This window comes from Microbacterium terricola (genome assembly GCF_027943945.1).
Taxonomy (GTDB): domain Bacteria; phylum Actinomycetota; class Actinomycetes; order Actinomycetales; family Microbacteriaceae; genus Microbacterium; species Microbacterium terricola.
The window spans coordinates 1,424,713-1,651,381 of sequence record NZ_AP027141.1 but is presented as its reverse complement, the minus strand read 5'-3'; the positions used below and the strand labels follow the sequence as shown (position 1 = coordinate 1,651,381).

Sequence of the window (226,669 nt, the reverse complement as noted above, 5' to 3'; positions counted from 1 at the left end):
TCCCTGTCCAGTGAGACGGCAGTCCCTCCCACAAGGAGAGGCAGCCGGCGATGACGACCACGAACTCGACGATCCAAGTGAGGCCCACCGTATGAAGACGCTCCTGAACGAGTCCTCAGTGTCACCGTCAGGGGGGTCAGGCGAGATCCTCGCGATCCGCGGCGGCCGGCCCCTGCGCGGCCGTGTCGAAGTGAAGGGCGCGAAGAACCTCGTCACCAAGGCGATGGTGGCCGCGCTCCTCGGCGAGACCCCCAGCATCCTGCGCGACGTCCCCTCCATCAGCGATGTGAAGGTCGTCCGCTCGCTGCTCGAGGTGCACGGAGTGTCGGTGCAGGAGGGCGAGGTCGAGGGCGAGCTCATCCTCGACCCGAGCGGTGCCGTCGCGGCGCACTTCGAGGAGATCGACGCGCACGCCGGTGCCTCCCGCATCCCGATCCTGTTCTGCGGCCCGCTGCTGCACCTGCTCGGCGAGGCGCTCATCCCCGACCTGGGCGGCTGCCGCATCGGCGACCGGCCCATCAACTTCCACATGGACGCGCTGCGCGCGTTCGGCGCGATCGTCGACAAGAGCTACGAGGGCATCCGCATCACCGCCCCGAACGGCCTCACCGGCGCGCACATCGAACTGCCGTACCCGAGTGTGGGCGCGACGGAACAGGTCCTGCTGACCGCGGTGAAGGCCAAGGGCACCACCGAGCTCAAGAACGCGGCCATCGAGCCCGAGATCATGGACCTCATCGCGGTCCTGCAGAAGATGGGCGCGATCATCACGGTCGAGCCGAACCGCGTCATCTACATCGAAGGCGTCGATGAGCTGCGCGGGTACGACCACCGGGCGATCTTCGACCGCAACGAGGCCGCCTCCTGGGCGTGCGCCGCTCTGGCGACCGACGGCGAGATCTTCGTCGGCGGAGCGAAGCAGCAGGACATGCTGACCTTCCTCAACGTGTTCCGCAAGGCCGGCGGCTGGTTCGACGTGCGCGAGGACGGCATCCTGTTCCGCCGCGGTGCGAAGCTCACCCCGGTGGTCGTCGAGACCGATGTCCACCCCGGATTCATGACCGACTGGCAGCAGCCGCTCATCGTCGCCCTCACGCAGGCCGAGGGCGAGTCGGTCGTGCACGAGACGGTCTACGAGAACCGGTTCGGATTCACCGAGGCGCTGGTGAAGATGGGCGCCGACATCGTCGTGCACCCCCGCGGGCTGGAGGGCGACTACCGTCGCGTCGCGCGCCGTGAGCTCGAGCAGGCTGCCGTCATCCACGGTCCCACTCCGCTGCACGGCGCCCGCATCGAGGTGCCCGATCTGCGCGGCGGCTACTCGCACGTCATCGCTGCGCTGACCGCAGAGGGCGAATCCGTGGTGTCCGGCGTCGGCATCATCAGCCGCGGGTACGAGAAGTTCTTCGCCAAGCTCGAGGCGCTCGGCGCCGACTTCGATGTCATCGGCTGACGCGTCCGCCGCGCCGGCGCCGCGACCGCGCGCGTCACGCGAGAAGACGCGTCCGAGCGTCTTCTGGCCGCTCGCGGCGATCGTCGTGCCGCTGATGGGGCTCATCGCGAAGGTCGAGATCACCGGCGGCGAGAAGCTGCCGCGCTCCGGCGCGTACGTGGTGGCGCCGAATCACTCCACCGAGTTCGATCCGCTGATCATCGCGGTCGTCGTGTGGCGGCTGGGTCGCGCCCCCCGCTTCCTCGCCAAGGAGAGCCTGTTCCGCGTTCCGGTGCTCGGCTGGGCCCTGCGCGCGACCGGCATGGTCCCCGTCGCGCGGTCGTCGTCGGCGGCGGCCTCGCGGGAGACCATCGAGAGCTCGCAGCAGCTCGTGGAGCACGGCCGCGGCGTCATCGTCTACCCCGAGGGCACGCTCACCCGCGACCCCGACCTGTGGCCGATGCGCGGCAAGACCGGTGCGGTGCGCCTGGCGCTGGCCGGCGGCATCCCCGTGATCCCCGTCGCCCACTGGGGCGGCGAGGCCATCCTGCCCCGCTACGGAAAGCTCAGCCTCTGGCCGCTGCGCCGGCGCGTGCGCGTGCTGGTGGGCGATCCCGTCGACCTGAGCGAGTTCGCCGGGCGCGGCGCGGAGGCATCCGTGCTGACCGCCGCCACCGACAAGGTCATGGTCGCGATCAGCGCGCTCGTGGGCGAGCTGCGCGGGCAGACCCCGCCCGCCGAGCGCTGGAACCCTGCCGCACACGGGCAGAGGGAGACGGGTCGCCTTGAGCCGTAGACAGGATGCCGGCCGGCCCCGTGTCGCAGTGATCGGCGCCGGCAGCTGGGGCACCACCTTCGGGAAGGTGCTCGCCGACGGCGGCGCGAACGTGACGATGTGGGCGCGTCGCCCCGAGACGGCTCTCGAGATCCACGAGGCCAAGCGCAACAGCGAGTATCTGCCCGGCATCAATCTGCCGAGGGCGATGAGCGCCACCCACCACCTGTCCGAGGCGCTCGACGGCGCCGACCAGGTCTACATCGCCATCTCGAGCCAGGCCGTCAGGCAGAATCTCAAGGCGGTGCGCCCGCTCGTGCAGCGCACCGATGTGCCGATCGTCTCGCTGATGAAGGGCGTCGAGCGGCGCACCGGTCTGAGGATGAGCCAGGTCATCGAGCAGGAGCTGCACTGCGACCCCGCCCGGATCGCCGTGGCCTCCGGTCCGAACCTGGCGCTCGAGATCGCCCGGGAGCAGCCGACGGCCGCGGTCATCTCCTCCATCAGCCAGGAGACGGCGGATGCGGTGGCCCGCAGGGCCCGCAACAGCTACTTCCGGACGTTCGTGAACACGGACGTCATCGGCACCGAGTTCGGCGGCGTGCTGAAGAATCTCATCGCGGTCGCGATCGGCATCGTGGACGGCGTCGGCTACGGCGAGAACACGAAGGCGTCGATCATCACGCGCGGGCTCGTCGAGATGACGGACTTCGCGGTCGCCCAGGGGGCGCAGCCGGAGACGCTGCAGGGTCTCGCCGGTCTCGGCGACCTGATCGCGACGTGCCAGTCGCCGCTCAGCCGCAACAACACGGCGGGGCGCCTGCTCGGCCAGGGGTACAGCTTCCAGGATGTCGTGAAGCAGATGGATCAGACCGCAGAGGGCCTGGCATCCGTCGCTCCCGTCCTGCAGCTGGCCCGCGAGGTCGGCGTGCAGATGCCGATCGTGGAGCAGGTCAAGCGCGTGCTGGACGGCACCATGGACCCGCGGGAGATCGCCCCGCACCTCACGACCGACGACGACGAACCCCAAGGGGAGAGGACGCAGAATGGACAGGCCGGTGGTGGCGGTGCTCTTTGGAGGTCGATCCAGCGAACACTCGATCAGTTCCGCCACGGCGGGAGGCGTGCTCCGGGCGATCAACCGTGAGCGCTATCGGGTGATCCCCGTCGGGCTCACCCGCGAGGGCGTCTTCGTGCTCGAGGATGACGACCCCGACAAGTTCGCGCTCGACGCGGAGCACCTGCCTGACGTCGTCGACAACGGGACCCGGGTGATCTGGCCCGAGCCGGGCGCCGAGCGCACCCTGCGCGTGCGCCGTGCCGACGGCTCGATCGACGACCTCGGCACCGTCGACGTCGTGCTGCCGATCCTGCACGGACCCCACGGCGAAGACGGCACCATCCAGGGCTTCTTCGACACGCTCGAGCTGCCGTACGCCGGCGGCGGGGTGCTCGATTCCGCGCTGTGCATGGACAAGCACTTCATGAAGATCGTCCTGCAGGCGTCCGGGATCGCGGTGGCGCCGTGGGTGACCGTCACGGCGGCGCAGTGGGCCGCCGACCCCGACCGCGTGCGCGCCCAGGTCGCCGAGCTCGGCTACCCGGCGTTCGTGAAGCCCGCGCGCGCCGGCTCCAGCGTGGGCGTGTCGAAGGCCCACGTCGAGGCGGAGCTGGCCGGTGCGCTCGAGGTGGCCTTCGCCGAGGACGCGAAGGTGCTCGTCGAGACGACCATCGTCGGACGCGAGATCGAGGTGGCGATCCTCGAGGGGCGCGGGGGCGCGCGGGCGCGTGCCTCGCTGCCGGGCGAGATCGTGCTCACCACGCGCGAGTTCTACGACTTCGAGGGCAAGTACCTCGGCGGAGACGGCGCGGATGTCGTGTGCCCCGCCGACCTCAGCCCCGAGCTCATCGCGGCCATCCAGGACCTGGGCGTGCGATCGTTCGAAGCGGTGGAGGGCAAGGGGCTCGCCCGCGTCGACTTCTTCCTCACCGAGGACGGGCTCTGCGTCAACGAGCTGAACACGATGCCCGGTTTCACCCCGATCTCGATGTTCCCGAAGTGCTGGATCGCGTCCGGGATGACGTACGCCGACCTGATCAGCGAGCTCGTCGACACCGCGCTCGAGCGCGCGGCCTGATCGCCTCGGGCGGGCCGGCCGTCAGCCGGTCGCGCGGTCCGTGCAGACGGATCCGTCCACCGGAAGCGTGCCGACCGCCGTTGCGAGCGCCGTGAGCGTCTCCTGGCCCGACACCGCGTCGTAGTCGAGGTACACCTCGACGGCGGGCTCGCGCCCGAACGTCGTGAACCGGTAGTTCGGGGCCTCGGTGTCGTCGATGATCCAGTCGACGCCGTCCACGGTGAGGCAGGGGAGGGTCGATGGCCCCGGTGCGTCGACGCCGCACGTCAGGATCACCGTCGTCGGGTCACCCCACGAGCCGGTGGCCTGGGCGTCCGTCCACCGTCGCTGCTGGCCGTCGACGACATCGGGCAGCCGGACGGTCACCGCGGCGCACGCCGGATCGTTCGCCGCGTCCGCGGGCGTGAGGCTCACCGTCGTCGCGCACCCGGCGAGCGTCAGGGCCGTCAGGGCCACCCCAGCGGCGGCGAGCACTCGACGGATCACCCCTCCAGGCTAACGTGGCATCATGACCTCGGACGCCGCCGACCCCACCGTCGCGGAGCTGTCGGAGGGCGAGATCCTGCGGCGCATCCTGGAACGGCTCGGGCAGGGCACCGCCCCGGTCGGCCCTGGTGACGACGCCGCCGTGATCGACGCACCGGACGCGCGGGTCGTGGCGACCGTGGACACCCTGGTCGAGGGACCGGACTTCCGGCAGGCATGGACGAGCGGCTTCGACCTGGGCTGGAAGGCGGCGGCCGTCAACCTCGCCGACGTCGCGGCGATGGGCGCCCGCCCGACGGCGCTGCTGGTGGCGCTCGCGCTGCCCGAGCACACCAGGATCTCGTTCGTCGTCGCCGTCGCGGACGGGCTCCGTGCGGCGTGCGCGGAACTCGCACCCGGCTGCGCCGTCGAGGGCGGCGACCTCACCGTCTCGCGCACGCTCACCGTGGCCGTGACCGCCCTCGGCTCGCTCGACGGGCGCGCGCCGGTGCTGCGCTCGGGCGCGCGGGTGGGGGATGTCGTCGCCCTGGCGGGTGACGCGGGCGTCGCGGCGCGGGGGCTCGACGTGCTGTTCGAGCGGTTCGCCGACCCCGACGGCACGGCGCTTCCGTACAGCTCGGAGGGCTTGGCCGAGCTCGACCGCGTGGCAGTGGAGCGTCAGCTACGCCCGGTGCCGCCGATCGGCGCGGGCGTCGGAGCGTCCCTCGGGGGTGCCACCGCGATGATGGACGTGTCCGACGGACTGGCGCTGGACGCATCCCGCATCGCCGATGCCTCGGGCGTCACCGTCGCGCTCGAGACGGCACTGCTCGGCACCGACCCGCGTGCGCTGTCGGGCGGGGAGGATCACGCGCTCCTGGCGACCTTTCCCTCCGCGACGGCGCTGCCGGCCGGCTTCCGCCCGATCGGATCGGTGGTCGCGCGAGGAGCTGCCGCGCTGACCGTCGACGGTGCGCCGTACCGCGGGCGCACGGGCTGGGATCCCTACCGCGACACGTCGGGCGGCGACGCCCGCTCCGCCCACCAGAGCGTCGTATCGCCGTAGCGCTTGTCCCTGAGTGCCGACAGCCCGTCCGGCAGCAGTGGCGCGCCGGTGCGGGTGGCGCGCTCGACGATCACGACCGCGCGCTCCGAGAGCGACGGGACCAGCGCGCGGAGGGTGTCCTCCAGCTCGCCGGCGGGCAGGTCGTAGGGCGGGTCGACGAAGACCAGATCGTACGGACCGCGGGCGATCTGCAGGAACTGCTCGGCCGATGCACGATGGACACGCGCGGTGCGTCCGCCCACCGCCGTGCTGACCCGACCCGCGTTGCGGCGGGCGACCTCGGCGGCCTTCGCTGCGCGTTCCACCAGGTCGGCGGACGCGGCTCCTCGGCTGATCGCCTCCAGCCCGAGCGCGCCGGACCCTGCGTACAGGTCGAGCACGGCGGCTCCGCGCACGAGGTCCGCCGATTCGAGGGACCCGAACAGCGACTCGCGCACGCGATCGCTCGTCGGACGGGTGCCGGCATCCGGGACGTCGAGGCTCAGCGAGCCCGCGCGGCCGGCGATGATGCGTGTCACAGCCCCACGATAGCCGGGGCTCAGATCGGCGTGGCGGCGTGCTCCTCACGCAGACGCGGCTCGGTGCGGTATTCGGGGCGCAGTCCCGACTTGTCCGCGTAGAACGCGCGGATCGTCTCCATGTCGGCGTGCACATCGCCGGTCAGGTCGATCGTCGGCCCGAGGCCCGTGGTCATCGTGGTGCGGTCGACGTATCCGAGGGTCACGCCGAGCCCCGCCTCGCGGGCGATCCGGTAGAAGCCCGACTTCCAGTACTGGCCGGCGCCGCGTGTGCCCTCGGGGGTGACGACGAGGCCGAACACCTCGCCGCTGCCGATCCGGGCGACCACGTCACCGACGACGCTCGCCGGATTGGCGCGGTCGACGGGGATGCCGCCGAGGGCGCGCATCAGCGGGCCGCGCCATCCGCGGAACAGGCTCGACTTGCCGAGCCAGCGGAAGTGCATCCCCAGACGCCAGGCGATGCCGAGCATCAGCACGAAGTCCCAGTTGGAGGTGTGCGGGACACCGAGCAGGACGGTCGGGCGGGTGGGTGCGGGCTCGGTCTTGAGGGTCCAGCGGCTGCAGGCCCAGTAGACGCGAGCGAGAAGCCGGCGGATCATGACAGCAACCGTACGGCACCGCCCTGTGGAATCGCCGTCGGCGGTGCGACCTAGACTCGTGGGCATGGCCGACTTCACCCTCGATTCGCGCCTGGACGGTGCGGTCGGCGGCAAGACGGCCTCGGCGCTCGAGCGCGCGTTCGGCATGCACACGGTCGGCGACCTGCTGCAGCACTACCCGCGCCGCTACGCACGCCGCGGGGAGCTCACCGAGATCTCCTCGCTGCCCGTCGGCGAGGCGGTGACGATCGTGGCCGAGGTGAAGCGTGCGGGCGAGCGCCGCATGCAGAACCGCAAGGGCTCGCTGCTCGAGGTGGTCATCAGCGACGGCAACGGCGACCTCTCGCTCACCTTCTTCAACCAGTCGTGGCGGCTCAAGGATCTGCACGTCGGCCGCCGGGGCATCTTCTCCGGGAAGGTGGGGGAGTACCGCGGGGTGAAGCAGCTCGCGCACCCCGACTACGAGCTGTTCGACGACGTCGAGACGGCGCGGCTCACCGCGCAGGCGAACGCGAACGTCCCGATCGCGATCTACCCGGCCACCTCGACACTGCCGAGCTGGCAGATCGACCGGATCATCCGGCTCGTGCTCGACGGCCTCGGCCCGGTCGACGATCCGCTCCCGCCCGCCTTCCGCCAGCGGCACGGTCTCATCGATGCGCGCACCGCGATCCTGCACATCCACCGGCCCGACAGCGAGGCGCAGATCGGCCCGGCGCGCGAGACGCTCCGCATGCACGAGGCGTTCGTGCTGCAGACGGCTCTCCTCCAGCAGCGGCAGTTCATCCGTGCGATGTCCGCCACGGCCCGGCCCGCCGGCAGCCTGCTCGAGCGGTTCGATGAGGCGCTCCCGTTCGCGCGCACCCCGGATCAGATCGCCGTCGGCGACCAGATCGCCCGCGACCTCGAAGGCGACTGGCCCATGAACCGGCTGGTGCAGGGCGAGGTGGGCTCGGGGAAGACCCTCGTCGCGCTGCGCGCGATGCTGCAGGTCGCCCAGAACGGCGGGCAGTCCGCGCTCATCGCACCGACCGAGGTCCTGGCCGCGCAGCATGTGCGCTCGATCGCCGGGATGCTCGGACCCCGGCTCGCCCCCGAGCTCATGCCGACCCTGCTCACCGGGCAGCTCCCCGCCGCCGAGCGACGCAAGGCAGCGCTGCGCGCCGCGTCCGGCCAGTCCCTCATCGTCGTGGGGACGCACGCCCTGCTGAGCGGCTCGACGACCTTCGCCGACCTCGGGCTCGTCGTCGTCGACGAGCAGCACAGGTTCGGCGTCGAGCAGCGCGAGGCGCTGCGCGCCAAGGGCTCGGCCCCGCACGCCCTCGTGCTCACGGCGACGCCCATCCCGCGCACGGTCGCGATGACGGTGTTCGGCGACCTGGACGTCTCGACGATCCGCACGATGCCGGCGGGGAGGGCGGGCATCCAAACCTTCGTCGCCCCGCTCGCCGAGAAGCCCGGCTGGTTCGCACGCGTGTGGGAGCGGGTGGCCGAGGAGGTCGCCGCCGGTCACCAGGCGTTCGTCGTGTGCCCCGCGATCGATGCGGTGAGCGCCACAGAGGACGACACCGCCGACGAGCCGGTGGAGCTCGTCGAGGGGGAGGCGGCGAAGACCCGCTGGGGAGTCGTGCAGGCCGCGGAGCTGCTCGCCCAGCATCCGTCGTTCGCCGACATCCGCGTCCAGATCCTGCACGGCAAGATGCCGTCCGACGAGAAGGACGCCGTCATGCGCGCCTTCGCCCGCGGGGAGATCGACGTGCTGGTCGCGACGACGGTCGTCGAGGTGGGTGTCGACGTCGCCAACGCGTCGACCATGGCGATCCTCGAGGCCGACCGGTTCGGGGTGTCGCAGCTGCACCAGCTGCGCGGCCGGGTCGGTCGGGGCGGTGTGCCAGGGCTCTGCCTGCTGCTCACGGAAGCGCCGGCCGGCACCCCTGCGCGAGCGCGGGTCGAGGCCGTCGCGGCGACGCTCGACGGCTTCGCGCTTGCCGAGGTGGACCTCGAGCTGCGCGGCGAGGGCGATGTGCTGGGCGACGCGCAATCGGGAGCCCGGTCGTCGCTGCGGCTCCTGCGGGTCGTCGCAGACGCCGACATCATCGCCGAGGCGCGCGCCGAGGCCGAGCGGGTGCTCGCGGACGACCCCGCGCTGCGGGAGAACACCGGGCTGGCCGCGGCGATCGAGCGCAGGGTGGGCAGTCAGGAGCGGGCTGCGCTCGGCAAATCGTGATGCCGCGCCGCCGATAGGCTGAGCGCATGAACAGCCGGATCGCCGTGGTTCCCGGGTCCTTCGATCCGCCGACGCTCGGCCACATCGATGTCATCCGCCGGGCGGCGGCGCTCTACGACGAGCTGCACGTGCTGGTGGTGCACAACCCCGGCAAGGAGGCGATGCTGCCGCTCGCGCAGCGACTGACGCTCCTCGAGCAGTCGATCGCCGAGAGCGAGATCGTCGGCGAGGTGATCGTCGCGTCGTGGAGCATGGGCCTGCTGGTCGACTACGTCACCGACGTCGGCGCGGGGGTCCTCGTGAAGGGGATCCGCTCGCAGGTGGATGTCGCCTACGAGACACCGATGGCGATCGTCAACCGGCACCTCGCCGACGTCGAGACCGTCTTCCTGCTTCCCGACCCCTCGCACGCGCTGGTGTCGAGCTCGCTGGTCCGTCAGGTGGCCGCCCTCGGCGGCGATGTCTCCCCGTTCGTGCCCGCGGCCGTCGCGCGATTCCTCGACACGGGCGCCCGCGGCATCTGAGTCGTTCAGCCTCCGCACACCCGCGCGCCGGTAACATTGACGACCGTGAGACGACACCGCCCCGGCCCCTTCGTGCTTCCCGCGCACGACATCGTGCGACGCGCGGGGGAGATGCGTGAATTCACCCTCGACGTGCCCGCTCCCGAGAAGTGGGGCGAGGGTCTCGTCGCGATCCCGGAGGGCGAGACCATCGCCGTCGAGGCGCGTCTGGAGTCGGTCCACGAGGGCATTCTGGTCTCCGGCACCGCGGACGCGACCGCCGTCGGCGTGTGCGGCCGATGCCTGACCGACATCACCGAGCCTGTCGAAGTCGAGTTTCAGGAGCTTTTCGCGTATCCTGGGGAGGAAGCAACTGACTTCGAGGTTCAAGACGACCACGTGGATCTTGAAACTCTCGTCAGGGATGCGATGGTCCTGTCGCTTCCGTTTCAGCCGGTGTGTCAGCCGGACTGCCCCGGCCTTGATCCGGTCACGGGCGAGCGGCTGACCGAAAGCGCCGGAACAGAGCAGCCCGAGCCCGCCGACGAGCGGTGGGCCGCGCTCCAGGACTTCACCACAGACCACGACGACGATGCCCCGCGCCTCGTCGCCCGGAACACAGAAGAGAGCTAGCCATGGCAGGTAACCCCCCGAAGCGGAAGGTCTCCCGCTCCAACACCCGTTCGCGTCGCGCGCAGTGGAAGGCCGAGGCCCCCGCGCTCGTCAAGACCATCGAGAACGGCAAGGTCGTCTACAGCCGTCCTCACCAGGCGAAGGTCGTCACCGACTCGCAGGGCACCGAGCTGTTCCTCGAGTACAAGGGCCGCAAGGTCGCCGACGTCTGAGTTGGACAGTCTCACCGAGAAGCTCGGGGTCGATATCGACCCCGAGCTTCTGTCGCTTGCACTGACGCACCGCTCGTACGCGTACGAGAACGGCCAGACCCCGCACAACGAGCGCCTCGAGTTCCTCGGCGACTCGGTTCTCGGCCAGGCCGTCACGGTGCGGCTGTTCACCGTGCACCCCGACCTCGACGAGGGCGAGCTCGCCAAGCGGCGCGCGGCCGTGGTGTCCACGATCGCACTCGCTGAGGTGGCGCGCGGCATCGGGCTCGGCGAGCACGTCCGGCTCGGCCGCGGTGAAGAGCTCACCGGAGGCCGCGACAAGGACTCGATCCTCGCCGACACCATGGAGGCCGTCTTCGGCGCGACCTTCCTCTCGGCCGGCCCGGCCGCCGCGACCGCGCTCGTGCTGCGGCTGATCCAGCCGCTGCTGGACGACCCAGAGCGCTATGGTGCGGCCATGGACCCGAAGACCGCGCTTCAGGAGACCGCAGCGCGCCTAGGCGCGACGCCCCCTGTCTACGAGGTGACCGCCACGGGCCCGGATCACGAGCGGCTCTTCGAGGCGGAGGTGACCGTCGCCGGTTCGACCGGGCGTGGCACGGGCACCAGCAAGAAGCATGCGGAGATGGCCGCCGCCCTGGCCGCCTGGCGCGCGCTCAGCGGTCGTGCCTGAGCTCCCCGAGGTCGAGGTCGTCCGGGCCGGTCTCGCCCCCGCCGTCACCGGCGCGCGCATCGCCGGCGTCACTGTCCACGACGACCGCGCGCTCACCCGGCACACCGGCACCGCCGCCGAGTTCGAGGGTGCACTGACCGGCCGCCTCATGACGGCCGCCGCGCGCCGGGGCAAATTCCTCTGGCTTCCCCTCGACGGCGGCGAGGACGCACTCATCGGGCATCTCGGCATGAGCGGGCAGCTGCTGCTGCGCGCGGCCGGATCCCCGCCCGAGCGCCACGAGCGCATCCGGCTCGACCTCCAGCATCCCGTCCATGGGGAGGTCGCGGTCGTCTTCGCCGACCAGCGCACGTTCGGCTCGCTCGCGATCGACCAGCTGATCCTCACGCCGGATACTGCGGCCGGCGGCCATGGCGACGCGCGCGCACTGGTGCCGCGCCAGGTGGCGCACATCGCCCGCGACCCGCTCGACCCCGCCTTCGACGAGCGTCGCTTCCGCGCGGCGCTGGCCCGCAGCCGCTCGGCGATCAAGCGGGTGCTGCTGGACCAGGGGATCGTCAGCGGGATCGGCAACATCTACGCCGACGAGGCGCTCTGGGCCGCACGGATCCACCCGGAGACCACGGCGGAGCGCGTGGCGGCTCGGACGGTCACCCGGCTGCTTGCCGAGGTGCGCGCCGTTCTCGAGAAGGCCCTGGCCGAGGGCGGCACGAGCTTCGACGAGCAGTACGTCAACGTCAACGGCGAAGCGGGCTACTTCGCGCATTCGCTCAACGCCTACGGACGCACCGGCCAGCCGTGCCCTCGCTGCGGGCACGCGATCGTGCGGGTGTCGTTCATGAACCGCTCGAGCCACTACTGCCCGCACTGCCAGCGGCTGCGCTGATCAGCCGAGCGTCTTCTTCCATCCGCCGGCCACCGAGGCCGGCACGAACCCCATCGCCTCGTTGACGTCGAGCATCGGGCGGTTCTCCTCCGCGTTGAACGTGCTGACCCGCGGCGACTCCGGTGCGAGGGAACGCCACCGCAGCAGGTTGGCGCACTTGACGAGGGTGCCCAGGCGCCGGCCGCGGAACTCCCGGAGGACGAGCGTGCCCCACTGATGCGTGACCGCCGCCGGCTCGGCGCCGATGACCAGCTCCGTGTAGGCGGCGATCCGGCCGCTCGGCACGTGCTGCACGCACGCGACCGACACCGTCAGACCGCTCGCGGTGAGACGGGCCTCCCGGCGGCGCACCCGCTCGATGTCCCAGTGCTCCTCCGTCCACTCCATCCCCGCGGTCGGCACGTCCGTGGACATGCGCGAGATCGCGTACGCGAAGCCCTCCGCGAACTCGTCCGGCGTCGGCATCGTCCACGCGACGACGCGGAAGTCATCGCCCGCGAACGCCTGTGCCTCGGCCTGCATCCGCTCCAGCCGCTCGAGTCCGCCGGTGAGGTCGAGCACGCTGTTGCGCTCGATCTGCTCGAGTGTGTAGCCGTGCGCGAGCAGGAGCGCGGTCTGCCGGTCGTGCGGGACCGAGCCGAAGCCGGTCGGCGCGGTCAGCCGGGTGCCGTCGCTGCCCGCCCTGTGCAGGGTGTACGTCTGCAGCACGGACCGGCCGAGTGAACGGGCCTCGGCCTCCAGGCGGTCGAGCAGCTGGTCCTCGACGCCCTCGCCCCAGCGATCGGGATCCATGATGAGATCGAGCTCCACATCGGTCGCGCCCTCCTCGCGTGGCACCTGGAGGGTGCCGATCCCGACGATGTCGCCGTCCATGCGGGCCGCGAACCCGAGATGCAGCCGATCGGTCGTGTCCTGCCAGGCGGGGAGCATCTCGGCGGGCGTCGTGTCGAAGTTCGCGTTGCCGGTGTCATGCCGGCACATCGCGTTGCTGATCCGGGCGATGGCGGCGAACGGCTCGGCGTCCGCCGCCATCGGGTGCTCGGGGACCGCGATGCGCTCGATCGTGAGTGCGGTCGTCTGCCTGATCACGACAGCTCCTTCTTCCATGCGCCCTCGTAGGCGACGGGGACGAACCCGATCGCCTCGTTGATGTCGAGCATCGGGCGGTTCTCCTCGGCGTTGTACGTGATCATCCGCGGCGACTCCGGCGCGAGGTCGCGCCACGCGAGCAGCCCTGCGCACTTCACGAGCATGCCGAGGCGGTGCCCGCGGTGCTCCTTCAGGACGAGCGTGTCCTCCTGGCTCGACGCGGCCGTGCGGTCCTTGCCGATCGCCAGCTCGTTGAACGCGCACAGCTCGCCGGTGGCGATGTGCTGAGCGGCGGTGACGAGTAGCAGCCGGCCGGCCTCCGTGTACTTGGAGTCATGGCGTGCGACGCGCGCCGCATCCCATTCCTCCTCGTCGAACTCCATGCCGGCGGCGGGAGCATCGGTGTTCATGCGTGATTTCATCCAGCCGTAGCCCTCCGCGAACTCCGGGGGAGTCGGGGGCGACCACTGGACGACCCGGTATCCGGCCGACGCCTCGCGTGCGGTCGCGTACAGCCGCTCGATGGTCTCGAACGACCCGGTCAGGTCCAGTGCGCTGTTGCGCTCGACCTGCTCCAGCGAGTAGCCGTGACGCCGGTAGAAGCGTGCCGCGCGGTCGAGCGGCAGCTCGCCGAAGCCGGTGGGCGGAGCGATCCGCTCACCGGCGGCGGCAGGATGCTCCGCCCACGACTGCAGCACGGTGCGGCCGTTCTCCCTCGACGCCTGCTCGACGAGCTCGTAGGCGAGCGCGCCGATCCCGCGGCCCTGCACGGACTGCAGCAGCTCGATCAGCCAGTACGCCGAGCGCGACCCCTCGTGCGTGGGGAGGTCCACGCCGACCCGGCCGACGATGCTGCCCCCGTCGACCACGACCCAGACGAGGCGGACCTCGTCGGGGTCGGGCCGATAGTGGGGGAGCAGCTCGTCGGCGGGCATGGAGTGGTCGTCGTGGCCGGAGATCTCGCGATAGACCTGGTTGCGGACCTCGACCATGGCGAGGAAGTCGCCGGCGTCCGCGGCGTCTACCGTGTCGGGGACGACGAGAGGCCGGAACTCGACTCCGGTGGTGATGGTTGACATCGGTGTCTCCTAGGTGTGAAGCGTTCGTGGAACGCGGGGATCAGGCGCGGATGCTGCGCAGGAACTGCTCCTGCGCGGCTGACCGTTCGCGAAGGTCGCGTGCGGCCGCGTGGGCGATGGCCCTCGTGTGGGCGTCGTAGTCGCGACGACCGTCGATGCGGCGGGCGCTGCGCAGCAGCAGGGCGAAGCCGATGCGCAGCGAGAGCCGGTCGATGAGGGAGAGGCGCGCGGCGGAGTCGTGCTCAGCGAGCGCGAGATTCCGCCTGTCGAGGTCGAGAGACCTGGACTGCGTCAAGGTGGTGTTCATGAGTGGTCTCTTTCGAGGAGAGGTGGAAGAGGGTGGTGAAGTCCCCGGCGACCGGGGGCGCGCGGAAGAGCGGCGCCGGAGGTGCGACGGGAGAGCGCGCGGCCGCGGAACGCGGCACATGAGCGCGGGAACCGCCCCGAAGGGCAGAGTCCTCCTACGCGCCGATCAGACGGCGGTGGGGACGAGGGCGCCGCGGCGGTGGGTCACCGGAGCGACTCCGCCAGTGGGCATGAGCATCGGCGTAAAGCCGGTTGCAGTCGTTAGCATCATCGGTGACCTCCTTTCGCACTACGAACGCGAGCACTGACGCTAGTGCGGATCTGCCACCCCGTCAAGTGCCTTTCCTGGATTCGTCCGGCTGGCCTGCGCGGCGAGAGCCGTGCGCTCCGGTAGCGTATGGCGGAGCCGGTCGACGCGGAGGACGAATACATGCACCTGAAGAGCGTGACGCTCAAAGGGTTCAAGTCGTTCGCTCAGCCGACCACCTTCGCCCTCGAGCCCGGCGTGACCTGCATCGTCGGTCCCAACGGCTCGGGCAAGTCGAACGTCGTCGACGCCCTCGCCTGGGTGATGGGCGAGCAGGGCGCCAAGACGCTCCGCGGCGGAAAGATGGAGGACGTCATCTTCGCCGGCACGGCGACGCGAGGACCCCTCGGTCGCGCGGAGGTGCAGCTGACGATCGACAACAGCGACGGTGCCCTGCCGATCGAGTACGCCGAGGTGACGATCAGCCGAACCCTCTTCCGCAACGGCGCCAGCGAGTACGCGATCAACGGCGACACCTGCCGCCTGCTGGACGTGCAGGAGCTGCTGAGCGATTCCGGACTCGGCCGCGAGATGCACGTCATCGTCGGACAGGGGCGCCTGGACAGCGTGCTGCAGGCGACCCCGGAGGACCGCCGCGGGTTCATCGAGGAAGCGGCGGGCATCCTCAAGCACCGTCGCCGCAAGGAGAAGACCCTCCGCAAGCTCGACGCGATGGAGGCGAACCTCACCCGCCTGAGCGATCTGGCGGGCGAGCTGCGCCGTCAGCTCAAGCCGCTGGGCCGGCAGGCCGAGATCGCGCGCGAGGCGGCCTCGATCGCCGCAGTCGTGCGCGATGCGAAGGCACGCCTCCTCGCCGATGAGCTCGTCGCGCTGCGGACCGAGCTCGCCGACCACGCCCGCAGCGAGCAGGAGCGCCACTCCGAGCGGCTGGTGCTCCAGGATCAGGCCGCGAACGTGCGCGCCCGCCTCGAAGAGCTCGAGGCCGCTCAGCAGTCCCAGGGCGTCGACGACGCCCGCCGGGTCGCCTTCGATCTCGAGCGGGTCCAGGAGCGTCTCCGCGGGCTGTACACGCTCGCCGGCCAGCGACTGGCGCTGCTCGCCGAGAGCGATGACGACACCGCGATCGAGCGGACGACCGTGTCGCAGGGCATGATCGACGACGCCCGCGCCGAGATCGACGAGATCGCCGGCGGGCTCGGCGACGCACAGGACGCCGCAGCGGACGCCGCGAGGGCGGTCATGCGCGCGAGGGCCGACCTCGATGCGCTCGACGCCGACATCTCCGCGCAGAGCGCGCTCGTCTCCGAGCACGACATGCGCCTGACCAGCCTCCGCGGCTCGGCCGAGGCCGCCGCCTCCGCCCTCGCGGCGGTGCGCACGGCCGTCGAGCGCCAGGAGAAGGCCCTCGAGGCCGCCGTCGCGCGACGCGCGGATGCCGAGGAGACCCTCGCCGGCGTCGACCCGTCGCTGGTGCCTGAGGGCACATCCGCGGAGTACGCCGCCGCCTACGAGCACGCGCAGCGCGACGCCGCGGAAGCAGAATCCTCCGTCGCCGACCTCCGCGACCGGCTGCACGCGGCCGAGCGCGAGGTCGAGGCCCTCACCGCCCAAGCAGCGGCGCTCAGCCGCGCGCTCGACGTGAAGAACGCCGCCTCCGGCCTCATCGCGGAGGGCGGGCACAGCATCCGCGGTCTCGTCGGCGACGCGGTGCAGGTGCGGTCAGGCTACGAGGCAGCCATCGCCGCCGTGCTCGGACCGATCGCCGAGGGCGTGCTCGTCGACACCGCGGCCGACGCGTTCTCGCTCGCCGCGGCGGTCGCCGACGCCGACCGCGGCCTCGTCGACATCGTCATCGCCGCAGGGACCGTCCGCGCCGCCGACGTGCCGTCCGTCCCGGGGATCATCCCTGCTCTCGACGTGGTGACCGCGCCGGACGGGGTGCGCAGCATCCTCGCCCACGTCCTGCTCGCCGACGACCTCCGCGCCGTGCAGGCGGCTGCACCCGCGCTGACGGCGGGGACCGCCGCGACGTTCACCGTCGTGACGCGCGCCGGCGAGGTGTTCACCGGGCACTCGCTGCGCGCCGGCAGCGGCGGCTCGCGGTCGCGGCTCGAGCTGGCCGCCGAGCGGGACGCCGCCGCGGAGCGACTGGACGAGATCCGCGTCGTCGCGGATTCTCTCCGCGAGGCGCTCGGCGACCGGCAGCGCGGACTGGACGAGACCAGGCACCGGACCAGGACGGCACTGCAGACGCTGCGCGCGCACGACGCCGCGCTGGCCGCCCACACGGAGCAGGTCAACCGGGCCACCGTCCGGCACGAGGCCGCTGTCGCGGAGTGTGACCGCCTCGCGGCGAGCCTCGCCCAGGCGCAGACCGCGGTCGCCGACGCCGAGGACGCGGCCCGCGTGGCCGAGAACCGGCTCGCCGAGGCCCTCGAGGCGCCGCGCCCCATGCTCGACGCGTCCGCGCGCGACGGGATGCTCGCCGCCCTGGACGCGGCACGCGAAGGCGAGATGGGCGCGCGACTGGAGGTCGAGACGCTTCGAGAGCGCGTCCGCGCCGGCGAGGCGCGCGTGGTCCAGCTCGAACGGCAGCGCGAGCGTGAGCGCGACGCCGCGGCGGAGGCGGCACGCCGCGCGGTCGTGCGTCGTGCGCAGCGCGACATCGCGGCCGGGGTCGCGGGGCAGCTGCCGGCGGTGCTCGACTCGGTCGACCGCTCCGTCAGCCAGGCGCGCGTCGAGCTGGCCGCGGCGGAAGCGAGCCGCTCAGCGGTATCGGTCGAGCTCGCCGAGCTGCGCGCGCAGGACACGGCGCTGCGCGAGCGGCTGAGCGGTGTCACCGAGAGCGTGCACGGACTCGAGCTGCAGATCCACGAGAAGCGCCTGCACGTGACGGGCCTGCTGGAGCGCGTCGCGTCGGAACTCGGCCTCGAAGAAGACATTCTGATTTCGGAATATGGTCCGGATCAGCCGGTTCCGGGCGACGAAGCCACGGACTACGACCGCGCAGGCCAGAAGCGCCGGCTCCAGGAGGCGGAGCGCAAGCTCGCACAGCTCGGCAGGGTGAACCCTCTCGCGCTCGAGGAATACGCCGCGCTCGAGCAGCGGCACAAGTTCCTCACCGAGCAGCTCGCCGACCTGAGCCAGACGCGCAAGGACCTGCTGACGATCATCGAGGAGCTCGACGAGCGCATGCAGTCGATCTTCCTCGCCGCGTTCGAGGACACGAAGACCGCTTTCGGCGAAGTGTTCCCGATCCTGTTCCCCGGCGGCTCCGGGAGCATCTCGCTGACCAACCCCGACGACCCCCTCACAACGGGGATCGAGGTCTCGGTGCGTCCGGTCGGGAAGAAGATCGAGCGACTGTCGCTGCTGTCGGGTGGCGAGCGGTCGCTCGCGGCGGTGGCCCTGCTGACCGCGATCTTCAAGGCGCGGCCCAGCCCCTTCTACATCCTCGACGAGGTGGAGGCGGCCCTCGACGACGCGAACCTCGGTCGGCTGCTCGGCGTCTTCGAACAGCTGCGCGAGAGCAGCCAGCTCATCGTGATCACGCACCAGAAGCGCACGATGGAGATCGCGGACGCGCTCTACGGGGTCTCGATGCGCCAGGACGGCGTCTCGGCGGTCGTCGGTCAGCGCGTGGGGGAGCGGGCTGCGTCATAGCGCGGTGCGCCGTTTTCAGGGTCTGACCAGCCCTCTCCATTAGAGTCTTCTCATGAAGATCTCCCGTGTCCTGACCGGGGCCGCCCTCGCGGGCGTCCTCGTCCTCGCGCCCCTCACCGGCGCGGTCGCCGCGACGACGCCGTCGCACCCCGTATCGACGCAGAGCGTGCACATCGCCCAGCCGAAGGTGTTCAAGAACTGCACCGAGCTGAACAAGGTCTACAAGGGCGGCGTGGCCAAGAAGGGTGTGAAGAGCAACATGGTCTCGGGAAAGCCGAAGCCCTTCAAGGTCAAGCCCAAGATCGACACCGCGCTCTACAACGCGAACAAGAACAAGGATCGCGACAAGGACGGCATCGCCTGCGAGAAGGGCTGACCCCCGTAGGCTGAAGCAATGGCAGAACGCTCCTGGTCACTGGGCCGCGCCCTTCGCGGCGTGTTCGTCAAAGCGACGATCGACGACACCACCTGGGAAGACCTGGAGACCGCGCTCCTGACCGCCGACTTCGGCCCCGACGTCACCGAGCGCATCGTCGACGAGCTGCGCGAGAAGGTCGAGCGCTACCGCACGACCGACCCGCGTGACCTGCAGCGGATGCTGAAGGAGACGCTCGAAGAGCACTTCGCGAAGTTCGACAGCACCCTCCGGCTCACCGAGCGACCGGCCGTGGTCCTCGTCGTGGGCGTGAACGGCGTCGGGAAGACCACCACGATCGGCAAGTTCGCGAAGTTCCTGCAGGGCTACGGGCGCTCCGTCGTAGTCGGCGCGGCCGACACGTTCCGCGCCGCGGCGGTGGACCAGCTCGCTACCTGGGCGGCCCGCGGCGGCGCGGCCATCGTGCGGCCGCAGCAGGAAGGGCAGGATCCCGCATCCGTCGCCTTCCAGACGATCGAGCACGCCATCCGCACCGGCACCGAGATCGTGCTCGTCGACACCGCGGGGCGCCTGCACACCAAGGGCGGGCTCATGGACGAGCTCACCAAGATCCGCCGGGTCATCGAGAAGCAGGCGCCGATCAGCGAGGTGCTTCTTGTGCTGGACGCGACGACCGGGCAGAACGGGGTCATGCAGGCGGAGGCATTCCTGCAGCACGCGGGCGTCACCGGGCTGGTGCTGACCAAGCTGGACGGCTCCGCCAAGGGCGGTTTCGTGCTCGCCGTGCAGGAGCGCACCGGCATCCCGGTGAAGCTCCTCGGCCAGGGCGAGGGCATCGGGGACCTCACCGGCTTCACCCCCCACGTGTTCGCCGCGTCCCTCGTGGACTGAACAGGCGGACACACGGCCTGTCGGTACTATCGCGGCGGCCACCAGGCTGGTTTCATGGGCGTATGGCGATCGAGCACGACTTCTTCGGACTTCTGGAGTCCGGACCGGACGGATCGATCTTCTGGTCGGAGAACGTCGAGCTCGGCGACCAGACGGTCACCGTCGATCTGACCGCGCCCGACCAGGACGACGTGTCGGAGGCGGCGCTCGATGTCGCCGCCGCGCTGGTGTCAGCGCTCGAGACGATCGACCGCAGCGCCCGCAACGCCATGGTCGATGAGCTGAGCGACCGGACCAGTGAGGTGACCGAGTACATCCTGCAGCAGCAGGAGCAGCTGGGGGAGGAGATCGAGGACTTCCTGGTCGACATCTCGGGGGACACCCACATCGACGTGATCCGCTCGCTGCAGCTCATGAGCATGACGATCCTCGCCGACGAGCACGGCGGCTCTGACCCGTTCGCCGTGCTGGAGTACGCGCTCGACCCGGATTCGACCGATGACGTGCTGCTGGTCAACCTCGACTCCGACGGCGACGTCCAGTCGGTGACCAGCGCCGACTGAGCCGGATCAGATCGAGGCCGATCCGGGTCAGATCCGGTTCGACGCCTCTGTGAGCACGTCGCGCAGGATCTGCTCGATCTCGGTGAACTCGGCCGGTCCGACCGTGAGGGGCGGCGCCAGCTGGATCACGGGATCGCCTCGATCGTCCGCACGGCAGTAGAGGCCGGCGTCGAAGAGCGCCTTCGAGAGGAAGCCGCGCAGGAGCCGCTCGGATTCGTCGTCGTCGAACGTCTCCTTGGTGGACTTGTCCTTGACCAGCTCGATGCCGAAGAAGTAGCCGTCGCCGCGCACGTCGCCGACGATCGGCAGGTCGGTGAGCTTCTCGAGGGTCGAGCGGAACAGCGGCGAATTGTCGCGGACGTTCTGCAGCAGACCCTCCTCCTCGAAGATGTCGAGGTTCTCCAGTGCGACGGCGGCGGACACCGGGTGTCCGCCGAAGGTGTAGCCGTGATAGAACGCGCGGTCGCCGTGGGCGAAGGGCTCGTAGATCCGGTCGCTGACGATGGTGCCGCCCAGGGGTGCGTAGCCGCTGGTGACCGCCTTGGCGAAGGTGATCATGTCGGGCTGGAACCCGTACGCGTCGCACGCGAACATGTGGCCGATCCGGCCGAAGGCGCAGATCACCTCGTCCGACACGAGCAGCACGTCGTACCTGTCGCAGATCTCGCGGACCCGCTGGAAGTAGCCGGGCGGCGGCGGGAAGCACCCGCCGGAGTTCTGCACCGGCTCGAGGAAGACGGCGGCCACGGTCTCCGGGCCCTCGAACTGGATCATCTCTTCGATGCGGTCGGCAGCCCACACGCCGAACTCCTCGACGCTGCCGGTGGGAGCGCGCATGTCGCCGGCGCGGTAGAAGTTCGTGTTCGGCACCCGGAGGCCGCCGGGCGTCAGCGGCTCGAACATCGCCTTCATCGCGGGAATGCCGGTGATGGCCAGGGCGCCCTGCGGGGTGCCGTGGTAGGCCACGGCGCGCGAGATGACCTTGTGCTTGCCCGGCTGCCCCTGCAGCTTCCAGTAGTACTTGGCCAGCTTGAACGCGGTCTCGACGGCCTCGCCGCCACCCGTGGAGAAGAACACGTGGTTCAGGTCGCCCGGCGCGTGGTCGGCGATCCGGTCGGCCAGCTCGATCGCCGCAGGGTGGGCGTACGACCAGATCGGGAAGAACGCGAGCTGCTCGGCCTGCTTCGCGGCGGCCTGAGCGAGCCGCCGGCGGCCGTGGCCGGCGGCGACCACGAAGAGCCCGGCCAATCCGTCGATGTACTTCCTGCCCTGCGAATCCCAGATGTGGTGGCCCTCGCCCTTGACGATGATCGGGACACCCGGTCCGTCCGTCATCACGGATTGCCGGGCGAAGTGCATCCAGAGGTGGTCCTTCGCCTTCTCCTGCAGCTGCGCCTCGGTGAAGCCGCGCAGGAGGTCGGAGGACGAGGACGGCGAGCTGTCGGTCATCCCCTCAATCTAGGGAACGGCCATCGCGGTGTCAGCAGCCGCGCTCAGACAGCCTGTGCGAATCCGTCGCCGGCCTGGACGATGTCGCGGGCGAGGTGCCCGAGCTGCGGCGGGATGTCGCGTCCCTTCGAGATCATCGACTGGGCCCACAGACGCCCCGCGCGGTAGGACGACCGCACCAGCGGGCCGGCGAGCACCCCGAGGAACCCGATCCGCTCCGCCTCCTCCTTGACCGAGACGAACTCGGCCGGGGTGACCCATCGGGCGACCGGAAGATGCCGGGGTGACGGACGCAGATACTGCGTGATCGTGATGATGTCGGTGCCGGCATCGTGCAGGTCGCGCAGCGCCTGGACGACCTCCTCGGGCTCCTCGCCCATGCCGAGGATGAGATTCGACTTCGTGATGAGGCCGGCGCCGCGCGCCTGCGTGAGCACGTCGAGCGAGCGCTCGTAGCGGAACGCGGGGCGGATCCGCTTGAAGATGCGGGGCACGGTCTCGACGTTGTGCGCGAAGACCTCGGGCCGGGCGTCGAACACGTCGGCGAGCAGGGCGGGATCGCCGTTGAAGTCGGTCGCGAGGAGCTCCACGCCGGTGCCCGGATTGTCCGCGTGGATGCGCCGCACGGTCTCGGCGTGCAGCCAGGCTCCGCCGTCCGGCAGGTCGTCGCGGGCGACACCCGTCACCGTCGCGTACCGCAGCTGCATCCGCGCGACGCTCTCGGCGACCCGTCGCGGCTCGTCCGTGTCGTAGTCGGCAGGCTTGCCCGTGTCGATCTGGCAGAAGTCGCAGCGGCGCGTGCACTGCGAGCCGCCGATGAGGAAGGTGGCCTCGCGATCCTCCCAGCACTCGTAGATGTTGGGGCAGCCGGCCTCCTGGCAGACCGTGTGCAGCTGTTCGGTCTTCACCAGCGCCTGCAGAGCCTGGTACTCGGGCCCCATCCTCGCCTTCGTCCTGATCCACTCGGGCTTGCGCTCGATCGGGGTCTCGGCGTTGCGCACCTCCAGGCGCAGGAGCCGGCGGCCTCCGGTCGGCGGAGTGGCGGCTGGGCCGGTCGCACAGCCGCTCATGCGGCGACCCCTGCGTAGGCCGCACGGAAGACCCTCGCGACGGTGGGCAGGACGTCGGCGGGGGAGAGCCGGCGGGCTGTGACCTCGCTGACGGTCGTGACTCCGGCATCCGAGATCCCGCACGGGACGATCCCGGCGAACGCCGCCAGCGAGTTGTCGCAGTTGAGCGCGAAGCCGTGCATCGTGACGCCGCGCTGCACCCGCACCCCGATGGCGGCGACCTTGTCCTCCGACAGCGGGCGGCGCACCCAGACGCCGCTGCGCCCCTCGACGCGATACCCGTCGACCCCGTGCTCGCGGAGGACCTCGATCAGCAGATGCTCCAGCGTGCGCACGTGCGCGACTACGTCGATGGGCTCGGGCAGGCGCACGATCGGATAGCCGACCAGCTGGCCGGGGCCGTGCCAGGTGATCTTGCCGCCCCTGTCGACATCGACGACCGGCGTGCCGTCGGTCGGCCGCTCGTGCCGTGCCGTACGCGCGCCGGCGGTGTAGACCGGCTCGTGCTCCATGAGCAGGAGCGTGTCGTCGCGGGTTCCTGCGACGACGTCCGCGTGCACGCGCCGCTGGAGCTCCCATCCCTGCTGGTAGGGCACGAGGTCGGGCGACAGCCCGACGGTGTCGATCTCGAGCACGATGCGATTCCCTTCGACCGGGTTACTGGACGCGATCCAACAATACGCCCGACGGCCGTACCCCGGCGCCGCCCTACGCTGGACCCATGACAGTGGGACGACCGAAGGCCTCGTCGCGCGAGACCCTGGCCGAGGCCGCGTGCGAGCTGTTCCTGGAGCAGGGCTATGAGGCCACCTCCGTCGGCGACATCACGCGCAGAGCGGGTGTGAGCCGGTCCAGCTTCTTCAACTACTTCTCATCCAAGGCGGACGTGCTCTGGGGCTCGTTCGATGAGCGCCTGGATGCGGTCGCCGCCGACCTCACCGGGTCGGACGCGCCCGTCGCCGAAGTCCTCCGTGCGCTCACGATCGGGTTCGCGCCCGACAGCCTGGCCCTCGCGATCGCGAACGCCGACATCATGGGCCTGGACGCCGAGCTCGAGCGGGAGCGCGCCGTGCGGCAGCGGCGACTGGAGCGGGCCGTCTCGGCGAGGCTGGCCCGCGACAGCACAGACAGCACAGACAGCACAGACGGCGCCGTCGGCGCCGCCGGGCTCGCGTCCGACGTGGCGGCCGCGGCATACGCGGGCGCCCTGCTCGCGGCCGTGTGGCGCTGGGCGGAGAGCGGGGCGGGTCGCACGGACCTCGCCGACCTCGTCCGCACCGCGCTCGCGCTGGTGCCGCACCCGGGCGGGGCGGTGCGGCAGCTGCGGCTCGTCGTGCAGGCGGACGACTTCGACGGCGCGCTCGCGTTCTACCGCGACGTCGTCGGGATGCCGCAGTCCGAGGCGTACGAGGCGGACGGCGGCGCGCGGGTCGCGATCCTCGATGCAGGCAGGGCGACCCTCGAGATCGCCAATCCGGCCCAGGTCGCGTTCATCGACGGCGTGGAGACCGACGGGGACGCCCCGAGCGAGCGTCTGCGCCTCGGACTGGAGGTCCCGGACACTGCCGCCGCCGTCGAGCGCCTCGCCGCGGCCGGCGCGACGGTCGAGGCATCAGTCCGCGAGACGCCGTGGCGCTCGCTCAACGCGCGTCTTCGCGGACCCGCCGACCTGCAGCTCACGATCTTCCAGGAGCTCGACCAGGAGTGACGCGGGGACGAAACGCCCGATGCCGGACACGTACGGGGTGAGACACCCCTGACGATGGAGGCACCATGACCCCCGACCTGCTCGACGATCTGCTCGATCGCTCCGCCCCCGCGACGCGTGCACCGCGTGACGCGGAGCTGGCGACCATGATCGCGGAGGCGCGCGCGGAGCGTCCCCGGCCGAGGCGGCGACGGATCGCCCTCGTCTCGGGCGTGCTCGCGGTCGTGCTCGTCAGCGGTGCCGGCGTCGCCGCGGCGACCGACGGGTTCAGCTGGGGGCCCTGGGCGCAGCATCCGGTTGGGGCGGTGCCGTTCACGATGCCGAACGGATTCGCCTGCGAGCTGCGGTTCTCGCCGTACTCGGGCGGCTCGGACGCCGCGTTCGTCGCCGAGGTCAACCGCACGCTCGAGGACTGGTATCGCTCGACGGATGTCGTCGCCGCGGCGACGCCGCTCCTGCCCGCGATGCGCGAGCACCTCGCCGATCTGGCGGCGGAGTCGGCCGCCGATCCCGGCGCGGACATGTCCGTCCTCACCCCCGCAGAGCGTGCAGATGAGATCGAGCATCGCGCCTGGGCGGCGGAGTGGATGGCGTGGGAGTGGGTCGTCGGCGACCTCGAGACGCAGGCGCTCCGGCATGCCGGCTACCGCATCCCCGACGACCGCCTGGCCGGCACCGAACGCGTCGGGGGGATCCAGTGCCTCGACCTCGACGGGCAGCCCTATGTGCCGGGCGCCGGGTCGTGAGCCGCGACGACCGGCGGCTCACGGCGGCGCTGGCAGCGGCATCCCCCGATCTCCTCGCCTACCTCCAGCGACGCGTCGGCCTCGATGACGCCCCCGACCTGCTCGGCGAGACGATGGTGGTCGCGTGGCGCCGAATGGACGACCTTCCCGTCGAGCCGGAGCGCGCCAGGATGTGGCTCTTCGGCATCGCCCGCGGCACGCTGCTGAACCACGCGCGGGGCACCCGCCGGCGGTGGGCGCTGGCCGACCGCATCCGCGGTGACCTGGCGACGGATGCGGTCGCGCCCGGCGCCGACGACGGCGCCGAGGTCCGTGACGCGATCGCACGGATGGATCCGGATCTCGCCGAACTCGTGCGGCTCGTGCACTGGGAGCGGTTGAGTCTCGCCGAGGCGGCCGAGGTGCTGGCGATCCCCGCGTCCACCGCGCGGGGCCGCTATGCGCGAGCGAAGGAGGAGCTTCGCGCGGTGCTCGGGGCGCCCGCATCCCTCGCGTAAACTTGCCCCATCATGGCGACTTTCGGCACCCTCTCCAACCGGCTCACCGAGACCTTCCGCAACCTCCGCAAGAAGGGGCAGCTCACCCCCGCGGACATCGACGGCACGGTCCGGGAGATCCGGCGCGCGCTGCTCGACGCGGACGTCGCGCTGGTCGTCGTCAAGGAGTTCACCGGGAAGGTGCGCGAACGCGCCCTCGGCGACGAGGTGAACCGGGCGCTCAACCCGGCGCAGCAGGTCGTCCAGATCGTCAACGAGGAGCTCATCGCGATCCTCGGCGGCGAGCAGCGCCGCCTGCAGTTCGCCAAGACCGCGCCGACCGTGATCATGCTCGCGGGACTCCAGGGCTCCGGCAAGACCACGTTCGCCGGCAAGCTCGCCAAGATGCTCGAGAAGGACGGTCACACCCCGCTCCTCGTCGCCGCCGACCTGCAGCGGCCGAACGCCGTCAACCAACTCCAGGTCGTGGCGCAGCAGGCCGGTGCGGCCATCTACGCACCCGAGCCGGGCAACGGGGTCGGCGACGCCGTGCAGGTCGCCCGTGCCGGCGTGGAGACCGCGCGTCGCCAGCAGCACGACATCGTCATCATCGACACGGCCGGTCGCCTCGGCGTCGACGCGGCGCTGATGAAGGAGGCCGCCGACATCCGCGCGGCCATCCAGCCCGACGAGGTGCTGTTCGTCATCGACGCGATGATCGGACAGGACGCGGTGAACACCGCGAAGGCCTTCCAGGAGGGCGTCGACTTCACCGGCGTCGTGCTGTCGAAGCTCGACGGCGACGCCCGCGGCGGCGCGGCGCTCTCGGTCGCCTCGGTCACCGGCCGCCCGATCATCTTCGCGTCGACCGGCGAGGGGCTGGACGACCTCGAGGCGTTCCACCCCGACCGCATGGCCTCACGCATCCTGGACCTCGGCGACATCCTCACCCTCATCGAGCAGGCCCAGTCCGCCTTCGACGAGGAGGAGGCGCGCAAGGTCGCCGAGAAGCTGGCGACCGACCAGTTCACGCTCGAGGACTTCCTCGAGCAGATGCAGCAGTTCAAGAAGATGGGCTCGATGAAGAAGATGCTGGGGATGCTCCCCGGCATGGGCTCGATGAAGCAGCAGCTCGACGACTTCGATGAGCGCGAGATCGACCGCACCGAGGCCATCATCCGCTCCATGACGCCGGGTGAGCGCCGCAACCCCAAGGTGCTGAACGGCTCGCGGCGCCTGCGCATCGCGCGCGGCTCCGGCATGACCGTGACCGACGTCAACCAGCTGGTGCAGCGCTTCGAGCAGGCGGCGAAGATGATGAAGACCGTCGCCCGCGGCGGTGTCCCCAACATTCCGGGCATGGGCCCCATGGGCGGCAAGCCGGGCGCATCGAGCAAGCGCGGCAAGCAGCAGAAGGCCAAGGGCTCGCGATCGGGCAACCCGGCCAAGCGGGCGGCCGAGAACGCCGGCATCGCCGCTCAGACGCCGCAGGGGCCTGCGGGATCTGGCTTCGGCCTGGGCGCCGCCAAGGGCGCTCCGACCGAGGCCGACTTCGCCGAGCTGCAGAAGCTGCTCGGGAAGGGCTGATCGAGGCCCGAGCGGCTGAGCCCGCTCAGTTCTCGGCGCGGCCCATACGCCAGTAGCCCATGAACGCGACCGCCCTGCGGTCGACGCCGAGGTCGGCGACGAGGTGGCGGCGCAGCGACTTGATCGCGCCCGCCTCGCCCGCCAGCCAGGAGTACAGCGGGGCGCTCTTCAGCGCGGCGCCGCCCTTGGCCGTCCGAGGGACCTCCCAGAGGATGCCTTCGTCGATGTCGACCTCCTCGACCTCTGCGCCGCGACCGGCCGGAGCGAGCCGGGCGGCCGCATCCTGCACCGCGGCGACGAGGTGCGCGTGCCGGTCGCCGGCGCCGCGCGCGGCGACGAGCATCTCGAAGCCGGGGTGGGCGGGAAGGTAATCGGCGTCGGCCGGATCGGGGACCTCGACGACGACGACGCCGGTGGCCTCGGGCGGCAGCTGCTCGAGGATCACCGCGATCGCGGGGGCAGCGGTCTCGTCGCCGGCGAGGAGGTAGTTCTCCGTGCGCGCGGGAGGCACGAAGTCGATGCCGAAGCTCACGCCCTCCAGCGCCGTCGTCGGCGCGAGCAGCAGCACCTCGTCGCCGACGACCGCGTCCTGGATCCACGCGGAGGCGGGACCGGAGACCTCGTGGGAGACCATGTCGACGTCCACCTCGAGCGGGTCCCGGCGAACCGCACGGGTCGTGTACGTGCGGAACGGGGGCCGACGCTCCTCCGGCAGCTCGCGCCACAGGGTGTACCAGTCGTCGCCCCCGGGCATGTCGTCGAGGCTCGCGGACCCGGTGGGGAAGACGATCTTGATCCGCTGGTCGTACCCGGGGTCGCCGTAGACGGCGAGGTCGTCGCCGGCGAACGTGAACCGCCGGAAGCTCGGGGTCACATCGGCGATGCGCGCGACGCGCACGCGGAAGAAGGAGTAGTCGCCAGCCAAGGTTCAGCCTGCCTGTTCTGTGGGATCGGTCAGGGGGAGCGCGGCGCCGAACGCCGCATCGCGGACGTGATGCCTGCCGCGTGGCAGGACCATCGGAGCACCTGAGACGGGGTCGGCGATCACGAGCGAGTCGAGCTCGTAGACCTCGCGGATGAGCTCGCGGGTGAGCACCTCGCCCGGTGCGCCGCTCGCGATAAGCCGGCCTCCGCGCAGCGCGAAGATGTGGTCCGCGTACCGTGCGGCCAGGTTGACGTCGTGGAGCACCATCACGATCGTGGTGCCGGACGCGCGGTTGAGGTCGGTGAGAAGGTCGAGGACCTCGACCTGGTGCGTGACGTCCAGGAATGTCGTCGGCTCGTCGAGCAGGAGCACGCCCGTCTCCTGCGCGAGTGCCATCGCGATCCAGACCCGCTGGCGCTGCCCGCCGGACAGCTCGTCGACGGGGACGTCGGCCAGTTCCGCGACGCCGGTGGCTTCGAGAGCCGCGACCACCGCGTCCTCGTCCGCGGCGGACCAGGACCGGAACAGCTTCTGGTGCGGGTGCCGGCCACGGGCGACCAGGTCGGCCACGGCGATGCCCTCCGGTGCGATCGGAGACTGGGGGAGCAGTCCGAGCGTGCGAGCGAGATCCTTCGTCGGGATGCTGTCGATCCGCCGACCGTCCAGCACCACCGCACCCTCCTCGGGCGTGAGGAGCCGGGCCATCGTCTTCAGCAGCGTCGACTTGCCGCAGGCGTTCGCACCGATGATGACGCTGATCGCGCCGCTCGGCACGGTCAGGTCGATGCCGTGCACGATCGTGCGATTCCCGTAGCCGGCGACGAGGGCGTTCGCCTCGAGGGTGTGCTGGACGGTCACGAGAAGCCTCCGTTGCGGTTCGTGCGGATGAGCAGCGCGATGAGGAAGGGCGCGCCGAGGATGCCGGTGATGACACCGACGGGGAACGACGTGTCGAACGCGAACTGCCCGATCAGGTCGGCAGCCAGCACGAGCGCTGCGCCGGTGAGCGCGGCGGGCACCGCCGTCGCGCTGCCGGGGCCTACCAGTCGCGCCGCGATGGGGCCGGCCAGGAAAGCCACGAAGGCGATCGGGCCCGTGGTGGCCGTGGCGAACGCGGCGAGGGCCACCGCGCACAAGATCAGGGCGACACGGGTGGCGTCGACGCGCACGCCGAGCGAGGAGGCCGCGGCGTCGCCGAGCTCCAGCATCCGCAGATTCCGGCCGAGCACCACCAGCACAGGCAGGAGCACCACGACGGCGCACAGGAGCGGCAAGAGGTCCTGCCACCGCGAGCCGTTGAGGCTGCCGGTCAGCCACCGCATCGCGACGGGGATGTCCCAGGCGCTGGCCTTCAGGAGCAGGTACGACACGACGCCGTCGAGCAGGGCGCCCATGCCGATGCCGATGAGGATGAAGCGCCCGCCGACCGAGTCGGGCGATCGGGCGAGGAGGTAGATGGTCAGGGCGGTGGCGAGTCCGACGACCAGCGCCAGCACGGTGACGCCGAGGCCGCTCCAGCCGAGCACGAGGATCGCGAACACCGCCGCGGCGCTCGCCCCGGCCGTGATGCCGATGATGTCGGGGCTCGCGAGCGGGTTGCGCAGCATGGTCTGGAACGTCGAGCCGGCGAGGCCGAACGCCATACCCGCGAGCACCCCGGTGACGGCGCGCGGGAGGCGCAGCGTGCCGACCGTGAAGGAGGCGCCCGGCACCTTCTCGCCGAGGATGACGCGCCAGATCTCGTCGAGCGAGTACAGCGTCTTGCCGACGGAGACCATGGTGATGAAGAGGGCGACGACGGCCACGAAGAGCACCACCGTCACGAGGAGACGCCGACGGGTGCGCCGCGCGCGGCCATCGGCGATGCGCGCCCGGGTCCCGTCGAGGCGGGCGGGGGCCGGCGTCGTCGGGCGGGCGGTGTCGGTGGCGGTCACAGTTCACGCACCTTCGAGCTGCGCGCGATCGCGATGAGCACGGGGGCGCCGATGATCACGGTGACGATGCCGGCCTCGAGCTCGCCTCCGCCGACGGCGCGTCCGGCCAGACGGCCGATGACGTCGGCGAGGGTGAGCAGCACCGCGCCGCCCACGGCTGACAGGGGGAGCACCCAGCGCTGGTCCGGTCCGATCAGCAGGCGCACGGCGTGCGGGACCATGAGTCCGACGAAGGCGATCGGCCCGGCGACCGCCGTCACGGCGCCGCACAGGACGACACCGGCGATGGCGGCGAGCAGACGCGTGAGGCCGACGCGGACGCCGAGGCCGGCGGCGACCTCGTCACCGAGGGCGAGCGCGTTCAGCGGGCCGGCGACGGCGAAGCCGAGGGCTGCGGACAGGAGCAGGAACGGTGCGACCTGCTCCATCGCGCTCCACTCCGCGCCGCTGACGCCGCCGACCTGCCAGAAGCGGAACACCGTCATCACCTCGAGGCGCGGCAGCAGGATCGCGCTCACCAGCGAGGAGAGGGCGGCGCTGATGGCCGCGCCGGCCAGCGCGAGCTTGATGGGGGTCGGGCCACCTCGGCCCACGGCGCCGACCGCGTACACGAAGGCCGCCGCCAGTGCGGCGCCGAGAAGTGCGAGCCACAGGTACTGGGTGAGGGTGGAGATGCCGAGATACGCGATCCCGGCGACGACGAAGAGCGCGGCGCCCATGTTGACGCCGAGGATGCCAGGGTCGGCGAGCGGGTTGCGGGTGAGCGCCTGCATGAGGGCGCCGGACAGTCCGAGTGCCGCACCGGCGAGCAGCGCCAGCACGGTGCGGGGGATGCGTTCGCGAACCGCGATCGCGGAGATGGCGGTGTTCGAGGGGTCCGTCAGGCCGTCCCAGACGTCGGAGAGGCTCACGTCGCGGGCCCCGAGGGCGAGCGACAGCGCGATGCACACGACGAGGGCGGCGACGCTGAGACCGATGCTCATGGCCCGGCGGCGGCCCGCCCTCGGTGCGAGGGCGGGCCGTCGTGGAGCCGTGGCCGTGCGGGTCACTCGACCTTGTCGGCGGCGGCCGCGATCAGTCCGAGGTACTCGTCCAGGCCCCACTCGAGGGAGAGGGCCGACGGGGGCGAGACGGCGGAGGCCAGGGGGGTGCCGTCCTCGATGAAGACGACCGAGCCGCGCTCGACCGCCGGGATCGTGCCCAGCAGGGGGTCGGCCTGCAGCTGCTCGAGCAGGTCGGCCGTTCCGTAGCTGAACAGCACGTCGACATCGTCGAGCTGGTCGACGTTCTCGGCGCTGATGTCGACGTAGAAGGTCTCGACGCCCTTCGAGAGCGCGACGACGCTGGGCGCGTGCACGAGCCCAAGATCCTCGAGGTAGGCGGCGCGGGAGTCGATCGTGGTGTAGACACCCACCGTGCCGAAGTCGGTCGGGTTGATGTACGTCCACGCGGCCGTCAGGCCCTCGATCTGGGGGTGGGCCGCGACGCCCTCGGCGATGGTCGCCTCGAGGTCGGCGACGAGCTGCTCGCCCTCCGCCGGCAGGCCGATGCCCTGCGCGTTGGTGAGGATCGTGTCGCGCCAGCTCGTGGCCCAGGACAGCCCGGGGAAGGGCACGGTCGGCGCGATCTCGCTGAGGGTCTCGTACTCCTCCTGCGTCACGCCGGACAGCGCGGCCACGATCACGTCAGGTGCGGCATCGCTGATGCCCTCGAAGTCGATGCCGTCGGTCGTGTCGAAGAGCACGGGAGCGTCTCCGCCGAGTGCGTCGAGCGCATCGGACGTCCACGGCAGCACCCCGTCGCCGTCATCGTCCCCGTAGGTCTGCGTGTCCATGCCGACCGGAACGACACCGAGCGCGATCACGGCCTCCGCGTTCGACCATCCGATCGCGGCGACGCGCTCGGGCTGCTCCGTGATGACGGTCTCGCCGTAGGCGTGCTCGATGGTGATCGGGAACTCGGTGGACGCCTCGGGTGCGTCACCCGCGGGGTCGTCTGCGGTGCTGCCGCTGCTGCTGCTGCAGGCGGTGAGGGCGGCTGCGGTGACCAGGGCTGCAGTGAGGGCGAGTGCTCTCTTCGTGCGCACGAGGATGCCTTTCATCGAGAGGCGGATGCCTCAGGTGGGGAAGGGGAGACTTTGAGGTTAGCCTACCCTCACCCAGTTCGACGAGTCAGCCGGTGTCAGCGGGTGTCAGCGCAGCGTCGCGAGGTGCTCACGGAGTGTCGGACCCGCACGGAATTCCCTGATCAGGTGCTGGACGACCTCGCGCAGGTCTCCGTCCGCCGCATCGGCGACACGCAGCTGCCGGGCGTAGCTTGCGCCCTGCGAGACGATCGTCTCCAGACCGGCGAACTCGCGCGCGCACTTCAGATCGGCGGCGACGTCTTCGATCCGCGCCATCGTCTCGCGCAGGTGGTCGGCGACGAGGCGCTGGGTTCCGTCACGGTCGACGATGATCCTCGCGTCCATGCCGTAGCGCGCAGCACGCCACTTGTTCTCGCGCACGAACCACGGTGGCAGGGTCGGCAGCGTCTCCCCTTCATCGAGGCGCCGGGAGAAGTCCTCGACGAGGGTCTGCACGAGCGCAGCGACGGCGGCGAGCTCTGGCAGCGTCGACATGCCGTCGCACGCCCGCACCTCGATCGTCCCCCAGCGGGGTGCGGGGCGGATGTCCCACCGCACCTCCGTGGCGTCGGCCATGACGCCGGTGCGCGTCATGTCGTCGAGATACCCCTCGAACTGCGCCCAGTCCTGCAGCGGCCACGGCAGCCCGGCGGTGGGCAGCTGCTGGAAGACGAGCGCGCGATTCGATGCGTACCCGGTGCGCTCGCCCGCCCAGAACGGGCTGGAGGCCGACAGCGCCTGAAGATGCGGGAGATAGACGGCCAGGGCGTTGATGATCGGGAACACCTTGTTCACGTCGTCGACGCCGATGTGGACGTGGATGCCCCAGATCATCATGTTGCGTCCCCACCACTGGGTGCGCTCGATGAGCGTGTGATACCGGGTCTTGTCGGTGACCTGCTGGTCGTACCACTGTGCGAACGGGTGACTCCCCGCGCACAGCAGCTCGATCTCGCGCGGATCCGTGACGGTGCGGACCGCGGCGATCGCGTCGGCGATGTCGTCGGTGGCCGCCGCGACGGTGTCGCCGATGCCGCTCGTCACCTCGACCGTATTGGTCAGCAGCTCGCCGGTGATGGTGAACCGCTCGAGGTCCGTGGCATCCTCGAGGGCCTCGGTGACCTCCGGGCCGCGGGGGACGAGGTCACCCGTACGGGCGTCGGCGAGCATGAGCTCCCACTCCAGCCCCACGGACGAGCGGGAAGATGTCGCGAAGGGCACCGTCATCCGCTCAGTCTGGCATGGGGGCCGCCCGCGACACGCGGTTCGCGGCACGCGTCGTCATCTGGCAGAATAGAGGGTCGGACGCCGTGCTCGACCCTCTATCCAGCACAGCAGTCCTCCTCTGAGCTTCCGCCGGGTGTGCACCCCACGCTCCAGGCGATCGGTTCGATCCCTTTCACACATTCAGGAGAATCGTGGCTGTCAAGATCCGTCTCAAGCGCCTGGGCAAGATCCGTGCGCCGTACTACCGCATCGTCGTCGCCGACTCGCGCACCAAGCGCGATGGTCGTGTCATCGAGGAGATCGGCAAGTACCACCCGACCGAGGAGCCCTCGTTCATCGAGGTCGACTCCGAGCGCGCGCAGTACTGGCTGTCCGTCGGCGCCCAGCCGACCGAGCAGGTGCGCGCCCTCCTCAAGCTGACCGGCGACTGGGGTCGCTTCAAGGGCGACAAGAACGCCGTCTCGACGGTCAAGGTCGCCGAGCCCAAGCCCGCGTTCGAGATCGACGCGGCCAAGAAGTCGGTCATCAAGCCCAAGGCCGAGAAGAAGGCCGAGGCGCCCGCCGCCGCCGACGACGCGACCGAGTCGGCTGCCGCCGACGAGTCCGCCGAGGCGTAGTCCGTTGCTGGCCGCCGCGCTCGAGCACGTCGTCAAGGGGATCGTCGATCACCCCGACGACGTCCGCATCCACTCGTCCACGTCGCCGCGAGGCGACGTCCTCGAGGTGCACGTGCACCCCGACGACCGTGGTCGCGTGATCGGGCGCGGCGGACGCACGGCCAAGGCCCTGCGCACGCTGATCAGCGCGCTGGCCGACGGCCGGCGCGTCCGCGTCGACGTCGCGGACGACTGACGTGGCCGACTCACCGGCCCGACCCCCCAAGACCCCCCGCACCCAGCTGCGCGTCGGCAGACTCGTCAAGGCGCACGGCCTCAAGGGCGCGCTGAAGCTCGAGCTCTACACCGACGACCCGGACGGCCGTTTCGTGCCGGGCGCAGCCTTCACGCTGCAGGTGCCCGAGTCGTCGCCCTGGCACGGCAAGACCCTCACAGTGCGCGAGTTCCGCTGGATGAACACGCACCCGGTCGCCTTCTTCGAAGGCGTCGACGACCGCGACGCGGCGGAAGAGCTCGTGCGCGCCATCCTCTGGATCGACCAGGATGCTGCGGCCGCACCGGCCGAGGACGACGCCTGGTACGACCACCAGCTGGTCGGACTCGATGTGGTGCGCGACGGCACGGTCGTGGGCCGCGTCACCCGCGTCGACCACTTCCCGGCCCAGGACCTCCTCATCGTCCGCCCGACTTCAGGCGACGACGACGCCGAGATCCTCGTGCCGTTCGTCAAGGCCATCGTGCCGGAGGTCGATGTCGCCGCCGGCCGCGTGATCGTCACCCCGCCCGCAGGACTCTTCGAGGACCTCGCCGACGACGAGCCTGCGGACGCACCGGCCGACTCTCCCGGTGCGGCGGCACCGACCGCCGACGAAGCCTGAGTTCTTCTCACACCCGCTCCCCGGGTGTAATGCGCTGAATGTGACCTGCGTGAAACACGCAGGGAAACGTCCCGGAACGTCGGGCGCGGATCATGGCTGAGGCATGGACCTTCCCATCATCGGCGCGTCGCAACAGGGCATCACGGCGGGTACGACCCGCACCGTCTGCTCATACTGCGGCGTGGGATGCGGGATGACTGTCACGACCGCGTCCACGGGCGTCGGCGGAAGCCCTGCCATCGTCTCGGTCGCCGGTGACGGGCACCACCCGAGCAACGCAGGCCGACTCTGCACGAAGGGCGCCACCCATGCGGAGCTGATGGCGGCGCCGGGCCGGATGACGACCGCCTTCGTGCGCCCGGAACGCGGTGACGATCCGGTGCCTGTGCCGGTGGAGACTGCGATCGAGGAGACCGCCGCGCGCCTGCGCGCGATCATCGACGAGCACGGCCCCGATTCCGTCGCGGTCTACGTGTCCGGACAGATGTCGACGGAGGCGCAGTATCTCTCGAACAAGCTCGTCAAGGGGTATCTGCGCAGCATCCACATCGAATCGAACTCCCGGCTGTGCATGGCGTCCGCCGGGACGGGGTACAAGCAGTCGCTCGGCGCCGACGGCCCGCCGGGGTCCTACGACGACATCGACCGCGCCGATCTGTTCCTGATCATCGGCTCGAACACCGCGGACTGCCACCCGATCCTCTTCCTGCGGATGGCCGATCGGCTCAAGCAGGGCGCGAAGCTGATCGTCGTCGATCCGCGCCGGACAGCCACCGCAGAGCGGGCTGACCTGTTCCTGCAGATCCGGCCGGGCACCGACCTTGCGCTCCTCAATGGGCTGCTGCACCTGCTCGTCGTCGACGGGCGGATCGATCCCGCGTTCATCGACGCCCACACCGAGGGTTGGGAGGCGATGCCGGACTTCCTCGCCGACTATCCGCCTGACGCGGTCGCCGCGGTCACCGGGCTCTCCGCCGACGACATCCGAACGGCAGCCCGCTGGATCGGCGAGGCGGGCGAGTGGATGTCGCTGTGGACGATGGGACTGAACCAGTCGACGCAGGGCACGTGGCACACGAACGCGCTGTGCAACCTGCACCTCGCGACCGGAGCCATCTGCCGCCCCGGCAGCGGCCCGTTCTCGCTCACCGGTCAGCCGAACGCCATGGGCGGGCGGGAGATGGGCTACATGGGTCCAGGTCTCCCCGGTCAGCGGTCGGCGTTCAACGCCGACGACCGCGCGTACACGGAGGGGCGGTGGGGGCTGCCTCCAGGCACCCTCCGCGCCGAGACCGGCGCGGGCACCGTAGATCTGTACCGGCGGATGGCGGCGGGCGAGATCAAGGCGGCCTGGATCATCTGCACCAACCCGGTGGCGTCCGTCGCGAATCGCGCGAGTGTGATCGCCGGGCTCGAGAATGCCGAGCTGGTGGTCGTGCAGGACGTCTACGCCGACACCGCGACAGCCGCATACGCCGACGTGCTGCTGCCCGCAGCGCTGTGGGTGGAGGCAGACGGGGTGTTCGTCAACTCCGAGCGCACGCTGACTCTCGTGCAGCGCTCGATCGACCCACCGGGCGACGCCCAGCCGGACTGGCTGCTGATCTGTCGCGTGGCGCAGGCGCTGGGCTTCGCGGACGGCTTCGACTTCGTGAGCAGCGCAGAGGTGTTCGACGAGCTGCGCGGGTTCTGGAACCCGCAGACCGGCTGGGATCTCCGTGGGGCCGACTACGGGCGGCTGCGTGAGACGCCCTTGCAATGGCCGGTGCCGCCCGACGACGAGGCGGTGCGCCACCCCATCCGCTACCTCAACGACGGCATCAGCCAGCACCTCCGCCGCGAGGCGGACGGGAGCGTGCCCGCGCTCGCGTTCGCCACGCCGACGCGCCGGGCGCGCTTCTTCGCCCGCCCGCACCTCGCCCCGGCCGACCTGCCGGACGACCAGCATCCGATGATCCTGAACACCGGTCGCCTCCAGCACCAGTGGCACACGATGACCAAGACCGGCCGCGTGAGCACGCTCGACCGGCTCAACCCGGAACCCTTCGTCGAGCTGCACCCCGATGACGCGCTCGTGCACGGCATCGCGGACGGCGACGGGGTGGAGCTGATCTCGCGCCGCGGCCGCGTCGTGCTTCCGGCCGTCGTGACCGACCGGGTGCGGCCGGGCACCTGCTTCGCGCCGTTCCACTGGAATGACGCGCACGGGGCCGACCTCACCGTCAACGCGGTGACCAGCGATGCGGTCGACGCCGAGTCGTTCCAGCCCGCGTTCAAGTTCGCCGCCGTCGCTATGCGGCGGGTCGAACCCGTGCTCACCGAGGCCGAGGACGCCTATGTCACCGGCTTCCTCGCTGCGGTCGAGGCACTGCGGGACGGCGGGGGACGGACGCCGTCGGTGCCCGCTGCCGCGCCGCTCGGCGCGCTCCCGCGCGCCTGGTTCCGTCGCGTCCTCTCCGAACAGGCACCTTCCGCCGCGCAGATCGGAGCCGGCGACGCGGTCACGGTGCTCTGGGGCTCGCAGACCGGCAACGCCGAGCAGGTCGCGGCCGCGTGCGCAGCCAGCCTGACCGCCCGCGGCATCCCGGCCCGTGCCGTCAGCATGCTCGACACGACGGCGAGCGATCTGAGCGGGATGCGGCGGCTTCTCGTGGTGACGTCGACCTTCGGTGATGGGGGACCGCCGGACAACGCCGCCGACCTCTGGTCGCAGCTCGCCGGCGACGCCGCGCCGTCGCTCGACGGCATCGACTATGCCGTGTTCGCGATCGGCGACCCGAGCTACGACGATTTCTGCGCGCACGGGCGCGGCATCGATGAGCGTCTCGGCGCCCTCGGTGCGACAGCGCTGCTGCCGCGTGTGGACTGTGAGCCCGACTCGGGGGCGCCGGCGGCGGCGTGGATCGACCGGATCGCCGGGGTCATCGGCGGCGCCGGGACCCCGACCCTCGACGCGCCCGCGCCCACTCGGCGGCTGTTCACGCGCGGCAATCCCGTCCATTCCGCTCTGACCGAAGACGAGCTGCTCAGCGGTGCGGGCTCCGCCAAGGAAGTACGGCGATTCGGCCTCGACATCGCCCACGTCGGCGCGGACTACGAGGCTGGGGACTCGCTCGGCGTGCTGTGCGCCAACACCGACGCGATGGTGGCGGAGTGGCTTGAGGCGACCGGGCTCCCCGGTCGTGCCGTGGTGACGCTGGACGGGGCGGAGTGGCTGCTGCGCGATGCGCTGCGCTCGCGCCTGGACATCACCCGGATCAGCGCCGACCTGCTCGGTTTCGTCGCGGCCAACAATGTCGATCCCGCGTTGGCGACGCTGCTGCGCCGGGAGAACAAGGGCCGCCTCGAGCAGTACCTGTGGGGGATGCAGGCGGTCGATCTGCTGCACGAATTCCCCGTGCGGGCTGACCCCGCGGACTGGCTCGCGGTGCTGAAGACCCTGCAGCCGCGCCAGTACTCGATCTCATCGAGCCCGAAGGCCCATCCTGACGAGGTGCACGTGACAGTCTCGGTCGTGCGCTTCACGACCGAGCACGGCAGGCGGCGCGGGGGCGTGTGCTCCACGTTCCTCGCAGATATCGCCGGCGCGACCGGCACTCCGATCTACCTGCAGAAGTCCCCGCACTTCCGGCCGCCGGACGATGCGGACGCGCCCATGATCATGATCGGCCCGGGGACCGGCGTGGCCCCCTTCCGAGGTTTCCTGCACGACCGGCGCGCCGACGGCCACACCGGCCGCAACTGGCTGTTCTTCGGCGAGCAGCACGAGGCGACCGACTTCTACTACCGCGATGAGTTCCTCGGGATGCGCGAGGACGGTCTGCTCACTCGTCTCGAGACCGCGTTCTCCCGCGACCAGCGGCAGAAGGTGTACGTGCAGGACCGGATGCTCGAGCACGGTGCCGAGCTCTGGCGCTGGCTCCAGGACGGCGCGCATCTCTACGTGTGCGGCGATGCGGCGCGCATGGCGAAGGACGTCGACGACACCATCGCCGTCATCGCCCAGCAGCACGGCGGGATGTCGGCAGACGATGCCGTGGACTACCGCAAGGGGCTCACCGCGGCTAAGCGCTACGTGCGCGACGTGTACTGACGCACAGGGAAGTGCCGCCCCGCAGCATCCACCCTCCTGCGCCGCATCCGCCATCCTGCGCCGCGTCCGCCCTTCGCCGCCGCGTTCACCATCCGGCGCCGCGTCCGCCATCCGGCGCCGCGTCCGCCATCCGGCGCCGCGTCCGCCATCCGGCGCAGCGTCCGCCCTTCGCCGGCCGTCCAAAACAGGCGTTCTGGCCAGCGGAGGACGATGGATGCCGCAATCGCCCTCCCTTCGCCAGAACAGGAGTTTCGGGTGAGTGGTGCATCGCAGGGGAGTGGTGGATCGCTGGCGTGAGGGGTCCGGTCTGCGGGGACCGCAGGCGAGCGGGCCGCACCCCGGGAGGAGGACGGCCCGCTGCGGGGTACCGGATCAGATGCGCTGGTGCGACAGGGATGCGCGGGGGACGACGTACACCAGCACCGTCATCGTCAGCAGGGCGAGGTAGCCGGCGACGAACCCGTAGAACGCAGCGGTGTACCCGCCGGTGGTCGCCTGCGAGGCGTTCAGCACCTGCGGGATCAGGAACCCGCCGTAGGCGCCGATCGCGGAGATCAGGCCGAGCGCCGCGGCCGCCTTCCGGCGCATCGCCGCGCCGCCGTCGGTCGTCGGGCGGGCGAGGCCCCTGGCTGCGAACACGTTGGGGATCATGCGGTAGGTCGACCCGTTGCCGATGCCCGTCGCCGCGAACAGCACGAGGAAGCATCCGAGGAACACGGCGAAGTTCTGCGCGGGGAGTGTCAGCACGAGGGCGAGCGCGCCGAGCGCCATCACCGCGAACGCGGCGACGGTGACTCTGGCCCCACCGAACCGATCGGCGAGGCGACCCCCGAACGGGCGGGCGAGCGAGCCGACGAGCGCGCCGAGGAACGCGAGCGTGATCGCCGCTTGTCCGATCTGGATCGTGCCGAACGCGGGGAACTGGTCGGCGATGAGCTTCGGGAAGACGCTGGCGAAGCCGATGAACGAGCCGAACGTGCCGATGTACAGCAGCGACAGCAGCCAGAGGTGCGGTTCGCGCAGCGCGGCCGCGGATCCCGCGAAGTCGGCCTTGGCCGAGGACAGATTGTCCATGTAGCGCCACGCGCCCCACATCGCCACCAGGATGAGCGGGATCCACATCCATCCCGCCCACGACAGGTGCAAGGTCGCGCCGGCGCCGATAGTGACGACGATGGGCACGCAGAACTGCGCGACGGATGTGCCGAGGTTGCCACCCGCCGCGTTCAGTCCCAGCGCCCAGCCCTTCTCCTTCTGGGGGAAGAAGTAGGTGATGTTCGCCATGGAGCTCGCGAAGTTGCCTCCGCCGACGCCGCCGAGGGCCGCGACGAGCAGCAGCACGCCGAACGGCGTGTCGGGGTTGCCTACGACGATGCCCAGCAGCGTCGCCGGGATCAGCAGCAGGCCTGCCGAGATGATCGTCCAGTTGCGGCCGCCGAAGGTCGCCACGGCGAACGTGTAGGGGAAGCGCAGCGTGGCGCCCACGAGGCTCGGCAGCGAGATGAGCCAGAACGACTCCGATGTGGTCAGCGTGAAGCCCGCGGCGGGCAGCATCACGACGACGATGCTCCACAGCTGCCAGATGATGAAGCCGAGGAACTCGGCGAACACCGACCAGCTGAGGTTGCGGCGCGCGATCGCGCGGCCCTCCCCGTTCCAGAATGCGGCGTCTTCGGGGTTCCAGCCGTCGATCCAGCGCCCCGGGCGCCTGGTCAGCGTGACGGGCGTGGGCGCGTCCAGGGTGGGGGTGGAAGCTGTGGGCGTGACTGTCGCGGTCATGGTGCCTCCTCGTCGGTGTGCGCTTCACGCTACGGAGCAGGTGTTTCCGCAGGACCTTCGGTGCGGTTACTTCTGCGTCACGTTGCCGTCACCGAGCGTCGTCGACGCGGTGAGTGCGCCGTCACACTGCCGAAACACAGGGGTTGCCTACACTCGGATGCATGCGCATCGACATCGTCACGATCTTCCCGGCGTTCTTCGATGTGCTCGATGTGTCGCTCATCGGCAAGGCCCGTGAACGCGGCACCCTCGACCTGCGGGTGCACGACCTGCGCGACGCGGCGCACGACCGGCACCACACCGTCGACGACACCCCCTATGGCGGTGGCGCCGGAATGGTGATGAAGCCGGAGCCCTGGGGGGAGACGCTCGACGGCATCCTCGGTGAGGATGCGGTGCTCATCGTGCCGTCGCCGGCGGGGGAGCGCTTCACGCAGGCCGTGGCCCGAGAGCTCGCGGACGAGCAGCAGCTCGTGTTCGCGTGCGGCCGATACGAGGGCATCGATCAGCGGGTGGTCGACCACTACGAGGCCAGGGGCCGGGTGCGGCTGATGAGCCTCGGCGACTACGTCCTCAACGGTGGCGAGGTCGCGGCGATGGCGATGATCGAAGCGGTCACGCGGCTCATCCCCGGGGTGGTCGGCAATCCGGCCAGCCTCGTGGAGGAGTCGCACGAGGACGGGCTGCTCGAGTACCCGATCTACACGAAGCCGAAGGAATGGCGTGGCCTGGAGGTTCCGCCCGTGCTGCTCAGCGGCCACCACGGTGAGATCGCGCGCTGGCGCCGTGAGCAGAGTCTGGAGCGTACTCGCGTGCGCCGTCCTGACCTGCTCGCCTGAGCGAGCTCAGCCCGACGCTGCCGACAGCAGCCCGGCTGCCGCAGTGAAGCGCTCGACCACGACGCCCGCGATCCGGAGGTCCGGCGCGAGCGGTGCGGTCACCGCGTCGGCGCCGCATGCGGCGATCTCATCGGCGAAGTATCCCGGTGCGAGGACGTAGCTCGCGACGATCACGCGAGCCGCGCCGGCTGCGCGCGCGGCGGACACTGCGGCGGAGATCCGCGGATCGGCCCCCGCCGCGTACGCCGCGGATACCGGCATCCGCAGACATTCGGAGAGCCGCGCCGCCATTGCGGCGACGTCCGCCGCCGCGGCGGGGTCGGTCGATCCGGCGGCGGCGAGGATGAGCGCGTCGTCCGCGCCGGGATCCAGCGCAGCCAGCCGCGATTCCAGGACGAGAGCGAGGAGGTCGTTCGGCCCGAGCGCAGGAGCCGCGACCGCGCGACCGGGGTGGCGTGAGACGGCCCGGGCGATGTCGACGCGGGTGTGGAAGCCGGTGGACAGCAGCAGCGGCACGACGACGACGGGTCCGTCGCTGCCGGCCACCGTCCGGTCGACCACCTCTTCGACGCGCGGGTCCTGCACGTCGACGAAGGCCTCGGCCACCTCGACAGCCGGCAGCAGCGCCCGCACCTGGTCGACGAGGGCGCCGATCGCCGCACGGCCCGCGAGGGAGCGGGTGCCGTGGGAGCACGCGATCAGGGTCACCACGACGACTCCACCGGCTCCAGTACATCGAGACGATAGCCGCGCTTGACCACCGTCTTGATGAGCTCCGCAGCGCCCAGCGCTTCCCTGACCCGCGCGATCGCCATGTCGACGGCGTGGGTGTTCTCTCCTGGCCGCGGGAGAGCGTGCTGGAGGTGGGCGCGGGAGACGACGCCGCCCGCGGCGGCGAAGAGCGCGGAGAGGATGTCGACGCCCGTACGGGAGAGCGGGATGAAGCGGCCGTCCAGCACCGCCCCGGAACTGCGCAACTCGAGCCGCCCCGCGGTCGTGTCGACAGCCGGCGCATGCCCGCCGCCGTAGTGGGTGACCACGCTGCGCACCAGCGCACCGAGTCGCCCACGCTCGGCCACGAGCGGTTCTATGCCGACGGCCCGGATGGGTTCAGCAGTGATGGGTCCGACCGCGGCCATCAGCAGGCGTCCGCTGCGTGAGAGCCGCAGCAGGGGCTCGAGGACGCCCTGGCGGTGCGCCGCGGCCAGCCACTCGGCAGCACCTGGCGCGGAGGTGAACAGCACCGCATCGACCTCCCCGGACGACGCGGCGACCACGGACCGCGACACGGCGACCGCGTCCGGCGGAGGGCCCCAGCGGTAGACGGTCAGGCTCACCACGTCGGCACCGTGCTCGTCGAAGAGCTCGTCAAGTCCGTCCGCACCGGATCCGTGATGCTGCACGGCGACCCTGCGCCCGCCCAGACCCTCGGCGACGAGGAACTCACCGAGCTCGCGGGAGGTCTCGGATTCGGCGACCCAGTCGGCGGTGAGCCCGGCCTGCTGGATCGCGCCGCGGGCCTTCGGCCCCCTCGCGACGATGCGAGCCTCGGACAGCGCTGCGTGCAGCTCGTCGGCGAGTCCCGCCTCATCGGCCGCGCCCATCCACCCCCGGAACCCGACGCCGGTGGTCGCGACCACGATCTCGGGCGGATCCAGGATGAGTTCGCGGGTCCGGTCGATCAGGGCCTCGTCGTCGATGTGGGGCACGATCGTGAGGGCGGGCGCTTGGCGGACGGTCGCTCCGTGCCGCTCGAGCGCGGCGCTCAGCTCGCCCGCCCGCCGGTCGACGGCGATCACGACGGTGCAGCCCTCGAGGGCTGCCGAGATCGGGGGGTGGATGCGCGCTGTCACGGCTGGGCGACTCCGGTGGCGTTGGAGGACGCATCCAGCAGCAGGCCGGCGCGGGCGACATCGCCGATGATGATCACGGCGGGGTTCTGGACGCCGGTGCGCGCTGCATCGGCGACAGCCTTGCCGAGTGTTGTGCGAGTCGTCCGCTGACGCGGGGTGTGCCCGCTCTCGATGATCGCCACGGGTCGATCGGCGGGGGCGCCGCCCGCGAGCGCCGCTGCGACGAGGCGCGGCAGGGCCGCGACACCCATGAGCACGACCGTCGTGACCGTGTCGTCGACCAGCGCGGCGATCGTGCTCGGCGTCGTCTCCGCCTGCCCGTTGAGGATGTGGACGGATGCGGCGGTGCCGCGATGCGTGACGGGGATCCCCGCGGCCTGCGGCACCGAGACGACACTGGTCAGGCCGGGGACGACCTCGACGGGGATGCCGGCGGCAAGGCAGGCGGCGACCTCCTCGCCGCCTCGGCCGTAGACGAACGGGTCACCGCCCTTGAGGCGGACCACCCGGCGACCGGCCCGTGCGTGCCGCACAAGGAGGTCGTTGATCTCCGACTGCGGTACCGGGTGCTGACCGGGCGCCTTGCCGACATCGATGACCTCGACGTCGGGGTCGAGATCGGCCAGCACGCCGGTCGGCCCGAGGCGATCGGCCACGACGACGTCCGCCTCGGCGAGGAGGCGTCGTCCACGCACGGTCATGAGGTCGGCGGGTCCGGGCCCGCCGCCGACCAGGTCGACCCGCCCGGCGGCGGTCGTCCGGCGCCGCCGCATCGGCAGTGCGCCCTCCCGCAGCATCGCAGCGATGGCGTCGCGCATGCGGACGGTGCGCCGCGGGTCGACGCCCGCGTCGGAGACGACGCCGATCACCACGTCGCCCGAGCGGGTCTCCGAGGCGAGCCGCGCAGTGCCGTGGGCCCCGTCCGACGCGTTCACGCACAGGATCCGCTGCCGTTCGCATGCAGCTGCGACGGCGGCGTCGACGGCGGGGTCACCTGTCGCGGTGTGCACAAGCCACACACCGGTGACATCGGCGTCGGTCACAGTGCGAGGCACCCACTCGGCGCCGTGCTGCTGGACGAGGGCGCGCGTGCGCGGTGCGAGCGCGGGTGCTATGACGCGGACGCGCGCATCCTCTCCGGCGAAGCGCTCGAGCCGGCGGGCGGTGACATCGCCGCCGCCCACCATCAGCACCTCTCGGCCCTGCAGAGATATCCCCATCAGCGTGCTCATGCCGTCTCCTCGATCTTCACGAACACCGCGCCGTCCTCCAGCGCAACCGGCCAGGTCACCAGATCGCGTGGGTCCTTGCCCTGCGTGTCCAGGCAGGAGCCGGTACGCAGGTCGAACACCTGCTTGTACATCGGGGACGCCACCGTCGGCACATCCTGCCGCGTCCCCACGATGCCTCGCGAGATCACATGCGCACCGCTGTAGGGGTCCAGGTTGGACACCGCGAACACCCGGCCGGAGTGCGTGAGGAAGAGCGCCAGCTGTGTGCTTCCCACCAGCGCCGCCCGGCCGCGCTCGACCTCGAGGTCGGCCACGTCGCAGAGGCGCTGCCAGGCGCTCATCGCCGCACCTCCAGGGTCGTACCGGCGATGAACACACCCACGTCGGTCCGTTCGGCCGCGGTGGCCGGCCGCGGCTGCCCGCGCTCGACGGTGTAGGCGAGCGAGGGGTCCGGCGTTGCGGGTGCGTTCACGAACGATGCGAACCGGCGGAGCTTCTGCGGGTCCTGCAGCGTGGCCTTCCATTCGTCCTCGTACCCCTCGATGTGGCGAGCCATCGCGGCGTCCAGATCGGCGCAGATGCCGAGGCTGTCGTCGAAGATCACCGCGCGAAGCCCGTCGATGCCGCCGTCGAGCTCCTCGAACCACGGGGCAGTGCGCTGCAGTCGATCGGCCGTGAAGATGTAGTACATCAGGAAGCGGTCGATGGCGGTGAGCAGCGCCTCGTCGTCGAGCCCCTCCGCGAGCAGCACCGCGTGCCGGGGGGTGAAGCCGCCGTTGCCGCCGACGTACATGTTCCAGCCGGCCTCGGTCGCGATGACGCCGACGTCCTTGCCCCGCGCTTCCGCGCACTCGCGTGCGCAGCCCGAGACACCGAGCTTGAGCTTGTGGGGCGAGCGCAGGCCCCGATACCGCAGCTCGAGCTGCACCGCCATGCCGACCGAGTCCTGCACGCCGTAGCGGCACCAGGTGGAGCCGACGCACGACTTCACGGTGCGCAGGGACTTCCCGTAGGCGTGGCCCGATTCGAACCCGGCATCGACGAGCCGCTTCCACACGGCGGGGAGCTGCTCGAGGCGTGCGCCGAAGAGGTCGATCCGCTGGCCGCCGGTGATCTTCGTGTAGAGGCCGAAGTCCTCCGCCACCTGGCCTATGACGACCAGTCCGGCGGGGGTGATCTCGCCGCCGGGGATGCGTGGCACGACCGAGTAGCTGCCATCCTTCTGCAGGTTCGCCATGACGTGGTCGTTGGTGTCCTGCAGAGCCGCGTTCTCGCCCGAGAGGACGTGACCGCCGACCAGGGTGGACAGGATGCTGGCGAGCGCCGGCTTGCAGATGTCGCACCCGCGCCCGGTCCCGAACCGCTCGATGACGCCGCTGAAGGTGGCGAGCCCCGACACGCGGACAGCGTCGAAGAGCTGCCGGCGAGACATCTCGAAGTGCTCGCAGAGAGCGCTGCTGAGGGTGGCGCCGGTCTTCGCGAGCTCCACGCCGACGATCTTCTTGATCATCGTGACGCACGAGCCGCACGCGGCGCCGGCCTTCGTGCATGCCTTCACCGATGTGACGTCGGCGCAGCCCTCCTCGTGCACCGCGGTCCGGATCGTGCCGGCGGTCACACTGTTGCACGAGCACACTAGGGCGGTGTCCGGCAGATCGCCCGTGGGGGCCGCGACGCCGTCCTCGGGCATGAGGTACGCGGCCGGATCACCGCCGAGAGCTCCGCCGACAAGCGGACGTAGCGATCCGTACGCCGACGCGTCGCCGACCAGGATGCCGCCGAGCAGGGTCTTCGCATCGTCGGAGAGGACGAGCTTCTTGTAGACGCCGGCGACCGGATCGGCGTAGACGACATCGAGTGCGCCCGGGGTCGTGGCGAAGGCGTCCCCGAAGCTGGCGACGTCCACGCCGGAGAGCTTCAGCTTGGTGGACAGATCGAAACCAGGGAAGGTGGCATCGCCATCGAGCAGGCGGGTCGCGGCGACCTCCGCCATCGCGTAGCCAGGGGCGACGAGGCCCACGCATTGGCCGGCGAAGTTGGCGACCTCGCCCACGGCGAGGATGTCCGGATCGCTGGTCTGGCATCTGTCGTCGATCAGCACGCCGCCGCGCGGGTGCACGTCGAGGCCCGCCTGGCGGGCGATCTCGTCTCTCGGGCGCACCCCCACGGTGAAGACCACGACGTCAGTGGCAGCGTAATCGCCGTCGCGGAACTCCAAACCGGCGACGGCGCCGGAGCGGTCGGGGTCCAGGCGCGTCGTCACGGTCCCTGTGCGCACGCGGATGCCCCGCTGCTCGACGATCCGCCGCAACGCGTCGCCCGCGGGGAGGTCGAGCTGCGCCGACATGAGGCGGTCGGCGGACTGGATCACGGCGCAGTCGACGTCGAGTCCCTGCAGTGCGCCCGCTGCCTCCAGGCCGAGCAAGCCGCCACCGATCACCGTGCCGGTCAGCGGGCGCCCCAGCGCCTGAGTCCGTCGTTGCACGAAAGTGCGCAGTGCCTCGACGTCATCCAGCGTGCGGTAGACGAAGCATCCCTCCAGGCCGAAGCCGTCCACCGCAAGCCGAGCGGCGTAGGACCCGGTCGCGAGCACGAGCCGGTCGTACGGGACTCGGCGTCCCGTCCTGGTGCGCACCCTGCGCTCGGCGCGATCGATCTCGACGACCGTCTCACCGCGCAGGAACTCGACCCGTTCGTCCGCCAGGACCGAGCGGTCCAGCGTCAGATCGTCAGCCGTCGCGCCCGCGAAGAACCCGGTGAGACCGACGCGGTCGTACGGATCGCGCGGCTCCTCGCCGATGACCGTGATCCGCCACCGTTCGCCGGAACGGCTGAGCAGACTCTCGACGAACCGGTGCGCCACCATCCCGCCGCCGACCACCACGGCGTGGCGGGGTGCCGGACCGGAGTTGTGCATGCCGCCACGGTAGCCATCGCTTGTTGCATTCCTGTCAGCGCGATGTTTCGGGCTGACGACGGGCTCGGCAGCGCGGTGCGGGTCTGGCGTCGAAGCGGTCATATCGGCTCCTGGGTGGGCGGGGTGCGATCCGTGTCCACGACGGTAGGCGCAGGCTGTTTCCGCTCCCGGCGGGCTTCGGTTTCTCCGAGCGAACGTTTCCCTCACACCGCCGCACCCTCCGATGTGAGGGGGTCAGGCGGTCGGGCTCACGCGGGCTAGGGTGGGGACACTCCCCGGGGAAGGACGTTATGCACGCCTGGCCAGGATCCAGCTACCCGCTCGGTGCCACGTTCGACGGCAACGGCACCAATTTCGCCCTCTTCAGCGAGGGTGCCGAACGCGTGGAGCTCTGTCTCTTCGGCGACCGCGGCAAGGAGACGCGCGTCCCGCTCGTCGACGTCGATGCCTTCGTGTGGCACGCCTATCTCCCGACGGTGGCACCGGGCCAGCGCTACGGCTACCGCGTGCACGGCGACTACGACCCGTCGACGGGCAAGCGCTTCAACCCGAACAAGCTCCTGCTCGACCCGTATGCGAAGGCCGTCGAGGGGCAGGTCGAGTGGAACCAGTCGGTGTTCCCGTATCAGTTCGGCGACCCCGACTCGCGCAACGACGACGACTCCGCGGCCTCGATGATGAAGGCCGTGGTGATCAACCCGTTCTTCGACTGGGCGGGCGACCGGCTGCCGAAGACCCCGTACTCCGAGACGGTCATCTACGAGGCGCACGTGAAGGGCCTGACCAAGCTGCACCCGGAGATCCCCGAGGAGATCCGCGGCACGTACAGCGCACTGGCTCATCCGGCGACCATCGCGCACCTGAAGCGGCTCGGCGTGACGGCGATCGAGCTGATGCCCGTGCACCAGTTCGTCGACGACTCGACCCTGCAGGAGAAGGGGCTGTCGAACTACTGGGGCTACAACACGATCGCCTTCCTCGCGCCCCAGAACACGTACTCCTCGAGCGGGCAGCGCGGACAGCAGGTGCAGGAGTTCAAGGGGATGGTGCGCGCGCTGCACGCCGCCGGCATCGAGGTGATCCTCGACGTCGTCTACAACCACACCGCAGAGGGGAACCATCTCGGACCCATGCTCTCCATGCGCGGGATCGACAACGCCGCGTACTACCGGCTCGAGGACAAGGATCCGCGGTACTACACCGACTACACGGGCACGGGCAACAGCCTCAACGTCGGCAACCCGCACGCGCTCCAGCTGATCATGGACTCGCTGCGGTACTGGGTGCTCGAGATGCACGTCGACGGGTTCCGCTTCGACCTGGCCGCGGCCCTGGCGCGCGAGTTCTACGACGTCGACCGCCTGGCCGCCTTCTTCGAGCTCGTGCAGCAGGATCCGGTGGTCTCGCAGGTGAAGCTCATCGCCGAGCCGTGGGACGTCGGGCCGGGCGGCTACCAGGTGGGCAACTTCCCGCCGCAGTGGACCGAGTGGAACGGCAAGTACCGCGACACCGTGCGCGACTTCTGGCACGGGGAGGCCTCGACGCTGGGCGAGTTCGCCTCGCGCCTGACCGGTTCCGCCGACCTGTACGAGCACTCCGGCCGTCGTCCGGTGGCCTCGATCAACTTCGTCACCGCGCACGACGGGTTCACCCTGCGCGATCTGGTGTCCTACAACGACAAGCACAATGACGCGAACGGCGAGGATGGCCGCGACGGCGAATCGCACAACCGCTCCTCCAACCACGGTGTCGAGGGGCCGACCGACGATCCGGCGATCCGCACCATCCGAGGGCGCCAGCAGCGCAACTTCCTCGCGACGCTGCTCCTCAGCCAGGGCGTGCCCATGCTGCTGCACGGCGACGAGCTCGGACGCACCCAGCGGGGCAACAACAACGTCTACGCGCAGGACAACGAGCTGTCCTGGCTCGACTGGGAGAGCGCCGACCAGCCGCTCATCGAGTTCACCGCCGCCCTCACGCGACTGCGGCGCGAGCACCCGACGTTCCGCCGCCGCCGCTTCTTCAACGGCCGTCCGGTCCGCCGCGAGGAAGGGGAGCCGATCCCCGACATCGGCTGGCTGCGACCCGACGGCACGCAGATGCAGCCCGAGGACTGGGATTCCGGCTTCGGGCGGGCGATCGGCGTCTTCCTCAACGGCGACGGCATCCGCGAGCGTGACCGCCGCGGCAACCCGATCGAGGACGACCACTTCATCATCCTGTTCAACGCGGGCGATGACCCAGTCGACTTCCACATCCCCGAGGTGGAGGCGAGTCCCGTCTGGGACGTCCTCGTCGACACGGCGGGCGAGCACACGAACGCGGTCATCGAGCCCGGCACATCCCTGACGCTGCCGTCGAAGGCCCTCGTCGTGCTGTGCGAGCATCATGACGTCGTCGGCGACAGCGATCACTCGGTCGCCGCGTCGCTGGCGCAGGCGCAGACCGGCGCCATCGACGAGATCACGGGGGCCGCGCCGCGACCGGAGGTCCAGAGGTAGATCGTGGAGCATTCGTCGACCTACCGGCTGCAGATCCGCGCCGATTTCGACCTGGATGCTGCTGCCTGCGTCGCGGGCTACCTGCATGATCTCGGGGTCGAGGCGGCATACCTCTCGCCCCTGCTGCAGGCGACGGAGGGCTCGGATCACGGCTACGACGTCACCGATCCGACGCGCGTGGACGCATCCCGTGGGGGAGCAGACGCCCTCGAGCGCTTCGCGCGGGAAGCCAGGGCGGCGGGCCTCGGCATCGTCGTGGACATCGTGCCCAATCACATGGGGATCGCGCAGCCCGAGCAGAACGCGTGGTGGTGGGACGTGCTCACGCACGGCGCCGCATCGACGTACGCGGAGGCCTTCGACATCGACTGGGCCGCCGGAGGCGGCCGCGTGCGGCTGCCGATCCTGGGGGCGGAGCTCCCGGACGCGCTGGCGGATCTCGTGGTCGACGCGGACGCCGGCGTCGTCAGGTACTTCGACCACGTGCTGCCCCTCGCGCCGGAGTCGCTGGGCGGCCTCGATCCGGCGGACGTGGCCGGGGTGCTGGGCCGTCAGCACTGGGAGCCGGTGTTCTGGCGGCACGAGGCGACGACGCTCAACTACCGCCGCTTCTTCACCGTGACCGGCCTCGCCGGCGTCCGTGTCGAGGTGCCGTGGGTGTTCGACCGGACGCATGCCGAGGTGCTGCGCTGGGTGCGGGAGGGGCTCGTCGACGGGCTGCGCATCGACCATCCCGACGGCCTGCGCGACCCCGGCGCGTACCTCGCCCGACTGGACGCTGCGCTGCGCGGGGCCGGATCGGCCGAGCCGTACGTCGTGGTGGAGAAGATCCTCGAACCCGGCGAGGAGCTGCCAGGCTGGTGGGCGACCGACGGCACCACGGGCTACGACGCACTCGGCGAGATCGCCCGGGTGCTGATCGACCCGCGCGGCGAGGAGCCGCTCGACGCGCTCGACGCGATGCTGCGCGCCGAGACGGGCCTGCCGCCGTCCGAGGGGTGGACGGCACTCACCCTCGGCACGAAGCGCGCGGTGGCGGACACGGTCCTCGCTCCCGAGATCGCGCGGCTCGTGCGCGACTTCCCGGCGGGCCTCCTCGACGAGGCGCAGGCCGCGGACGCCCTCGCCGAGATCCTCGCCGGATTCCCGGTGTACCGCACCTACCTCCCTGCCGGGAGGCGGGTGCTGGACGAGGCAGCGGATACCGCATCCGCTCGTCGTCCTGACCTCGCCGATGCGATCCGCGTGCTGCTGCCTGTGCTCGCCGACCCGGCGCAGCCGGTGTCGCGTCGGTTCGAGCAGACCGCGGGTCCGGTCATGGCCAAGGGCGTCGAGGACGCCGCGTTCTACCGGGCGACCCGGCTCGGCACGCTCACCGAGGTCGGCGGCGACCCCGCGCAGTTCTCGCTCGACGTCCACGGCTTCCACGCGGCGCGCAGCCTCCGGCACGCCCACTGGCCGCGGGCGATGACGACGCTGTCGACGCACGACACCAAGCGCGGGGCCGATGTGCGGGCACGGCTCGCGGTGCTGGCCGAGATTCCGGAGCGGTGGGCCGAGGTGCTCGGGCAGCTGCGCGCGGTCGCCACGACCGGGCACGGTCCGTTCGACGCGCTGCTCTGGCAGGCGATCGTCGGGTCGTGGCCGTCCACCCCTGAGCGCCTGCGCGAGTACGCGGTCAAGGCGGCCCGTGAGGCGGGCGAGGCCACGACCTGGACGGATCCGGATCAGGCGTTCGAGGCGCGCACGCACGCGCTGATCGATGCGGCCTTCGGTGCGGCCCGGCCGGTCGTGGACGCCTTCGTCGCCGAGATCGCCTGGCCGGGGTGGTCGAACGCGCTGTCCGCGGCGCTCCTGCACCTGACCGGTCCCGGCGTGCCCGACGTGTACCAGGGCACGGAGCTGTGGGACCTCTCGCTGGTCGACCCCGACAACCGGCGGCCCGTCGACTACGCCGCCCGCCGCGCACTGCTGGCGCGCATCGACGAAGGACCTCCGCCGACGATCGACGCGGACGGGGTGGCGAAGCTGCTCGTGACCGCCAGAGCGCTGCGCCTGCGGCGCGATCGGCCGGGCCTGTTCACCCGCTACACGCCGATGACGGTGGTGGGGGACGCGGCCGCGCACGCGATCGCCTACGACCGCGGCGGCGCACTCACCGTCGCCACCCGGCTTCCCGTCGGACTGCACCGCCGCGGCGGGTGGGGCGACACCGCCCTGCTCCGGCACGCCGGTCCGACGCGCGATGTGCTGACCGGGCGGACATTCCGCGGCGGCGAGCTGCCGATGGGGGAGCTGCTCGAGATCTACCCGGTGGCGCTGCTGGTGCCCGAGGAGGAACCGTGATCGAGGTGTGGGCGCCGCGCGCCGACCGGGTGCGACTGCATCGCGAGGACGGTTCCCCGAGTGAGCTCGTCGCCGCTGCGGACGGCTGGTGGCGGACGGATGCCGTCCTCCGCCCCGGAGAGGAGTACGGCTTCCTCCTGGGCGACGCGGACGCGGTGCGCCCGGACCCGCGCGGCCGTCGGCTGCCGCACGGCGTGCACGGGCCGTCCGCCTGGTTCGACCCGCACGCGCACGTGTGGACCGACGACGCCTGGACCGGGCGCCCGCTCGCCGGGGGTGTCGTGTACGAGCTGCACATCGGCACTTTCACCCCGGACGGAACGCTCGACGCCGCCATCGGCCGGCTCGGGCACCTCAGCGACCTCGGGATCACGCACGTCGAGCTCCTCCCGGTGAACGGGTTCAACGGCACCTGGAACTGGGGCTACGACGGCGTCGCCTGGTACGCGGTGCACGAGGCCTACGGCGGCCCGGCGGCGTACCAGCGCTTCGTCGACGCCGCCCACGCCGCGGGCCTCGCCGTCATCCAGGACGTCGTCTACAACCACCTCGGCCCGAGCGGCAATCGCCTGCCCGAGTTCGGTCCCTACCTGCGCGACGAGAGCTCGAACACGTGGGGCCTGAGCGTGGACCTCGATCAGGATGCGGTGCGCGCCTACATCGTCGACAACGCCATGATGTGGCTCCGCGATTATCACGTCGACGGCCTGCGCCTGGACGCCGTGCACGCGCTCCACGACGAGCGGCCCGTGCACATCCTGCGCGAGCTGGCCGAGGCTGCGGATGCCCTGTCGGCCCATCTGGGGCGCCCGCTCACCCTCATCGCCGAGTCCGACCTGAACGATCCCACCCTGATCCTGCCCCGCGAGGCAGGCGGGTACGGCCTCACCGCGCAGTGGAGCGACGACTGGCACCACGCGGCGCACGTCGCCCTCACCGGCGAGACCGCCGGATACTACGCGGACTTCGCCGCGCTCGACGCCCTCCCGAAGGTCTGGACGGGCGGGTTCTTCCACGACGGCACCGTGTCGTCGTTCCGGGGGAGGCCGCACGGCGCGCCGGTGCCGGCGGAGGTGCCGATGTGGCGGCTGGTCACCTTCGCGCAGGACCACGATCAGATCGGCAACCGCGCTGCCGGCGACCGGCTCAGCCAGACCCTGTCCTACGACCGGCTCGCCGTCGCCGCGATGCTCACGCTCACGTCTCCGGGCACGCCGATGCTCTTCCAGGGTGAGGAGTGGGGAGCGCGCACGCCGTGGCAGTTCTTCACCTCGCATCCGGAGCCGGAACTCGGGCGCGCCACCGCCGAGGGCAGGAAGGCCGAGTTCGGGCGCATGGGGTGGGACGAGTCGGTCGTGCCCGACCCGCAGGACCCGGAGACGTTCCGCCGCTCCCACTTGGACTGGGACGAACCGACCACCGGCGATCATGCCCGGCTGCTGGCCCTCTACCGCGCCCTGATCAGGCTGCGTCGCGAGCGTCCCGACCTCACGGATCCGCGGTCGACCTCGCTCTCGGCCGACGCGGAGGGCGGTGAGGACGCCGCGCACCGGCTCTTCCGGCTGCGCCGCGGCGCACTCGAGGTGCTCGTGAACCTCAGCGCTGAACCGGTCGAGCTCGCCGTCCCGGCTGACGCGGACATCCTGCTGGCCACGCGGGATGACGTGCGTCGTGCCGGCGCCGCCGTGCTGCTGCCGGCGGACACTGCGGCGATCGTCGGCCCGTCGAGGTGACGCCGGCGCCCGCGGGCGTCAGGCGACGCCGAGCCAGGAGCGGTCGGTCAGGACGATCGGCCCGTCGGGGGTGATCGCCACGGTGTGCTCCGAGTGGGCGCCGCGGGAGCCGTCGACGCTGCGCAGCGTCCATCCGTCCGGGTCGGTGATCAGCTCGTCGGTGGTACCCAGGAACCACGGCTCCAGCGCGACCACGAGCCCGGCGCGCAGCGGGTAGCCCCGGTTCGGCTTGCCGTCGTTGGGCACGTGCGGGTCTCCGTGCATGACACGGCCCACGCCGTGACCGCCGAAGTCGGTGTTGATCTCGTAGCCCTCGCCGTGCGCGACCTGGGCGATCGCGTGGGAGATGTCGCCGATCCTGTTGTCCACCGTGGCGGCGGCGATGGCAGCATCCAGCGCTCGCTCCGTCGTGTCGATCAGGCGCAGGTCCTCGTCGCGCGGGGTGCCGACGACGAACGAGACGGCGGAGTCGGCGACCCAGCCGTCGATCGAGACCGCGAAGTCCAGCGAGACGAGATCGCCGTCCTTGATCGCGTAGTCGTGGGGGAGTCCGTGCAGGACCGCATCGTTGATCGACGTGCAGATCACCTTGCCGAACGGGCTCGCGCCGAACGACGGGTGGTAGTCGATGTAGCAGGACTGCGCGCCCGCCTTTCGGATCAGCTCGTGCGCGCGCCGGTCGATCGTCAGCAGGTTCGTGCCGACCTTCGTGTCCTCCCGCAGGGCGGCCAGCGTCTCCGCCACGAATCGTCCTGCCGGGCGCATCGCCTCGATCTCGGCCGGTGTGCGCAGTTCGATCATGGGGGTCCTCTCGTCCGAGTCCATTCTGTCCGATGCGACCTGGGCGTAGCATCGATGGCATGTGGCTACGTCGCGCGATCTTCGGCTGGCTGATCCCTGCCGCCTTCCTGCTGCCGCTCTGGCTGCTCATCGGCTGGATCAGCTTCGGATCGAGCGGGTGGGCGCTGTTCTGGGTGTTCCTGTCGATGCCGATCGTGTTCGTCGGCCAGCTCGTGCTCACCCTGCTGGTGCGGGCCCGGGGCACCGTCCGGGCGGCGCGCGCGGTCTCGTGGACGGACGTCGCCGGCTTCGGGGTCTGGCACTGCCTGATCATCGCGCTCGGCTTCTTCAACCCGGCCTGGTGGGCAGGGGTGTTCATCCTCACGGTGGCCGTCGGAATCGCGCTGTTCTGGATCACGCTGTCCCAGCTGTGGCGCGAGGCGCGCGGGGCGGTGGTCCTGCACACGGCGGACGGCATGGGCTACATCCCGGCGGCCGAGTCGACGCAGCGCACACCCGCAGCGGATCCCGAGGTCATCGTGCTGACCGAGAAGCGCGGTCCCGAGCGCCCCTGAGCGGGCTCGCGCCGTTTTGGCCGGGGAGGTCATCCATGGCAGAATGGACCTTCGTGCCCTGATCAGCTCTGCCTCAGGGGAGCGGCTGCGTGAGCAATCGTCAGCAGCCTCGGGCACACACACCAACCTTTCCCATCCTTCGCGGTCGACCTGTGGCAGCCGCAGAGAGTGAAGATCATGCAGATCCTCGACGCCGTCGACGCGGCATCCCTCCGTACCGACATCCCCGCCTTCGGCCCCGGCGACACCGTGAAGGTGCACGTCAACATCACGGAAGGTACGCGCTCGCGTATCCAGGTGTTCCAGGGTCACGTCATCGGCCGCTCCGGCGACGGCGTGCGCGAGACCTTCACGGTCCGCAAGATCAGCTTCCAGGTGGGCGTCGAGCGCACCTTCCCCGTGCACAGCCCCGTGATCGACCACATCGAGGTCGTCACCCGTGGTGACGTGCGCCGCGCCAAGCTGTACTACCTGCGCGAGCTGCGCGGCAAGAAGGCCAAGATCAAGGAGAAGCGCGACAACTGACGTTCCGCGCCGGTTCCATCGCACGACGCCCCGAGGATGCTTCCTCGGGGCGTCGTCGCGTCCCGGATGTGCGACCCTTGATGTGCGGCGCGTCGTTCCTCGACGCTTCAGGAGAAGGACCCCATGACGAGCGAGAAGACGGCGGCCGAGGCCGGAGCGACCAGCCCGATGCCGGAGCGCCGACGCGGCTGGCTCGCGTTCCTGCGGGACGTGCTGATCATCGTGCTGATCGCGGTGCTCGTCTCGTTCCTGGTGAAGACCTTCCTGGTGCGCTCGTTCTACATCCCGTCCTCGTCGATGGAGGACACGCTCCACGTCAATGACCGCATCCTCGTCGACGAGATCACCCCGCGATTCGGTGGCTACGACCGCGGCGACATCATCGTGTTCCAGGATCCGGGCGGATGGCTGCCCGTCTCCACGGCGGAGCCGCGACCGCCGGTCGTCGAGGCGTTCGACTGGCTGCTCTCGCTCGTGGGACTGTCCGCGCCGGACAGCGACGACCACCTGGTCAAGCGCCTGATCGGTCTTCCCGGCGACCATGTGGTGTGCTGCAATGCGCTCGGCCAGATCTCCGTGAACGACGTGCCGATCGACGAGACCGACTACCTCAAGCTCCCGGACGGCGAGACGCGGGCATCCGCCGACGAGTTCGACGTCACCGTGCCGGACGACAGCGTGTGGGTGCTCGGCGACAACCGCTACCGGTCCAAGGACTCCCGGTACAACACCGACCAGCCGGGCAAGGGCTTCGTGCCGCTCGACAACGTGGTCGGCCGCGCATTCCTGGTGACCTGGCCGTTCGACCGATTCGGGCTGCTGGACGAGCACCACGAGGTGTTCACCGGCGTCCCCGACCCGGCGGGAGCCCTGGCCCGATGACGGTGGCGGTCCCGCGTCTGACGCTCGAGCGGAAGCTCCTGCGGGAGCGGTCGATCGTCATCGCGTGCGACGAGGTGGGCCGCGGCGCCCTCGCGGGGCCTGTCGCCGTCGGGGCGGTCGTACTCGACGCCCGGCGCGCGCGGGGCCGCGTGCCCGAGGGACTCCGGGACTCCAAGCTCGTGCCGGAGCCCCGGAGGGCGGCACTGGCCGTTCGCGCCGCCGGCTGGGTGTCGGTCAGCGCCGTCGGGTGGGCGAGCTCGGCGGAGATCGACGAGATCGGCATCATGCGCGCGCTCGGGATGGCGACGATCCGCGCCCTCGCCGACCTCCGCGCCCACGGTGTCGTGGCCGAGGAGGCCATCGTGCTGCTCGACGGCAACTACGACTACATCTCGCCCGCAGGTGCGCGGGGCCTCGATGTGCGCCCGGTGATCAAGGCGGATCGCGATTGCGCCAGTGCGGCTGCAGCATCCGTCATCGCCAAGGTGGCCCGCGACGACCTCATGGTGCGCCTCCACGACGAGCACCCGGACTACCAGTGGAGCCGCAACAAGGGCTACGCGAGTCCGGAGCACCGGGAAGCCATCCGCGCCAGGGGACTCAGCCCGCATCACCGGGCATCATGGTCGATCGCGGACGCACCGACGCTGTTCTGACGCGGCCGTAGGATGGATGCACCATGGATGACGACGTCTTCGAAGACTACGACCGCGAACTGGAACTTGCGCTGTATCGCGAGTACCGCGACGTCGTCTCGCAGTTCCAGTACGTGATCGAGACCGAGCGGCGCTTCTACCTCGCGAACGAGGTCGATGTCGTGCGGCGCGACACCGAGCACGACTTCTATTTCGAGCTCACGATGACCGATGTGTGGGTGTGGGACATCTACCGCGCCGACCGGTTCGTGAAGTCGGTCAGGGTCCTCACCTTCAAGGACGTGAACGTCGAGGAGCTCACGCGCCGCGACTTCCAGCTACCCGAGGAGCTCTCGCTCGACAGCTGAGCGGGGTGCGGCCTGCGGCCCTCAGCGGGGCACCCGGGCTGCCAACGCCCGCGCGAGAACACGTCCGCACGAGAACAGGTGTTCTGGCGGTTGCAGGACGATCGGGCCCCAGAACCGCCTCCCGTCGCCAGATCACCTGTTCTGGCGAGCCCAGCGGGAAACGCGTGCCATGGTCGGCGGGCCATGCGGTCTACGGCCCTCAGCGGGACACGCGGGCGGCGCGCCACCCCTGATCGGTGCGCTCGGCGCCGCCCTCGAGCCAGAGGAGCCCGAGAATCGGCTCCACCGCGGCGGCTGACATCCCCGTGCGCCGCGCGAGAGCCTCGGTGCTTTGCCAGGCCCGCGGGCTGAGCGCGTCGATGACCCGCGTGGTGTCGTCGGTGCGCGTCCCCGGTCCGACGGGAGCCACGGAGCCGTTGATGCCGAGCAGCTCGCGCACGTCGTCGGCGTGCGTGACACAGGTCGCGCCGAACTCGCGCAGCAGCCGGTGGCATCCCGCCGACGCCGCGCTGGTCACAGGTCCGGGCACCGCGCCGAGCGGGCGACCCAGTGCCGCAGCGTGTCCGGCAGTGTTCAGCGAGCCGCTGCGCCACCCGGCCTCCACCACCACGGTCGCGTCGGCCAGCGCGGCGATGAGGCGATTGCGCTGCAGGAATCGCCACTTCGTCGGCGCCGAGGCGCACGGCACCTCGCTGACGACCGCGCCGGTCGCGGCGATGCGCCCGAGCAGATCGGAATGGCCGGCCGGGTAGGGGCGGTCGACGCCTCCGGCCAGGAGCGCCACCGTGCGTCCGCCGGCGGCCAGGGTCGCGCGGTGGGCCGCGCCGTCGATGCCGTACGCGGCCCCGGACACCACCGACACACCGCCGCCGCCGAGCTCCGCGGCCAGCTCGGCGGAGACGTTCTCGCCGTAGCCGGTCGCCGCGCGGGCGCCGACGAGGGCGACCGCCGGCGACGCGCTGCGGAGGGCCGCCGTGGCGCCGCGCACCCAGAGGCAGTGCGGCGCGTGGGGGCCCAGGTCGGCGACGGCGGTCGGCCAGTCCGGGTCGCCGGGCAGCAGCATCCGCGCGCCGCAGGCGGTCGCGCTGCGCAGCGCATCGGCCAGCGCATCAGGGACCAGCCGCGGACGCCAGCGACGCAGCCCTTCATCCAGCGCCCGCGGCGAGACGCCCTCGATGCCGGGGAGCAGCGACTCCTCGTCCTGCGTCAGGGCGAGCGCGCCGGCGGCGCCCGCCGCCTCGATGAGGCGGCCCGCGATGCTGTCGCCCGGCTCGGTGAGGAGGTTCCAGACAGCCCGGGCGTATCGGTCGACGACCGTCTCGTCCGGCAGCTCGTCGACCCGGTCGACGCCGCGCAGCGCGGACCGCGCTGCATCGGGGGTGAGGGCGAACGCGGTCATGAGGTGATCCCCTTCTTCAGGAAGAGCGCGCGCCCGATGTCGTCGACGCCGAGCTGCGACCTGCCGCCGAGGTCGGCGAGCGACCACGCCACGCGCAGCACCCGGTCGTAGCCGCGCAGGGTGAGCACCCCGCGGTGCAGCGCGGCGTCGAGGGGCCTGCGCACCGCAGGGGCGGGCGCGAGCGGGCCCTGGCGCAGCCACGTGCCGTCGACATGCGCGTTGCGCTGCCACGGGGTGTCGCGCAGGCGGTGGGCGGTGCGCGCTCGAGCCTCGAGCACCCTGCCGTGCGCCGCCGCGGTCGTCGGTCCGGCGGAGGCGGGCGCGGTGTGGGCGACCCTGGCGAGGGTGAGCTGGATGTCGATGCGGTCGAGCAGCGGCCCGGAGAGGCGTCCGAGGTAGCGGCGGATCGCGCTCGGCGGGCACATGCACGACCCGCCGCGGATGCCGTAGTCGCCGCATGGGCACGGGTTCGTCGCCAACACGAGCTGGAACCGGGCGGGGAAGCGCGCAGCGCCGCCTGCGCGATGGATGACGATCGAGCCAGACTCCAGCGGCTGACGCAGGGCATCGAGCGCGTTCGCGGGGAACTCGCCCGCCTCGTCGAGGAACAGAACGCCCTCGCTCGCCCGGGCGATCGCGCCCGGGCGGACACCGCGGCTGCCGCCGCCGACCAGTGCGGCGACGCTCGCGCTGTGGTGCGGCGCTTCGAACGGCGGCAGGCGCGAGAGCGACGTCACCTGCAGACCGGCCAGCGATCGGATGGATGCTGCGGCCAGCGCCTGCTCGTCGTCGAGCTCGGGGAGGATGCCCGGCAGGCGCCGCGCCAGCATCGTCTTGCCCGCACCGGGCGGACCGCACATGAGGAGGTGGTGCCCGCCCGCGGCGGCGACGATCAGCGCGTCCACCGCCTCCCGCTGGCCGATGACCTCGGCCAGATCGGGGACCTGCTCGGGCTCGTCGGCGGGAGCGGTCGACGCGACCGGATCGACGGGCCGGTCGTCCGGGTCGAGCTCGGCACCGTGGAGCCTGGCCACGTCGGCGAGGCTCACCGCGCCGTGCACCTCGATCCCGTCGACCAGCCGGGCCTCGTCCATGTTGGCCCAGGGCACGACGACCCGATGGAAGCCGTGGGCGGCGGCCGCGCGCACGGCCGGCAGCACCCCGGCGATCGGCCTCAGACGGCCGTCGAGCCCCAGCTCGCCGATGTGCACGGTGCGTGCGATGGAACCCGTGTCGACGGTCAGCTCGGTCGCGAGTGCGGTGATCGCGACCGCCAGGTCGAAGCCGGAGCCCTGCTTGGGCAGGCTGGCGGGGGAGAGGTTGATAGTCAGCGCGCGGCGGGGCAGCGGGAGGCCGCTGTTGGCGCACGCGTTGTGCACGCGCTGGACCGCTTCACCGAGCGCCTTGTCTGCCAGTCCGATGATCTTGAAACCAGGCAGCTGATTCGTGAGGTCGGCTTCGACCTCCACGAGTGCGCCGTCCACACCGGTCAGCGCAACGGCCCACGTGCGGGCGACACTCATGCCGGCTCCACATCGCGCAGATGCTCGAGGCGGGCCGAGTCGGGGGCGGCACCGGTGAGCCCGATCGCGTCGACCCGCAGCCGGCGCCCGCGCGCATGCTCGGGATGAGCCGCGATCCACGCGAGGCCGAGTCGCCAGAGACGGCGCCGCTTGCGCGCGTCGATCGCCTCGAACGGATGCCCGAACGCCTCGGAGCGCCGCGCCTTGACCTCGACCACGACGATCTGGTCGCCCTCGCGCGCCACGATGTCGATCTCTCCTTCGCGACACCGCCAGTTCCTGCCGAGCAGCTCGTATCCGCTCGCGGTGAGGTAGCGCGCGGCGCGATCCTCGCCCGCCCTGCCCAGCACATCCTTGACCGCCATGACAGCATCGTCGGCTCCGCGGTCGCCCGCGCAGGATCGGCCGGTGGGATCCGTGGACGAACCGCCGGGCGCCGGTCGGTGGGGAGGAGCCGTGGGCACGGCATGCTGGACACATGCGGATCGGGGAGGCGGCCGAGCTCTACGAGACGCACCTCACCCGGGTGCGCCGGCTCTCGCCTGCCACCGTGCGGGCCTACCGTGGCGACCTCGCCGACCTCATCGCTGCGACCGGCGACCTCGAGCTGACGGAGCTCGACATCGAGCATCTCCGGGAGTGGCTGTGGGCTGCGACGCAGCGCGGGGACGCGCGCTCCACGATCGCCCGACGCACGGCGGCGGTCAGGGGCTTCTGCGCGTGGGCGCGCGAAGAGGGGCACATCGCGATCGATCCGGCGCTTCGGCTGGTCGCCCCCAAACGCGGCCGCACCCTGCCGGCGGTCGCGACGGCGCCGGCGCTGGCCGAGCTGCTTGGGATCCTCCGCGATGCGGCAGGCGACGGCGACGCCCTCGCCCTGCGCGATCACGCGATCATGGAGATGCTCTACGGCACCGGGATGCGCGTGTCGGAGCTGTGCGGCCTCGGGATGGACGACCTCGATCGCGCCAGGCGCACCGCGCGGGTCTGGGGCAAGGGCGCGAAAGAGCGGGTCGTGCCGTTCGGTGCTCCGGCCGCCGCGGCCCTCGACGCCTATCTCGTGCGGGCGCGCCCCGTGCTCGCCGCCAGGGCGGCGTCACGCGCCGACCGGCCGCGTGTCGTCTTCCTGGGTGCGCGCGGGGGGACGATCGGGCCCCGCGCGGTCTACGACCTCGTCGCCCGCGCCCTCGGGCCGGTGATCGGCGGCACCGCCGGTCCGCACGCACTCCGGCACTCCGCGGCGACCCACCTGCTCGACGGCGGTGCCGACCTGCGGACGGTGCAGGAGATCCTCGGACACGCGAGCCTCGGCACCACCCAGATCTACACGCACGTGTCCAGCGAGCGGCTGTCTGCGGCCTATCGGCTGGCGCACCCGCGCGCCTGACGGTCACGGCACGCTCACCAGCACATTCAGCAGCACGGCAGCAGCACTGCGCGCGGCACGCCGCCCAGCAGCATCCGCGGATTGACGTACTCGCCGTCCCGCCGCACCCCGAAGTGCACGTCCCCCGGCGCGGCGTGACCCCCGAGGCCGGGCTCGGCGACCACGTCACCGCGGGCGACCGGTGAGCCGACGCCGAGGACCGTCACGGCCGGCTCGAGCGTGGTCACCAGCCCGTCGCCGTGATCGATCGTGACCACCCCGCGCCCGGCGACCTGTCCCGCGAACGCGATGACCCCGTCGGCCGGTGCGCGCAGCATCCGCTCGTCGTCCAGGCGGAGGTCGATGCCGCGGTGACCGGGCCCGTAGGCGTGAGCCGGCGCCTGGTATTCGTGGGTGACGACGACATGCTCGACCGGCCAGCGCCATCCGTCCGGAGCGGCTCCGACGACGAGCGCCGCGGCGAGGACCGCCGCACGGATCCGCACCCCACGCCCCTGCACGGAGACAGCCTCCCGTACGGCTTCCGCCATGCAGACGCCGGCGGTGCAACCTGTGCACCACGACGCCCGCACGCGCTGTGGGGAGGAGGCGGCGGCTGATACACTGGCAGGGCACCTCGATCTCGGGGTGACTACGCATGCCCTTCAGCGGACCGCCCCGGCGGACCCGCGACACCCCCTCCCATCGGTCTCAACCGCACTCCGCGGTCGAGCGGGAGCGTGTCGGGCATCAGGCTCGCCGGAGCATCCTCCGGCGGAACAAACCGCAAACGGCGCACGCGTGCGCCGAGAACAGGAGAACGGCCATGGCCGTCGTCACCATTCGCCAGCTGCTCGACAGCGGCGTCCACTTCGGACACCAGACCCGCCGGTGGAACCCGAAGGTCAAGCGCTTCATCCTCACGGAGCGCTCCGGCATCCACATCATCGACCTCCAGCAGTCGCTGTCGTACATCGACAAGGCGTACGAGTTCGTCAAGGAGACGGTCGCGCACGGCGGCACCATCCTCTTCGTGGGCACCAAGAAGCAGGCCCAGGAGATCCTGGCCGAGCAGGCGACCCGCGTCGGCCAGCCCTACGTCAACCAGCGCTGGCTCGGTGGCCTCCTCACCAACTTCCAGACCGTCTCGAAGCGCCTCGCCCGCATGAAGGAGCTCGAGGAGCTCGACTACGAGAACCCGGCGGAGAGCGGCTTCACCAAGAAGGAGCTCCTGCTCAAGAAGCGCGAGCTCGACAAGCTGCACAAGTCGCTCGGCGGCATCCGCAACATGTCGAAGACCCCTTCGGCGATCTGGGTGGTCGACGCGAAGCGCGAGCACCTCGCCGTCAACGAGGCGACCAAGCTCGGCATCCCGGTGATCGGCATCCTCGACACGAACGCCGACCCGGACGAGTTCCAGTACCCGATCCCCGGCAACGACGACGCGATCCGCTCCGTCGGCCTGCTCACCCGCATCATCGCGGATGCTGCCGCCGAGGGTCTCATCCAGCGCCACAACCCGACGGACGAGACGGCTGAGGCCGCCGAGCCGCTCGCCGACTGGGAGCGCGAGCTGCTCGAGCAGCCCGTCGCCGACGCTGAGGCGCCCGCCGCCGAGGTCGAGGTCGAGGCACCCGCCGCCGAGGTCGAGGTCGAGGCACCCGCCGCCGAGGTCGAGGCTCCCGCCGCCGAGGCCGAGGTCGAGGCTCCCGCCGCCGAGGCTGACGCCGCCAAGTAAGTCATCGCTGCGGCGGAACCGGGTCGATCCGGTTCCGCCGCAGCATCCCCTCATTCACGAATCAAGGAGCCGCCACCCATGGCAAACTTCACCATCGCCGACATCAAGGCGCTGCGCGAGCAGCTCGGCACGGGCATGGTCGACACCAAGAAGGCCCTCGAAGAGGCCGACGGCGACGTCGAGAAGGCCGTCGAGATCCTCCGCCTGAAGGGCGCGAAGGGCAACGCCAAGCGCGCCGACCGTTCCACCAGCGAGGGCCTCGTCGCCGCTCGCGAGTCGGACGGCAAGGTCACGCTCATCGAGCTCGCGTGCGAGACCGACTTCGTGGCGAAGAACGACCGCTTCATCGCGCTGGCCGACAAGGTCGCCGACGCGGTCGCCGCGGTCGCCGCCGACTCTGTCGAGGTCGCTCTCGCCGCTCCCGCCGGTGCGGGCACGGTCGAGCAGCTCATCTCGGACGAGGCCGCCATCATCGGCGAGAAGGTCGAACTGCGTCGCGTGCGCACCCTCTCGGGTGACCACTTCGAGGTCTACCTGCACCGCACCAGCAAGGACCTGCCCCCGCAGGTCGGCGTGGTGCTCGCCTACACCGGCGACGACGCGGAGACCGCGCGCAGCCTCGCGCAGCACATCTCGTTCGCGAACCCGTCGTACCTCTCGCGCGACGAGGTCCCCGAGGCCGATGTCGACAAGGAGCGGGAGATCGTCACCGAGATCTCGCGCGGCGAGGGCAAGCCCGAGGCCGCCCTGCCCAAGATCGTCGAGGGCCGCGTGAACGCGTTCTTCAAGCAGGTCTCGCTGCTCGACCAGGACTACGCGAAGGACAACAAGCTGTCCGTCGCGAAGGTCGCTCAGGACGCGGGTCTGACCCTCACGGGCTTCGCCCGCTTCAAGGTCGGCGCCTGATCCGATGAGAAGGCCCGCGCCGATCCGTTCGGCGCGGGCCTTTTCTCATGCCCTTCGATAGGTTGTACGCGATGAGAGGAACACACACGTGATCGATGAAGCGACCGGACGCCGGCGCGTCCTGCTCAAGCTCTCGGGCGAGGCCTTCGGCGGGGGACAGCTGGGTGTGAACCCCGACATCGTGAGCCAGATCGCGCAGGAGATCGCGGCGGCCGTAGACAGGGTCGAGATCTCCATCGTCGTCGGCGGCGGCAACTTCTTCCGCGGCGCGGAGCTCAGCCAGCGCGGCATGGACCGCGGGCGCGCCGACTACATGGGCATGCTCGGCACGGTGATGAACGCCCTCGCCCTGCAGGACTTCCTCGAGCAGGCCGGCGCCGCCACCCGCGTGCAGTCCGCCATCTCAATGACGCAGGTCGCCGAGCCGTACATCCCGCGGCGTGCAGAGCGCCACATGGAGAAGGGGCGCGTCGTGATCTTCGGCGCCGGCGCGGGTCTGCCCTACTTCTCCACCGACACGGTCGCCGCGCAGCGCGCGCTGGAGATCAGCGCGGTGGAGGTCCTCGTCGCCAAGAACGGCGTCGACGGGGTCTACACCGCCGACCCCAAGAAGGACCCTTCGGCCACCCTGATCGACCGGATCACGTACCGCGATGCCCTGCAGCGTGGACTGAAGGTCGTCGACTCCACGGCGTTCAGCCTGTGCATGGACAACGGCATGGACATGCGCGTGTTCGGGATGGAGCCGGCGGGCAACGTCACCCGCGCACTGCTCGGCGAGCCGATCGGCACCGTCGTCACCGTCTGAACCGTCCCGACTAGACTGAGGGTTCTGGTCTTACCCGATGGGAGTCACTGTGATCGCCGATGTCCTGGCAGATGCCGGTTCGCGAATGGATCGGGCCGTCGAGGCCGCGAAGGATGACTTCGCCACAGTGCGGACGGGCCGCGCCAACCCGCAGCTGTTCCAGAAGATCCTCGTGGACTACTACGGCACGCCCACGCCGCTCTCGCAGCTCGCGTCGCTGAACAACACCGAGGCCCGCACGCTCGTGGTCACGCCGTACGACAAGTCGGCGCTGAAGGCCATCGAGGAGGCCATTCGGAGCACCCCGAATCTCGGCGCCAACCCGACGAACGACGGCAGCATCGTGCGGGTCACGCTGCCCGAGCTCACGGAGGAGCGCCGCAAGGAGTTCGTGAAGATCGTGCGGACCAAGGGCGAGGACGCGAAGGTCCACGTCCGTGGCATCCGCCGCAAGTCGAAGGACGACCTGGACGCCCTCAAGGGCGAGGTCAGCGACGACGATCTCGCGCGCGCCGAGAAGGAGCTCGACGCTCTGACGCGCGCCCACGTCGACGCCATCGACGACGCGCTCAAGCGCAAAGAGGCCGAGCTGCTCGAGGTCTGAGGACGCCGATGACCGATTCAGGGGCGTCACCGGACGACGCCGCACCGGCAGAGCCGGTCTCGCGCCGCGAGCACGTACGTGCGGCGCGCAGCGAGTTCGAGCACCAGGTCGCGCACGCCCGCGCCGAGTTCGAAGAGGCGAACGAGCGCATCAAGGCCCGCACCGGGCGTGACCTCATCGTCGCGACCCTGATCGGACTCGCCATCGGCGCGCTCCTGGTCGCCTCGCTGATCTTCTTCAAGCAGGTCTTCGTGGTGTTCGCGCTCGGCGCGGCGCTGCTGGGCATCTTCGAGCTCAGCCGTGCGCTGGTCGCCTCCGGACGCCGGGTCGACCTCGTCCCGCAGCTGGTCGCCGGTACGGTGCTCGCCGTCTCCGGCTACTTCCTGGGCCTGTGGACCCACTGGGTCGTGACCTTCGTCGCGGTCGCCGTCGTGGTCGTGTGGCGCCTGGTCGCCCAGATGGTGGCGAAGGACGGCCGCACCTACGGCGACGTGCTCGACGATGTGCTCGCCGGCGTGCTGGTGCAGCTCTACGTGCCCTTCCTCGCCAGCCTCTGCCTGATCCTGCTGCGCCAGGACGGCGGCGAATGGTGGGTGCTCGGGTTCGTCATCATCGCGGTCGTCTCCGACACCGGCGCATACGCCTCGGGGCTCGCGTTCGGCAAGCACCCCATGGCGCCGCGGATCAGTCCCAAGAAGACCTGGGAGGGCTTCGCGGGCGCCGCGGTCGGCGCGCTGCTGGCCGGAGCGCTCCTCGCGCTGTTCCTGCTCGGCCTGCCGTTCTGGGCCGGTCTGATCCTGGGTGCCGCCGTGCTGCTGACGGCGACGATCGGCGACCTGGGCGAGTCGATGATCAAGCGCGACCTGGGCATCAAGGACATGAGCTCGTGGCTGCCGGGGCACGGCGGTGTGCTCGACCGCCTCGATTCGATCCTCCCCTCGACGATCAGCGCACTGACGCTGTACTACCTGCTCTCTCCTCTGGCGGCATGATGACGATGACTCCCGACGCACCACCCGCGGCATTCCCCGAGGTCCACGGCCGAGAGAAGGGGTACGACCGCGCCGCCGTCGACGCCTTCCTGGCCAAGGCACGCGACGCCTTCGAGACCGGCGACGCCAGCCTCACGGCCGCGGATGTCCGCCAGGTGGCCTTCCCGCTCGCACGCAACGGCTACGCCGTCGCGCAGGTGGATGCGGCGCTCGGCCGCATCGAGGACGCCTTCGCCGTCCGGGAGCGCGACAGCGCGATGGCGCGGGTCGGCGCGCATGAGTGGGTCGGTATGGCCCGCGAGAACGCGCAGGTGATCCTCGATCGCATCACCCGCCCGAACGGACGCCGGTTCGATCGTGTCGGCGGGCTGCACTACGGGTATCGGCGTGACGAGGTCGACCTCGTCACCGACAAGATCACGGCGTTCCTGGAGGACGGCGAACCGGTCACGGTCGAGCAGGTGCGCTCCGTCGCCTTCCGCATGCAGCGGGGCGGATACCGGGAAGCGCAGGTCGACGCGCTGCTGGACGCGGTCGTCGAGGTGATCCTGGCGGTCGCATGAGGAACCCCTCACCCGGATGGCAGCCCTCAGGCACGCCCGCTAGACTCGGGGCCACTGTGACTTCCGGGACTGAGATGACGACACGACGCGGCCGACGCGATGCGCTCGTGCCCGCGCGTGCGCACGCCGCCGTCTCCCCACAGCCCTCCCGCCATCCGGCACCCGCGCCCTCACCGCGCTGGTCGCGCCGTCGCGGAGTCGTGGCGGTCTTCGCCGCCTTCGCCGCGCTCGGATTCGTCGCGGCCTCGGTCGGCCCGACCGGCATGGCCCTCGCGGACGCCACTGCGGGCGACGACGCGACGACCTCGCTGTACGCCAGCACCATCGACGACGCCCAGTCGCTCGAGGGCGACGCATCCGCCGAGACCAAGGCGAGCGATCTCGGCCGGGACAGCTACAGCGTCTACGTCAAGCCGAAGCCCACGCCGACGCCTGTCGCCGCCGCGGCGACGACGTCGACCACGTCCGGCGCGACAGGCTGGGCCCCGCCCGCCGTCGCGCCGAACCCCGGCAGCGCCCAGGCCATCGCCCATGAGATGGTGCTGGCCCGCGGCTGGGGCGAGAACGAGTACAACTGCCTGGTCTCGCTGTGGAGCAAGGAATCCGGCTGGCGAGTGAACGCGTACAACGCCGGCAGCGGCGCCTACGGCATCCCGCAGGCGCTCCCCGGCAGCAAGATGGCCTCCGCCGGCGCGGACTGGGCCACCAACCCCGCCACGCAGATCACCTGGGGTCTCGGCTACATCACCGGCCGCTACGGCACCCCGTGCGGCGCGTGGGCGAAGTCGCAGTCCTCCGGCTGGTACTGACCTCATGCCGAGGGCGAACCGGCGCCGTCCGGCGTCGGCCGACGGGGACTCCTTCGAGCGTCTGCTCGCCGGATGGAAGCGCACCGAGACGCGTCGCGGGGCGGAGTGGACCGTGCAGCCGGTCTCCGCTGCGCAGGCCGTGAAGGCGTACGTCTGTCCCGGCTGCGGGCGCTCGGTCGACCCCGGGGTCGCCCACCTCGTCGTCTGGCGCGCCGACGGCGTGCTCGGCGATGCCGCTGACCTCGCGGCCCGCCGCCACTGGCACGCGCACTGCTGGAGCATCGCCTGACATGGAGATCCGCGGACCACTGGAGCTTCCCGCCCACCGGCAGGAGATCGAGCTGCACACGCTCGACGGGCTGACCCTCGTCGGAGAGCTCGCGACCCCGCTCGACCGGCCTGCCGTCGCGACCCTCGTGACCCTGCACCCTCTGCCGACGGCAGGCGGATTCATGGACTCGCACGTCCTCCGCAAGGCGGCGGCGCGCCTGCCCGCCCTCGCGGACCTCGCCGTTCTGCGCTTCAACACCCGGGGCACCTCATCGCCGCGGGGGACGAGCGACGGCGCCTTCGACGGCGGCGGCGCCGAGGAGTTCGACGTCGCCGCAGCACTGGACTTCGTGCACCAGCGCGGGCTTCCCCGGCCCTGGCTGGTCGGCTGGTCGTTCGGGACCGAGCTCGCACTGAAGTACGGCAGGGACCACGAGGTGGAGGGCGTCATCCTGCTCTCGCCGCCGCTGCACCGCGCGACCGCAGAGGACGTCGCGGCCTGGGCGGAGGACGAGCGTCAGGTGATCGCCCTGATCCCCGAGCTCGACGACTACCTGCGTCCGGCGGAGGCGGCTGAGCGCTTCGCCGCGATCCCGCACGCCGTCGTCATCCCCGTCGAGGGCGGCAAGCACCTCTGGGTGGGGGAGAACCAGACCAGGCGGGTGCTCACCGAGATCGTCGCGGCGATCGCCCCCGACGCGCTCCCGCTGCCGAACGAATGGCCTCCGGCGCCCGTCGCCGGGGTCTGACTACCGCTCGTTCTGCCGCGGGATGATCACCTGACGGTAGATGATCAGGATGCTGGCGGCCACGGGGATCGCGACGAGCGCGCCGAGGAGGCCGAGCAGCGCTCCACCGGCCAGGGCGGCGATCACGACGACGGCTCCCGGCACCGAGACGGCACGGTTCATGATGCGCGGGGAGATCACGTACGCCTCGATCTGCATGTACACGAGGTAGTAGATCGCGGCGATCCACCAGGCGTTCGGGTTCGTGGCGAGCCCGGGGATCAGGCAGGTGAGGACGATGATCGTCGAGCCGGTCAGGGTGCCGACCAGCGGGATGATCGAGAAGAAGAACGCGATCACGGCCAGGACTGCGGGGAACGGCGCGCCGATCGCCGTGAGCAGGATGGCGCTCAGCACGCCGTTGATCACGCCGAGCGTGAGCTGACCGATGACGTAGAAGCCGACCGAATCGGTGATCTGCTCGGCCAGGTCGATGAACCGCGCCCGCTTCGAGGCCGGCACCAGCTGGTACACGGCCTTCTTGAGCGAGGGCGTGGATGCCGTGAAGTAGATCGTCAGGATCAGCACGATGAACGCGCCGGTGAATCCCGCGATGAGCGCGGCGCCGATGACGATGATGCTGCTGCCGACCGTCTCGCCGATCTGCCCGAAGTCGAGCGAGTTGTACCACTCCTCGAGATACTCGAAGACCTGCTCGACATTGAGGGCGGGGAACGTCTCGTGCAGCCATGACTTGGTCGCCCCGATGGGATCCCATGAGCCGGAGTCGACGAGGTCCTGGATCTGCGTGACGAGCTGCGAGATCTGACCCACGATGATGGGCACGACCATGAGGATCACGCCCGCGAACACCAGGAGCAGCGCGAGGATCGTCACCAGCACGGCCGCCCAGCGCGGCAGTCGGCGGCGCTCCAGCCAGGACACGACCGGCTCCAGGCCGAGCGAGAGGAACAGCGCGGTGCCGACGTACAGCAGGATCGTCGACAGCGTCTGGATGCCGCCGATGAACAGCAGCCCGAGACCGACGCCGAGCGTCGCGACGAATGCCACCCGGAACGGATTGTGGATCTTCACGGCTCTCCTCGACTGTGCGGCACTGCTCTTCCGTCAGGATACGCACCGAGGGCGCCCGCGGACGGCAGCGCCACCTCTCTGGGGACTTTCAGCCGAGGTTCGATAGTCTGAAACGTCGAGTCGACGGCTCTGCGCACCCGGGCGCAGGCCGAAGAGAGGTTTTATTCGTGCGTTTCGTATGGGCCGTCGCAGCATTCGTGCTCGCTGCCATGCTGATCGGGGCGGGCATCGCCCAGCGGACCCTCTTCCAAGGTGATACGTCCGAGACCGCGTCGGTCACCGTCTCCGACGGCTCGCCGTACATCCTGATCGACGGCGCAGCGCTCAACTCGCTGCCCGGTTCGCAGACGCTGCGGGCGCAGGGCGAGGGCGAGATCTTCGCGGCCTACGGCCGCACCGCCGACGTGCAGGCCTGGCTGTCCGACGCCGACTACGCAGCGGTGAGCATGGGGGAGGACGGCCAGCTGGCCTCCACCTCGGTGGCCCCCACGCCGGCGGCGACAGCCGAAGGCGAGGAGGCCGACGAGCCCGCTGAGACCACGACCGGCCGCAGCCCGGTGGGGTCAGACCTCTGGCTCGACGAGTTCCAGCAGGAGGACGTGCTGATCACGCCCCTGCAGCTTCCCTCCGACATGAGCCTGCTCGTCGCCACCGACGGCACCGCACCGGCGCCCTCGAAGGTGTCGATCACCTGGCCCGTGGCCAACCCGACCCCGTGGGCCGGACCGCTCATGGTCCTCGGCGGGATCCTGCTGGCCGTCGGCGTGTTCCTGTACATCCTCGGCATCAACCACGCCCGCCGGTCGCGCGGTCCGCGACGCAAGGGCCTGCCCCTCCCGGTGACCGAGCCGATCGACCTCTCCGTCGAAGAAGCCGACAAGGGCGTCATCGCCGCCACGCCGCGCACCAGACGTTCGATCTCGGGCGGTCGCCGGCCGCTGCTCGTGATCCCCGCCGTCGCCGTGTCGGCGCTGCTGTTCTCCGGCTGCACGGCCGACGCGTGGCCGCAGCTCGGCGCGAGCCCCACGCCGACACCCACGGACTCCGTTCTCGTCCCCGAGGGGCAGCAGGCGCCTGCGGTCACCGAGGCGCAGGCCGAGCGGATCCTCGAGCGCATCTCCGAGACCGTGGCGACCGCCGACAAGGATCGCGACACGAAGGTTCTCGCCGAGCGCACGGGCGGAGCTGTGCTCTCGGTGCGCAAGACGAACTACAAGCTGCGCACCAAGATCGACGACTACGCGTCTCCGGCAGCGATCGCGGCGGAGCCGCTGGAGATCCTGCTGCCGCAGGCGTACGACGGCTGGCCGCGCACGATCATGACCGTCGTCAACAACGCCGACGCCAAGACCGCGAACATCATGATGATCACGCAGGACGACCCGTGGTCGAACTACAAACTCGTCTACATCTCGAATCTCGAGGCCTCCACGAGCCTGCCCGATCTCGCGCCCTACTACGTCGGGGCCTCCGCCGTGCCGCCGGACTCGTCGTTCCTCGTCCTGGCGCCGCAGGATCTCGCCGCCGCCTACGCGGACGTCCTGACCAAGGGTGCGAAGAGCGAGTACTACGGGCTCTTCGACGCGGACAGCGACGTCTTCCGCGAGAACGTGGCCAAGGACCGGAAATCGCGGCTCGCGACGTTCAACGAGACCGGCGACGGCACGGGACGACTGACCTTCGCCGCGACAGCCGGTCCTGACGAGCCGCTGTCGCTGGCGACGCTCGAGAGCGGCGCGATCGTCGCCGTGACGACCCACGAGACCGATACGGTCAAGCCGACCGACGCGGATGCGCTCATCCTGTTGAAGAAGAATCCCACGGTGGCCGCGATCACCGGGAAGAAGGAGTCGGCCACCGGCTTCACCACCACCTTCAGCGACCAGCTCTTCTTCTACGTGCCTGGTCAGGGCACGAACGAGAAGATCCGCCTGCTCGGCTACTCCAGTGACATCCTCGGAGCGAAAGTGATCGAGAAATGACCGATGCGATGACGGGTGCCGCTCTGCGCGGCGCCGTGGACCTTTCCGCACTCCGCGGCCGCAGCGCCGCCCCGGCAGCGCCGGCGGCGGTCCCCGGTGCGCCGGGTTCCGCACCCGCCCTGATCATGGACGTCACCGACGCGATGTTCCCGCAGGTGCTCGAGCTCTCGCGCACCGTGCCGGTCGTGGTGGACCTGTGGGCGGAGTGGTGCGGCCCCTGCAAGCAGCTGAGCCCCATCCTGGAGAAGGTCGTCACCGAGCTCGCCGGACGCGTGGTGCTCGCGAAGGTCGACGTCGACGCGAACCCCCAGCTGGCACAGGGCTTCCGCGCACAGTCGATCCCCTTGGTGGTCGCGCTGATCGCAGGGCAGCCGGTGCCGATGTTCACCGGCGCGGTCCCCGAGCAGCAGGTGCGCGAGGTGTTCGACCAGCTGCTGCAGGTCGCCGCGCAGAACGGCGTCTCCGGCACGATCGACGTCGACGGCGCCGCACCCGCCGAGGAGCCGGCCGAGCCCGAGCTTCCGCCGCTGCACGCCGAGGCCTTCGACGCGATCGAGGCGGGCGACTACGCCCGCGCCGCCACCGCGTACGAGCAGGCACTGGCCGAGAACCCCCGTGACGCCGACGCGCGCGCCGGCCTCGGACAGGTGCGGCTCCTCGCGCGCGTGCAGGGCGCCGATCTGCAGGCGGCGCGGGATGCTGCCGCCGCCGCGCCCTTGGACGCGGAGGCGCAGTTCGCCGTCGCCGACCTCGACCTCGCCGGCGGTCATGTCGATGACGCGTACGCGCGCCTGCTCGATCTGTTCGCGGCCCTTCCGCAGGAGGAGCGCGGTCCGGTCAGGGAGCGGCTGCTCGAGCTGTTCGGGCTCATCGGCGACAGCGACCCCCGGGTCATCCGCGCCCGCGGCCGCCTCGCGTCGCTCCTCTTCTGAGCGACGGAGCGACCGAGTCCCGCTCCTCAGCCTTTCGTCGGCGAGGGGATGTGCGCCTCCGGGTCGTGGCGCAGCCACAGCACGCCCAGCGGCGGCAGCACCATACGGGCCCGACGGTTCTCATCGGCGTGGACCACGCCGAGGTTCCCCACCCCGGATCCGCCGTAGAGCTGCGCATCGCTGTTCAGCGCCTCGTGCCAGACCCCTGATTCCGGCATGTCGAGCTCGTACCCGGTGACCGGGACGCCGGAGAAGTTGCAGACGACCACGACCGTGTTGCCGTGGTGGTCGCGGCGCGAGAACGCCGACACGTTCGGGTTCCAGCTCGGCGCGCCGAGGCGTGAGAAGGCGGCGCCGTCGCTGTCGCGTGCCCACAGCGCGGAGAGGCCGCGGTAGGTGCGGTTGAGCGAGCCCACGAAGTCGTGCAGCTGCGCGTGCGCCGGCTGATCGAGCGTCCACCAGTCGAGCGAGCGCCCCTCCGACCACTCCGACATCTGGCCGAACTCCTGGCCCATGAACAGCAGCTGCTTTCCTGGATGCCCCCACATGTACGCCAGGAACGCGCGCATATTGGCCAGCTTCTGCCAATGGTCGCCGGGCATCCGTCCGAACAGGCTGCCCTTGCCGTGCACGACCTCGTCGTGGCTGATGGGGAGCAGATAGTTCTCGCTGAACGCGTACACGAACGAGAATGACAGCTCGCCCTCGTGATGCGAGCGGTACATCGGGTCGCGCTTGATGTACTGCAGCGAGTCGTTCATCCAGCCCATGTTCCACTTGAACCCGAAGCCGAGCCCTGCGCGGTTGGTGGGCGCCGTCACGCCGGGGAAGCTCGTGGACTCCTCGGCGATCATCGCGATCCCGGGGAAGAGCTTGTACGCGGTCGCGTTGACCTCCTGCAGGAACGAGATCGCCTCGAGGTTCTCGCGGCCGCCGTGGATGTTGGGTACCCACTCGCCTGGCTCACGCGAGTAGTCGAGGTACAGCATCGAGGCGACGGCGTCGACGCGCAGACCGTCGACGTGGAACTCCTCGAACCAGAACAGAGCGTTCGCGACGAGGAAGTTGCGCACCTCCCTGCGGCCGTAGTCGAAGATGTACGTGCCCCAGTCCTTGTGCTCGCCGCGGCGGGGGTCGCCGTGCTCGTAGAGCGCCTGGCCGTCGAAGCGGGCGAGGGCGAACGCATCCTTCGGGAAGTGGCCGGGCACCCAGTCCATGATCACGCCGATGCCGGCCTGGTGCAGCCGGTCGATCAGGTAGCGCAGGTCGTCGGGGTGGCCGAACCGGCTCGTCGGGGCGAAGTAGCCGGTGACCTGGTAGCCCCACGATCCGCCGAACGGGTGCTCGGCGAGCGGCATGAACTCGATGTGGGTGAACCCCTGCGCCTCGACGTACTCGATGAGCTGGTCGGCGGCATCCCGGTACGACAGGCCCTGCCGCCACGATCCGAAGTGCACCTCGTAGACCGACATCGGCTGCGAGACCGGCTGCTGCGAGGCGCGCCGCGTGATCCACTCGGCATCGCCCCACGTGTAGGAGCTCTCCACGACGACGGATGCTGTCGCCGGCGGCACTTCGGCGTACCGTGCCATCGGGTCGGCCTTAAGCACCCAGTCGCCGCGGGCGGTGAGGAGCTGGAACTTGTAGGCGCTGCCGGCGCCGATCCCCGGGACGAAGAGCTCCCAGACGCCGCTGGAGCCCATCGAGCGCATCGCGTGGCCCTGGCCGTCCCACGCGTTGAAGTCGCCGACGACGCGTACGGCCTGCGCATTGGGCGCCCAGACGGCGAACGACGTGCCCGACGAGCCGCCGTGCGTGCGCACGTGCGCGCCGAGCACGTGCCAGAGCTTCTCGTGCCGCCCCTCGCCGATCAGGTGCAGGTCGAGCTCCCCGATGACCGGCGCGTGGCGGTACGGGTCGTCCGCGGTGAATTCAGAGCCGTCGTCGTACCCGGTGGCCAGCTGATAGGCGCCGGCCGCCCCGGAGCGAGTGCCCTCCCAGATGCCGTTGCGGACGTGCTCGAGCGGGACCCTGGTGCCGTCGTCGAACACGGCGGTGACGCTGCGGGCGAGGGGGCGCCGTGCGCGCACGATCCACTCAGGGGCGCCGGCGGGGTCGACCCCCGGGTGCAGCCCGAGCACGCCGTGCGGATCGTGGTGCGAGCCCGTCGCGACGGTGTCGAGCAGGCGGTCGTCGAGCTGGGTCATCGTCTCTCCTTGACGTGCAGGATGTGGACGGGTTCGGTGAACGCGTCCAGCCGCACGAAGTTGTGGTCCGACCAGGTCCAGTGCTGGCCGGTGATCAGCTCGTCGACCTCGAAGGCGGTGCCAGGCTCGACTCCCCAGATGCGCGTGTCGAGGTGGATCATGGTCTGGCGCACGGAGTGCGGGTCGACGTTCACGACGACGATGATCGTGTCGGCGGCGCCCGTCGGGGACAGAGCGGCCGGCAGGTGCTTGGAGAAGACGAGGATCGCCTCGTCATCGCTCCAGTGCGCCGAGAAGTTGCGCAGCTGTCCGAGCGCGGGGTGCGCCGCGCGGATCTCGTTCAGCCGGCGCAGGAACGGCGCGAGCGAGTCTCCGCGTGCTTCGGCGCCTGCCCAGTCGCGGAGCTTGTACTCGTACTTCTCGTTGTCGATGTTCTCTTCGGCTCCGGGCCGTGCGACGTTCTCGAACAGCTCGTACCCCGCGTACACACCGTAGGTCGGGGCCGCGGTCGCGGCGATGGCTGCCCGGATCGCGTACGCGGCGCGACCGCCGTACTGGAGATACTCGGTGAGGATGTCGGGGGTGTTGACGAACAGGTTGGGTCGCAGGAAGTCGGCGGTGTCCGACGCGAGCGCGCCGAGGAACTCCTCGAGCTCCTGCTTGGTGTTGCGCCAGGTGAAGTACGTGTAGCTCTGCTGGAACCCCGCCATCGCGAGTCCCTGCAGGGGCGCGGGCCGGGTGAACGCCTCGGCGAGGAAGACGAGGTCCGGGTGCTCGGCGGTCACCGTCGCGATCAGCCACTCCCAGAACTGCAGCGGCTTGGTGTGCGGATTGTCGACGCGGAAGATCTTGACGCCCTGCGCGACCCAGTGCCGCACGACGCGGAGCACCTCCGCGCGGATGCCCTCCGGATCGTTGTCGAAGTTGATCGGGTAGATGTCCTGGTACTTCTTCGGCGGGTTCTCCGCGTAGGCGATCGAGCCGTCGGGCAGGGTCGTGAACCACTCCGGATGGCTCGTCACCCACGGGTGATCGGGTGCGGCCTGCAGGGCCAGGTCGATCGCCACCTCGATGCCCTCCGCCCGCGCAGCCCGGACGAAGGCGCGGAAGTCGGCGAGGCTGCCGAGGTCGGGGTGGACCGCATCGTGGCCGCCCTCCGCGGAGCCGATGGCCCACGGCGAACCGGGATCGGCGGGGCCGGCGTCGAGGGTGTTGTTCGGGCCTTTCCGGTTGACCCGCCCGATCGGGTGGATCGGCGGCAGGTACAGCACGTCGAAGCCCATGGCTGCGACACCGGGCAGGCGCTTGGTCGCCGTGCGGAACGTGCCGCTCTTGATCGTGCCGTCTTTGAGTCGGCGGGCGCCCTCCGAGCGGGGGAAGAACTCGTACCAGGCTCCGACTCCCGCCCTGGTGCGCTCGACCACCAGCTCCCGCTCGGGGAGCGCGCTGGCCGGAGACATCAGCGGGCGCGCGTGGAAGAAGGCCGCGATGGCGGGGTCGCGCACGATGCCGAGGGCGGCCTCGTCGCTGACCGCCGCGTCGCGCAGCGCGACGGATGCTCCCTCGAGCACGCGGCGCTCGGCGATCGGGCGCGACTTCTCGGCGACGGCGCGATCGAAGAGGAGGGCGCCGAGCTCGCGCATCACGGGACTGTCGACGCCCGCCGCGATCTTGAGGTCGGCCGCGTGCTCCCACGTCGCGAAGTCGTCGGCGAAGGCCTCGAACCGGTAGCGCCAGGTGCCCTGCTCGAGCGGGCTGATCTGCGTCTCCCAGCGGTCGAAGCCGTCTCCCAGGGCGCGCAGCCGGTGCAGCGACTCGTCGCCCGAGGGCGACGTCAGCCGCACCTGCACGCCGATGATGTCGTGCCCCTCGCGGAAGGCCGTCACGCGGAACGGCACCACCTCACCGGCGAACGCCTTGGGCGCGAAGGCGTCGCCGGGCACAGCCGGAAACGGCAGCGCCAGCGGGATGCGGCCGTTCACCACGGCGTCCGAGCCGGGCGTGAGGGCGATGGGGCGCACGGGGATCGCCGAGATGCTGCGCCAGGGGCGGGCGGATGCTGTTCGCGTCGTCGATGCCACGATGCGAACCTATCGCGCGTGACTCGCGTGCGGCACCCGCCCTGCCGTCACTCCGCGCGGAACAGGTGCATCGACGTGCCGACGAGGGAGACGATCGCACCGGGCTCGTACACCCGCTCCTGCTCGTCGGGGACCTCGTCCGCGCTCGACCAGAGCGAGACGTAGCGCGCGATCCCGTCGACGACCGGCAGGGTCACGTCGATGGGTCGCTCCGTGCCGTGGACGACGAGGAGGATCCGGTTGGCCGCCTCGGTCTCAGGCGTCGACTCGGCGTCGTACTGCAGCGTGCGGTGAGCCGGGTTGCTCCACCGCTCTCCGGACATCGTCTGGCCGTGCTCGTCGTACCAGTCGATCACCGACGCGCTCGGCACCGTCTGGTGCTCATGGGCGAACCTGCTGGGGCGCAGCGCCGGATTCTCCCTGCGCAGCCGCAGCAGGCGGCGCACGTGCGCGTGCAGCTCCTCCTGCCATGGCGCGTGGTCCCACGACAGCCAGGTCAGCGGCGAATCGTGGCAGTAGGCGTTGTTGTTGCCCCGCTGCGTGCGTCCGAACTCGTCGCCCGCGGTGAGCATCGGGACCCCGGCCGACAGCAGCAGCGTGCCGAGCAGGTTGCGCATCGCCTTGCGGCGGGTGGCGAGGATCCGCGGGTCGTCGGTGGCGCCCTCGGCACCGTGGTTGAACGAGCGGTTCGTGTCGGCGCCGTCGCGGTTCTGCTCGCCGTTGCCCATGTTGTGCTTGACGTCGTACGACACGAGATCCCGCAGGGTGAAGCCGTCGTGCGCGGTGAGGAAGTTGATGCTCGCGAGCGGTCCGCGCTCGGCACTGAAGGTGTTCGATGAGCCGGCGAGGCGCGTCGCGAACCCGCCGACGCCCACGGGCGCCGTGGATGCCCGGCGGGCGTAGTCGATGTCGCTGAGCCAGAAGTTGCGGACGCGGTCGCGGTAGCGGTCGTTCCACTCCTGCCAGCCGTCGCCGAAGTTGCCGGTCTGCCAGCCGCCCATCCCGACATCCCACGGCTCTGCGATCTTCTTGACGCCCGCCAGCGCCGGATCGTCCGTGATCGCACGGAGGAGCGGATGCTGCGACGTGAAGGCGTGGTCCGCGTCGCGGCCGAGTGTCACCGCGAGGTCGAAGCGGAATCCGTCGATCTGCAGATCGTTCGCCCAGTACCTGAGCGAATCCAGGACGAGGCGGGCCGCCGCATCCGTCGACGTGTCCACCGCGTTCCCGCAGCCGGTGACGTCGATGTAGGCGCCGTCGTCGTGCTGGCGGTAGTACGCGCGGTTGTCGATGCCGCGCAGGCTCGAGCGGGGCATGCCGATCTCGGCCTCGCTGGTGTGGTTGTAGACGACGTCCAGGATGACCTCGAGGCCGGCCTCGTGGAGGAGCTTCACCATCCCCTTGAACTCGCGCTGCACCCCGTCGGGGCCTTCGCGCCGGCTCGCCTCGGTGGCGTACGCGGCGTGCGGGGTGAAGAAGTTGAGGGTGTTGTAGCCCCAGTAGTTCGCCAGCTCGTACTGCAGGAGCCGCGGCTCGCTGACGAACGCGTGCACGGGCAGCAGCTCGACGCTCGTGATGCCGAGATCCAGGAAGTGCTCGATCATCGCCGGGTGGGCGAGCCCCGCGTACGTGCCGTGCAGGGCGGGCGGCACGCGGGGATGGCGCTTGGACAGGCCCTTGACGTGCCCCTCGTACAGCACGGTGCGGTCCAGCGGCACGCCCGGCTTCCGGGAGTCGCCCCAGTCGAACGAGCCGTCCACGACCACGGAGCGCCAGTCCCCGTGACCGCCGCTCACGAGACCCTTCGAGTAGGGCTCGAGAAGCAGGGTCTCCGGGTTGAACGTGGCGCCCGCCCGGTGGGGGCCGTCGACGCGGATCGCGTACCGCGCACCCGGGCGCAGCAGCGGCGTCGTCACCGACCACACGCCTCCGCCGACCGGCTCCAGGGCGAGGGTGTGGGTGGCCCAGTCGAGGTCGCGGTGGTCGAACAGCACGAGCTCGACCGATGTCGCCTCGCCGGACCACACGCGCAGGGTGCCGTCATCGCCGTCCCGTGTCACACCGAGGCCGTCGAGATCGGCGGAGAGGAAGGTCGCGGAGGCTGGCCGCTCGGGCTCCTGGCTGAGCATGCGCTCTACAGTAGTGACAGCAGCATGAGTCGGGCGGATGACGGCGGGGGAGTGTCGATGGCGGTGTACCTCGACCACGCGGCGACGACCCCGCTGCGCGCGGAGGCACGTGATGCCTGGCTCGCCGCGAACGAGGTCGTCGGCAACGCCTCCTCGATCCACGGCTCCGGGCAGGCGGCCAGGCGTCTGCTCGAGGAGTCCAGGGAGCGACTGGCGGTCGTGCTCGGCTGCCAGAGCATCGAGGTCGTGTTCACCTCGGGCGGCACCGAGTCCATCAATCTCGGCCTGCAGGGGCTCTGGCGTGCGCGAGCTGCCGGCACCGAGGCGGTGGTGCTGCCGGACGGCGAGCATCACGCCACCCTCGACACCGTCCGCTGGCTCGAGAGCGAGGAGGGCGCCGAGGTGCGCCCGTCGGCACTCGACGCGCGCGGCCGCATCGACCTCGGCGGCTTCACGGCCGTCCTTCCCGGCGCTGCGTTCGCGACCGCGCTCGTGGCCAACAACGAGGTCGGCACGATCAACGACGCGGGCGCGCTGGCCGGTGCGGCCGCGGTGGCAGGTGTTCCGCTGCACCTCGATGCGGTGGCCGCGTTCGGCCATGTGCCACTGTCCTTCTCGCGCTGGCGCGGCGAGGCGTCCGGCCGCGGCGGGCTGGTGGCGCTGAGCGTCTCCGCCCACAAGATCGGCGGACCCGTCGGCGTCGGCGCGCTGGTGGCCTCGCGCCACGGCGTCCTTCGTCCTCTGCTTCACGGCGGAGGGCAGCAGCGCGGACTGCGACCGGGCACCCAGGACGTGGCTGGTGCCGCCGCATTCGCCGTCGCGGCCGAGGCCGCCGAGGCGGAGCGGGAGAACGAGGGACGACGGCTGGGGATGCTGCGCGACCGGATGGTGCGCAGCATCCTGACACTGGTGCCGGGCGTCGAGCTGCTCGGAGACCCGGTCGACCGGCTGCCGGGGAACGCGCACCTGCTGTTCCCCGACGCGGCCGGTGAGACGCTGCTGTTCCTGCTCGACCAGGCGGGCGTGTCGGTGTCGACCGGATCGGCGTGCCAGGCAGGCGTGCCCGAGCCTTCGCACGTGGTGATGGCGCTCGGGCGCAGCGAGCAGCAGGCGCGACAGGTGCTGCGGGTCACCCTCGGGGTCGGCACCGACGACGCGGCGGTCGATCGGCTGCTGGCGGTGCTGCCGGACGCGGTCGCCCGCGCCAGAGCGTCGCACGCCCGCGCCTGAGAGTGCTCCCGGCCGGCCCGGCGGCGCGCCTCGTAGACTGGGACCATGCGGATCCTTGCGGCGATGAGCGGCGGTGTCGACTCCGCCGTCGCGGCCGCACGGGCCGTCGAGGCGGGGCACGACGTCGTCGGCGTGCACCTGGCGCTCTCGCGCGCGGGCGGTACCCTGCGGACGGGCAGTCGGGGATGCTGCACGATCGAGGACGCGATGGACGCGCGCCGCGCCGCCGACCGGCTCGGCATCCCGTTCTACGTCTGGGACTTCTCCGAGCGGTTCCGCGACGACGTCATCGAGGACTTCGTCTCCGAGTACCGTGCGGGACGCACCCCCAATCCCTGCATGCGGTGCAACGAGAAGATCAAGTTCGCGGCCCTGCTGGAGCGGGCGATCGAGCTCGGGTTCGACGCCGTCTGCACCGGCCATTACGCCACGCTGGTCGACGGTGCTGACGGTCTCGAGCTGCACCGCGCGTCCGACAGCGCCAAGGACCAGTCGTACGTGCTCGGCGTGCTCACCGCCGACCAGCTCGCCCACACCTATTTCCCGCTCGGCCGCACGCCGTCCAAGGCGCTCGTGCGCGCCGAGGCCGCGGAGCGCGGGCTGACCGTCGCGCAGAAGCCGGACAGCCACGACATCTGCTTCATCCCGGACGGTGACACCCGCGGCTGGCTCGCCGAGCGCGTCGGCGCGGAGCGGGGCGAGATCCTCGATCGCTCGGGCGCCGTGGTGGGCTCGCACGAGGGCGCCCACGCGTTCACGGTGGGCCAGCGTCGTGGCCTGCAGCTCGGCGTCCCCGCACCGGACGGAAAGCCGCGCTTCGTGCTCGAGGTGCGCCCGGTGACGAACACGGTCGTCGTGGGGCCGAAGGAGGCCCTCGCCACCGCCGAGATCGCCGGCTCACGCGTCAGCTGGACGGGCGCCGCGCCCGCCACCGACCGATTCGACTGCGATGTGCAGATCCGCGCGCACGCCGACCCGGTGCCTGCCGTGGCGACCCTCGCCGACGACCTGATCACCGTCGTTCCCGCCGCCCCCTTCGACGGCGTGGCGCCCGGCCAGACGGCGGTCCTCTACGTCGGCACGCGGGTTCTCGGCCAGTTCACGATCGACCGCACCGTGTCGGCGGTGCCCGTCTCCGTGTGAGCCGCTTCCGCCCTGCTCGCTGTCGGAGCCGGCTCCTAGACTGACGGAGTGACGGATGCTGAAGGGGCCGCAGCGCCCACCCTCGACGACGCCCGTGCCGAAGCAGGTGCGCTGACCGAGCGCATCCTCGGCGCCCGCGACGCGTACTACGGCCGCGACGCCGAGATCGTCGACGACGCGACATATGACACGTGGATGCGGCGTCTCGAAGAGCTGGAGCGCCTCCACCCCGAGCTGCAGAGCCAGGACTCGCCCACCCTCGCCGTCGGCGCGGCGCAGTCGTCGATGTTCGCCCCCGTCGAGCACGCCGAGCGGATGCTCAGCCTCGACAACGTGTTCTCGCTCGACGAGCTGCGCGACTGGTGTGCGAAGGCGCAGCAGGGAGCGGGGCGTCCCGTGCGGTGGCTCACCGAGCTGAAGATCGACGGGCTCGCCATCAACCTGCGCTACGAAGACGGCGTCCTCGTCTCGGCGGCGACGCGGGGCGACGGGCGGGTGGGCGAGGACGTCACGGTCAACGCGGTGCGCGTCGCCGGCATCCCCGAGCGGCTGACCGGCAGCGCTCATCCCGCGCTGGTCGAGATCCGCGGCGAGGTGTTCATCCCGGTCGCCGCGTTCGAGCAGCTGAATGCGCTGCAGGCCGAGATGCGCGAGCGCGCGGTCGACGAGGCACGCGCCCGGTCGCGCGGCTTCGACGAGGAGAAGGCGCGCCGCAGCGCCGAGCGACGCTTCCCCGCATTCGCCAATCCGCGCAACGCCGCCAGCGGCGGCCTCCGGCAGCAGCTCGAGAAGAAGGACGGGCTCGAGGCGGAGGCGGGGCGCGCGCGCCTCTCGTCGCTGCGCGTGTTCGTCCACGGCATCGGCGCGTGGGAACAGCCGCCGGTCGCCTCGCAGAGCGAGGTGTACGCGCTGCTCGCCGAATGGGGGCTGCCCACGAGCCCGTACTTCCAGACCTTCGACGACATCGACGGCGTGCTCGGTTTCGTCGCGCACTACGGCGAGCACCGCCACGACGTCGAGCACGAGATCGACGGCATCGTCGTGAAGGTCGACGAGCTCGCCCTGCACGGCGAGCTGGGCGCCACGAGCCGCGCGCCACGGTGGGCCATCGCGTACAAGTACCCGCCCGAGCAGGTGAACACCAAGCTCCTCGACATCGTCGTCTCCGTCGGCCGCACCGGGCGCGCCACGCCGTTCGCGGTGATGGCCCCCGCGCGCGTCGCCGGATCGGTGGTGCGTCAGGCCACGCTCCACAACCAGGACGTGGTCAAGGTGAAGGGCGTGCTGATCGGCGACACGGTCGTCCTGCGCAAAGCCGGCGATGTGATCCCCGAGGTGCTCGGTCCCGTGGTCGAGCTGCGCGACGGCACCGAACGCGAGTTCGTCATGCCCGCGGCGTGCCCCGAGTGCGGCGCCACCCTGGCCCCCTCGAAAGAGGGCGACATCGACCTGCGGTGCCCGAACGCGAAGACCTGCCCCGCACAGGTGCGCGGACGCGTCGAGCACATCGGCTCACGCGGCGCACTCGACATCGAGGCGCTCGGCGAGGTCACGGCTGCCGCACTCACCCAGCCCGACGTCCCGGATGAGCCCCCGCTGCGCACCGAGGCCCGCCTGTTCGACCTGACCCTCGACGAGCTGGTGCCGATCGAGGTGAAGGTGCGCGACGCCGAGACCGGGCTCGTCAAGGAGGACGACGCAGGTGTCGCCAAGACGCGCGCCCCCTTCCGTCGCAATCCGTCCGCGGCGGAGAAGAAGGCGGGGGTCCACGTCGGCCAGCCGTCCGCGCAGGCGCTCACCCTGCTCGACGAGCTCGAGAAGGCGAAGACCAAGGAGCTCTGGCGGTTCCTCGTCGCGTTCAACATCCGCCACGTCGGTCCGGTCGCTGCGCGCGCCCTCGCCCAATGGTTCGGCTCGGTCGACGCCATCCGGGCGGCCGGCCGCGACGAGCTGGCGTCGGTCGAGGGCGTCGGCGGGATCATCGCCGACTCGCTGACCGAGTGGTTCGAGGTCGACTGGCATCGCGACATCGTCGACCGCTGGCAGGCCGCCGGCGCCCAGCTCGCGACACCTGGTCACCCCGGTCCGGGTGCCGCGCAGGCGGCGGGCGGCGTCCTGGACGGCCTCACTGTCGTGGCCACCGGGTCGCTCGACGGCTATACCCGGGAGGGTGCGCAGGAGGCGATCATCCAGGCCGGAGGCAAGGCGGCATCCAGCGTCTCGAAGAAGACCGACTTCGTCGCGGCAGGCCCCGGCGCCGGGTCGAAGCTCGCGAAGGCCGAAGAGCTCGGCGTGCGGATCCTCGACGCGGCGCAGTTCCGCATCCTCGTCGAGCAGGGGCCGGCTGCGCTCGACGCCGTCGTGCCGGACGCCGGCTGAGGCACCATGCCCGGCTCGCTCGACCTGCGCCGTGTCACGGTCGGGTCGGGCGGTGCAGGCGGCATCGGCGCCGCAATCGGCTCTCGGGCGGGATCCCGAGGAGCGTTCACGCGACGGGGGAGTCAGCCCCCGGTCGTGAGGGTGAGCAGCGCGTCGCGCACCTGTCGGCGCAGCACCTTCCCGATGAGCGAGGTGGGCAGCTCGTCGACCACGAAGATCCGGCGCGGCACCTTGTAGGGCGTCAGGATGCCGCGCGCGAACTCGCGGATCGCCTCCACGTCGACATCCACCGCATCGGGCCCGACCACGATCGCGGCGACGACCTCCTCGCCAGAGTGCTCGCTCGGCAGGCCGACGACGGCGGCGTCGACGACGAGAGGATGCTGCCGCAGCACGTTCTCGACTTCGGTCGGGGCGACGTTGAATCCGCCGGTGATGATGAGCTCCTTGATCCGGTCGACGATGCGCACGAATCCGCCGTCGTCCACCGTGACGATGTCGCCTGTGCGGAACCAGCCGTCCACGAAGACCGCGCCGGTCTCCTCCGGCTTGCCGTAATAGCCGCCGAAGATCTGCGGCCCGCGCACGAGCAGCTCTCCGCGCTCGCCCTGCGCGACATCGACGGTCGGATCCTCCGGGTCGACCACGCGGCACTCGGTACCAGGCAGCGGAAGCCCCACGGTGCCGGGGACGCGGTTGTCCGCCACCGGGTTCGCCATCAGCACCGGGGAGCACTCGCTGAGGCCGTAGCCCTCGACCAGATACCCGCCCGTCTCGGCCTCGAACGGCACGACGAGCTCGTGGGGGAGCGCCATCGCGCCGGAGATCGCGACCTCGGTGCCGGCGAGCGACACGCCCTTCTCCTTCGCGGCACGCAGCAGCCGGTCCGCGATCGGCGGCACCAGCGGAAGGAAGGTGGCCGGGTGCTTCTTGGTCACCGCGAGCACCATGTCGGGGTCGAACTTCGGGAACAGCACCAGTCGCGCCCCCATCGACATCGCGAAGGTGAGGCAGAGCGTGAGTCCGTACGCGTGGAACATCGGCAGCACCGCGTAGACCACGCATCCGTTTCCGCGGGTGATCGACGGCACCCAGGCGCGGGACTGGGCGGCGTTCGAGAGCAGGTTGCGGTGCGTGAGCGATGCGCCCTTTGGCGTGCCCGTGGTGCCGCTCGTGTACTGGATCAGCGCGAGGTCGTCCGTCGCGGGTGTCGGGTGCGAGGCGGGCAGCGGGTCGGACCCGACGATGCTCTCCCAGCTGATCGCGCCGGTGACCCGCTCGTGCAGCGCCGCCCGGGACTCGCGGGCCTTCGCGATGGGCAGGCGCAGCGCGAGGCGGGTGCGCAGCGGCATGGCCTTCGTGACGTCAACGGAGATGAGGGATGTCACCGCGAGATCGGCGGGGAACTCCTGCACCGTCGCGACGACCTTGCTCCACACGATCGCGTGCTTCGCACCGTGGTCCTCGAACTGCTTCCGCAGCTCCCGCGGCGTGTACAGCGGGTTGTGCTCGATGACCACCCCGCCCAGGCGGAGGATCGCGTAGAACGCCACGATGTGCTGGGGGCAGTTCGGCAGCACGATCGCGACGGGGTCGCCCGCCTTGACGCCCTGCGCGCGCAGACCGGCGGCTGCGCGGTCGATCTGCGCCTGGAGGTCCCGGTACGACGTGGTGCGTCCGAAGAACTGCAGCGCAGCCGCATCGGGATAGTCGCGTGCGGAAGCCTGCACGATGTCGACGAGCGAGCCGGTGACCGGTTCGAGGTCTTCCGGCACGCCATCGGCGTAGCTCTGGATCCACGGGCGAGGAGGGTCGTACGTCGTCACCGAGCCAGACTATCCCCGCGCGTCGTTCCGCGCCCTGCCTGCGGTGGTCAGCCTCGCGCCTGGGCGATGCGCACGGTGTTGCCCGACGGATCGCGGAACGCGCAGTCCCGCTGGCCCCAGCCCATGTCGGTCGGCTCCTGCAGCACCTCCGCTCCGGACGCGCGGAGCGTCTCGAAGGTGGTGTCGAGGTCGTCGGAGGCGAAGACCAGCATCGGCAGGCTGCCCTTCGTGAGCAGCTCCTGCAGCTGATCGCCCTCCGTCTCGGAGCGACCCGCGTGCGGAACGGAGACGACGATGCCGAGGCCGGGCTGCGCGGCGCTCCCGAGCGTCACCCAGCGATAGTCGCCCGACGGCACGTCCATCTGCACCTCGAGCCCGAGGGTCGTGTAGAACTCGATCGCCTCGTCGACGTCGTTGACCGTGATGTTCGTGAACTGGAGTGCGATTGCCATGGATCCGACGCTACGCGGCACCCGCAGCGCGCGCTTCTCGGATCCTGCTCGATGGCTCGCGGGTCGGCCGGCTGCGCTCCTTCGCCACGCAGGCGGGCATCGCCGCGATCGCCTCGTGGGCGCGGCGGCGGTACGCGGACGGACTCTCGCCGACGATCTCGGTGAAGCGCGAGCTGAACGACCCGAGCGAGGTACAGCCGACCGCCACGCAGACATCCGTCACGCTCAGGTCCGTGCGCAGCAGCGCCATCGCCCGCTCGATGCGGCGGGTCATGAGATAGGCGTACGGGGTCTCGCCGTACGCGGCCCGGAAGCGGCGGGAGAAGTGCGCAGGCGACATGAGCGCCTTCGCCGCCATCGTCGGGACGTCGAGCGGCTTCGCGTAGTCGCGGTCGATGAGGTCCTTCGCGCGGCGCAGATGCGCGAGGTTCGCGAGCTCGTCGCGTGTCAGCATCCTCCGACGCTAGCACCGGGGCATTTCGCGCGGCAGGCGATCTCTAAGATGGAGGGGTGTCAGAAATCACCCCCGAACTCGTCAGGCACCTCGGTGTGCTCGCCCGGATTCAGCTGAGCGACGAGGAGGTCGACCGCCTCACCGGCCAGCTCGACGCCATCGTCGACAACATCGCCAAGGTCTCGGAGGTCGCCACGCCCGACGTGCCGGCCACGAGCCACCCGATTCCGCTGCAGAACGTGTTCCGACCCGACGTGGTGGGGGAGATGCTCACGCTCGACGAGGTCCTCCAGAACGCACCGGATGCTGCCGACGGCCGTTTCCGGGTGACCGCGATCCTGGGGGAGGAGCAGTGATGTCCGATCTCACCCGCCTCAGCGCCGCCGATCTGGCCGGCCGTCTCGCCTCCGGCGAGGTCTCCAGCGTCGAGGCCACCCAGGCGCACCTCGACCGCATCGCCGCCGTCGACGGCGACGTCCACGCGTTCCTGCACGTCAGCGACCACGCTCTGTCGATCGCGGCCGACATCGACCGACGCCGCGCGGCCGGCGAGCAGCTCGGCCCCGTCGCGGGCGTCCCGCTCGCGATCAAGGACGTGCTCGTCACCACCGACATGCCCTCAACCAGCGGCTCCCGCATCCTCGAGGGGTACATGTCGCCGGTCGACGCGACCGTCGTCTCCCGCTCCCGTGCGGCGGGACTGGTCCCGCTCGGCAAGACGAACATGGATGAGTTCGCGATGGGCTCGTCCACCGAGCACTCCGCATACGGGCCCACCCGCAACCCCTGGGACCTCGATCGGATCCCCGGCGGGTCCGGCGGCGGCTCGGCCGCAGCGGTCGCCGCCTTCCAGGCGCCGCTCGCGCTCGGATCCGACACGGGCGGCTCCATCAGGCAGCCCGCCCACGTCACCGGCACGGTCGGCATGAAGCCCACCTACGGCGGCGTGAGCCGCTTCGGGGCGATCGCCCTCGCGTCAAGCCTCGACCAGGTCGGCCCCGTCACGCGCACCGTGCTCGACTCGGGGCTGCTGCACGACGTCATCGGCGGCCACGACCCGCACGACTCCACCTCTCTCGCCCACGACTGGCCGTCGTTCGCCGACGCAGCCCGTGAGGGCGCCCGCGGAGATGTGCTCAAGGGCCTGAAGGTCGGCGTCATCCGGGAGCTGCCCGACAGCGGCTTCCAGCCTGGCGTGTCCGCATCGTTCCGCTCCGCACTGGCGGCCATGGAGGCGCAGGGCGCCGAGATCGTCGAGATCAGCGCCCCGCACTTCGAGTACGGCGTCGCGGCGTACTACCTGATCCTGCCCGCCGAGGCATCGAGCAACCTGGCGAAGTTCGACTCCGTCCGCTTCGGCATGCGGCTCGACGTCCCCGGGGGCACGCTCGAGGACGTGATGGCCGCGACCCGCGACGCCGGCTTCGGCGACGAGGTGAAGCGCCGCATCATCCTCGGCACCTACGCGCTGTCGGCCGGCTACTACGACGCGTACTACGGCTCCGCGCAGAAGGTGCGCACGCTCATCCAGCAGGACTTCGACGCCGCGTTCGCTCAGGTCGACGTCATCGCGACGCCGTCCGCGCCGACCACGGCGTTCCGACTCGGCGAGAAGATCGACGATCCGCTGCAGATGTACCTGAACGACGTCACCACCATCCCCGCGAACCTCGCGGGCGTGCCGGGCATCTCGATCCCGTCCGGGCTCGCTGAGGAGGACGGGCTGCCTGTCGGCATCCAGTTCCTCGCTCCCGCTCGCGAGGATGCCCGCCTGTATCGCGTCGGCGCCGCGCTGGAGGCGCTGCTCGTCGATTCGTGGGGCGGCCCCCTGCTCGACAGGGCACCGCAGCTGGTGAGCGCGTCGGATCGCGGCGCGAACGGAGAGGTCCGCTGATGGCCAAGGACAAGCTGATGGACTTCGACAAGGCTCTCGAGCTGTTCGAGCCCGTGCTCGGCTTCGAGGTGCACGTCGAGCTGAACACGCGGACGAAGATGTTCTCGGCGGCGGCGAACCCCGCCCACCCCGACAACCACGACGCCGCGCCGAACACCCTGGTCGCTCCCGTCGACATGGGCCTTCCCGGCTCGCTCCCGGTCGTCAACGGCGAGGCTGTGCGCGCGTCGATCAGCCTGGGCCTGGCGCTCGGCTGCTCGATCGCGCCGTCCAGTCGCTTCGCGCGGAAGAACTACTTCTACCCCGACCTCGGCAAGAACTACCAGATCTCGCAGTACGACGAGCCGATCGCCTTCGAGGGGTCGGTCGAGGTCGAGCTGGGCGACGGCACGATCGTGACCGTGCCGATCGAGCGCGCCCACATGGAGGAGGACGCAGGCAAGCTGACCCACATGGGCGGGGCGACCGGGCGCATCCAAGGCGCGGAGTACTCCCTCGTGGACTACAACCGGGCGGGCGTGCCGCTCGTCGAGATCGTCACGAAGCCGATCTTCGGCGCCGAGCACCGCGCCCCCGAGATCGCGAAGGCGTATGTGGCGGCGATCCGCGACATCGTCCTCTCGCTCGGCATCTCCGAGGCGCGTCTGGAGCGCGGCAACCTCCGCTGCGACGCGAACGTGTCGCTGCGCCCCCGCCGGCCCGCCGGCGAGCCGGCCGCTCCGCTGGGAACGCGCACCGAGACGAAGAACGTCAACTCGATGCGCTCGGTCGAGCGCGCGGTGCGCTACGAGATCCAGCGGCAGGCGGTGATCCTCGCCGCCGGGGGCACGATCACGCAGGAGACCAGGCACTGGCACGAGGACACCGGCACGACGTCGCCCGGCCGTCCGAAGTCCGACGCCGACGACTACCGCTACTTCCCCGAGCCCGACCTGCTCCCCGTGGTGCCCTCCGAGGCGCTGATCGAAGAGCTGCGCCTCGCACTGCCCGAGCCCCCGGCTGCCCGCCGCCGCCGGCTCAAGGCCGAGTGGGGGTTCACCGACCTCGAGTTCCAGGACGTCGTCAACGGCGGACTGCTCGCGGAGGTCGGCGCGACGGTCGCCGCCGGCGCGGCTCCGGCGGCCGCGCGCAAGTGGTGGACCGGCGAGCTCACCCGCATCGCGAACGCGCAGGACCGCGAGGTCTCGGAGCTCGCGACACCGGCTCACGTGGCCGCGCTGCAGAAGCTGATCGACGCGGGGACGCTCACCGACAAGCTGGCCCGCCAGGTGCTCGAGGGTGTCGTCGCGGGCGAGGGTTCGCCGCAGGAGGTCGTCGACGCGCGCGGTCTCGCCGTCGTCTCCGACGACGGCGCGCTCATTGCGGCGATCGATGACGCACTCGCGGCGCAGCCGGATGTCATGGAGAAGATCCGCGACGGCAAGGTGCAGGCCGCCGGTGCCGTGATCGGCGCCGTGATGAAGGCGATGAAGGGTCAAGCCGACGCCGCGCGCGTCCGCGAGCTGATCCTGGAGCGCGCCGCGCAGTAGGCGGTCCGCGCTGGCGGCGGACCGCGGGAGAATGGATCCATGGGACGCGGCGACGGCACGGGACGCATCGTCTCGGCCGACGACGCGGACGACAGCGGTGCCGGCATCCTGCATGTCGACATGGACGCGTTCTACGCCTCGGTCGAGGTGCTCGACGACCCGTCGCTGCGCGGCCAGCCGATCATCATCGGGGCCCCGGACTCCCGCTCCGTCGTCTCCAGCGCGTCGTACGAGGCCCGCCGATTCGGGGTGCGCGCCGCGATGCCCGTGGGGCAGGCGCTGCGCCTGTGTCCCACGGCGATCGTGGTGGAGCCGCACTTCGACCGCTATCTCGCCCTCTCCGCCCAGGTGATGGAGATCTTCCGCACGGTCACTCCGCTGGTCGAGCCGCTGTCGATCGACGAGGCCTTCCTCGATGTGCGCGGCGCCCGGCGACTCTGGGGGTCGCCCGGTCAGATCGCGCGGATGCTGCGCGCCCGGGTGCACGACGAGACGGGCCTCACCTGCAGTGTCGGAGCCGCGGCGACGAAGCACGTGGCCAAGATGGCATCGACGATCAGCAAGCCGGACGGGCTGCTGATCGTCGCCGAACGCGACACCGCGGCGTTCCTCGCACCGCGCCCCGTGCGCGCGCTGTGGGGTGTGGGCCCGAAAGCCGCCGAGGCGCTGGAAGGCAGGGGAGTGCGGACGATCGCCGACGTCCTCGACACGCCTCGCGAGGTGCTCGATCGGGCGCTCGGTCCGGCGATGGGCGATCGAGTGTGGCACCTGGCCCGCGGGATCGACGCGCGCACTGTGGAGACGACACGGGTCGAGAAGAGCGTCGGTCACGAGGAGACCTTCCACAGCGACATCGACGACCCCGTCGTGCTCCGCACCGAGCTGCGGCGTCTCGCCGACCGGGTCGGCGCGCGGCTGCGCGAGCACGGCTGGGAAGCGACGACGATCGCGCTCAAGCTGCGCTTCGCCGACTTCACGACCGTCAACCGCTCTCAGACGCTGACGGAGCCGACGGCGGTGGGGCAGCGCATCGGCGAGTCGGCCATCGAGCTGTTCGACCGCATCGATCGTCACCTCCCCGTCCGCCTGGTCGGCGTCCGGGCGGAGCGGCTGCGGGCGACGGGGGTGGCCGCGGCCACACTCTGGGACGACGACGAGGACTGGCGCCGCGTGGAGGGCGCGCTCGACGACGCCGCCGCTCGGTTCGGTCGCGGCGCCGTCACCCGTGCCACGCTGCTGGGCGGCTCCCGTGGCGGGGGCACGCTGCCCTCGCACCCTCGTCCGCCTGCGGGCGACGCGTGATCGCGGCCTGTGCAGGAGGCCGTAGGGCCGGTAGCGTGGGGCCATGCCCAACATCGCACTCGACCTCGGCAAACAGGCCGCATCCTTCGGTGTGAGCGCCGCGTACGGCGAGCAGCAGGACGTCGACGGCGTCCGCATCGTGCCGGTCGCCCTCACCTGGTCCGGATACGGGGGCGGCTCGGACGAATCCGGCAACGGCGGGGGAGGCGGAGGGGGCTGGGCCATCCCGGTCGGCGCCTACGTCCGCCGCGGCGACGACCTTCGGTACGAGCCGAACATCGTCTCACTCCTCGCCGTCGCGGTCCCGTTCGTGTGGGTCGCGGGGCGCGCCTTCAGCCGTGTCATCCGCGCCCTCAAGAAGTAGCAGCGACCCGGTCTCCACGGCGCTCGTCCGCGCCGCCCGCGCGGTGGCCGCCGCCGTGGCGGACGTGGGCGCGACGAATCCGGTCGTGCTGATCGACGGGCGCAGCGGCGCGGGCAAGTCCTCGCTGGCCCGATCCCTGGTGGCGGAGTGGCCCTTGCAAGGGCGCGTGCAGCTCGTCGCGCTCGACGCGCTCTACCCCGGCTGGGGCGGCCTCGAGGCAGGCGTGTCCGAGGCGTTCGAGTCGATCCTCGTTCCGCATGCGCGCGGGATGCTGGGGGTGTGGCAGCGCTGGGACTGGGCGGAGCAGGCGCCGGCAGAGGCGAATGCCGTCGACCCGGCGCTCCCGCTCATCGTCGAGGGGTCAGGCGTGCTCACGGCGCGCACCGCGCGCTTGGGGGATGTGCGGGTCTGGCTCGAGTCGCCCCTGCGGTCGCGCCGGACGCGCGCGCTCGCCCGTGACGGCGAGAGCTACCGGCCGCACTGGGACCAGTGGGCCGCTCAGGAGGACGAGCATGTGCGCCGCGACGAGCCGCGTAGGCTCGCCACCCACGTCTTCGAGATCCCCTGACCGCTACGGGCGGTCGATCGCGCGAACCAGGCCGTCGAGCCGATACCCCACCCAGTCGTAGATCCCGAACCGGGGGTCGCCGTCCGCGTGGTGGTCGTCTTCGTCGATGCCCAGTCGCGTGGCGAGGACGAGTCTGATGGCGGCGAGGGTGCGCAGCCACGCCCGCACTCCATCGGGGTCCAGCACGATGGAGCGCTCCTCGAGCAGTCGGGGGTCGTCCTGCTCGACATCGTTCAGATCCGCGGCGTCGGCCAGCGACTGCTGCACCAGCGCCGCGTCAGCGATCCGCCCATCGCGCAGATCGCCCTCGGTGAGTGCGCGGAACTCGCGCCCTGCCTCCGGGTCGTCGGGATAGGCATCGGGCGAGAGCCGCTCGAAGGCGGGGTCGCGGCGATCGGAGGCAGCCGCACCGGCGAGCAGCTCGGCGAACTGACCCACCAGTCCGCTGAGGTGCGTCGCCTCCAACCTCGACAGCTCGAGCACCACGGGGGGAGGGGTGCTCATGACGGCGCCTTCCGGACGGTGGCCCAGAGGCCGTACTCGTGCATTGCGCGGGTGTGCAGTTCCATCTGCTCCCGGGGGCCCTCCGCCACGACGGCGTGGCCCTCGTGATGGACCGCGAGCATCAGCCGCTCGGCGTGCGGGCGGTCGTAGCCGAAGTACTCCCGGAACACGTGCGACACGTAGCTCATCAGATTGACCGGATCGTTCCACACCACCGTCTGCCAGGGCGTGGATGGGTCGGGTGTCTCCCTCAGACCGAGGTCCTCGTCGATGCGGGGAGAGGCGACCGGCATCATGCCCACCCGAGCTCGTGCAGCCGGTCATCATCGATGCCGTAGAAGTGCGCGATCTCGTGGACGAGCGTGGTGTGGATCTCGTCACGGAGCTCGTCGAGAGTCTCGCACGCGGCGAGGTGGGGCTCTCGATAGACCAGGATGCGGTCGGGCAGCTCGCCGACGCCGTAGCGATCGCGCTCCGTGAGCGCCCAGCCGTCGTAGAGGCCGAGGAGATCGAGGCTGCCGTCGTCCGGGCGATCCTCGACGACGAACACGATATTGTCGAGACCTTCGACCATGTCGTCCGGGAGCCGATCGAGCTCGGAGACGACCAGAGACTCGAACGTCTCAGCATCCATCTGAATCATGTGTGCCATGACCTCGTCATTTGGGGTGAGTAACGGGGCTCGAACCCGCGACATCGGCCACCACAAGGCCGCGCTCTACCAACTGAGCTATACCCACCATGTGCCCACCGGAGCGGACAACCCGACTATTCTCTCACACTCGCGGAGAGAACGACGCCACCGTGGAGGCGGCCGCGGCCTTCGCGTCGTCGCTCGTCGGACCCGGTTCGGCGACGAAGACGGCGGCGCGATAGTAGGCGAGCTCCTGGATGGATTCGAGGATGTCGGCGAGGGCCCGATGTCCTCCGTCCTTCTTGGGAGCGTGGATGTAGGCGCGCGGGTACCAGCGGCGCGAGAGCTCTTTCACGCTGGAGACATCGACGTTGCGGTAGTGCAGCCAGCGGTCGATGCGCGGCATGTACTTCGCGAGGAACATGCGGTCGGTGCCGATCGTGTTGCCCGCCAGCGGCGCTTTGCCCTGCAGGGGGACGAAGCGCTGGATGTACTGCAGCGCCTCGAACTCCGCCTCGGCCACGCTCACGCCGCCTGGGATCTCAGCCAGAAGACCCGACTTCTCGTGCATCGCCGTGACGAAGTCGTTCATATGCTCCAGCGCGGATGCGTCGGGCTTGATCACGATCTGGAACCCGGGGTCGAGGGGGCGCAGCTCGAAGTCGGTCACCACGACCGCGATCTCGACGAGTTCGTCGGCATCGAGATCGAGCCCCGTCATCTCGCAGTCGATCCACACGAGTCGGTCGTTTTCTGTTGCCCCCACCATGGCTCCATCCTACTGACGCGCCCGGACACGGCCGTGCGCGGTGTCGGAGGCACCGTGGAGACTGGGCGAACAGCACCTCGAGGGGGAACGTTGAACGCGACCAAGGGCTGCTACCGGTGCAAGCAGGACCTCCCCGTCTCCCAGTTCAATCGGTGTGGGGCCAACAGCGACGGATTTCATTCATACTGTCGCCGATGCCAGGCGGCCCACTATCAAGAGAATCGCGAACGCCACCTTCTCAACGTCCGCCGCACGGCGCTGCGCCGGAGAGCGCAGATGCGCGAGATGATCGCGGCTCGGTTTCGCACCGGTTGCGTCGATTGCGGCGTCGACAAGACCAGGGCCGCTGCACGCAAACATGACGACGGCACGCCCCTCCGGGAGGATTCGAACCCCCGACCCAGCGGGTAGAAACCGCTCGCTCTGTCCCCTGAGCTACGGAGGGAAGGACGGTTCCAGCCTAGCGTCGACATCCGCCTGACTCATCCCGCGAATACTGGCATCACAGCGCGTCGCGGCGTAGCGTCGTCCTCGTCGGAAGGAGTTCCACGATGAGCACAACCGAGACCCACCACCCGCTCTGGGTCGCGTACGCGACCTCGGGTGTCGTCGGCACGATCCGCAAGGGCGACGAGGGCTACACCGTCACGATGGCGGGCGCCGACGAATCAGCCGGCACGTTCCCGACCATGGAGATCGCGAAGAACGCACTCCACTCACGGCTGGCACCCGGCAGCGACTGGCCGCAGTTCCGGGAGCACTGAGGCGTCAGACCGCGGACTCTGCGGGCTCTGCCCGCGGGCGCGTGCGGGCGCGCGCGGTGTCCAGCGGCGGCAGAGCGAGGTGGACGAGCGGTCCGATCAGCGCCGCGAACAGGACGGTGCCGATGCCGACGGTGCCGCCCAGCACCCAGCCGATCGCGAGAACCGTGAGTTCGACGAGGGCACGGCACAGCCAGATCGGCCAGCCCAGACGACCGTGCAGACCGGTCATCAGTCCGTCCCGGGGCCCCGGCCCGAACCGCGCCCCGATGTACAGCCCCGACGCGAGCGCGACAAGGCCGATTCCCGCGAGCAATGTGGCCAGCTGCGGAAGGAGTCCTCGCGCGGGGGAGAGCACGTCGAGCGCGACCTGCATGCTCGTTCCGACGAGGAGGATGTTCGCGATCGTGCCGATCCCGGGCTTCTGACGCAGCGGGATCCACAGCAGCAGGACGAAGAAGCCCAGGATGTTCGCGATCCAGCCGATCCCGATTCCGGTGTGGATCGAGAGCCCCTGGGCGAGGACGGTCCACGGGTCGACGCCGAGTCCGGCCTCGACGGTCAGAGCGCAGCCGACGCCGTAGAGGACGAGCCCGACGATGAGCTGGATCACGCGTCGTGTCATGGGTCCATTTCAGCGCACAATTGGCTTTGTCCATGCAGTCCAATCTGCGTAGGGTGGCGTGCATGGACTCCCGGATCTCGGCCCGCGCACTCTCTGCGGCCCTCGGTGGCTGGCGCACGCGCGAGCCGGCGTACGAGGCGCTCGCGGACGGGGTGCGTCTCCTCTGCCTCGACAACCGGCTGGCGCCCCGCACCGCCCTCCCGGCCGAACGTGAGCTCGCCGCGGCGCTGGGGCTGAGCCGCAGCACGGTCGCGGCCGCGTATCGCAGCCTCCGCGACACCGGGCACATCGCGAGCCTGCGCGGCTCGGGCAGCGTGACACTGCCGCTGCGCTCGCGCGACCAGGGCCGCACGGTCTCCGACCCCGACGCGATCGACCTGCAGCAGGCGAGCCCGTCCGCGTGGCCGGGCCTCGCGGGCGTGATCACGGATGCTGCCGCCTCCGCGACCTCCCTCGTCTCGCGGGTGGGGTACGACGTCTACGGCAATGCCGCCCTGCGCGAAGCGATCGCCGCCCAGTACTGCGCGCGCGGGATCCCGACGACGCCCGGCGAGGTGATGGTGACCACGGGAGCGCAGAGCGCGATCCACCTGATCGCGTCAGTGCTCCTCGGCCGCGGCGACCGGGCGCTCATCGAGTCCCCGACGTACCCGCACGCCGCGGAGGCCCTGCGCCGCGCCGGCGCGCGCCTCGTCGGCGTTCCGGTGACGACGGGATCCGGCTGGGACCTCGACCGCGCAGAGCAGGCGTTCGCCCGCACCCTGCCGGTGCTGGCCTACCTGATGCCCGATTTCCACAACCCGACGGGAAGGTCGATGTCGGCGCAGGAGCGCGAGACGTTCCTCCGGGCCGGTGAGCGCGCGGGGTCGCTGCTGGTGATCGATGAGACGACGGCCGACCTCGACATCGACCGCGGTCCACGGGAACCGGGGTTCCTGTCGGGTGATCCCACTCTCGTCGTCCGCATCGGCTCCCTCGGCAAGACCGTGTGGGGCGGCCTCCGCGTGGGGTGGATCCGCGCGGACGCCGACCTCATCCGCCGCCTCCTGGCTGCCCGGTCGGCTCACGAACTCGGCACACCGGAGTTCGAGCAGTCCGTCGCCGCGCTGCTCCTCGCCCAGCACCAGGGCATCGTCGCCCAGCGCTCGGAGCTGCTGCGGCTGGGCCGCGACGCACTCGGCGACGCGGTGGCCGAGGCGATGCCGGAGTGGCAGGTGCCGCCGACACACGGCGGGGTCTCGTTCTGGATCGAGCTCGACGCACCGCTCAGCTCCGCACTGGTGATGTCGGCGCGAACGCGGGGTCTCCTGTTGTCGGCCGGACCGCGGTTCTCGGTCGACGGCGGGTACGAGCGGCACCTCCGCCTGCCGTTCACCGCGCCCGTCGACGACCTTCGGCGCGCCGTGGACATCCTCGCGGACAGCTGGCGGGACGCGCGGGCAGGCACCCCCGGGCACGCGCGCGAGCTCTACGATGCCGTGGTCTGATCACCGGGCGTAGCGCAGGCAGTCGACGGCGTCATCGGCCGACCAGAACTCGCCGAGCTCGATGAAGGCGCGCACACCGGAGTGGAAGCGCCGCGCCCGGTAGCGCGCCCCCGATGGTCCGGGTGCGCGCTGGATGTGCCCGAGCACGCGCTGCGCGGAGTCGATCACCCGCCACAGCTGCGGGCCTGCGGCCGCGAGTGTGACGGGCCGGCCACCCGTGACGACGGGGGCCTCGTTGCTGTCGAACCGCACGGTGAGCTGTGCCATGGTTCCTCCTCTGTTTCGAAGATAGGTACGACCACCGACATCACGAAGCCTCCTCCCCAGGCGTCCATCCCGCGGCCCCCTCCCCGGATCCGCCCGCCGTGCGGCCGCGCCCGGTCGTGCGCGACAACGCTTTCTCATGGCGCCGGTGTCCGGTGGGCACCCGGGCACCGGCGCGGGGCGGAGAAGGTCTCCGCCCCGGAGAGGGGATGGACATGTTCGACACGATCACGGTCGTCGGCAACGTCGCGACCGAGCCGCAGTACCGGAGGATGCCGACCGGGGTGGTCGTCACCTCGTTCCGCGTCGCCTGCACGCAGCGCCGCCAGGACAAGGCGACCGGCGCCTGGGCCGACGCCAGCACCAACTGGTTCTCGGCGTCGGCCTATCGAGGGCTGGGGGAGCACGTCCACGGGTCGCTCCACAAGGGTGACCGCGTGATCCTGACCGGCAAGCTCAGGGTGCGCAACTGGGAGGCCGGCGAGAAGCGCGGCACGAGCGTCGAGATCGACGTGGATGCGATCGGCCACGACCTGCTGTGGGGCACATCGCGCTTCACGAAGGATGCGGCGTCGCGTGAGGACGCCCAGCCCGCGCCCGAGGCCGAGTGGCCGTCGGCCGCCCCCGGCGATTGGGGCGCGCCCGCGGGCGAGCAGGCGGGAGGCGCGCCGGCCGGGGAATCCGCGGAGGAGCAGTCCGACGCCCCGGCGCCGGCCGAGCCGGCCTACATCTGAGCTGGGCGGGCCGGCCGGCGGCGCGGGCTGTCGGTGGATCGGCGGGGCCTAGACTCGAGGCGTGCCCCGCCGATCCGAAGCCCGACGTTCCGCGCGGGCCGGCTTGGGTCTTCCCGGAGCGCTGCTGCTCGTCTCGATGCTGGCTCTGACCGCCTGCGCGCCGACGGCCGAGCCCGTCCCGACGGCATCGTCGACGCCCACTCCGACGCGGAGCGCCACGGCATCGGCCACCCCGACACCGACGCCCACGGGTGTCGGCCTCGTCCCCGAGGGAAGCGCCGACGACAACCTGCCGCTCTTCAGCGAGGTGGTCGAAGACGTCTGGGCGTCCGACGACAAGGTCTCCGGCCGTGCGTACATCGATGCGCTCATCGCCGCGGGCTTCGACAAGTCCGCGATGCAGGTGACCGAAGACGAGAGCACTGTCGGCAACCCGGCGGAGAGCATCCAGTTCTCGGTCCGGTGGGGCGACGAGTGCCTGGTCGGGCAGGTCGGCCCGGCGACGGGCGATCCCGTGGTCGTCGTCCTGCCAGGACTCGACGCCGGGGGCTGTCTCGTCGGCAACACGCGGCCCATCGACTGGTGACGCCGGGCGCGGGCCGCGCCGGGGGAGTGCGGTGCTGCTCGACGGTAGGCTAGGAGGCTGACGTCGTCGCGCAAGAGGAGAACGCAGAGCTCATGGCCGAATATATCTACCAGATGGTCCGCGCCCGCAAGGCGGTCGGCGACAAGGTCATCCTCGACGATGTCACGATGGCGTTCCTCCCCGGCGCGAAGATCGGCGTGGTCGGCCCCAACGGGGCGGGCAAGTCGACGATCCTGAAGATCATGGCCGGACTCGACCAGCCCTCCAACGGTGAGGCCAAGCTCAGCCCCGGCTACAGCGTCGGCATCCTGATGCAGGAGCCCGAGCTCGACGAGGACAAGACCGTCCTCGAGAACGTGCAGCAGGGCGTCGGGCCGATCAAGGGGAAGCTCGACCGCTTCAACGAGATCTCCGGTCTGATGGCCGACCCCGATGCGGACTTCGATGCCCTCCTCGCCGAGATGGGGACGCTCCAGGAGGAGATCGACGCCGCTGACGCCTGGGACCTCGACTCCCAGCTCGAGCAGGCGATGGACGCCCTGCGCACCCCTCCGTCCGAGGCGATCGTCGGCAACCTCTCCGGTGGTGAGAAGCGCCGCGTCGCGCTGTGCAAGCTCCTGCTGCAGAAGCCCGACCTGCTGCTGCTCGACGAGCCCACGAACCACCTCGACGCCGAGAGCGTCCTGTGGCTCGAGCAGCACCTCGCCAAGTACCCCGGCGCCGTCCTGGCCGTCACGCACGACCGGTACTTCCTCGACCACGTCGCGGAATGGATCTGCGAGGTCGACCGCGGTCGCCTCTACCCGTACGAGGGCAACTACTCGACCTACCTGGAGAAGAAGCAGGAGCGACTGCAGGTCCAGGGCAAGAAAGACGCGAAGCTCGCCAAGCGGCTGGCCTCCGAGCTCGAGTGGGTGCGCAGCAACGCCAAGGGCCGCCAGACCAAGTCGAAGTCGCGCCTCGCCCGGTACGAGGAGATGGCAGCGGAGGCCGAGCGCACCAGGAAGCTCGATTTCGAGGAGATCCAGATCCCGCCGGGGCCGCGCCTCGGTCAGCTCGTGCTCGAGACGAAGAACCTGAAGAAGGGCTTCGGCGACCGCGTCCTGATCGACGGGCTCTCGTTCAGCCTGCCCCGCAACGGCATCGTCGGCATCATCGGACCGAACGGCGTGGGCAAGACCACGCTCTTCAAGACGATCGTCGGCCTCGAGCCGGCAGACGCTGGCGAGGTCAAGATCGGCGAGACCGTCGAGATCTCGTACGTCGACCAGACCCGCGGCGGCATCGACCCCAACAAGAACCTGTGGGAGGTCGTGTCCGACGGCCTGGACTGGATCCAGGTCGGAAAGGTCGAGATCCCCTCGCGCGCGTACGTGTCGCAGTTCGGCTTCAAGGGGCCCGATCAGCAGAAGAAGGCGGGCGTGCTCTCCGGTGGAGAGCGCAACCGCTTGAACCTCGCCCTCACGCTCAAGCAGGGCGGCAACCTCCTGCTCCTCGACGAACCGACCAACGACCTGGATGTCGAGACCCTCGGCAGCCTCGAGAACGCACTGCTCGAGTTCCCCGGCTGTGCGGTGGTCATCACCCACGACCGGTGGTTCCTCGACCGGATCGCGACGCACATCCTCGCCTATGAGGGCACCGAAGAGGAGCCGGACAAGTGGTACTGGTTCGAGGGCAACTTCGAGGCATACGAGGAGAACAAGATCTCGCGCCTCGGCGCCGATGCGGCCAAGCCGCACCGCTCCACCTACCGCAAGCTCACGCGTGACTGAGCGTCTCCACATCCCGATCCCGCTGCGGTGGGGCGACCTCGACGCGTTCAACCATGTGAACAACACGTCGATGCTGAAGCTGCTCGAAGAGGCGCGCGTGCGCGCCTTCTGGAAGCCGCTGCCCGGCGAGACGGCTCCGCCGACGGCGGTGCTCGACTCCGGGATCGCCAGCGGGGTGCTCACGCTGATCGCCCGCCAGGAGATCGAGTACCTCGCCCCGGTGCCGTATCAGCGCGATCCCCTCGACGTGCAGATCTGGTTCAGCCGCCTCGGCGGCTCGAGCATCGAGGTCTGCTACGAGGTGTGCAGCCCGCTCGAGACGGCGCAGGGGCGGACACAGGACGTGTACGCCAGGGCGACCACTGTCGTCGTCAAGGTGGACGCCGCCTCCGGGCGGCCGCTGCGGCTCACCCCGGAGGAGCGCGCCGTGTGGGAGCCGTTCCTCGGCGAGCCCCTCGCCTACGCCCACCGGCGCTGACGGCCGGGAGGCCTCAGTCCGCGTCGGGGATGCGGACCATGATCTCCTGCGCGACGCTGGCCAGCAGCTGGCCGTCGCGCGTGTAGATGCGCCCGGTCGCCAGACCTCGGCCGCCCCGCGCACTGGGGGACTCCTGCACGTACAGGATCCAGTCCTCGACACGAGCGGGCCGATGCCACCACATGGCGTGATCGAGGCTCGCGACCTTCAGACCGGGAGTCGTCCAGGCGATCCCGTGCGCGCGCAGGATCGACTCCTGGATGGTGAGGTCGCTCAGGTACGCGAGCGTCGCGCGGTGGACCTCAGGGTCATCGGGCAGCGGTCGTCGCATCCGCATCCAGACCGCCTGGCGCGGCTGCCGATCGCCGTCGACGGTGAGATAGATCGGCGACGGCACATGCCGCAGGTCGGCTGGCCGATCGGTGAACAGGCGCTTGGAGACGGGATGCAGACCCGTGAGGTTCTGCTCGAAGTCGGGCAGGTCCTCGGGCGCGGGGATCCCATCGGGAAGGGGCTCATGGTGCTCGAGCCCCGGATCCTCGTCCTGGAACGACGCGATCATCGAGAAGATCGGCACGCCGTCCTGGAACGCCTGCGTGCGCCGGGTCGAGAACGAGCGTCCGTCATGGATGCGATCCACGGCGAAGGTGATGCCCATCGCCGAGTCGCCCGGGCGCAGGAAGTAGCCGTGCATCGAGTGCGCGGCGCGTCCTTCCGGGGTCGTCCGGCCCGCGGCCACGATCGCCTGCGCGAGCACTTGCCCGCCGAAGACGCGCCCCAGCGGCATCGCCTGCGAGCGGCCGGTGAAGATGTCCTCGGTCGTCCGCGCGTCCGAGCCGGCGAGATCGAGGACCTGCAGTAGTGCGGCGACGGGGTCGGCCTCTGGCTCGGGTGACGGGTGCACCTTGGTAGTTTAGGGCGGATGTCTCAGCGCCTGATCTTCGTCGATGCCGCAGCCGCCGCCGATGCCCTCACCTTCGCCGGCCGTGCCCGCACCGTCGGGGACGGAGCGGTGCGGCTCCGCGCAGAGCACGGCACGCTCGCGATGACCGCGGCGCCGCTCGCCCCGCGCGGACTGTTCGACAGCACGCCCACCGTCCTCGCGCTGCGGGCGGTGCACGTCGACCCGGAGCTCGTCTGCGACCTCGTGGTCGACGCATCCGCACTGGCCCCCGCCGACGACGACGCCGCTGCGCTCGTGCTGCCGGAGACCGCTCAGTCGCCCGCGTGGGCGGGCGTCTCGCCGCCGCGGGGCGGGTGGGCGCAGGGCGCCGCCCTGCCCGCGTCGCTGCTCGCCGCGCGCGCCCAGTTCGGCATCGCCATGGTCGCCGAGGCCATGCCGGCCGATCCGGGCGAGGACGTGGTTCGCGTGATCCGTGCGGATGTCTGGGGTGCGGTCGACGAGCAGCTCCACGGGCTTCCGCTCGGCGCGGCGTTCGCCGCCTTCACGATGGGCTTCATCGCGGGCGAGGAGGACGCGCGCGTGCTGACCTCGGGCGCCTGGACGCGGCTCACGCTGGCGCGTGGCCACGTCCTCGTCCGCGGACCGCAGCGGGTGGGTCTGACGGCCGTGCGGGCGACCGGCGCGTCCGGCTAGATCGCGCGCGCGGCCGAGCGCCCGGCGGTCCGCCCGGAGAACAGGCACCCTCCGAGGAACGTGCCCTCGAGCGCTCGGTATCCGTGCACGCCGCCGCCGCCGAAGCCGCTCGCCTCGCCTGCCGCGTAGAGGCCGGGGATCGGCTCGACCCCGTCGACGACCACCCGGCCGTCGAGATCGGTCTCGATGCCGCCGAGCGACTTGCGCGTGACAACATGCAGCTTGACGGCGATGAGCGGTCCCGACTTCGGGTCGAGAATGCGATGCGGCGTCGCCGTGCGGATGAGCTTGTCTCCCCGGAATGCCCGCGCGGAGCGCAGCATGGCGATCTGAGCGTCCTTCGTGAAATCGTTGTCCACCTCGCGGTCGCGGGCCTCGACCTCGAGCCGCACCAGTTCGCCGTCGAGGGCGTCGCCGCCCGGGAGTGCACGCATGCCGGCGATGAGGTCGTCGAGATTGTCGCGGACGACGAAGTCGACGCCGTTGTCCATGAACGCCTGCACCGGGCCGGACGCGCCCTTGCCCAGGCGCGACTTGATCAGCAGCTGCATGTCCTTGCCGGTCAGGTCGGGGTTCTGCTCGCTGCCCGAGAGCGTGAACTCCTTCTCGATGATCTTCTGGGAGAGCACGAACCAGGAGTGGTCGTAGCCGGTCTCCCGCAGGTGGGCGAGCGTGCCGAGCGTGTCGTACCCGGGGAAGAGCGGCACGGGCAGACGCTTGCCGGTCGCGTCGAGCCACACCGACGAGGGACCCGGAAGGATGCGGATGCCGTGCTGAGGCCAGACCGGGTCCCAGTTCTGGATGCCCTCGACGTAGTGCCACATGCGGTCGCCATTGATGAAGCGGGCGCCGGCGGCCTCCGCGACCGGATACATGGAGCCGTCGACGTAGGCCGGGACGCCGGTGATCATCGACTCCGGTGCAGCTCCGAGGCGAGCCGGCCACTGCCGGCGGACCATCGTGTGGTTGCCGCCGATGCCGCCGGAGGAGACGACGGTCGCGGCGGCGGTGACCTCGAAGTCGCCGACCACCTCGCGGGAGGTGGCGACGCCGCGCACCGCGCCGGAGGGCGCCAGCACGTCACCGGCCGCGCCGGTGACCGTCCCGTCGACCATCGTGAGCGCGGTCACGCGGTGGCGGGGCAGGATCGTGACCCTGCCCTCGGCCTCGGCGATCTCGAGTGCCGCCTGGAACGGCGCGACGACGCCCGGACCGGTGCCCCACGTCACGTGGAAGCGCGGCACGGAGTTGCCCGGCCCGATGGCGGTGTATCCGCCCCGCTCGGCCCAGCCCACGATCGGGAAGAATCCGACGCCGCGCTCGCGCAGCCACGACCGCTTCTCGGTGTGCGCGAACTGCAGGTAGGCCTCCGCCCAGCGGCGCGGCCACGCATCCTCTTCACGGTCGAACCCGGCGCTGCCGAACCAGTCCTGCCGCGCCAGATCGAGGGAGTCCTTGATCCCCAGCCGGCGCTGCTCGGGAGAGTCGATGAAGAAGAGCCCTCCGAACGACCACCAGGCCTGACCGCCCAGATTGGTGCGGGGCTCCTGGTCGACGATCACCACCTTCTTGCCGAGTGCTGCCGCTTCTCCTGCGGCGACGAGACCGGCCAGGCCCCATCCGATCACGAGCAGATCGGCGGAGTGGGTGGTGGTTGTGGTCATGGCGACTCCTTCGTCGTCGGGGTGAGGGGGATGTCGGTGGCGGCGCGCCCCTGCGCGGCCGGACCGATGCCGGTGGGTTCGAAGGTGTTCACCATCGCGAAAGCGGCACGCTGGAGATAATCCCACAGCGTGGCCTCATGCAGCGGCGGCAGCTCGAGCGTGTCGACCGCGGCGCGCATGTGCTGCAGCCAGCGGTCGCGCGCGTCCGGGTTGACGTGGAACGGCTGGTGGCGCATCCGCAGCCGCGGATGCCCGCGCTGCTCGCTGTAGGTGGCTGGTCCGCCCCAGTACTGCTCGAGGAACATCGTGAGGCGCTCACGTGCCGGCCCGAGGTCCTCCTCGGGGTACATCGGCTTCAGCACCTCGTCGCCCGCGACGCCGCGATAGAACTCGTCAACCAGGCGCACGAAGGTGTCGTGGCCGCCGACCTCGTCGTAGAAGCTGAGCGGCTCGTCGCTCATGGTGTGCCCTCGTCGTCTGACCCGCCCGGGCCCGGCGTGCCACTCCCCGCATCGGTGGCGGCGGCATCCGTCGGCTTCTTGCGCGGGGTCCGCTTCGGCTTCCACACGGGGCGTTCGGCCACCTGGGTGGGGGTGGGCTTCGTCTTCGGCGGGTTCGCGCCGCGCACGCGCTGCGCCCCCTCGATGCCGGTGAGCACGATCGAGTTCAGGGCCGGCAGAGTCAGCCCGAGCTCGTCGACGGCGTGCTTGAGGCGCATCCGCAGCTCTCGCGCCACGTCGTCCTTCGCGCTCGCCCTGGTCTTCACGACGATGCGGATCACCAACGCGTCGCCGGAGATGGACTCGAGGCCCCACACCTCGGGCTTCTCGATGACGCGGGTGCGCCACTTCGGATCGGCCGCGAGGCCCTCCGCTGCGGCCAGCAGCGCCTTCTCCACCTCGTCCACCTGGGCGTCCGCCGGCACTGCGAGGTCGACGATGGCGCGGGCCCAGCCCTGCGACATGTTGCCGATCCGCGTGATCTCGCCGTTGCGGACGTACCAGAGGGTGCCGTTCACGTCGCGCACGTGCGTGATGCGCACGCTGACGTACTCGACGACACCCGTCGCCAATCCGAGGTCGACGACGTCGCCGATCCCCACCTGGTCCTCGGCGACGATGAAGATCCCGTTGAGCACGTCCTTGACGATGTTCTGCGCGCCGAAGCCGAGACCCGCGCCGATGGCGGCGCTGAGCAGCGCGAACGAGCCGAGCACGCTCGGATCGATCACGTTGACGATCAGGATGAGCGCGATGATGACGATCGTCACGTTCACGATGTTCTGCAGGATCGAGCCGAGCGTGCGTGTGCGCTGGACCAGCCGCACTGCAGCCAAGGGCGACCGATCCAGCGCCTGCGTGTCATCCACGTTGGCCTTGGACTTCGCACCACTGACGATGCGCCGCACCACGCGGGCGATGATCAGCCGGAGGAGCCACGCGACGACGAACGCGCCGACGATGATGCCGGCGACGCCGAGGGACTTGTATCCCAGGGGCACCAGCACCGACCCGACGCTCTCCCAGAACGTCGGGTCGGCTCCGTCCGCGGTCTCTGCGAAGAACATGTCCATCGTCCGGATCCTCTGGTCGTGCGGCTGTGCGTGAGGGGAGGGCTACTGCGCGTCGCGCTCCTGCACCGCGAGCGCACGCTCGACACCGGCGAGGTTCTCGTTCACCAGGCGTCGCAGGGCTGCGGGCGCGTCCGCGTTCGCGGCGAGCCACGCGCGGGTCGCGTCACGCAGCTCGCGGTTCGCGAGCGCGGCCGGGTACAGCCCGGCGATGAGGTACTCGGCGATCTTGTAGCTGCGCGACTCCCACACCGGCAGCAGCATGTCGAAGTATCGCGGCACGAACTCGCCGAGCAGGTCGACACCGGCGGGGTGGGTGAATCCGAGCGCGGCGGAGCGGACGATCGTGTTCGGCAGGTCGTCGCGGTCGACCAGCGACGCCCACGCGGCCTGCTTCGCCGCCGCCGACGGCAGCGCCGCCTTTGCCTGAGCCGCGAACTCGCCGCCCTTGGCCGTGTTGTCAGCGGCCAGCGCGGCGTCGATGTCCTCGGCGCTCACGCGTCCACCCGCGGCGAGCGAGACCAGCAGCTGCCAGGACAGGTCGGTGTCGATCGCGAGCCCGTCGAAGGCGATCTCGCCGTCGCGCACCTGGCGGACGGTGTCCCAGTGCGCCGACGTCGATGCGGCGGACGCGAACGCCGTCACGAACTGCAGCTGGCTGTCGCTGCCGGGGGCTGCGGCATTCGCCAGGGCCCACAGGCCGTCGGCCACCTTCGCGCGGGCCCGGTCGCGCGTGGCCGGGTCGACGTAGGCGTTCGCGGCGAGCTGCAGCTGGGCGAGGGTCGTGCGGACCGTCGTCGACTCGGTCTCCGTGCCGATGTTGCGCAGCACGAGGTCGAGGTACGCGGTCGCAGAGGCCTCAGCATCCCGCGTCTGATCCCAGGCGGCGCCCCAGACGAGCGAGCGCGCCAGCGGGTCGCTGATGCCGGCGAGGTGGTCGACAGCCGTGTGCAGGGAGCGCTCGTCGAGGCGGATCTTCGCGTAGGCGAGGTCCTCGTCGTTGAGCAGGATCAGATCGGGCTGAGCGAGCCCCTTCAGCTCGGGCACCTCGGTGAGGTCGCCGTCAACGTCGAGCTCGACGTAGTGGCTGCGCTCGAGCGTCTGGCCGGACAGGGTGTAGAAGCCGACGCCGAGACGGTGCGGACGGATCGTCGGGTAGTCCGCCGGCGCCGTCTGGACGATCGCGAACCGGGTGAGTGTGCCGTCGCCCGACACGGAGATCGCCGGGGCGAGCGTGTTGACCCCCGCGGTCTCGAGCCACTTCTTCGACCAGCCGCTGAGGTCGCGGCCGCTCGTGGTCTCGAGTTCGCCGAGCAGGTCGCCGAGCTCGGTGTTCGAGTACGCGTGCTTCTTGAAATACTGCGAGACGCCGGCGAAGAACTGCTCGATGCCGACCCACGCGGCGAGCTGCTTGAGGACCGAGCCGCCCTTCGCGTAGGTGATGCCGTCGAAGTTGACCTGCACGTCCTCGAGGTCGTTGATCTCGGCGACGACCGGGTGCGTCGACGGCAGCTGGTCCTGGCGGTACGCCCAGGTCTTCTCCATCGCGTTGAACGTCGTCCACGCCTCGGTCCACTCGGTGGCCTCTGCCGTGGCGATCGTGGACGCCCACTCGGCGAACGACTCGTTCAGCCAGAGGTCGTTCCACCACTTCATCGTGACGAGGTCGCCGAACCACATGTGGGCCAGCTCGTGCAGGATCGTGACGACGCGACGCTCCTTGACCGCGTCGGTGACCTTGCTGCGGAACACATAGGTCTCGGTGAAGGTCACCGCACCCGCGTTCTCCATGGCGCCGGCGTTGAACTCGGGCACGAACAGCTGGTCGTACTTGGCGAACGGGTACGGGTAGTCGAACTTCTCCTCGTAGTACGCGAAGCCCTCACGCGTCTTGTCGAAGATGTAGTCGGCGTCGAGGAACTGCCACAGGCTCTTGCGGCCGTAGACGCCGAGCGGGATGGTGCGCCCCGACGCGCTGGTCAGCTCGGAGAAGGTCGCCTCGTAGGGGCCGGCGATGAGCGCCGTGATGTACGACGAGATGACCGGAGTGGGCTCGAACGCCCACGTGGCGGTGTCGCCGTCGACCGCGGGGGTCGGAGTCGGCGAGTTCGAGATGACCTTCCATGCGGCCGGTGCGGTGACCGTGAAGCGGAACGTGGCCTTGAGGTCGGGCTGCTCGAACACGGCGTACATGCGCCGCGAGTCGGGCACCTCGAACTGGGAGTACAGGTAGACCTCGTCGTCGACGGGATCGACGAAGCGGTGCAGGCCCTCACCCGTGTTCGTGTAGAGGCAGTCGGCGTCGACGACGAGCTCGTTCTGCTCGGCGAGGCCGTCGAGGGCGATGCGTGAGTCGGCGAAGGCCGACGCAGGATCGATCGACACGCCGTTCAGGGTGATCTCGCGCACGTCGCGGGCGATCAGGTCGATGAACGTCGACGCGCCAGGCGTCGCGGAGAAGTGGATCGTCGTGCGCGAGGCGAAGACCTCGGCGCCCTTCGTCAGATCCAGCACGACGTCGTACGACTCCGTCGAGACGATCGCGCGGCGCTCCTGCGCCTCGATGCGGGTGAGGTTCTCTCCAGGCACTGCGTTGCTCCCATGGGTGAGGACGAAGCGGTCGCGGATCGGCGCGGATGGCGTCGGCGACAACCCGTCCAGCCTACGCGGTGCGCGTCCGCGGCGACGGATCGCGCACCCGCCGCGATCCCTAGGATGGGAGCATGCGCATCCACATCGCGACCGATCACGCGGGCCTCGAGTTCTCGACGCAGCTGCAGCACCACCTGGCCGCCCAGGGCCACGAGGTCATCGATCACGGTCCCGTCGAGTACGACGCGCAGGACGACTACCCGGCATTCTGCATCCGCGCGGCGCAGGCCGTCGCCCGCGACCAGGCCGCCGGTCTCGACGCGCTCGGCGTCGTGTTCGGCGGCTCCGGCAACGGTGAGCAGATCGCCGCGAACAAGGTGGCCGGCATCCGCGCGGCGCTGGTGTGGAGCATCGCCACGGCTGAGCTCGCCCGCGAGCACAACGACGCGAACGTGATCTCGATCGGCGCGCGCCAGCACACGTTCGACGAGGCCTCCGCGTTCATCGACCGGTTCGTCGCCACGCCGTTCACCGGCGACGAGCGGCACGTGCGGCGCATCGCGCAGCTCGCGGCGTACGAGACCGATGGCTCCCTCGAGCCCGACCCCCGTGCCGTCGTCGGACAGCCCGATGTGCTGGCCGCGACGGACAGCTCGTTCGATCCAGAAGCCGGCTGATGCCCGAGGGGCACTCCGTCCACCGCATCGCCCGTCAGTTCGACCGAAACTTCGTCGGGCGCAGCGTCCGCGCCTCCTCACCGCAGGGACGCTTCGCCGAAGGCGCAGCCGTCATCGACGGCCGAGAGGCGGTCGAGGTGCGCGCCGTCGGCAAGCAGATGTTCCTCGCGTTCGACGGCGACCTGTGGCTGCGGATCCACCTCGGCATGTACGGCGCGTGGGACTTCGCGGGCGAGATCCTGGTGGACCCGACCATCGCATCCGCGAACGGGCGCATGGGCCAGACCAACCAGCGCGGCACCGACATCGACAGGGTGATGGATGCGGCGGGGGAGAACTCCCTGACCTCGATCGGGGCACCGCGCCGGACCCGCGTGCATGTGCGCATGTCGGAGCAGACGACCGGGTTGGCGGACGACGCGGACGAGTGGCCGCCGCCGGTGGTCGGCCAGGTGCGTCTGCGCCTGCTCGCCGAGCAGACGTGCGCTGACCTCCGCGGCCCGACCGCGTGTCAGCTCCAGAGCCCTCATGAGGTCGCCGCGACCATCGCCAAGCTCGGACCCGACCCCCTCGTCGACGACCTGGCCGAGGGCGAGGAGCGCTTCACCGCGGTCGTGCGCCGCAAGCCCACGCCGATCGGGCTGCTGCTGATGGACCAGGCGGTGGTCAGCGGGATCGGGAACGTGTACCGCGCCGAGCTGCTCTTCCGTGCCCGCCTCGACCCGCACACGCCCGGCCGTGACGTCCCGGAGGAGGTCGTGCGCGAGCTCTGGCGCGACTGGACGCGTCTGCTGGCGATCGGCGTCGAGACGGGCCAGATGATGACGATGGACGGCCTGTCGGCGGGCGACTATCGCAAGGCGATGGCGCACCGCGATGACCGACACTGGGTCTACCACCGCGCGGGGCTGCCGTGCCGGGTGTGCGGCACGCAGATCGTGCTGGAGGAGATGGGCGCCCGCAAGCTGTACTGGTGCCCGTCCTGCCAGCGCTGAAGGAGACGAATCATGCGCCAGAATCCGAGTTTCGCGATGACCGACGTCGCCGAGCTGCGCCGCCTCATCGCGCAGAATCCGTGGGTGACGCTGGTGAGCAGCACGCCCGAAGGGCTCGTCGCGTCGCACTACGCCGTCCTGCTCGACGATGACCGCGACGACCTCACCATCGTCGGGCACGTCGGCAAGCCCGACGATCTGATCCACGGGCTGGGGGAGCGTGAGCTGCTCGTGGTCGTGCAGGGCCCGCACGGCTACATCTCGCCCGGCTGGTACGGCGAGGTAGCGAACGTGCCGACGTGGAACTTCGTGTCAGCCCATCTGACGGGCGTGCCCGAGATCCTCTCACCGGAGGAGAACCTGCGCGTGCTCGACCGTCTCGTCGCGCACTTCGAGAGCGGACGTGAGGACCCGCGGCTGCTGTGGGAGCGGCCGAACGACGCGGACTTCGTGCGCCGGCTGGAGAAGGGCACCGTCGGATTCCGCCTGACTCCCACCAGGGTGGTGGCCAAGCGGAAGCTCAGTCAGAACAAGTCGCCCGAGGTCGTCGACACGATCATCATGGAGCTCTCCGAGGGCGGCTCCGCACCGAATCCCGCCCTGGCCGCCGAGATGGCACGGGCCCGCGACGCGAGGGTGACCCCACGATGACGACGATCGGCGACCAGGTCGGCACGATCCGCGGTGCCCGAGTGGCCGGTGCGGGCCGCGAGATGCTGCCGCATGACGGACTCTTCGACATCTTCATCACGGGCGGCCGGATCACCGACATCGCGCCCACCGCCGCCCTGAAACCCGTCGGTCCCGTGCTCGACGCCGACGGCACCTGGCTCGTGCCCGGGCTGTGGGACCACCATGTGCACACCGTGCAGTGGGCCCTCGTCGCGCAGCGGACCGATCTCGGCGGCGCGCGCTCGGCGGCGGAGGCCGCGTCGATCATGGCGACCGCCCCCCTGCTCGCCGACGGGCGCCGCATCGGCACGGGATTCCGCGACGCGTTCTGGCCGGACGCGCCGAGCCTCGATCTGCTCGACGGCGCGACCGGCGAGGTGCCGACCTATCTGATCAACGCGGATGTCCACAGCGTCTGGCTGAACAGCGCAGCGCTGCGCCGAGAGGGCCACCCCGCCGTCGGGGACGGGATGCTGCGCGAGGCGCCGGCATTCGAGATCTCGCGGCGGCTGAACGAGGTGGAACCCGCGGTCGGCGACCGCCTCGTCGCCGAGATGGCGCAGGATGCGGCGGCCCGCGGGATCGTCGGGCTCGTCGACCTCGACATGGCCTGGAACGCCTCGGCGTGGCGCCGTCGGCTCGATGGCGGATTCGACACGCTGCGCGCCGAGTTCGGGATCTACCCCGACCTGCTCGATCGGGCGATCGCCGAAGGCCTTCGTTCGGGGGATGCGGTGGCCACGGCATCCGATCTGGTGCGCGTCGGCTCGCTCAAGGTGATCACCGACGGATCGCTGGGCACCCGCACCGCGGCGTGCTCGCACCCGTACCCCGGTGACCCCCACAACCACGGCATGCTGACCGTGCCGCCCGCCGAGCTGCTCGAGCTGATGACGCGGGCGACCGCGAACGGGCTGTCGTGCGCCATCCACGCGATCGGCGATGTGGCGAACTCGCACGCGCTCGACGCCTTCGGCGTCACCGGCGCGACCGGCACGATCGAGCACGCGCAGCTGGTCGCGCACGCCGACATCCCGCGCTTCGCTCGGCTCGGCGTCGGCGCGAGCGTGCAGCCGGAGCACGCCGTCGACGACCGCGACCTCACCGACACGATCTGGGCGGAGCAGACCGCCGTGCCGTACCCGCTGCGGATGCTCGCCGACGCGGGGGCGAACCTGCTGTTCGGCTCGGACGCGCCGGTCTCGCCCCTCGACCCGTGGGCGGCGATGGCCGCCGCCGTGTTCCGCACGCGCGACGGACGGCCCGCCTGGCACCCGGAGCAGGGGCTCTCCATCGACACGGCACTGGCGGCATCCACCCGCGGAGGGTCGCGATCCGGGGCGCGCATCGAGCCCGGGGCGATCGCGGACCTGGCGCTGTGCGCTGCAGATCCGCTCACGGCCGACGAGATCTCGCTGCGCGGCATGGAGGTCACCGCGACCCTGCTCGGCGGCCGGGTCACGCACGCCGCGTAGCCGACCGGCACGACGAAGCCCCCCGGGTGCACCGGGGGGCTTTGTCGTCAGCGCGGACTACTCGGCGAGGTGCGCCGAGAGGAACCAGCGGTCCTTCTCGAGGCCGGCCTTGATGCCGATCACGATGTCCTGGCTGGTGAGGTCGATCTCGTCGAGTCCGTCGATCGCCGCCTGCACGTCGACGAGGATGACGTCGATGTCGGCGACGATGTCGCGGACCGTCTCGTCCCACTGCGTGAACCCGGCGCCGATGGCCGAAGGCGTCGCCTTCTGGGCGATCGTCGCGAGGCGCGCGTCGATCGGCAGACCGAGGGCGACGATGCGCTCCGCGGCCTCGTCGGAGGCAGCCTGCGCGTGGTCCACGACCGTGTCGAGCAGCTCGTGGATCGAGAGGAAGTTGGTGCCGCGGACGTTCCAGTGGGCCTGCTTGCCGTTGACGACGAGGGCCTGGAGTCCGAGGACGACGGGGGTGAGGAACTGCGCGGTTCCGGCAGCCACGGTCGGGTCGGCGGCGGTGGCGGAAATGGTGTGGTTCTTCGTCATGGTTCTGTCTCCATCCAGCAGCGACGTGCCTAGGAATCCAACGGTACTCAGGCCCCGATATTCCGCAAGCAAGCGAAGGCTGGGCTAAGCGCCCGCGGTAATCTCTCGTCATGACCGTGAGTCCCGGCGCCTCCGTCCTCGCCCTCGCGGGCAGGACCCCCGTGCTCGACCCGACCAGCTTCGTGGCGGCGGGTGCGCGCGTCGTCGGCGCCGTCACCCTCAGCGAGGGCGCCAGCGTCTGGTACAACGCGGTGCTCCGCGCCGACAGCGACACCATCACCCTGGGACCAGGCAGCAACGTGCAGGACAACGTGTCGGTGCACGTCGACCGTGGCCATCCGGTCACGATCGGAGCGGACGTCTCGATCGGGCACAACGCGGTCGTGCACGGCTGCACGATCGAGGACGGATGCCTCATCGGCATGGGCAGTGTCGTGCTCTCCGGTGCGGTCATCGGTGCGGGCAGTCTGGTCGCCGGGGGAGCGGTGGTGCTCGAGGGCGCCGTCATCCCTCCTGGTTCCCTCGTCGCGGGCGTGCCGGCCAAGGTGCGGCGCGCGCTCAGCGACGAGGAGAAGGCGGGCATCCGCCGCAACGCGGAGATCTATCGAGCGCACCTTGCCGTGCACGCCGAGGCACAGGAGGTCTGACATGCGCATCGAGTCCCTCGCACCGGGGGAGGTGTTCGTCTTCGGCTCGAACGCGTCGGGCGCTCACGGCGGGGGAGCGGCACGCTTCGCCTACGACCGCTTCGGCGCGGTCTGGGGGCAGTCCGAGGGGCTGCAGGGGCAGTCGTACGGCATCGACACGATGTCGGGTCTGACGGTGTTCGAGGAGCAGGCGCACCGGTTCGTGGCGTTCGCGGCGCAGCATCCGGAGCTCCGCTTCCTCGTCACCGAGGTCGGATGCGGGATCGCCGGCTATTCGGCGGAGCAGGTCGCGGGCTTCTTCGCCGGTGCGGGCGAGAACGTGGTGCTCCCGGACAGCTTCGTCGGGGTGCTCGGCGAGGTCTGAGGCGCCACGAGCTCTGGGATCTATGATCCGGCTATGAACTCGATGCCTGAGCCCGCAGCGGCGGCCCACCCTCGCACTCCCTCCCCGCTGAGCGCGCCGCTGCGGCACCTGTACGTGCTGGCGTTCTCTGCGATGGGTCTGATCGCTCTCGCGGCTGTCCTCGCCATCGCGGTGGGTGGCGTCTGCGACGCGGGATCCGAGGGCTGGATCGCGTTCGCCGAAGGTGACGACGAGGTATCCGCGGTCGGGAGCTGCTACGGCGATGTCTCGACGAAGATCGATCTCATGGTCTGGGCCGCGGTCACCTTCACCGCCGGCGTCACCTGTGCCGTCGGCGCGGTGGCGCTCGCCGGTGTCGACGAGGTCGCCCGGCGACTCGAGCAGTCGCGACGGGGCTAGAAGATACGGCGCGGGCAGGACGTGGTCTTGCCCGAGAGCTTCGTCGAGATGCTCGGCGAGGTCTGAGGCGCGCCGAGTTCAGAAGCGCAGCAGGATCTTCCCTGCGCGTCCGGGCACCGCGCTGGCGGCCGCAGCGGCGCGGGCGTCCTCGAACGGGAACACCGCCTCGACGGGCAGCTTCACCTCGCCCGAGCCGATCCGCTGGAACAGCTCGCCGATGAGGGCTCCCCGCGTGGCGGCATCCATCGTCCTGCTCACCGTGCTTCCCCAGAAGCCCTTCACGGTCGCCTGCTTGAAGATGAGGTCGCTCGACGCGATCTGGAGCGTTCCCGAGCCCATGGCCCCGAACGAGACGAGCGTGCCGCCCTCGCCGAGCAGCGACAGCAGCTCGCCGGCGGCCGTCCCGCCGACCGAGTCGACCGCCGCGCGCGGCTCAGCCCCGTCGAGGATCTCAGCGGCACGATCGCGCCAGCCGGCGCTCTCGGTAGACACGACGTCGCCGATGCCGAGGGCGGCGAGCTCGTCGACGCCGGCGTCCCGACGCACCAGCCCGAGCACGCGGACGCCGCGGGCAGGGGCGAACTGCGCGACCAGCTTGCCGACGGCCCCGTTGGCGGTGTTCTGCACGATCCAGTCGCCCGACTGCACGCCCAGCGAGTCGAGCAGGGCGAGCGCGCTGAACGGCATGGAGACCAGCTGCGCGGCCGTCTCGTCGTCGATCGCGTCAGGGACGGGCAGGAGCCCGGCCGCCTTCGCCACGAAGTACTCGGCCCACACGCCGAAAGCTCCTCCGGTGACCCGCTGACCCACCTGGAGTCCGTCCACACCCTCGCCGAGGGCATCGACCACGCCGACGGCCTCGGTGCCCGACGCCGCGGGCAGCTCGGGCTTGAACCCGTACGTCCCGCGGATCGTCCACAGGTCGTGGTTGTGGATGGGCGAGAGCACCGTCCGCACCCGCACCTGTCCGGGACCGGGCTCGGGGAGCGGACGCTCCGCGACCTCGAGGACCTCCGTCGGGTCGCCGAAAGCGGTGTGGATGAGTGCGCGCATGGATGGTGCTCCTTCGATCGGCCCCGGAACGCATGAAACCCCTGCAGGGCAGGGGTTTCATGGGGCAGAGGGGATGACGGGAATCGAACCCGCACCATCAGTTTGGAAGACTGAGGCTCTACCATTGAGCTACATCCCCGCAGTCGCCCGTTCAGGCGGCAGCATCCAGCAGTCTACTGGACGCCATCGGCGCTTCCGTCCACCGTGCGGGTGTCTCACGGCTGCGTCGGCTAGACTTCTCAGGGCCGATCGGCGCACGCGTGCGTGCGCACCCCCGCCCGGGGCGTAGCTCAGCTTGGTAGAGCGCCCGCTTTGGGAGCGGGAGGTCGCAGGTTCAAATCCTGTCGCCCCGACTGTCGGCCCCACGAACCCAGACCGCGCGGCGCTCCCGCGCGCGTGGTCGCGCAAAAGGAGAACGAAAAGGCATGGTCAACAGCACCGTCGAGAAGCTCAGCCCGACCCGGGTCAAGCTGCACATCACGGTCCCGCCCGAGGAGCTCAAGCCCGCCCTCGCGCACGCGTACGAGCACATCGCGCAGGACGTCCAGATCCCCGGCTTCCGCAAGGGCAAGGTCCCCGCGCCGATCATCGACCAGCGTGTCGGCCGCGGCGTCGTGCTCGAGCACGCCGTCAGCGAGGGCCTCGACAGCTACTACCGTGACGCCGTCGCCGCCAACGAGCTGCGCGTCCTCGGTCGCCCGAGCGCCGATGTCGTCGAGTGGCCGAACGAGAAGGACTTCTCCGGCGACCTGAAGGTCGAGGTCGAGGTCGACGTGCGTCCCGAGTTCGACCTGCCCGCCTACGAGGGCACCACCATCGAGGTCGAGGCCGCCGAGGTCGACGAGTCCGCCATCGACGCCGAGCTCGACCGCCTGCGCGCGCGCTTCGGCACCCTCGTGACCGTCGACCGTCCTGCCACCACCGGCGACTTCGTCGAGCTCAACCTGGTCGCGACCATCGACGGTTCGGAGATCGACCGCGCCGAGGGCGTGTCGTACGAGATCGGCTCGGGCGAGCTGCTCGAGGGCATCGACGAGGCCATCGACTCGCTCACCGCGGGTGAGGACACCACGTTCCGCTCGAAGCTCATCGGCGGCGACCACGCCGGCGAGGAGGCCGAGGTGGCCGTCACCGTCACCGCCGTCAAGGAGCGCGAGCTGCCCGAGGCCGACGACGACTTCGCTCAGATCGCGAGCGAGTTCGACACGATCGCCGAGCTGCGCGAGAGCCTGCAGGAGCGCGTGGGCGAGCAGTCCACGTTCACCCAGGCGTCGGCTGCGCGCGACAAGCTGATCGAGACGCTGCTCGAGAAGGCCGACATCCCCGTGCCGCCGCAGCTGGTCGAGGACGAGGTCCACGCGCACCTCGAGGGTGAGGGTCGTCTCGAGGACGACACGCACCGCGCCGAGGTGACCGAGGCGAGCGAGAAGCAGTTCCGCACGCAGATGCTGCTCGACGCCATCGCCGAGAAGGCCAACGTCCAGGTGTCGCAGGATGAGCTGACCCAGTACCTCGTGCAGTCGGCCGCGCAGTACGGCATGGCGCCGCAGGAGTTCGTCGAGGCGCTGCAGCAGCAGAACCAGCTGCCCGCCATGATCGGCGAGGTCGCCCGCAACAAGGCCCTCGCCGTCGCGCTCGGCAAGGTGACCGTCGTGGACACGAACGGCGCGCCCGTCGACCTGACCGGCTTCGCCGCCGTCGAGGACGAGGACGAGGCCGCTGAGGCCGACGCCGCGGACGAGGTCGTCGAGGAGAAGCCCGCGAAGAAGGCACCGGCCAAGAAGGCACCTGCCAAGAAGCCTGCGGCGAAGAAGGCACCGGCCAAGAAGGCCGACGCGGACGAGGCAGCCGAGTAATCTCCCGCTGACACGCACGCGTGGAAGGGACGGATGCAGCAGCATCCGTCCCTTTCGCTTTGCCCAGGGCGAACACGGGCGGGTCGCCGACGGCGCGCCGGTAGATTCGATAACACGACCACCGAATCAGGAGTGAACATGGCCGATCCCCTTGTCGCGACGAGCGTCTTCGACAGGCTGCTGAAGGACCGCATCATCTGGCTGGGCTCGGAGGTGCGCGACGAGAACGCGAACGAGATCTGCGCCAAGATCCTGCTCCTCGCAGCCGAGGACACGCAGAAGGACATCTACCTCTACATCAACTCGCCCGGTGGCTCGATCACCGCGGGCATGGCGATCTACGACACCATGCAGTTCGTCCCCAACGACATCGTCACGGTGGGCATCGGCATGGCGGCCTCGATGGGTCAGTTGCTGCTGACCGCCGGCACGAAGGGCAAGCGCTACATCACCCCGAACGCGCGCGTCCTGCTGCACCAGCCGCACGGCGGCTTCGGCGGCACGGCCAGCGACATCCAGACGCAGGCGCAGCTCATCCTCGACATGAAGAAGCGCCTCGCCGAGATCACCGCAGCGCAGACCGGCAAGTCGGTCGAGCAGATCAACGCAGACGGCGACCGCGACCGCTGGTTCTCGGCGGACGAGGCGCTCGAGTACGGCTTCGTCGACCACATCCGCGAGTCGGCGACGGACGTCGTCGGCGGCGGCGGCACCGCGAACTAGGCATCCCGAAGGCAAAGAGAAGGACGACACACGCAATGAACATCCCCACCTTCGGAGGAACAGCCCACAACGGGCTGCAGGCACCCGGCAGCCGCTACATCCTGCCCCAGTTCGAAGAGCGCACCGCCTACGGGTACAAGCGCCAGGATCCGTACAACAAGCTCTTCGAGGACCGCGTGATCTTCCTCGGCGTGCAGGTCGACGACGCGTCGGCCGACGACGTGATGGCGCAGCTCCTCGTGCTCGAGAGCCAGGACCCCGACCGCGACATCATCATGTACATCAACTCGCCCGGCGGCTCGTTCACGGCCATGACGGCGATCTACGACACGATGCAGTACATCTCGCCCCAGATCCAGACGGTCGTGCTCGGCCAGGCCGCCTCGGCCGCCGCCGTGCTGCTGGCCGCCGGAGCCCCTGGCAAGCGCCTCGCCCTGCCGAACGCCCGCATCCTCATCCACCAGCCCGCCGTCGGCGAGTCGGGGCACGGACAGGCGTCCGACATCGAGATCCAGGCCGCCGAGATCATGCGGATGCGCACCTGGCTGGAGGAGACGCTCGCGAAGCACTCCGGCCGCCCCCAGGAGCAGGTCAACAAGGACATCGACCGCGACAAGATCCTGGGCGCCGTCGAGGCCGTCGAGTACGGCCTCGTCGACCAGGTGCTGACGACCCGCAAGCGCACCCCCGCCGCGCTCACCAAGTAGCACGACGCAGCACGACGACAGGAGGACCCCGGCCACCGTGCCGGGGTCCTCCTGCGTTGTCCGCTGAGGGCGGACTGCGCGGCGCCGCGTCGCAATACGCACCGTTGTCTCCGCCAGCGGTTAGGCTCGAATCACGCCAGGCCGACAGGCCGGACATCGGGAGGATGCACGCATGGCACGCATCGGTGAGAGCGCCGACCTGTTCAAGTGCTCGTTCTGCGGCAAGAGCCAGAAGCAGGTCCAGCAGCTGATCGCCGGCCCCGGCGTCTACATCTGCGACGAGTGCGTCGAGCTGTGCAACGAGATCATCGAAGAGCGCATGGCCGAGTCGTCGTCGGGCGAGGTCGCCGAGTTCGAACTGCCGAAGCCCCGCGAGATCTTCTCCTTCCTCGACGAGTACGTGGTCGGCCAGGACGACGCCAAGCGCGCTCTGTCCGTCGCGGTCTACAACCACTACAAGCGCGTCCGCGCGCACGGCACGCTCCAGACGGCCGAGCAGCGCGCAGACGAGATCGAGATCGCCAAGAGCAACATCCTGCTCCTCGGTCCGACCGGCTGCGGCAAGACCTATCTCGCGCAGACTCTCGCCAAGCGCCTGAACGTGCCGTTCGCGGTCGCCGACGCCACGGCGCTCACCGAGGCGGGCTACGTCGGCGAAGACGTCGAGAACATCCTCCTCAAGCTGCTGCAGGCGGCCGACTTCGACACCAAGCGCGCCGAGACCGGCATCATCTACATCGATGAGGTCGACAAGATCGCCCGCAAGGCCGAGAACCCGTCGATCACGCGCGACGTGTCAGGCGAGGGCGTGCAGCAGGCGCTGCTGAAGATCCTCGAGGGCACGGTCGCGTCGGTGCCGCCCCAGGGCGGTCGCAAGCATCCGCACCAGGAGTTCATCCAGATCGACACGACGAACGTGCTGTTCATCGTCGCCGGCGCCTTCGCCGGGCTGGAAGACATCATCTCGTCGCGCGTGGGCAAGCACGGCGTCGGCTTCGGCGCCCCGCTGCACAACAAGGGCGATGACCTGACCCTGTTCAGCGAGGTCCAGCCGGAAGACCTGCACAAGTTCGGGCTCATCCCCGAATTCATCGGCCGCCTGCCCGTCGTGGCCTCGGTGTCGCCGCTCGACCGCGTCGCCCTGATGGAGATCCTGACCGAGCCGAAGAACGCGCTGGTCAAGCAGTACCAGCGGATGTTCGAGCTCGACGGCGTCGAGCTCGAGTTCGACACCGAGGCGCTCGAGTCGATCGCCGACCTCGCTGTCGACCGCAAGACCGGCGCCCGCGGTCTCCGCGCCATCCTGGAGGACGTGCTCGGGCCGATCATGTTCGAGATCCCGTCGGCCGAAGACGTCGACAAGGTCGTCATCACCCGCGCCTCGGTCGACGAGGGCGCACCGCCCACCGTGGTGCTCCGGCAGAAGCGCAAGAGCGCCTGACCCGATGTCGGATGCGGTCGCTACGGTGACCGCATGGGAATCGAGCCGTTCTCGCTCCATGTCGCCGACGAGGTCCTGACCGATCTGGACGAGCGCCTCGCGCGCACCCGGCTGCTGACCGACTCGCCGCGGCGCCCTTATTCGGGCATGTCGAGCGGGTATCTCGCAACGCTGGTCGACTCGTGGCGCACGTTCGACTGGCGGGCACGCGAGCGCTGGCTGAACGCGCACCCGCAGTTCCTCGCCGACGTCGGCGACGCCCGCATCCATTTCGCCCATCTGAGATCCGCCGATCCGGACGCCCCCGCGCTCCTGGTCATGCACGGCTGGCCGCACACGTTCGCGCTCCAGCTCGCGTTCGCCGACCTCCTGCCCGACTTCCATGTGGTGGTGGCGAGCTTCCCCGGCTTCGCGTTCTCGCCCACCTACGACGACGGTCCGCTCACCGAGACGCGTCTCGCCACGATCATGCACGTGCTGATGACCGACGTGCTCGGCTATCGGCGGTACGTCACGTACGGCGAGGACGTGTCGGCGAACGTCAACGACCTCATCGCCGCGACCCACCCCGACCACGTCGCCGGCATCCTGGTGACGCACGCGCACTTCCCCTCCCGCGAAGAGCGCGCCCTGCTGACGCGCCCCGACGAGGTCGCCTTCTTCGAGCGGATCGCCACGTGGGGCGATGCCCACGGCGCGTACGGTCACGTCCAGGCCACGCGCCCCGACACCCTCGCCACCGCCCTGCACGACTCGCCGGCCGGTCTGCTCGCCTGGCTGGCCGAGAAGCTCGTCGAGTGGAGCGACACCCCGAAGGGCGATCCGGAGGCCGTCGAGCGCCTCATCTCCCGCGAACGCATCCTCACCGAGGCGATGATCTACTGGGTCACGGGCTCCATCGGCACGTCCTTCCGCACGTACTACGAGGGTGCCGACACGCCGGGTCCGCTTCCCCCGGTCGATGTACCCGCCTCGATCCACATCCAGCGGCACGAGGCCGACTATCCCGAGTCACTCGCCCGGCACCACTATCGCGACATCCGCACCTTCGAGCGACTCGAGCGCGGCGGGCACTTCGCGGTCGCCGAAGTGCCCGCCGACATGGCCGATCGCGCGCGCGCGTTCGCGCATGAGCTCCGGCTGTTCGACTGAGCGCAGTCGCGCCCGGTCAGCTCGCGAGGCCGCGACGCTCCAGCAGCGGCCCGATGTCGGCATCCCGCCCGCGGAAGTCGCGGTAGGCCGCCAGCGGATCCTTCGATCCGCCGACGCCGAGGAGTCGCTCCCGGAAGCGGTCGCCGTTCGCGCGGGTGAGCCCGCCGTTCTCGCGGAACCACTCGACCGTGTCGGCGTCGAGGACCTCGCTCCAGATGTAGGAGTAATAGCCGGCGCTGTAGCCGCCCGAGAACACGTGCGCGAAGTAGGTGGACGAGTAGCGCGTCGGCACAGCGGGGTTGTCCAGTCCGATGTCGGTCAGGGCAGCGGCTTCGAACCCGGCGACGTCGGGGGCGGCAGCGGCGGCCTCGGCGTCGAGGGAGTGCCACGCCTGGTCGAGCCACGCTGCAGCGAGGTACTCGCTCGTCGCGAAGCCCTGGTTGAATGCCTCCGACGCGTGCAGCTTCTCGACGATCTCGCGGGGGAGGGGCTCGTCCGTCTCGAAGTGGCGGGCATACCCGGCGAGGATCTCGGGCCAGTAGATCCACATCTCGTTGACCTGGCTCGGGAACTCGACGAAGTCGCGGAACACGTTCGTGCCGGCGAAGTGCGGGTAGGTGACGGTCGCGAACAGGCCGTGCAGCGCGTGACCGAACTCGTGGAAGAGGGTCGTGACCTCGTCGAGGGTGAGCAGCGTCGGCTGCCCGACGGCAGGCTTGGGGACGTTGAGGTTGTTCACCACGACCGGTGCCGTGTCACGCAGCCGCGACTGCGACACGATCGAGTTCATCCACGCGCCGCCCCGCTTCGTGTCGCGCGTGTACAGGTCGAGGATGAACAGCCCCAGCGCCGAGCCGTCGGCGTTGTGCACCTCGAACACCCGCGCGTCGGGGTGGTACGAAGGCAGGTCATCGCGCTCGGTGAACGTGATGCCGTACAGCGCGGTCGCCGCGCGGAACACGCCGTCCTGCAGGACTCGCTCTGCTTCGAACCACGGGCGCAGTGCCGTGCGGTCGAGGTCGTACTCGGCCGCGCGCACCTTCTCGGTGTAGAACGCCCAGTCGTGGGCCGCCAGCGGGAACGAGGCATCGTCGCCTTCCCCGTCGATGATCGCCTGGAGCGCCGCCTGCTCACGGCGGGCGTTCTCCGCGGCCGGGACGGCCAGGCGGCGCAGCAGATCGTGCACCGCGGCCGGAGAGCCGGCCGTCTCATCGGAGGTGACGTACTCCGCGTGCGTGGCGTAGCCCAGCAGGGCAGCGCGCTCGGCGCGCAGGCGCACGATCTGCTGGAGGACCTCGCGGTTGTCGTGCTCGTTGCCGCGGCTGCCTCGCGAGCGCGATGCCTCGAAGATGCGCCTGCGGCTCTCACGATCGGTCAGGGTCGACAGGTAGGGGTGCCCCGTGAACAGGGTCAGGGTCACCACCCAGGCGTCGTCCAACCCGCGGTCAGCGGCGTTCTGGGCCGCGGCGGAGAGTTCGCCGGCGGTGAGACCGTCGAGCTCCGAGGCGTCGCGGAACACGACGGCGAGGTCGTTGGAGTCGGCGAGCAGGTTCTTCTCGAAGGTCGTGGTCAGGGTGGACAGTCGCTGGTTCAGCGCGGTCAGCGTCTGCTTGGCGGTCTCGTCGAGCCCGGCACCGGCGTGGGTCATCTCTCGGAAGTGCCGCTCGACCAGATAGCGCTGCTCCGGCTCCAGCTCGAGCGCGTCGAGGCTCTCGTGCAGCGTCTTGATGCGCCAGTACAGCTCCGCGTCGAGCTGGATCGCGTCCTCGTGCGCCGACATGAGGGGAGCGAGCGCCTCGTCGATGTCCTGGATCTCCTGCGTCGCGTCGGCGGACGAGACGGTGTAGAACCTGCGGGCGACATCGCCGAGGAGGCGGCCGCTCGCTTCGAGCGGCTCCATGGTGTTCTCGAAAGTGGGCATCGAACGCACACGGGTGATCGCGGCGACCTCGGCGCGATGCTCCGCGAACGCGGCCTCGAAGGCCGGCAGGTAGTGCTCGGTGCGGATCAGCCGGTAGTCCGGAAGACCGTACGGGAGCGCGCTGGGGGTGAGGAGGGGGTTCGTCTCAGCATCCGTCATGCCCCCAGCGTATTGCGTCGGCGCACAGTGCAAAGAACCTGTTGCAAAGAAACGCTTGCATAGAGAGCGTTGCAAAGGTATCTTTGCACCATGAGCGATGACACCCGGATGCTGGATGGCCGCGCACTGCGTGCGCTGGCCCACCCGCTGCGCGTCCAGATCTACGACATCCTGTCGCAGTACGGGCCGCAGACGGCGAGCAGCCTCGCCGCGATGACGGGGGAATCGTCCGGATCGACGAGCTACCACCTGCGCGCCCTCGCCAAGCACGACCTCATCCGGGAGGTCGAGGACCGCGGCACGGCGCGCGAGCGCTGGTGGGAGCGCCCTCGTGGCGGAATCTCGTTGACGAACCCCGAGGCCATGAAGACGCCGTCGGGGAAGGCCGCGACGCAGGTGGTCATGACCGAGTTCCTCAACCGCCGGCATCAGCAGCTCATGCGGTACGTCGCCGAGGGCATCCAGGCCCCCGACGACCTCGAGGAGGATTCCGCGATGATCAGCACCGCGACCGCCCACCTCACCCTGGAACAGACCCGCGAGCTCATCGCCCGCGTGCAATCCGTGATCGACGAGACCGTGGAACGGTATCGCGATCAGGAAGGCGAGGGCGTGCGCCCCGTCTCCCTCCGTGCCGACATCTTCCCGCTCCCTGAGGAAGGACACTGACATGTCCACCGCCGTTCTCCACCCCGCCCGCCTCTCGTCCGGCACCACGGGCCAGCTCACCTCCGCCGACCGCCTCCTTCTCGCCGTCTCCGGGCGCCTCGAGCAGATCGCGCTCGACCGCATCGACCGACGCGCTGCACACGGCCGCGCTGCGGTGGCCGTGGTACCCGCGACCGAGCGCCGTCGTGACGCGCTCGCGGCCGGCCACAGCGGCATCATGCCGCGATGACCGCGACAGCCACACCGCGGGGCGACCGCGTCCGCCCCGTCAAAGACCCGCTCGGCCGCGACTTCGGCAAGCTCTGGACGGCGGCGGCTTTCAGCAACCTGGCGGACGGCATCGGCCGCACCGCCGTACCGCTCATCGCCACGACGCTCACTCGCGATCCCCTCGCGATCTCGGTGATCGGAGCGCTTGCGTTCGTGCCCTGGCTGCTGTTCGGCCTCCCTGCCGGCATGGTCGTCGACCGCTTCGACCGCCGCGTCGTGATGGCGCTCGCCAACGGCATCCGCGGAGCGGTCGCCGTCTGGCTCGCCGTGCTCAGCGTGACCGGCAGTCTCTCCCTGTGGACGCTGTTCGCCGGGACGCTCGCCTTCGGGCTCGGGGAGACGCTGTTCGACAACGCGACGAACGCGGTCATCCCCGGTGTCGTGCGCCGAGATCAGCTCGACAGGGCGAACGGATGGATGCAGGCGGCACAGGTCACGATCGACAACTTCATCGCGACGCCGATCGGCGGCATCCTCTTCGCCGTCGCGCTGGGGCTGCCGCTGTGGATCGGTGCGGCAGGGTACGTCGTGCCGATCGTGCTCGCGCTGTTCCTGCCCCTCACCGCCGCGCGTGCACTCCGCGATCCGGCTGTCCCGAGCGCGCCGGCCGGCCGGATCACCGCTCGCGAGGCGGTCGTCTACCTGTGGGGCCACAGCTACCTCCGCTCGATGGTGCTCTTCACCTCGTTCATCGGCTCGGCGCTGGCGCTCGCGCAGTCGGTGCTCATCCTGTACTTCCTCGACACGCAGAACGTCGCTCCCGCGGCCGTCGGCTTCGTCACCGCCGGCATCGGGGTGGGCGCGCTCGTGGGCTCGCTCGTCGCACCCCGGCTGGTCGGTCGCTTCGGCAGGGGGCGGGTGATGGTCGGCGCCGTGCTGACCGGCGGCGTGTTCACGGTGCTCACGGGCGTGGCACCCGAGGTCTGGACGGCTGTGATCGCGTTCGCCCTCATGGCCGGCGCGGTCTCGGTGTGGAACGTGCCGTGGGGGAGCCTGCGGCAGCAGATCGTGCCGGCGGCCCTGTTCGGCCGGGTGCTCGGGATCATCCGCACGTTCACGTGGGGGCTGTTCCCGATCGCGACGCTCATCGGGGGATGGATCGGCCGCATCGATCTGCGACTGCCGCTCTACATCGGCGGCGCGGCGACCATCGTGGCGACGCTGATCGCGGTCCCGCTGCTCATCGGCGGGACCCGCCGCGCCGGCGCGGACGTGCCGGGGTAGCGGTCCGGCATCCGTCCGGGGCTTGGCTTACCCGAACTCGTCGTCGATGTCGTGCCGCACCACGGGACGGCCGGTCGCGTCGATGCTGACGATCACCCCGGTGTCGAGCTCGGCGATCGGCTTGCCCTCCAGCCAGGTGAGCGTCCAGCGCGGGCGCGGCTGGCCGAGCTGGTCGCCGGGGATGGCAGCATCCACGTCGCCGATCGCTTGATGAAGCTCCGCGGGCACCGCGGCGGGCGGCACGTCGCCCGAGGTCCAACGCGTTCCGAGCTGCATGTCAGACCTCCTGCGGAGCGAGCTCGACGCCGGACACCGTCAGCGTGTCGGCTGCGGCGTACTCGATCTCAGCGATCCGGCCGACGGCCTTCAGGTCGCCCTCCGCGAGCTGCACGGCCGCGATCGTGGCCGGGTCAGCGGCCAGGGTCAGACGCGTCACCGGCGTCTTCTGCGAGGCCTTCGCCTCAGTCTTGGCGCGGCGGACGCCGATGAGGGCGCCGCTCACGGTCGACAGCACGGCGGGGTCGCCCTCGATGCCGAGCGGCTCGGGCCACGATGCCGTGTGCACCGAGCCCTCCTCGAACCAGGACCACGACTCCTCGGCCGCGAAGGCGAGCACCGGTGCGAGCAGGCGCAGCAGCGTCGACAGCGCGGTGCGCAGGGCGAGCGCCGCGGACGCCTGTCCGACGTCGGTCTGGTTGTAGGCGCGCTCCTTGACCAGTTCGAGGTAGTCGTCGCAGAAGGTCCAGAAGAACGACTCGGTCACCTCGAGCGCGCGGGCGTGGTCGTAGGCCTCGTACGCGCGCGTGGCGTCGCGGACGACCTGGTCGAGCGTGGCGAGCATCGACGCGTCGATGGCGTGCGTGATCTCCGCACCCTCGGGGACGGGGAACGACAGCACGAACTTCGCGGCGTTGAGCACCTTGATCGCGAGGCGACGACCGATCTTGACCTGGGTCGGGTTCTGCGGGTCGAACGCGGCATCCGCGCCGAGGCGGCTCGACGCGGCCCAGTACCGCACCGCGTCGGTGCCGTGCTGCGCGAGGATGTCGGCCGGGGTGACGACGTTGCCCTTCGACTTGGACATCTTCTTGCGGTCCGGGTCGACGATGAAGCCGGAGATGGCCGCGTCGGTCCACGGTGCCCTGCCGTCCTCGAGGGCGCTGCGCAGCATCGTGGAGAACAGCCACGTGCGGATGATGTCCTGGCCCTGCGGGCGCAGGTCGAACGGGGCGACCAGGTTCCAGAGCTCCGGGTCGCGCTCCCAGCCGCCGGCGAGCTGCGGCGTGAGCGACGACGTAGCCCAGGTGTCGAAGATGTCCTTCTCACCGTCGAAGCCGCCGGGCACGCCGCGCTGCTCGGCGGTGTAGCCGGCCGGCACGTCGGTCGTGGGGTCGACGGGAAGCAGGGCGAGGTCCGGCGTGAGCACGCGCTCGTAGTCACGCTCGCCGTTCTCGTCGAGGGCATACCAGACCGGGATCGGCACGCCGAAGAACCGCTGCCGCGACACGAGCCAGTCGCCGGTGAGGCCGCCGACCCAGTTCTCGTAGCGCACGCGCATGAAGTCGGGGTGCCAGCCCATGCCCTTGCCGAGCTCGACGAGCCGGTCACGGAGGTCGGTGTCGCGCGCGCCGTTGCGGATGTACCACTGACGGGTCGACACGATCTCGAGCGGGCGGTCGCCCTTCTCGTAGAACTTCACCGGGTGGGTGAAGGGCTTCGGGTCGCCGATCAGCTCGCCCGACTCCTGCAGCAGCTCGACGATGCGCTTCTTGGCGCTGAACACCGTCTTGCCGGCGAGTTCGGCGTACGCGGCCTTGGCAGCATCCGTCGTGATCACGTCGGGCGCGTCGGCGATCACGCGGCCGTCCTGGCCGAGGATCGTGCGGTTCGGCAGATCGAGCTCGCGCCACCAGATGATGTCGGTGACGTCGCCGAAGGTGCAGATCATGGCGATGCCCGATCCCTTGTCCTGCTGGGCGAGCGGATGCGCGAGCACCGGCACCTCGACGTCGAAGAGCGGGGTGCGCACCGTGGTGCCGAACGAGGCCTGGTAGCGCTCGTCGTCAGGGTGGGCCACGAGGGCGACGCAGGCAGCGAGGAGCTCGGGACGGGTCGTCTCGATGTGGATGTCGCCGGAGCCGTCGGTCCGGTGGAAAGCGACGCGGTGGTAGGCCGCCGGCTGGTCGCGGTCCTCGAGCTCGGCCTGGGCGATCGCCGAGCGGAAGTCGATGTCCCACAGCGTCGGCGCCATCGCCTGGTACGCCTCGCCGCGGTCGAAGTTGCGCAGGAACGCCAGCTGGCTGGTGCGGATCGTGTCGTCGGAGATCGTGCGGTATGTCTGGGTCCAGTCGACGCTGAGGCCGAGCTGGCGGAACAGCGCCTCGAAGTGCTTCTCGTCCTCGACGGTCAGACGCTCGCACAGCTCGATGAAGTTGCGACGGCTGATCGGCACCTGGTCGGCGGCCTTGCTGGACTTGTTGTCGCCGCCCTCGAACGGGGGCGTGAAGTCGGCGTCGTACGGCAGCGACGGGTCGCAGCGGACCCCGTAGTAGTTCTGCACGCGGCGCTCGGTCGGCAGCCCGTTGTCGTCCCACCCCATCGGGTAGAACACGGTCTTGCCCCGCATCCGCTCGAACCGCACCTTCAGATCGGTGTGGGTGAACGAGAACACGTGCCCGATGTGGAGGGAGCCCGACGCCGTCGGCGGGGGAGTGTCCACGGAGAACACTCCGCCGCGGCCGCGCTCGGCGGCGGCTGCCCGGTCGAACAGGTACGTGCCCTGCGCGCCCCAGGCGGCATCCCACTTGGTTTCGAGACCCTCGAGGGCGGGCTTGTCGGGAATCTGCGCGTCGGCCATGAGGGGTCTCCTGAATATGTGCGGCACTGTGTGAGCGTGCCTGAGTGTGGGTGTGCGGCAATTCTATCGTGGCCGCGGCACCGGCTTCAGGTCGCACCACCACCGCCCCTCGTCGCGAGACAAGGAAATGGGGCCACGGGAGGTCTCGCGCCCGGGTGAACGCACCTCCGGTCGTGGCATCTCCTTGTCTCGCGGACGATGCGGGCGGCGCGATTCCTCCCCAGCGCGAGGTTGCCGCCGACGGTCCCCGTGTTGGGCGCGGGGACCTCCACGCCCCGTCGGTCGCCGCGAGCATCGCACGATGGATGTCATCACCCGGGACTGGATGACGGCGCGGCAGCCCGATGGCGCCGATGCACGTCTCGCGAGAATCCTGAGTTTCGTCGACGACCAAGGCGGCGTGGTCCGTTCGAGTGCGCTGCGCGCCAGAGGTTTCAGCGATCGCGCAGTTCGCGCGGCTGTGGATGGCGGGATGCTGGAGCGCCTGCGTCGTGTCTGGATCGCTCTGCCCGGTGCAGATCCGGAGCTGAAGGCCGCAGCATCCGATGGCGTCATTCTGACGTGTGTGACGCAGGCGCGCCGTCGTGGCGTGTGGACGCTGCCCGCCACGGAGCGCCACGTCGCCGTCCCTGCCCACTCGGCCCACATCGAGGCTGCGGGACATCTGCACTGGGGCGCACCCGTCGTGCCGCGGCACCCTCACGCACTGGTCGATCCGATTGAGAACGTGCTGTGTCTGGCGGCGACGTGCCAGCCGTTCGAGACGGCGCTGGCGATGTGGGAATCGGCGATCCGTCACGAGCTCGTCTCAACCTCCGCACTCGCCACGCTGCCGTTGCCGGCGCGGGCTCGCGCTCTGCTCGATGCAGCCACGCCGTTCGCCGATTCCGGTCTCGAGACGATCTTCCGCATCCGTCTGGCATGGCTGCGCGTGCCGATCCGGATCCAGATCTGGATCAGCGGACACAGGGTCGACACGCTCGTCGGCGACCGGCTGATCGTCCAGATCGACGGCGGTCATCATGTCGGCGCCCAGCGGACCTCGGACATCAGACATGACGCGGAGCTCATGCTGATGGGCTACCACGTGATCCGGGTGGGCTACGAGCAGATCATCCACCGCTGGCACGAGGTGCAGGATCTCGTCATGGGCGCGATCGCCCGTGGTCTGCACCAGGCCGGGGAGTAGCGGTCTTGGTTGCGAGACAAGGAGAAGGCATGTGAGGAGGAGGGGTTTGCCAATACCGTTCCTGGCCCGGCGACATTTCCTTATCTCGCGACAAGGGGAGGGAGAAGGGAGGGAGCCAAACCCTTCTGGTGGCATTGATCGACGGGGTACAGAAATCGGGTAGCGTGAGAGCATCCCCTGTCACAGCATCCCGAGGACACCCATGCCTGCTCCGCACACCCCGCGCGCCGTCGCCGCGGTCGCCCTGGCCGTCTCCACCGCCCTCGCCCTGAGCGCGTGCGCGGGCTCGGGCACCGGCGAGCCGACGGCCGACCTCGACGGCGAAGTCGTGTGGGCGATCGAGGGGGCGAACCTCTCCGCAGGGCACATGGACCCGCAGACCAGCCAGCTCGACGTCTCCGCGATGGTCCAGCGCGCGGTGCTCGACTCCCTCGTCTTCCAGGAGGCCGACGGCACGTTCTCGCCGTGGCTCGCGGAATCGTGGGATGTCGAGGGCGGGGGCACCAGCTACACGTTCCACCTGCGCGACGATGTGACCTTCCATGACGGCGAGGCGTTCGACGCCGCCGCGGTGAAGGCGAACTTCGACCGCATCGCCGACCCGGAGACCGCTTCGGCGCAGGCGGCGAGCATGCTCGGCGGGGAGTTCTACGCGGGCACCGAGGTCGTCGACGAGCACACCGTCACGGTCGAGTTCACCCAGCCGTACGCACCGTTCCTGCAGGCGGCGTCGACCGCGCTGCTCGGGTTCTACTCGCCGGCCGTCCTCGCCGAGTCCGCCGATGAGCTGAAGGCCGGCGGACCGGGCATCACGGTCGGCACGGGCCCGTTCGAGCTCACCGACTACACGCCCGATCAGGAGATCGTCTACACGCGCAACGACGACTACGCGTGGGGTCCCGATGGGCAGGGTGCGCCGAAGTTCGAGACGCTGCGCGTCGAGATCCTGCCGGAGGCCGCGGTGCGCACGGGCGTGGTCGAGAGCGGCGAGGCCGATCTCGCGAGCAACATCCCGCCGAACCTCGCCGCCGAGCTGCCCGACTCGCTGACGGTCGATTCGATGGAGTACCCGGGTCTGCCCTACTCGCTGTACCTCAACGAGAAGTACGGCGTGTTCGCCGACCAGAAGGTGCGGCAGGCGTTCTCCCGGGCGATCGACATCGACACGGCGGTCGACGAGATCTTCTACGGCCAGTTCCCGCGCGCATGGAGCATCCTCGGATCCACCACTCCCGGGTACGACGCCTCGCTCGAGGGCACGTGGGAGTTCGACCAGGACGCCGCGAACGCGCTCCTCGACGAGGCCGGCTGGACCGAGCGGGATGCTGACGGCTACCGCGTGAAGGACGGTGAGCGCCTCAGCGCCCGCTGGATCGCCTGGACGCCGGTCCCCGACGACCGCACCGCTCTCGCCAACGCCATCCAGTCGGACCTCAAGGCGGTCGGCTTCGAGATCGTGCGCGAGGTGCTCGAACCGGGCGCCTACAACGAGCAGTACGGGCCGAAGACGTTCGACCTGACCGACTGGGGCTTCTCGGGCGTCGACCCCGACCTGCTGCGCAGCCACCTGCACACCGACGGCTTCCAGAACGCGTCGCAGGTGAGCGATCCCGAGCTCGACACGCTGCTCGAGAGCGGCGTCGCGACCACCGACACGGACGAGCGCAACGCGATCTACGCCGACGTGCAGCAGTGGAACGCCGACCACGTCGCGATCGTGCCCCTGTACAGCCCGTCGCTCATCACCGCGGTCGGCGAAACGGTGTCGGGTCTCACCTACGATCTGTACGGGCGCCCCCTGTTCTACGACGTGACCGTCGGCTGACGCGCGGCGCCCCACGGCGCACGGAGGACGGCATGACGGAGGGCACCCGGGTCGATGCGCGCGCGGTGATCACGCGCGTCGCAGGACTCGCCGCATCCGTTCTGCTGGTGCTCTGGGGCGCGGCGACGCTGGCCTTCCTCGCGCTCAGGGTGATCCCGGGCGACCCGGTCGACGTCATGCTCGGCCCGCAGGCGCAGGTGAGCGAGGAGGTGAAGGCCGGGATCCGCGCAGAGCTCGGCCTCGATCGCCCACCGCTCGAGCAGTACCTGGCCTACCTCGGGCGGCTCCTGCACGGCGACCTGGGGGAGTCCTACCAGCTCCGGATGCCGGTGACCGAGGTCATCGGCCGCCAGCTCGGCGCGACGCTGCAGCTCACCGCGCTCGCCCTGGTGCTGGCGGCGCTGACGGCGTTCGCGGTGGCGCTGTTCGCCCGCGGCACGGCGACGCGCACCGCCGTCGCGGCGGTCGAGCTGGTGGTGCTCTCGTCGCCGGTGTTCTGGATCGGGCTCGTGCTGCTGAGCGTCTTCGCGTTCGGTCTCGGCTGGTTCCCGGTCTCCGGTTCGCGGAATCCCGCCACGCTGGTGCTGCCCGCGGTGACCCTCGCGCTGCCGGTCGCCGCGCTGCTCGGCCAGGTGCTGCGCGACGGCATCGTGCAGGCCGAGCGGCAGCCGTTCGCCACGACGGTCCGCGCACGGGGCGCCGGCCACACGTGGCTGACCCTCCACCACACGCTGCGCCACGGCGCGACCGGGGCGCTGACCCTCGCCGCCTACTTCGTCGGGTCGCTGCTCGGCGGAGCCGTCCTGGTGGAGACCGTGTTCGCCCGGCCGGGCATCGGCCGGGTCACCCTCACCGCGATCACCGACCGCGACCTGCCCGTCATCACGGGGATCATCCTGCTCAGCGCGCTCGTCTTCGTGATCGTGAATCTGCTCGTCGAGGTGCTCTATCCGGTGCTCGACCCGCGGCTGCGCTCCGCGCGGCCCGCGCGGCCACGGAGCCTCTCGTGACCCGCGGGCGGCGGGCGCTCCTGATCCTCGCGATCGCCGTGCTCGGGCTGATCGGCCTGGTCGCGGTCGCGCCGAGCCTGTTCACGTCGGCCGACCCGCTGCAGACCGACCTCGCCGCGACGCTGCGCGCCCCGAGCGCCGCCCATCCGTTCGGCACCGACCAGAGCGGCCGGGACGTGTACGCGCGGGTGATCCACGGGGCGGCCCGGTCGGTCGGCATCGGCCTGCTCGCCACCTCGCTCGCGCTCGTGGTGGGCCTGATCGTCGGGTCGCTCTCCGGGGTCGCACCGCGGCTCGTCGACACCGCCGCGATGCGGGCCACCGACATCCTGCTCGCCTTCCCCGAGTTCCTCGTCGCCCTCGTCGTGGTCGCGGTGCTCGGTCCGGGCCCCGCGAACGTCGCCGTCGCCGTCACGATCGCGGCGGTGCCCGTCTACGTCCGGCTCGCTCGCGCGCAGACCCGGACGCTCCGGACGGCCGAGCACGTGGAGGCTGCCCGCATCCTCGGGGTTCCCGCGGCCAGGGCGTTAACCCGGCATGTCCTGCCCGGGGTGCTCGGCGCTCTCAGCGTGCTCGCGACGATCGGCATCGGCTCCAGCATCCTCGCCGCCGCGGGGCTCAGCTTCCTCGGACTCGGCCCCACCGAGCCGACGCCGGAGTGGGGGCTGATGCTCGCCGGCGGACGCAACGTGCTCGGCCAGGCGTGGTGGGTGTCGGTCTTCCCGGGGGCGGCGATCACCCTCACCGTGATCGCGGCGACCGTCGTCGGACGGATGCTGCGCGCCCGCGCCGATGGAGCGGCGTCGTGACGGCGCTCCGGGTCCGCAATCTGCACATCGCCTTCGGCGACTCCGTCGTCGTCGACGGCGTCGACCTGTCCGTCGCACCAGGCGAGTGCCTGGCGATCGTCGGCGAATCCGGCGCCGGCAAGTCGCTCACCGCGCGGGCTCTGCTGGGACTGACCCCTGCGGGAGCCGCGGTGACGGCGGACGCGCTCGAGGTCGACGGGACCGACGCCGGCGCACTGGGCGAGGCAGGCTGGCGGCGCGTGCGCGGTGCCCGCATCGCGCTGGTGTCGCAGGACGCCCTCGTCTCGCTCGACCCCCTGCGCCGGATCGGCGCCGAGGTGGCCGAGCCGCTGCGGCTCCACGAGCGCGAGCTCACACCCGCCGCACGGGAGCAGCGCGTCGAGGAGCTGCTCGCCAGCGTGTCCATGCCCGATCCGGCATACCGTGCCAGGCAGCGCCCGCACGAGCTGTCCGGAGGGCTGCGTCAACGTGCGCTGATCGCCTCGGCCCTCGCCGGTCGCCCTGCCGTCCTCGTCGCAGACGAGCCGACCACCGCGCTGGACGCGACGGTGCAGGCGCGCGTCCTCGACCTGCTGCGCGGGATCGCCGACTCCGGCGTCGCCGTCGTGTTCGTGAGCCACGACTTCGCTGCGGTGCGCCGCGTCGCCGACCGGATCGTCGTCATGCGCGACGGGCGCTTCGTCGAGCAGGGGGCCGCCGCCGCCGTCCTCGACGATCCACAGCATCCGTACACGCGCATGCTGGTCGACGCGACCCGCCACGCGCCGCGTGCAGCGGCGCCCGCCGCGGACGACGCGCTGCTCAGCGTGCAGGGCGTCTCGAAGAGCTTCGACCGCCCCGCCGTCGTCGACGTCTCGCTGGAGGTGGCACGCGGCCGCACCCTCGCGATCGTCGGCGAGTCCGGCTCAGGCAAGACGACTCTCGCCCGCATGATCGTCGGCGTCGAGCAGCCCGACTCGGGAACCGTGCGCATCGGCGGACTCGCGTGGCGTGCCGGCGACGACGCGGCCCTGCGTCGTCGCGTGCAGTTCGTGCACCAGAACCCCCTCGGCGCCTTCGACCCCCGCTGGAGCGTGGCACGCTCGCTGCGCGAGGCGCTGGCGGCCGGGGGCGTGCCCGCCGCCGAGCGGCAGGCGCGGGTCGCGGACCTGCTGCGGGAGGTCGATCTCGACCCGGCCCTCGCCGGACGCCGGCCCGCCCAGCTGTCCGGCGGTCAGCGGCAGCGGGCCGCGATCGCGCGCGCTCTCGCCGTCGGTCCGCAGCTGCTCGTGCTGGACGAGCCGGTCTCCGCGCTCGATCCGTCCGTGCGCGAACGGGTGCTCGCGCTCCTGCGGCGACTGCAGGAGGAGCGCGACCTCACGATGCTCTTCGTCTCGCACGACCTCGAGGTGGTCGCGTCGGTCGCGGACGAGGTCGCGGTGATGCAGGACGGTGCGGTGGTCGAACTCGGCCCGGTGGCGGCCGTGTTCGCGGCCCCCCGGCATCCGTTCACGAAGGAGCTGCTCGCCGCCGGACGCTGACCGGCGTCAGTCGCGGACGTCGATGCCCAGCGCGGCGGCGAACGCGTCTGCGAGCTCCGCGACCTGACGGGCCGACAGCGTCGCCCCGCGCAGCGCCGTCGGATCGGTGTACGCGAGCGCGTCGAGTCCGCGCAGGTCGAGGTCCTTCGCCCGGAGCTCGCGCGTGTCGACCTCGTCGGCGCGACTGTCCTCCACACTTACCCGCTCGAGCCGGGCGAAGGGGACATCCAGCGTGCCGATCGTGCAGTCCACGATGAGCAGGTCGCGGACGGTCGCCTGGGTGAGGGCGAGGTAGTCGATCCGGACGCCGCGCAGCTCGACCGCCTCCAGCTCGGCCCGGGCGAGATCGAGGGTGCCGATGCGCCCGCCGGTCACCCGCACGGATCTCCAGCGCCCTGAGCCCGCCGCGATCGCCGTCGCCCGGGGCTCCTCGACCTCGACATCCACGAGCGTCGCCCCCGAGAGATCCAGTCGATCGACGGATGCCGTCGCCACCACGCACTCGGTCAGCCGGGCATGGGCGAGGTCGACGTCACCCGTCAGGCCGGCGAGCCGCACCTGCTGGAGGTCGGCGTGCGGCCGCCATCCATCCGCATCCTCGAGGACGCGCGGAAGGTCGGGGGCCGCCGAGCGCGGAGGCAGAGGACCGGTGCTGCGGCGGGGCATGCGCTCGAGCATACGTGCGGGTAGAATCGTCGCACGAGCATCGATCCGGACATCACCGGGGAGCTCTCGGAAGAACAGGGCTCCGGCCCCCAGTAGAACCGAGCGGGGCAGGCCCGTCACAGCCGCAGTGAAAGTGGCCGGTCGATCCGAGAGGGGTCGCCGGCACGCGGGGTGGTACCGCGGCTCCGAGGAGTCGTCCTCGCAGGAAGCATCGCAACCTGCTGGAGAGACATGACCTATCCCCGCCCCTCGTCGCAGAGCGGCGCCGCCTTCGGGCCGGCCGCTGTCGTCCCGAGCCCGCGCTTCCCCGAGATCGAGCGCGACGTCCTCGCGTTCTGGGAGCAGGACGACACCTTCCGCGCGTCGATCGCGCAGCGCGAGGGTGCCGACGAGTGGGTCTTCTACGACGGCCCGCCGTTCGCGAACGGCCTGCCGCACTACGGTCACCTCCTCACCGGCTACGCGAAGGATCTGTTCCCGCGCTTCCAGACCATGCGCGGCAAGAAGGTCGACCGCGTTTTCGGCTGGGACACCCACGGGCTGCCCGCGGAGCTCGAGGCGATGAAGCAGCTGGGCATCACGGAGAAGAGCCAGATCGAGCAGATGGGTCTCGCGTCGTTCAACGCGAAGGCCCGCGAGTCGGTGCTCGAGTACACGCGCGAGTGGGAGGACTACGTCACCCGTCAGGCGCGATGGGTCGACTTCGAGCGCGGCTACAAGACGCTCGACACCGGGTTCATGGAGTCGGTGCTCTGGGCCTTCAAGAGCCTCTACGACAAGGGCCTCGCCTACGAGGGCTACCGCGTCCTGCCGTACTGCTGGCGCGACGAGACGCCGCTGTCGAACCACGAGCTGCGCATGGACGACGACGTCTACAAGATGCGCCAGGACCCGTCCGTCACAGTCACCTTCCCGCTGGTCGGCGCGAAGGCGGAGGCACTGGGCCTCACCGCCGTGCGCGCACTCGCCTGGACCACGACGCCGTGGACCCTTCCCACGAACCTCGCACTGGCCGTGGGTCCGGAGATCCGCTACGCCGTCGTGCCGGGCGGGCCGCTCGGTGCCGCGGACGTGCACCGCGACGACGAGGCCGGCGAGGCCGAATCGCACCGCTACCTCCTCGCGGAGGACCTGCTGGGCCCGCACGCGAAGGAGCTCGGCTACGAGACCCCCGCCGACGCGCGGGCTGCCATCGAGCAGACGGTTCTCGGGGCTGACCTCGCCGACGTGCACTACGACCGGCTGTTCGACTACTACGCCGACGCCGAGACCTGGGGCACCGGCACCGCCTGGCGCATCCTCGTCGACGACTACGTCACCACCAGCGACGGCACCGGGATCGTCCACCAGGCGCCGGCCTACGGCGAGGACGACCAGAGGGTCACCGAGGCCGCCGGCATCCCGCTGATCATGAGCCTCGACGACGGCGGACGCTTCCTGCCGCAGGTGAGCGATGTCGCGGGGGAGCTCTGGATGGACGCCAACCGTCCGCTCATCCGCCTGCTGAGGGCCGAGGGCCGCCTGCTGCGCGAGGCCAGCTACGAGCACTCGTACCCGCACTGCTGGCGCTGCCGCAACCCGCTCATCTACAAGGCGGTCTCGAGCTGGTTCGTGCGCGTCACGCAGATCAAGGACCGCCTGGTCGAGCTCAACGAGCAGATCACCTGGGCACCCGAGAACGTCAAGCACGGCCAGTTCGGGAAGTGGCTCGAGGGCGCCCGCGACTGGTCGATCAGCCGCAACCGCTACTGGGGCTCGCCGATCCCGATCTGGAAGAGCGACGACCCCGAGTACCCGCGTGTCGACGCGTACGGCTCGCTGGAAGAGCTGGAGCGTGACTTCGGGCGCCTGCCGGTCAACGAGACCGGCGAGGTCGACCTGCATCGCCCGTACATCGACGACCTCACCCGGCCGAACCCGGACGACCCGACCGGCCGCTCGACGATGCGACGCATCGAGGACGTGTTCGACGTGTGGTTCGACTCCGGATCGATGCCGTACGCACAGGTGCACTACCCGTTCGAGAACCGCGACTGGTTCGACGAGCACGCGCCCGCGGACTTCATCGTCGAGTACATCGGGCAGACGCGCGGCTGGTTCTACGTGATGCACGTGCTCTCCGGCGCGCTGTTCGACCGGCCCGCATTCACGGGCGTGGCCTGCCACGGCATCGTGCTCGGCAGCGACGGGCAGAAGATGTCGAAGTCGCTGCGCAACTATCCCGACGTGTCCGAGGTGTTCGACCGTGACGGCTCCGACGCGATGCGCTGGTTCCTGATGGGGTCGTCCGTGCTGCGCGGCGGAAACCTCGTCGTCACCGAGGAGGGCATCCGCTCCGGCGTGCGCGAGTTCCTGCTGCCGCTGTGGAACGCCTGGTACTTCTTCGCGACGTACGCGAACGCCTCAGGGCCCGACGGGTACCACGCCACCTGGCGCACCGACTCGACGAACGTCCTGGATCGCTACATCCTGGCCCTCACCGGCGACCTCGTGCGCGATGTCGCCCGTGAGCTCGAGGTGCTCGATTCGACGACCGCGGCGGTGAAGCTGCGCGAGTTCGTCGAGGCGCTCACCAACTGGTACATCCGGCGCTCGCGCGACCGGTTCTGGGTCGGGGCGGACGCGTCGACGGGCTCGGAGAGCTCGACCGAGGCGTTCGACACCCTGTACACCGTGCTCGAGACGGTCACCCGGGTCGCCGCACCTCTCATCCCGCTCATCTCCGAGCGCATCTGGCAGGGGCTGACCGGCGGTCGCAGCGTGCACCTGGAGGACTGGCCCGACGCAGCGGCCTTCGCCCCCGCATCCGACATCCGCACCGCGATGGACACGGTCCGCGAGGTCTCCAGCGTCGCCAACGCGCTGCGCAAGAAGGAGGGCAAGCGCGTGCGCCTTCCGCTGCCGCGGCTCAGCGTCGTCGTACCGGATGCTGCCGCCCTCCGTCAGTTCGACGACATCCTGCGCGAGGAGCTCAACGTGAAGGACGTCGAGCTCGTCGAACTCGGCGAGGGCACGGCGGCCGCGTACGGCATCACGCACCGCCTGGCGGTGAACGCCCGCGCGGCGGGCCCGCGCCTCGGCAAGCAGGTGCAGCAGGCCATCCACGCCGCGAAGGGCGGCTTCTGGACGGAGTCGGACGGCGTGGTCGTCGCGGGCGGACTCGCGCTGGAGCCGGGGGAGTACGACCTCGTGCTCGAGACCACCGGACGCCCCGAGGGCGAGGCGCTCGCCCTCCTCGGCGGCACGCCGGGCACCCAGGGCGGCTTCGTCCTGCTCGACACCACCACGACGGACGCGCTCGAGGCCGAAGGCTTCGCCCGCGACGTCGTGCGCGCCGTGCAGGACACCCGGAAGGCGGCCGGCTTCGACGTGAGCGACCGGATCCGCCTCCAGCTCGACTTCGAGGACACGGCCGACGCCGCTGCCCTCGCGTCCGGGTTCGATGCGGCCGACGTCGCCGGCGAGACGCTGGCGCTGGCGCACGCGGTGCGCGACGCCACCGGCGCCGAGGTGCTCGCCGCAGGCGGTCCGTACACCGGTCCGGGCGACCACACCGCCGCTTTCGCCGCAAAGGCCTTCGCCAATGCGGGCGGATTCACCGTCACCGTCACGAAGGTCGAGGCCACCCGATGAGCGACCGGTCCAGGGCAGATGCCGTGTACGCCGCACTGCTGAGCCGTCAGGGCGAGCGCTGGGTGCAGCCCCGCGTCGAGCGCACCCGGCGCCTGCTCGAGTTCCTCGACGACCCGCAGCGCACGTACCGCGTCGTGCACGTCACCGGGACCAACGGCAAGACGTCCACGAGCCGGATGATCGAGAGCCTCGTGCGCGCCCACGGACTGCGGACCGGGCTGTTCACCAGCCCGCATCTCGAGCGGTTCACCGAGCGGATCGTGGTCGACGGCGAGCCGGCGTCCGACGCCGCCGTCGCGGACGCCTGGGAGGAGATCGAGCCCTTCGTCGCGCTCGTCGACGCCGAGCTCGCGGCATCGGGCGAACCGCCCCTGACGTTCTTCGAGCTCCTCACGGCGCTCGCCTTCCTCGTCTTCTCCGATGCGCCCGTCGACGTCGCGGTCATCGAAGTCGGCATGGGCGGGTCATGGGACTCCACGAACACCGCAGACGGCGACGTCGCGGTGATCGCGCCGATCGACATCGATCACGCCGACCGGCTGGGCGACACGATCGCCGAGATCGCCGAGGTCAAGGCGGGGATCATCAAGGACGGCGCAGCCGTCGTCTCCGCCCGGCAGGATCCCGCGGCGGAATCGGTGCTGCGCGCGGCCGCCGGCGTCCGCGGCGCCCAGATCGCCTTCGAGGGCGACGATTTCGCGCTGCGTGAGAGCCGCCTCGCCGTGGGCGGCCAGCAGATCTCCGTGCGCGGCCTCGCCGGCGGGTACGACGAGGTCTACCTGCCGCTGTACGGCTCCTACCAGGGCCAGAACGCCGCGCTGGCGATCGCCGCCGTCGAGTCGCTCGTCGGCGGAGCCGCGCGGTCGATCGACCAGGACGTCCTCACGCAGGGCTTCGCGGAGACCACCTCGCCCGGACGCCTGCAGCTCGTCGGCATCGAGCCGACCGTGCTCGTCGACGCCGCGCACAACCCGCACGGTGCGCGCGCCCTCGCCGACGCCCTCCGCGAGTCGTTCGCGTTCGAGGAGTGGGGCGTGGTCCTGGGTGTGCTCGCCGACAAGGACGCCGCAGGCATCGTGGCGGCCCTCGCCCCGGTCGCCACGCACATCTTCGCCACCGCACCCGTCTCCGAACGCGCAGAGGACGCCGATGTGGTGGCCGATCTGGCCGAAGCCGCGGGCATCCCCGTGACGGTGCATCCGGGTCTCGCCGACGCCGCGGACGCTGCGCGCGAGTGGGCCGCGTCGGGCGAGCGGCGCGCGGTCGTCGTCGCCGGCTCCGTGCTGCTGGCCGGCGAAGCGCTCACTCTCGCCCGCGAGGACGACTGGAAGAGCGGGTGGACCGCGTGACCGCCGACGCGCCCGCCGCGACGGCTCCGCGTCCGCGCCGCCGCCGAGGAGCGGCGGAGTCACTGGGCTCGATCGTCCTCGTGTTCGAGTCGGTCATCGCTTTCCTCGGCGGGCTCGTCCTCTACGGGCTGAAGGCCCTCCCGGCGGGGATCGAGCCCTGGTGGGGCATCGTGGCCGGCACGATCGTGGCGCTGCTGATGCTCGCCGTCAGCGGCCTGCTCCGTTACCCCTGGGGCATCGCGCTCGGCTGGGCGCTCCAGGTCGTCGTGCTGCTCGGCGGCATCCTGGTCCCCGCCCTCGCGATCGTCGGCCTGGTTTTCGGTGGCATGTGGGCGTATGCCACCATCAAGGGGGCTTCCCTCGACCGGCGCAACGCGCTGCTGGCGGCGGAGTCCGACATCCCGAACGGAGACTGACATGGCCACCGAAGAGACTCTCGTCCTCGTCAAGCCCGACGGCGTCGCCCGCGGACTGACGGGCGCGATCCTCGCCCGCATCGAAGCGAAGGGGTACGCGCTCGTCGACATCCGCCTCGTCGAGCCCGACCGTGAGCGGCTCGAGCGCCACTACGCCGAGCACGAGGGCAAGCCCTTCTACGAGCCGCTGCTCGAGTTCATGCTCTCCGGCCCGTCCGTCGCGATCCGGCTCGCCGGCAACCGCGTCATCGAGGGCTTCCGCTCCCTCGCGGGGACCACGGACCCCACGACGGCAGCGCCCGGTACGATCCGCGGCGACTTCGGCCGGGACTGGGGCGTCAAGGTGCAGCAGAACCTCGTGCATGGGTCCGACAGCCCGGAGTCCGCGGCGCGCGAGCTCGATATCTGGTTCTGACGGTCCGCCCCGCCGACCTCAGAACAGGGCGCCGAGCACGTCCAGGCGCAGCTGCGCGAGCACCGCGATGATCGCGTAGCTGACGATCGCGAGCAGGGGCACCCAGCCCATCAGGGCCTCGGCGCCCCGCCGGATCGCCGGGGGAGCGGGCAGCAGTCCTGCGCGCAGCACGTGCAGCGTCACCGCGTAGTACGTCGGGATCGTCACCACCCAGGTCACCATGCACCACGGGCACAGCGTGCCGAGCACGTAGATGCTCTGGCCGATCAGCCAGATCACGAACACGAAAGCGAACGTCAGGCCGAGTTCGAAGAGCCACCAGAACCAGCGTGCGAACCGCGCGTGGGCGAGGATCGCGAACCCGACGACGATGGGTGCCACCCACCCGGCGAGACCGAGGATCGGGTTGGGGAAGCCGAACACGCTGCCCTGCCATGACGCCAGGTTGGCCGTGCACTGCACGAGCGGACTGAAATCGCAGGATGCCGTCGAGCCGGGGTTCTGCAGGAGGTGGAAGCGCTCGGCGGTGAGCGAGAACGCCGCCCACCAGCCGATCGCGCCGGCGATGATGAGCCAGATCGCCAGGGCCAGGGGACGCGTGTGGGTCTGCTGCGGGGGCATGCTCGGATTATCGCATCGACGGCTTCGCGCAATCCGCGCGCGAAAGTGCGATAATGATCTCGATGTGTTGCGGCCGCGCCGCGACAAGGCATCACAGAAGACTTCGGGGCGATGATCGCCCTTCGCAGCCCGAGCCACGGGCCGGCTGCAGACCGAGTGAGTTCGCGGCACCGCAGGTGCGGCGCCGCACGAGATTTCGCCGGGCGACGCGCGGTGTCGCCCGCAGGAAGCAAGCCAGTGACGGCCGATGGCAACGACGAATACGACGACAACACCCTCACCGAGCGCGAAGCGCCGGTAGCCGCCGAGACGACCGACGTCGTCGAGGCGACGGAGGTTGCCCCCGCAGAGGCCGCTCCGGTCGCGGACGAGGCCACCCCGGAGGCTGCGCCGGTCGGCGAGCCCGAGGTCGCCGCGGAGGACGCGGTCGCGTCTCCCGACGCGCCGACCGACGTCGACACCGCTCAGGCCGCGCCCGAGGCATCCGCCGAGGCCGAGGCATCTGCCGAGGCCGAGGCCGAGGCATCTGCCGAGGCCGAGCCCGCAGCATCCGCCGAGGCCGAGCCCGCAGCATCCGCCGAGGCCGAGCCCGCAGCATCCGCCGAGGCCGAGCCCGCAGCATCCGCCGAGGCTGAGCCCGCAGCATCCGAGGAGCCCGAGGCGGCGCCGGAGGAGTCCGGTCCGGTCACGGCCGTGAGCCTGGGCCTGCTGCCCGAGGTGTTCGTGTCTGCTGTCTCGACGCAGCTCATGTTCTACGCACCGGCGATCGCGCCGCTGGCCGCCGCCCCCGAGGCAGCGGACGAGGAGGACGAGCAGCCCGCCCAGAGCTCGTCGCGCCGCCGCAACCGCCGCCGTGGCGGCGCCGCGGAAGGCCGCGAGCCCGCCTCCGAGCCGGTCGAGCGTCAGCCGCGCCAGCGCGCGGTCGAGCTCATCACCGAGCCGCAGCGCATCAAGGGATCGACCCGTCTCGAGGCGAAGAAGCAGCGCCGTCGCGACGGTCGTGAGGCCGGCCGCCGCCGCGCCGTCGTGACCGAGGCCGAGTTCCTCGCCCGCCGCGAGGCCGTCGACCGCGTCATGATCGTCCGCTCCAAGAACGGCCGCATCCAGATCGCCGTGCTCGAGGACAACGTGCTCGTCGAGCACTATGTCGCACGCAGCCAGGAAGCCTCACTGATCGGCAACGTGTACCTCGGGCGCGTCCAGAACGTGCTGCCCAGCATGGAGGCGGCCTTCGTCGACATCGGCCGCGGCCGCAACGCCGTGCTGTACTCGGGCGAAGTGGACTGGGATGCCGTCGAGACCGGCAACCAGCCGCGCCGCATCGAGCTGGCGCTGAAGAGCGGCGACCGCGTGCTCGTCCAGGTCACCAAGGACCCGGTCGGCCACAAGGGCGCACGCCTGACCAGCCAGATCTCGCTGCCGGGCCGTTACCTCGTGTACGTCCCTGGTGGCGCGATGAACGGCATCTCGCGCAAGCTGCCCGACACCGAGCGCGCCCGCCTGAAGAAGATCCTCAAGGAGGTGCTGCCGGAGTCGTCCGGCGTCATCGTCCGCACGGCCGCCGAAGGCGCCACCGAGGACCAGCTGACCCGCGACGTGCAGCGCCTCACCACGCAGTGGGAGCACATCAGCGCCCAGGTCGCCAACGGACAGGCGCCCGCGCTGCTGCACTCCGAGCCCGATCTGCTCGTGAAGATCGTCCGCGATGTCTTCAACGAGGACTTCACGAAGATGCTGATCCAGGGCGAAGAGGCGCACCAGACGATCTCGCGCTACCTGGAGGGCGTCGCCCCCGACCTGCTCGATCGGGTCGTCGCACACGAAGGCGACGCCGACCCGTTCGACGAGTTCCGCGTCACCGAGCAGATCGAGAAGGCGCTGGACCGCAAGGTGTGGCTGCCCTCAGGCGGCTCGCTCGTGATCGATCGCACCGAGGCCATGACGGTCGTCGACGTCAACACCGGCAAGTTCGTCGGCACCGGCGGCAACCTCGAGGAGACCGTCACCAAGAACAACCTTGAGGCCGCCGAGGAGATCGTCCGCCAGCTGCGCCTGCGCGACATCGGCGGCATCATCGTGGTCGACTTCATCGACATGGTGCTCGAGTCGAACCGCGACCTCGTGCTACGGCGCCTCGTCGAATGCCTCAGCCGCGACCGCACCAAGCACCAGGTGGCCGAGGTCACCTCACTCGGTCTCGTGCAGATGACCCGCAAGAAGCTCGGCCTGGGCCTCCTCGAGACCTTCAGCGAGCCGTGCGAGGTCTGCGCGGGGCGCGGCGTGATCGTGCACCACGATCCGGTCGTCAAGCATCGCTCGTCGAACACGAACTCGTCGTCCAACCGCCGGCCGCGCTCCACGCCGCCGCAGAGCACCGCGCCGGCCACGGGCACCCACGTCATCACCGAGGGCATGAAGTCGGCGCTGGCCCAGATCGCGGCGTCGACGATCCACCCGGTCGGCGACGAGGTCGCCGAGGCGGCCGCACCCGCCGCGATCGCGACCGAGCAGGCTCCCAGCGAGCGTCCGAAGAAGCAGCGGAAGAAGCGGAAGGATTCGTCGCAGACTGCCGCGCCGAAGACCAACGCCGATCTGCTGCTGGACTCGGTCCTCAACGCCCTGCCCGAGCCCAAGGCTCCGGGAGAGGGACGTTCCCGCCGTCGCGTGACCACCGCCGCACTCACCGGCACCCCGGTGGCGCACGCGCCGATCAACGAGGGCTAGACGCCACGGCGCTGGCGCGCCCTTCGACAAGCTCAGGACAGGCCACGGCGCTGGCGCGCCGTGATCCGCAGACCTGAGGCGATGAGGGCGCGCACCAGGGCGTGTCCGTCGACGTGACGGGCGCCCGCGGCGACCAGTCGGGCATGCGCCTCGGCCGGGACGTCGTAGTGGTCGCGGTCGAATCCGCGTCGCGGGATCTCGTTGGCGTCGGCGAACGCGTGCAGCTCCTCCAGCGAGGCATCGCTGATCAGGTGCGCCCACAGCCGGCCGTGCGCCGGCCAGCGTGGATCGTCGATGAGAATCGCCACGCGGCCGATCCTAGGTGAGGGCACACGGCGAACGCACAGGCGACACGACCCGCCTGCTTTTGCGTGGTACCCCTCGCATCGGGTAAAGTGGACCCTTGGTGCGTGACGTGTCGTCGTGCGACGGCGACCAGTCGAGAGCTGTGGTTCCGCACCTGACTCTCTTTGGGTCAACCCAGACAAGTCTTTCCAGACAACGGAGCGGTGCGCTCCCAGATGAAACAGGTGTGAAGTGGTCTACGCAGTAGTGCGCGCCGGCGGCCGGCAGGAGAAGGTGGAGGTCGGCACGATCGTCGTCCTCGACCGTCAGAAGGCGAAGGTCGGCGAGACGCTCGAGCTGCCCGCCGTCCTCTTCGTGGATGGCGACGCGGTCACGACCGACGCCGACAAGCTCGCGAAGGTCACCGTCACCGCTGAGGTGCTCGGCGAAGAGCGCGGCCCCAAGATCGTGATCCAGAAGTTCAAGAACAAGACCGGCTACAAGAAGCGCCAGGGCCACCGCCAGGACCTCACGCGCGTCAAGGTCACCGGCATCAAGTAAAGCCACAGGAGACGCAGAGATGGCACACAAAAAGGGCGCAAGCTCCACCCGTAACGGTCGTGACTCCAACGCTCAGCGCCTCGGCGTGAAGCGCTTCGGCGGTCAGCAGGTCCTCGCCGGCGAGATCATCGTCCGCCAGCGCGGCACGCACTTCCACCCCGGCGCCAACGTCGGCCGCGGTGGCGACGACACGCTGTTCGCTCTCGAGGCGGGCGCTGTCGAGTTCGGCACGAAGGGCGGCCGCAAGGTCGTCAACATCGTGGCGGCCGCGCAGTAGTCGCAACGCAGACAGAATTCTCGTGGAGGGGGCGGGCTTCGGCTCGCCCCCTCCACGCACATATCCAGGATCTACCGTGAGGGGGAGCGCATGGTCACGTTCGTCGACCGAGTGACACTGCACCTGGCCGCAGGCAAGGGCGGCAACGGCTGCGTGTCGGTCAAGCGCGAGAAGTTCAAGCCGCTGGCCGGCCCCGACGGCGCCAACGGGGGCAACGGCGGCGACATCATCCTGGTCGCAGACCCGAACGTGACGACGCTGCTGTCCTACCACCACTCACCGCACCGCTCTGCAGGCAACGGCGGCTTCGGCATGGGCGACCACCGCTCCGGCGCGGTCGGCGAGGATCTCGAGCTGCCCGTGCCCGTCGGCACGCTGGTGAAGGACGCCGACGGCACCACCCTGGTCGACATGATCGAGCCCGGCATGCGTTTCGTCGTCGCGCCCGGCGGCATCGGCGGACTCGGCAACGCGACGCTCGCCAACCCGAAGCGCAAGGCGCCCGGATTCGCCCTGCTCGGCACGCCCGGCTGGACCGGCGACGTCCAGCTCGAACTCAAGACCGTCGCCGATGTGGCCCTGGTGGGCTTCCCGTCTGCGGGCAAATCCAGCCTCGTCGCCGCGATCTCCGCCGCACGGCCCAAGATCGCCGACTACCCGTTCACCACACTGCACCCGAACCTGGGCGTCGTCCAGGCTGGCGACCTCCGCTTCACCGTCGCGGACGTGCCAGGGCTGATCGAGGGCGCCAGCGAAGGCAAGGGCCTCGGTCTGGAGTTCCTCCGTCATGTCGAGCGCTGCACCGCCCTCGTGCACGTGCTGGACTGCGCGACGCTGGAACCGGGACGCGACCCGCTGAGCGATCTCGAGGTCATCCTCGCCGAGCTGGCCGCCTACCCGGTGCCCGAGGGTCAGGTCCCCCTGCTCGAACGCCCGCAGCTGGTCGCGCTCAACAAGCTCGACGTGCCGGAGGCGAAGGATCTCGCCGAGCTCGTGCGTCCCGACCTCGAGGCCCGCGGCTTCCGCGTGTTCGAGATCTCCACGGTCAGTCACGAGGGCCTGCGCCAGCTCACCTTCGCACTCGGCGACATCGTCGCCGCGCACCGCGTCGCGGAAGCCGCGAAGCCGGCGGCCGAGCGCATCGTGATCCGCCCGCGGGGCTCGGAGCGCGATTTCAGCATCCGCGTCGAGGGTGGGACCTACGGCGACATCTTCCGCGTGCTCGGCGCCAAGCCGCTGCGGTGGGTGCAGCAGACCGACTTCCAGAACGAGGAGGCCGTCGGCTATCTCGCCGATCGCCTCGAGAAGCTGGGCGTCGAGACGGAGCTGTTCCGCGCAGGCGCCACGCCCGGCGCCACCGTCGTGATCGGCGAGGGCGACGGCATCATCTTCGACTGGCACCCCACGATGACCTCCGCGGCCGAGCTGATGACCGCGCCTCGCGGCACCGACCCGCGACTGGACATGAACCCGCGTCGCACCACCTCGCAGCGCCGCGAGCGCTACCACGAGCGCATGGACGCGAAGGCGGAAGCACGCGCCGAGCTCGAGTCCGAGCGCCTGGCCACGCTCAGCGATCAGGTGGACGACGAGTGACGGCGGTGGACCGCGCCGCACTGGCCACCGCTCGCCGGGTGGTCGTGAAGGTCGGCTCGTCGTCCATCAGCGGTGAGAACGCCGCCAAGATCGGGCCCCTCGTCGAGGCACTCGCGCAGGCGCACGGCCGCGGCACCGAGGTCGTGCTGGTGTCCTCCGGCGCCATCGCCACGGGCATGCCGTTCCTCGCGCTCGACTCGCGCCCGCACGACCTGGCCACGCAGCAGGCGGCGGCCGCGGTCGGGCAGAACGTGCTCATCTACCGCTACCAGGAGGCGCTGCGCTCCTACCGGATCGTCGCAGGACAGGTGCTGCTGACCGCGGGAGACCTCGAGAACCCCACGCACCGCTCGAACGCCCAGCGCGCGATGGAGCGCCTGCTCGGGCTGCGCATCCTGCCGATCGTGAACGAGAACGACACGGTGGCGACGCACGAGATCCGCTTCGGCGACAACGATCGGCTCGCCGCACTCGTCGCGCAGCTCATCAGTGCGGACGCCCTGGTGCTCCTCAGCGACATCGAGTCGCTGTACACGCGCCCGCCGGACGAGCCCGGTGCCGCCCCGATCCCGCTGGTCGCGCACGACGACAGCCTCGACGGGTTCGAGTTCGGCTCCGTCGTGGTCAACAGCGTCGGCACAGGGGGAGCGGCGACCAAGGTCTCAGCCGCGCGGCTGGCCGCAGCATCCGGCATCGGCGTCCTCGTCACGAGCGCGGACCTGGTCGCCGAGGCGCTGGCCGGCGCCGACATCGGCACCTGGTTCGCGCCGAATCCCGCGGCCGGATCGCACGCCTGAGCCGTCGCTAGACTGGTCCGATGACCACGACTGTGCTCTCCGCACGCGATCGGATGCTGCGGGCGCAGAGCGCCGCACGATCGGTCGGGCTGCTGAGCGACCGGGCCAAGAGCACCGCGCTGCAGGCGATCGCGGACGCGATCGAGGCCGCGACCGACGACATCGTCGCGGCCAACGCGGAGGATCTGGCCCGCGGCGCCGAGTCCGGTCTCTCGATCGGCCTGCAGGACCGCCTCCGGCTGGATGCGACCCGTGTCTCGGCACTGGCCGCCGCGGTGCGCGACGTCGCCGAGCTGCCCGATCCGGTGGGACGGGTCCTCGATCGCCGCACGCTGGCGAACGGGGTCGAGCTCACGAAGGTCAGCGTGCCGTTCGGCGTGGTCGGGTCGATCTACGAGGCCCGCCCGAACGTCACCGTCGACATCGCCGCGCTCGCGCTGCGCTCGGGGAACGCGGTCGTGCTGCGCGGGGGAACGGCGGCGGAGAAGACGAACGCGGCCCTCATCGCCGTGATGCGCGCGGCCCTCGCCGCGGAGGGCATTGATCCCGAGGCCATCCAGACGGTCGACGAGTTCGGCCGGGAGGGGGCCCGCGAGCTGATGCAGGCCCGCGGCATCGTCGACGTCCTCGTGCCCCGTGGCAGTGCGCAGCTGATCGAGACGGTGGTGACCGAGTCCTCGGTTCCGGTCATCGAGACGGGCGCCGGCGTCGTGCACATCCTGCTCGACGCCACCGCACCGCTCGAGTGGGCCCGCGAGATCGTCGTCAACGCGAAGGTGCAGCGGCCGAGCGTCTGCAATGCGGTCGAGACCGTCCTGGTGCACAGGGACGCCGCCGAGCGCCTGGTCGGCCCCGTCGTCGGCGCCCTGCAGGAGCGGGGCGTCACGGTGCACGGTGATGCCGCCGTCGCCGCCCTCGCAAGCGGGATCGTCCCCGCGACCGACGCGGACTGGGCCACCGAGCACCTCAGCCTCGAGCTGTCGATGCGGGTCGTGGACGATCTCGACGAGGCACTCGAGCACATCCGCCAGTACTCGACCCACCACACCGAGTCGATCATCACCCAGGACGACGCCGCCGCCGAGCGCTTCCTGGCCGAGGTCGACTCGGCCGTGGTGATGGCCAACGCGTCCACGCGCTTCACCGACGGCGCCGAGTTCGGCTTCGGCGCCGAGGTCGGCATCTCGACGCAGAAGCTGCACGCACGCGGTCCGATGGGCCTGCCGGAGCTCACCAGCACGAAGTGGCTGGCGCGGGGTTCCGGGCAAGTGCGCGTCTGACGCCCTAAACTGGACAACGCGCCGGGTCCGGCGCAGACCCGATCGGAGCACGCATGACTTTCGCCCCGCTTCTCGCCCTTGCCGTTGAGGAAGCCGAGCACCACGGCAACGTCGCGCTCGAGACCGTGGGCTACGGCCTCGTGGCCCTCACCGTCTTCGGCGTCCTCGCGCTGGTGACCGCGTCCTACCGCAACGTCGCCAACCGCCACGCACACAAGGCCGAGGCGTACGCACGCGCGCACGCCAACGACGTTCAGCAGGCGGGGCACGGCCACTAGGCCGCCTGAATGACGGCTGCGCGAGCCCCCAGGATCGGGGTCATGGGTGGGACGTTCGACCCCATCCACCACGGTCACCTCGTGGCGGCGAGTGAGGTCGCCGAGTCGTTCGACCTCGACGAGGTCGTGTTCGTGCCGACCGGCCAGCCCTGGCAGAAGGAGAAGGTCTCGCTCGGCGAGCACCGCTACCTGATGACCGTGATCGCGACAGCATCCAATCCCCGCTTCACCGTCAGCCGGGTCGACATCGACCGCACCGGGCCGACCTACACGATCGACACGCTGCGTGATCTGAAGTCGCAGCGACCCGACGCCGACCTGTTCTTCATCAGCGGCGCGGACGCCGTCGCGCAGATTCTCAGCTGGCGCGACCATGATGAACTGTGGGACCTGGCGCACTTCGTCGCAGTGTCGCGGCCCGGCCACGTGCTGAACACGGACGGGCTGCCCACTGACGATGTCAGCCAACTCGAGATCCCCGCCCTGGCGATCTCATCGACGGACTGCCGTGACCGAGTCCGTCGCGGTCACCCGGTGTGGTACCTCGTACCCGACGGGGTTGTCCAATACATTGCGAAGCACCACCTCTATCGGAGCAAGGCATGAGCACACCCGATCAGCCGGATAACCCTCCGCTGACCCGAAAGCAGCTGCGTGAGCTGCGCCAGACCGGCGCGGTTCCCGTCATCTCCCCAGACGACGGCGGAGCTGCCCCCGACGAGCCCGCAGCGACCCCGGAGAATCCGCCGCCCGCCCCGCTGGCGCGCGCCGCCGAGCCGGTCGAGCTGCCCCCCGCACCCGTCCCCGACGAGGCCGTCGACCTCGGCATCTCGCCGCTGACCCGTCGTCAGGCACGTCAGCAGGAAAAGATCCGCACCGCCTCGGTGCCGGTCATCACTCCCGAGGTGGCCGCCGCGCACACGGCACAGTTCGCCGCGCCCGAGTCCGAGCCCGAGACCTCGTCTGAGACCGAGACCGCGTCTGAGACCGAGACCTCGTCAGAGACCGACACCGATTCCTCGGAGATCCTCGAGGCGGAGGTCGACGAGACGTCGCCTGAGGAGGCTGAGCCCGCGCAGGCAGAACTCGAAGCGGACGAGGAGCCGGCCGCGGCCGAGGAACTCGTCGAGGAGTCCGCACCCGAGCCCGAGGCGCAGGAGGAGGTCGTCGACCGTCCGCTCGTGCACCCCGAGCTGGGTGCCGAGCTGCTGGCCGGCGAGCCGGCCTCCGTCGACCTGCCGCCCTCGTTCGATCAGCTGCTCGCGCGGTCGGCGACCGGCTCCATGGCCGCGACCAACGCGCTCATCCTCTCGCAGACCCCGGCCGGTGCCGGCGCGTCCATCGTGGCGCCGGTGACCGCCACGGGCGAGATCCTCATCACGGGGACGCTCAACCTGCCCGAGGGCCTCGGATCCACGGGTCACGCGCACGGCACGGCCGACGGCAAGGAGGTCGATGCGGTCCTCGTGGACGGCGAGCTGCCCGCGCACTCGTCGCCGACGCCGATCGCCGCCAGCGCCGCGATCAGCACCGTGAAGAGCGCAGGCGAGATCATCCAGCCGCCCGCCCCCGAGAAGGGGAGCAAGCTCATGCTGACGCTCGCGATCACCGCCGGTGTGCTGGCCGTCGCCCTCGTCGGCGTGCTGATCGTCGCCATCGTCACGGGGGTGTTCCAGTGACCGCCACCGCGCAGTCGCGCGACATGCTGCAGATCGCCGCGATCGCGGCGGATGCGAAGGGCGGAGAGGACCTCGTCGCGCTCGACGTGTCGGAGCCGCTGCCGCTGGTCGACATCTTCCTGCTGATCACCGGCCGCAACGAGCGCAACGTGGCGGCGATCGCCGATGAGATCGAAGACCAGCTGCTCGAGAACGGGCACAAGCGCATCCGCCGCGAGGGCCGGCAGGAGGCCCGCTGGGTGCTGCTGGACTTCGGCGACCTCGTCGTGCACGTCTTCCACGAGCAGGAGCGGATGTACTACGGGCTCGAGCGCCTGTGGAAGGACTGCCCCGTCGTCCCGATCGACCTCCCGACGGGCGCCCCGTCGGTCGATTGACCCTCGCGGTGGTTCGGAGCACGCTCCGGGATGTAGTAATCTAGTGGAGTTGTCCCGCGCAGGCGGGTGCAGCGTGAGGGCCTGTGGCGCAGCTGGTAGCGCACCTGCATGGCATGCAGGGGGTCAGGGGTTCGAGTCCCCTCAGGTCCACAAAACACCCCCGGTTGCCCGGGGGTTTTTGTGTTCCTGGAGCATGCGTGGGCAGAGCGGTCAGCTCATCGCATCCACGAGTTCCACCCGACCCACCTCGACCGCACCCTTCGCCGTATTCGCGATGTGCGCTCGAGAGACGATGATCGCGGCGACGACCATGATCGCCGCACCGAGCCAGTAGGGCGCAGCGTGGCTGACCGTGGCGTAGAGCGCGGCAGCGATCAGCGGTGCGACGGTCGACATCGCCGCACTGAGCGACTGGGTTGCCCCACCGAGCCAGCCCTGCTCGTCGTCGCCGACAGCGTTGGACATGGCTCCGTCCATCGCCGCCTGCGCAGCACCCTGCCCTGCAGCGAGCATGAGTGCGCCGACGATGAACACCCACGGTTGGGCGATGATCGACGCGACCAGGGCCAACGCGACCAGGCCGATGGTCTGTCCGACGATCCCACTGATGATGACGCCGCGCTCGCCGATGCGGGGGAGCAGGATGCCCAGCAGCACGCCCTGGATGAGGATGTCGATGATGCCGATGGATGCCGTCATCAGCCCGATCTCCGTAGGACCCCAGTTGATGGAGTCGAGCGCGAGGACGCTGAAGTTGTTCACGAAGAATCCGAACGACAGCGCGAGCAGGCCGCAGCCGATCAGCAGTCCGCGCAGCTCCTTGCGGCCGAACGCGTCCTTGAAGACGGAGAACGGCTGCACGTCGCGCATGGAGATCGTGGGGATGCGGTTCTCGGGCGTGAGGCTCTCGGGGAGCAGGAAGATGCTCAGGACCGCGACGAGGAGGGAGATCCCGGCGGTGATGAAGACGGGAAGCTGAAGGCTCACCCCTGCCAGCAGTCCACCTACCGCGGGGCCGATCATCATTCCGATGCCGGAGAGCGCGCCGAGGATGCCGAAGCGCTTGGCGCGCTCTTCGGGCGGTGTGATGTCGGCGAGGTAGGCGAACAGTGCAGGGAGATCACCTGCGGTCACACCCTGGATGGCGCGGGCGAGCACGAGCACCCAGATCGCGCCTCCGAGGCCGAACAGGGTCATCGCGAAAGCCGCGCCGAAGGCAGCGACGATGATGACCGGCCGGCGTCCGAAGCGATCCGAGAGGCGACCGAGGAAGGGAGCCACGAGGAAGGCGCAGAGTCCGTTGATGGCCTCGAGGACGCCGACCCAGATCGCCAGGTCGTTCTCGTTGCCGACGTACCGGAGAACCAGGAAGGGGAGGACGGGGAGAACGACCGTCATGCCGATGACGGTGAGCATCGTCAGCACGACGAGCATGACCCAGGCGCGTCTGCGGACGCGGGTCGAGTGGGATGGATTGAGTGAAGTCATGCCATAAGTGTATCGAGACCAGTTTTAGTGTCAATTCAGGATTGGACCAGGTTCGGTATAGTGGGGTCATGTCGACAACGCAGCCTCCAGGACGCCGCGAGCGCAAGAAGGCCGCCACTCGGAAGGCGATCTCCGACGTCGCGACACAGCTCTTCCTCGAGCGCGGATTCGACAATGTGAGCATCCGCGAGATCGCCGATGCCGCCGACGTCTCGCCGACCACGGTGTTCGCGCACTTCGCCCAGAAGGAAGCACTCGTCTTCGACGAAGACGACGAGCAGCGGGATCGGCTCGTCGCCGCGGTGCGCGACCGGCCTTCCGGCACGACGATCAACCGCGCTCTGTACGACTTCTACCTCGCCGAGATCGGCATGAACCTCGCGGAGCACGGCGATGACGTCGCGCGCACGTTCATGACGTTCCTCAAGGAGACTCCGGCCCTTCGCGATTACGCGACGAAGATGTGGCTGCGGCACGAGGATGCCCTGGCGAGCACCATCGCCGACGAACTCGGGCTTGCCGGACCCACGGCTGAGATCCGCGTGTACGCCAGGTTCGTCCTGCAGATGCAGACGCTCGTCGCCGAGAGCGAAGACCAGCGCGCCGAACTCGATGCCGGGTTCGCCATCCTCGAGGGCGGCTGGGCGCCGATCGAGACTCGACTGGCGGAAGCGGCCGGCTGAACGGCACTACGGTGGGGAGCGTGACTGCACAGCCGCGTTGCCCCTCCTGCCGGCATTTCGTTTTCCTCGACGCACTCGTCTGCGATCACTGCACGGCCGAGCTCGGATTCCACATCGTCTCGCGGCAGTTCTACGGCCTGCACGCCGGGCGCGTGGAGATCGACGGGATGCGCTGGTATCCCTGCTCGCAGCGCGAATGGTCGTGCAACTGGCTGGTCCGGGAGGACGCGCCGGCGGGCCGGTGCTTCTCGTGCCGCCTCACGCGCACGCAGCCCCCTGCCGACGACACGGTGGCCATGGAGAAGCTCGCGAGCGTCGAGGAGGCGAAGCGGCGCCTGCTGCTCCAGCTGGGAGACCTGGGTCTGCCCATCGTCCCCTGGAACCGGCAGCGCGGCGGACTCGGGTTCGATCTGATCTCGAGCCTGTCCACCGGGTCGCCCGTGATGATCGGGCATGCCAACGGCATCATCACCCTCGACCTCGCGGAGAGTCTCGACGACCGGCGCGAAGCCCTGCGCGTGCGCCTCGGCGAGCCCTACCGGACCGTCCTCGGCCACCTGCGCCACGAGGTCGGCCACTACTACCAGACCGTGCTCCTCACGGACGACGCCTCGTGGACTCGGTGCCGGGAGCTGTTCGGCGACGAGCGGGCGAGCTACCGCGACGCGATCAAGCGGCACTACTCGCTCGGCGCACCCGCGGACTGGCGGACGGCCTTCATCTCCGAGTACGCCACGATGCATCCCTGGGAGGACTTCGCCGAGACGTTCGCCCACTACCTGCACATCACCGGCACCCTGCAGACCGCCGCGGCGATCGGCATCCGTCTGGACGCCGCCGTCACCAACCTGCGCGACACCGACGTGCAGCCGCGCGAGTCGTACGAGAACCAGTCGGTGCAGCAGCTGCTGAGCGACTGGGAGTGGATGTCGCAGGCGTTCAACCGCATCAACCGGTCGATGGGGCAGGGCGACCTCTACCCGTTCGAGATCGTGCCGCCGGTGCGCGTCAAGCTCGGCTTCGTGCACGACCTCGTCACCCGCGCGCCGCTCAGTGCCGAGGAGCAGTTCGCCGCGGCCTTCGCGCTCGAGGCCGAGACCGCCTGAGCGATCAGGCTTCCGCCCTGCCACGCGTCGAGGATCGCGCCGCGGAGCGCCGTGCCACGCTCGGCGAAGCCGCGCTGGCGCCGCACGTAGTCCGCCTTGCCCTCGGCTGTCTCGATGCGGATGGGCTCCACGTCCCACTCGGCCAGGTCGTACGGGGAGGCGGCCATGTCGACGGCGCGGATGTCGCGGGCGAGCTCGAAGGCGTCGAGCAGCAGCTCACCGGGAACGATCGGGCCGAGCTTCACCGCCCACTTGTAGACGTCCATTCCCGCGTGCAGGCACCCCGGCTGGTCCAGCACCGGCTGCGCCTCGCGCGTGGGCGCGAAGCGGTTGCGCGGCACCGCGTCGTCGGTGAAGAACCGGAACGCGTCGATGTGGGTGCAGCGCAGCTCGTGCGCCTCGACGACATCGTCGGTGCCCGCGCGCCCCAGCCGCAGCGGAACCGCGTGCCGGTGCTCGGGTGCGCGGTAGACCATCGCCCACTCGTGCAGCCCGAAGCAGCCGAACTGCCCTGGGGCGGTCAGCCGCAGCATCCGCTCGCACAGCGCGGCGAGCTGCGACTTCTCCGCGGCGAACCGCTCGGCATCGACCCGGATGCTGCCGCCGGCCGTCCCCGCCGTGTACCAGCGCCACTGTGCGCGCGGCGAGTCGGCCGCATCGGCCAGCTCGACGCCCGCGCCCGGATGCCAGCGGCGCAGGATCGCCGGCTTGTACGAGTAGTACGTGAACAGGAAGTCGTCGACCGGATGCTTCTCGCCCCGCGACGCGCGTGCACGGTGCGCGGCGGTGAGCTCGTCTGCGCGCACCTGATGTGCCTGCTCGCGCTGCTCCCACCGGGTGCGCTCGAGCACCACAGCGGTGCGGTCGGCCAGGACGGTCATGCTCCGAGCCTACGCGGGCTCACTCCTCGTCGACGGCCTCGATGAGCGCGGGGGAGTTGTTGCGGACGTTGCCGACCGCCTTCGAGACGACATGGTCGGCGAGGGTCTCTGCGACGACAGGGGCCGCGTCGATCGCCGCGTCGAGCACATCTCGGACGTTGTCGGTCGACGGGTCGAGCCACGCATCGGCGTGGTCGGCATCGACGAACAGGGGCATGCGGTCGTGGATCGACCCGAGGTGCCCGATGGCGTCACGGGTGAGGATCGTGAAGCTCAGCAGCCAGCGGTCGGGATCGTCGTCGGCGGCACCCGCGTTCTTCCACCATTCGTAGAGGCCGGCGAGGAACAGCGGCTCGCCGTCAGCGGGATGGATGTAGTGCGGCGTCTTCTGCTTGTCGAGCGTCTTCCACTCGTAGTAGCCCGAGACCGGGACGACGGCACGACGCTTCTCGAAGGCCTTGCGGAACATCGGCTTCGACTCGAGTTCTTCCGCCCGGGCGTTGAACGCGCGTGAGCCGACCGAAGGATCCTTCGCCCACGCCGGGACGAGCCCCCAGCGCGCCGATTCGATCCGCCGCGTGGGAGGGTCGGTCTTCGCCGAGTCGATGACGATCGCCGCGCGGTCGGTCGGGGCCACGTTGTACGAGGGGGCGGGCAGATCGTCGGCGACCAGGTCTGCGCGCAGCACGCCGACCAGCTGGGAGCCGACATCAGCCACGACGAATCGTCCGCACATGGCTGTCAGCCTACGCGCGGGCTCCGACGTCAGCGCTCGATCAGCCCGATCTCCTCGAGTCGCTCGAGGAGTGCCGCGCCGTCCGGGCCCGTCACCCACGGCACGGAGGCTGCGGAGTGGTCGTTGACCGCGGTGCGGCCACCGGCGAGCACGGCCTCAGCGGGGGAGAGGCGACGGATCGCGACGCCCGCCACGTTGGCCGGATGCTCGCTCGTGAAGGTCGTGTACAGCTCGTCGTCGTGCTGCCCGTCATCGCCGAGGAGAAGCCACGTGACGTCGGGGAACTCTGCTGCGAGCCGGCGCAGATTCGTGCTCTTGTGATCCTTGCCGCTGCGGAACCAGCGATCGTGCGTGGGACCCCAGTCGGTGAGGAGCATCGCCCCCGGCGGGAAGAGGTGCCTGCGCAGGAAGCGCAGCAGCGTGGGAGCGACGTTCCATGCGCCCGTCGACAGGTACACCACAGGGGCACCGGCGTGCTCGCGGGCGATCCGCTCGAGGAGGACCGCCATGCCGGCGACGGGCTGTCGGGCGTGCTCGTCCACCACGAACGAGTTCCAGGCCGCGATGAACGGCCGCGGCAGGGCGGTGACCATGACGGTGTCGTCGATGTCGGAGATGATCCCGAAGCGCACGTCAGAGGCGACGACGAAGACCTTCGCCTCGACGCTCTCGCCGCCCTCGACCGACATCGAGATGGACTGCCAGCCCGGCTCGAGGCGCCCGGGAAGCACCGTGTCGACCACGCCGCCGCGATCGGCGACGACCTGGTGGTCGTGCCCGGCGACGGTGACGGTGACCGAGGCGAAGCCGATCGGCACCGACGCGAAACTGCGCCAGCCGCGCACGCTGGCGTATTCGCCGGAGCGACGCTGCTTCACCGGCGGGACGATCAGCACGCGGCCGAGGACCCGCACCCAGTCCTCACCGGCATAGCCGGGGAAGGGCATCACGGTCGGCACCTGACCGCGCGCGCGAGCCCGGCGTTCCCGCCAGGCATGCACGCGGCGTTCGAGACGGGCCAGCCACAGCACCTTGGTGGGCACAGGAGCGGAGGAGCCGGGCATCCTCTCAGTCTCCCACGCCTTGCTCCGTGTTCTCTGCGTCCGGATCGTCGGCACCCTCGAAGTGGCGTCGCTCGACCCGCTCGATGACCTTCTTGGCGATGAAGACCAGCAGGGCGAAGGCGACGAAGACGGCGACGAGGAGGTAGCCCGCCGCGTGCAGCTGGTCGGCGAGCTCGCGATACGTCCCGGCCGCCGCGGCGGCCACGGTGACGTACACGCCCGACCAGAGCACGCACGCCGGGATCGTCCACGCGAGGAACCGGCGGTAGGAGAAGCCGCTCATCCCGACCGTGAGCGGCACGATGGAGTGCAAGACGGGCAGGAAGCGGGACAGGAAGATCGCCGGACCGCCCCGGCGCCGCAGGTACCGCTCTGCGCGCCGCCAGTTCTGCTCGCCGATGCGCCGCCCGAGCGCCGACCGGCGCAGCGCGGGGCCGAGCACCCTGCCCAGCCAGAAGCCGATGCTCTCGCCGACCAGCGCGCCGACGACCACCGCCAGGGCGAGGATCACCCCTTCCGCGAGGGAGGCGACGGCGGTGCCCGCGATGATGACGATGGTGTCACCCGGCACCACGAGTCCGATGAGCACGCTCGTCTCGAGCATCATGGCCGTCGCCGCGAGCACGGTCCTCAGCACCGGGTCGATGCTCTGCACGGCATCGAGCAGCCACGTGAGGAACTCGTTCACGCCATGAGCCTAGGGGGAGCGGGCGGCCCGTAGCCTGGGAGTATGTCCGAGCCGTTCGTCGCCGTGCCGGCCGACGGCTGGATCGATCCGGCGCGCGCGTTCGCCCTGGCGGCCGCGTCGGACGCCGGCGCGTTCTGGCTGGACGCCGGCCCCGATGCGACGACCGGCTGGAGCTGGCTGGGCACGGGGTCCCGGGAGAGCGACTCAGCGCCGGTGCGCGCTGTGCCCTGCGCCGGCGACGGCGACGCCCCCGAGTCCGGTCCCTTCCGATCCGGCCGCGTGGGCTGGTTCGGATACGAGCCGGATGCGGATCTGTGGCTGCGCGTCGACTGGATGCTGTCGTTCGACCATGTCCGCCGACGGGTGTGGCTCCTGGCACCCGCGAGGGCGGCAGCATCCCTGCTCCGCGCTCTCGCGGCGCTCCCGACCGCGCCACGCGAACCAGGCTCCGCGCCCGAGCAGGCCACCGCCGTCGCGCGTCATTCGCCTGAGCGGTACGCGGCGATGGTGCAGGAGTGCCGCGCGGCGATCCGCGCGGGGGACGCCTACCAGCTCTGCCTGACCACGCGGTTCGCGATCGACGGCGGGATCGACCCCGTGGAGACCTACCTGCGGCTCCGCCGGGCGACGCCCGCCCATCACGGCGGTCTGATCGTCGCGGGGGACACGGCCCTGATCAGCGCCAGCCCTGAGCGGTTCCTGCAGGTCGAGTCCGGGATCGTGCGGACGAGCCCCATCAAGGGCACCCGGCCCCGCGGCGTCGACAGCGCCGACGATGCCGCGCAGGTCGAGGATCTCGTCGGCAGCGTCAAGGAGCGGGCCGAGAACGTCATGATCGTCGATCTCATGCGCAACGACCTCTCCCGCGTGTGCGAGCCCGGTTCGGTGGGCGTCGACGCGCTGCTGGCCGTGGAGACATACCCTGCCGTGCACCAGCTGGTCAGCACGGTCTCCGGGCGCCTGCGGCCGGACACCACCGTGGGCGACCTGATCGACGCGACCTTCCCGGCGGGGAGTATGACCGGCGCCCCGAAGATCTCGGCCATGTCGATCGTGCAGGGGCTCGAGGGCGCCCCCCGCGGGGTGTACTCGGGGTGCTTCGGGTGGGTGTCCGACGACGGCGCGCTCGACCTGGCGATGGTGATCCGCTCGATCGTCGCGCACGAGGACGGCGCGTACGTAGGCGCAGGCGGCGGCATCACGTGGCTGTCCGACCCTGCCGCGGAGGTCGACGAGGTGGCGCTCAAGGCGCGGGCGCCGCTCGCCGCCGCGGGCGCCGCGCTTCCCCCCGGCTGGGCAGCGGGCGTCCGGTAACCTGGACGTGCGCCACGTGCGCCTCGGATCTTCAGATTGGTACCCGTTCCCGTGAGCAACACACCCCCCACCGACTCCGCCGTGCCCGGCGAGGGCTTCGACGCGTACGCGATCCAGCAGAAGTGGCAGGCGCGCTGGTCGGAGGCCGACCCGTTCCGCGCAGGCGGCCACGACGACACCCGGCCGCGCAAGTACGTGCTCGGCATGTTCCCGTACCCCTCCGGCGACCTGCACATGGGCCACGCGGAGAGCTACGCCTACGTCGACATCGTGGCCCGCTTCTGGCGGCACCGCGGGTACAACGTGCTCAACCCGATCGGCTGGGACTCGTTCGGCCTCCCCGCGGAGAACGCCGCCATCCAGCGCGGCGCGGATCCGCGTGCGTGGACCTACGCGAACATCGAGCAGCACAAGAAGAGCTTCCGCGAGTACGGCTCGTCCTACGACTGGTCGCGCATCCTGCACACGAGCGACCCGGAGTACTACCACTGGAACCAGTGGCTGTTCCAGCGGCTGTACGAGCGCGACCTGGCGTACCGCAAGGAGAGCCCGGTCAACTGGTGCCCCCACGACCAGACCGTCCTCGCGAACGAGCAGGTCGTCGACGGCCGCTGCGAGCGGTGCGGCACCGAGGTGGTGAAGAAGAAGCTCACCCAGTGGTACTTCAAGATCACCCAGTACGCCGACCGCCTGCTGGACGACCTGAATCAGCTCGAGGGCTTCTGGCCGTCGAAGGTGATCCGCATGCAGCGGAACTGGATCGGCCGCTCGATCGGCGCAGACATCGACTTCACCATCGAAGGCCGCGACGAGAAGGTCACCGTCTTCTCCACGCGCCCCGACACCCTCCACGGTGCGACCTTCTTCGTCGTGGCGCCCGAGAGCGACCTGGCGGCGGAGCTCGCGGCGGGCGCATCGGCGGATGTCCGGATGCGCTTCCAGGACTACCTGGACCGCGTCGGCAAGGAGTCCGAGATCGAGCGTCAGGCCACCGACCGGCCCAAGACCGGCGTGTTCCTGGAGCGGTACGCCGTCAACCCGGTCAACGGCGAGCGACTGCCGGTGTGGGCCGCCGACTACGTCCTGGCCGACTACGGTCACGGGGCCGTCATGGCCGTTCCCGCCCACGACCAGCGCGACCTCGACTTCGCCCGCGCCTTCGACCTGCCGGTCAAGGTCGTCGTCGACACGACCGCGCCGGTCACCGGCTCCATCCCCGTCATCGAGCTCGACGACAACGGCGACCCGATCGATCCAGGGTTCGACGGTTCGACCCTGGCCGACCTCGACCCGGCGGTCACCGGCGTCGCGCTCACCGGCGAGGGGCGTCTGATCAACTCGGGCACCCTGGACGGCCTCAACAAGCGCAACGCCGTCGCGCGCATGATCGAGGAACTCGAGCGTTCCGGCTCCGGCCGCGCCGCGAAGTCGTACCGCCTCCGCGACTGGCTCATCTCGCGTCAGCGCTTCTGGGGCACCCCCATCCCGATGATCCACACGGAGGACGGGCGCATCGTCCCGGTTCCCGGCGACCAGCTGCCGCTCACCCTGCCGGACGTGAAGGGCCTCGACCTCACGCCGAAGGGCACGTCGCCGCTCGGCGGCGCGGCCGAATGGATGCAGACGGTCGACCCGGAGACGGGCGAGGCCGCCCTGCGCGACCCCGACACCATGGACACGTTCGTCGACAGCTCGTGGTACTTCCTCCGCTTCCTGTCGCCGAACGCCACCGACCACGCCTTCCCCGTGGAGGAGGCGCACCGCTGGGCGCCCGTCGACAGCTACATCGGCGGCGTGGAGCACGCGATCCTCCACCTCCTGTACGCGCGGTTCCTGACGAAGGTGCTGTTCGACATGGGCCTGGTCGACTTCACCGAGCCGTTCTCGAGCCTGATCAACCAGGGCATGGTGCTGCTGTCGGGCTCGAAGATGTCCAAGAGCAAGGGCAATCTGGTCGAGTTCGCCGCGAGCATGGTCGACCCCGGTGCGGATGCGGTGCGCGTCGCGATCGCGTTCGCCGGCCCGGTCGAGGACGACATCAACTGGGAGGACGTCTCCACCACCGGCGCGCAGAAGTTCCTCGCGCGGGCGTGGCGCGTCGCCCACGACGTGTCGAGTGCCCCCGACGTCGTCTGGGCCGAGGGCGACACGGCGCTGCGCCGCGTGACGCACCGCCTGCTGGCCGACGCCCCCGGTCTCGTCGAGCAGACGAAGTTCAACGTCGTCGTCGCCCGCCTGATGGAGCTGGTGAACGCCACCCGCAAGGTCATCGACACCGGTGCCGGCCCCGCCGACCCCGCGGTCCGCGAGGCGGCGGAGGCGACGGCGATGATCCTCGACCTGTTCGCCCCGCACACCGCGGAGGAGATGTGGGAGATGCTCGGCTACGAGCCGTTCGTCGGCCTCGCCACATGGCGGCAGGCGGATCCGACCCTCCTCGTGGAGGATTCGGTCACCGCCGTCGTGCAGATCGACGGCAAGGTCCGTGCGACGCTCGAGGTTCCCGCCCGCATCTCGAGTGACGAGCTCGAGGCCGCCGCGCGCGCCGACGAGCGTGTGCTGCGCTCCCTCGGGGACAAGCAGATCGTGCGCGCCATCGTGCGCGCACCGAAGGTGGTCAGCTTCAGCACGCGCTGACGCTCCTCCCCAGCGCGCCGCCGCGGTGACCCGGTCCACGGGTCGCCCGGCGCGCCGACAGGGGCCCGACACGCGCGCCTAGCGTGACGGAGTGACCCCGTCCGAGGAGCCTGTCCGCGCGTCCGCGCGCACGCGGCTCGGCGTGGGAGCGGCGATCGGGGTCGCGATCCTGGCCCTCGCGATCACCGTCGTGATCGGCATCCTCCGCACGGCCACGGCCCCCGTCGAGGCGGTCACCCTCGACGTTCCGGCCAGCGCGGCAGCCCCGTCTCCCTCCGCGCTCTACGTGCACGTCTCGGGGGCGGTCCGCCGGCCAGGGCTGTACGCCCTGTCGCCGGGCGCCCGCGTCGTCGACGCCGTCGCAGCGGCGGGCGGGTTCACCGACGACGCCGCGACGGATGCGGTCAACCTCGCCAGAGTGCTTGCGGACGGCGAGCAGCTGCCGGTGCCGACGCAGGCTGAGGCCGCCGAGGCAGCGGAGCTTCCCCCGTCCGCGGCACCCGGATCAGGACTCGTCGACCTGAACACCGCCGACATCGCCGCGCTGGACACCCTGCCCCGCATCGGCCCGGCGCTCGCGCAGCGCATCGTCGACTGGCGCGAGCAGAACGGCGGGTTCACGAGCGTGGAAGACCTGCTCGCCGTCCCCGGCATCGGCGAGAAGATGCTCGAGTCGCTGCGTGACCTGGTCACGACATGATCCGCCGGCTGCGGCTGCTGCCCGTGGCTCTCGCCGTGTGGGCGGTGGCCGCCCTGGCGACCCTCATGCCGGCGACCGCTGCGCCGCTCGCGCTGGGTCTGTGGGCCAGCGCAGCGGTGCTCGGGGCACTCTGCGTGCGCACACCGCGCCCCGTCGTCCTCGTCGGGCTGTTCGCGTGCGCGCTGGCGGCCACCGCCGCATCCCACGTCGCCCTCGCACAGCCGGATCGCACCGCGGACGCCCTCGGCGAGATCGGGGCAGGACGTGCGATCACCGTGCAGGCGCAGGTGGTCGGGAAGATCGAGCCCCGCGACGGCGAGCGGCTGGCGTTCGATGCGCGGGCCGTCATGCTGAGGGTCGGCGAACGAGAGAGCCCGATCGCCGTGGATGTCGTCATCCAGGTCAGCCGGCACGAAGTGGACGATCCCGGCGCACTCGATGTGGGCGCCATCGTCCGCGCGCACGGCACGGCGTTCGCCGGCTACGCCGGGGATCGCGCGGTGGTCGTGGTCGATGCCGCGCGCGGGGTGGAGGTCGTGGCGCCGCCCACCGGCGTGCCGGCGGCGGCGTCCGCACTGCGCCGCGGGCTGCAGCGCGCCGTCTCCGGACTCTCCGCCCCCGCCGCCGGGCTGGTGCCCGGCCTCGCGGTGGGCGACACCGCGGCTGTCGGCGTGCAGCTCGACGAGGCCATGAAGCGCACCTCGCTGTCGCACCTGACCGCCGTGTCCGGCGCGAACTGCGCACTCGTCGTCGGCATCGCCTTCGCCGCGGCAGCGCTCGCAGGGCTGCGCCGGGGGCTGCGCGCCGCGGCGGCCCTCGCCGCGCTCGCCGGCTTCGTCGTCCTGGTCACCCCTGAGCCGAGCGTCGTCCGTGCGGCGGCGATGGCCTCGATCGCCATGCTCGGCGTGACGCTCGGGCGCCCGGCCGCGGGCACCAGCATCCTCTGCCTCGCCGTCGCCGTGCTCCTGGTCACCGACCCGTGGCTCTCGACCTCGCTCGGCTTCGCGCTGTCCGCCGCGGCCACCGGCGCGCTGCTGCTGTGCGCCCGGCCGCTGGCCGCGGGCCTCGCCCGGTGGATGCGACGGCCCCTCGCGCTCGCGATCGCGGTGCCCCTGAGCGCGCAGCTCGCGTGCGGCCCGCTGCTGGTGCTGATCGCCCCGACGGTGCCCGTGTACGGTGTGCTGGCCAATCTCCTCGCCGCCCCCGCCGCTCCGGTCGCGACCATCGTCGGACTCGCTGCCTGCCTGGCCGGCCCGCTGCCGGTGCTCCAGAGCGGTCTCGCAGCCCTCGCGTGGCTGCCGGCGGCGTGGGTGGCCGGGGTGGCCGAGACCTTCGACGCGCTGCCGGCCGGTCAGCTCGCCTGGGTCGACGGTGCGGTGGGCGCGGTCCTGCTCGCGGCCGTCGGCGCGGCGATCGGGCTGGTGATCGCCGCGCGACGGCGCGGGGGGATGCTGCAGGCCACCGCCGCCGCCGTTCTCGCGGCGAGCCTGGGGGTCGGCGCCGGAACCGCCGCGCTCGGCGGCGTCGCGGGCGGCTGGACGCTGCCGGCCGACTGGACCGTGCTGGCGTGCGACGTCGGCCAGGGCGACGCCGTGCTGCTGAGGAGCGCGGGAGCGACCGCGCTGGTCGACACCGGGCCGGAGCCCGACGCGCTGGCGCAGTGCCTCGCGCGGGCCGGGATCGGGCACCTCGACCTGCTCGTGCTCACGCATTTCGACCTGGACCACATCGGGGGAGTGGACGCGGTCATCGGCCGGGTCTCCCGCGTGCTCCACGGGCCGGTGGACGACGCGGAGGCGGTCGCGCTGATCCGGCGACTGGCGGATGCGGGGGCCACGGCGACGACCGCGGGCGTCGGCCTCAGCGGGACCCTCGGCGGCGCACGGTGGCGGGCTGTGTGGCCGCCATCCGACAGCGCCGTGTACACCGGAGGCAACGACGCGAGCGTCGTCATCGATGTGCGGGGCGGCGGCATCCCCTCGTCGCTCCTCCTCGGCGACCTGTCCGCGGCGCCGCAGCGCGCTCTCGCCCGCTCCGGTGCACTGGCCCCGCCGTACGCGGTGGTGAAGGTCGCGCATCACGGCAGCGCCGACCAGGACCCGGGCCTCTACGACCTGGCCGCCCCGTCCGTCGCACTGGTCACGGTGGGCGTCGACAACGACTACGGCCATCCGCGCGACGAGACCCTGGACGTACTGGAGGCCCTCGGCGCGACGGTCGCGCGGACCGACATCGAGGGGGTGGTGGCCGTCTGGACCGCCGACGACGAGCTCCGCGTATGGCGCGAGCGCGTCGGTGCCGCTGGGTAGGCTGGAGGCATGGCGACCGGCTCCCGCAGAACCCCCGCGGCGCGGGGCGCGTCCGCCGCCCGATCGGCCATCCCGCAGGTGCCCTGGCGTGAGCCGCGGCCCGCACCGGTCGTGCTGATCTCCGGTCCGGAAGAGGTCTGCGCCGAGCGCGCCACCGCCGGCCTGCGGGAGTACCTGCGCGCCGAGGATCCCAGCCTTGAGGTGAGCGATCTGCGCGCAGACGACTACGCCCCCGGATCGCTGCTGGGCGTGTCGTCGCCCTCGCTGTTCGGTGAGCCCCGTCTCGTGCGCGTCAGCGGAGTGGAGAAGTGCTCCGACGCGTTCCTCGCCGAGGCGCTCGGGTACCTCGAACAGCCCCAGGAGGGCGCCACGGTCGTCCTGCGCCACACCGGCGCCAGTGTGCGCGGCAAGAAGCTCCTCGACGCCATCCGCTCGGGGCAGGGCGGCGGCATCGAGATCGCCTGCCCCGCGATCAAGCGCGACTCCGACCGCTACGACTTCGCCGCCGGCGAGTTCACCTCCGCGCGCAAGCGCATCGCTCCTCCCGCACTTCGTGCGCTGGTGTCGGCGTTCAACGACGACCTCACCGAGCTCGCCGCCGCGTGCCAGCAGCTCATCGCCGACGTCGACGGCGACGTGACGGAACAGGTCGTCGGCCGCTACTACGGCGGCCGGGTGGAGACCTCCGCGTTCACCGTCGCCGACACCGCCATCGCCGGCCGCTACGGAGAGTCGCTCATCGCGCTGCGTCACGCGCTGGCCTCGGGGGCCGACCCGGTGCCGCTCGTCGCGGCGATCGCGTCGAAGCTGCGCACCATGGCGCGGGTCGCGGGCAACCGTGAGCCCTCCGGGGCGCTGGCCGCGCGCCTCGGCATGAAGGACTGGCAGGTCGACCGCGCACGCCGCGACCTGTCCGGGTGGACCGAGGCGACCCTCGGGCTCGCGATCCAGGCCGCCGCGCGCGCCGACGCCGAGGTCAAGGGCGCGTCCCGCGACCCGGTCTTCGCGCTCGAACGGCTCGTCACGATCATCGCCACGCGCGCGCCGTTCGCCGCCTGAGGCGGTCGCCGCCGGCGTCGCGCGAGGAGAGCCCGCGTCACCCGCCGAACCTCGCACGCAGAAGAGCCCGCCCCCTCACGGGGACGGGCTCTTCTCACGGTCGATGCGTCAGAGCGCCGAGACCTGCTTCGCGATCGCCGACTTGCGGTTCGCGGCCTGGTTCTCGTGGATGACGCCCTTGCTCACGGCCTTGTCGAGCTTCTTGGACGCGGTCGCGAGGGCCTTCTCGGCAGCAGCCTTGTCACCCGAGGCGATGGCCTCACGGGTGCGGCGCACCTGGGTCTTCAGCTCGCTCTTGACGGCCTTGTTGCGCTCGCGCGCCTTCTCGTTGGTCTTGTTGCGCTTGATCTGCGACTTGATGTTCGCCACGTGTCGACGTCTTTCGTGTAGATGGTTTCGAGTGGAATGCCGCGAAACGGGAGAGGGCCGGCGCGCGGCGAGATCGTGAGGGCAGAACCCACACGCAAGCCAATCACCGAGTCTACCAGGTCCACGGCCGTCCAACCTGCGCGCGTCGTGGCAGGGCGGAGCGCGTCGGATGAGAGATGATCGGATGCGCCACCCCCGAGGCGTCCCCGAGCGAAGGAGCTCCGTCGTGCCCGATCACCCCCCTGTCCCGCCGCTGCGCGGTCTGCGCTGGTCGGCGGCGACCGCCGCGTTCCAGGTCGAGGGAGCGCGCACCGCGGGAGGCCGGGGGCGCTCCATCTGGGACGACTTCGTGGAGACCCCGGGCGCCGTCCGCGACGGGTCCACCGCGGAGCCCGGACCCGACAGCTACCACCGCTACCGGGAGGACGTCGACCTGCTCGCCCGCCTGGGCGTCGACCGGTACCGCTTCTCGATCTCGTGGGTGCGCGTCCAGCCGACAGGCTCTGGTGAGGCGAACCCGGACGGCATCGGCTACTACGACCGCGTCGTCGACGAGCTCCTGGCCGCAGGGGTGACGCCGTTCCCCACGCTCTACCACTGGGACCTGCCGTCGATCATCGAGGAGCGGGGCGGGTGGCTCGACCGGGACACCGCGTACCGCTTCGCCGACTACAGCGCTCTCGTCGCCGATGCCCTCGGCGACCGCGTGACGCACTGGTACACGATCAACGAGCCGGTCTCCACCTCTCTGCAGGGGTACGCGATCGGCGAGCTCGCGCCCGCCAGGCAGCTGCTGTTCGCCTCGCTGCCCACCGTGCACCACCAGCTGCTGGGCCACGGACTCGCGACACGGGTGCTTCGCGGTCGCGGCGCGCAGACGATCGGCATCGTCAACAACCACACCGATGTGCGTGCCGCGTCGCCATCGGCCGATGACCAGACCGCGGCCCATGTGTACGACGTGCTGCACAACCGGATCTTCGCCGAACCGGTGCTGCTCGGGAGCTACCCGGACATCGAGGCGCTCGGGATGCCCCCGATGCCGGTGGAGCCGGGCGACCTCGAGATCATCTCCACCCCGACCGATGTCTACGGTCTCAACTTCTACAACCCGACCACGATCGGCGCCGCCCCGTCGGACAGTCCCGTTCCGTTCGTGCTCGTCCTGACGCCGGATGCTGCGCACACCGGGTTCGGCGTGGAGTGGCCGATCGTGCCGAGCGCCCTCACCGACCTGCTGGTGGACTTCCACGAGCGCTACGGCGAGAGTCTCCCGCCGATCATCGTGGCCGAGAACGGCGCGTCCTTCCCTGAGCCCGACGCCGTCGACGGCGCGATCCAGGATGACGACCGCATCGCCTACCTGCGGGGCCACATCGCCGCTGTCGGCGAGGCCCGTGACCGAGGCGTGCGCATCGACGAGTACACCGTCTGGTCGCTGCTCGACAACTTCGAGTGGGCCGAGGGCTTCACGCAGCGGTTCGGACTCGTGCACGTCGACCACGAGACCGGCAGGCGCACACCCAAGGCGTCGTTCGACTGGTACCGCACACTCATCGAGGAGGCACGATCGTGACAACGACCCAGGGACGCGTGGGGGCGAAATGGTTCGTCCTGTTCACGCTGGCATGGCTGGCGCTGTGGACCGTGCAGCTCACCCCGCTGCAGCTGCTCATCCCGCTCCAGCTCAACACCCCTGACGACGCGGACGGCTGGGTCTCGGGCGTCGTCTCGTCGGGACTGGTCCTCGCCGTCGGCGGTATCGCGGGCGTCATCGCGGGTCCGCTCGCCGGCGGCCTGTCCGACCGCACCCGTGGCGCGTTCGGCCGGCGCCGCCCCTGGGCGCTCGTGGGCGTCGCCCTCGGCACCGTGTCGCTCGTGGCGATCAGCTTCGCGCAGGGGCCGTGGGGCGTCGGGCTCGCCTGGGTCGGCGTCTCCGTCGGCACCGCGGTCGCCTCCGCCGCGTTCACCGCGCTCATCGCCGACCAGCTCACGACGCAGCGCGGCGCAGCATCCGCTGCCGTGTCGTCCTCGCAGGCGCTCGGGATCATCGTCGGCGTGGGCGTGATCGTGCTCCTGGAACTCGGCACCGTCACCGGCTACCTCGTGCTCGCGGGCTTCCTCGCGATCGTCGGTGTCGCTGCGGCGCTCCTGCTGCCCGACCCGCCGGCACCGGCGCAGTCGGCCGTCGCGCGCGAGGCGCGTGCGCTGTCCGCCCGTCTCGCCGCGCTCGGCGACCGCGACTTCGCCTGGATGCTGGGCGGCCGCCTGATCGTCAACATCGGGAACGCACTCGGCACCGGCCTGCTGTTCTTCTTCCTGCTCTACGGGCTGCACCGCGACCCCGTTACCGCGGAGGACGACCTGCTCCTGCTGATCGTCATCTACACGGTGTTCGTGGTGGCCTCATCCATCGTCTCCGGCGCCGTGTCCGACCGCACCGGACGGCGCGTCGGGATCGTGCTGTGGTCGGCGATCGTGCAGGGTGCCGCGGCGCTGTTCATCGCCGCCTTCCCGACGTACGAGTCCACGATGATCGGGGCAGCTCTGCTCGGGGTCGGCTACGGCGCGTACATGTCGGTCGGGCTCGCGCTCGGCACCGACCTGCTGCCGTTCCCGGAGGACCACGCGCGCGATCTGGGCTTCGTCAACGTCTCCGCGAGCCTCGGTCAGCTGCTCGGGCCCCTCATCGGCGCGGGCCTCGTCGCCCTCGTCGGCGGGTTCTCGCTCATGTTCGCGGTCGGCGGTGTGCTCTCGATCGTCGGCGGGCTCATGACGCTCGCGATCCGCACCCGTACGGAGGCGCCGTCAGTCGTCTGAGCGCTCCCGCTCCAGGGTCGCCACTGCCACATCCAGCAGCGCGTTGAAGACGTGCGGTCGCATCGCGGTCACCAGGTGCGTGGTGCGGGGGACGACCACCAGCTCGGCGTGCTTCGCCACGGCCAGGAACAGCTTCTCGTTGACGCGCAGCTGGTCGTACTGGCCGTTGACGAACCACAGCGGCACGTCGATCCGCGCCAGCGCGCTCATCAGGTCGAGCACCGACAGGCTGCGCAGGGCGACATCCTGGGCGTCGTACGCGTACCCGCCTGCGCCGAAGTCCTCCCTGGTCTCGGCCGGGAGCGTGCGCGACAGCACCCGTTCGCTCAGCCACAGGCCGCGGTCGGGGAGCGAGTCGAATCGGCGGGCCAGGAAGCGGTAGGTCGCGAGACCCAGCCCGCGGGGCACCGCCGTGCAGGAGGCGGCGATGAAACCGGCGACGGGCGGCCGGTCCTCCCGGCCGACGTACTCGATCGAGACCAGGCCGCCCATCGAGTGGCTGACCAGCAGCACCGGACCCCGCGTTGCGGCGTCCTGGACGGCCTCGTCGATCGTCGCGAACGCACCGTCGAGGGTGAAGGTCTCGTCCATGCGGGTGCCGTGCCCTGGCAGGTCGACCGCCGTCACCGGGTTGCCGCGCTCCTGCAGGTGCGCGACCTGCGCACGCCACATGGTCGCGGACGTCCTGATGCCGTGCACGAGCACGACCTGGACGACCATGACCCCAGGCTATTGCAGGTTCGGCTCAGCGCACGGCGATCACCTTCACCGCCTTCGATGTCGACCCGCGCTGCGCCTCCGGGTCGGCCGGAACGAAGACCGCGGTGTACGAATGGGTGCCACGCGCGATCACGCTCGGCAGCCGGAGCTTCGCGATGCCCGCGCGGGTCACCGCCGTCGATCCGATCAGCTCGTCGCCCTCGAAGAACTGCACCTCGCCGGCCGGGCGGGTGCGATCGTCCGTGCTCACCACGGCCACGAGGGTTGCCGGGAGCAGTCGGTTGATGTGCAGCGGGGGGACCGCGACGAGCGTCGTCCTCGTCGCCGTGCGCTCGTCCGTCCCCGCCTCCAGGCCGACCAGCACCGGATCGTGATCGCTCGAGCGGTACGGATCTGCCGCGTGGAACAGGGTGCCGTGGTAGTTGTACCGGCTGTACTCGAGCGCGACGACCTCACCGGAGTTGATGTTCCACACATCGCCCCCGGTCGCCCGCTCGCGGGCGGGGCCGCTGAGCAGGATGTGGTCGAGCGAGCCCGAGAGCCCGGAGAACGAGTACGACGAGCTGTCGATGCCGAGCGACTGCTCCGCGTCGACGTATCCGGCGTCGTACAGCAGGCGCAGCGGGTCCTCCTGGCCGTACGAGTTGAAGTCGCCGGCCAGCACCACCGAGTCGACGTCTCCCCGGATGCCGGCGACCCAGTCGCGCAGCGCGGTCGCCTGGCGCACGCGCGACTCGTTCGACAGGCTCTGCCCGTCGCCGGCATCGCGGTCGCCGGGCCACGGCCCCGCGGATCCCTTCGACTTGAAGTGGTTCACCACGAACAGGAACCGCTCCCCGCCGTCGGCGGGCCGGAACACCTGGGCGAGCGGCTCGCGCGCGTTGCCGAACGCCTGGTCGGCGCCGGACTGGGTGCCCAGCGCCCGCGAGGGTCCGGAGCGGGTCACCTCGTCCGGCTGATAGATGATCGCGCTCGTGATCACGTCCTGTTCGGACGCGGCAGGCAGCTCCGGCGAGGAGGGCACGTAGGCCCACGTGTCCTCGCCGGCGGCCGCGTTGAGTGCGGCGACCAGAGTGGCGGTGGCCTCATCCGGCTCCTCGCCGAGCCTGGCCGAGTTCTCGATCTCCATCAGCCCGATCACCGAGGCGTCGAGGGCGTTGATCGCCGACACGATCTTCTCCTGCTGTCGCGCGAGATCCTCCGGGTCCCAGGCCCCGCGCTGATCGCAGCCCTCGTCGACGGTCACCCCGTCGCCCGTGCGGTCGACGAACGGCTCGCAGGCGGGGTTGGCCGCACCCAGCGTCGTGAAGTAGTTCAGCACGTTGAACGAAGCCACGGACACGTCGCCGCCGACGTCCTCCGGCGCGGCGGTGCGCACGGGGGAGAAGGTCACCGGGTCGTCGCCCGAACCGTCGCCCACCACCTGGCTGGTCGGGGTGAACTTCCATGCGCTGTTGCGCCAGTCGAGGATGAGCGGCGCGTCGAAGGCGACCGACGCGCCCACGACGACCGGCTCGATCTGCGAGACGTAGGCGGGCGTCTGGCTGGACGCGGCGGCGGTCAGGAAGTCGGTCGACGACCCGTCGTCGAGGGCGACGGCCCTCGCGGCGTTGTCGGCCGCGATCGCCGCAGCGTCGGCCGAGCCGGGGAGTGCACGGTCGGTCGGCTGGTGGAGCGGCTCGTCGCCGAAGGCGAGGCCGACCTCGCCGAAGCGGTTGGTCGAGAAGGTGTTCGTCACGGTGTACGCGCCCGCCGGCTGGATGAGCATCGACTCGAAGACCTCGCGCGCGTCCTGGGTCGCCGGCCACGAGACCGCCGTCGGCACGACGGGCGCCGCCGGCTCCGTGAGGACCGTCAGATCGTCGGCCGCGGCGACGGTGAGCTCCGTGAGTCCGAAGTACTCGCTCACCTCGCCGACGACCTCGACGTGGTCGCCGATCTCCACCGCGCCCACCGTGCTCCGCGAGAACACGAACAGCGCATCGGAGGCGGTCCGGGCGGACGGATCGCCGCCGCCGGTGCCGGGCGTCTGGACCACATAGCCGTTGAGGCCGCCGGTGGGGTAGCTCGCGGTGACGACGCCCCTGGTGACCACGCGGTTCCCGGCGAGCGGAGACGCTGCCCCCGTGCCCTGGATCTCGGCGATCGTTGCCTCGACAGGGTCGGGATCCGGCTCGGGGTCGGTCCCGCCGCCCGCCTGGGGCGTCGGTGCGCCGGCCGTGAAGTCGGCGGCGTTGTCCGCGGTGTTGGCGTGCGCCGCGCTCCGCGCCACCGACAGCGCGTTCGACGCGCCGAGCGCGGGGCCGGCGCCGGCGTAGTCGTTCGCCGTCGTGCCGTATCCGACGAAGTCCACCACCGCGGCGACCGCGCTGCAGTCCGCTCCGCATCCGGCGAGTGCCGTCGCCGTCGCCGTCAGCGCGACCTTGCCCGCGGCGGCGCCCATGAGCGTGGTCCCGCTGACGTCCGGCTCGATCGGCGATCCCGAGGCCCCCGCGACGCCCTGCCCCACGAGGAGGTGTCCGCCCGGCTCGATCCCCGTCCCCGCCGGCAGCGTCGTGACCTGCCAGCTCGTCCCCGCCGCGGATGCGTACTGGATCGCCCACCCGGACAGGTCCACGACCTGCGCGCCCGGGTTGTAGAGCTCGACGAAGTCGCGGTCGACCGGCGCACCGGAGTTCCCGCCACCGCCGTAGACCTCGTCGATCACGACGGGGGCCGTGACGCTGGGGGCAGCGGTCGCGGCCTGTCCTGCGGCCGATCCGGCGAGGACGAGCGCGGCGACCGCAACGGTGGCTGCGAGGGCGCGGGGGGAGGGGGAATGATGGCTCACGAGCGGGGGCTCCTTCACTTCGGCGCCGACGGTGCGGCGGACTGATGATCCGTTCCCCAGTTGTGCTCCCCGCATCCACCCTGCCTATCCGTCCGGCCGCTGGCAAGGGTCTGGGGGAAACCGCATCCATCCCCCCGTAGAATCGTCGGGACATGTCACCGCGCGCCCTGAAGCCTCTCGAGCCGTCCGCCACCCCTCCTGAGCTGATCCGCAACTTCTGCATCATCGCCCACATCGACCACGGCAAGTCCACGCTGGCCGATCGGATGCTGCAGATCACCGGCGTGGTCTCCGACCGCGATATGCGGGCCCAGTACCTGGACCGCATGGACATCGAGCGCGAGCGCGGCATCACGATCAAGTCGCAGGCCGTGCGGATGCCGTGGTCGACACCCGAGGGCACGTTCGCCCTGAACATGATCGACACCCCCGGTCACGTCGACTTCACCTACGAGGTGAGCCGCTCCCTCGCCGCCTGCGAGGGCGCGATCCTGCTCGTGGACGCCGCACAGGGCATCGAGGCGCAGACCCTCGCCAACCTGTACCTCGCGCTGGAGAACGATCTGCAGATCATCCCGGTGCTCAACAAGATCGACCTCCCCGCGGCCGACCCCGAGAAGTACGCCAAGGAACTGGCCGGACTCATCGGCGGGAAGCCGGAGGACGTGCTGCGCGTCAGCGGCAAGACCGGCATGGGCGTGGAGGAGCTCCTCGATCACGTCGTCAGCCAGATCCCTGCGCCGAAGGGCGACCCCGACGCGCCGTCGCGCGCGATGATCTTCGACTCGGTCTACGACGCGTACCGCGGCGTCATCACCTACGTGCGCATGATCGACGGGGCGCTGAAGCCGCGCGAGCGCATCCAGATGATGTCGACCAGGGCGACCCACGAGCTGCTCGAGATCGGCGTCTCGTCGCCGGAGCCGAACCCGACCAAGGGACTCGGCGTCGGCGAGGTCGGCTACCTGATCACCGGCGTGAAGGACGTGCGCCAGTCGAAGGTCGGCGACACGGTGACCAACGCCGCCAAGCCGTCCGATCGCGCGCTCCCCGGATACACCGACCCGAAGCCGATGGTCTTCTCCGGTCTGTACCCGATCGACGGCAGCGACTACCCCGTCCTGCGCGAGGCGCTCGACAAGCTCAAGCTCTCCGACGCGTCGCTCAACTACGAGCCGGAGACCTCGGTGGCGCTCGGCTTCGGGTTCCGCTGCGGGTTCCTCGGACTGCTCCACCTCGAGATCGTCACCGAGCGCCTCGAGCGCGAGTTCGGCCTCGACCTCATCTCGACCGCCCCGTCGGTCACGTACGAAGTGGTCACCGACGACAAGAAGTCCTTCACGGTCACGAACCCGAGCGAGTTCCCCTCCGGCACCAAGATCGCCAGCGTGACCGAGCCGATGGTCAAGGCGGCGATCCTCGCCCCGAAGGACTACGTGGGCACGATCATGGAGCTGTGCCAGTCGCGCCGCGGCACGCTCCTCGGCATGGAGTACCTGGGCGAGGACCGCGTCGAGATCCGGTACAGCATGCCGCTCGGCGAGATCGTCTTCGACTTCTTCGACCACCTCAAGTCGAAGACCGCCGGGTACGCCTCGCTCGACTACGAGCCGAGCGGCGACCAGGAGGCCGACCTGGTCAAGGTCGACATCCTCCTCCAGGGCGAGCCGGTGGATGCGTTCAGCGCCATCGTGCACCGCGAGAAGGCCTACGCGTACGGCGTCCTGATGACCGAGCGGCTGAAGAAGCTGATCCCGCGGCAGCAGTTCGAGGTGCCGATCCAGGCGGCGATCGGCGCCCGCATCATCGCGCGCGAGTCGATCCGCGCGATGCGCAAGGACGTGCTCGCCAAGTGCTACGGCGGCGACATCTCGCGCAAGCGGAAGCTCCTGGAGAAGCAGAAGGAGGGCAAGAAGCGGATGAAGATGGTCGGCCGCGTCGAGGTCCCCCAGGAGGCGTTCATCGCCGCGCTCTCCGGCGATGTCGAGACCAAGGACAAGAAGTAGGCTGGCAGCCATGCGTCGCGGCACCTTCACAGACGACACGGTCGACTACGCCGCCGTCGGAGCAACCCAGGCGCCCGACCTCATGCAGTATCCGCCGGAGCGCAGCATCCCCGCGCAGGAGTCCTGGCGGATCGGCAGCGGCGAGTCGCGGTTCCACTCGGCCGGCGAGGCCCTGCTCTCGTGGGCGGCACTGCGGGGAGCCGGCCTCACGCTCGGCGAGATCCGGCCCGCGGCCGGCCCGATGTACTCCGGCGTCAGCTTCGACGCCGAGGGAAACCCGGTCGCTCCGAGCCGCAACGAGGCCGACCAGCGGTTCGACTCGGACGGCACGCCGTACGTCGCCGCAGGCACCACGGTCCGCGTGTCCGGGCGGGTCGCCGGGATGCGGGCCGACGGCGAGCTGCGCGTGATCTTCGCGGTCGAGGAGGGCAGGCGGATCGGCTTCGCACTCGGCACGGTGGGCGGTTCCGTGGTGTCCGGCGAGGAGTCGTTCATGCTCGAATGGCGCGACAACGACGAGGTCTGGTTCACCGTCCGCGCCTTCGACGCCCCGGCCGCATGGACGTACCGGCTCGTGAAATCGCTGATCCGCCGTCGCCGCCGCGAGCTGTTCCAGCGCTATCTGCGCGCGATCTCGCCGCTGTACGCGACGCCCGCGTGAGGCCCTGATGGGCGCGGCGCTACCAGACGGCGAGCCGGCCCCCGCGGACGGCGCGCTGCCCGACGACATCGCGGTGCCGGCCGATGCCCCGTTCTCGGTCTACCTCCACGTGCCGTTCTGCCGCGTCCGGTGCGGCTACTGCGACTTCAACACCTACACCGCGACCGAGCTCCGGGGCGCCCGCCAGGACGCGTACGCCGACACGCTCCTGCAGGAGGTGGAGCTGGCCGCCGCGGTCCTGGCCGACGCCGGCCCACTCCGGCCCGCGGGCACGGTCTTCTTCGGCGGCGGCACCCCGACGCTCCTGCCCGCGGGGGACCTGGGCAGGATGCTGGCGGGCGTGCGCGGCACATTCGGGCTCGCGGACGACGCGGAGATCACCGTCGAGGCGAACCCCGACACCGTGACCGACGCGGTCGTGGCCGAACTCGCCGCGGCCGGGGTGACCCGCATGTCGATCGGGATGCAGTCGGCCGTGCCGCACGTGCTCGCCGCGCTCGACCGCACCCACGACCCGGACAACGTCGCCACCGCGGTGTCGGCCGCGCGGTCCGCGGGTCTCGACGTGAGCGTCGACCTCATCTACGGCGCGCCGGGGGAGTCGCTGGAGGACTGGCGCCGCAGCCTCGAGACGGCGGTGTCGCTCGTCCCCGATCACATCTCCGCCTATGCGCTCATCATCGAGGAGGGCACGAAGCTCGCCCGTCAGATCAGCCGGGGCGAGGTGCCCGCACCCGACGACGACCTCCAGGCCGACATGTACGAGCTCGCGGACGAGCTGCTGGGCGCCGCCGGCTTCGACTGGTACGAGGTGTCCAACTGGGCCAGGGACGACACGCACCGCTCCCGACACAACCTGGCCTACTGGCAGGGCGCCGACTGGTGGGGGTTCGGTCCTGGGGCGCACAGCCACATCCAGGGCCTCCGGTTCTGGAACGTCAAGCACCCCGCCGCCTACGCGCAGCGGCTCGCCGCGGGCCAGTCGCCCGCTGCGGCACGGGAACGACCGGATGCGGCGTCGCGCCGGCTCGAGGATGTGCTGCTGCGCTCGCGCATCCGCGACGGCCTGGAGATCGCCGCCGTCGCGCCCGATCGCCGCAGCGCGGTGGCCGGCCTGATCGCCGACGGACTGATCGACGCGGCCGCCGCCTTCGCCGGGCGCGTCGTGCTCACCCTGCGGGGACGTCTGCTCGCGGACGCCGTCGTCAGGGCACTCACCGAGTGAGGTTCCCCCACCCATCCGGCGGCATCCAGTAGAATTGGCACTCAGGTAACGGGAGTGCCAGCAGCGGGAGGAGGCGTCATGGTCACCGAACGCGGTCTGCAGGTGCTGCGAGCGATCGTGCAGGACTACGTCGACACCCGCGAGCCGGTGGGCAGCAAGTCGATCGTCGACCGCCACGCCTTCGGCGTCTCGGCCGCGACGATCCGCAACGACATGGCCGCCCTCGAGGACGAAGAGCTCATCGCCGCACCCCACACGTCGTCTGGTCGCGTGCCCACCGACAAGGGCTACCGCGTGTTCGTCGACCACCTGGCGCAGCTGCGTCCGCTCAGCCCCGCTCAGCGGGCCGCGATCTCGTCGTTCCTCGAGCGTCCGGGCGACCTCGACGACGTGCTGGTGCGCACCGTGCGGGCGCTCACCCAGCTCACCGGCCAGGTGGCGATCGTGCAGTACCCGTCGTTCGCGCGCGCGCACGTCTCGCACGTCGAGCTGGTGCAGCTGGGCGGCGGACGGATGCTGGTGGTCCTGGTCACCGACACGGGGCGGGTTTCGCAGCGCATCGCCTTCGTGCGCGTGGAGTTCGACGACGACGCCCTCGCCCGCGTGCGCGCGGGCATCGCCGGACTGATTGTCGGCAAGTCGGTGCGCGAGGGCGCCCAGCTGGTGCTGGAGCACCTCGCCGTGGTCGCGACGCAGCCGACCGAGGAGGACACCGCGATCGCGGCGATCGCCGCGGTCGTCGCAGAGGAGCTCGAGGATTTCCGCCAGGATCGCCTCGTGATGGCCGGCGCCGCCAACCTGGCCAGGCGCGAGGCCGACTTCCGCGGCAGCATCTACCCGCTGCTCGAGGCCATCGAGGAGCAGGTCACCGTCCTGCGGCTGATGAGCGAGATGACCGCGGACGAGCAGGGTCTCGCTGCGAGCATCGGCCGCGAGAACGAGGCGTTCGGACTCTCGGAGGCCTCCTTCGTGGCGAGCGACTACGACGCGACCGGGTCGCGGGCCCGCGTGGGCGTCATGGGCCCGACCCGGATGGACTATCCCACCAATCTCGCGGCGGTCAGAGCCGTCGCGCGCTATCTCACCCGGATGCTCGAAGACGACGACGCCGCGCGCTGAGCGCGGTGTCACCGCATCCGTGATCGGACGACCCAGCGCACAGCGCTGGCAGGAAGGCGAAAGTGGCTGACCACTACGAAGTTCTCGGGGTCTCGCGTGAGGCGACCCCCGATGAGATCAAGAAGGCGTACCGCCGGCTCGCCCGCGAGCTGCACCCGGACGTGAACCCTGGGGAGGACGCGTCAGAGCGCTTCAAGCTCGTCACGCACGCGTACGACGTGCTGAGCGACCCGGAGCAGCGCGCGAACTACGACAGGGGCGGCGACTCGCCGTTCGGCGGCGCCGGCGGATTCGGCGGCTTCGGCGACATCTTCGAGACCTTCTTCGGCGGAGCCGGCGGGCAGCGGAACGGGCGGCCCCGGTCGCGCCGCGAGCGGGGACAGGACGCCCTCGTGCGGGTCACGCTCGACCTGAAGGACGTCGTCTTCGGGGTGCACCGCGACCTGGAGGTCGACACGGCCGTGCTCTGCGAGACGTGCGACGGCTCGTGCACGCAGCCGGGCACCTCGCCCGTCACCTGCGACATCTGCCACGGCACCGGTCACGTGCAGCGCCAGGTGCGCAGCCTCCTCGGCAACGTGGTGACCAGCCAGCCGTGCGGGTCGTGCCAGGGCTACGGCACCACCATCCCTTACCCGTGCGCGACCTGCCAGGGCCAGGGTCGCGTCCGGGCGCGCCGCACCGTGTCGCTCGACATCCCCGGCGGCGTCGAGACCGGCCTGCGGCTCCAGCTGCCGGGCTCCGGCGAGGTCGGCCCGGCCGGCGGACCCAACGGCGATCTGTACATCGAGGTCACCGTCACTCCCGATCCGGTGTTCAGCCGCGAGGGCGACGACCTGCTGGCCACGCTCGAGGTGTCGATGTCCGACGCGATCCTCGGCACCGAGACCACCATCGAGTCGCTGGACGGACCGGTCGACCTCGAGGTGCGCGCCGGCGTCCAGGCGGGCGATGTGCTCACCATCAAGGGCCGCGGCATCACGCCGCTGCGCGGCACCCAGCGCGGCGACCTGCGCGTCGGCGTGCACGTGGTGACCCCGACGCGCCTGGACGCGAAGGAGCGCGCGCTCATCGAGGACTTCGCCAAGCGCACCAAGGCCCCCGCGCCGCAGCTGGCCGAGTTCCATCAGGGCCTGTTCGCGAAGCTCCGCGACCGCTTCCGGAACGCCTGAGCGGCGGCAGGACATGGCGCTGCACTTCGTCGTGGACGATGCCGCGACCGCCCAGCCGGGAGAGCGCATCGCACTGACCGGCGCCGAGGCGCACCACGCCGCCGCGGTGCGCCGTGTACGGGTGGGCGAGACGGTGACGCTCGGCGACGGCCGCGGCGTCCGGCTGACGGGGGAGTGCGTGTCGGTCACGCCCCGCGAAGTGGTGGTCGAGGTCGTCGCGCGCGCGCTCGACGAGCCGCTGCGCCCCCGGCTCGTGCTGGTGCAGGCGCTCGCGAAGGGAGACCGCGACGAGCTCGCGATCCAGGCGGCGACCGAGCTCGGCGCCGACGAGATCGTGCCGTGGCAGGCTGCGCGCAGCGTCTCGCGGTGGGATGCCGCGAAGGCGGCCAAGGGCCGTGCGCGCTGGCAGAGCATCACTAGGGAGGCCGCCAAGCAGGCCCACCGTGCCTGGATCCCCGAGGTCGCCGAGCTGCACACCACGACGATGCTGACCGCGCGGGCCGCAGCATCCCGTCTGCTGGTGCTCGAGCCGACCGCCGACGTGGCGCTCAGCGCGCTGCCGTTGGCACCGGAGGACGAGCGCGACATCGTCCTGGTGGTGGGCCCGGAGGGCGGGATCGACGACCGCGAGCTGACTGCTCTGGCCGGCGCCGGCGCCACCGCCGTGCGCCTGGGTGCGACCGTGCTGCGCACCTCCACAGCCGGCCCCGCCGCCCTCGCGGTGATCAGCACCGCTCTGGGCCGGTGGTGAGCCCCGTCGATAGACTGGGCGAATGAGCGAACCCTCGATCTTCAGCCGCATCCTCGCCGGCGAGATCCCGTCAGAGATCGTCGGCGAGACCGACAACGCGTTCGCGATCCGCGACATCGCGCCGCAGGCGCCCGTCCATCTGCTCGTCATCCCGAAGACGCAGGACTACCGCAACGTGGTCGAGCTCGCCGCGGGTGACCCCGACCTGCTCGCCGAGCTCATCGGCCTCGCCAACAGCCTCGCGACGGAGCACACCGGCGGCGACTTCCGCCTCGTCTTCAACACAGGTCCGAGTGCAGGGCAGACCGTCTTCCACGTCCACGCGCATCTGCTGGGCGGCGAACTCGACGAGAAGAGCCTCCGTGGCTGACGACACCCCGATCGTGGAGACGGTGTACGCCGACGGCGTCGCCATGGTGCAGCTCCTCGGCCCGCAGGACCGCCTGCTGCGCGTGGTCGAGCGCGAGCATCCCGACGTGGACGTCCACGTGCGCGGCAACGAGATCACGCTGACCGGCGACGCCGACGCCGTCGCCGCCGCCCGCGCCCTGGTCGACGAGCTCATCGTCATGACCCGCGCCGGCCACGGCCTCGACCCGGCCGACGTCGCCGTGTCGGGTCGCATCCTGCGCGCGGAGGGCGGCGCGCGCCCCTCGGAGGTTCTCGGCGAGGCGATCCTGTCGTCGCGCGGCAAGGTGATCCGCCCGAAGACGCCAGGGCAGAAGGCCTACGTCGACGCCATCGAGGAGAACACGATCGTGTTCGGGATCGGCCCCGCCGGCACGGGCAAGACCTACCTCGCGATGGCCAAGGCCGTGCAGGCGCTGCAGCGCAAGGAGGTCAGCCGGATCATCCTGACGCGGCCCGCCGTCGAGGCGGGGGAGCGGCTCGGGTTCCTCCCCGGGAGCCTCACCGACAAGATCGATCCCTACCTCCGGCCGCTCTACGACGCACTGAACGAGATGATCGACCCCGAGCTCGTGCCCAAGCTGATGGCCAGCGGCACGATCGAGGTGGCACCGCTCGCCTACATGCGCGGGCGCACGCTCAACGACTCCTTCGTCGTCCTCGATGAGGCGCAGAACACGACGCCCGAGCAGATGAAGATGTTCCTCACCCGGCTCGGGTTCGGCACCCGGATGGTCGTGACCGGCGACATCACCCAGGTCGACCTGCCCCAGGGCAGCTCGGGCCTGCGCCTGGTGACACGTGTGCTGAACGACATCGACGACATCCACTTCGCGACGCTGACCAGCGAGGACGTGGTCCGGCACACCCTGGTGGGCCGCATCGTGGACGCGTACAGCGAGTACGACGAGCGTCGCCTCGCCGCCCGGCGCGAGCGCGATGAGGCGTCCGAGTTCGCCGGGCGCACCGAACGACGACAGGCTCAGGATCCGCGGGCCGGCCGCAAGAGCGGGCCACGAGATCACCTTCCGAAGCGAGGACGACCATGACCATCGAGATCGGCAACGAATCGGGCGTCGACATCGACGAGACGGTGCTGCTGCGGCTCACCGAGCACAACCTCGCGCACCTCAACGTCAGCGCCGATGCGGACGTCGCGATCCTCCTGGTCGACGAGGGCGCCATGGAGGCCCTCCACGTGCAGTGGATGGACGAGCCCGGCCCCACCGACGTGCTCAGCTTCCCGATGGACGAGCTGCGGCCGGGCACCGAGGACGCCCCGACGCCGGCCGGGCTGCTCGGGGACATCGTGCTGTGCCCGCAGGTCGCCGAGTCGCAGGCCGTCGCGGCGAAGCACACCACGATGGATGAGCTGATCCTGCTCACCACGCACGGCCTGCTGCACCTCCTCGGGTTCGATCACGCCGAGCCCGACGAGGAGCGCGAGATGTTCGGTCTGCAGAAGCAGCTCATCCAGAGCTTCGCGGCGACCGAGCGACATCGCCACGACGCATGACCGCATTCCTCCTCCTGCTCGCCGCGCTGCTGCTCGTGGCGTTCGGATCGCTGATGGCCGCGGCCGACGCCGCCCTGGCGGTGACCTCGCGCAACGACCTCGCCGAACTGGGTGCGCAGGGCCGCAACGCCACGGCGCTGCGACACATCTCCGAGGAGCCGGAGGCGCACGCCACCGCGGCGCTGTTCATCCGCATCCTCTCCGAGACCACCGCGGCGGTCCTGGTCACCGTCGCCTTCACCATCCTGTTCGAGAGCCTCTGGTGGGCGATGCTCGCCGCGGCGATCCTGATGACCGGGATCTCGTTCGTGGTGGTCGGCGCGAGTCCGCGCAGTGTGGGGCGCCAGCACGCGAAGGGGCTGCTGCGCGGCGCGGCACCTCTCATCCGCGGCGTCCGCGTGATCCTCGGGCCGCTCGCCCACGGACTGGTCGCCCTCGGCAACCGGGTCACGCCGGGCGTCACCGGCTCCACGTTCGCGTCGGAGGAGCAGCTGCTCAGCATCATCGACGAGGCGGCGTCGCAGGACCTCATCGAGGAGGACGACCGCGAGCTCATCCACTCGGTGTTCGACTTCACCGACACCTTCGTGCGCGCCGTGATGGTCCCGCGCACCGACATGCTCACGGTCGACGCGACCGCCACCATGCGCGACGCGATGACGATCTTCCTCGACAAGGGCGTCTCACGGATGCCGGTGGTCGATGATGAGGCGGACGACGTCGTCGGCGTGCTGTATCTGAAGGACCTGGTGCAGTTCGCCTACCGCGACGACACGGCGTGGCGGGACGCGCCGATCAGCCGCATCTCGCGCCGCGCGGTCTTCGTGCCGGAGTCCATGAAGGCCGAGACCCTGCTGCAGCAGATGAAGCGCGAGTCGGTGCACGTGTGCCTCGTCGTCGACGAGTACGGCGGCGTCTCCGGACTCGTCACGCTCGAGGACCTGATCGAGGAGCTCGTGGGCGAGATCGCCGACGAGTACGACCCCCGCGCGGACGAGATCGTCGAGCTCGACGACGGCCGCTACCAGGTCAGCGCGCGACTGGGTCTCGATGCCGTCGGCGACCTGTTCGGCATCGAGCTCGAGGACGACGAGGTCGACTCGGTGGGCGGCCTGCTCGGCAAGGCGCTCGGACAGGTTCCCCAACCAGGGGCCACGGTAGAGCACGCGGGTCTCGTGCTCACCGGAGGCACCTCCCGCGGACGCGGACGCGGACTCGCGACCGTGTTCGTGCAGCGCAGCACCGGCAGAAAGGGACGAAGATGAGCCAGGAACCGCAGGAGGAGACCCGCTCGGGGTTCGTGACGTTCGTCGGGCGCCCCAACGTCGGCAAGTCGACGCTGACCAACGCCCTCGTCGGCGAGAAGGTCGCGATCACCAGCGACAAGCCCCAGACCACGCGCCGCGCCATCCGCGGCATCCTCAACCGGCCCGCCGGGCAGCTGGTCATCGTCGACACCCCCGGCATCCACAAGCCGAGGACGCTGCTCGGCCAGCGGCTGAACGACCTCGTCGAGAGCGTCCTGGGCGACGTCGACGTGATCGGCTTCTGCGTCCCCGCGATCGAGAAGGTCGGTCCGGGCGATCGTCGCATCGCCGAATCGCTCGACGGCTACCCGCGGGCGAAGAAGGTCGCGATCGTGACGAAGACGGATGCGTCGACCCGCGAGCAGATCACGGAGCGGCTCCTGGAGGTGGACGCCCTCCGTGACGACTGGGCTGCCGTCATCCCGCTGTCCGCCCTCACCCGCGAGCAGCTCGACGTGCTCACCGACGAGCTGCTGGCGATGATGCCGACCGGACCCGCTCTGTACGAGGAGGGCGTCGTCACCGACGAATCGCTCGACGACCGGATCGCCGAGATCATCCGCGAGGCCGCGCTCGACGGCGTGCGCGACGAGCTTCCGCACTCGATCGCCGTCACGATCGAGGACATCTCCGCGCGGGAGGACAGCGACCTCACAGACGTCTTCGCCAACATCGTCGTGGAGCGCGACAGCCAGAAGGCGATCATCATCGGGCGCAAGGGCTCCCGTCTGGCCGATGTCGGCCGTCGTGCCCGCGCGGGCATCGAACCGCTCGTCGGCGGCCGCGTGTATCTGTCGCTGCACGTGCGGGTGGCCAAGGAGTGGCAGCGCGACCCGAAGCAGCTCGGTCGGCTGGGGTTCTGACATGGCGATGCACTGGATCGCCCCGGCGTGGGGGAGCCCCGACCTCTGGCAGTTCGTCGAGCAGGACGTGCCCGCTCCCGCCGAGGGCGAGGTGGTGATCCGCGTGCACGCCGCGGGGATGAACCCGGCCGACTACAAGCACGTCGCCGCGCCGCGCTCGGGGACGACGCTGCCCGTGGCCATCGGCTACGAGGTGTCCGGCGAGATCGCCGCGATCGGACCCGGGACCCGCATCGCCTCGGGCGACGCCCGCGTCGGCGATCGGGTCGTGGCCTTCCGTGTCCAGGGCGGCTACGCGACGGAGCTGCTCGTCCCCGCGGATAAGGTGCTCGCGGGACCCTCGGCGCTGCGTCACGAGGAGGCGGCCAATCTGCTGCTGGCCGGCACCACGGCCAGCGAGATGCTGCACGTCGTCGGTGCCGCGGAGGGGGAGACCGTCGTGCTCCACGGCGCGTCGGGAGCCGTGGGCGTCGCCGTGCTGCAGCTCGCCGCGGAGCGCGGCGTGCGTGTGGTCGGCACCGCGAGCCCGGCGAGCTTCGAGCGGGTGCGCGGGTTCGGCGGCATCCCGGTCGAATACGGCCCCGGTCTGGCCGACCGCGTGCGCGCGGCCGCCCCCGAGGGTGTCGCCGCGGCGCTCGATGCCGTGGGCACCGACGAGGCCGTGGACACGTCGCTGGAGCTCGTCGCCGACCGCGACCGGATCGTCACGATCGCCGCGCCCCAGCGAGCCGCCGAGGCCGGGTTCCGCGCCATCGCGGGCGCGCAGCCCGCGAGTGCGGCGTACCGCGACGGCGTTCGCGCCGAGCTGATCGCCCTCGCGGACGCGGGGCGCCTGCAGGTGCCGCTGGCCCGCACGTACCCCCTGGCCGAGGCGCGCGAAGCCGTCCGCTTCCTCGCCGAGGGCCACCCCGGGGGCAAGATCGCCCTGGTGCCCTGAGCTCAGTCCGCCCGCGAGGTCGCCACGCTCCACGCCAGCCGCACCAGCTCCGCGTGGGCGAGGTCGTTGTGGGCGCCGGAGGCGCCCTGGAGCTCGGCGATGACCTCGCTCGCCTCGATGTTGTGCACGGTTCCCGCCGCGAAGTGGTCGGCGGGTCGTGAACCTGGTCGGAGCGGCGGCAGCTCGACGGCTCCTTCGACGCCCTGCGCGCCGAAGGTGCCGATGCCGCCGTACTTGGGCAGATCGTCGCCGAGCAGGAACTGGCCGGCGAGGCGCACAGCGAGCGGGTAGAACCTCCCGACCGCGTGGTCCCATCGCGACCGTGTGACCAGGATGGGCCCCGACACGAATCGCGGCGTGACCACGTCGGCGAAGTAGCCGCGACCGCGGCCGATGCTCTCCGGCACCGACTCCGCGAAGGCCCACAGCGACACCGCACCCTGGACCAGGAAGAGCGAGTCCACCGGCCGCGGCGGCGGGGGCGGCACATCGCCCGGGCCGCGGACGGCCCCCGAGACGACGATCGTGCCGAAGCTGTGCCCCAGCAGATGCACGCGCGCGGGGGTGGCGTCCATGACCGCGCGGACGAGCCGAGCGGCACCCCGTTCACCGAACTCCCGCGCCTGATTCTTGCCGTGCCAGAACGTCAGCTGACGCAACGGGGTCAGCACCGCCTCGCGGAGCTTGCGGAACCATCCGTCGCCCAGGAGGCCGTCGTCCGGCTGCGCCTCTGCCGCCGTCTGGAATGCGGCATCCGGATCCCACCCCCCGCCGAGCAGCGGCTCGTCGCCGTCGTCGGCGGCCGTCGCCGCCGCGATGACGCGGTAGGCGTCGGCGACATCGGCCGGCAGGGCGTCCTCGTCGGTCGCATCCTGGCCGGGGTCGACCTCGGCCGCGTAGGCGAGCACCGTCGACAGGGCCGCCCGGACCTCCGGCGAGTCGCCCAGCTGCGCCGCATACTCGTCGACGGCCTCGTCCACCGTGATGGCGTCCCCGTCCGCGGCCGGCTCGTCGCCCAGCAGGCCGCTCGGCGCGCCCTTCAGCTCGCGGTCGCTCCACGCCTTGCTGGGCCAGTGCAAGCCGATCACGAAGGGACGGATGCCGTCGCCCTCCGTGTCCGGGTCGGCGGCGCCGATCCAGCGGTCGTACTGGCTGATCGCGTCGTCGTAGTCGCCCTGCCAGCCGTGACTGAGGATGAACACGTCGGTCACCGCCGCCGCGGCGTCCGTGAGGGCGGCGATCGCCTCGGCGCTCGCCACGGTGCCGTCAGGGTCTCGCACCTCGTCGCCGCGCTTGTCGTACGCGATCAGGAAGTACTGCTGGGACGAGCCGGGGATGCGGCGCAGTGCCATGGTGGTCCTCCAGGTGATGCGGGTCGGGTCAGGGGCTGCGCACGAGCGCCGGTGCGACGACGGTGTCGGTGTCGCAGTGCACGCCGTAGAGCAGCCCGAGCGGGTTGTTGTGCTCGGCGAGGAAGTGCTTGCGCAGCTCGAGCACGACCTCTCCGAGGGGCCGTCCGGCGAACAGCTCGTCGAAGAACGCCTTCGCCCATTCGCTCGCGAACAGCCCGGGTGTCTTGCACTCCGTGCCGATGACGCCCCGCGCGCCCTTCGCGAGGAAGTAGGGCACGAAGCCGTCGTAGAAGTTGGGGGTGAGCTCACCGGACTCGCACGCGTTGATGAAGACGAGCGGATGGCTCTCCAGCACGTCCTCGATCGGCGCGAACACGGCGAGCTGGCCGAGCGAGACGCTGGTCGATCCGGTGAAGATGAGCCGGGAGTCGTCCGAGTCCTTGGACGATGCCTCCGCGTGGCAGTAGAGGTAGAGGACCTTGTCGGTGGATCCGGCGGCGAGGGCGCTCTTGACCAGATCGTCGACGCTCGCACCCTCCGTCAAGGCGACGCCACGACCGCCCCAGTAGCGGCGCTGCTCGGCCACCGGCTTGGACGGCATCGATTCGTCGATGCTGTCGTTGAAGAGCGCCCGCACGCGCATGTCAGGCGTCGAATCGATGGTGATGGCCGGCGGGACCGCGGAGATCTCGGCCATCGGTATCTGCTCGACGACATGGCGCATCCCGATGAAGTTGTCCCACGACGGCGGGGCGGCGTCGAACCGATCGGTCAGGTACATGAGCGCCCAGGGGACGGGGAATCCCGTCGACACGACCTGGAGCGTGGTGGTGGCGCCGGACAGGGTCTCGCGCAGCCAGATCCCGACGTCCTTCAGCGCGCGGGAGGCCTCCGGTCCGGCGAAGATCGACTGGAACAGCCGGAATCCCGCGAAGGCGAGGCCCTGCAGGAACGTCCAGGCGTCGGCCGGCGAGATGGTCATGTTCAGGGCGACGTCGCGGTTCTTCACGGTGTCGAGCAGCACTTCGCGCACGCCCTCGATGCGGGCGGCGAGCTCATCGGGGGTGATCCTGATCTCGATCGGGTCGGGCGAGACGGCGGTCGCGATGAGCTGATACCCGCCCACGGCCGGCAGGAACTGCATCGTCGCGGTGCGCTGCTCGAGCACCTGCGCGGCGCCGACCGGGCGCCCGTAGCTGGTGACGGCCGGTGCGGCGTCCGTGCCCACATCGAAGGTGACGTCGAGACGCTGCAGGAAGTTGCCCGCGACGTCGACGAGGACGCTGACGGTCGACGGGCCGTCGTGATTCGGCGTGATCTCGAATAGGGCACGCCCCTTCGATCGGCCGTCACGCCCGACCGTGAGGGTCTGCGGGTGCGCCGGGGTATCGAAATCGCTGCTCACGAGCGTCACGGACAGATCGATGGAGTCTGCGGCGTCCGGGATGCGCAGAGTGGCGACGGCGGCAGCCTGGGCGGTCGCGCTCTTCTCGCCGAAGAACACCGCGAACGTGTAGGGCGTCGCGACCTGGAGCGGGTTGCCGTCGTTGTCGACCTCCGCGTTCAGCCAGGTCTGCACCTCGTCACCGGCTGCCGGCGGCGCCGCAGGCGGGGCAGCGGGTGCGGCGGCGACCGGCGGTGGAGCGGCAGGTGCGGCGGCCACCGGGGGAGGGGCCAGCTCGGGCGGAGCCTCGGCCAGCGGCTCCGTGACCGGCTCCGTGGCGCCGAGGAGTCCGTCGGAGCCCGGATCATCGGCGGCTGACTCGACCGGCTCCGCTCCGCTTGCGCCCGGGTCCAGCGCCGCCGTCACGTCGCGGATCGCAGCATCCATCTCCTCGTCCTCGCCCGCACCGAATCCGAGCTCGCCCGCGTCCACGCTCGCCTGGTACGCGGCCGCGATATCGGGGTACTCGTCCAGCGCCCGCGCGATGACGAGTCCCTGCTCGGTCAGGTTACGGGCGGCCTGCCACGCGCCGTCCGCGACGACCGCGTCGTACAGGTCGACCACGGACGCCGGGAAGAACTCGGCGACGTAGGCACGCCCGCGCGGATTCCGGAAGGCCGCCGCCAGGAGGACGACCTCGAATGCCCGCTCCTCGAAGGACCCCATGGCGCCCCCGCCCACGCTCGCGCGGGACCCACCCCCTGGATCCCGTCTGTCCACACAGTAGTGAGGGCGGTCACCCCGTGCCAGATACCTACCCGGCGATCTCCTGCAGGGCGGATCGGATGATCACGACGCCCGCGCCGAAGTCGTCGTCGGCGGCCTGCTGCCACGTTCCGTCGTCCCACACGACGTCGACCCACAGGTAGCCGTCCTGCGGGGTGGTCGCGAGCGCGTCGGGGCCGAGACGGTCGGTCACCTGGGCCTGGATGTCGAGCAGAGCGGCCTCGTCCGTCGTGCCCGGTTCCCCGCCGGTCGGGTCGGGCGCCATCATCGGGTCGTAGAGCGCGAGCATGATCGGCGCCTGCGTCCGCGTGAATGTGTCGCCGTCGTACGTGCCCTGCACGGCGTACGCACCCCAGGTGACATCGCCGGACGACTCGCTGCCGTCGACGCCGTCCCACGACCAGTTCTCGAGCGGGATGCCGGAGCACTGCGGGGGGTACGACTCGGCGATCGCGCCCAGGCACAGCTCGACGCTGCCGCCTTCGTCCATGACCGTGCCCTGGCCGATCACCTCACCGGCCGGTGGGCCGGGCGCGGTCGATCCGAGCGACAGCCCGGGGGCGGCATCGGAGGCTCCCGATGACGCCGCGGGCGTGGCGCACGCGCTCAGGACGAGCCCGAGGACGCTGAGCGAGAGCAGGGCAGAAAGTCGGCTGCGACGGTTCATACCTCTTCAGTGTCGCGCAGAAGTGGATCGTCTCACCCCGATCCGCCGCATCCTGCCCAGCGGCATCCTGCTACCATCGAGACATGCGCTTCGGCCAGCTCCTCCTTAGCTGCCGCGACGAGGCCTCGTTCTAGGGCCTTCCTCGTCGCGGAGCTCGGTGTTGGCCCGCCTCATCTGACGAGAGAACAGCGACATCATGGACAACACCCAGAAGCCCTCGGGCATGCCGGTGCACAAGTACCGCCCCTTCCACGAGCAGATCCGCGTCGAGCTGCCCGACCGCACCTGGCCGGGCGCCCGCATCACGCAGGCGCCGCGATGGTGCGCCGTCGACCTTCGCGACGGCAACCAGGCCCTCATCGACCCGATGAGTCCCGAGCGCAAGCGGATCATGTTCGATCTGCTCGTGCGGATGGGCTACAAGGAGATCGAGGTCGGCTTCCCCTCGGCGAGCCAGACCGACTTCGACTTCGTCCGCCAGCTCATCGAAGAGGACCTCATCCCGGACGACGTCACCATCCAGGTGCTGACGCAGGCCCGCGAGCACCTCATCGAGCGCACCTACGAGTCGATCCGCGGCGCCAAGCAGGCGATCGTGCACCTGTACAACTCGACGAGCGTGCTGCAGCGGGAGGTCGTGTTCCGCACCGACAAGCAGGGCATCATCGACATCGCACTCGAGGGCGCCCGCCTGTGCCGCGAGTTCGAGAAGCGGGTCCCCGAGACCACGGTCTACTACGAGTACTCGCCGGAGAGCTACACCGGCACCGAGCTCGAGTTCGCGGTGGACGTCTGCAACCAGGTGCTCGCCGTGTTCGAGCCGACACCCGAGCGCAAGGTCATCATCAACCTGCCGGCCACGGTGGAGATGGCGACGCCGAACGTCTACGCCGACTCGATCGAGTGGATGAGCCGCCACCTCGACCACCGCGAGAACGTGATCCTCTCGCTGCACCCGCACAACGACCGCGGCACGGCCGTGGCCGCTGCCGAGCTCGGCTACATGGCGGGGGCGGACCGGATCGAGGGATGCCTCTTCGGCAACGGCGAGCGGACGGGCAACGTCGACCTCGTCGCGCTGGGCATCAACCTGTTCACGCAGGGCATCGACCCGCAGATCGACTTCAGCGACATCGACCAGGTGAAGCGCACGGTCGAATACTGCAACCAGCTGCCGGTGCCCGAGCGTAGCCCGTGGGCGGGCGACCTGGTGTTCACCGCCTTCAGCGGGTCGCACCAGGACGCGATCAAGAAGGGCTTCGAGTCGATGGAGGCCCGAGCGGCCGCCGAGGGCGTGACGGTCGACGAGATCGAGTGGGCAGTGCCATATCTGCCCATCGACCCGAAGGACCTGGGCCGCTCGTACGAGGCGGTCATCCGGGTCAACTCGCAGTCGGGCAAGGGCGGCGTCGCCTACCTGCTGAAGACCGACCACGCGCTGGATCTGCCGCGCAAGCTCCAGATCGAGTTCTCGGGCGTCGTGCAGGCCAAGACCGATGCCGAGGGCGGCGAGGTCACCAGCGACCAGATCTGGGCGATCTTCCAGGACGAGTACCTGCCCTCCGACCACGCGCACGAGCGCTGGGGCCGGTTCGAGCTGCTCGGCACCCGCACGCAGAGCGATCTGTCCGGCGATGTCGCGCTCGATGTCACCCTCCGCGACGGCGACGACAGCGCGGGAGCGGCCGGGCACGGCAACGGCCCGATCGCCGCGTTCCTCGACATCGTGCGCCAGCGCGGATTCGACATCTCGCTGTACGACTACGTCGAGCACACCCTGAGCGCCGGCGGCGACGCGCAGGCGGCCGCCTACGTCGACCTGCAGGTCGACGGGGTGCGGCTGTGGGGCGTGGGGATCGACGGCGACATCTCGACGGCATCGCTGAAGGCGATCGTGTCGGGCGTCAACCGCGCGATCCGCACCAGGCGGAGCGAACTCGCGGCCGTCTGAGCCTCAGTCGAGCGGGCGCAGGATCCGATCCAGGAAGCGCTTGGTCCGTTCGTGCGCGGGCGCCGTGAACAGCTGTTCCGGCGTCCCGCGCTCGACCACTGCTCCCGCGTCCATGAAGACGACCTCGTCGGCGACCTGACGCGCGAACGCGAGCTCGTGCGTGACGACGACCATCGTCCACCCCTCGGCCGCCAGCTCGGTGATCACCTTCAGCACCTCGCCGACCAGTTCGGGGTCGAGGGCGCTGGTCGGCTCATCGAACAGCAGCAGCGACGGGCGCAGTGCGAGGGCGCGGACGATCCCGACCCGCTGCTGCTGCCCACCGGAGAGCCGGTGCGGATACGCGTCGCGCTTGTCGCTGAGGCCGACACGCGCGAGGAGCGCCTCCGCGTCGGCGATCGCCTCGTCCTTCTGCCGCTTCTGCACCCGCACCGGGCCCTCGATGACGTTCTGCAGCACCGTCATGTGCGGGAAGAGGTTGTGGTGCTGGAAGACCATCCCCGACCGATCGCGCACGGCGAAGCGGGTCGCAGGCGGCAGCCCCGCCGAGAAGTCGGCATCGGGGCCGCCCTCGAACGCGAGGGTGCCGGCATCCGGCGTCTCCAGCCCGTTCAGCGAGCGCAGGACTGTGGTCTTCCCCGAGCCGCTGGGGCCGATCAGCACGACGACCTCGCCGCGGCGGACGTCGAGATCGATGCCGCGAAGCACCTCGTGCTCGCCGTAGCTCTTGCGCAGGCCGCGCACGGTGAGCAGTGTGTCAGGCTGCGACATAGCGGTCGAGCCTCCTCTCCACGCGATCCTGGGCGGCCGACAGCACCAGGCAGAACAGCCAGTAGACGAGCGCCGCCTCGAGGTAGAGCAGCATGAACTCCTGACTGAACGCGGCGATCTGCTGGGCCACCCGGAAGAGCTCGGTGACCAGGATCAGCGACGCGAGCGAGGTGTCCTTCACGAGCGAGATGAAGGTGTTCGACAGCGGCGGCACGCTCACCCGCGCGGCCTGCGGCAGGATGATGCGCCGCAGGGTCATGCCGCGCGACATGCCCGTCGTGTACGCCGCCTCCCACTGCCCGGCCGGAACGGACAGGATCGCGGCGCGGATGACCTCGGCGGCGTACCCGCCGACGTTCAGGGAGAACGCGATGATCGCACTCGGCCACGACGGGATCGTCACCCCGATCGAGGGGAGGCCGTAGAAGATCACGAACAGCTGCACGAGCAGCGGCGTGCCCCGGATGACCGAGATGTAGCCGCGGGCGATGCCGGAGACGACGCGGTTGCCGGACAGCCGCATGAGGGCGACGCCGAGCGCGATGACCAGGCCCAGCGCGAACGAGGCGAGGGCCAGCGGGATGGTCCCGCTGATCCCGCCCCAGACGATCGGCCAGAACGAGCTCAGCGCGAGCTCGAGGTCGCTCAGGTCGCTCATCGGCTACTGCGAGACATCGGCACCGAAGTACTTCTCACCGAGCTCGGCGAGGACGCCCTCCGTGCGCAGCTCCTCGAGCGCGGCGGTGATGGCGTCGGCCAGCTCGCCGTTCGCCTTCACGAGGGCGAAGGCCGACTGCGACGAGTCCTCGGTCTCTGCGGCGATCTTCAGTCCGCTGCCCGGGTTGGTCGTCTGGTAGTCCAGGAAGGTGAGCTTGTCGTTGATCGTGGCGTCGACGCGCCCCTGGTCGAGCAGGGTGACGGCCTGCGCCCAGCCCTCCACGGCCTCGACCTTCGCACCGGAGTCCTGCGCGAGCTCGTACCAGTTGCTCGTCAGCGACTGCGCGGTGGTCTTGCCGGCCAGATCGTCGAAGGAGGCGATCGAGTCGTCGGACTCCTTCGTGACGATGACCCCGGGGGAGACCGCGTACGGCGCGCTGAAGGCGTAGGTCTCCTCGCGGTCCGGCGTGATCGAGACCTGGTTCGCGATGACGTCGAACCGTCCGCCTTCGAGGCCCGCGAAGATCGCGTCCCACTGGGTCTCCTGGAACGACACCTCGAGGCCGAGCTTCTCGGCGACGGCCTCGGCGATCTCCACGTCGTACCCGACGAGCGGGCCCGTGCCGTCCTCGTGGTAGCTGAACGGGCGGTACGTGCCCTCGGTCGCGACGGTCAGGGTGCCGGAGGCGACGAGGTCGTAGCCGGCGTCGGCGGCGGAGGACTCGGGGGCGGCGGTGGAGCTGCAGCCCGAGAGCGCGAAGACGGAGGCGAGAGCGATGGCGGAGACGCGGAGTGCGGCGCGGCGTGACATGGAGGATTCCTCGTGGGATGCGGTCGGTGCAGCTCGCACGAGCGTGCGGGCAAGCTTCGAGTCCATCACGAAACCCTCGCCCCGCCGAATCGCATTACCCCCGGTTGCGGGTCATTCCGTCCCGGTGACGATCGGGATCGCCGAGGTCTCCACGGCGACCTTGCGACGATAGAGCCGGCGCTGCTCAGGCAGGGAGATGTCGAAGATCACGGCGAGCAACCGGATGACCGTCGTCACCGTGACGCCGGCGATCGCCGCGGCCAGGAGCGGCACGCCGAACGCGTGGGCGACCGCGAGGACCAGCGATCCGGCGGCAGCGGCGACGGCATACAGCGAGCCGACGTGCATGATCGCGACCGGCAGCCCCATGATGACGTCGCGGAGGATGCCGCCGCCGACGGCGGAGCACACGCCGACGAACACGGCAGGCACGAGCGGCAGCCCGAGCGCCAGGGCCTTGCTCGTGCCGAAGGCGCCGAACAGTCCGATCACGAGGGCGTCGAGACCGACGATCAGACGGTTGAGCCGCTGGAAGAGCCCGGCCAGCAGCATCCCGACGAGCGCCGCCATGACCGCCGTGAGCAGATACCAGTTGCTCTGCAGCGTGGTCAGGGTGGTGTTCAGGAGCAGGTCGCGGATCAGACCGCCGCCCATGCCGACGACGGTGCCGATGATCGTCACGCCGAGCAGATCCAGGCGGCGCTGGCCGGTGAACCCGGACGCGAAGAGCGCCCCCTGCACGCCGCCCAGTCCGACGGCGACGAGGTCTGCCCACAGCGGGATCACGAAGAGCGGTTCGGCCACGCATCCATTGTCGCCTCATTGTCGCCGTTCGACGCGATAATCGAGTGTGCCCACCTACCGCGACGAGGTCGTGGTCCTGCGCACCCACAAGCTGGGTGAAGCCGACCGCATCGTCACCATGCTCAGCCGCCGCCACGGCAAGCTGCGCGCGGTCGCGAAGGGCGTGCGGCGCACGTCATCGCGGTTCGGGTCGCGGGTGGAGCCGTTCATGGTCGCCGATGTGCTCCTGTACCAGGGCAAGTCCCTCGACATCATCCAGCAGGCCGAGTCGCTGGGTTCGTACGGCGCCGACATCGCGGTGCACTACGACCGGTACACGGCCGCGAACGCGATGGTCGAGGCGGCCGATCGGCTGAACGAGGCGGAGACGACACCGCAGCAGTATCTCCTGCTCGTCGGCGGCCTGCGCGCCCTCGCCCGCGGCGAGCACGTGGCGCGCAGCATCCTGGATTCGTATCTCCTGCGCGCCATGGCGCTGTCGGGGTGGGCCCCTGGTCTCGAGGAGTGCGCGCGGTGCGGTGCCCCGGGACCGCATGACTCCTTCGTCGCCCAGCTGGGCGGCATGGTGTGCAGCGCCTGCGCGCCGACGGGCGCCGCCCGCGTCGACCGCGGCACGGTCGGCCTGCTCACGTCGCTCATGGCGGGCGACTGGGACGCCGTGGATGCCGCGGGCCACGCGTCGACCGCGGCGGCATCCGGGCTGATCGCCGCCTACACGCAATGGCACCTCGAGCGCGGCATCCGCTCGCTCGCGCACGTCGCCGCACCGCAGGAGCCTCGCCGATGACCCCCAAGCCCTACACGCACCGCGACGCCGTGCCGTATCGCCCCCTGGACTGGACGGGGCAGTACCCGCCGGAGTTCCCGAAGCGAGGCGTCCCGGAGCACGTGGCCATCGTCATGGACGGCAACGGCCGCTGGGCGAACCGGAGAGGGCTCACCCGGATCGAAGGGCACAAGGCGGGCGAGGAAGTCCTGCTCGACGTCGTTGCCGGCGCGATCCAGGCCGGCGTGCGACACCTCTCGGTGTACGCGTTCTCGACCGAGAACTGGGCGCGCTCGCCCGAGGAGGTGCGCTTCCTGATGGGCTACAACCGCGACGTGCTGCACCGCCGCCGCGACCAGCTCAACGAGTGGGGGGTGCGCGTCCGGTGGGCCGGCCGCAAGCCTCGACTGTGGGGATCGGTCATCAAGGAGCTGCAGTACGCCGAGCAGCTCACCGCGGGCAACGACGTGCTCACCCTCACGATGTGCGTCAACTACGGCGGGCGCGTCGAGCTCGTCGATGCGATGCGGTCGATCGGCGAGCAGATCGCGGCAGGGCGGCTCAAGCCCTCCGCCGTCAGCGAGAAGCTCATCCGCCGACACCTCTACGTGCCCGACATGCCCGACGTCGACCTCTTCCTCCGGTCGAGCGGAGAGCAGCGCACATCCAACTTCCTGCTCTGGGAATCGGCATATGCCGAGATGGTCTTCCTCGACACGCTCTGGCCGGACTTCTCGCGGGTCGAGCTGTGGCGGGCGATCGGCATCTACCTCGATCGCGACCGGCGGTTCGGCGGGGCCGTCGACACGCCCGACGAGTCCGATTCATAGCCCGTCGGGAATGCATCGCCACGGTCGTGCCGTTGCACCCGGTATGACCCACCCCATCAAGATCGACGTGTGGAGCGACATCGCCTGCCCGTGGTGCTACATCGGCAAGCGCAATCTCGAGAACGGACTCGCTGCCGTCGCCGGCGACGAGGACGCCCCGCAGGTGGAGGTCACGTACCACTCGTTCGAACTGTCACCGGACACACCCGTCGATTTCGAGGGCGATGAGCTCGACTTCCTGGCCGAGCACAAGGGCATGGCGCGGGACCAGGTGCAGCAGATGCTCGAGCGCGTCACCGGCGTCGCCGCCGAGGCGGGACTCGCGTACCGCTTCGACCTGCTCAAGCACACGAACACCGTGAAGGCCCACGAGCTGCTGCACTTCGCGAAGGAGCACGGCCGCCAGCACGAGCTCGCCGAGCGCCTCATGTCGGGGTACTTCACCGAGGGCAGGCACCTCGGTCGCGAGGACGAGCTCGTCTCGCTCGCGACCGACGCGGGTCTGGAAGCGGATGCTGCGCGCGCGGCGCTGCAGAGCGGCCGCTACCTCGACGCCGTCAGGGCCGATCAGGCGCAGGCCCGCGCCTACGGCATCAGCGGAGTCCCGTTCTTCGTCATCGACGGGAAGTACGGCGTCAGCGGCGCACAGCCCGCAGAGGCGTTCACGCAGATCGTGCGGCAGGTGTGGGGCGAGCGCGGGGAAGCGGCCGAGACCGCGGACGCGGACTCGGTCGTCGCCTAGCGGGGGAGGTTCGCCTCGATCACCGCGACGATCTCAGGATCGTCGGGCTTCGTCTGCGGGCGGAACCGGTGCACCTCGCCGTCCGGGGTCACCACGAACTTCTCGAAGTTCCACATGATCGGGCCCTTCGCGCCCTGGGCGTTCCGCGCCTTCTTGAGCGCCTTGTACAGCGGCGCCGCGTGCGAGCCGTTGACCCTCACCTTGTCGACGATCGGGAAGCTGACACCCCAGGTGACCGAGCAGTACTCGAGGATCTCGTCCATCGAGCCCGGCTCCTGGCCCATGAACTGGTTGCAGGGGAAGCCGAGCACCTGGAGCCCACGGTCACCGTAGGTGCGCTGCAGCTCCTCGAGCTGTTCGTACTGCGGCGTCAGGCCGCACTTGGACGCGACATTCACCACCAGGAACACCCCGTCGCCGAAGTCGTTGAGGGTCTTCTGAACGCCGTCGGCGGTCTCGAAAGGGATGTCGACGATCTCGGACGTCAGCTGATCTGCCATGTCGTCCACGATATGCCCGCCGCGCACACGCTCGGCGCAGGTTCTTCTGGGAGAATGGACAGGATGTCCAGCACTCTCCTTCCCGCGCCCGCACTGCGCATCGGGCCCATCGCGCTCGACGCGCCTGTGGTGCTCGCGCCGATGGCGGGCATCACGAACACCGCGTTCCGCCGACTCTGCCGCGAGTACGGCGTGGGGCTGTACGTCAGCGAGATGATCACGTCGCGCGCACTCGTCGAGCGCAACGCGACCACGATGCGCCTGATCACCCATCACGAATCCGAGACGCCGCGCTCCATCCAGCTGTACGGCGTGGACCCGGCGACCGTCGAGGGCGCCGTCCGCCTGCTCGTGGACGAGGACCGCGCCGACCACATCGACCTGAACTTCGGCTGCCCCGTGCCCAAGGTCACCCGCAAGGGCGGCGGCGCCGCGCTCCCGTGGAAGCTCGGCCTGTTCCGCGAGATCGTGACGCGGGCCGCACGCGCCGCCGGAGACATCCCGCTCACGGTGAAGATGCGCAAGGGCATCGACACCGACCATCTCACCTTCCTCGATGCTGGCCGCATCGCGGAGGATGCGGGCGTCGCCGCCGTCGCGCTGCACGCACGCACGGCCGCAGAGTTCTACTCCGGTCAGGCCGACTGGTCGGCCATCGCCGCGCTGAAGGCGGCGGTCACCAGCATCCCCGTCCTCGGCAACGGCGACATCTGGTCGGCCGACGACGCCGTCCGGATGATGGCCGAGACCGGCTGCGATGGGGTCGTCGTCGGACGCGGCTGCCTCGGCCGGCCGTGGCTGTTCGGAGAGCTGGCCGCCGCGTTCGGCGCCGACCACCGACTCGTCGACGCGAACCTCGGGTTCGTGGCGGGGGCGTTCCGCCGTCACGCCGAGCTCCTGGTCGAGTTCTTCGACGACGAGGACCGTGGCTGCCGCGACATCCGCAAGCATGTGGCCTGGTACTTCAAGGGGTATCCGGTCGGCGGCGACACGCGCGCCCGCCTGGCGACCGTGTCGAGCCTCGCCGAGATCGACGATCTGCTGGCCACCCTCGATCTCGCGGCGCCGTACCCCGGCGCGGCCGCCGAGGGGCAGCGGGGCCGTGCGGGCACCCCGAAGCGCCCCGCGCTGCCCGATGGCTGGCTCGATTCGCGCGACCTGGCCGAAGAGGCCACCTGCGCCCTGGCCGAGGCGGAGCTGGACCACAGTGGCGGCTGAGCCGTCGGCCGTGGCTCCGGCGGCGCGGCCGGAGGGATACGACGACCGCGATGCCGCGCGGTTCTTCCCGGAACGCCACCGCTCGCAGCGCGACGACTTCGCGCGCGACCGCGCCAGGGTCCTGCATTCGGCGGCGCTGCGGCGGCTCGCGGCGAAGACGCAGGTGCTGAGCCCGGCGAGCCCCGCCGACTTCGCCCGCAACCGCTTGACGCACTCCCTCGAGGTCGCCCAGGTCGGTCGCGAGCTGGCGACCGCGCTGCAGCTCTCGCCCGACGTGGTCGACACGGCGTGCCTCAGCCACGATCTCGGACACCCGCCCTTCGGCCACAACGGCGAACGGGCCCTGAACGAGTGGGCGGAGGGCATCGGCGGGTTCGAGGGCAACGCGCAGACGCTGCGCATCCTGGCGCGCCTCGAGCCCAAGGTGTTCGACGAGGGCGGGCACAGCTTCGGCCTGAACCTGACCAGGGCGAGCCTGGACGCCGCGTGCAAGTACCCGTGGACCGCGGATCACCCGCTGCCCGACCCCGGTGGCCGCCTGAAGTTCGGCGTCTACCCCGACGACGAGCCCGTCTTCCGCTGGCTGCGTGAGGGCGCACCCGGTCGGGTGCGCTGCATCGAGGCCGAGGTCATGGACCTCTCCGACGACATCGCCTATTCGGTGCACGACTTCGAGGACGCCATGGTCAACGGCTACCTCGACCCGGCCCGCCTCGCCGACCCGGCCGAGCACGACGGACTCCTCACCGCCATCCAGTCGTGGGTCGGGTTCGACTTCGCCCGCGACGAGCTCGCCGACGCCCTCTACCGGCTGATGCGCATGCCGGAGTGGCTCGATGCGTTCGACGGCACGCGGCCGGCGATGGCGCGCCTGAAGAACCTCACCAGCGACCTGATCGGACGCTTCGCGCGCGCGGCCACGACCGCGACCCGCGAGGCGTACCCGGCCGCCGTGCTCACCCGCTATCGTGCGCATGTGGTGGTGCCGCGCGTCGTCGAAGCCGAGATGGCCGTGCTGAAGGGCATCATCGGCGCGGTCGTCGTCTCGATCGACGGCCGCAAGGAGCTCTATAAGGAGCAGCGGCGCATGCTGAAGCGCCTCGCCACAGCCCTGGCCGACCGGCCGGAGCATCTCGACGCCCTGCACGCGGAGGACTACGCCGCCGCGGTCGGCGACACCGCGCAGCGCCGCGTCATCGTCGACCAGGTCGCGAGCCTCACCGATCAGCTCGCGATCGCCTGGCACGGCCGGCTCGTCGGCGAGGTGGATGCGGCGTCCCTCGGCATCTGGGCACCCGGCGCCCGCGGGGGCGGCGCCTGATGGCCGGCCGCATCGCGCAGGCCGACGTCGAAGAGGTCAAGTCCCGCACGAACATCGGCGACATCATCGGCGAGCGGGTCGCGCTGAAGTCCGCGGGCGTCGGATCGCTGAAGGGCCTGTGCCCGTTCCATGACGAGCGCAGCCCCAGCTTCCACGTGCGCCCCCAGGTGGGCTTCTACCACTGCTTCGGCTGCGGCGAGTCCGGCGACGTCTACTCCTTCCTGCGCAAGATGGACCACGTCTCGTTCACCGAGGCGGTCGAGCGGCTGGCCGGCCGGATCGGCTTCACGCTGCACTACGAGGACGGCGGCGCCGCCCCGGAGACGACAGGGCGCGCGCGGCTCTACGCGGCCAACGCCGCGGCCGCCGAGTACTTCCGCGGTCAGCTCTCCTCGGCGGAGGCTGACGCCGGCCGCCGCTTCCTCGGCGAACGCGGATTCGACGCGGGCGCCGCGGCGCATTTCGGGGTCGGGTACGCCCCGAAGGGCTGGTCGTCGCTGCGCGATGCCCTGCGTGCGCAGGGCTTCTCCGATGAGGAGCTGACGACGGCCGGGCTGGTCTCGCAGGGACAGCGCGGCGTATACGACCGCTTCCGCGGACGCGTGGTCTGGCCGATCCGCGACGTCACCAGCCAGGTGATCGGCTTCGGCGCCCGGCGGCTCTACGAGGACGACCAGGGTCCCAAGTACCTGAACACCCCTGAGACCTCGCTCTACAAGAAGACGCAGGTGCTGTACGGGCTCGACCTCGCCAAGCGCGACATCTCGCGCGAGCACCGCGTCGTGGTGGTCGAGGGGTACACCGACGTGATGGCCTGCCACCTGGCCGGCGTCACGACGGCGATCGCGACCTGCGGCACGGCCTTCGGCTCGGAGCACATCACCGTGCTGCGACGCGTCATGGGCGACGACTCGGCCGCGGGCGAGGTGGTCTTCACCTTCGATCCGGATGCGGCAGGGCAGAAGGCCGCGCTGCGCGCCTTCGGCGACGAGAAGCGGTTCGCCGCGCAGACCTACGTCGCGGTCGCCCCTGACGGCTTCGACCCGTGCGATCTGCGGCTGCAGCGCGGCGACGGCGCCGTCCGCGGCCTCATGGACACCAAGGTCCCGATGTTCGAGTTCGTGATCGACCAGCGCCTCGCCGGATACGACCTGGCCAGTGTCGAGGGCCGCGCCGGCGCGCTGCGGGCGGCGGCGCCGATCATCGCCGACATCCGCGACCCCGCCCTGCGACCGGGCTACGCCCGCGTGCTCGCCCGGCGCCTCGGACTCGATCTCGGCGAGGTGTCCGGCGAGATCCAGCGCGCCGCACGCGCCGCCCAGCGACGGGAATCGCAGAGTGTGACCCCCTCGGGAGCCCCCTCGGCCACGCCCATCGACGGCGATCCGGCGCCCGAGGCCGATGCCGTCCGCGTGACGATCGCGACGCTGCCCCGCACCGCGGATGCCGCACTCGAGCGGGATGCGCTGATGGGGATCCTGCAGTTCGGCCACCGCATCGACGCGGGGCTGCTCGCCCGCGCGCTCGCGCTGCCGTTCCGCTATCCGGCCCTCGACGCGGTCCGCCAGGCGATCGCCGCGGTGCCCGATCGTGACCGGCCCGGATGGAGCGTGGATGCGGTCAACGCCGTCCGTGAGCCGTACCGGTCGCTGGGCGCCGAGCTCCTCAGCGCGGACTTCCCCGCCCTGAGCGACGACGCCGCCGTGGTCTCCGCCGCCTCCCTCGCCCAGCGTGTGCTGCTGCGCGCGCTGGATCGCGAGAAGTCCGAACTGCTCGGCGCGATTCAGCGCGTGGCCGCCGACTCCGCCGACGGCCGCGAGATCCGCATGCGCCTGCGAGAGCTGGACGCGCAGCGGCAGATCGTGGCCGCCGAGCTGGACTGACAGTGGCGGCTCCGGGAGCGACCGGGCAGGATGAGCACATGCCTCACCGTCGAGACGCTGATGTCGCGATCCGGTGCCGTGATCTCTCCATCGAGCGGACCTCGCACGCCGGGGGAGCGGTGCGCGTCGTCGACGGTGTCTCGTTCGACCTCGCCCACCGCGCCTCACTCGTGGTGATGGGGCCGACGGGAGCAGGCAAGTCCAGCCTCCTCGCCATCCTGGCGGGCACCAGGCAGAGCGGTCTGACCGTCGTCGGCGGAGACGCGGAGGTCGAGGGCATCGCCGTGCGGCACCCTGGACGCCGCATCCGCGCGCTCACGTACCTCACCGGCTACCTGCCGCAGTCCGCCGGTGCCCGTCTCCCCGCCCGCCAGACCGTCTCGGAGCTCATCGCCGAGCCGATAACGAGCCGCGACCGGCGCGTCAATCAGCGCGCGCTGGCCGTTCGGGTCGCCACGCTCCTGGACGAGGTCGCCCTGCCGCTCGGTGCCGCGCCCAAGTACCCCTATGAACTCAGCGCGGGCATGCGGCAGCGCGTGGCACTGGCCAGGGCACTCGTCCTGCAGCCGCGCCTGCTGATCGCCGACGAGCCGTTCGCGAACATGGACATCGAAGTGCGCCGGGCCGCGCGCGACGCCATTGTGCGGCGCCGGGACGAGTACGGCATGTCCGCGGTGCTGGTGTCGAACGAGGCGGCTGTGGCGCGCGAACTCGACGCGGACGTCCTCGTCCTGCGGGCAGGACACACGATCGCGTTCGGCCACGGCACCGTCGACCTGCTGTGGACGCCGGGCGGCGAGGCGGATCGACGTCTCGTCGGCTCCTGACGTCACGAACCCGTCCAGACATTTGCTAATATGGAGAGGTTGTCGTCGCGAGAGCGGCGGCTGATCCTCGGTAGCTCAATTGGCAGAGCAATCGGCTGTTAACCGATAGGTTCTTGGTTCGAGTCCAAGCCGGGGAGCGAGAATCCCGCGTCATCTGCGCGGCTCTCACCAGAAGGCCCGGGCTTCCACCCCGGGTCTTCGTCATTTCCGGCGGCCCCTACACTGGCAAGCGCAGGACACGGCCGACCAGGAGAGCGCAGGGATGACGAAGGCAGCAGTCCGGCCGGCGATCCTGGCGCTCGCTCTGGCCATGGCGCTCGGGATGCTGACGCCCGACGCCGCGTCGGCCACCGACCAGGTCGCGGCCGTCGCGTCGACGACGAAGCCGGTGGCGCGCATCGGCGGCAACCCGGCGGTGGGGAGCACCCTCATCGCTCTCGTGAGAGCCGTCCCGGTGCACGCCGCCCTCAGCTACCGCTGGAACCGCGACGGCGTGCGCATCGACGGAGCATCCGGATCCCGCCTGACGCTGGCCGCCGACGACGCCGGCGCGCGCATCACCGTCACCGTCACCGTGGTCTCGCGCAGGACAGACACCCTCCGCGTGACCAGCGCGCCGACCGCCGCGGTCGACGCGCTGTTCCGCGTCGCCCCGACGCCCACGATCGCCGGCGCCGCAGCCGTGGGCAGCGTCCTGCAGGCCACCACCGCACCGTGGAGGCCGGCGGCGACCCTCGCGTATCAGTGGGACCGCGACGGCGCCGCGATCCGAGGGGCCACCGCATCCACGTATCGGCTCGGGACGACCGATCAGGGCGCCCGCATCGGGCTCACCGTGACCGCGACGCGCGCGGGCACGGTGACCACGACGCGATCGGCCACGGCCACCCGCGCGGTCCGCCCGGCCATCGTGACGTCCGACCCGTCTCTGGTGTCGGTGCTGGTCAACAAGCGGCATCCGCTCTCGCCCCTCCAGTACGTCCCGGCCGATCTGATGCGACCGAACGTGCGCGGCGGCGGCTACGCGCTCTCCCGCGGTGCCGCGACCGCGCTGGAGAAGCTGTTCGCCGGGGCGATCGCCGCGAAGGCCGGCGAGCTCTCGCTCGTCAGCGCCTATCGCTCGTACGCGTACCAGTCGTCCGTGTTCGAGGGGTACGTCCGCAGCCGCGGGCGGGCCTATGCGGAACGGGTCTCGGCCAGGCCGGGCTACAGCGAGCATCAGACCGGCCTCGCGGCCGACGTGGTCGCGTGCGGTGCGAACGGATGCGGGACGATGTCCGCATTCGGCGCCACCGGCCAGTCGGCCTGGGTCGCCGCGAACGCCTGGCGGTACGGATTCATCGTCCGCTACGAGGCGGGGCAGACCGCCGTGACCGGCTACACGCCGGAGCCGTGGCACCTGCGGTACATCGGGCTGACGCTCGCGCGGGAGTACCACGAGGGCGGATTCCGCTCCTACGAGCAGTTCCTGGGCGCGCCGGCGGCGCCGTCGTACCGGTAGGGCTCAGCCCTCGAGGTCGTCGATGCCCGGCGTCCACTGGGCGCCCGGGCGGCCCCAGCCGCGCTTGCGGGCGATCTTCTGGACCGTCTTCCAGTCGCCGTCGTCGAGGCGGTCCACGTACAGCACGCCGTCGAGGTGGTCGAACTCGTGCTGCAGGATGCGGGCGCGCCACCCGTCGACCTCGATGGAGACCGGAGCGCCCTCCAGGTCGGTCCCGGTCACCCTGACGCGCTCCGAGCGACGCAGGGGGAACCGCTCGCCGGGGAACGACAGGCAGCCCTCCGACTCGTCGTCGGGGTCGGGGGAGCCCGGTTCGAGCGGGTGCATCCACAGCTCGGGGTTGACGATGACGCCGCGCCACGGCGCGCCGTCATCGTCCTGATACGTGTAGGTGAAGATGCGCAGCGCGACGCCGACCTGCGGGGCTGCCAGCCCCACGCCGGGCGCAGCATCCATCGTCTCGAACATGTCGGCGACGAGCTCGCGGACCTCCGCCGTGATCTCGCCCACCGGGGCGGCGGGAGCGTGCAGGACGGGGTCGCCCATGATGCGAATCGGGAGAACAGCCACGCCTTGAGCCTACTGGGCCGGCCTGACCGCTATCGTCGAAGAGTGATTCCGGGTGCAGTGGAGGATGTGGGCGATCAGCTGATCGGCGCCTTCCAGAACCCCGGCCTCCTGACCGGCATCCCGCTGGCCCTGCTCGGCGCGCTGTTCATGTCGTTCGGCGCGCAGTACCAGCATCGCGGGGTGGCGAAGGTCGAGCGGCTGAGCGGCAGCGACGCCGGATCCGGGCTCACCTGGCAGCAGGTGCGCCGCCTCCTCACCCGGCCGTCATGGGTCGCCGGCACGGTGATGCTGGCCCTCGCGATCGTCTGCCAGCTCGGAGCGCTCTCCGTCGCCCCGCTCATCGTCGTGCAGCCGATCGGCGCGTTCGCGCTCGTCGTCACGACCCTTCTGAACGCGCGCATCAGCGGGCACAAGCCGACCCGCAAGTCCATCACCGCCATCGCCCAGTGCGTCGGCGGCATCCTCATCTTCGTGACCATCGCGGCCCTCGTCGCCACCGAGGAGCCGGTGAGCAACGGGCAGCTGATCACCATCCTGCTGCTGCTTCTGCTGGTCATGATCGTCTTCACCGGGCTGTGGCTGTGGCTGCGCAAGCGGATCAGCGCCCTGTTCTACATCACGGCCGCCGGGGTCATGTACGGCTTCGTCGCGACGCTCGCGAAGGTCGTCATCAGCCGGTTCCAGACCGGCGACTTCGAGTGGCTGACCGTCACCTGCCTCGTCGCGCTCATCGCGGCGGGCGCCGTCGGCGCGTACTTCGTGCAGACGGCCTACTCGTCCGGCCCTCCCGACCTCGTGATCGCCGGGCTCACCGTCATCGACCCGATCGTGGCGATCCTGATCGGCCTCATCGTCCTGGGCGAGGCCGCGCACGCGCCGATGTGGGCCTACTTCGGGTTCGCCGTCGCGGGCGCGATCGCGTCCTGGGGCGTCTTCCAGCTCGCGCGGCACCACCCGCAGGTGGTCAGCGACAGCCAGGAGCTCCCGATCGCCCGCGGCAGCGGCGACAGCGCCGCGCCCAAGACCGGATCGATCCGGATCACGGAGGCCGTCTCGAAGGTGTGGCCCGATCCGCCCGTGCACGACCGGGAGGACCGTCACGACCGCAAGGACCCGCGCTGACCCTCCGATAGGCTCGGAGACGCACGGGGCGGTGGCCAAGCTGGTCAAGGCAGCGGGCTCATAACCCGACGATCGTGGGTTCAAGTCCCACCCGCCCTACGCCGGGAACGGTCGCCCTCGGGCGGCCGTTCCGCATTCACGGCCGGAGTCAGCCCAGCAGCACCGTCGTGAGCACGAGGATGGGGATGCAGCCGATCGTCGTGATGAAGATGGTGTCGCGCGAGATGCTCTCGCCGACGTCGTACCGCTGCGAGTAGTTGAAGACGTTCTGCGCGGTGGGCAGCGCCGCCAGGACCACCACGATGAGCACGCTCGCCGCGTCCAGCCCGAAGACGAACTCCGCGACGACCCAGGCGAGCAGCGGCATCGCGATCAGCTTCAGGCCGCTGGCCAGCAGGATGTCGCGCCGGCGGCCGGAGGGCGCGAGCACGCGCTGCCCGTGCAGCGAGATGCCGTAGCTCATCAGCAGGATCGGCACGCACGCATTGGCGATCAGCTGCAGCGGATCGAGCACGATCGGCGGCAGGTCGATCTCGAGCACGGAGACGAGCGTTCCGAGGACAGAGCCGACGACGATCGGGTTGCTGATGGTGCGCAGCGCGATCCGCTTCGCCGAGCGGTGCTCGGAGGTGACCGCATCCAGGATGGCCATCGTGATCGGCGTGAAGACCAGCAGCTGCATGAGGATCACGGGCGCCGGGTAGGCGGCGCTGCCGAGGAGGTAGAGCGAGAGCGGGATGCCGATGTTGTTCGAATTGACCTGCCCGGCCGAGAGGGCCCCGATCACCGTCTCGCCGACCGGCCGGCGCCACGCGAGGCGCGCAACGGCGACGTACACGAGCATGACGCCGACGGCAGCGATGGCCGAGACGGGCAGGAGCGAGGAGAAGAGCGTGTGGACGTCGGCCTGAGCCAGGACGACGAAGAGCAGGAACGGCGACAGCACGAAGAAGACGAGGCGCCCGAGAACGTGACGTGCATGGGGGCCGAGCAGGTCGATCCGACCGATGAGATAGCCGACCGCGATCGCCAGTCCCACGACGGCGAATCCGGTCAGCGTCTGCCACATCCTTCGAGGCTATCCAGTCGGCCGCCCCGGGCGCGCCACGCCGGAATCACACGGTTGTGATTCCGGAGCACGACCCGGCATAATGGGGCTCACAACCGAAGAAGCATCGCCGCATCATCCGGTCAGGTCGTAGGGGAAGACGTACCTGACGAAACGGAGAGATCATGGCGACACCTCAGGCGCGCGGAGTGGTGTTCATCCACTCGGCGCCACGCGCGTTGTGCCCCCACCTCGAGTGGGCGGTCGGTCGCGCCCTCGGCAAGGCCGTCAGCTTCGACTGGGCAGACCAGCCGGTGCTCGCCGGCAGCCGCCGCGCGGAGTTCTACTGGGACGGCACCGTCGGCACCGGCGCAGCCCTGGCCACGGCGATCCGCGGCTGGGAGCACCTGCGGTTCGAGGTGACCGAGGACCCCACGCCGCGCAGCGACGGCGGCCGCTGGCTGCACACGCCCGGACTCGGCATCCACTACGCGCAGACCGACGCGGCAGGCAACGTCGTGATCGGCGAGGACCGCATCCGCTACGCGATGGAGGTGGCGGCCGGCGACGCCGTCGAGCTGGCACGTGAGCTCGACGTGGCGCTCGGCGCCGCGTGGGACGAGGAGCTCGAGCCGTTCCGCCACGCGAGCGACGACGCCCCCGTCGTCTGGCTGCACAAAGTCGGATGACCCCAGACGCAGGCGGGTCGAGGCGCCATTACCGGCCATCGGAGAGTGCATCCCGGAGGCCGAGACCGCGAATCACCGCCTGACCCGACGACGCCCCCGGTCCCTGCGAAGGGAACCGGGGGCGTCGTCGTACGTGCGTGCGGACTAGACCGAGGCGAACGCGGCGACCGCGTTGTGCCCTCCGAAGCCGAACGAGTTGCTGATCGCCAGCTGCGGGCCGTCGCCGAGCGGCTGGGCCTCGCCCGAGATCCGGAACGGGACGGCGGGGTCCTGCGTGGTGATGTTGATCGTGGGCGGGGCGACCCTGTCGCGGATCGCGAGGATCGTGAAGATCGCCTCCAGGGCGCCGGTGCCGCCGAGCAGGTGACCGGTCGACGCCTTGGTCGCCGACACCGGGATCTCGTCGATCCGGTCGCCGAACACCGCGCGCAGCGCCTGGTACTCGTTGGGGTCGCCGACCGGGGTCGAGGTCGCGTGTGCGTTGACGTGGGTGATGTCGTCGGGGGCTGCGTCCGCCATCTGCAGCGCCAGACGCACGGCACGTGCCGCGCCGACGCCCTCGGGATCGTTGGCGGTGATGTGGTACGAGTCGGCGGTGACGCCGCCGCCCACGACGGCGGCGTAGATCTTCGCGCCGCGGGCCCTGGCGTGCTCCTCGGTCTCGAGGATGAGCGCGGCCGCGCCCTCGCCCATGACGAAGCCGTCACGGTCGATGCTGCCGGGCCGCGAGGCGGTCCCGGGGTCGTCGTTGCGCTTCGAGAGGGCCTGCATCGACGCGAAGGACGCGATCGTGATGGGGTGGATCGCCGACTCGGTGCCACCGGCGATGACGACGTCGGCCAGCCCCGCGCGCAGGTGCTCGACGGCGTTGACGATCGACTCGGTGCTCGAGGCGCATGCGCTGGCGACCGTGCGCGCGAACGCGCGGGCGCCGAAGTGGAGGGAGAGGTTGCCGGCGGCCGCGTTCGGCATCAGCATCGGCACCGTCATCGGGAGAACCCGCCGCGGGCCCTTCTCGCGCAGCGTGTCCCAGGCGTCGAGCAGTGTCCACACGCCGCCGATGCCCGTGGCGAAGTCCACACCGAGTCGCTCGGGGTCGACCTCTGGCGCACCGGCATCCTGCCAGGCCTCCTGCGCGGCCACGAGCGCGAACTGCGACGACGGGTCGAGGCGCTTGGCGACGGGTCGCTCGAGGATCGTGTCGGGGCGCACCAGCGCCTCTGCGGCGAAGGTGACGGGCAGGTTGTACTGCTCGACCCAGTCGTGCTCGAGGGTGCGGGCGCCCGAAGCGCCGTCGAGCAGTGCCGACCAGCTCTCGGGTGCGGTTCCGCCGATCGGCGACGATGCGCCGATCCCGGTCACGACGATGCGGGGCGTACTCATAACGGGTTGGAACCTCCGGGAGTGCCGGTGGGGGCGTGATGCCCCCACCGGATGGTCGCTACGCCTGGTTGGACGTGATGAAGGTGACGGCGTCGCCGACGGTCTTGAGGTTCTTGACCTCGTCGTCGGGGATGGTCACGCCGAACTTCTCCTCGGCGTTGACGACGATCGTCATCATCGAGATCGAGTCGATGTCGAGGTCGTCGGTGAACGACTTCTCGAGCGCGACCTCGTCGGCCGAGATGCCGGTCTCGTCGGTGATGAGCTCAGCGAGTCCGGCGAGGACCTCTTCGCTGGTGAATGCCATGGTTTCTCCTGTTCTTCGGATGCCCTCGCGGGCGGGGTCCAGTCTATGGTCGGGGGTCTGGGGTCAGGGGAGCACGACGACCTGGGCGCCGAACACGAGCCCCGCGCCGAAGCCGATCTGGAGGGCGAGTCCGCCGCTCAGCTCGGGGTGCTCCTCGAGCAGCCGGTGCGTGGCCAGGGGGATCGACGCGGCGGACGTGTTGCCGGTCGTCTCGATGTCGCGGCCGATCACCACGGACTCGGGCAGCCCCAGCTGCTTCGCGAATTCGTCGATGATGCGCATGTTGGCCTGATGGGGGACGAAGGCGGCGAGATCGGATGCGGTGATCCCGGCGGCGTCGATCGCCTGCCGCGCGACCTTCACCATCTCCCATACCGCCCACCGGAAGACGGTCGGCCCCTCCTGGCGGAGCGTCGGCCACGGAGCCTGTCCGTCGCGGAACTCGGTGAGCGTGAAGTTCATACCGACGGCCTCGGCCTTCGAGCCGTCCGATCCCCACACGGTGGGTCCGATGCCCGGCGTGTCGCTCGGTCCGATGACGACCGCGCCGGCTCCGTCGCCGAGGAGGAAGGAGATGCTGCGGTCGGTGGGGTCGACGATGTCGCTCAGCTTCTCGGTGCCGATGACGACGGCGTAGGTCGCGGCGCCGGCGCGGATGAGGGCGTCGGCCTGCGCCACGCCGTACGCGAAGCCGGCGCACGCCGCGTTCAGGTCGTACGCCGCGGCCGGGTTCGACCCGATGCGGTCGGCGACGATGGCGGAGACGGAGGGGGTCTGCTTCGGGTTGGAGATCGTCGCGACGATCACCGCGTCGATCTGCTCGGGGGCGACGCCTGAGCGCTCGACGGCCTCACGGGCGGCGTCGGTGGCCAGATCGATGGCGGTGGTGCCGCGGTCGGCGCGCACGCGCGTGACGATGCCCGTGCGCTGCCGGATCCACTCATCGCTCGAGTCGATCGGCCCGACCAGGTCGTCGTTGGTGACGAAGTTCTCGCCTCGGGCCGCGCCGTAGGCGTAGATCCGGGTATGCGCGGGCCCGGTGGCCTGCGTGAGGGTGGGGGTCATGCGTTCTCTCCCGCGATGAGGGCGCCGGCGGCCGCGAGGTCGGCCGGCGTCTTGACGGCCACGGCCGGGGTGCCGCGCAGCGCGCGCTTGGCCAGTCCGGTCAGCGTACCCGCTGGGGCCAGCTCGATCAGGCCGGAGACGCCCGCCTCCGCGAACGCGGCCATGCAGAGATCCCAGCGCACGGGCGAGGACACCTGCTCGATCAGCAGATCGACGAAGGCGCTGCCGGAGGCCACGGCGGAGCCGTCGCGGTTCGTCCAGACCGTCACGGCCGGATCGGCAGCATCCGTCCCCGCCGCCGCGTCGCGGAGCTCCTGCACCGCGGGCGCCATGAAGCGGGTGTGGAACGCCCCGGCGACCTGCAGCGGGATGACGCGTGTGCCGGGCACGGGCTCGGCCGCCAGCTGTGCGAGGGCGTCGAGCGTGCCGGCAGCGACCAGCTGGCCGCCGCCGTTGTAGTTCGCGGGGGTGAGGTCGAGCTCGCCGAGTCGATCGACGACCGCCTGCTCGTCGCCGCCGAGCACCGCGCTCATCCCGGTCTGTGCGGCAGCGGCAGCCTCGGCCATCGCACGGCCGCGGATGCCGACGAGGCGCAGCGCGTCCTCTTCGGACAGGATGCCGGCGGCCGCTGCGGCGGCGAACTCGCCGACGGAGTGGCCCGCGACGCCGCTGATGCCGCTGCGGTCGGACAACGCGTTCCACGACAGCAGACTCGCTGCGACGATGAGCGGCTGGGCGATCCGGGTGTCGCGGATGCGGTCGGCGTCCCACTCGGTGCCCGCGGCGACGAGGTCGACGCCCGACCACTCGGAGTACGCCTCGAGACGCTCGCGCGCGCCGTCGAGTTCGAGCCAGGGGACCAGGAATCCGGGAGTCTGCGAACCCTGACCGGGGAAGACGGCGATCATCACCGTTCCATCCTGTCAAGGATCGGCCGCGGCCTCTGGCGGACTCGGCACAAGAATGCCGGAAAGGTTTGTACCTGCTGAACAGTCACGCCGTAGGGCGGCGCACTTGAGCGGAGCGGCGACGAGTCGCGTCCGTCCCGATCGAGCCCAGGATGAGCGCCGTCTGCAGGATCAGCGCCTCGCGGGGTCCCGTCGCATCCCAGCCGATCACATCGGATACCCGCTTCAGCCGGTACCGCACGGTGTTCGGGTGAACGAACAGCTCGCGGGCGGTGGCCTCCAGCGAGCGGCCGTTGTCGAGGTAGCTCCACAGGGTCGCGACGAGGTCGGTGCTGTGCGCCTGGAGGGGGCGGTAGATCCGCTCCACGAGCGTCTGCTTCGCGAGGGGGTCGCCCGCGAGCGCGCGCTCCGGCAGCAGATCGTCGGCCTCGACCGGACGCGGTGCGTGACGCCACGCACGGGCGACGGCGAACCCGGCGAGGGCCGCGCGAGCGCTCTGACCGGCGTCGATCAGCGCCGGGACGGCGGGGCCGAGCACCAGGTAGCCCGGACCGAAGCCGGGCTCGAGCCGGCGGGCGATCTCGGGGAAGGGCAGCTCGACGTCGTCCTCGGCGCGGTTCGGGATCTCGGCCCGGCCGATCACGAGGACGAGCCGGGATCCCTGCACGCCGATGAGGACGTCGACATCGAGCTTGCGGGCGGTGCGGCGCAGCTGGTCGACGTCGAACTGCGGGGGAGTGGTCCCCACGAGCACGGACACCTCGCCGTGACCGTGCCAGCCGAGCGCGGCGATGCGGCTGGGGAGCTCCTCGTCGGCCTCGCCCGTCAGGATCGAGTCGACGACCAGCGCCTCGAGACGCGCATCCCACAGCCCGCGCGCCTCCGCCGCCCTGGCGTACACGTCGGCCGCGGCGAAGGCCACGTCCCGCGAGTACAGCAGGATGCCCTCGCGGAGCGCGTCGCCCTTGCCGGCGACGCGCTCCTCGGTGACGCTGACCGTCACGCGGATCAGCTGGAGCGTCTGGGTGAGGCTGACGCTGCGCAGCAGCTCACGCGGGGCCGCCGCGAAGATGTCAGCTGCGATCCAGGGCGTCGAGGTGGGGTCTTCGTACCACTGGATGAACGCCGTGATGCCCGCCTGCGCGACCAGACCGACCGCCGACCGCCGCGCGGGCGGCATGTCGGCGTACCACGGCAGCGTGTCTTCGAGACGCTTGATCGTGGCGGTCGCGAGATCGCCGGAGATGCGCCTGAGCCACGCGAGCGTCTCGGCCTTCTCCGTCGAGGCAGGGCGGTCGGTCATCGGGGCCGTCAGCTCTCCCCGCCCGCGTTGCCGCTGGTGCCGGCAGTCACGTCGTGGAGGCGGTAGCGCTCGATGGCCTGGGCGGCGAGCCCACGGTCGACGACACCCTCCTCGGCCAGCGACTGCAGCGCCCGGACGACGACCGAGGGGCCGTCGATCTTGAAGAAGCGGCGAGCGGCCGCGCGCGTGTCGGAGAAGCCGAAGCCGTCGGCTCCGAGCGTCGCGAACCGGTTCGGCACCCAGGGACGGATCTGGTCCTGGACCGCCTGCATGGAGTCGCTCACGGCGATCACGGGACCCGCGCTGTCGCGCAGCTTCTCGGTGACGTAGGCCGTCCGCGGCTCCTCGCCCGGGTGCAGGAAGTTGTGCTCGTCGACGGCGAGGCCGTCGCGGCGCAGCTCGGTCCAGGAGGTCACCGACCAGACGTCCGCCTGGACGCCCCAGTCGTCGCGCAGGAGCTGCTGCGCCTCGATCGCCCACGGCACGCCGACGCCCGAGGCGAGCAGCTGCACGCGGGGGCCGTCGCCCTCGCCGGTCGAGATGCGGTGGATGCCGCGAACGATGCCGTCGACATCGACGCCCTCCGGCTCGGCCGGCTGCACGAGCGGCTCGTTGTACACGGTGATGTAGTACATGACGTTGGGGTCGGGGTGGTTGCCGCCGTACATGCGCTCCAGGCCGGAGCGGACGATGTGGGCGATCTCGTACCCGTAGGCCGGGTCGTAGGACACGGTCGCGGGGTTGGTCGCCGCCAGCAGGTGCGAGTGCCCGTCCGCGTGCTGCAGGCCCTCACCGGTCAGCGTCGTGCGGCCCGCGGTCGCACCGATGATGAAGCCACGCGCCATCTGGTCGCCCGCCGCCCACTGGGCGTCGCCCGTGCGCTGGAAGCCGAACATCGAGTAGAAGACGTAGATCGGGATGAGCGGCTCGCCGTGGGTCGCGTACGACGTCCCCGCGCCGGTGAAGGCGGCGAGTGCGCCGGCCTCGTTGATGCCGACGTGCACGATCTGCCCCTGCGGGCTCTCCTTGTACGCCAGCAGCAGCTCGCGGTCGACAGAGGTGTAGTTCTGGCCGTTCGGGTTGTAGATCTTCGCCGTCGGGAAGAAGGCGTCGATGCCGAACGTGCGGGCCTCGTCGGGGATGATCGGCACGATGCGGTGGCCGAAGTCCTTGGCGCGGAGCAGGTCCTTGAGCAGGCGGACGAACGCCATCGTGGTGGCGATCTCCTGCGTGCCGGAGCCCTTCTTCGGCAGCGCGTACGCGCTGTCGTCCGGAAGGGTGATCGGCACGTGGTGCGTGCGGCGCTCCGGCAGGAAGCCGCCGAGCGAGCGGCGCCGCTCGACCATGTACTCGATCGTGTCGTCGTTCATCCCGGGGTGGTAGTACGGCGGGAGGTAGGGGTTCTCCTCGAGCTGCGCATCGGTGATCGGGATGCGCATCGAGTCGCGGAAGTGCTTGAGGTCCTCGAGGGTCATCTTCTTCATCTGGTGCGTCGCGTTGCGCCCCTCGAAGTGGTGGCCGAGGCCGTAGCCCTTGATGGTCTTCGCGAGGATGACGGTCGGCTGGCCCTTGTGCTCGGCGGCCGTCTTGTAGGCCGCGTAGACCTTCTGGTAGTCGAGGCCGCCGCGGCGCAGCTTGCCCCAGATGTCGTCGTCCGACCAGTCCCGGACCATCTCCGCGGTGCGCTCGTCGCGGCCGAAGAAGTGATCGCGGATGAACTTGCCGTCCTCCGCGCGGTAGGTCTGGAAATCGCCGTCCGGCGTCGTGTTCATGAGGTGGACGAGCGCGCCGTCCTTGTCGACGTCGAGCAGCTCGTCCCAGCCGCGACCCCACACCACCTTGATGACGTTCCACCCGGCGCCGCGGAAGTAGCTCTCCAGCTCCTGGATGATCTTGCCGTTGCCGCGGACGGGGCCGTCGAGTCGCTGCAGGTTGCAGTTGATGACGAAGTTGAGGTTGTCCAGACCCTCGTTGGCGGCGACCTGGAGCTGGCCGCGGCTCTCGATCTCGTCCATCTCGCCGTCGCCGAGGAAGGCCCACACCTGCGAGTCGGAGAGATCCTTGATCCCGCGGTTGGTGAGGTACTTGTTGGTCATCGCCTGGTAGATGGCGTTGATCGGCCCGAGACCCATCGACACCGTCGGGAACTGCCAGTACTCCGGCATGAGGCGCGGGTGCGGGTACGAGGGCAGGCCGTGCGGCGCCTTCGACTTCTCCTGGCGGAAGCCGTCGAGCTGCTCGGTGCTCAGGCGACCCTCGAGGAAGGACCGGGCGTAGATGCCGGGGGAGGCGTGACCCTGCACGAAGACCTGGTCGCCGCCGCCCGGGTGGTCGAGGCCGCGGAAGAAATGGTTGAAGCCCACTTCGTAGAGCGAGGCGGAGGAGGCGTACGTCGAGATGTGCCCGCCCACGCCGATGCCGGGGCGCTGCGCGCGGTGCACGGTGATGGCGGCGTTCCAGCGGATCCAGCGGCGGTAGCGGCGCTCGAGCTCCTCGTCACCGGGGAACTCGGGCTCGTTCTCCGGCGCGATGGTGTTGATGTAGTCGGTGGTCGGCACCTGCGGCACGTTGAGCTGCAGCTCGTGGGACTTCTGCAGCAGGCTCAGCATGATCTCGCGGCCACGGCCCGGACCGCGGGCGTCGACGAGCTGCTGGAGGGACTCCTGCCACTCGCTGGTCTCGTCGGGATCGCTGTCGAGCGGGCCCTGGGAGTACGGATCCTGATCGTGAACAGTCACGGGAGACCTTTCGTCGTCTGGCAGATCGTGCCAGGGAATCGCAACAGATGCGGTGCAGGCATTGTCAGCCGCGCACAACACACCACCGATCAGCCTAGCGAGTCCGGCGGGGGTGCGAGCCGCGCGACCATCGTCCGGCTCGTAGACTGGCAGCCGCGGGCCTATAGCTCAGTTGGTTAGAGCACCTCGTTTACACCGAGGGGGTCGGGAGTTCGAGTCTCTCTGGGCCCACCGCATCCTCAGCTGTCTTCTGCATCCTCGCGGTGGTGCGAGACGACGTGCGGCAGACTCGGATCGACGTAGCCGGGCTGTCCCAGGCGGGAGTGGCGGCGGGAGTAGGCGAAATAGATCACGAAGCCGACCGCGAGCCACGCGAGGAAGCGCAGCCAGGTGCCCACGGTGAGGTTGAGCATCAGGTAGACGCAGATCAGCGCGGACAGCGCAGGCAGCCACGGGCTCCACGGGACCCGGAAGCCGCGCTTCAGGTCCGGGCGGCTGCGGCGCAGCGCGATGACACCGATCGAGACGAGCACGAACGCCGACAGGGTGCCGATGTTCACCATCTCCTCGAGAACGCCGACGGGAGTGAATCCGGCCACGATGGCGACGATGATCGTCACGAGGATCGAGATGACCCACGGGGTGCGGCGGGTCGGGTGCACCTTCGCCAGCGCCAGCGGGAGGAGGGCGTCCCGCGACATCGCGAAGATGACCCGGGTCGCACCGATGAGCAGGGTCAGCACGACCGTGGTCAGTCCGGCCACCGCGCCAGCCGAGATGAGCGTCGCCATCCACTCCTGCCCGTGGTAGACGAACGCGTTGGCCAGCGCCGCATTCGGGTCGAGATCCTCGTACGACACCATGCCGGTGACCACCAGCGCGACTGCGCAGTAGAGCACGGTGCAGATCGCGAGTGAGGCGATGATGCCGATCGGCAGGTCGCGCTGGGGACGCTTGGTCTCCTCGGCGGTGGTCGCCACGACGTCGAACCCGATGTAGGCGAAGAAGACGAGTGCCGCGCCCGCGAAGATGCCGCCGACGCCGAATGCGGTCGGCTCGACCCCCGAGAGGAACTGCAGGAGCGGCTGGCTGAAGCCCTTCGCCGACTCGATGACCTGGGCCTCGGGAACGAACGGCGAGTAGTTGGCGGGATCGATGAACATGATGCCGGCGACGATCACGAAGATCACGATGAACAGCTTGATGAACACCAGCACGAGGTTGACGCGCATCGACTCCTTGATGCCGAACGTCATCAGTGCGCCCAGGACGAGGACGAGCAGGATCGCCATCACGTCGACCGTGCCGCCATACCCGATCGCCGCGGGGATCGGATACCCGAGCTGCTCCATCAGCACGCCGAGATACGAACTCCATCCCTGGGCGACCACGCTCGCCCCGAGGAACATCTCGAGGATCAGATCCCATCCGATGATCCAGGCGAACAGCTCCCCGAGGGAGGCGTACGAGAACGTGTAGGCCGACCCCGAGACCGGCACGGTCGAGGCGAACTCGGCGTAGCACATGGCCGCCAGTGCGCAGGCGACAGCGGCCACGGCGAAGCTGATGACGACCGCGGGGCCCGCGACCTCGTGCGCGACGCGTCCGGTGAGCGTGAAGATGCCCGCCCCGATCACGACACCCACGCCGAACAGCGTCAGATCGAGGGCCGACAGCGATTTCTTCAGCCGGAACTCGGGCTCGTCCGTGTCGGCGAGCGACTGCTCCACCGACTTCGTGCGCAGCAGGTTCATCGGCGACTCCTTCTCCCGGAGGGACGGTCGTTGAATGCTAGTGGCGTACGCGTGCCGGCGTCACCCCCTTCACCGGTGGCGGGGGTGTGCGCCCGGGGTAGGTTGGAGGGGTGAACGCCAGCCCCGCCGACCAGCGCCGCCTCCTGGATGTCGCCGCCCTCGACACCCTCATCCGCCGCGCCGAGCATGCCCGCAAGAATCCGCCGCAGGCGCAGCGCGTGCAGGAGCTGCTGGCGCGGAGGAACGTGCTCTCGCAGGAGCTGTCGACGAGGCTGGGCGTCCGCGACGACCTGCGCACGGAGCTCGCCCGCATCGAATCCGATGTCGCGGTGGTCGACGCCCGCAGCGCCCGCGACGCGGACCGGCTCGCGTCCTCCAGCAACGTGAAAGAGGCGCAGGGCCTGGAGAGCGAACTCGGCGCGCTGGCGCGCCGCAAGAGCGATCTCGAGGATGCTGAGCTCGTCCTCATGGAGCGGCTCGAAGTCGCCGAGGCCGCCGTGGCCGAGCAGGAGGCCGCGATCGCCGAGACCAACCACGAGGGCGCCGAGCTGAGCACCCTCGCGAAGGCGCACGTGGCGGACGCGACGGCGACGGCCGAGTCGTCGGCGCGTGATCGCGCCGCGATCGTGATCGAGATCCCGGCGGACCTGCTCGCGCACTACGACAAGCTGTCCGAGCGCGGCACCGGCGCAGCGCTGCTGCGCGCAGGCACGTGCGAGGGGTGCCGCATGGTGCTCTCGGGCACCGATCTGCAGCAGCTGCGCGGCACGGCGCGCGATGCGGTGGCGCACTGCCCTGAGTGCGGCTGCATCCTCGTGCGCACGGAGGAATCGGGGCTGTGAGCCCCTGGGCGCGCTGAGCGGGACGTCCGTGTCGATCGCACCCGCCTGGATCGTGGTCGGGCGTACGGACGGGGCGATCGACGCTGCCGCATTGACCGCCGACGGCGACGAGCTGTCGCGCGAGCGGATCGACGAGGCGGACTGGGCCGCGTGGGTCGCCGAGCGGGAACACGCCTCCCCGCGCTGGGTGTGGAGCGACGCGGTTCGCTGGCAGCCCGGACTGCTCGCCTCCGGCGTGCGCGTCGCCCGGTGCCACGACCTGAGACTGTGCCACGCCATCCTGCGCCACAGCGCGTGGGTCGCCGACGCCACGGCGCTCGGCGCGCACGCCGAATGGACGACCGCGCCCGTCGAGGAGCGCAAGGTCGAGGGCGCGGCGCTGTTCGAGTGGGAGGAGCCAACCACGGCGCCGGCCGGGCCTCCTGACGACCTCGCGTCGACCCTCGAGGAGTTCGCCCGCCAGCGCGACGCCGTCGCCGGCGCGGCGGACGCCGGCCGGCTGCGGCTGCTGCTCGCGGCCGAGTCGGCCGGTGCGCTTATCGCCGGCGAGCTCCGGGCGGCGGGGCTCCCGTGGGACGAAGGCGTGCACGACACTCTCCTGCGGGGGGCGCTCGGGGAGCGGCCGGCCGGGGGAGGCGCCCCGACCCGGATGGCGGCCCTCGCGACCGAGGTCCGCGCCCTGCTCGGCGATCCCGCCCTGAGCCTCGACTCTCAGCCGAAGCTGCTGCGCGGCCTGCACCGTGCGGGCGTGCTGGTCGAATCCACGAGCCGATGGGAGCTGCGCGAGCACCAGCATCCCGCCATCGCCCCGCTGCTCGAGTACAAGAAGCTCGCGCGCCTGCTCACGGCGAACGGCTGGAACTGGCTCGAGGAGTGGGTCGACCAGGGCAGGTTCCGCCCGGTGTACATCCCCGGCGGCGTCGTGACGGGCCGCTGGGCGTCGTCCGGCGGAGGCGCCCTGCAGCTGCCGCGGCAGCTGCGCCCCGCGGTGCGCGCCGACCCCGGATGGCGGCTCGTCGTCGCCGATGTCGCCCAGCTCGAGCCGCGGGTCCTGGCCGCGATGGCACAGGACTCCGCACTCGCGGCGGCGGCCCGCGGGCGCGACCTCTACGCGGGCATCGTCGACACCGGCACGGTCGCGACACGGGACGAGGCGAAGGTCGCCCTCCTCGGCGCGATGTACGGCGCGACAACCGGCGACAGCGGAAGGCTCGTGCCGCGGCTGCGCCGCACCTTCCCGCGGGCGATGGGGCTGGTCGACGCCGCCGCGGAGACGGGCGAACGAGGCGGCGTGGTCACCACCTGGCTCGGCCGCAGCTCACCCGCGCCCTCCGCCGGCTGGCTGGAGGCCCAGGCCGCGGCCAGTCAACCCGGCGCCGCGCCGGCCGAGGAGACGCGCGCGCGACGCTGGGCGCGCGACCGCGGCCGCTTCACCCGCAACTTCGTGGTGCAGGGGACCGCAGCCGAATGGGCGCTCGCGTGGCTCGCCGACCTGCGCACCCGCCTCGCCCAGCTGCCGCCAGTCGACGTGGACGCCGCCGCCCCGCGATCGGGGCCGGTGTTCCAGCAGCGCCCCCATCTGGCGATGTTCCTCCACGACGAGGTGATCGTGCACACGCCGGCCGCCCTCGCCGCCGCGGTGGCCGACGCGGCACGGGAGGCGGCAGCATCCGCGACCCGGCTGCTGTTCGGCGACATCCCGCTCGACTTCCCCCTGGATCTGCGGATCGCCGAGACCGCCGCGAAGGGCTGAGTCAGCCGCAGGCGACCTCGACACCCGTCTGCACCTCGGGGGTGGAGATGAGCGGGGTGTGCAGCAGCGTGGGCTCGATCGAGCCGGGCTCGGCAGTGGTGAAGCGGAACGTGGTGGCCTTGGTCTCGCCGGGGGACACCTCGACCCTGACCAGGCTGGTCGGCACGCCATCGTCGTCGACATCCGCCGACAGAGCGGGCTCGCCCTCGGTGCGGACGCCGCCGAAGAAGCTTCCGGGCGGGGCGGCGACGGCGATGTCCGTCGCGATCACGCCCGCCTCGACGCCGTACCGTCCGCCGCCGTTCATGATCTCGGGCAGGCCCGCCGCGTCAGCGGGGGCGGTGCTGGTGAGCGTCACGGTGATCATCGCGTCGCTGCGACCGTCCTCCCGGCATGTCGCCGCGCCCGCGCTCAGCGCGACCTTCAGGTAGCTGTCCATCTTGGCGCCGGTCGCGTCGTTCAGGTACACCGCGAACGCGTCGTCGCCGGCCAGCCTGTGGCGGGCGAGCGGCCCACCGAGGGCCGTGCCCGCAAGCTCGTCCTCGTCGGCGGGGTCCGCGCTCCACAGCGCGACCCTGCCGTCGGCGACCGACGCCGCCAGCGCACGCCCCCACACGAGCGGCTCGACGCCACGGGCGAGGAGCTGCTCGAACAGCGCCCGCGTCGCGGTGCGCTGGAAGGCCGTCTGCGCGCGGCCGTCCATGGTCAGGTACGGCTCCACCAGGAGCCGATGGACGACGTTGTCCTCGGTCATGGGCGTGCCGTCGGCGAGGTCGACCGGGCCGGTCGCCTTGAGGAGCGCACGCACGACGAGCGGATCGAGCGAGAGGACGGCGTCGGGCGCCGTCCCGGTTCTGGTCGCCCACCAGGCGGACGCCAGTCGTGCCGTCACGGCGTAGTCCGAGACCATCGACACGTTCTGGACGTAGCGCCCGACGTCGTCGCCGAACAGCGCGACCGCGGCAGCAGGCACCTCGGCGATCGGGCTGCGGGTACGGGGGAAGTTGCTCGAGTCGGCCTGATCGACGATCTCGACCCGGCCGTCCACCGCCTTCAGGAGCACGAAAGAGCCCGTGACACCGCCGCCCGAGCGCAGCTCGGCGTTGTTCTGGAGCAGGACGAGGATCGTCCGCTCGCCGTCTGCGCCGAGCAGGCCCGGCAGCACCGAGGCCACCGCGGACAGCTCGTGGGCGGTCGGCGACGCCGTGGTCACGACCTCGCGAACCCGCTCGACGCCGCCGGCCACGGGAGTGAGCAGGACCGAGGTGTCGATCGCGCCGAGCGCCGCCGCGGAGTCGTCCAGCGTCGCGGCGGCCTGCTCCGCCACCGGTCGCGCGGTCTCGAGGAGGGCGATGTCGACCAGGTCGCCGTCCGGCGCGCTCACCTCCGCGTCGCCGAGCAGGCCGACCAGGGGACTGACCGCGTTCCGGCTCAGCTCGTCGAGCTCCACCGCGACCGTGCGGACCGCCGTGAAGTTCGCCCCGAGCACGGGAATGGCCTCGAGCACTCCCCAGGTGGGGTCGGTGACGGCCTGCGCCGCATCGTCCGAGGCGGCTCCGAGTTCATCTGCGACGGCGCGGAGGCGGACGACGTCACCCGCGCCCACCGCATCCGACGCCTCCGCAGCGGTCGCGGGCAGGTCACCGAGTGCCTGCTGGGCCACCCATGCCCGTGACCCCGCCCAGGCGAACGCCGCCAGCAGCGCGATCAGCAGGGCGGCGCAGATCAGGACGATCGTGCGGATGCCGGATGCTGTGCGTCGCCCGACGCCCGTGCTCACCGGTTGGCGCGACGCGGACGAGCCAGGAACAGCGCACCGCCGATGAGGGCGATCACGGCTCCGAATGCGGCCACTCCGACGACCGGGAAGTCCGTGCCCGTGGCGGGCAGCGTCTCACCGTCCGACGACAGCTCCGGTCCCGTCGCACAGTACGGCGACGCGGGCGGGTACGACAGCGCCACCGGGATCTCCGGGTTGACCTGCAGCTCCGCAGTGATGTCGCCGCGCGTCCACGCGAAGTTCCCGTCGGTCTCGACCCACGCCCCATCGACGAAGGCCCAGCCCGGCCAGCCGGTCGGGTTGCCCGCGTCATCGGTCGACGCGCCGGGCCAGAGCACCCGGCCGGAGAGCCTGTTGTTCACGAGCTCGCCGAGTTCGATCGTGGTGCTGTTGGTGCCGTCGGTGATGACGAGTCGGGCCGTATGACTGGTCGACTTGTCGTCCGGATCGTTCAGCTCCACGGTGAAGCCGATCCACGGGACGTCGCCGTCGCAGATGCCGGTGACCGTCGACCCGGCGAGCGTCGGCTCTGTCGGCTCTTCGCCGGGGTAGTCGTCGGCGGCGTAAGCCCCGGCCGACCCCGTGAGAGTGATGATGGCTGCTAGTGCGAGCACGCCGAAAAACTTACGCATGGTTCCCCCCAAGCGTCGGTTCCGGCGCCAACTCCCCAGCGGGCGTCCGTCCGACAGGGGCGACGATAGCGCATTCCGCTCGATTGCGGAACGGGGACACACCGATTCGTCGTTCGGAGGCAGGTAGGCTCGGTCACGCGAATGGGTCGGCTGGACGGTCGCGTGGCGGGTTTCCCGCACCGAGGAACGTCCGGGCTCCACAGGGCAGGGCGGTGGGTAACACCCACCCGGAGCGATCCGCGAGACAGTGCCACAGAGAGAAGACCGCCGCCGGCCGCAGGGCCGGAGGTAAGGGTGAAAGGGCGGTGTAAGAGACCACCGGGGTCGTGGTGACACGACCCGCAAGGTAAACCTCGCCCGGAGCAAGGCCAGACAGGGGATGATGACGCGGCCCGCCGAGTCCCCGGGTAGGCCGCTGGAGCGGCACGGCAACGTGTCGCCGAGAGAGATGACCGTCTATGGGGCGTCAGCCCCGGGACAGAACCCGGCGTACAGGCCGGCCCATTCGCCTCAGTCGGCCGAGAGCGCCGCAGCCCCGATGATGCCCGCGTTGTTGCGGTGCACCGCGGGGACGATCGGCGTCTTCAGCTCCAGCATCGGCAGGAACTCGTCCGCGTGCTTGGACACGCCGCCGCCGACGACGAACAGGTCGGGGCTGAAGAGGAACTCGATGTGGCTGTAGTACCACTGCAGGCGCTTCGCCCACTTGTGCCAGGTGAGGTCCTCGCGCTCCATCGCGGAGTAGGCGGCATACGCCTCAGCGTCTTTGCCGTGCTTGGCGCGCTGGACGTGGCCGAGTTCGCTGTTGGGCACGAGGACGCCGTCGTAGATCATCGCCGACCCGATTCCGGTGCCGAGCGTCGTGAGGATCGTGAGGCCCTTCTGGCCGCGCGCCGCGCCGTAGCGCACCTCCGCGATGCCCGCGACGTCCGCGTCGTTGGCGAAGTGGATGTCGCGTCCGAGGCCCTGCTCGAAGAAGTCCTCCGCGGCGAAATCGATCCACTTGTCGGAGACGTTCGCCGCCGACAGCGTTCGGCCGCCCTTCACGATCGCCGGGAAGGCGACGCCGAGCGGAACCGACGCGTCGTCGGCCACGCCCAGCCGATCGAGCACCTCGCGGACCGCGCCGATGACGTCGTCGGGCTCAGCGCCTGCGGGCGTCGAGACCTTGACCCGATCGCTGATCAGAACGCCCTCCGCGAGGTCGACCACACCCGCCTTGATGCCGGTTCCGCCGATGTCCACTCCGACTGCGCGCGCGCCTTCCGATGCCATGGGGCCAGCCTATCCAGCACCGAGCCGTCGATCAGTAGGATCGAAGCATCCGACCCTGCGTGGGCTCGGCTTCGACAGGAGACGCGGTGACGAGCGACAGCGAGAAGTACTGGTACAACCTGTCCACCGGTCAGGTGGAGAAGGGCTTCGCGTCACCCGCAGTGGATCGCGCAGGCCCGTTCGACACCGCCGAGGAGGCTGCGAAGGCTCCCGACATCCTTCGTGAGCGCTCGCGCGCGTGGGCGGACGACGACGCACAAGAGGATGCCTGGGGCACCGCGACCGATGAGAAAGGGGAGTGATGGACAAGCAGCGTGACTTCGTCCTGCGCACGATCGAGGAGCGCGGGGTCAAGTTCGTGCGGCTGTGGTTCACCGATGTGATCGGGACCCTCAAGTCGGTCGCGATCGCCCCTGCCGAGGTCGAGGGCGCGTTCACCGAGGGGATCGGCTTCGACGGCTCCGCCATCGAAGGCCTCACCCGCTCGTACGAGTCGGACCTGCTCGCCCACCCGGACCCCACCACCTTCCAGACGCTTCCGTGGCGCGGCGAGATCGACCCGACCGCCCGCATGTTCTGCGACATCACGACCCCCGACGGCCAGCCGGCCGTCGCCGACCCGCGCCACGTCCTCAAGCGCACGCTCGCGAAGGCCGCGGACGCCGGGTTCACGTTCTACACGCACCCCGAGATCGAGTTCTACCTGCTCAAGTCCTCCGCCTACGGTCCGGACGGCCCAGAGCCCGTGGACTCCGCCGGCTACTTCGACAACGTCCCCGGCGGCACGGCGCACGACTTCCGTCGTCGCTCGGTGCGGATGCTGGAGGACCTCGGCATCTCGGTCGAGTACAGCCACCACGAGGGCGGACCCGGCCAGAACGAGATCGACCTCCGGTACGCCGACGCACTGGCGACGGCGGACAACATCATGACCTTCCGGACCGTCATCAAGGAGGTGGCGATCGAGCAGGGCGTCTACGCGACTTTCATGCCGAAGCCCCTCAGCGGCAAGCCGGGCAGCGGCATGCACACGCACATGTCCCTGTTCGAGGGCGACGTCAACGCCTTCTACGAGGAGGGTGCGCAGTACCAGCTCTCCCGCGTCGGCCGCCAGTTCATCGCGGGTCTGCTCAAGCACGCCAGCGAGATCGCGGCCGTCACCAACCAGTTCGTCAACTCGTACAAGCGCCTCTGGGGCGGCGACGAGGCGCCGAGCTTCATCACGTGGGGACACAACAACCGTTCCGCCCTCGTGCGCGTGCCGATGTACAAGCCGAGCAAGGGCCAGTCGTCCCGCGTCGAGTACCGGGCGCTGGACTCCGCCGCCAACCCGTATCTCGCCTACGCACTCATGCTGGCCGCGGGCCTCAAGGGCATCGAGGAGGGCTACGAGCTGCCTCCGGAGGCCGAGGACAACGTGTGGTCGCTGACCGACGCCGAGCGCCGCGCACTCGGCTATGCGCCGCTTCCGGCGAGCCTCGACCACGCGCTGGAGTTCATGGAGGAGTCCGAGCTCGTCGCCGAGACGCTGGGCGAGCAGGTGTTCAACTACGTGCTGCTCAACAAGCGCCGCGAGTGGCAGGAGTACCGGTCGCAGGTGACCCCGTTCGAGCTGAAGAGCAACCTCGAGATGCTCTGATGCCCGCCAGGCGACGATGAGCGAACGGTCCTCCGCCCTCACCGGTCTCGCCCGGCTGGGGTTCGGCGACCTGACCGGCGCGGACGCGCTGCTCACCGAGCTGGAAGGCGTCCTCGGGGTCTCCCGCGACGAGCTCACCGCGGACGTGGCCGTCGCCGCGGACCCCGATGCGGCGCTCGTGGCCATCGAGCGCGTCGCCCGACGCGACGCCGGCGCCGTCGCCGCAGCGATCCGGGAGCCCACGAGCCGTCGCACGCTGTGGGCGCTGCTGGGTGCCTCGAGCGGGTTCGGCGACTTCTACCTGCGGCATCCGGAGGAGCTCGCCGATCTCACGAGCGCCGGCACGGTCCTCCCTGAACCGGGCCAGCTCACCGCCGAGCTCCTCGATTCCGTAGGTGCCTACGAGGGCTTCGCGGCGCGGGCGGACGATTCCGCGTGGGTCGCGCTGCGGGTGCGCTACCGGCGCATGCTGGCGCGGATCGCCGCATTCGATCTGCTCAGCGAGGCGCCGGAGGAGGTCGTGCCCGTCGTGGCGGCGCGATTGGCGGATGCCGCCGGTGCCGCGCTCGAGGCCTCGCTCGCGGTGGCACGGACCCGCGTGTCGAGCGGGGGAGCGGGCACCGGGCTGTTCCCGCGCGAGCAGGTCGCGGCGACCCAGCTCGCGATCATCGGCATGGGCAAGACCGGGGCGCGCGAGCTGAACTACGTCAGCGACGTCGACATCATCTTCGTCGGCGGCGCACCGGATGACGCGATCGAGGAGGCCGGTGAGAGCCGCTTCATCGACATCGCCACCCGTCTGGCCGTGCAGACGATGCGCGGGCTGTCCGAGGTCGAGGTGGAGCCGCCGCTGTGGGAGGTCGATGCGAACCTGCGCCCGGAGGGGAAGCAGGGGGCCCTCGTGCGGACGCTCGACTCGCACCTGTCGTACTACGACCGCTGGGCGAAGAGCTGGGAGTTCCAGGCGCTGCTGAAGGCGCGGCCGATCGCCGGAGATCCCGAGCTCGGCGCCGCGTACGTGGCCGCCGTCCAGCCGAAGATCTGGTCCAGCTCGGCGCGGGAGAACTTCGTCGACAGCGTCCAGCGCATGCGCGAGCGCGTCACCGAGCACATCCCGCCGGACGAGGTCGCC

General features: G+C 70.7%; 211 protein-coding genes, 8 tRNA genes, 1 other RNA gene and 1 pseudogene (2 of these 221 running past the window's edge). 138 read left to right on the top strand and 83 right to left on the bottom strand.

From position 1 onward, the window contains the following. The 5 genes from leuD to Microterr_RS07755 all read left to right on the top strand — a co-directional run. A protein-coding gene (gene leuD / locus Microterr_RS07775) for a 3-isopropylmalate dehydratase small subunit (RefSeq protein WP_263798536.1) crosses the window boundary here: on the top strand, nt 1–14 show its 3' end. It extends 583 nt beyond the left edge of the window; only the last 14 of its 597 coding nucleotides appear in the window; its start codon lies beyond the left edge, outside the window; its stop codon occupies nt 12–14. A gap of 77 nt (nt 15–91) precedes the next feature. Next, complete coding sequence (gene murA, locus Microterr_RS07770; RefSeq protein ID WP_263798537.1) at nt 92–1,453, top strand: UDP-N-acetylglucosamine 1-carboxyvinyltransferase; 1,362 nt, start codon at nt 92–94, stop codon at nt 1,451–1,453. Next, a complete protein-coding gene (locus Microterr_RS07765; protein WP_263798538.1) occupies nt 1,440–2,228 on the top strand; it encodes a lysophospholipid acyltransferase family protein in 789 nt (262 codons plus the stop codon). Before murA ends, Microterr_RS07765 begins: the two co-directional genes overlap by 14 nt. Further along, nucleotides 2,218–3,354 (top strand): NAD(P)H-dependent glycerol-3-phosphate dehydrogenase, encoded by a 1,137-nt coding sequence (locus Microterr_RS07760; protein ID WP_263798539.1) that lies wholly within the window; start codon nt 2,218–2,220, stop codon nt 3,352–3,354. The genes Microterr_RS07765 and Microterr_RS07760 overlap by 11 nt, the downstream gene beginning before the upstream one ends. Beyond that, a complete protein-coding gene (locus Microterr_RS07755) occupies nt 3,254–4,345 on the top strand; it encodes a D-alanine--D-alanine ligase family protein (RefSeq protein ID WP_263798540.1) in 1,092 nt (363 codons plus the stop codon). Before Microterr_RS07760 ends, Microterr_RS07755 begins: the two co-directional genes overlap by 101 nt. A gap of 21 nt (nt 4,346–4,366) precedes the next feature. Here the strand turns inward: Microterr_RS07755 and Microterr_RS07750 are convergent, their stop codons facing one another. Next, nucleotides 4,367–4,831 (bottom strand): DUF3515 domain-containing protein, encoded by a 465-nt coding sequence (locus Microterr_RS07750; protein WP_263798541.1) that lies wholly within the window; start codon nt 4,829–4,831, stop codon nt 4,367–4,369. Nucleotides 4,832–4,853: 22 nt separating this feature from the next. Between Microterr_RS07750 and thiL the strand changes: the two genes are divergently transcribed. Next, nucleotides 4,854–5,876 (top strand): thiamine-phosphate kinase, encoded by a 1,023-nt coding sequence (gene thiL, locus Microterr_RS07745; protein WP_263798542.1) that lies wholly within the window; start codon nt 4,854–4,856, stop codon nt 5,874–5,876. On the opposite strand, the gene rsmD is transcribed toward thiL, so the two are convergent. Both rsmD and Microterr_RS07735 read right to left on the bottom strand, forming a co-directional pair. After that, complete coding sequence (gene rsmD / locus Microterr_RS07740; RefSeq protein ID WP_263798543.1) at nt 5,816–6,394, bottom strand: 16S rRNA (guanine(966)-N(2))-methyltransferase RsmD; 579 nt, start codon at nt 6,392–6,394, stop codon at nt 5,816–5,818. The genes thiL and rsmD overlap by 61 nt on opposite strands. 20 nt (nt 6,395–6,414) lie before the next feature. Continuing rightward, complete coding sequence (locus Microterr_RS07735) at nt 6,415–6,996, bottom strand: 1-acyl-sn-glycerol-3-phosphate acyltransferase (protein WP_263798544.1); 582 nt, start codon at nt 6,994–6,996, stop codon at nt 6,415–6,417. Nucleotides 6,997–7,060: 64 nt separating this feature from the next. Between Microterr_RS07735 and Microterr_RS07730 the strand changes: the two genes are divergently transcribed. From Microterr_RS07730 to mutM, 6 genes are all read left to right on the top strand, one after another. After that, on the top strand, nt 7,061–9,223 hold the full coding sequence (locus Microterr_RS07730; RefSeq protein ID WP_263798546.1) for an ATP-dependent DNA helicase RecG: 2,163 nt from the start codon (nt 7,061–7,063) through the stop codon (nt 9,221–9,223). 26 nt (nt 9,224–9,249) lie between these two features. Next, a complete protein-coding gene (gene coaD, locus Microterr_RS07725) occupies nt 9,250–9,747 on the top strand; it encodes a pantetheine-phosphate adenylyltransferase (RefSeq protein WP_263798547.1) in 498 nt (165 codons plus the stop codon). A gap of 111 nt (nt 9,748–9,858) precedes the next feature. Next, entirely contained in the window at nt 9,859–10,359 is a 501-nt protein-coding gene (locus Microterr_RS07720) for a YceD family protein (protein WP_263798548.1), read from the top strand. A gap of 2 nt (nt 10,360–10,361) precedes the next feature. Further along, nucleotides 10,362–10,571, top strand: a complete 210-nt coding sequence (gene rpmF, locus Microterr_RS07715; protein ID WP_013586329.1) for a 50S ribosomal protein L32 — start codon at nt 10,362–10,364, stop codon at nt 10,569–10,571. Nucleotide 10,572: 1 nt separating this feature from the next. After that, on the top strand, nt 10,573–11,244 hold the full coding sequence (gene rnc / locus Microterr_RS07710; protein WP_263798554.1) for a ribonuclease III: 672 nt from the start codon (nt 10,573–10,575) through the stop codon (nt 11,242–11,244). Further along, the gene (mutM, locus tag Microterr_RS07705) at nt 11,237–12,130 is read left to right on the top strand and encodes a bifunctional DNA-formamidopyrimidine glycosylase/DNA-(apurinic or apyrimidinic site) lyase (RefSeq protein WP_263798555.1); all 894 of its coding nucleotides are present in this window, start codon (nt 11,237–11,239) and stop codon (nt 12,128–12,130) included. The genes rnc and mutM overlap by 8 nt, the downstream gene beginning before the upstream one ends. Here the strand turns inward: mutM and Microterr_RS07700 are convergent, their stop codons facing one another. From Microterr_RS07700 to Microterr_RS07690, 3 genes are read right to left on the bottom strand one after another with little or no spacing between them, the layout of a single operon-like run. Continuing rightward, a complete protein-coding gene (locus Microterr_RS07700) occupies nt 12,131–13,237 on the bottom strand; it encodes a GNAT family N-acetyltransferase (protein WP_263798557.1) in 1,107 nt (368 codons plus the stop codon). Then, entirely contained in the window at nt 13,216–14,298 is a 1,083-nt protein-coding gene (locus tag Microterr_RS07695; RefSeq protein ID WP_263798558.1) for a GNAT family N-acetyltransferase, read from the bottom strand. The genes Microterr_RS07700 and Microterr_RS07695 overlap by 22 nt, the downstream gene beginning before the upstream one ends. A 40-nt stretch (nt 14,299–14,338) precedes the next feature. Continuing rightward, nucleotides 14,339–14,605 (bottom strand): hypothetical protein, encoded by a 267-nt coding sequence (locus tag Microterr_RS07690; protein WP_263798559.1) that lies wholly within the window; start codon nt 14,603–14,605, stop codon nt 14,339–14,341. A 429-nt stretch (nt 14,606–15,034) separates the two neighbouring features. On the opposite strand from Microterr_RS07690, the gene smc reads away from it, so the two are divergent. The 4 genes from smc to Microterr_RS07670 all read left to right on the top strand — a co-directional run bounded on the left by smc (nt 15,035) and on the right by Microterr_RS07670 (nt 20,365). After that, nucleotides 15,035–18,535 carry a chromosome segregation protein SMC gene (smc, locus tag Microterr_RS07685; RefSeq protein ID WP_263798560.1) on the top strand — a complete coding sequence of 1,167 codons (3,501 nt, stop codon included), beginning with the start codon at nt 15,035–15,037 and terminating at the stop codon, nt 18,533–18,535. A gap of 52 nt (nt 18,536–18,587) precedes the next feature. Then, complete coding sequence (locus Microterr_RS07680; protein ID WP_263798562.1) at nt 18,588–18,911, top strand: excalibur calcium-binding domain-containing protein; 324 nt, start codon at nt 18,588–18,590, stop codon at nt 18,909–18,911. An 18-nt stretch (nt 18,912–18,929) separates the two neighbouring features. Beyond that, a complete protein-coding gene (gene ftsY, locus Microterr_RS07675; protein WP_263798563.1) occupies nt 18,930–19,802 on the top strand; it encodes a signal recognition particle-docking protein FtsY in 873 nt (290 codons plus the stop codon). A 62-nt stretch (nt 19,803–19,864) separates the two neighbouring features. Further along, a complete protein-coding gene (locus Microterr_RS07670) occupies nt 19,865–20,365 on the top strand; it encodes a DUF2004 domain-containing protein (RefSeq protein ID WP_263798565.1) in 501 nt (166 codons plus the stop codon). 27 nt (nt 20,366–20,392) lie between these two features. Here the strand turns inward: Microterr_RS07670 and Microterr_RS07665 are convergent, their stop codons facing one another. The 3 genes from Microterr_RS07665 to lipB are packed head-to-tail and all read right to left on the bottom strand — an operon-like array spanning nt 20,393 to nt 23,519. Further along, the gene (locus Microterr_RS07665) at nt 20,393–21,814 is read right to left on the bottom strand and encodes an aspartate aminotransferase family protein (protein ID WP_263798566.1); all 1,422 of its coding nucleotides are present in this window, start codon (nt 21,812–21,814) and stop codon (nt 20,393–20,395) included. Between the two features lie 44 nt (nt 21,815–21,858). Continuing rightward, nucleotides 21,859–22,884, bottom strand: coding sequence for a lipoyl synthase (gene lipA, locus Microterr_RS07660; RefSeq protein WP_263798567.1), 1,026 nt, complete (start codon nt 22,882–22,884; stop codon nt 21,859–21,861). Then, nucleotides 22,881–23,519 carry a lipoyl(octanoyl) transferase LipB gene (gene lipB, locus Microterr_RS07655; RefSeq protein WP_263798568.1) on the bottom strand — a complete coding sequence of 213 codons (639 nt, stop codon included), beginning with the start codon at nt 23,517–23,519 and terminating at the stop codon, nt 22,881–22,883. Before lipB ends, lipA begins: the two co-directional genes overlap by 4 nt. 86 nt (nt 23,520–23,605) lie before the next feature. Between lipB and Microterr_RS07650 the strand changes: the two genes are divergently transcribed. The 4 genes from Microterr_RS07650 to ffh all read left to right on the top strand — a co-directional run bounded on the left by Microterr_RS07650 (nt 23,606) and on the right by ffh (nt 27,401). Continuing rightward, nucleotides 23,606–24,592, top strand: coding sequence for a TetR family transcriptional regulator (locus Microterr_RS07650; protein ID WP_263798569.1), 987 nt, complete (start codon nt 23,606–23,608; stop codon nt 24,590–24,592). Between the two features lie 65 nt (nt 24,593–24,657). Continuing rightward, nucleotides 24,658–25,338 (top strand): hypothetical protein, encoded by a 681-nt coding sequence (locus Microterr_RS07645; protein WP_263798570.1) that lies wholly within the window; start codon nt 24,658–24,660, stop codon nt 25,336–25,338. Next, nucleotides 25,335–25,835 carry an RNA polymerase sigma factor gene (locus Microterr_RS07640; RefSeq protein ID WP_263798571.1) on the top strand — a complete coding sequence of 167 codons (501 nt, stop codon included), beginning with the start codon at nt 25,335–25,337 and terminating at the stop codon, nt 25,833–25,835. Before Microterr_RS07645 ends, Microterr_RS07640 begins: the two co-directional genes overlap by 4 nt. 12 nt (nt 25,836–25,847) lie before the next feature. After that, on the top strand, nt 25,848–27,401 hold the full coding sequence (ffh, locus tag Microterr_RS07635) for a signal recognition particle protein (protein WP_263798572.1): 1,554 nt from the start codon (nt 25,848–25,850) through the stop codon (nt 27,399–27,401). 25 nt (nt 27,402–27,426) lie between these two features. Here the strand turns inward: ffh and Microterr_RS07630 are convergent, their stop codons facing one another. From Microterr_RS07630 to Microterr_RS07605, 6 genes are all read right to left on the bottom strand, one after another. Further along, on the bottom strand, nt 27,427–28,326 hold the full coding sequence (locus tag Microterr_RS07630; RefSeq protein WP_263798573.1) for a siderophore-interacting protein: 900 nt from the start codon (nt 28,324–28,326) through the stop codon (nt 27,427–27,429). Between the two features lie 3 nt (nt 28,327–28,329). After that, nucleotides 28,330–29,184, bottom strand: coding sequence for an ABC transporter ATP-binding protein (locus Microterr_RS07625; protein WP_263798574.1), 855 nt, complete (start codon nt 29,182–29,184; stop codon nt 28,330–28,332). Then, on the bottom strand, nt 29,181–30,260 hold the full coding sequence (locus tag Microterr_RS07620; RefSeq protein ID WP_263798575.1) for a FecCD family ABC transporter permease: 1,080 nt from the start codon (nt 30,258–30,260) through the stop codon (nt 29,181–29,183). Before Microterr_RS07620 ends, Microterr_RS07625 begins: the two co-directional genes overlap by 4 nt. Continuing rightward, a complete protein-coding gene (locus Microterr_RS07615) occupies nt 30,257–31,243 on the bottom strand; it encodes a FecCD family ABC transporter permease (protein ID WP_263798576.1) in 987 nt (328 codons plus the stop codon). Before Microterr_RS07615 ends, Microterr_RS07620 begins: the two co-directional genes overlap by 4 nt. 62 nt (nt 31,244–31,305) lie before the next feature. Further along, entirely contained in the window at nt 31,306–32,346 is a 1,041-nt protein-coding gene (locus Microterr_RS07610; RefSeq protein WP_263798577.1) for an iron-siderophore ABC transporter substrate-binding protein, read from the bottom strand. A gap of 105 nt (nt 32,347–32,451) precedes the next feature. Next, the gene (locus Microterr_RS07605) at nt 32,452–33,612 is read right to left on the bottom strand and encodes a glutamate--cysteine ligase (protein ID WP_263798578.1); all 1,161 of its coding nucleotides are present in this window, start codon (nt 33,610–33,612) and stop codon (nt 32,452–32,454) included. Between the two features lie 191 nt (nt 33,613–33,803). Between Microterr_RS07605 and rpsP the strand changes: the two genes are divergently transcribed. The 4 genes from rpsP (at nt 33,804) to Microterr_RS07585 (ending at nt 39,200) form a co-directional block, all read left to right on the top strand. Continuing rightward, nucleotides 33,804–34,229, top strand: coding sequence for a 30S ribosomal protein S16 (rpsP, locus tag Microterr_RS07600; RefSeq protein WP_263798580.1), 426 nt, complete (start codon nt 33,804–33,806; stop codon nt 34,227–34,229). Nucleotides 34,230–34,233: 4 nt separating this feature from the next. Beyond that, complete coding sequence (locus Microterr_RS07595; RefSeq protein ID WP_243075040.1) at nt 34,234–34,464, top strand: RNA-binding protein; 231 nt, start codon at nt 34,234–34,236, stop codon at nt 34,462–34,464. A gap of 1 nt (nt 34,465) precedes the next feature. Beyond that, the gene (rimM, locus tag Microterr_RS07590; RefSeq protein ID WP_263798581.1) at nt 34,466–35,107 is read left to right on the top strand and encodes a ribosome maturation factor RimM; all 642 of its coding nucleotides are present in this window, start codon (nt 34,466–34,468) and stop codon (nt 35,105–35,107) included. A 103-nt stretch (nt 35,108–35,210) separates the two neighbouring features. Continuing rightward, complete coding sequence (locus Microterr_RS07585; protein ID WP_263798582.1) at nt 35,211–39,200, top strand: bifunctional nitrate reductase/sulfite reductase flavoprotein subunit alpha; 3,990 nt, start codon at nt 35,211–35,213, stop codon at nt 39,198–39,200. 372 nt (nt 39,201–39,572) lie between these two features. On the opposite strand, the gene Microterr_RS07580 is transcribed toward Microterr_RS07585, so the two are convergent. Further along, the gene (locus Microterr_RS07580; RefSeq protein ID WP_263798583.1) at nt 39,573–40,979 is read right to left on the bottom strand and encodes an MFS transporter; all 1,407 of its coding nucleotides are present in this window, start codon (nt 40,977–40,979) and stop codon (nt 39,573–39,575) included. 161 nt (nt 40,980–41,140) lie between these two features. Here Microterr_RS07580 and trmD point away from each other — a divergent pair, with 161 nt between their 5' ends. Further along, entirely contained in the window at nt 41,141–41,818 is a 678-nt protein-coding gene (gene trmD / locus Microterr_RS07575) for a tRNA (guanosine(37)-N1)-methyltransferase TrmD (RefSeq protein WP_263798584.1), read from the top strand. 6 nt (nt 41,819–41,824) lie between these two features. Here trmD and Microterr_RS07570 read toward each other — a convergent pair whose 3' ends face one another. From Microterr_RS07570 to nirB, 5 genes are read right to left on the bottom strand one after another with little or no spacing between them, the layout of a single operon-like run. Then, nucleotides 41,825–42,526, bottom strand: a complete 702-nt coding sequence (locus Microterr_RS07570) for a sirohydrochlorin chelatase (protein WP_263798585.1) — start codon at nt 42,524–42,526, stop codon at nt 41,825–41,827. Further along, a complete protein-coding gene (locus Microterr_RS07565; protein ID WP_263798586.1) occupies nt 42,523–43,671 on the bottom strand; it encodes a uroporphyrinogen-III synthase in 1,149 nt (382 codons plus the stop codon). The genes Microterr_RS07570 and Microterr_RS07565 overlap by 4 nt, the downstream gene beginning before the upstream one ends. Beyond that, nucleotides 43,668–44,903 carry a uroporphyrinogen-III C-methyltransferase gene (gene cobA / locus Microterr_RS07560; protein WP_263798587.1) on the bottom strand — a complete coding sequence of 412 codons (1,236 nt, stop codon included), beginning with the start codon at nt 44,901–44,903 and terminating at the stop codon, nt 43,668–43,670. Before cobA ends, Microterr_RS07565 begins: the two co-directional genes overlap by 4 nt. Beyond that, nucleotides 44,900–45,244 carry a nitrite reductase small subunit NirD gene (gene nirD / locus Microterr_RS07555; RefSeq protein WP_263798588.1) on the bottom strand — a complete coding sequence of 115 codons (345 nt, stop codon included), beginning with the start codon at nt 45,242–45,244 and terminating at the stop codon, nt 44,900–44,902. The genes cobA and nirD overlap by 4 nt, the downstream gene beginning before the upstream one ends. Continuing rightward, nucleotides 45,241–47,820, bottom strand: coding sequence for a nitrite reductase large subunit NirB (gene nirB, locus Microterr_RS07550; protein WP_263798589.1), 2,580 nt, complete (start codon nt 47,818–47,820; stop codon nt 45,241–45,243). Before nirB ends, nirD begins: the two co-directional genes overlap by 4 nt. Nucleotides 47,821–48,110: 290 nt before the next feature. Between nirB and glgX (Microterr_RS07545) the strand changes: the two genes are divergently transcribed. From glgX (Microterr_RS07545) to treZ, 3 genes are read left to right on the top strand one after another with little or no spacing between them, the layout of a single operon-like run. Continuing rightward, nucleotides 48,111–50,321 (top strand): glycogen debranching protein GlgX, encoded by a 2,211-nt coding sequence (gene glgX, locus Microterr_RS07545; protein ID WP_263798590.1) that lies wholly within the window; start codon nt 48,111–48,113, stop codon nt 50,319–50,321. A 3-nt stretch (nt 50,322–50,324) separates the two neighbouring features. Beyond that, a complete protein-coding gene (treY, locus tag Microterr_RS07540) occupies nt 50,325–52,667 on the top strand; it encodes a malto-oligosyltrehalose synthase (RefSeq protein WP_263798591.1) in 2,343 nt (780 codons plus the stop codon). After that, nucleotides 52,664–54,400, top strand: coding sequence for a malto-oligosyltrehalose trehalohydrolase (gene treZ, locus Microterr_RS07535; protein WP_263798592.1), 1,737 nt, complete (start codon nt 52,664–52,666; stop codon nt 54,398–54,400). The genes treY and treZ overlap by 4 nt, the downstream gene beginning before the upstream one ends. An 18-nt stretch (nt 54,401–54,418) precedes the next feature. Here treZ and map read toward each other — a convergent pair whose 3' ends face one another. Further along, nucleotides 54,419–55,201: a type I methionyl aminopeptidase gene (gene map, locus Microterr_RS07530; protein WP_263798593.1), complete on the bottom strand. Its 783-nt coding sequence runs from the start codon at nt 55,199–55,201 to the stop codon at nt 54,419–54,421. A 59-nt stretch (nt 55,202–55,260) separates the two neighbouring features. Here map and Microterr_RS07525 point away from each other — a divergent pair, with 59 nt between their 5' ends. From Microterr_RS07525 to Microterr_RS07505, 5 genes are all read left to right on the top strand, one after another. Continuing rightward, nucleotides 55,261–55,755: an MFS transporter permease gene (locus Microterr_RS07525; protein ID WP_263798594.1), complete on the top strand. Its 495-nt coding sequence runs from the start codon at nt 55,261–55,263 to the stop codon at nt 55,753–55,755. 177 nt (nt 55,756–55,932) lie between these two features. Then, nucleotides 55,933–56,280 (top strand): 50S ribosomal protein L19, encoded by a 348-nt coding sequence (rplS, locus tag Microterr_RS07520; protein ID WP_263798595.1) that lies wholly within the window; start codon nt 55,933–55,935, stop codon nt 56,278–56,280. 123 nt (nt 56,281–56,403) lie between these two features. Next, on the top strand, nt 56,404–57,162 hold the full coding sequence (gene lepB, locus Microterr_RS07515) for a signal peptidase I (RefSeq protein ID WP_263798596.1): 759 nt from the start codon (nt 56,404–56,406) through the stop codon (nt 57,160–57,162). Then, entirely contained in the window at nt 57,159–57,818 is a 660-nt protein-coding gene (locus tag Microterr_RS07510) for a ribonuclease HII (protein WP_263798597.1), read from the top strand. The genes lepB and Microterr_RS07510 overlap by 4 nt, the downstream gene beginning before the upstream one ends. A 23-nt stretch (nt 57,819–57,841) precedes the next feature. Beyond that, nucleotides 57,842–58,165, top strand: coding sequence for a DUF2469 domain-containing protein (locus tag Microterr_RS07505; protein ID WP_263798598.1), 324 nt, complete (start codon nt 57,842–57,844; stop codon nt 58,163–58,165). Nucleotides 58,166–58,364: 199 nt separating this feature from the next. Here Microterr_RS07505 and dprA read toward each other — a convergent pair whose 3' ends face one another. From dprA to Microterr_RS07490, 3 genes are read right to left on the bottom strand one after another with little or no spacing between them, the layout of a single operon-like run. Then, nucleotides 58,365–59,564, bottom strand: coding sequence for a DNA-processing protein DprA (gene dprA / locus Microterr_RS07500; protein ID WP_263798599.1), 1,200 nt, complete (start codon nt 59,562–59,564; stop codon nt 58,365–58,367). Beyond that, complete coding sequence (locus Microterr_RS07495; RefSeq protein WP_263798600.1) at nt 59,561–61,087, bottom strand: YifB family Mg chelatase-like AAA ATPase; 1,527 nt, start codon at nt 61,085–61,087, stop codon at nt 59,561–59,563. Before Microterr_RS07495 ends, dprA begins: the two co-directional genes overlap by 4 nt. Continuing rightward, complete coding sequence (locus Microterr_RS07490; protein ID WP_263798601.1) at nt 61,084–61,452, bottom strand: YraN family protein; 369 nt, start codon at nt 61,450–61,452, stop codon at nt 61,084–61,086. The genes Microterr_RS07495 and Microterr_RS07490 overlap by 4 nt, the downstream gene beginning before the upstream one ends. A 113-nt stretch (nt 61,453–61,565) precedes the next feature. On the opposite strand from Microterr_RS07490, the gene Microterr_RS07485 reads away from it, so the two are divergent. Beyond that, complete coding sequence (locus tag Microterr_RS07485; RefSeq protein ID WP_263798602.1) at nt 61,566–62,474, top strand: tyrosine recombinase XerC; 909 nt, start codon at nt 61,566–61,568, stop codon at nt 62,472–62,474. Between the two features lie 26 nt (nt 62,475–62,500). Here Microterr_RS07485 and Microterr_RS07480 read toward each other — a convergent pair whose 3' ends face one another. Beyond that, a complete protein-coding gene (locus Microterr_RS07480; protein ID WP_281974267.1) occupies nt 62,501–62,974 on the bottom strand; it encodes a murein hydrolase activator EnvC family protein in 474 nt (157 codons plus the stop codon). Nucleotides 62,975–63,279: 305 nt separating this feature from the next. Here Microterr_RS07480 and rpsB point away from each other — a divergent pair, with 305 nt between their 5' ends. The 9 genes from rpsB to Microterr_RS07435 all read left to right on the top strand — a co-directional run bounded on the left by rpsB (nt 63,280) and on the right by Microterr_RS07435 (nt 69,892). After that, nucleotides 63,280–64,191, top strand: coding sequence for a 30S ribosomal protein S2 (gene rpsB, locus Microterr_RS07475; RefSeq protein WP_263798604.1), 912 nt, complete (start codon nt 63,280–63,282; stop codon nt 64,189–64,191). 78 nt (nt 64,192–64,269) lie between these two features. Continuing rightward, nucleotides 64,270–65,097, top strand: coding sequence for a translation elongation factor Ts (gene tsf, locus Microterr_RS07470; RefSeq protein ID WP_263798605.1), 828 nt, complete (start codon nt 64,270–64,272; stop codon nt 65,095–65,097). Nucleotides 65,098–65,185: 88 nt separating this feature from the next. After that, nucleotides 65,186–65,905: a UMP kinase gene (gene pyrH / locus Microterr_RS07465; protein WP_263798606.1), complete on the top strand. Its 720-nt coding sequence runs from the start codon at nt 65,186–65,188 to the stop codon at nt 65,903–65,905. Between the two features lie 49 nt (nt 65,906–65,954). Further along, nucleotides 65,955–66,509 carry a ribosome recycling factor gene (gene frr, locus Microterr_RS07460; RefSeq protein WP_263798804.1) on the top strand — a complete coding sequence of 185 codons (555 nt, stop codon included), beginning with the start codon at nt 65,955–65,957 and terminating at the stop codon, nt 66,507–66,509. Nucleotides 66,510–66,517: 8 nt separating this feature from the next. After that, on the top strand, nt 66,518–67,501 hold the full coding sequence (locus Microterr_RS07455) for a phosphatidate cytidylyltransferase (protein WP_263798607.1): 984 nt from the start codon (nt 66,518–66,520) through the stop codon (nt 67,499–67,501). A gap of 5 nt (nt 67,502–67,506) precedes the next feature. Then, nucleotides 67,507–68,064, top strand: coding sequence for a DivIVA domain-containing protein (locus tag Microterr_RS07450; RefSeq protein WP_263798805.1), 558 nt, complete (start codon nt 67,507–67,509; stop codon nt 68,062–68,064). A 56-nt stretch (nt 68,065–68,120) separates the two neighbouring features. Continuing rightward, a complete protein-coding gene (locus tag Microterr_RS07445) occupies nt 68,121–68,873 on the top strand; it encodes an aggregation-promoting factor C-terminal-like domain-containing protein (protein ID WP_425560952.1) in 753 nt (250 codons plus the stop codon). A 4-nt stretch (nt 68,874–68,877) separates the two neighbouring features. Further along, on the top strand, nt 68,878–69,162 hold the full coding sequence (locus Microterr_RS07440; protein WP_263798609.1) for a hypothetical protein: 285 nt from the start codon (nt 68,878–68,880) through the stop codon (nt 69,160–69,162). A gap of 1 nt (nt 69,163) precedes the next feature. Then, on the top strand, nt 69,164–69,892 hold the full coding sequence (locus Microterr_RS07435) for an alpha/beta hydrolase (RefSeq protein ID WP_263798610.1): 729 nt from the start codon (nt 69,164–69,166) through the stop codon (nt 69,890–69,892). Here the strand turns inward: Microterr_RS07435 and Microterr_RS07430 are convergent, their stop codons facing one another. After that, nucleotides 69,893–70,966, bottom strand: a complete 1,074-nt coding sequence (locus Microterr_RS07430; protein ID WP_263798611.1) for an AI-2E family transporter — start codon at nt 70,964–70,966, stop codon at nt 69,893–69,895. Nucleotides 70,967–71,133: 167 nt separating this feature from the next. Here Microterr_RS07430 and Microterr_RS07425 point away from each other — a divergent pair, with 167 nt between their 5' ends. Both Microterr_RS07425 and Microterr_RS07420 read left to right on the top strand, forming a co-directional pair. Continuing rightward, complete coding sequence (locus Microterr_RS07425; protein ID WP_263798612.1) at nt 71,134–72,948, top strand: DUF8094 domain-containing protein; 1,815 nt, start codon at nt 71,134–71,136, stop codon at nt 72,946–72,948. Continuing rightward, entirely contained in the window at nt 72,945–73,880 is a 936-nt protein-coding gene (locus tag Microterr_RS07420; RefSeq protein ID WP_263798613.1) for a tetratricopeptide repeat protein, read from the top strand. The genes Microterr_RS07425 and Microterr_RS07420 overlap by 4 nt, the downstream gene beginning before the upstream one ends. A gap of 26 nt (nt 73,881–73,906) precedes the next feature. Here Microterr_RS07420 and glgB read toward each other — a convergent pair whose 3' ends face one another. Genes glgB through glgX (Microterr_RS07405) form a run of 3 tightly spaced genes read right to left on the bottom strand, consistent with a single transcriptional unit; the run spans nt 73,907 to nt 80,297 of the window. Further along, entirely contained in the window at nt 73,907–76,087 is a 2,181-nt protein-coding gene (gene glgB, locus Microterr_RS07415) for a 1,4-alpha-glucan branching protein GlgB (RefSeq protein ID WP_263798614.1), read from the bottom strand. Further along, a complete protein-coding gene (locus tag Microterr_RS07410; RefSeq protein WP_404810191.1) occupies nt 76,084–78,168 on the bottom strand; it encodes a maltotransferase domain-containing protein in 2,085 nt (694 codons plus the stop codon). Before Microterr_RS07410 ends, glgB begins: the two co-directional genes overlap by 4 nt. A 47-nt stretch (nt 78,169–78,215) precedes the next feature. Next, nucleotides 78,216–80,297 (bottom strand): glycogen debranching protein GlgX, encoded by a 2,082-nt coding sequence (glgX, locus tag Microterr_RS07405; RefSeq protein WP_263798615.1) that lies wholly within the window; start codon nt 80,295–80,297, stop codon nt 78,216–78,218. 57 nt (nt 80,298–80,354) lie between these two features. Between glgX (Microterr_RS07405) and Microterr_RS07400 the strand changes: the two genes are divergently transcribed. Genes Microterr_RS07400 through ligA form a run of 3 tightly spaced genes read left to right on the top strand, consistent with a single transcriptional unit; the run spans nt 80,355 to nt 85,049 of the window. Continuing rightward, nucleotides 80,355–81,527: a cysteine desulfurase family protein gene (locus Microterr_RS07400; protein ID WP_263798807.1), complete on the top strand. Its 1,173-nt coding sequence runs from the start codon at nt 80,355–80,357 to the stop codon at nt 81,525–81,527. 45 nt (nt 81,528–81,572) lie between these two features. After that, entirely contained in the window at nt 81,573–82,670 is a 1,098-nt protein-coding gene (gene mnmA / locus Microterr_RS07395) for a tRNA 2-thiouridine(34) synthase MnmA (protein ID WP_263798616.1), read from the top strand. Between the two features lie 48 nt (nt 82,671–82,718). Further along, nucleotides 82,719–85,049 carry an NAD-dependent DNA ligase LigA gene (ligA, locus tag Microterr_RS07390; RefSeq protein WP_263798617.1) on the top strand — a complete coding sequence of 777 codons (2,331 nt, stop codon included), beginning with the start codon at nt 82,719–82,721 and terminating at the stop codon, nt 85,047–85,049. A 122-nt stretch (nt 85,050–85,171) separates the two neighbouring features. Here the strand turns inward: ligA and Microterr_RS07385 are convergent, their stop codons facing one another. Genes Microterr_RS07385 through Microterr_RS07375 form a run of 3 tightly spaced genes read right to left on the bottom strand, consistent with a single transcriptional unit; the run spans nt 85,172 to nt 87,781 of the window. Further along, on the bottom strand, nt 85,172–86,875 hold the full coding sequence (locus tag Microterr_RS07385) for a long-chain-fatty-acid--CoA ligase (protein ID WP_263798618.1): 1,704 nt from the start codon (nt 86,873–86,875) through the stop codon (nt 85,172–85,174). Nucleotides 86,876–86,922: 47 nt separating this feature from the next. Further along, the gene (locus tag Microterr_RS07380) at nt 86,923–87,327 is read right to left on the bottom strand and encodes a VOC family protein (RefSeq protein ID WP_263798619.1); all 405 of its coding nucleotides are present in this window, start codon (nt 87,325–87,327) and stop codon (nt 86,923–86,925) included. 10 nt (nt 87,328–87,337) lie between these two features. After that, nucleotides 87,338–87,781: a helix-turn-helix domain-containing protein gene (locus Microterr_RS07375; protein ID WP_263798620.1), complete on the bottom strand. Its 444-nt coding sequence runs from the start codon at nt 87,779–87,781 to the stop codon at nt 87,338–87,340. A gap of 56 nt (nt 87,782–87,837) precedes the next feature. Here Microterr_RS07375 and gatC point away from each other — a divergent pair, with 56 nt between their 5' ends. From gatC to Microterr_RS07345, 6 genes are read left to right on the top strand one after another with little or no spacing between them, the layout of a single operon-like run. Continuing rightward, on the top strand, nt 87,838–88,137 hold the full coding sequence (gene gatC, locus Microterr_RS07370) for an Asp-tRNA(Asn)/Glu-tRNA(Gln) amidotransferase subunit GatC (RefSeq protein ID WP_263798621.1): 300 nt from the start codon (nt 87,838–87,840) through the stop codon (nt 88,135–88,137). After that, on the top strand, nt 88,137–89,675 hold the full coding sequence (gene gatA, locus Microterr_RS07365; RefSeq protein WP_263798622.1) for an Asp-tRNA(Asn)/Glu-tRNA(Gln) amidotransferase subunit GatA: 1,539 nt from the start codon (nt 88,137–88,139) through the stop codon (nt 89,673–89,675). Before gatC ends, gatA begins: the two co-directional genes overlap by 1 nt. Next, a complete protein-coding gene (gene gatB, locus Microterr_RS07360; RefSeq protein ID WP_263798623.1) occupies nt 89,675–91,204 on the top strand; it encodes an Asp-tRNA(Asn)/Glu-tRNA(Gln) amidotransferase subunit GatB in 1,530 nt (509 codons plus the stop codon). The genes gatA and gatB overlap by 1 nt, the downstream gene beginning before the upstream one ends. Before the next feature lie 39 nt (nt 91,205–91,243). Further along, nucleotides 91,244–92,506: a DNA polymerase IV gene (dinB, locus tag Microterr_RS07355; protein ID WP_263798624.1), complete on the top strand. Its 1,263-nt coding sequence runs from the start codon at nt 91,244–91,246 to the stop codon at nt 92,504–92,506. A 43-nt stretch (nt 92,507–92,549) separates the two neighbouring features. Next, complete coding sequence (locus Microterr_RS07350; protein ID WP_263798625.1) at nt 92,550–92,870, top strand: hypothetical protein; 321 nt, start codon at nt 92,550–92,552, stop codon at nt 92,868–92,870. Continuing rightward, complete coding sequence (locus tag Microterr_RS07345; protein WP_263798626.1) at nt 92,845–93,438, top strand: nucleoside/nucleotide kinase family protein; 594 nt, start codon at nt 92,845–92,847, stop codon at nt 93,436–93,438. Before Microterr_RS07350 ends, Microterr_RS07345 begins: the two co-directional genes overlap by 26 nt. A gap of 3 nt (nt 93,439–93,441) precedes the next feature. On the opposite strand, the gene Microterr_RS07340 is transcribed toward Microterr_RS07345, so the two are convergent. The 6 genes from Microterr_RS07340 to Microterr_RS07315 form a co-directional block, all read right to left on the bottom strand. Continuing rightward, nucleotides 93,442–93,942 (bottom strand): DUF2017 domain-containing protein, encoded by a 501-nt coding sequence (locus Microterr_RS07340; RefSeq protein ID WP_263798627.1) that lies wholly within the window; start codon nt 93,940–93,942, stop codon nt 93,442–93,444. Further along, nucleotides 93,939–94,244 (bottom strand): ATP-dependent Clp protease adapter ClpS, encoded by a 306-nt coding sequence (gene clpS / locus Microterr_RS07335; RefSeq protein WP_425560953.1) that lies wholly within the window; start codon nt 94,242–94,244, stop codon nt 93,939–93,941. Before clpS ends, Microterr_RS07340 begins: the two co-directional genes overlap by 4 nt. After that, entirely contained in the window at nt 94,235–94,585 is a 351-nt protein-coding gene (locus tag Microterr_RS07330; protein WP_263798808.1) for a metallopeptidase family protein, read from the bottom strand. Before Microterr_RS07330 ends, clpS begins: the two co-directional genes overlap by 10 nt. 21 nt (nt 94,586–94,606) lie before the next feature. Then, a tRNA-His gene (locus Microterr_RS07325) sits at nt 94,607–94,682 on the bottom strand. 36 nt (nt 94,683–94,718) lie between these two features. Then, nucleotides 94,719–95,345: an oligoribonuclease gene (orn, locus tag Microterr_RS07320; RefSeq protein WP_263798629.1), complete on the bottom strand. Its 627-nt coding sequence runs from the start codon at nt 95,343–95,345 to the stop codon at nt 94,719–94,721. A 372-nt stretch (nt 95,346–95,717) separates the two neighbouring features. After that, nucleotides 95,718–95,790, bottom strand: a tRNA-Arg gene (locus Microterr_RS07315). A 106-nt stretch (nt 95,791–95,896) separates the two neighbouring features. Between Microterr_RS07315 and Microterr_RS07310 the strand changes: the two genes are divergently transcribed. Then, nucleotides 95,897–96,109, top strand: a complete 213-nt coding sequence (locus Microterr_RS07310; RefSeq protein WP_263798630.1) for a methyltransferase — start codon at nt 95,897–95,899, stop codon at nt 96,107–96,109. Nucleotides 96,110–96,113: 4 nt separating this feature from the next. On the opposite strand, the gene yczE is transcribed toward Microterr_RS07310, so the two are convergent. Next, the gene (gene yczE, locus Microterr_RS07305; protein WP_263798631.1) at nt 96,114–96,731 is read right to left on the bottom strand and encodes a membrane protein YczE; all 618 of its coding nucleotides are present in this window, start codon (nt 96,729–96,731) and stop codon (nt 96,114–96,116) included. A gap of 62 nt (nt 96,732–96,793) precedes the next feature. Between yczE and yczR the strand changes: the two genes are divergently transcribed. Further along, the gene (yczR, locus tag Microterr_RS07300) at nt 96,794–98,218 is read left to right on the top strand and encodes a MocR-like transcription factor YczR (RefSeq protein WP_263798632.1); all 1,425 of its coding nucleotides are present in this window, start codon (nt 96,794–96,796) and stop codon (nt 98,216–98,218) included. Here yczR and Microterr_RS07295 read toward each other — a convergent pair whose 3' ends face one another. Beyond that, complete coding sequence (locus Microterr_RS07295) at nt 98,219–98,485, bottom strand: hypothetical protein (RefSeq protein ID WP_263798633.1); 267 nt, start codon at nt 98,483–98,485, stop codon at nt 98,219–98,221. It lies immediately after the preceding gene. A 212-nt stretch (nt 98,486–98,697) separates the two neighbouring features. On the opposite strand from Microterr_RS07295, the gene ssb reads away from it, so the two are divergent. The 4 genes from ssb (at nt 98,698) to Microterr_RS07275 (ending at nt 102,055) form a co-directional block, all read left to right on the top strand. Then, nucleotides 98,698–99,216, top strand: a complete 519-nt coding sequence (gene ssb, locus Microterr_RS07290) for a single-stranded DNA-binding protein (protein WP_263798634.1) — start codon at nt 98,698–98,700, stop codon at nt 99,214–99,216. A 61-nt stretch (nt 99,217–99,277) separates the two neighbouring features. Then, nucleotides 99,278–99,802: a DUF6993 domain-containing protein gene (locus tag Microterr_RS07285; protein ID WP_263798635.1), complete on the top strand. Its 525-nt coding sequence runs from the start codon at nt 99,278–99,280 to the stop codon at nt 99,800–99,802. A gap of 92 nt (nt 99,803–99,894) precedes the next feature. After that, the gene (ettA, locus tag Microterr_RS07280) at nt 99,895–101,577 is read left to right on the top strand and encodes an energy-dependent translational throttle protein EttA (RefSeq protein WP_263798636.1); all 1,683 of its coding nucleotides are present in this window, start codon (nt 99,895–99,897) and stop codon (nt 101,575–101,577) included. Further along, nucleotides 101,570–102,055 carry an acyl-CoA thioesterase gene (locus Microterr_RS07275; protein WP_263798637.1) on the top strand — a complete coding sequence of 162 codons (486 nt, stop codon included), beginning with the start codon at nt 101,570–101,572 and terminating at the stop codon, nt 102,053–102,055. Before ettA ends, Microterr_RS07275 begins: the two co-directional genes overlap by 8 nt. Nucleotides 102,056–102,068: 13 nt before the next feature. Here the strand turns inward: Microterr_RS07275 and Microterr_RS07270 are convergent, their stop codons facing one another. Continuing rightward, on the bottom strand, nt 102,069–102,959 hold the full coding sequence (locus tag Microterr_RS07270; RefSeq protein ID WP_263798638.1) for an acyl-CoA thioesterase: 891 nt from the start codon (nt 102,957–102,959) through the stop codon (nt 102,069–102,071). An 18-nt stretch (nt 102,960–102,977) separates the two neighbouring features. Between Microterr_RS07270 and Microterr_RS07265 the strand changes: the two genes are divergently transcribed. Next, nucleotides 102,978–103,652, top strand: coding sequence for a DUF8185 domain-containing protein (locus Microterr_RS07265; RefSeq protein WP_263798639.1), 675 nt, complete (start codon nt 102,978–102,980; stop codon nt 103,650–103,652). On the opposite strand, the gene Microterr_RS07260 is transcribed toward Microterr_RS07265, so the two are convergent. Genes Microterr_RS07260 through pepN form a run of 4 tightly spaced genes read right to left on the bottom strand, consistent with a single transcriptional unit; the run spans nt 103,649 to nt 109,475 of the window. Further along, entirely contained in the window at nt 103,649–105,316 is a 1,668-nt protein-coding gene (locus Microterr_RS07260; RefSeq protein ID WP_263798640.1) for an FAD-binding dehydrogenase, read from the bottom strand. The genes Microterr_RS07265 and Microterr_RS07260 overlap by 4 nt on opposite strands. Beyond that, entirely contained in the window at nt 105,313–105,777 is a 465-nt protein-coding gene (locus tag Microterr_RS07255) for a globin (RefSeq protein ID WP_263798641.1), read from the bottom strand. The genes Microterr_RS07260 and Microterr_RS07255 overlap by 4 nt, the downstream gene beginning before the upstream one ends. Continuing rightward, entirely contained in the window at nt 105,774–106,883 is a 1,110-nt protein-coding gene (locus Microterr_RS07250) for a mechanosensitive ion channel family protein (protein ID WP_404810198.1), read from the bottom strand. Before Microterr_RS07250 ends, Microterr_RS07255 begins: the two co-directional genes overlap by 4 nt. Before the next feature lie 48 nt (nt 106,884–106,931). Continuing rightward, nucleotides 106,932–109,475, bottom strand: a complete 2,544-nt coding sequence (gene pepN, locus Microterr_RS07245; RefSeq protein ID WP_263798809.1) for an aminopeptidase N — start codon at nt 109,473–109,475, stop codon at nt 106,932–106,934. Between the two features lie 134 nt (nt 109,476–109,609). On the opposite strand from pepN, the gene Microterr_RS07240 reads away from it, so the two are divergent. From Microterr_RS07240 to Microterr_RS07225, 4 genes are read left to right on the top strand one after another with little or no spacing between them, the layout of a single operon-like run. Further along, a complete protein-coding gene (locus Microterr_RS07240; protein ID WP_263798643.1) occupies nt 109,610–110,155 on the top strand; it encodes a ribose-5-phosphate isomerase in 546 nt (181 codons plus the stop codon). Continuing rightward, nucleotides 110,155–111,150, top strand: coding sequence for an Fpg/Nei family DNA glycosylase (locus Microterr_RS07235; RefSeq protein ID WP_263798644.1), 996 nt, complete (start codon nt 110,155–110,157; stop codon nt 111,148–111,150). Before Microterr_RS07240 ends, Microterr_RS07235 begins: the two co-directional genes overlap by 1 nt. Nucleotides 111,151–111,162: 12 nt before the next feature. After that, entirely contained in the window at nt 111,163–111,801 is a 639-nt protein-coding gene (locus Microterr_RS07230) for an FMN-binding negative transcriptional regulator (protein ID WP_263798645.1), read from the top strand. Then, entirely contained in the window at nt 111,798–113,297 is a 1,500-nt protein-coding gene (locus Microterr_RS07225; RefSeq protein WP_263798646.1) for an amidohydrolase, read from the top strand. Before Microterr_RS07230 ends, Microterr_RS07225 begins: the two co-directional genes overlap by 4 nt. Nucleotides 113,298–113,354: 57 nt before the next feature. On the opposite strand, the gene Microterr_RS07220 is transcribed toward Microterr_RS07225, so the two are convergent. Further along, nucleotides 113,355–113,840, bottom strand: a complete 486-nt coding sequence (locus tag Microterr_RS07220) for a Dps family protein (RefSeq protein WP_263798647.1) — start codon at nt 113,838–113,840, stop codon at nt 113,355–113,357. 110 nt (nt 113,841–113,950) lie between these two features. Here Microterr_RS07220 and Microterr_RS07215 point away from each other — a divergent pair, with 110 nt between their 5' ends. From Microterr_RS07215 to Microterr_RS07205, 3 genes are read left to right on the top strand one after another with little or no spacing between them, the layout of a single operon-like run. After that, nucleotides 113,951–114,487, top strand: coding sequence for a gamma carbonic anhydrase family protein (locus tag Microterr_RS07215; protein WP_263798648.1), 537 nt, complete (start codon nt 113,951–113,953; stop codon nt 114,485–114,487). Between the two features lies 1 nt (nt 114,488). After that, nucleotides 114,489–114,851, top strand: a complete 363-nt coding sequence (locus tag Microterr_RS07210; protein ID WP_263798649.1) for an A1S_2505 family phage non-structural protein — start codon at nt 114,489–114,491, stop codon at nt 114,849–114,851. 33 nt (nt 114,852–114,884) lie between these two features. Beyond that, nucleotides 114,885–115,250 carry a hypothetical protein gene (locus Microterr_RS07205; RefSeq protein WP_263798650.1) on the top strand — a complete coding sequence of 122 codons (366 nt, stop codon included), beginning with the start codon at nt 114,885–114,887 and terminating at the stop codon, nt 115,248–115,250. Between the two features lie 78 nt (nt 115,251–115,328). Here Microterr_RS07205 and Microterr_RS07200 read toward each other — a convergent pair whose 3' ends face one another. Both Microterr_RS07200 and Microterr_RS07195 read right to left on the bottom strand, forming a co-directional pair. After that, the gene (locus Microterr_RS07200) at nt 115,329–116,303 is read right to left on the bottom strand and encodes a zinc-binding dehydrogenase (RefSeq protein ID WP_263798651.1); all 975 of its coding nucleotides are present in this window, start codon (nt 116,301–116,303) and stop codon (nt 115,329–115,331) included. 68 nt (nt 116,304–116,371) lie between these two features. Then, a tRNA-Gly gene (locus Microterr_RS07195) sits at nt 116,372–116,442 on the bottom strand. Nucleotides 116,443–116,582: 140 nt separating this feature from the next. Between Microterr_RS07195 and Microterr_RS07190 the strand changes: the two genes are divergently transcribed. From Microterr_RS07190 to Microterr_RS07165, 6 genes are all read left to right on the top strand, one after another. Then, a tRNA-Pro gene (locus Microterr_RS07190) sits at nt 116,583–116,656 on the top strand. A 72-nt stretch (nt 116,657–116,728) separates the two neighbouring features. Then, nucleotides 116,729–118,159, top strand: a complete 1,431-nt coding sequence (gene tig / locus Microterr_RS07185) for a trigger factor (RefSeq protein ID WP_263798652.1) — start codon at nt 116,729–116,731, stop codon at nt 118,157–118,159. 33 nt (nt 118,160–118,192) lie between these two features. Then, nucleotides 118,193–118,882 (top strand): ATP-dependent Clp protease proteolytic subunit, encoded by a 690-nt coding sequence (locus Microterr_RS07180; protein ID WP_263798653.1) that lies wholly within the window; start codon nt 118,193–118,195, stop codon nt 118,880–118,882. 35 nt (nt 118,883–118,917) lie between these two features. Continuing rightward, nucleotides 118,918–119,589: an ATP-dependent Clp protease proteolytic subunit gene (locus tag Microterr_RS07175; protein WP_263798654.1), complete on the top strand. Its 672-nt coding sequence runs from the start codon at nt 118,918–118,920 to the stop codon at nt 119,587–119,589. 172 nt (nt 119,590–119,761) lie between these two features. Then, nucleotides 119,762–121,030, top strand: coding sequence for an ATP-dependent Clp protease ATP-binding subunit ClpX (gene clpX / locus Microterr_RS07170; protein WP_263798655.1), 1,269 nt, complete (start codon nt 119,762–119,764; stop codon nt 121,028–121,030). A gap of 33 nt (nt 121,031–121,063) precedes the next feature. After that, entirely contained in the window at nt 121,064–122,182 is a 1,119-nt protein-coding gene (locus Microterr_RS07165) for an epoxide hydrolase family protein (protein ID WP_263798656.1), read from the top strand. Nucleotides 122,183–122,198: 16 nt separating this feature from the next. On the opposite strand, the gene Microterr_RS07160 is transcribed toward Microterr_RS07165, so the two are convergent. Next, entirely contained in the window at nt 122,199–124,262 is a 2,064-nt protein-coding gene (locus Microterr_RS07160; protein WP_263798657.1) for a M3 family metallopeptidase, read from the bottom strand. 90 nt (nt 124,263–124,352) lie between these two features. Here Microterr_RS07160 and Microterr_RS07155 point away from each other — a divergent pair, with 90 nt between their 5' ends. Genes Microterr_RS07155 through Microterr_RS07145 form a run of 3 tightly spaced genes read left to right on the top strand, consistent with a single transcriptional unit; the run spans nt 124,353 to nt 126,425 of the window. Beyond that, nucleotides 124,353–124,931 (top strand): winged helix-turn-helix domain-containing protein, encoded by a 579-nt coding sequence (locus tag Microterr_RS07155; RefSeq protein WP_263798658.1) that lies wholly within the window; start codon nt 124,353–124,355, stop codon nt 124,929–124,931. 1 nt (nt 124,932) lies between these two features. Further along, complete coding sequence (locus Microterr_RS07150) at nt 124,933–125,160, top strand: hypothetical protein (RefSeq protein WP_263798659.1); 228 nt, start codon at nt 124,933–124,935, stop codon at nt 125,158–125,160. Further along, nucleotides 125,157–126,425, top strand: a complete 1,269-nt coding sequence (locus Microterr_RS07145; protein ID WP_263798660.1) for an MFS transporter — start codon at nt 125,157–125,159, stop codon at nt 126,423–126,425. The genes Microterr_RS07150 and Microterr_RS07145 overlap by 4 nt, the downstream gene beginning before the upstream one ends. Before the next feature lie 27 nt (nt 126,426–126,452). Here the strand turns inward: Microterr_RS07145 and Microterr_RS07140 are convergent, their stop codons facing one another. Continuing rightward, nucleotides 126,453–126,701 carry a hypothetical protein gene (locus tag Microterr_RS07140; RefSeq protein ID WP_263798661.1) on the bottom strand — a complete coding sequence of 83 codons (249 nt, stop codon included), beginning with the start codon at nt 126,699–126,701 and terminating at the stop codon, nt 126,453–126,455. Nucleotide 126,702: 1 nt separating this feature from the next. Continuing rightward, the gene (gene valS, locus Microterr_RS07135; protein WP_263798662.1) at nt 126,703–129,282 is read right to left on the bottom strand and encodes a valine--tRNA ligase; all 2,580 of its coding nucleotides are present in this window, start codon (nt 129,280–129,282) and stop codon (nt 126,703–126,705) included. Between the two features lie 472 nt (nt 129,283–129,754). Between valS and Microterr_RS07130 the strand changes: the two genes are divergently transcribed. From Microterr_RS07130 to Microterr_RS07110, 5 genes are all read left to right on the top strand, one after another. Then, nucleotides 129,755–130,471: an endonuclease domain-containing protein gene (locus tag Microterr_RS07130; protein ID WP_263798663.1), complete on the top strand. Its 717-nt coding sequence runs from the start codon at nt 129,755–129,757 to the stop codon at nt 130,469–130,471. A 202-nt stretch (nt 130,472–130,673) separates the two neighbouring features. Further along, the gene (locus tag Microterr_RS07125; RefSeq protein WP_263798664.1) at nt 130,674–132,296 is read left to right on the top strand and encodes an ABC transporter substrate-binding protein; all 1,623 of its coding nucleotides are present in this window, start codon (nt 130,674–130,676) and stop codon (nt 132,294–132,296) included. Nucleotides 132,297–132,328: 32 nt separating this feature from the next. Further along, nucleotides 132,329–133,306, top strand: coding sequence for an ABC transporter permease (locus Microterr_RS07120; RefSeq protein ID WP_263798665.1), 978 nt, complete (start codon nt 132,329–132,331; stop codon nt 133,304–133,306). Then, nucleotides 133,303–134,115, top strand: a complete 813-nt coding sequence (locus Microterr_RS07115; protein WP_263798666.1) for an ABC transporter permease — start codon at nt 133,303–133,305, stop codon at nt 134,113–134,115. Before Microterr_RS07120 ends, Microterr_RS07115 begins: the two co-directional genes overlap by 4 nt. Continuing rightward, entirely contained in the window at nt 134,112–135,635 is a 1,524-nt protein-coding gene (locus tag Microterr_RS07110) for a dipeptide ABC transporter ATP-binding protein (protein ID WP_263798667.1), read from the top strand. The genes Microterr_RS07115 and Microterr_RS07110 overlap by 4 nt, the downstream gene beginning before the upstream one ends. Nucleotides 135,636–135,641: 6 nt before the next feature. Here Microterr_RS07110 and Microterr_RS07105 read toward each other — a convergent pair whose 3' ends face one another. Further along, on the bottom strand, nt 135,642–136,301 hold the full coding sequence (locus Microterr_RS07105; protein ID WP_263798668.1) for a pentapeptide repeat-containing protein: 660 nt from the start codon (nt 136,299–136,301) through the stop codon (nt 135,642–135,644). Nucleotides 136,302–136,532: 231 nt separating this feature from the next. On the opposite strand from Microterr_RS07105, the gene ileS reads away from it, so the two are divergent. Genes ileS through ndk form a run of 4 tightly spaced genes read left to right on the top strand, consistent with a single transcriptional unit; the run spans nt 136,533 to nt 142,114 of the window. After that, on the top strand, nt 136,533–139,934 hold the full coding sequence (gene ileS, locus Microterr_RS07100; RefSeq protein WP_263798669.1) for an isoleucine--tRNA ligase: 3,402 nt from the start codon (nt 136,533–136,535) through the stop codon (nt 139,932–139,934). Beyond that, nucleotides 139,931–141,283, top strand: a complete 1,353-nt coding sequence (locus Microterr_RS07095; RefSeq protein WP_263798670.1) for a bifunctional folylpolyglutamate synthase/dihydrofolate synthase — start codon at nt 139,931–139,933, stop codon at nt 141,281–141,283. Before ileS ends, Microterr_RS07095 begins: the two co-directional genes overlap by 4 nt. Next, nucleotides 141,271–141,699 carry a DUF4233 domain-containing protein gene (locus Microterr_RS07090; protein WP_263798671.1) on the top strand — a complete coding sequence of 143 codons (429 nt, stop codon included), beginning with the start codon at nt 141,271–141,273 and terminating at the stop codon, nt 141,697–141,699. Before Microterr_RS07095 ends, Microterr_RS07090 begins: the two co-directional genes overlap by 13 nt. Nucleotide 141,700: 1 nt before the next feature. After that, nucleotides 141,701–142,114, top strand: a complete 414-nt coding sequence (gene ndk, locus Microterr_RS07085) for a nucleoside-diphosphate kinase (RefSeq protein WP_263798672.1) — start codon at nt 141,701–141,703, stop codon at nt 142,112–142,114. Between the two features lie 18 nt (nt 142,115–142,132). Here ndk and Microterr_RS07080 read toward each other — a convergent pair whose 3' ends face one another. Continuing rightward, on the bottom strand, nt 142,133–142,735 hold the full coding sequence (locus Microterr_RS07080) for a vitamin K epoxide reductase family protein (RefSeq protein WP_263798673.1): 603 nt from the start codon (nt 142,733–142,735) through the stop codon (nt 142,133–142,135). Between the two features lie 237 nt (nt 142,736–142,972). On the opposite strand from Microterr_RS07080, the gene Microterr_RS07075 reads away from it, so the two are divergent. Next, nucleotides 142,973–145,459 carry an Rne/Rng family ribonuclease gene (locus Microterr_RS07075; protein ID WP_263798674.1) on the top strand — a complete coding sequence of 829 codons (2,487 nt, stop codon included), beginning with the start codon at nt 142,973–142,975 and terminating at the stop codon, nt 145,457–145,459. Between the two features lie 32 nt (nt 145,460–145,491). Here the strand turns inward: Microterr_RS07075 and Microterr_RS07070 are convergent, their stop codons facing one another. Then, entirely contained in the window at nt 145,492–145,767 is a 276-nt protein-coding gene (locus Microterr_RS07070) for a DUF4031 domain-containing protein (RefSeq protein ID WP_263798675.1), read from the bottom strand. A gap of 229 nt (nt 145,768–145,996) precedes the next feature. Between Microterr_RS07070 and rplU the strand changes: the two genes are divergently transcribed. The 10 genes from rplU to Microterr_RS07020 all read left to right on the top strand — a co-directional run bounded on the left by rplU (nt 145,997) and on the right by Microterr_RS07020 (nt 152,739). Continuing rightward, nucleotides 145,997–146,305, top strand: a complete 309-nt coding sequence (gene rplU, locus Microterr_RS07065) for a 50S ribosomal protein L21 (protein WP_150891668.1) — start codon at nt 145,997–145,999, stop codon at nt 146,303–146,305. A 19-nt stretch (nt 146,306–146,324) separates the two neighbouring features. Further along, nucleotides 146,325–146,582, top strand: coding sequence for a 50S ribosomal protein L27 (rpmA, locus tag Microterr_RS07060; RefSeq protein ID WP_263798676.1), 258 nt, complete (start codon nt 146,325–146,327; stop codon nt 146,580–146,582). A gap of 90 nt (nt 146,583–146,672) precedes the next feature. Continuing rightward, nucleotides 146,673–148,178 (top strand): GTPase ObgE, encoded by a 1,506-nt coding sequence (gene obgE / locus Microterr_RS07055; protein WP_263798678.1) that lies wholly within the window; start codon nt 146,673–146,675, stop codon nt 148,176–148,178. Beyond that, nucleotides 148,175–148,975 carry a glutamate 5-kinase gene (gene proB, locus Microterr_RS07050; RefSeq protein ID WP_263798680.1) on the top strand — a complete coding sequence of 267 codons (801 nt, stop codon included), beginning with the start codon at nt 148,175–148,177 and terminating at the stop codon, nt 148,973–148,975. Before obgE ends, proB begins: the two co-directional genes overlap by 4 nt. Before the next feature lie 20 nt (nt 148,976–148,995). Further along, complete coding sequence (locus Microterr_RS07045; RefSeq protein ID WP_263798681.1) at nt 148,996–150,255, top strand: glutamate-5-semialdehyde dehydrogenase; 1,260 nt, start codon at nt 148,996–148,998, stop codon at nt 150,253–150,255. A 53-nt stretch (nt 150,256–150,308) separates the two neighbouring features. Next, entirely contained in the window at nt 150,309–150,533 is a 225-nt protein-coding gene (locus Microterr_RS07040) for a hypothetical protein (RefSeq protein WP_263798682.1), read from the top strand. A gap of 9 nt (nt 150,534–150,542) precedes the next feature. Continuing rightward, entirely contained in the window at nt 150,543–151,139 is a 597-nt protein-coding gene (gene nadD, locus Microterr_RS07035) for a nicotinate-nucleotide adenylyltransferase (RefSeq protein ID WP_263798683.1), read from the top strand. Then, on the top strand, nt 151,136–152,212 hold the full coding sequence (locus Microterr_RS07030; protein WP_263798684.1) for a hypothetical protein: 1,077 nt from the start codon (nt 151,136–151,138) through the stop codon (nt 152,210–152,212). The genes nadD and Microterr_RS07030 overlap by 4 nt, the downstream gene beginning before the upstream one ends. 23 nt (nt 152,213–152,235) lie before the next feature. Continuing rightward, nucleotides 152,236–152,589, top strand: coding sequence for a ribosome silencing factor (gene rsfS / locus Microterr_RS07025; RefSeq protein ID WP_404810199.1), 354 nt, complete (start codon nt 152,236–152,238; stop codon nt 152,587–152,589). Nucleotides 152,590–152,666: 77 nt separating this feature from the next. Beyond that, a tRNA-Ala gene (locus tag Microterr_RS07020) sits at nt 152,667–152,739 on the top strand. Between the two features lie 60 nt (nt 152,740–152,799). Here the strand turns inward: Microterr_RS07020 and Microterr_RS07015 are convergent. Next, on the bottom strand, nt 152,800–154,077 hold the full coding sequence (locus Microterr_RS07015; RefSeq protein ID WP_263798686.1) for an MFS transporter: 1,278 nt from the start codon (nt 154,075–154,077) through the stop codon (nt 152,800–152,802). 68 nt (nt 154,078–154,145) lie between these two features. Here Microterr_RS07015 and Microterr_RS07010 point away from each other — a divergent pair, with 68 nt between their 5' ends. Beyond that, nucleotides 154,146–154,760, top strand: coding sequence for a TetR/AcrR family transcriptional regulator (locus tag Microterr_RS07010; RefSeq protein WP_263798689.1), 615 nt, complete (start codon nt 154,146–154,148; stop codon nt 154,758–154,760). 11 nt (nt 154,761–154,771) lie between these two features. Further along, nucleotides 154,772–155,734, top strand: a pseudogene (locus tag Microterr_RS07005) (putative zinc-binding metallopeptidase); the annotation flags it as partial. Between the two features lie 2 nt (nt 155,735–155,736). Here the strand turns inward: Microterr_RS07005 and Microterr_RS07000 are convergent. The 4 genes from Microterr_RS07000 to Microterr_RS06985 are packed head-to-tail and all read right to left on the bottom strand — an operon-like array spanning nt 155,737 to nt 159,235. Beyond that, a complete protein-coding gene (locus Microterr_RS07000; RefSeq protein ID WP_263798690.1) occupies nt 155,737–156,747 on the bottom strand; it encodes a 3-methyladenine DNA glycosylase in 1,011 nt (336 codons plus the stop codon). 19 nt (nt 156,748–156,766) lie between these two features. After that, the gene (locus tag Microterr_RS06995) at nt 156,767–157,483 is read right to left on the bottom strand and encodes an SOS response-associated peptidase (protein WP_263798691.1); all 717 of its coding nucleotides are present in this window, start codon (nt 157,481–157,483) and stop codon (nt 156,767–156,769) included. Nucleotides 157,484–157,512: 29 nt separating this feature from the next. Then, nucleotides 157,513–158,547, bottom strand: a complete 1,035-nt coding sequence (locus Microterr_RS06990) for an App1 family protein phosphatidate phosphatase (protein WP_263798692.1) — start codon at nt 158,545–158,547, stop codon at nt 157,513–157,515. Between the two features lie 4 nt (nt 158,548–158,551). Next, the gene (locus Microterr_RS06985) at nt 158,552–159,235 is read right to left on the bottom strand and encodes a DedA family protein (protein ID WP_263798693.1); all 684 of its coding nucleotides are present in this window, start codon (nt 159,233–159,235) and stop codon (nt 158,552–158,554) included. Nucleotides 159,236–159,277: 42 nt separating this feature from the next. Between Microterr_RS06985 and pabB the strand changes: the two genes are divergently transcribed. The 5 genes from pabB (at nt 159,278) to holA (ending at nt 167,254) form a co-directional block, all read left to right on the top strand. Next, nucleotides 159,278–160,549, top strand: coding sequence for an aminodeoxychorismate synthase component I (gene pabB, locus Microterr_RS06980; RefSeq protein WP_263798694.1), 1,272 nt, complete (start codon nt 159,278–159,280; stop codon nt 160,547–160,549). Nucleotides 160,550–160,600: 51 nt separating this feature from the next. Continuing rightward, on the top strand, nt 160,601–163,186 hold the full coding sequence (gene leuS / locus Microterr_RS06975) for a leucine--tRNA ligase (protein ID WP_263798695.1): 2,586 nt from the start codon (nt 160,601–160,603) through the stop codon (nt 163,184–163,186). 91 nt (nt 163,187–163,277) lie between these two features. After that, nucleotides 163,278–163,886: a ComEA family DNA-binding protein gene (locus Microterr_RS06970; protein ID WP_263798696.1), complete on the top strand. Its 609-nt coding sequence runs from the start codon at nt 163,278–163,280 to the stop codon at nt 163,884–163,886. After that, nucleotides 163,883–166,195, top strand: coding sequence for a ComEC/Rec2 family competence protein (locus tag Microterr_RS06965; protein WP_263798697.1), 2,313 nt, complete (start codon nt 163,883–163,885; stop codon nt 166,193–166,195). The genes Microterr_RS06970 and Microterr_RS06965 overlap by 4 nt, the downstream gene beginning before the upstream one ends. Before the next feature lie 9 nt (nt 166,196–166,204). Beyond that, nucleotides 166,205–167,254: a DNA polymerase III subunit delta gene (gene holA / locus Microterr_RS06960; protein ID WP_263798699.1), complete on the top strand. Its 1,050-nt coding sequence runs from the start codon at nt 166,205–166,207 to the stop codon at nt 167,252–167,254. Nucleotides 167,255–167,362: 108 nt separating this feature from the next. On the opposite strand, the gene rpsT is transcribed toward holA, so the two are convergent. Next, nucleotides 167,363–167,623, bottom strand: coding sequence for a 30S ribosomal protein S20 (gene rpsT, locus Microterr_RS06955; protein WP_263798700.1), 261 nt, complete (start codon nt 167,621–167,623; stop codon nt 167,363–167,365). A gap of 226 nt (nt 167,624–167,849) precedes the next feature. Here rpsT and Microterr_RS06950 point away from each other — a divergent pair, with 226 nt between their 5' ends. Next, a complete protein-coding gene (locus Microterr_RS06950) occupies nt 167,850–169,199 on the top strand; it encodes a GH1 family beta-glucosidase (protein ID WP_263798702.1) in 1,350 nt (449 codons plus the stop codon). After that, the gene (locus tag Microterr_RS06945) at nt 169,196–170,443 is read left to right on the top strand and encodes an MFS transporter (RefSeq protein WP_263798704.1); all 1,248 of its coding nucleotides are present in this window, start codon (nt 169,196–169,198) and stop codon (nt 170,441–170,443) included. The genes Microterr_RS06950 and Microterr_RS06945 overlap by 4 nt, the downstream gene beginning before the upstream one ends. Here the strand turns inward: Microterr_RS06945 and Microterr_RS06940 are convergent. Together Microterr_RS06940 and Microterr_RS06935 are read right to left on the bottom strand one after the other, a co-directional pair. Next, nucleotides 170,432–171,163, bottom strand: coding sequence for an alpha/beta fold hydrolase (locus Microterr_RS06940; protein WP_263798705.1), 732 nt, complete (start codon nt 171,161–171,163; stop codon nt 170,432–170,434). The two genes, Microterr_RS06945 and Microterr_RS06940, sit on opposite strands and share 12 nt — an antisense overlap. A 25-nt stretch (nt 171,164–171,188) precedes the next feature. Continuing rightward, nucleotides 171,189–173,993, bottom strand: coding sequence for an ExeM/NucH family extracellular endonuclease (locus Microterr_RS06935; protein WP_263798706.1), 2,805 nt, complete (start codon nt 173,991–173,993; stop codon nt 171,189–171,191). Between the two features lie 152 nt (nt 173,994–174,145). Here Microterr_RS06935 and lepA point away from each other — a divergent pair, with 152 nt between their 5' ends. The 12 genes from lepA to Microterr_RS06875 all read left to right on the top strand — a co-directional run bounded on the left by lepA (nt 174,146) and on the right by Microterr_RS06875 (nt 185,958). Further along, nucleotides 174,146–175,999 carry a translation elongation factor 4 gene (gene lepA, locus Microterr_RS06930; protein ID WP_263798708.1) on the top strand — a complete coding sequence of 618 codons (1,854 nt, stop codon included), beginning with the start codon at nt 174,146–174,148 and terminating at the stop codon, nt 175,997–175,999. A gap of 10 nt (nt 176,000–176,009) precedes the next feature. Then, entirely contained in the window at nt 176,010–176,660 is a 651-nt protein-coding gene (locus tag Microterr_RS06925; protein ID WP_263798711.1) for a DUF1990 domain-containing protein, read from the top strand. Nucleotides 176,661–176,667: 7 nt separating this feature from the next. Continuing rightward, entirely contained in the window at nt 176,668–177,885 is a 1,218-nt protein-coding gene (gene hemW / locus Microterr_RS06920) for a radical SAM family heme chaperone HemW (RefSeq protein WP_263798712.1), read from the top strand. 78 nt (nt 177,886–177,963) lie between these two features. Next, a complete protein-coding gene (gene hrcA, locus Microterr_RS06915; protein ID WP_263798713.1) occupies nt 177,964–179,004 on the top strand; it encodes a heat-inducible transcriptional repressor HrcA in 1,041 nt (346 codons plus the stop codon). A gap of 62 nt (nt 179,005–179,066) precedes the next feature. Then, complete coding sequence (dnaJ, locus tag Microterr_RS06910; protein WP_263798714.1) at nt 179,067–180,176, top strand: molecular chaperone DnaJ; 1,110 nt, start codon at nt 179,067–179,069, stop codon at nt 180,174–180,176. Between the two features lie 13 nt (nt 180,177–180,189). Then, on the top strand, nt 180,190–180,927 hold the full coding sequence (locus tag Microterr_RS06905) for a 16S rRNA (uracil(1498)-N(3))-methyltransferase (RefSeq protein WP_263798715.1): 738 nt from the start codon (nt 180,190–180,192) through the stop codon (nt 180,925–180,927). Between the two features lie 22 nt (nt 180,928–180,949). Continuing rightward, on the top strand, nt 180,950–181,297 hold the full coding sequence (locus Microterr_RS06900) for an HIT domain-containing protein (RefSeq protein ID WP_263798717.1): 348 nt from the start codon (nt 180,950–180,952) through the stop codon (nt 181,295–181,297). A 43-nt stretch (nt 181,298–181,340) separates the two neighbouring features. Continuing rightward, the gene (locus Microterr_RS06895; RefSeq protein ID WP_263798810.1) at nt 181,341–182,384 is read left to right on the top strand and encodes a PhoH family protein; all 1,044 of its coding nucleotides are present in this window, start codon (nt 181,341–181,343) and stop codon (nt 182,382–182,384) included. Continuing rightward, nucleotides 182,381–182,851: an rRNA maturation RNase YbeY gene (ybeY, locus tag Microterr_RS06890; RefSeq protein WP_263798719.1), complete on the top strand. Its 471-nt coding sequence runs from the start codon at nt 182,381–182,383 to the stop codon at nt 182,849–182,851. Before Microterr_RS06895 ends, ybeY begins: the two co-directional genes overlap by 4 nt. Continuing rightward, nucleotides 182,848–184,116 carry a hemolysin family protein gene (locus tag Microterr_RS06885; protein ID WP_263798720.1) on the top strand — a complete coding sequence of 423 codons (1,269 nt, stop codon included), beginning with the start codon at nt 182,848–182,850 and terminating at the stop codon, nt 184,114–184,116. The genes ybeY and Microterr_RS06885 overlap by 4 nt, the downstream gene beginning before the upstream one ends. Beyond that, a complete protein-coding gene (era, locus tag Microterr_RS06880) occupies nt 184,113–185,021 on the top strand; it encodes a GTPase Era (RefSeq protein WP_263798721.1) in 909 nt (302 codons plus the stop codon). The genes Microterr_RS06885 and era overlap by 4 nt, the downstream gene beginning before the upstream one ends. A gap of 1 nt (nt 185,022) precedes the next feature. After that, nucleotides 185,023–185,958 (top strand): NADP-dependent oxidoreductase, encoded by a 936-nt coding sequence (locus tag Microterr_RS06875; protein ID WP_263798722.1) that lies wholly within the window; start codon nt 185,023–185,025, stop codon nt 185,956–185,958. Nucleotides 185,959–185,960: 2 nt separating this feature from the next. On the opposite strand, the gene Microterr_RS06870 is transcribed toward Microterr_RS06875, so the two are convergent. The 3 genes from Microterr_RS06870 to Microterr_RS06860 all read right to left on the bottom strand — a co-directional run bounded on the left by Microterr_RS06870 (nt 185,961) and on the right by Microterr_RS06860 (nt 190,147). After that, nucleotides 185,961–187,310, bottom strand: a complete 1,350-nt coding sequence (locus tag Microterr_RS06870; protein WP_263798723.1) for a hypothetical protein — start codon at nt 187,308–187,310, stop codon at nt 185,961–185,963. A 28-nt stretch (nt 187,311–187,338) separates the two neighbouring features. Then, complete coding sequence (locus Microterr_RS06865; RefSeq protein WP_263798724.1) at nt 187,339–189,420, bottom strand: CHAT domain-containing protein; 2,082 nt, start codon at nt 189,418–189,420, stop codon at nt 187,339–187,341. A gap of 88 nt (nt 189,421–189,508) precedes the next feature. Next, nucleotides 189,509–190,147, bottom strand: coding sequence for a hypothetical protein (locus Microterr_RS06860; RefSeq protein ID WP_263798725.1), 639 nt, complete (start codon nt 190,145–190,147; stop codon nt 189,509–189,511). A 196-nt stretch (nt 190,148–190,343) separates the two neighbouring features. Between Microterr_RS06860 and leuA the strand changes: the two genes are divergently transcribed. Further along, nucleotides 190,344–192,098: a 2-isopropylmalate synthase gene (gene leuA / locus Microterr_RS06855; RefSeq protein WP_263798726.1), complete on the top strand. Its 1,755-nt coding sequence runs from the start codon at nt 190,344–190,346 to the stop codon at nt 192,096–192,098. A gap of 3 nt (nt 192,099–192,101) precedes the next feature. On the opposite strand, the gene Microterr_RS06850 is transcribed toward leuA, so the two are convergent. The 4 genes from Microterr_RS06850 to Microterr_RS06835 all read right to left on the bottom strand — a co-directional run bounded on the left by Microterr_RS06850 (nt 192,102) and on the right by Microterr_RS06835 (nt 195,141). Further along, nucleotides 192,102–192,869: an amino acid ABC transporter ATP-binding protein gene (locus Microterr_RS06850; RefSeq protein ID WP_281974263.1), complete on the bottom strand. Its 768-nt coding sequence runs from the start codon at nt 192,867–192,869 to the stop codon at nt 192,102–192,104. Beyond that, complete coding sequence (locus tag Microterr_RS06845) at nt 192,856–193,527, bottom strand: amino acid ABC transporter permease (protein WP_263798727.1); 672 nt, start codon at nt 193,525–193,527, stop codon at nt 192,856–192,858. Before Microterr_RS06845 ends, Microterr_RS06850 begins: the two co-directional genes overlap by 14 nt. Nucleotides 193,528–193,530: 3 nt before the next feature. After that, the gene (locus Microterr_RS06840; RefSeq protein ID WP_263798728.1) at nt 193,531–194,337 is read right to left on the bottom strand and encodes an amino acid ABC transporter substrate-binding protein; all 807 of its coding nucleotides are present in this window, start codon (nt 194,335–194,337) and stop codon (nt 193,531–193,533) included. 111 nt (nt 194,338–194,448) lie between these two features. Further along, entirely contained in the window at nt 194,449–195,141 is a 693-nt protein-coding gene (locus Microterr_RS06835; RefSeq protein ID WP_263798729.1) for a trimeric intracellular cation channel family protein, read from the bottom strand. 46 nt (nt 195,142–195,187) lie between these two features. Here Microterr_RS06835 and recO point away from each other — a divergent pair, with 46 nt between their 5' ends. Genes recO through Microterr_RS06820 form a run of 3 tightly spaced genes read left to right on the top strand, consistent with a single transcriptional unit; the run spans nt 195,188 to nt 197,479 of the window. Next, the gene (recO, locus tag Microterr_RS06830; RefSeq protein WP_263798730.1) at nt 195,188–195,928 is read left to right on the top strand and encodes a DNA repair protein RecO; all 741 of its coding nucleotides are present in this window, start codon (nt 195,188–195,190) and stop codon (nt 195,926–195,928) included. After that, a complete protein-coding gene (locus Microterr_RS06825) occupies nt 195,925–196,737 on the top strand; it encodes an isoprenyl transferase (protein ID WP_263798731.1) in 813 nt (270 codons plus the stop codon). The genes recO and Microterr_RS06825 overlap by 4 nt, the downstream gene beginning before the upstream one ends. A gap of 43 nt (nt 196,738–196,780) precedes the next feature. Continuing rightward, nucleotides 196,781–197,479 (top strand): DsbA family oxidoreductase, encoded by a 699-nt coding sequence (locus Microterr_RS06820; RefSeq protein ID WP_263798732.1) that lies wholly within the window; start codon nt 196,781–196,783, stop codon nt 197,477–197,479. On the opposite strand, the gene Microterr_RS06815 is transcribed toward Microterr_RS06820, so the two are convergent. Then, nucleotides 197,476–197,979, bottom strand: coding sequence for a glutathione peroxidase (locus Microterr_RS06815; protein ID WP_263798733.1), 504 nt, complete (start codon nt 197,977–197,979; stop codon nt 197,476–197,478). The genes Microterr_RS06820 and Microterr_RS06815 overlap by 4 nt on opposite strands. Before the next feature lie 63 nt (nt 197,980–198,042). Between Microterr_RS06815 and dusB the strand changes: the two genes are divergently transcribed. The 6 genes from dusB (at nt 198,043) to Microterr_RS06785 (ending at nt 204,729) form a co-directional block, all read left to right on the top strand. Beyond that, the gene (gene dusB / locus Microterr_RS06810; RefSeq protein ID WP_263798734.1) at nt 198,043–199,197 is read left to right on the top strand and encodes a tRNA dihydrouridine synthase DusB; all 1,155 of its coding nucleotides are present in this window, start codon (nt 198,043–198,045) and stop codon (nt 199,195–199,197) included. 10 nt (nt 199,198–199,207) lie between these two features. Then, a complete protein-coding gene (locus Microterr_RS06805) occupies nt 199,208–200,518 on the top strand; it encodes a deoxyguanosinetriphosphate triphosphohydrolase (protein WP_404810192.1) in 1,311 nt (436 codons plus the stop codon). Next, the gene (gene dnaG, locus Microterr_RS06800; protein WP_263798736.1) at nt 200,518–202,401 is read left to right on the top strand and encodes a DNA primase; all 1,884 of its coding nucleotides are present in this window, start codon (nt 200,518–200,520) and stop codon (nt 202,399–202,401) included. Before Microterr_RS06805 ends, dnaG begins: the two co-directional genes overlap by 1 nt. 38 nt (nt 202,402–202,439) lie before the next feature. Beyond that, entirely contained in the window at nt 202,440–203,228 is a 789-nt protein-coding gene (locus Microterr_RS06795) for an ATP-binding cassette domain-containing protein (protein WP_263798737.1), read from the top strand. Nucleotides 203,229–203,292: 64 nt separating this feature from the next. Then, a tRNA-Asn gene (locus Microterr_RS06790) sits at nt 203,293–203,365 on the top strand. Between the two features lie 125 nt (nt 203,366–203,490). Next, nucleotides 203,491–204,729, top strand: coding sequence for a M15 family metallopeptidase (locus tag Microterr_RS06785; protein WP_263798738.1), 1,239 nt, complete (start codon nt 203,491–203,493; stop codon nt 204,727–204,729). 3 nt (nt 204,730–204,732) lie between these two features. Here Microterr_RS06785 and def read toward each other — a convergent pair whose 3' ends face one another. Continuing rightward, nucleotides 204,733–205,299 carry a peptide deformylase gene (gene def / locus Microterr_RS06780; protein ID WP_263798739.1) on the bottom strand — a complete coding sequence of 189 codons (567 nt, stop codon included), beginning with the start codon at nt 205,297–205,299 and terminating at the stop codon, nt 204,733–204,735. 42 nt (nt 205,300–205,341) lie between these two features. Here def and Microterr_RS06775 point away from each other — a divergent pair, with 42 nt between their 5' ends. Beyond that, complete coding sequence (locus Microterr_RS06775; RefSeq protein WP_404810193.1) at nt 205,342–206,421, top strand: DMT family transporter; 1,080 nt, start codon at nt 205,342–205,344, stop codon at nt 206,419–206,421. A 25-nt stretch (nt 206,422–206,446) separates the two neighbouring features. Further along, nucleotides 206,447–206,520, top strand: a tRNA-Ile gene (locus Microterr_RS06770). A 49-nt stretch (nt 206,521–206,569) separates the two neighbouring features. Here Microterr_RS06770 and Microterr_RS06765 read toward each other — a convergent pair. Then, on the bottom strand, nt 206,570–207,490 hold the full coding sequence (locus tag Microterr_RS06765) for an AEC family transporter (RefSeq protein ID WP_263798740.1): 921 nt from the start codon (nt 207,488–207,490) through the stop codon (nt 206,570–206,572). 164 nt (nt 207,491–207,654) lie between these two features. On the opposite strand from Microterr_RS06765, the gene Microterr_RS06760 reads away from it, so the two are divergent. Then, nucleotides 207,655–208,158 carry a DUF3145 domain-containing protein gene (locus Microterr_RS06760; protein ID WP_263798741.1) on the top strand — a complete coding sequence of 168 codons (504 nt, stop codon included), beginning with the start codon at nt 207,655–207,657 and terminating at the stop codon, nt 208,156–208,158. A gap of 144 nt (nt 208,159–208,302) precedes the next feature. On the opposite strand, the gene Microterr_RS06755 is transcribed toward Microterr_RS06760, so the two are convergent. The 6 genes from Microterr_RS06755 to aceE form a co-directional block, all read right to left on the bottom strand. Continuing rightward, nucleotides 208,303–209,541 carry a beta-ketoacyl-[acyl-carrier-protein] synthase family protein gene (locus tag Microterr_RS06755; protein ID WP_263798742.1) on the bottom strand — a complete coding sequence of 413 codons (1,239 nt, stop codon included), beginning with the start codon at nt 209,539–209,541 and terminating at the stop codon, nt 208,303–208,305. A 58-nt stretch (nt 209,542–209,599) separates the two neighbouring features. Further along, nucleotides 209,600–209,848 (bottom strand): acyl carrier protein, encoded by a 249-nt coding sequence (locus tag Microterr_RS06750; RefSeq protein ID WP_263798743.1) that lies wholly within the window; start codon nt 209,846–209,848, stop codon nt 209,600–209,602. Nucleotides 209,849–209,911: 63 nt separating this feature from the next. Continuing rightward, the gene (locus tag Microterr_RS06745) at nt 209,912–210,913 is read right to left on the bottom strand and encodes a beta-ketoacyl-ACP synthase III (protein WP_263798744.1); all 1,002 of its coding nucleotides are present in this window, start codon (nt 210,911–210,913) and stop codon (nt 209,912–209,914) included. Further along, entirely contained in the window at nt 210,910–211,824 is a 915-nt protein-coding gene (locus Microterr_RS06740) for an ACP S-malonyltransferase (RefSeq protein WP_281974262.1), read from the bottom strand. The genes Microterr_RS06745 and Microterr_RS06740 overlap by 4 nt, the downstream gene beginning before the upstream one ends. Nucleotides 211,825–211,906: 82 nt before the next feature. After that, nucleotides 211,907–213,124 carry a PucR family transcriptional regulator gene (locus Microterr_RS06735; protein WP_263798745.1) on the bottom strand — a complete coding sequence of 406 codons (1,218 nt, stop codon included), beginning with the start codon at nt 213,122–213,124 and terminating at the stop codon, nt 211,907–211,909. 8 nt (nt 213,125–213,132) lie between these two features. Next, nucleotides 213,133–215,862 carry a pyruvate dehydrogenase (acetyl-transferring), homodimeric type gene (aceE, locus tag Microterr_RS06730; protein ID WP_263798746.1) on the bottom strand — a complete coding sequence of 910 codons (2,730 nt, stop codon included), beginning with the start codon at nt 215,860–215,862 and terminating at the stop codon, nt 213,133–213,135. 157 nt (nt 215,863–216,019) lie between these two features. Here aceE and Microterr_RS06725 point away from each other — a divergent pair. Further along, nucleotides 216,020–216,093 (top strand) — tRNA-Val (locus tag Microterr_RS06725). Nucleotides 216,094–216,101: 8 nt separating this feature from the next. On the opposite strand, the gene Microterr_RS06720 is transcribed toward Microterr_RS06725, so the two are convergent. Beyond that, a complete protein-coding gene (locus Microterr_RS06720) occupies nt 216,102–217,616 on the bottom strand; it encodes an amino acid permease (protein ID WP_263795439.1) in 1,515 nt (504 codons plus the stop codon). A gap of 110 nt (nt 217,617–217,726) precedes the next feature. Between Microterr_RS06720 and Microterr_RS06715 the strand changes: the two genes are divergently transcribed. Both Microterr_RS06715 and Microterr_RS06710 read left to right on the top strand, forming a co-directional pair. Next, nucleotides 217,727–218,458 carry a zinc ribbon domain-containing protein gene (locus Microterr_RS06715; protein ID WP_263795440.1) on the top strand — a complete coding sequence of 244 codons (732 nt, stop codon included), beginning with the start codon at nt 217,727–217,729 and terminating at the stop codon, nt 218,456–218,458. 28 nt (nt 218,459–218,486) lie between these two features. Then, nucleotides 218,487–220,211, top strand: a complete 1,725-nt coding sequence (locus Microterr_RS06710; RefSeq protein WP_263795441.1) for a bifunctional 3'-5' exonuclease/DNA polymerase — start codon at nt 218,487–218,489, stop codon at nt 220,209–220,211. Nucleotide 220,212: 1 nt separating this feature from the next. On the opposite strand, the gene Microterr_RS06705 is transcribed toward Microterr_RS06710, so the two are convergent. Continuing rightward, a complete protein-coding gene (locus Microterr_RS06705; protein ID WP_263795442.1) occupies nt 220,213–221,991 on the bottom strand; it encodes a DUF4012 domain-containing protein in 1,779 nt (592 codons plus the stop codon). Next, nucleotides 221,988–222,623, bottom strand: coding sequence for an LPXTG cell wall anchor domain-containing protein (locus Microterr_RS06700; protein ID WP_263795443.1), 636 nt, complete (start codon nt 222,621–222,623; stop codon nt 221,988–221,990). The genes Microterr_RS06705 and Microterr_RS06700 overlap by 4 nt, the downstream gene beginning before the upstream one ends. Nucleotides 222,624–222,765: 142 nt before the next feature. Between Microterr_RS06700 and rnpB the strand changes: the two genes are divergently transcribed. Next, an RNA gene (gene rnpB / locus Microterr_RS06695) (RNase P RNA component class A) lies at nt 222,766–223,131 on the top strand. A gap of 2 nt (nt 223,132–223,133) precedes the next feature. On the opposite strand, the gene ppgK is transcribed toward rnpB, so the two are convergent. Continuing rightward, nucleotides 223,134–223,898 carry a polyphosphate--glucose phosphotransferase gene (gene ppgK / locus Microterr_RS06690; protein ID WP_263795444.1) on the bottom strand — a complete coding sequence of 255 codons (765 nt, stop codon included), beginning with the start codon at nt 223,896–223,898 and terminating at the stop codon, nt 223,134–223,136. 86 nt (nt 223,899–223,984) lie between these two features. On the opposite strand from ppgK, the gene Microterr_RS06685 reads away from it, so the two are divergent. The 3 genes in view from Microterr_RS06685 to Microterr_RS06675 are tightly spaced (at most 16 nt apart) and all read left to right on the top strand, a layout consistent with a single transcriptional unit that may run on beyond the window. Continuing rightward, a complete protein-coding gene (locus Microterr_RS06685; RefSeq protein ID WP_263795445.1) occupies nt 223,985–224,200 on the top strand; it encodes an SPOR domain-containing protein in 216 nt (71 codons plus the stop codon). Then, nucleotides 224,200–225,537 (top strand): type I glutamate--ammonia ligase, encoded by a 1,338-nt coding sequence (glnA, locus tag Microterr_RS06680; RefSeq protein WP_263795446.1) that lies wholly within the window; start codon nt 224,200–224,202, stop codon nt 225,535–225,537. The genes Microterr_RS06685 and glnA overlap by 1 nt, the downstream gene beginning before the upstream one ends. A 16-nt stretch (nt 225,538–225,553) precedes the next feature. Then, nucleotides 225,554–226,669, top strand: the beginning of a protein-coding gene (locus tag Microterr_RS06675; protein WP_263795447.1) for a bifunctional [glutamine synthetase] adenylyltransferase/[glutamine synthetase]-adenylyl-L-tyrosine phosphorylase. The gene runs 1,881 nt beyond the window's last position; 1,116 of the gene's 2,997 nt are visible here — the first part of the coding sequence; the start codon lies at nt 225,554–225,556; its stop codon lies off the right edge, out of view.

Coding starts and splice junctions, on each gene's coding strand:
- murA (WP_263798537.1), top strand. CDS start 92: ATGAAGACGCTCCTGAACGAGTCCTCAGTGTCACCGTCAGGGGGGTCA.
- Microterr_RS07765 (WP_263798538.1), top strand. CDS start 1,440: ATGTCATCGGCTGACGCGTCCGCCGCGCCGGCGCCGCGACCGCGCGCG.
- Microterr_RS07755 (WP_263798540.1), top strand. CDS start 3,254: ATGGACAGGCCGGTGGTGGCGGTGCTCTTTGGAGGTCGATCCAGCGAA.
- thiL (WP_263798542.1), top strand. CDS start 4,854: ATGACCTCGGACGCCGCCGACCCCACCGTCGCGGAGCTGTCGGAGGGC.
- Microterr_RS07735 (WP_263798544.1), bottom strand. CDS start 6,996: ATGATCCGCCGGCTTCTCGCTCGCGTCTACTGGGCCTGCAGCCGCTGG.
- Microterr_RS07730 (WP_263798546.1), top strand. CDS start 7,061: ATGGCCGACTTCACCCTCGATTCGCGCCTGGACGGTGCGGTCGGCGGC.
- coaD (WP_263798547.1), top strand. CDS start 9,250: ATGAACAGCCGGATCGCCGTGGTTCCCGGGTCCTTCGATCCGCCGACG.
- Microterr_RS07720 (WP_263798548.1), top strand. CDS start 9,859: ATGCGTGAATTCACCCTCGACGTGCCCGCTCCCGAGAAGTGGGGCGAG.
- rpmF (WP_013586329.1), top strand. CDS start 10,362: ATGGCAGGTAACCCCCCGAAGCGGAAGGTCTCCCGCTCCAACACCCGT.
- Microterr_RS07700 (WP_263798557.1), bottom strand. CDS start 13,237: ATGGAAGAAGGAGCTGTCGTGATCAGGCAGACGACCGCACTCACGATC.
- Microterr_RS07695 (WP_263798558.1), bottom strand. CDS start 14,298: ATGTCAACCATCACCACCGGAGTCGAGTTCCGGCCTCTCGTCGTCCCC.
- Microterr_RS07690 (WP_263798559.1), bottom strand. CDS start 14,605: ATGAACACCACCTTGACGCAGTCCAGGTCTCTCGACCTCGACAGGCGG.
- smc (WP_263798560.1), top strand. CDS start 15,035: ATGCACCTGAAGAGCGTGACGCTCAAAGGGTTCAAGTCGTTCGCTCAG.
- Microterr_RS07680 (WP_263798562.1), top strand. CDS start 18,588: ATGAAGATCTCCCGTGTCCTGACCGGGGCCGCCCTCGCGGGCGTCCTC.
- ftsY (WP_263798563.1), top strand. CDS start 18,930: ATGGCAGAACGCTCCTGGTCACTGGGCCGCGCCCTTCGCGGCGTGTTC.
- Microterr_RS07670 (WP_263798565.1), top strand. CDS start 19,865: ATGGCGATCGAGCACGACTTCTTCGGACTTCTGGAGTCCGGACCGGAC.
- Microterr_RS07665 (WP_263798566.1), bottom strand. CDS start 21,814: ATGACCGACAGCTCGCCGTCCTCGTCCTCCGACCTCCTGCGCGGCTTC.
- lipA (WP_263798567.1), bottom strand. CDS start 22,884: ATGAGCGGCTGTGCGACCGGCCCAGCCGCCACTCCGCCGACCGGAGGC.
- Microterr_RS07650 (WP_263798569.1), top strand. CDS start 23,606: ATGACAGTGGGACGACCGAAGGCCTCGTCGCGCGAGACCCTGGCCGAG.
- Microterr_RS07645 (WP_263798570.1), top strand. CDS start 24,658: ATGACCCCCGACCTGCTCGACGATCTGCTCGATCGCTCCGCCCCCGCG.
- ffh (WP_263798572.1), top strand. CDS start 25,848: ATGGCGACTTTCGGCACCCTCTCCAACCGGCTCACCGAGACCTTCCGC.
- Microterr_RS07615 (WP_263798576.1), bottom strand. CDS start 31,243: ATGAGCATCGGTCTCAGCGTCGCCGCCCTCGTCGTGTGCATCGCGCTG.
- Microterr_RS07605 (WP_263798578.1), bottom strand. CDS start 33,612: ATGACGGTGCCCTTCGCGACATCTTCCCGCTCGTCCGTGGGGCTGGAG.
- Microterr_RS07585 (WP_263798582.1), top strand. CDS start 35,211: ATGGACCTTCCCATCATCGGCGCGTCGCAACAGGGCATCACGGCGGGT.
- Microterr_RS07580 (WP_263798583.1), bottom strand. CDS start 40,979: ATGACCGCGACAGTCACGCCCACAGCTTCCACCCCCACCCTGGACGCG.
- trmD (WP_263798584.1), top strand. CDS start 41,141: ATGCGCATCGACATCGTCACGATCTTCCCGGCGTTCTTCGATGTGCTC.
- cobA (WP_263798587.1), bottom strand. CDS start 44,903: ATGAGCACGCTGATGGGGATATCTCTGCAGGGCCGAGAGGTGCTGATG.
- nirD (WP_263798588.1), bottom strand. CDS start 45,244: ATGAGCGCCTGGCAGCGCCTCTGCGACGTGGCCGACCTCGAGGTCGAG.
- nirB (WP_263798589.1), bottom strand. CDS start 47,820: ATGCACAACTCCGGTCCGGCACCCCGCCACGCCGTGGTGGTCGGCGGC.
- glgX (WP_263798590.1), top strand. CDS start 48,111: ATGCACGCCTGGCCAGGATCCAGCTACCCGCTCGGTGCCACGTTCGAC.
- map (WP_263798593.1), bottom strand. CDS start 55,201: ATGATCGAACTGCGCACACCGGCCGAGATCGAGGCGATGCGCCCGGCA.
- Microterr_RS07525 (WP_263798594.1), top strand. CDS start 55,261: ATGTGGCTACGTCGCGCGATCTTCGGCTGGCTGATCCCTGCCGCCTTC.
- rplS (WP_263798595.1), top strand. CDS start 55,933: ATGCAGATCCTCGACGCCGTCGACGCGGCATCCCTCCGTACCGACATC.
- lepB (WP_263798596.1), top strand. CDS start 56,404: ATGACGAGCGAGAAGACGGCGGCCGAGGCCGGAGCGACCAGCCCGATG.
- Microterr_RS07510 (WP_263798597.1), top strand. CDS start 57,159: ATGACGGTGGCGGTCCCGCGTCTGACGCTCGAGCGGAAGCTCCTGCGG.
- Microterr_RS07505 (WP_263798598.1), top strand. CDS start 57,842: ATGGATGACGACGTCTTCGAAGACTACGACCGCGAACTGGAACTTGCG.
- dprA (WP_263798599.1), bottom strand. CDS start 59,564: ATGACCGCGTTCGCCCTCACCCCCGATGCAGCGCGGTCCGCGCTGCGC.
- Microterr_RS07495 (WP_263798600.1), bottom strand. CDS start 61,087: ATGAGTGTCGCCCGCACGTGGGCCGTTGCGCTGACCGGTGTGGACGGC.
- Microterr_RS07490 (WP_263798601.1), bottom strand. CDS start 61,452: ATGGCGGTCAAGGATGTGCTGGGCAGGGCGGGCGAGGATCGCGCCGCG.
- Microterr_RS07485 (WP_263798602.1), top strand. CDS start 61,566: ATGCGGATCGGGGAGGCGGCCGAGCTCTACGAGACGCACCTCACCCGG.
- rpsB (WP_263798604.1), top strand. CDS start 63,280: ATGGCCGTCGTCACCATTCGCCAGCTGCTCGACAGCGGCGTCCACTTC.
- tsf (WP_263798605.1), top strand. CDS start 64,270: ATGGCAAACTTCACCATCGCCGACATCAAGGCGCTGCGCGAGCAGCTC.
- Microterr_RS07455 (WP_263798607.1), top strand. CDS start 66,518: ATGACCGATTCAGGGGCGTCACCGGACGACGCCGCACCGGCAGAGCCG.
- Microterr_RS07450 (WP_263798805.1), top strand. CDS start 67,507: ATGACTCCCGACGCACCACCCGCGGCATTCCCCGAGGTCCACGGCCGA.
- Microterr_RS07440 (WP_263798609.1), top strand. CDS start 68,878: ATGCCGAGGGCGAACCGGCGCCGTCCGGCGTCGGCCGACGGGGACTCC.
- Microterr_RS07435 (WP_263798610.1), top strand. CDS start 69,164: ATGGAGATCCGCGGACCACTGGAGCTTCCCGCCCACCGGCAGGAGATC.
- Microterr_RS07420 (WP_263798613.1), top strand. CDS start 72,945: ATGACCGATGCGATGACGGGTGCCGCTCTGCGCGGCGCCGTGGACCTT.
- glgB (WP_263798614.1), bottom strand. CDS start 76,087: ATGACCCAGCTCGACGACCGCCTGCTCGACACCGTCGCGACGGGCTCG.
- glgX (WP_263798615.1), bottom strand. CDS start 80,297: ATGCTCAGCCAGGAGCCCGAGCGGCCAGCCTCCGCGACCTTCCTCTCC.
- Microterr_RS07400 (WP_263798807.1), top strand. CDS start 80,355: ATGGCGGTGTACCTCGACCACGCGGCGACGACCCCGCTGCGCGCGGAG.
- mnmA (WP_263798616.1), top strand. CDS start 81,573: ATGCGGATCCTTGCGGCGATGAGCGGCGGTGTCGACTCCGCCGTCGCG.
- Microterr_RS07380 (WP_263798619.1), bottom strand. CDS start 87,327: ATGGCAATCGCACTCCAGTTCACGAACATCACGGTCAACGACGTCGAC.
- Microterr_RS07375 (WP_263798620.1), bottom strand. CDS start 87,781: ATGCTGACACGCGACGAGCTCGCGAACCTCGCGCATCTGCGCCGCGCG.
- gatA (WP_263798622.1), top strand. CDS start 88,137: ATGTCCGATCTCACCCGCCTCAGCGCCGCCGATCTGGCCGGCCGTCTC.
- gatB (WP_263798623.1), top strand. CDS start 89,675: ATGGCCAAGGACAAGCTGATGGACTTCGACAAGGCTCTCGAGCTGTTC.
- dinB (WP_263798624.1), top strand. CDS start 91,244: ATGGGACGCGGCGACGGCACGGGACGCATCGTCTCGGCCGACGACGCG.
- Microterr_RS07350 (WP_263798625.1), top strand. CDS start 92,550: ATGCCCAACATCGCACTCGACCTCGGCAAACAGGCCGCATCCTTCGGT.
- Microterr_RS07340 (WP_263798627.1), bottom strand. CDS start 93,942: ATGAGCACCCCTCCCCCCGTGGTGCTCGAGCTGTCGAGGTTGGAGGCG.
- Microterr_RS07330 (WP_263798808.1), bottom strand. CDS start 94,585: ATGATTCAGATGGATGCTGAGACGTTCGAGTCTCTGGTCGTCTCCGAG.
- orn (WP_263798629.1), bottom strand. CDS start 95,345: ATGGTGGGGGCAACAGAAAACGACCGACTCGTGTGGATCGACTGCGAG.
- Microterr_RS07310 (WP_263798630.1), top strand. CDS start 95,897: ATGAGCACAACCGAGACCCACCACCCGCTCTGGGTCGCGTACGCGACC.
- yczE (WP_263798631.1), bottom strand. CDS start 96,731: ATGACACGACGCGTGATCCAGCTCATCGTCGGGCTCGTCCTCTACGGC.
- yczR (WP_263798632.1), top strand. CDS start 96,794: ATGGACTCCCGGATCTCGGCCCGCGCACTCTCTGCGGCCCTCGGTGGC.
- Microterr_RS07295 (WP_263798633.1), bottom strand. CDS start 98,485: ATGGCACAGCTCACCGTGCGGTTCGACAGCAACGAGGCCCCCGTCGTC.
- ssb (WP_263798634.1), top strand. CDS start 98,698: ATGTTCGACACGATCACGGTCGTCGGCAACGTCGCGACCGAGCCGCAG.
- ettA (WP_263798636.1), top strand. CDS start 99,895: ATGGCCGAATATATCTACCAGATGGTCCGCGCCCGCAAGGCGGTCGGC.
- Microterr_RS07265 (WP_263798639.1), top strand. CDS start 102,978: ATGTCTCAGCGCCTGATCTTCGTCGATGCCGCAGCCGCCGCCGATGCC.
- Microterr_RS07260 (WP_263798640.1), bottom strand. CDS start 105,316: ATGACCACAACCACCACCCACTCCGCCGATCTGCTCGTGATCGGATGG.
- Microterr_RS07255 (WP_263798641.1), bottom strand. CDS start 105,777: ATGAGCGACGAGCCGCTCAGCTTCTACGACGAGGTCGGCGGCCACGAC.
- Microterr_RS07250 (WP_404810198.1), bottom strand. CDS start 106,883: ATGTTCTTCGCAGAGACCGCGGACGGAGCCGACCCGACGTTCTGGGAG.
- Microterr_RS07240 (WP_263798643.1), top strand. CDS start 109,610: ATGCGCATCCACATCGCGACCGATCACGCGGGCCTCGAGTTCTCGACG.
- Microterr_RS07235 (WP_263798644.1), top strand. CDS start 110,155: ATGCCCGAGGGGCACTCCGTCCACCGCATCGCCCGTCAGTTCGACCGA.
- Microterr_RS07230 (WP_263798645.1), top strand. CDS start 111,163: ATGCGCCAGAATCCGAGTTTCGCGATGACCGACGTCGCCGAGCTGCGC.
- Microterr_RS07225 (WP_263798646.1), top strand. CDS start 111,798: ATGACGACGATCGGCGACCAGGTCGGCACGATCCGCGGTGCCCGAGTG.
- Microterr_RS07220 (WP_263798647.1), bottom strand. CDS start 113,840: ATGACGAAGAACCACACCATTTCCGCCACCGCCGCCGACCCGACCGTG.
- Microterr_RS07215 (WP_263798648.1), top strand. CDS start 113,951: ATGACCGTGAGTCCCGGCGCCTCCGTCCTCGCCCTCGCGGGCAGGACC.
- Microterr_RS07210 (WP_263798649.1), top strand. CDS start 114,489: ATGCGCATCGAGTCCCTCGCACCGGGGGAGGTGTTCGTCTTCGGCTCG.
- Microterr_RS07205 (WP_263798650.1), top strand. CDS start 114,885: ATGAACTCGATGCCTGAGCCCGCAGCGGCGGCCCACCCTCGCACTCCC.
- Microterr_RS07200 (WP_263798651.1), bottom strand. CDS start 116,303: ATGCGCGCACTCATCCACACCGCTTTCGGCGACCCGACGGAGGTCCTC.
- tig (WP_263798652.1), top strand. CDS start 116,729: ATGGTCAACAGCACCGTCGAGAAGCTCAGCCCGACCCGGGTCAAGCTG.
- Microterr_RS07180 (WP_263798653.1), top strand. CDS start 118,193: ATGCAGCAGCATCCGTCCCTTTCGCTTTGCCCAGGGCGAACACGGGCG.
- Microterr_RS07175 (WP_263798654.1), top strand. CDS start 118,918: ATGAACATCCCCACCTTCGGAGGAACAGCCCACAACGGGCTGCAGGCA.
- clpX (WP_263798655.1), top strand. CDS start 119,762: ATGGCACGCATCGGTGAGAGCGCCGACCTGTTCAAGTGCTCGTTCTGC.
- Microterr_RS07165 (WP_263798656.1), top strand. CDS start 121,064: ATGGGAATCGAGCCGTTCTCGCTCCATGTCGCCGACGAGGTCCTGACC.
- Microterr_RS07160 (WP_263798657.1), bottom strand. CDS start 124,262: ATGACGGATGCTGAGACGAACCCCCTCCTCACCCCCAGCGCGCTCCCG.
- Microterr_RS07155 (WP_263798658.1), top strand. CDS start 124,353: ATGAGCGATGACACCCGGATGCTGGATGGCCGCGCACTGCGTGCGCTG.
- Microterr_RS07150 (WP_263798659.1), top strand. CDS start 124,933: ATGTCCACCGCCGTTCTCCACCCCGCCCGCCTCTCGTCCGGCACCACG.
- Microterr_RS07145 (WP_263798660.1), top strand. CDS start 125,157: ATGACCGCGACAGCCACACCGCGGGGCGACCGCGTCCGCCCCGTCAAA.
- Microterr_RS07140 (WP_263798661.1), bottom strand. CDS start 126,701: ATGCAGCTCGGAACGCGTTGGACCTCGGGCGACGTGCCGCCCGCCGCG.
- valS (WP_263798662.1), bottom strand. CDS start 129,282: ATGGCCGACGCGCAGATTCCCGACAAGCCCGCCCTCGAGGGTCTCGAA.
- Microterr_RS07130 (WP_263798663.1), top strand. CDS start 129,755: ATGCTGGAGCGCCTGCGTCGTGTCTGGATCGCTCTGCCCGGTGCAGAT.
- Microterr_RS07125 (WP_263798664.1), top strand. CDS start 130,674: ATGCCTGCTCCGCACACCCCGCGCGCCGTCGCCGCGGTCGCCCTGGCC.
- Microterr_RS07120 (WP_263798665.1), top strand. CDS start 132,329: ATGACGGAGGGCACCCGGGTCGATGCGCGCGCGGTGATCACGCGCGTC.
- Microterr_RS07105 (WP_263798668.1), bottom strand. CDS start 136,301: ATGCCCCGCCGCAGCACCGGTCCTCTGCCTCCGCGCTCGGCGGCCCCC.
- ileS (WP_263798669.1), top strand. CDS start 136,533: ATGACCTATCCCCGCCCCTCGTCGCAGAGCGGCGCCGCCTTCGGGCCG.
- Microterr_RS07095 (WP_263798670.1), top strand. CDS start 139,931: ATGAGCGACCGGTCCAGGGCAGATGCCGTGTACGCCGCACTGCTGAGC.
- ndk (WP_263798672.1), top strand. CDS start 141,701: ATGGCCACCGAAGAGACTCTCGTCCTCGTCAAGCCCGACGGCGTCGCC.
- Microterr_RS07080 (WP_263798673.1), bottom strand. CDS start 142,735: ATGCCCCCGCAGCAGACCCACACGCGTCCCCTGGCCCTGGCGATCTGG.
- rpmA (WP_263798676.1), top strand. CDS start 146,325: ATGGCACACAAAAAGGGCGCAAGCTCCACCCGTAACGGTCGTGACTCC.
- obgE (WP_263798678.1), top strand. CDS start 146,673: ATGGTCACGTTCGTCGACCGAGTGACACTGCACCTGGCCGCAGGCAAG.
- Microterr_RS07045 (WP_263798681.1), top strand. CDS start 148,996: ATGACCACGACTGTGCTCTCCGCACGCGATCGGATGCTGCGGGCGCAG.
- Microterr_RS07040 (WP_263798682.1), top strand. CDS start 150,309: ATGACTTTCGCCCCGCTTCTCGCCCTTGCCGTTGAGGAAGCCGAGCAC.
- nadD (WP_263798683.1), top strand. CDS start 150,543: ATGACGGCTGCGCGAGCCCCCAGGATCGGGGTCATGGGTGGGACGTTC.
- Microterr_RS07030 (WP_263798684.1), top strand. CDS start 151,136: ATGAGCACACCCGATCAGCCGGATAACCCTCCGCTGACCCGAAAGCAG.
- rsfS (WP_404810199.1), top strand. CDS start 152,236: ATGCTGCAGATCGCCGCGATCGCGGCGGATGCGAAGGGCGGAGAGGAC.
- Microterr_RS07015 (WP_263798686.1), bottom strand. CDS start 154,077: ATGACTTCACTCAATCCATCCCACTCGACCCGCGTCCGCAGACGCGCC.
- Microterr_RS07010 (WP_263798689.1), top strand. CDS start 154,146: ATGTCGACAACGCAGCCTCCAGGACGCCGCGAGCGCAAGAAGGCCGCC.
- Microterr_RS07000 (WP_263798690.1), bottom strand. CDS start 156,747: ATGACCGTCCTGGCCGACCGCACCGCTGTGGTGCTCGAGCGCACCCGG.
- Microterr_RS06995 (WP_263798691.1), bottom strand. CDS start 157,483: ATGTGCGGACGATTCGTCGTGGCTGATGTCGGCTCCCAGCTGGTCGGC.
- Microterr_RS06990 (WP_263798692.1), bottom strand. CDS start 158,547: ATGCCCGGCTCCTCCGCTCCTGTGCCCACCAAGGTGCTGTGGCTGGCC.
- pabB (WP_263798694.1), top strand. CDS start 159,278: ATGTCCGAGCCGTTCGTCGCCGTGCCGGCCGACGGCTGGATCGATCCG.
- Microterr_RS06965 (WP_263798697.1), top strand. CDS start 163,883: ATGATCCGCCGGCTGCGGCTGCTGCCCGTGGCTCTCGCCGTGTGGGCG.
- holA (WP_263798699.1), top strand. CDS start 166,205: ATGGCGACCGGCTCCCGCAGAACCCCCGCGGCGCGGGGCGCGTCCGCC.
- Microterr_RS06940 (WP_263798705.1), bottom strand. CDS start 171,163: ATGGTCGTCCAGGTCGTGCTCGTGCACGGCATCAGGACGTCCGCGACC.
- lepA (WP_263798708.1), top strand. CDS start 174,146: ATGTCACCGCGCGCCCTGAAGCCTCTCGAGCCGTCCGCCACCCCTCCT.
- Microterr_RS06925 (WP_263798711.1), top strand. CDS start 176,010: ATGCGTCGCGGCACCTTCACAGACGACACGGTCGACTACGCCGCCGTC.
- hemW (WP_263798712.1), top strand. CDS start 176,668: ATGGGCGCGGCGCTACCAGACGGCGAGCCGGCCCCCGCGGACGGCGCG.
- hrcA (WP_263798713.1), top strand. CDS start 177,964: ATGGTCACCGAACGCGGTCTGCAGGTGCTGCGAGCGATCGTGCAGGAC.
- Microterr_RS06905 (WP_263798715.1), top strand. CDS start 180,190: ATGGCGCTGCACTTCGTCGTGGACGATGCCGCGACCGCCCAGCCGGGA.
- Microterr_RS06900 (WP_263798717.1), top strand. CDS start 180,950: ATGAGCGAACCCTCGATCTTCAGCCGCATCCTCGCCGGCGAGATCCCG.
- Microterr_RS06895 (WP_263798810.1), top strand. CDS start 181,341: ATGGTGCAGCTCCTCGGCCCGCAGGACCGCCTGCTGCGCGTGGTCGAG.
- ybeY (WP_263798719.1), top strand. CDS start 182,381: ATGACCATCGAGATCGGCAACGAATCGGGCGTCGACATCGACGAGACG.
- Microterr_RS06885 (WP_263798720.1), top strand. CDS start 182,848: ATGACCGCATTCCTCCTCCTGCTCGCCGCGCTGCTGCTCGTGGCGTTC.
- era (WP_263798721.1), top strand. CDS start 184,113: ATGAGCCAGGAACCGCAGGAGGAGACCCGCTCGGGGTTCGTGACGTTC.
- Microterr_RS06875 (WP_263798722.1), top strand. CDS start 185,023: ATGGCGATGCACTGGATCGCCCCGGCGTGGGGGAGCCCCGACCTCTGG.
- Microterr_RS06870 (WP_263798723.1), bottom strand. CDS start 187,310: ATGGCACTGCGCCGCATCCCCGGCTCGTCCCAGCAGTACTTCCTGATC.
- Microterr_RS06865 (WP_263798724.1), bottom strand. CDS start 189,420: ATGGGGTCCTTCGAGGAGCGGGCATTCGAGGTCGTCCTCCTGGCGGCG.
- Microterr_RS06860 (WP_263798725.1), bottom strand. CDS start 190,147: ATGAACCGTCGCAGCCGACTTTCTGCCCTGCTCTCGCTCAGCGTCCTC.
- leuA (WP_263798726.1), top strand. CDS start 190,344: ATGGACAACACCCAGAAGCCCTCGGGCATGCCGGTGCACAAGTACCGC.
- Microterr_RS06850 (WP_281974263.1), bottom strand. CDS start 192,869: ATGTCGCAGCCTGACACACTGCTCACCGTGCGCGGCCTGCGCAAGAGC.
- Microterr_RS06845 (WP_263798727.1), bottom strand. CDS start 193,527: ATGAGCGACCTGAGCGACCTCGAGCTCGCGCTGAGCTCGTTCTGGCCG.
- Microterr_RS06840 (WP_263798728.1), bottom strand. CDS start 194,337: ATGTCACGCCGCGCCGCACTCCGCGTCTCCGCCATCGCTCTCGCCTCC.
- Microterr_RS06825 (WP_263798731.1), top strand. CDS start 195,925: ATGACCCCCAAGCCCTACACGCACCGCGACGCCGTGCCGTATCGCCCC.
- Microterr_RS06820 (WP_263798732.1), top strand. CDS start 196,781: ATGACCCACCCCATCAAGATCGACGTGTGGAGCGACATCGCCTGCCCG.
- Microterr_RS06815 (WP_263798733.1), bottom strand. CDS start 197,979: ATGGCAGATCAGCTGACGTCCGAGATCGTCGACATCCCTTTCGAGACC.
- dusB (WP_263798734.1), top strand. CDS start 198,043: ATGTCCAGCACTCTCCTTCCCGCGCCCGCACTGCGCATCGGGCCCATC.
- dnaG (WP_263798736.1), top strand. CDS start 200,518: ATGGCCGGCCGCATCGCGCAGGCCGACGTCGAAGAGGTCAAGTCCCGC.
- Microterr_RS06795 (WP_263798737.1), top strand. CDS start 202,440: ATGCCTCACCGTCGAGACGCTGATGTCGCGATCCGGTGCCGTGATCTC.
- Microterr_RS06785 (WP_263798738.1), top strand. CDS start 203,491: ATGACGAAGGCAGCAGTCCGGCCGGCGATCCTGGCGCTCGCTCTGGCC.
- Microterr_RS06765 (WP_263798740.1), bottom strand. CDS start 207,490: ATGTGGCAGACGCTGACCGGATTCGCCGTCGTGGGACTGGCGATCGCG.
- Microterr_RS06760 (WP_263798741.1), top strand. CDS start 207,655: ATGGCGACACCTCAGGCGCGCGGAGTGGTGTTCATCCACTCGGCGCCA.
- Microterr_RS06755 (WP_263798742.1), bottom strand. CDS start 209,541: ATGAGTACGCCCCGCATCGTCGTGACCGGGATCGGCGCATCGTCGCCG.
- Microterr_RS06750 (WP_263798743.1), bottom strand. CDS start 209,848: ATGGCATTCACCAGCGAAGAGGTCCTCGCCGGACTCGCTGAGCTCATC.
- Microterr_RS06745 (WP_263798744.1), bottom strand. CDS start 210,913: ATGACCCCCACCCTCACGCAGGCCACCGGGCCCGCGCATACCCGGATC.
- Microterr_RS06735 (WP_263798745.1), bottom strand. CDS start 213,124: ATGACCGACCGCCCTGCCTCGACGGAGAAGGCCGAGACGCTCGCGTGG.
- Microterr_RS06720 (WP_263795439.1), bottom strand. CDS start 217,616: ATGAACCTGCTGCGCACGAAGTCGGTGGAGCAGTCGCTCGCCGACACG.
- Microterr_RS06700 (WP_263795443.1), bottom strand. CDS start 222,623: ATGCGTAAGTTTTTCGGCGTGCTCGCACTAGCAGCCATCATCACTCTC.
- ppgK (WP_263795444.1), bottom strand. CDS start 223,898: ATGGCATCGGAAGGCGCGCGCGCAGTCGGAGTGGACATCGGCGGAACC.
- glnA (WP_263795446.1), top strand. CDS start 224,200: ATGGACAAGCAGCGTGACTTCGTCCTGCGCACGATCGAGGAGCGCGGG.